Origin of the sequence: Bradyrhizobium shewense (assembly GCF_900094605.1) — a bacterium.
Classification (GTDB): domain Bacteria; phylum Pseudomonadota; class Alphaproteobacteria; order Rhizobiales; family Xanthobacteraceae; genus Bradyrhizobium; species Bradyrhizobium shewense.
The window spans coordinates 1-224,648 of sequence record NZ_FMAI01000010.1 but is presented as its reverse complement, the minus strand read 5'-3'; the positions used below and the strand labels follow the sequence as shown (position 1 = coordinate 224,648).

Annotated in this window: 211 protein-coding genes, 2 tRNA genes and 4 pseudogenes (1 of these 217 running past the window's edge); 109 read left to right on the top strand and 108 right to left on the bottom strand. The window is 64.9% G+C overall.

Annotation, left to right across the window (positions count from 1 at the left end; translation table 11 throughout):
* A protein-coding gene (locus GA0061098_RS20785; protein WP_091960189.1) for a peptide ABC transporter substrate-binding protein crosses the window boundary here: on the bottom strand, window positions 1-941 show its 5' portion. 850 nt of this gene lie to the left of the window's left edge; the window shows 941 of its 1,791 coding nt (coding positions 1-941); it begins with the start codon at window positions 939-941; its stop codon lies off the left edge, out of view.
* A 261-nt stretch (window positions 942-1,202) separates the two neighbouring features.
* Window positions 1,203-2,621 carry a M20 family metallopeptidase gene (locus GA0061098_RS20780; protein ID WP_165637498.1) on the bottom strand — a complete coding sequence of 473 codons (1,419 nt, stop codon included), beginning with the start codon at window positions 2,619-2,621 and terminating at the stop codon, window positions 1,203-1,205.
* Window positions 2,622-2,907: 286 nt separating this feature from the next.
* Between GA0061098_RS20780 and GA0061098_RS20775 the strand changes: the two genes are divergently transcribed.
* The 3 genes from GA0061098_RS20775 to GA0061098_RS20765 all read left to right on the top strand — a co-directional run bounded on the left by GA0061098_RS20775 (window position 2,908) and on the right by GA0061098_RS20765 (window position 5,262).
* Window positions 2,908-3,879, top strand: a complete 972-nt coding sequence (locus tag GA0061098_RS20775; protein WP_091960365.1) for a S1C family serine protease — start codon at window positions 2,908-2,910, stop codon at window positions 3,877-3,879.
* Window positions 3,880-3,901: 22 nt separating this feature from the next.
* A complete protein-coding gene (locus GA0061098_RS20770) occupies window positions 3,902-4,972 on the top strand; it encodes a dienelactone hydrolase family protein (protein WP_091960186.1) in 1,071 nt (356 codons plus the stop codon).
* Between the two features lie 83 nt (window positions 4,973-5,055).
* Window positions 5,056-5,262 carry a hypothetical protein gene (locus tag GA0061098_RS20765; protein WP_018316294.1) on the top strand — a complete coding sequence of 69 codons (207 nt, stop codon included), beginning with the start codon at window positions 5,056-5,058 and terminating at the stop codon, window positions 5,260-5,262.
* Between the two features lie 75 nt (window positions 5,263-5,337).
* Here GA0061098_RS20765 and GA0061098_RS20760 read toward each other — a convergent pair whose 3' ends face one another.
* From GA0061098_RS20760 to GA0061098_RS20740, 5 genes are all read right to left on the bottom strand, one after another.
* Window positions 5,338-5,994 carry a DsbA family protein gene (locus tag GA0061098_RS20760; RefSeq protein ID WP_165637497.1) on the bottom strand — a complete coding sequence of 219 codons (657 nt, stop codon included), beginning with the start codon at window positions 5,992-5,994 and terminating at the stop codon, window positions 5,338-5,340.
* Window positions 5,995-6,080: 86 nt separating this feature from the next.
* Entirely contained in the window at window positions 6,081-6,803 is a 723-nt protein-coding gene (locus GA0061098_RS20755) for an LrgB family protein (protein ID WP_091960177.1), read from the bottom strand.
* Complete coding sequence (locus GA0061098_RS20750; protein WP_091960174.1) at window positions 6,800-7,183, bottom strand: CidA/LrgA family protein; 384 nt, start codon at window positions 7,181-7,183, stop codon at window positions 6,800-6,802. Before GA0061098_RS20750 ends, GA0061098_RS20755 begins: the two co-directional genes overlap by 4 nt.
* Window positions 7,184-7,227: 44 nt before the next feature.
* Complete coding sequence (locus tag GA0061098_RS20745; RefSeq protein WP_091960171.1) at window positions 7,228-7,704, bottom strand: PaaI family thioesterase; 477 nt, start codon at window positions 7,702-7,704, stop codon at window positions 7,228-7,230.
* Between the two features lie 3 nt (window positions 7,705-7,707).
* A complete protein-coding gene (locus GA0061098_RS20740; protein ID WP_091960167.1) occupies window positions 7,708-8,136 on the bottom strand; it encodes an acyl-CoA thioesterase in 429 nt (142 codons plus the stop codon).
* 106 nt (window positions 8,137-8,242) lie between these two features.
* On the opposite strand from GA0061098_RS20740, the gene GA0061098_RS20735 reads away from it, so the two are divergent.
* A complete protein-coding gene (locus GA0061098_RS20735; RefSeq protein ID WP_091960163.1) occupies window positions 8,243-8,791 on the top strand; it encodes a TetR/AcrR family transcriptional regulator in 549 nt (182 codons plus the stop codon).
* Window positions 8,792-8,837: 46 nt separating this feature from the next.
* Here the strand turns inward: GA0061098_RS20735 and GA0061098_RS20730 are convergent, their stop codons facing one another.
* On the bottom strand, window positions 8,838-9,338 hold the full coding sequence (locus GA0061098_RS20730) for a hypothetical protein (protein WP_028139892.1): 501 nt from the start codon (window positions 9,336-9,338) through the stop codon (window positions 8,838-8,840).
* Window positions 9,339-9,543: 205 nt separating this feature from the next.
* Between GA0061098_RS20730 and GA0061098_RS20725 the strand changes: the two genes are divergently transcribed.
* Window positions 9,544-9,816 carry a PsiF family protein gene (locus tag GA0061098_RS20725; protein ID WP_091960159.1) on the top strand — a complete coding sequence of 91 codons (273 nt, stop codon included), beginning with the start codon at window positions 9,544-9,546 and terminating at the stop codon, window positions 9,814-9,816.
* A 101-nt stretch (window positions 9,817-9,917) separates the two neighbouring features.
* Window positions 9,918-11,003 carry an AbrB family transcriptional regulator gene (locus tag GA0061098_RS20720; RefSeq protein ID WP_018316301.1) on the top strand — a complete coding sequence of 362 codons (1,086 nt, stop codon included), beginning with the start codon at window positions 9,918-9,920 and terminating at the stop codon, window positions 11,001-11,003.
* A 123-nt stretch (window positions 11,004-11,126) separates the two neighbouring features.
* On the opposite strand, the gene GA0061098_RS20715 is transcribed toward GA0061098_RS20720, so the two are convergent.
* Window positions 11,127-11,666, bottom strand: coding sequence for a disulfide bond formation protein B (locus GA0061098_RS20715; RefSeq protein WP_091960155.1), 540 nt, complete (start codon window positions 11,664-11,666; stop codon window positions 11,127-11,129).
* 157 nt (window positions 11,667-11,823) lie between these two features.
* On the opposite strand from GA0061098_RS20715, the gene GA0061098_RS20710 reads away from it, so the two are divergent.
* From GA0061098_RS20710 to GA0061098_RS20680, 6 genes are all read left to right on the top strand, one after another.
* Window positions 11,824-11,908 (top strand) — tRNA-Leu (locus GA0061098_RS20710).
* 188 nt (window positions 11,909-12,096) lie between these two features.
* Window positions 12,097-12,399 carry a hypothetical protein gene (locus GA0061098_RS20705; protein ID WP_091960152.1) on the top strand — a complete coding sequence of 101 codons (303 nt, stop codon included), beginning with the start codon at window positions 12,097-12,099 and terminating at the stop codon, window positions 12,397-12,399.
* Window positions 12,400-13,135: 736 nt separating this feature from the next.
* Complete coding sequence (locus tag GA0061098_RS20695; protein ID WP_091960149.1) at window positions 13,136-13,363, top strand: hypothetical protein; 228 nt, start codon at window positions 13,136-13,138, stop codon at window positions 13,361-13,363.
* A 208-nt stretch (window positions 13,364-13,571) separates the two neighbouring features.
* Window positions 13,572-16,328 carry a T6SS phospholipase effector Tle1-like catalytic domain-containing protein gene (locus GA0061098_RS20690; protein ID WP_091960145.1) on the top strand — a complete coding sequence of 919 codons (2,757 nt, stop codon included), beginning with the start codon at window positions 13,572-13,574 and terminating at the stop codon, window positions 16,326-16,328.
* A 135-nt stretch (window positions 16,329-16,463) separates the two neighbouring features.
* A complete protein-coding gene (locus tag GA0061098_RS20685; RefSeq protein WP_165637496.1) occupies window positions 16,464-17,147 on the top strand; it encodes a response regulator transcription factor in 684 nt (227 codons plus the stop codon).
* Window positions 17,144-19,090 carry a sensor histidine kinase gene (locus GA0061098_RS20680; protein ID WP_091960140.1) on the top strand — a complete coding sequence of 649 codons (1,947 nt, stop codon included), beginning with the start codon at window positions 17,144-17,146 and terminating at the stop codon, window positions 19,088-19,090. The genes GA0061098_RS20685 and GA0061098_RS20680 overlap by 4 nt, the downstream gene beginning before the upstream one ends.
* Window positions 19,091-19,227: 137 nt before the next feature.
* On the opposite strand, the gene GA0061098_RS20675 is transcribed toward GA0061098_RS20680, so the two are convergent.
* The gene (locus tag GA0061098_RS20675; protein ID WP_091960136.1) at window positions 19,228-19,518 is read right to left on the bottom strand and encodes a hypothetical protein; all 291 of its coding nucleotides are present in this window, start codon (window positions 19,516-19,518) and stop codon (window positions 19,228-19,230) included.
* A 238-nt stretch (window positions 19,519-19,756) separates the two neighbouring features.
* Between GA0061098_RS20675 and GA0061098_RS20670 the strand changes: the two genes are divergently transcribed.
* Entirely contained in the window at window positions 19,757-19,981 is a 225-nt protein-coding gene (locus tag GA0061098_RS20670) for a hypothetical protein (protein WP_028139882.1), read from the top strand.
* 65 nt (window positions 19,982-20,046) lie between these two features.
* Here GA0061098_RS20670 and GA0061098_RS20665 read toward each other — a convergent pair whose 3' ends face one another.
* Complete coding sequence (locus GA0061098_RS20665) at window positions 20,047-20,469, bottom strand: GFA family protein (protein WP_091960133.1); 423 nt, start codon at window positions 20,467-20,469, stop codon at window positions 20,047-20,049.
* Window positions 20,470-20,684: 215 nt separating this feature from the next.
* The gene (gene mddA, locus GA0061098_RS20660) at window positions 20,685-21,473 is read right to left on the bottom strand and encodes a methanethiol S-methyltransferase (RefSeq protein WP_165637495.1); all 789 of its coding nucleotides are present in this window, start codon (window positions 21,471-21,473) and stop codon (window positions 20,685-20,687) included.
* A 133-nt stretch (window positions 21,474-21,606) separates the two neighbouring features.
* On the opposite strand from mddA, the gene GA0061098_RS20655 reads away from it, so the two are divergent.
* Window positions 21,607-23,154 (top strand): winged helix-turn-helix domain-containing tetratricopeptide repeat protein, encoded by a 1,548-nt coding sequence (locus tag GA0061098_RS20655; RefSeq protein ID WP_091960129.1) that lies wholly within the window; start codon window positions 21,607-21,609, stop codon window positions 23,152-23,154.
* Between the two features lie 21 nt (window positions 23,155-23,175).
* Here GA0061098_RS20655 and irr read toward each other — a convergent pair whose 3' ends face one another.
* The gene (gene irr / locus GA0061098_RS20650) at window positions 23,176-23,661 is read right to left on the bottom strand and encodes a Fur family transcriptional regulator Irr (RefSeq protein ID WP_091960124.1); all 486 of its coding nucleotides are present in this window, start codon (window positions 23,659-23,661) and stop codon (window positions 23,176-23,178) included.
* Between the two features lie 484 nt (window positions 23,662-24,145).
* Between irr and GA0061098_RS20645 the strand changes: the two genes are divergently transcribed.
* The 7 genes from GA0061098_RS20645 to GA0061098_RS20620 all read left to right on the top strand — a co-directional run bounded on the left by GA0061098_RS20645 (window position 24,146) and on the right by GA0061098_RS20620 (window position 31,255).
* Window positions 24,146-25,696, top strand: coding sequence for an ABC transporter substrate-binding protein (locus GA0061098_RS20645; protein ID WP_091960119.1), 1,551 nt, complete (start codon window positions 24,146-24,148; stop codon window positions 25,694-25,696).
* 270 nt (window positions 25,697-25,966) lie between these two features.
* Window positions 25,967-26,938, top strand: a complete 972-nt coding sequence (locus GA0061098_RS20640) for an ABC transporter permease (RefSeq protein ID WP_091960115.1) — start codon at window positions 25,967-25,969, stop codon at window positions 26,936-26,938.
* Complete coding sequence (locus GA0061098_RS20635; RefSeq protein WP_028139871.1) at window positions 26,935-27,774, top strand: ABC transporter permease; 840 nt, start codon at window positions 26,935-26,937, stop codon at window positions 27,772-27,774. The genes GA0061098_RS20640 and GA0061098_RS20635 overlap by 4 nt, the downstream gene beginning before the upstream one ends.
* A gap of 2 nt (window positions 27,775-27,776) precedes the next feature.
* Complete coding sequence (locus tag GA0061098_RS20630) at window positions 27,777-29,396, top strand: ABC transporter ATP-binding protein (protein ID WP_165637494.1); 1,620 nt, start codon at window positions 27,777-27,779, stop codon at window positions 29,394-29,396.
* Window positions 29,397-29,771: 375 nt separating this feature from the next.
* Window positions 29,772-29,948: a hypothetical protein gene (locus tag GA0061098_RS45105; RefSeq protein WP_162832263.1), complete on the top strand. Its 177-nt coding sequence runs from the start codon at window positions 29,772-29,774 to the stop codon at window positions 29,946-29,948.
* Complete coding sequence (locus GA0061098_RS20625) at window positions 29,945-30,154, top strand: hypothetical protein (RefSeq protein WP_091960106.1); 210 nt, start codon at window positions 29,945-29,947, stop codon at window positions 30,152-30,154. Before GA0061098_RS45105 ends, GA0061098_RS20625 begins: the two co-directional genes overlap by 4 nt.
* 162 nt (window positions 30,155-30,316) lie before the next feature.
* Entirely contained in the window at window positions 30,317-31,255 is a 939-nt protein-coding gene (locus tag GA0061098_RS20620; RefSeq protein WP_091960103.1) for an AEC family transporter, read from the top strand.
* A gap of 15 nt (window positions 31,256-31,270) precedes the next feature.
* Here the strand turns inward: GA0061098_RS20620 and GA0061098_RS20615 are convergent, their stop codons facing one another.
* Window positions 31,271-31,555, bottom strand: a complete 285-nt coding sequence (locus GA0061098_RS20615; RefSeq protein WP_028139867.1) for a hypothetical protein — start codon at window positions 31,553-31,555, stop codon at window positions 31,271-31,273.
* A 210-nt stretch (window positions 31,556-31,765) separates the two neighbouring features.
* Between GA0061098_RS20615 and GA0061098_RS20610 the strand changes: the two genes are divergently transcribed.
* From GA0061098_RS20610 to GA0061098_RS20595, 4 genes are all read left to right on the top strand, one after another.
* Window positions 31,766-32,086: a hypothetical protein gene (locus GA0061098_RS20610; RefSeq protein WP_091960100.1), complete on the top strand. Its 321-nt coding sequence runs from the start codon at window positions 31,766-31,768 to the stop codon at window positions 32,084-32,086.
* A 224-nt stretch (window positions 32,087-32,310) separates the two neighbouring features.
* Window positions 32,311-33,036 carry an outer membrane protein gene (locus tag GA0061098_RS20605; RefSeq protein WP_091960359.1) on the top strand — a complete coding sequence of 242 codons (726 nt, stop codon included), beginning with the start codon at window positions 32,311-32,313 and terminating at the stop codon, window positions 33,034-33,036.
* 164 nt (window positions 33,037-33,200) lie between these two features.
* Entirely contained in the window at window positions 33,201-35,351 is a 2,151-nt protein-coding gene (locus GA0061098_RS20600; protein WP_091960095.1) for a methyl-accepting chemotaxis protein, read from the top strand.
* A gap of 238 nt (window positions 35,352-35,589) precedes the next feature.
* A complete protein-coding gene (locus GA0061098_RS20595; RefSeq protein ID WP_091960091.1) occupies window positions 35,590-36,651 on the top strand; it encodes an MBL fold metallo-hydrolase in 1,062 nt (353 codons plus the stop codon).
* 34 nt (window positions 36,652-36,685) lie between these two features.
* Here GA0061098_RS20595 and aroQ read toward each other — a convergent pair whose 3' ends face one another.
* Window positions 36,686-37,117 carry a type II 3-dehydroquinate dehydratase gene (aroQ, locus tag GA0061098_RS20590; protein ID WP_091960086.1) on the bottom strand — a complete coding sequence of 144 codons (432 nt, stop codon included), beginning with the start codon at window positions 37,115-37,117 and terminating at the stop codon, window positions 36,686-36,688.
* A gap of 341 nt (window positions 37,118-37,458) precedes the next feature.
* Here aroQ and hemA point away from each other — a divergent pair, with 341 nt between their 5' ends.
* Entirely contained in the window at window positions 37,459-38,688 is a 1,230-nt protein-coding gene (gene hemA / locus GA0061098_RS20585; RefSeq protein ID WP_091960356.1) for a 5-aminolevulinate synthase, read from the top strand.
* A 365-nt stretch (window positions 38,689-39,053) separates the two neighbouring features.
* Window positions 39,054-42,563 carry a PAS domain-containing hybrid sensor histidine kinase/response regulator gene (locus GA0061098_RS20580; RefSeq protein ID WP_091960081.1) on the top strand — a complete coding sequence of 1,170 codons (3,510 nt, stop codon included), beginning with the start codon at window positions 39,054-39,056 and terminating at the stop codon, window positions 42,561-42,563.
* A gap of 10 nt (window positions 42,564-42,573) precedes the next feature.
* Here GA0061098_RS20580 and GA0061098_RS20575 read toward each other — a convergent pair whose 3' ends face one another.
* The 4 genes from GA0061098_RS20575 to GA0061098_RS20560 all read right to left on the bottom strand — a co-directional run bounded on the left by GA0061098_RS20575 (window position 42,574) and on the right by GA0061098_RS20560 (window position 45,538).
* Window positions 42,574-43,398: an SDR family NAD(P)-dependent oxidoreductase gene (locus GA0061098_RS20575; protein ID WP_091960078.1), complete on the bottom strand. Its 825-nt coding sequence runs from the start codon at window positions 43,396-43,398 to the stop codon at window positions 42,574-42,576.
* 18 nt (window positions 43,399-43,416) lie between these two features.
* Entirely contained in the window at window positions 43,417-43,980 is a 564-nt protein-coding gene (locus GA0061098_RS20570) for a cytochrome P460 family protein (protein WP_091960074.1), read from the bottom strand.
* Between the two features lie 72 nt (window positions 43,981-44,052).
* Entirely contained in the window at window positions 44,053-45,081 is a 1,029-nt protein-coding gene (locus tag GA0061098_RS20565; RefSeq protein ID WP_091960071.1) for an alpha/beta fold hydrolase, read from the bottom strand.
* A gap of 37 nt (window positions 45,082-45,118) precedes the next feature.
* Window positions 45,119-45,538 carry an organic hydroperoxide resistance protein gene (locus GA0061098_RS20560; protein WP_091960354.1) on the bottom strand — a complete coding sequence of 140 codons (420 nt, stop codon included), beginning with the start codon at window positions 45,536-45,538 and terminating at the stop codon, window positions 45,119-45,121.
* Window positions 45,539-45,736: 198 nt separating this feature from the next.
* Here GA0061098_RS20560 and GA0061098_RS20555 point away from each other — a divergent pair, with 198 nt between their 5' ends.
* Entirely contained in the window at window positions 45,737-48,598 is a 2,862-nt protein-coding gene (locus GA0061098_RS20555; protein ID WP_091960068.1) for an ATP-binding protein, read from the top strand.
* 5 nt (window positions 48,599-48,603) lie between these two features.
* Here GA0061098_RS20555 and GA0061098_RS20550 read toward each other — a convergent pair whose 3' ends face one another.
* Window positions 48,604-49,275: a response regulator gene (locus GA0061098_RS20550; RefSeq protein ID WP_018316334.1), complete on the bottom strand. Its 672-nt coding sequence runs from the start codon at window positions 49,273-49,275 to the stop codon at window positions 48,604-48,606.
* A gap of 338 nt (window positions 49,276-49,613) precedes the next feature.
* On the opposite strand from GA0061098_RS20550, the gene GA0061098_RS20545 reads away from it, so the two are divergent.
* Window positions 49,614-51,239, top strand: coding sequence for an MFS transporter (locus GA0061098_RS20545; protein ID WP_201760111.1), 1,626 nt, complete (start codon window positions 49,614-49,616; stop codon window positions 51,237-51,239).
* Window positions 51,240-51,316: 77 nt separating this feature from the next.
* Here GA0061098_RS20545 and GA0061098_RS20540 read toward each other — a convergent pair whose 3' ends face one another.
* The gene (locus tag GA0061098_RS20540) at window positions 51,317-51,790 is read right to left on the bottom strand and encodes a secondary thiamine-phosphate synthase enzyme YjbQ (RefSeq protein ID WP_091960059.1); all 474 of its coding nucleotides are present in this window, start codon (window positions 51,788-51,790) and stop codon (window positions 51,317-51,319) included.
* A gap of 176 nt (window positions 51,791-51,966) precedes the next feature.
* Window positions 51,967-52,488 carry a hypothetical protein gene (locus GA0061098_RS20535; RefSeq protein ID WP_091960352.1) on the bottom strand — a complete coding sequence of 174 codons (522 nt, stop codon included), beginning with the start codon at window positions 52,486-52,488 and terminating at the stop codon, window positions 51,967-51,969.
* A 359-nt stretch (window positions 52,489-52,847) separates the two neighbouring features.
* Here GA0061098_RS20535 and GA0061098_RS20525 point away from each other — a divergent pair, with 359 nt between their 5' ends.
* From GA0061098_RS20525 to GA0061098_RS20505, 5 genes are all read left to right on the top strand, one after another.
* Window positions 52,848-53,222, top strand: a complete 375-nt coding sequence (locus GA0061098_RS20525; protein WP_091960055.1) for an AtpZ/AtpI family protein — start codon at window positions 52,848-52,850, stop codon at window positions 53,220-53,222.
* 112 nt (window positions 53,223-53,334) lie between these two features.
* On the top strand, window positions 53,335-54,084 hold the full coding sequence (locus GA0061098_RS20520) for a F0F1 ATP synthase subunit A (RefSeq protein WP_091960050.1): 750 nt from the start codon (window positions 53,335-53,337) through the stop codon (window positions 54,082-54,084).
* Window positions 54,085-54,137: 53 nt separating this feature from the next.
* Window positions 54,138-54,368: a F0F1 ATP synthase subunit C gene (locus tag GA0061098_RS20515; RefSeq protein ID WP_007599451.1), complete on the top strand. Its 231-nt coding sequence runs from the start codon at window positions 54,138-54,140 to the stop codon at window positions 54,366-54,368.
* A gap of 66 nt (window positions 54,369-54,434) precedes the next feature.
* The gene (locus tag GA0061098_RS20510; protein ID WP_091960047.1) at window positions 54,435-55,001 is read left to right on the top strand and encodes a F0F1 ATP synthase subunit B family protein; all 567 of its coding nucleotides are present in this window, start codon (window positions 54,435-54,437) and stop codon (window positions 54,999-55,001) included.
* A 5-nt stretch (window positions 55,002-55,006) separates the two neighbouring features.
* Complete coding sequence (locus GA0061098_RS20505) at window positions 55,007-55,492, top strand: F0F1 ATP synthase subunit B family protein (protein WP_091960043.1); 486 nt, start codon at window positions 55,007-55,009, stop codon at window positions 55,490-55,492.
* A 196-nt stretch (window positions 55,493-55,688) separates the two neighbouring features.
* Here the strand turns inward: GA0061098_RS20505 and GA0061098_RS20500 are convergent, their stop codons facing one another.
* The 5 genes from GA0061098_RS20500 to GA0061098_RS20480 all read right to left on the bottom strand — a co-directional run bounded on the left by GA0061098_RS20500 (window position 55,689) and on the right by GA0061098_RS20480 (window position 61,046).
* Window positions 55,689-56,339, bottom strand: coding sequence for a hypothetical protein (locus GA0061098_RS20500; protein WP_091960035.1), 651 nt, complete (start codon window positions 56,337-56,339; stop codon window positions 55,689-55,691).
* 161 nt (window positions 56,340-56,500) lie between these two features.
* On the bottom strand, window positions 56,501-57,088 hold the full coding sequence (locus tag GA0061098_RS20495) for a GNAT family N-acetyltransferase (protein ID WP_018316343.1): 588 nt from the start codon (window positions 57,086-57,088) through the stop codon (window positions 56,501-56,503).
* 39 nt (window positions 57,089-57,127) lie between these two features.
* Complete coding sequence (locus GA0061098_RS20490; RefSeq protein WP_091960031.1) at window positions 57,128-58,417, bottom strand: M16 family metallopeptidase; 1,290 nt, start codon at window positions 58,415-58,417, stop codon at window positions 57,128-57,130.
* Window positions 58,414-59,832, bottom strand: a complete 1,419-nt coding sequence (gene thrC / locus GA0061098_RS20485) for a threonine synthase (protein WP_165637493.1) — start codon at window positions 59,830-59,832, stop codon at window positions 58,414-58,416. Before thrC ends, GA0061098_RS20490 begins: the two co-directional genes overlap by 4 nt.
* A gap of 569 nt (window positions 59,833-60,401) precedes the next feature.
* Window positions 60,402-61,046, bottom strand: coding sequence for a response regulator transcription factor (locus GA0061098_RS20480; protein WP_091960024.1), 645 nt, complete (start codon window positions 61,044-61,046; stop codon window positions 60,402-60,404).
* 86 nt (window positions 61,047-61,132) lie between these two features.
* Here GA0061098_RS20480 and GA0061098_RS20475 point away from each other — a divergent pair, with 86 nt between their 5' ends.
* Window positions 61,133-62,479 carry an ATP-binding protein gene (locus GA0061098_RS20475; RefSeq protein ID WP_091960020.1) on the top strand — a complete coding sequence of 449 codons (1,347 nt, stop codon included), beginning with the start codon at window positions 61,133-61,135 and terminating at the stop codon, window positions 62,477-62,479.
* 66 nt (window positions 62,480-62,545) lie between these two features.
* On the opposite strand, the gene GA0061098_RS20470 is transcribed toward GA0061098_RS20475, so the two are convergent.
* The 9 genes from GA0061098_RS20470 to coxB all read right to left on the bottom strand — a co-directional run bounded on the left by GA0061098_RS20470 (window position 62,546) and on the right by coxB (window position 69,641).
* Complete coding sequence (locus GA0061098_RS20470; RefSeq protein ID WP_091960016.1) at window positions 62,546-62,911, bottom strand: nuclear transport factor 2 family protein; 366 nt, start codon at window positions 62,909-62,911, stop codon at window positions 62,546-62,548.
* Between the two features lie 117 nt (window positions 62,912-63,028).
* Window positions 63,029-63,781 (bottom strand): SURF1 family protein, encoded by a 753-nt coding sequence (locus GA0061098_RS20465; RefSeq protein ID WP_091960011.1) that lies wholly within the window; start codon window positions 63,779-63,781, stop codon window positions 63,029-63,031.
* The gene (locus tag GA0061098_RS20460) at window positions 63,778-64,179 is read right to left on the bottom strand and encodes a DUF983 domain-containing protein (RefSeq protein WP_091960006.1); all 402 of its coding nucleotides are present in this window, start codon (window positions 64,177-64,179) and stop codon (window positions 63,778-63,780) included. The genes GA0061098_RS20465 and GA0061098_RS20460 overlap by 4 nt, the downstream gene beginning before the upstream one ends.
* A gap of 97 nt (window positions 64,180-64,276) precedes the next feature.
* Window positions 64,277-65,173, bottom strand: coding sequence for a cytochrome c oxidase subunit 3 (locus GA0061098_RS20455; RefSeq protein ID WP_091960002.1), 897 nt, complete (start codon window positions 65,171-65,173; stop codon window positions 64,277-64,279).
* Window positions 65,174-65,251: 78 nt separating this feature from the next.
* Window positions 65,252-65,905: a cytochrome c oxidase assembly protein gene (locus GA0061098_RS20450; protein WP_091959998.1), complete on the bottom strand. Its 654-nt coding sequence runs from the start codon at window positions 65,903-65,905 to the stop codon at window positions 65,252-65,254.
* 5 nt (window positions 65,906-65,910) lie between these two features.
* Window positions 65,911-66,087: a CoxF protein gene (locus GA0061098_RS20445; protein WP_091959995.1), complete on the bottom strand. Its 177-nt coding sequence runs from the start codon at window positions 66,085-66,087 to the stop codon at window positions 65,911-65,913.
* A complete protein-coding gene (locus tag GA0061098_RS20440) occupies window positions 66,084-67,028 on the bottom strand; it encodes a heme o synthase (RefSeq protein ID WP_038948601.1) in 945 nt (314 codons plus the stop codon). The genes GA0061098_RS20445 and GA0061098_RS20440 overlap by 4 nt, the downstream gene beginning before the upstream one ends.
* Before the next feature lie 61 nt (window positions 67,029-67,089).
* Window positions 67,090-68,715, bottom strand: a complete 1,626-nt coding sequence (gene ctaD, locus GA0061098_RS20435) for a cytochrome c oxidase subunit I (protein ID WP_091959991.1) — start codon at window positions 68,713-68,715, stop codon at window positions 67,090-67,092.
* A gap of 86 nt (window positions 68,716-68,801) precedes the next feature.
* Entirely contained in the window at window positions 68,802-69,641 is an 840-nt protein-coding gene (gene coxB, locus GA0061098_RS20430) for a cytochrome c oxidase subunit II (protein WP_091959988.1), read from the bottom strand.
* A 518-nt stretch (window positions 69,642-70,159) separates the two neighbouring features.
* Between coxB and GA0061098_RS20425 the strand changes: the two genes are divergently transcribed.
* The 4 genes from GA0061098_RS20425 to GA0061098_RS20410 all read left to right on the top strand — a co-directional run bounded on the left by GA0061098_RS20425 (window position 70,160) and on the right by GA0061098_RS20410 (window position 73,750).
* The gene (locus tag GA0061098_RS20425) at window positions 70,160-70,663 is read left to right on the top strand and encodes an invasion associated locus B family protein (RefSeq protein WP_430649270.1); all 504 of its coding nucleotides are present in this window, start codon (window positions 70,160-70,162) and stop codon (window positions 70,661-70,663) included.
* A 300-nt stretch (window positions 70,664-70,963) separates the two neighbouring features.
* Complete coding sequence (gene tldD, locus GA0061098_RS20420; RefSeq protein WP_091960349.1) at window positions 70,964-72,391, top strand: metalloprotease TldD; 1,428 nt, start codon at window positions 70,964-70,966, stop codon at window positions 72,389-72,391.
* Window positions 72,388-73,167 carry a signal peptidase I gene (gene lepB / locus GA0061098_RS20415; RefSeq protein ID WP_018316360.1) on the top strand — a complete coding sequence of 260 codons (780 nt, stop codon included), beginning with the start codon at window positions 72,388-72,390 and terminating at the stop codon, window positions 73,165-73,167. Before tldD ends, lepB begins: the two co-directional genes overlap by 4 nt.
* A gap of 16 nt (window positions 73,168-73,183) precedes the next feature.
* Complete coding sequence (locus tag GA0061098_RS20410) at window positions 73,184-73,750, top strand: nucleotidyltransferase family protein (protein ID WP_091959981.1); 567 nt, start codon at window positions 73,184-73,186, stop codon at window positions 73,748-73,750.
* A 128-nt stretch (window positions 73,751-73,878) separates the two neighbouring features.
* Here GA0061098_RS20410 and GA0061098_RS20405 read toward each other — a convergent pair whose 3' ends face one another.
* The 3 genes from GA0061098_RS20405 to GA0061098_RS20395 all read right to left on the bottom strand — a co-directional run bounded on the left by GA0061098_RS20405 (window position 73,879) and on the right by GA0061098_RS20395 (window position 76,649).
* Window positions 73,879-74,469, bottom strand: a complete 591-nt coding sequence (locus tag GA0061098_RS20405; RefSeq protein WP_091959976.1) for a PAN domain-containing protein — start codon at window positions 74,467-74,469, stop codon at window positions 73,879-73,881.
* A gap of 212 nt (window positions 74,470-74,681) precedes the next feature.
* The gene (locus GA0061098_RS20400; protein WP_028139831.1) at window positions 74,682-76,052 is read right to left on the bottom strand and encodes a glutamate--cysteine ligase; all 1,371 of its coding nucleotides are present in this window, start codon (window positions 76,050-76,052) and stop codon (window positions 74,682-74,684) included.
* Window positions 76,053-76,151: 99 nt separating this feature from the next.
* Window positions 76,152-76,649, bottom strand: coding sequence for a MarR family winged helix-turn-helix transcriptional regulator (locus tag GA0061098_RS20395; protein WP_018316363.1), 498 nt, complete (start codon window positions 76,647-76,649; stop codon window positions 76,152-76,154).
* A gap of 126 nt (window positions 76,650-76,775) precedes the next feature.
* Between GA0061098_RS20395 and gstA the strand changes: the two genes are divergently transcribed.
* Together gstA and GA0061098_RS20385 are read left to right on the top strand one after the other, a co-directional pair.
* Window positions 76,776-77,390, top strand: coding sequence for a glutathione transferase GstA (gstA, locus tag GA0061098_RS20390; RefSeq protein WP_091959972.1), 615 nt, complete (start codon window positions 76,776-76,778; stop codon window positions 77,388-77,390).
* 239 nt (window positions 77,391-77,629) lie between these two features.
* Window positions 77,630-77,938 carry a hypothetical protein gene (locus tag GA0061098_RS20385; RefSeq protein WP_129590903.1) on the top strand — a complete coding sequence of 103 codons (309 nt, stop codon included), beginning with the start codon at window positions 77,630-77,632 and terminating at the stop codon, window positions 77,936-77,938.
* Window positions 77,939-78,339: 401 nt separating this feature from the next.
* Here GA0061098_RS20385 and GA0061098_RS20380 read toward each other — a convergent pair whose 3' ends face one another.
* From GA0061098_RS20380 to GA0061098_RS20365, 4 genes are all read right to left on the bottom strand, one after another.
* Window positions 78,340-80,553, bottom strand: a complete 2,214-nt coding sequence (locus tag GA0061098_RS20380) for an FAD-dependent oxidoreductase (RefSeq protein WP_091959964.1) — start codon at window positions 80,551-80,553, stop codon at window positions 78,340-78,342.
* An 18-nt stretch (window positions 80,554-80,571) separates the two neighbouring features.
* The gene (locus GA0061098_RS20375; protein ID WP_091959961.1) at window positions 80,572-81,780 is read right to left on the bottom strand and encodes an acetyl-CoA C-acetyltransferase; all 1,209 of its coding nucleotides are present in this window, start codon (window positions 81,778-81,780) and stop codon (window positions 80,572-80,574) included.
* A gap of 72 nt (window positions 81,781-81,852) precedes the next feature.
* Window positions 81,853-83,643 carry an acyl-CoA dehydrogenase C-terminal domain-containing protein gene (locus GA0061098_RS20370; RefSeq protein ID WP_091959958.1) on the bottom strand — a complete coding sequence of 597 codons (1,791 nt, stop codon included), beginning with the start codon at window positions 83,641-83,643 and terminating at the stop codon, window positions 81,853-81,855.
* A gap of 95 nt (window positions 83,644-83,738) precedes the next feature.
* Complete coding sequence (locus tag GA0061098_RS20365) at window positions 83,739-84,122, bottom strand: nuclear transport factor 2 family protein (RefSeq protein ID WP_091959955.1); 384 nt, start codon at window positions 84,120-84,122, stop codon at window positions 83,739-83,741.
* Between the two features lie 197 nt (window positions 84,123-84,319).
* Here GA0061098_RS20365 and GA0061098_RS20360 point away from each other — a divergent pair, with 197 nt between their 5' ends.
* The 4 genes from GA0061098_RS20360 to GA0061098_RS20345 all read left to right on the top strand — a co-directional run bounded on the left by GA0061098_RS20360 (window position 84,320) and on the right by GA0061098_RS20345 (window position 90,767).
* Window positions 84,320-84,910, top strand: coding sequence for a PadR family transcriptional regulator (locus GA0061098_RS20360; protein WP_091959952.1), 591 nt, complete (start codon window positions 84,320-84,322; stop codon window positions 84,908-84,910).
* A gap of 309 nt (window positions 84,911-85,219) precedes the next feature.
* A complete protein-coding gene (locus tag GA0061098_RS20355; protein ID WP_091959948.1) occupies window positions 85,220-88,753 on the top strand; it encodes a tetratricopeptide repeat protein in 3,534 nt (1,177 codons plus the stop codon).
* A 329-nt stretch (window positions 88,754-89,082) separates the two neighbouring features.
* Window positions 89,083-90,000, top strand: a complete 918-nt coding sequence (locus tag GA0061098_RS20350) for a sulfite exporter TauE/SafE family protein (RefSeq protein ID WP_028139822.1) — start codon at window positions 89,083-89,085, stop codon at window positions 89,998-90,000.
* A complete protein-coding gene (locus tag GA0061098_RS20345) occupies window positions 89,997-90,767 on the top strand; it encodes a TIGR02186 family protein (RefSeq protein WP_091959944.1) in 771 nt (256 codons plus the stop codon). Before GA0061098_RS20350 ends, GA0061098_RS20345 begins: the two co-directional genes overlap by 4 nt.
* 133 nt (window positions 90,768-90,900) lie before the next feature.
* Here the strand turns inward: GA0061098_RS20345 and GA0061098_RS20340 are convergent, their stop codons facing one another.
* Together GA0061098_RS20340 and GA0061098_RS20335 are read right to left on the bottom strand one after the other, a co-directional pair.
* Window positions 90,901-91,674 (bottom strand): MBL fold metallo-hydrolase, encoded by a 774-nt coding sequence (locus tag GA0061098_RS20340; protein WP_091959940.1) that lies wholly within the window; start codon window positions 91,672-91,674, stop codon window positions 90,901-90,903.
* A 15-nt stretch (window positions 91,675-91,689) separates the two neighbouring features.
* Window positions 91,690-92,601: a DMT family transporter gene (locus GA0061098_RS20335; protein ID WP_091959935.1), complete on the bottom strand. Its 912-nt coding sequence runs from the start codon at window positions 92,599-92,601 to the stop codon at window positions 91,690-91,692.
* Between the two features lie 97 nt (window positions 92,602-92,698).
* Here GA0061098_RS20335 and GA0061098_RS20330 point away from each other — a divergent pair, with 97 nt between their 5' ends.
* Window positions 92,699-93,562 (top strand): LysR family transcriptional regulator, encoded by an 864-nt coding sequence (locus GA0061098_RS20330; protein WP_165637492.1) that lies wholly within the window; start codon window positions 92,699-92,701, stop codon window positions 93,560-93,562.
* A gap of 24 nt (window positions 93,563-93,586) precedes the next feature.
* On the opposite strand, the gene GA0061098_RS20325 is transcribed toward GA0061098_RS20330, so the two are convergent.
* Window positions 93,587-93,832 (bottom strand): hypothetical protein, encoded by a 246-nt coding sequence (locus GA0061098_RS20325; RefSeq protein ID WP_091959926.1) that lies wholly within the window; start codon window positions 93,830-93,832, stop codon window positions 93,587-93,589.
* A gap of 205 nt (window positions 93,833-94,037) precedes the next feature.
* Here GA0061098_RS20325 and GA0061098_RS20320 point away from each other — a divergent pair, with 205 nt between their 5' ends.
* Window positions 94,038-96,554: a glycogen/starch/alpha-glucan phosphorylase gene (locus GA0061098_RS20320; RefSeq protein ID WP_165637491.1), complete on the top strand. Its 2,517-nt coding sequence runs from the start codon at window positions 94,038-94,040 to the stop codon at window positions 96,552-96,554.
* 188 nt (window positions 96,555-96,742) lie between these two features.
* Entirely contained in the window at window positions 96,743-97,558 is an 816-nt protein-coding gene (locus GA0061098_RS20315) for an acyl-CoA thioesterase (protein WP_091959923.1), read from the top strand.
* 37 nt (window positions 97,559-97,595) lie between these two features.
* Here the strand turns inward: GA0061098_RS20315 and acmB are convergent, their stop codons facing one another.
* A complete protein-coding gene (acmB, locus tag GA0061098_RS20310) occupies window positions 97,596-98,789 on the bottom strand; it encodes a methyl acetate hydrolase AcmB (protein ID WP_091959919.1) in 1,194 nt (397 codons plus the stop codon).
* A 56-nt stretch (window positions 98,790-98,845) separates the two neighbouring features.
* Window positions 98,846-100,486 (bottom strand): flavin-containing monooxygenase, encoded by a 1,641-nt coding sequence (locus GA0061098_RS20305; RefSeq protein WP_091959916.1) that lies wholly within the window; start codon window positions 100,484-100,486, stop codon window positions 98,846-98,848.
* A gap of 335 nt (window positions 100,487-100,821) precedes the next feature.
* Between GA0061098_RS20305 and GA0061098_RS20300 the strand changes: the two genes are divergently transcribed.
* Window positions 100,822-101,709 carry a helix-turn-helix domain-containing protein gene (locus GA0061098_RS20300; protein ID WP_091959911.1) on the top strand — a complete coding sequence of 296 codons (888 nt, stop codon included), beginning with the start codon at window positions 100,822-100,824 and terminating at the stop codon, window positions 101,707-101,709.
* Window positions 101,710-101,790: 81 nt separating this feature from the next.
* On the opposite strand, the gene GA0061098_RS20295 is transcribed toward GA0061098_RS20300, so the two are convergent.
* The 3 genes from GA0061098_RS20295 to GA0061098_RS20285 all read right to left on the bottom strand — a co-directional run bounded on the left by GA0061098_RS20295 (window position 101,791) and on the right by GA0061098_RS20285 (window position 107,098).
* Complete coding sequence (locus tag GA0061098_RS20295) at window positions 101,791-103,407, bottom strand: phosphoenolpyruvate carboxykinase (protein ID WP_091959907.1); 1,617 nt, start codon at window positions 103,405-103,407, stop codon at window positions 101,791-101,793.
* 285 nt (window positions 103,408-103,692) lie between these two features.
* Window positions 103,693-106,287 (bottom strand): CHAT domain-containing tetratricopeptide repeat protein, encoded by a 2,595-nt coding sequence (locus tag GA0061098_RS20290; RefSeq protein ID WP_091959903.1) that lies wholly within the window; start codon window positions 106,285-106,287, stop codon window positions 103,693-103,695.
* Between the two features lie 76 nt (window positions 106,288-106,363).
* The gene (locus GA0061098_RS20285) at window positions 106,364-107,098 is read right to left on the bottom strand and encodes a HugZ family pyridoxamine 5'-phosphate oxidase (protein ID WP_091959898.1); all 735 of its coding nucleotides are present in this window, start codon (window positions 107,096-107,098) and stop codon (window positions 106,364-106,366) included.
* A 241-nt stretch (window positions 107,099-107,339) separates the two neighbouring features.
* Here GA0061098_RS20285 and GA0061098_RS20280 point away from each other — a divergent pair, with 241 nt between their 5' ends.
* The 5 genes from GA0061098_RS20280 (at window position 107,340) to GA0061098_RS20260 (ending at window position 111,326) form a co-directional block, all read left to right on the top strand.
* Window positions 107,340-108,041 (top strand): response regulator transcription factor, encoded by a 702-nt coding sequence (locus GA0061098_RS20280; RefSeq protein WP_008542552.1) that lies wholly within the window; start codon window positions 107,340-107,342, stop codon window positions 108,039-108,041.
* Window positions 108,042-108,159: 118 nt separating this feature from the next.
* The gene (locus GA0061098_RS20275) at window positions 108,160-109,956 is read left to right on the top strand and encodes a sensor histidine kinase (RefSeq protein WP_165637490.1); all 1,797 of its coding nucleotides are present in this window, start codon (window positions 108,160-108,162) and stop codon (window positions 109,954-109,956) included.
* A complete protein-coding gene (locus GA0061098_RS20270; protein ID WP_091959893.1) occupies window positions 109,953-110,477 on the top strand; it encodes an HPr kinase/phosphorylase in 525 nt (174 codons plus the stop codon). The genes GA0061098_RS20275 and GA0061098_RS20270 overlap by 4 nt, the downstream gene beginning before the upstream one ends.
* Window positions 110,478-110,610: 133 nt before the next feature.
* Entirely contained in the window at window positions 110,611-111,012 is a 402-nt protein-coding gene (locus tag GA0061098_RS20265) for a PTS sugar transporter subunit IIA (protein ID WP_007597752.1), read from the top strand.
* Window positions 111,009-111,326 (top strand): HPr family phosphocarrier protein, encoded by a 318-nt coding sequence (locus GA0061098_RS20260; RefSeq protein ID WP_091959890.1) that lies wholly within the window; start codon window positions 111,009-111,011, stop codon window positions 111,324-111,326. The genes GA0061098_RS20265 and GA0061098_RS20260 overlap by 4 nt, the downstream gene beginning before the upstream one ends.
* A gap of 112 nt (window positions 111,327-111,438) precedes the next feature.
* Here the strand turns inward: GA0061098_RS20260 and GA0061098_RS20255 are convergent, their stop codons facing one another.
* The gene (locus GA0061098_RS20255; protein ID WP_091959888.1) at window positions 111,439-113,064 is read right to left on the bottom strand and encodes a glycosyltransferase family 39 protein; all 1,626 of its coding nucleotides are present in this window, start codon (window positions 113,062-113,064) and stop codon (window positions 111,439-111,441) included.
* A 114-nt stretch (window positions 113,065-113,178) separates the two neighbouring features.
* Between GA0061098_RS20255 and lepA the strand changes: the two genes are divergently transcribed.
* Together lepA and GA0061098_RS20245 are read left to right on the top strand one after the other, a co-directional pair.
* Window positions 113,179-114,990, top strand: a complete 1,812-nt coding sequence (lepA, locus tag GA0061098_RS20250; protein ID WP_091959884.1) for a translation elongation factor 4 — start codon at window positions 113,179-113,181, stop codon at window positions 114,988-114,990.
* A 392-nt stretch (window positions 114,991-115,382) separates the two neighbouring features.
* The gene (locus tag GA0061098_RS20245; protein ID WP_091959881.1) at window positions 115,383-116,603 is read left to right on the top strand and encodes an MFS transporter; all 1,221 of its coding nucleotides are present in this window, start codon (window positions 115,383-115,385) and stop codon (window positions 116,601-116,603) included.
* Between the two features lie 37 nt (window positions 116,604-116,640).
* Here GA0061098_RS20245 and GA0061098_RS20240 read toward each other — a convergent pair whose 3' ends face one another.
* Together GA0061098_RS20240 and GA0061098_RS20235 are read right to left on the bottom strand one after the other, a co-directional pair.
* Window positions 116,641-117,306, bottom strand: a complete 666-nt coding sequence (locus GA0061098_RS20240) for an NAD(P)-dependent oxidoreductase (RefSeq protein WP_091959878.1) — start codon at window positions 117,304-117,306, stop codon at window positions 116,641-116,643.
* A 41-nt stretch (window positions 117,307-117,347) separates the two neighbouring features.
* On the bottom strand, window positions 117,348-118,217 hold the full coding sequence (locus GA0061098_RS20235) for an SDR family oxidoreductase (RefSeq protein WP_091959873.1): 870 nt from the start codon (window positions 118,215-118,217) through the stop codon (window positions 117,348-117,350).
* Between the two features lie 104 nt (window positions 118,218-118,321).
* Between GA0061098_RS20235 and GA0061098_RS20230 the strand changes: the two genes are divergently transcribed.
* The gene (locus GA0061098_RS20230) at window positions 118,322-119,215 is read left to right on the top strand and encodes a LysR family transcriptional regulator (protein ID WP_091959870.1); all 894 of its coding nucleotides are present in this window, start codon (window positions 118,322-118,324) and stop codon (window positions 119,213-119,215) included.
* 129 nt (window positions 119,216-119,344) lie between these two features.
* Complete coding sequence (locus GA0061098_RS20225; protein ID WP_165637489.1) at window positions 119,345-120,511, top strand: acyl-CoA dehydrogenase family protein; 1,167 nt, start codon at window positions 119,345-119,347, stop codon at window positions 120,509-120,511.
* Window positions 120,512-120,517: 6 nt separating this feature from the next.
* Here GA0061098_RS20225 and GA0061098_RS20220 read toward each other — a convergent pair whose 3' ends face one another.
* Both GA0061098_RS20220 and GA0061098_RS20215 read right to left on the bottom strand, forming a co-directional pair.
* A complete protein-coding gene (locus GA0061098_RS20220) occupies window positions 120,518-121,237 on the bottom strand; it encodes an RDD family protein (RefSeq protein ID WP_091959864.1) in 720 nt (239 codons plus the stop codon).
* A gap of 135 nt (window positions 121,238-121,372) precedes the next feature.
* Window positions 121,373-123,535 carry a putative bifunctional diguanylate cyclase/phosphodiesterase gene (locus GA0061098_RS20215; protein ID WP_091959861.1) on the bottom strand — a complete coding sequence of 721 codons (2,163 nt, stop codon included), beginning with the start codon at window positions 123,533-123,535 and terminating at the stop codon, window positions 121,373-121,375.
* Window positions 123,536-124,079: 544 nt separating this feature from the next.
* On the opposite strand from GA0061098_RS20215, the gene mepA reads away from it, so the two are divergent.
* From mepA to modC, 5 genes are all read left to right on the top strand, one after another.
* Window positions 124,080-125,024, top strand: a complete 945-nt coding sequence (gene mepA / locus GA0061098_RS20210) for a penicillin-insensitive murein endopeptidase (protein ID WP_091959859.1) — start codon at window positions 124,080-124,082, stop codon at window positions 125,022-125,024.
* 328 nt (window positions 125,025-125,352) lie between these two features.
* The gene (locus tag GA0061098_RS20205) at window positions 125,353-125,856 is read left to right on the top strand and encodes a hypothetical protein (protein ID WP_165637488.1); all 504 of its coding nucleotides are present in this window, start codon (window positions 125,353-125,355) and stop codon (window positions 125,854-125,856) included.
* A gap of 195 nt (window positions 125,857-126,051) precedes the next feature.
* Window positions 126,052-126,837: a molybdate ABC transporter substrate-binding protein gene (gene modA, locus GA0061098_RS20200; RefSeq protein WP_091959854.1), complete on the top strand. Its 786-nt coding sequence runs from the start codon at window positions 126,052-126,054 to the stop codon at window positions 126,835-126,837.
* A 13-nt stretch (window positions 126,838-126,850) separates the two neighbouring features.
* A complete protein-coding gene (modB, locus tag GA0061098_RS20195) occupies window positions 126,851-127,546 on the top strand; it encodes a molybdate ABC transporter permease subunit (protein ID WP_091959852.1) in 696 nt (231 codons plus the stop codon).
* Window positions 127,547-127,548: 2 nt separating this feature from the next.
* On the top strand, window positions 127,549-128,211 hold the full coding sequence (gene modC, locus GA0061098_RS20190) for a molybdenum ABC transporter ATP-binding protein (RefSeq protein WP_091959850.1): 663 nt from the start codon (window positions 127,549-127,551) through the stop codon (window positions 128,209-128,211).
* Between the two features lie 269 nt (window positions 128,212-128,480).
* Here the strand turns inward: modC and GA0061098_RS20185 are convergent, their stop codons facing one another.
* Entirely contained in the window at window positions 128,481-130,274 is a 1,794-nt protein-coding gene (locus tag GA0061098_RS20185) for a potassium/proton antiporter (protein WP_091959848.1), read from the bottom strand.
* Between the two features lie 206 nt (window positions 130,275-130,480).
* On the opposite strand from GA0061098_RS20185, the gene GA0061098_RS20180 reads away from it, so the two are divergent.
* From GA0061098_RS20180 to radC, 3 genes are all read left to right on the top strand, one after another.
* Window positions 130,481-131,797, top strand: coding sequence for a mechanosensitive ion channel family protein (locus GA0061098_RS20180; protein ID WP_165637487.1), 1,317 nt, complete (start codon window positions 130,481-130,483; stop codon window positions 131,795-131,797).
* 185 nt (window positions 131,798-131,982) lie between these two features.
* Window positions 131,983-132,801, top strand: a complete 819-nt coding sequence (gene map, locus GA0061098_RS20175; protein ID WP_018316408.1) for a type I methionyl aminopeptidase — start codon at window positions 131,983-131,985, stop codon at window positions 132,799-132,801.
* A gap of 92 nt (window positions 132,802-132,893) precedes the next feature.
* Window positions 132,894-133,607: a RadC family protein gene (radC, locus tag GA0061098_RS20170; protein WP_091959846.1), complete on the top strand. Its 714-nt coding sequence runs from the start codon at window positions 132,894-132,896 to the stop codon at window positions 133,605-133,607.
* Between the two features lie 52 nt (window positions 133,608-133,659).
* Here the strand turns inward: radC and GA0061098_RS20165 are convergent, their stop codons facing one another.
* Window positions 133,660-134,082 carry a winged helix-turn-helix transcriptional regulator gene (locus GA0061098_RS20165; RefSeq protein ID WP_091959845.1) on the bottom strand — a complete coding sequence of 141 codons (423 nt, stop codon included), beginning with the start codon at window positions 134,080-134,082 and terminating at the stop codon, window positions 133,660-133,662.
* Between the two features lie 93 nt (window positions 134,083-134,175).
* Here GA0061098_RS20165 and GA0061098_RS20160 point away from each other — a divergent pair, with 93 nt between their 5' ends.
* Together GA0061098_RS20160 and GA0061098_RS20155 are read left to right on the top strand one after the other, a co-directional pair.
* On the top strand, window positions 134,176-134,487 hold the full coding sequence (locus GA0061098_RS20160) for a hypothetical protein (RefSeq protein WP_129590901.1): 312 nt from the start codon (window positions 134,176-134,178) through the stop codon (window positions 134,485-134,487).
* A 26-nt stretch (window positions 134,488-134,513) separates the two neighbouring features.
* Window positions 134,514-135,107: a dihydrofolate reductase family protein gene (locus tag GA0061098_RS20155; protein ID WP_091959839.1), complete on the top strand. Its 594-nt coding sequence runs from the start codon at window positions 134,514-134,516 to the stop codon at window positions 135,105-135,107.
* Window positions 135,108-135,200: 93 nt separating this feature from the next.
* Here GA0061098_RS20155 and GA0061098_RS20150 read toward each other — a convergent pair whose 3' ends face one another.
* From GA0061098_RS20150 to GA0061098_RS20120, 7 genes are all read right to left on the bottom strand, one after another.
* A complete protein-coding gene (locus tag GA0061098_RS20150; protein ID WP_091959836.1) occupies window positions 135,201-135,506 on the bottom strand; it encodes a YMGG-like glycine zipper-containing protein in 306 nt (101 codons plus the stop codon).
* Between the two features lie 97 nt (window positions 135,507-135,603).
* Complete coding sequence (locus GA0061098_RS20145) at window positions 135,604-135,978, bottom strand: hypothetical protein (protein WP_091959833.1); 375 nt, start codon at window positions 135,976-135,978, stop codon at window positions 135,604-135,606.
* A 102-nt stretch (window positions 135,979-136,080) separates the two neighbouring features.
* Window positions 136,081-136,773 (bottom strand): AprI/Inh family metalloprotease inhibitor, encoded by a 693-nt coding sequence (locus tag GA0061098_RS20140; protein WP_091959830.1) that lies wholly within the window; start codon window positions 136,771-136,773, stop codon window positions 136,081-136,083.
* Window positions 136,773-137,762: a 2-hydroxyacid dehydrogenase gene (locus GA0061098_RS20135; protein WP_091959825.1), complete on the bottom strand. Its 990-nt coding sequence runs from the start codon at window positions 137,760-137,762 to the stop codon at window positions 136,773-136,775. The genes GA0061098_RS20140 and GA0061098_RS20135 overlap by 1 nt, the downstream gene beginning before the upstream one ends.
* A complete protein-coding gene (locus GA0061098_RS20130) occupies window positions 137,762-138,580 on the bottom strand; it encodes an ABC transporter permease (protein ID WP_091959822.1) in 819 nt (272 codons plus the stop codon). Before GA0061098_RS20130 ends, GA0061098_RS20135 begins: the two co-directional genes overlap by 1 nt.
* Window positions 138,577-139,392, bottom strand: a complete 816-nt coding sequence (locus tag GA0061098_RS20125) for an ABC transporter ATP-binding protein (protein WP_091959818.1) — start codon at window positions 139,390-139,392, stop codon at window positions 138,577-138,579. Before GA0061098_RS20125 ends, GA0061098_RS20130 begins: the two co-directional genes overlap by 4 nt.
* Before the next feature lie 10 nt (window positions 139,393-139,402).
* Window positions 139,403-140,383: an ABC transporter substrate-binding protein gene (locus GA0061098_RS20120; protein ID WP_245323446.1), complete on the bottom strand. Its 981-nt coding sequence runs from the start codon at window positions 140,381-140,383 to the stop codon at window positions 139,403-139,405.
* Window positions 140,384-140,590: 207 nt separating this feature from the next.
* Here GA0061098_RS20120 and GA0061098_RS20115 point away from each other — a divergent pair, with 207 nt between their 5' ends.
* From GA0061098_RS20115 to GA0061098_RS20105, 3 genes are all read left to right on the top strand, one after another.
* Window positions 140,591-141,397 carry a creatininase family protein gene (locus GA0061098_RS20115; RefSeq protein ID WP_091959809.1) on the top strand — a complete coding sequence of 269 codons (807 nt, stop codon included), beginning with the start codon at window positions 140,591-140,593 and terminating at the stop codon, window positions 141,395-141,397.
* Window positions 141,398-141,537: 140 nt separating this feature from the next.
* Complete coding sequence (locus GA0061098_RS20110; RefSeq protein ID WP_165637486.1) at window positions 141,538-141,801, top strand: hypothetical protein; 264 nt, start codon at window positions 141,538-141,540, stop codon at window positions 141,799-141,801.
* A 394-nt stretch (window positions 141,802-142,195) separates the two neighbouring features.
* Complete coding sequence (locus tag GA0061098_RS20105) at window positions 142,196-144,166, top strand: carbohydrate porin (protein ID WP_091959802.1); 1,971 nt, start codon at window positions 142,196-142,198, stop codon at window positions 144,164-144,166.
* Window positions 144,167-144,173: 7 nt separating this feature from the next.
* Here the strand turns inward: GA0061098_RS20105 and GA0061098_RS46190 are convergent, their stop codons facing one another.
* From GA0061098_RS46190 to GA0061098_RS20095, 3 genes and pseudogenes are all read right to left on the bottom strand, one after another.
* Window positions 144,174-144,365, bottom strand: a complete 192-nt coding sequence (locus GA0061098_RS46190; protein ID WP_245323444.1) for a hypothetical protein — start codon at window positions 144,363-144,365, stop codon at window positions 144,174-144,176.
* Window positions 144,366-144,487: 122 nt separating this feature from the next.
* Window positions 144,488-144,892, bottom strand: a pseudogene (locus tag GA0061098_RS46185) (TSUP family transporter); the annotation flags it as partial.
* Window positions 144,893-145,009: 117 nt separating this feature from the next.
* A complete protein-coding gene (locus tag GA0061098_RS20095; RefSeq protein ID WP_091959799.1) occupies window positions 145,010-147,085 on the bottom strand; it encodes a methyl-accepting chemotaxis protein in 2,076 nt (691 codons plus the stop codon).
* 243 nt (window positions 147,086-147,328) lie between these two features.
* Here GA0061098_RS20095 and GA0061098_RS20090 point away from each other — a divergent pair, with 243 nt between their 5' ends.
* Window positions 147,329-148,624, top strand: a complete 1,296-nt coding sequence (locus tag GA0061098_RS20090; RefSeq protein WP_091959795.1) for a hemolysin family protein — start codon at window positions 147,329-147,331, stop codon at window positions 148,622-148,624.
* Between the two features lie 31 nt (window positions 148,625-148,655).
* Here the strand turns inward: GA0061098_RS20090 and GA0061098_RS20085 are convergent, their stop codons facing one another.
* From GA0061098_RS20085 to GA0061098_RS20075, 3 genes are all read right to left on the bottom strand, one after another.
* A complete protein-coding gene (locus GA0061098_RS20085; RefSeq protein ID WP_091959791.1) occupies window positions 148,656-148,895 on the bottom strand; it encodes a PilZ domain-containing protein in 240 nt (79 codons plus the stop codon).
* A gap of 103 nt (window positions 148,896-148,998) precedes the next feature.
* Window positions 148,999-150,711, bottom strand: a complete 1,713-nt coding sequence (locus GA0061098_RS20080; RefSeq protein ID WP_208610664.1) for an FMN-binding glutamate synthase family protein — start codon at window positions 150,709-150,711, stop codon at window positions 148,999-149,001.
* 415 nt (window positions 150,712-151,126) lie between these two features.
* Window positions 151,127-151,900, bottom strand: a complete 774-nt coding sequence (locus GA0061098_RS20075; RefSeq protein ID WP_091959787.1) for a ferredoxin--NADP reductase — start codon at window positions 151,898-151,900, stop codon at window positions 151,127-151,129.
* 384 nt (window positions 151,901-152,284) lie between these two features.
* Here GA0061098_RS20075 and GA0061098_RS20070 point away from each other — a divergent pair, with 384 nt between their 5' ends.
* Complete coding sequence (locus GA0061098_RS20070) at window positions 152,285-153,094, top strand: ATP-grasp domain-containing protein (protein ID WP_091959784.1); 810 nt, start codon at window positions 152,285-152,287, stop codon at window positions 153,092-153,094.
* A 188-nt stretch (window positions 153,095-153,282) separates the two neighbouring features.
* Here the strand turns inward: GA0061098_RS20070 and GA0061098_RS20065 are convergent, their stop codons facing one another.
* Together GA0061098_RS20065 and GA0061098_RS20060 are read right to left on the bottom strand one after the other, a co-directional pair.
* Complete coding sequence (locus tag GA0061098_RS20065) at window positions 153,283-154,224, bottom strand: amino acid ABC transporter substrate-binding protein (RefSeq protein ID WP_091959781.1); 942 nt, start codon at window positions 154,222-154,224, stop codon at window positions 153,283-153,285.
* A 9-nt stretch (window positions 154,225-154,233) separates the two neighbouring features.
* Window positions 154,234-155,532, bottom strand: coding sequence for a dicarboxylate/amino acid:cation symporter (locus GA0061098_RS20060; protein ID WP_091959777.1), 1,299 nt, complete (start codon window positions 155,530-155,532; stop codon window positions 154,234-154,236).
* Window positions 155,533-155,744: 212 nt separating this feature from the next.
* Here GA0061098_RS20060 and GA0061098_RS20055 point away from each other — a divergent pair, with 212 nt between their 5' ends.
* From GA0061098_RS20055 to GA0061098_RS20035, 5 genes are all read left to right on the top strand, one after another.
* Entirely contained in the window at window positions 155,745-156,746 is a 1,002-nt protein-coding gene (locus GA0061098_RS20055) for an NADP-dependent oxidoreductase (protein ID WP_091959774.1), read from the top strand.
* A 256-nt stretch (window positions 156,747-157,002) separates the two neighbouring features.
* A complete protein-coding gene (locus GA0061098_RS20050) occupies window positions 157,003-157,851 on the top strand; it encodes a cysteine rich repeat-containing protein (RefSeq protein WP_091959771.1) in 849 nt (282 codons plus the stop codon).
* Between the two features lie 119 nt (window positions 157,852-157,970).
* The gene (locus tag GA0061098_RS20045; RefSeq protein WP_028143828.1) at window positions 157,971-158,186 is read left to right on the top strand and encodes a hypothetical protein; all 216 of its coding nucleotides are present in this window, start codon (window positions 157,971-157,973) and stop codon (window positions 158,184-158,186) included.
* Between the two features lie 191 nt (window positions 158,187-158,377).
* Window positions 158,378-159,517 carry an FAD-dependent monooxygenase gene (locus tag GA0061098_RS20040; protein ID WP_165637485.1) on the top strand — a complete coding sequence of 380 codons (1,140 nt, stop codon included), beginning with the start codon at window positions 158,378-158,380 and terminating at the stop codon, window positions 159,515-159,517.
* Window positions 159,514-161,127, top strand: coding sequence for a benzoate-CoA ligase family protein (locus tag GA0061098_RS20035; protein ID WP_091959768.1), 1,614 nt, complete (start codon window positions 159,514-159,516; stop codon window positions 161,125-161,127). The genes GA0061098_RS20040 and GA0061098_RS20035 overlap by 4 nt, the downstream gene beginning before the upstream one ends.
* A gap of 199 nt (window positions 161,128-161,326) precedes the next feature.
* On the opposite strand, the gene GA0061098_RS20030 is transcribed toward GA0061098_RS20035, so the two are convergent.
* A complete protein-coding gene (locus tag GA0061098_RS20030; protein ID WP_165637484.1) occupies window positions 161,327-161,839 on the bottom strand; it encodes a MarR family winged helix-turn-helix transcriptional regulator in 513 nt (170 codons plus the stop codon).
* Complete coding sequence (gene maiA, locus GA0061098_RS20025) at window positions 161,829-162,458, bottom strand: maleylacetoacetate isomerase (RefSeq protein ID WP_091959762.1); 630 nt, start codon at window positions 162,456-162,458, stop codon at window positions 161,829-161,831. Before maiA ends, GA0061098_RS20030 begins: the two co-directional genes overlap by 11 nt.
* A gap of 102 nt (window positions 162,459-162,560) precedes the next feature.
* On the opposite strand from maiA, the gene gtdA reads away from it, so the two are divergent.
* Complete coding sequence (gene gtdA, locus GA0061098_RS20020; RefSeq protein WP_091959759.1) at window positions 162,561-163,601, top strand: gentisate 1,2-dioxygenase; 1,041 nt, start codon at window positions 162,561-162,563, stop codon at window positions 163,599-163,601.
* Between the two features lie 359 nt (window positions 163,602-163,960).
* On the opposite strand, the gene GA0061098_RS20015 is transcribed toward gtdA, so the two are convergent.
* The 4 genes from GA0061098_RS20015 to GA0061098_RS20000 form a co-directional block, all read right to left on the bottom strand.
* Window positions 163,961-164,782: an ABC transporter permease gene (locus GA0061098_RS20015; protein ID WP_165637483.1), complete on the bottom strand. Its 822-nt coding sequence runs from the start codon at window positions 164,780-164,782 to the stop codon at window positions 163,961-163,963.
* Complete coding sequence (locus GA0061098_RS20010) at window positions 164,775-165,548, bottom strand: ABC transporter ATP-binding protein (protein ID WP_091959753.1); 774 nt, start codon at window positions 165,546-165,548, stop codon at window positions 164,775-164,777. The genes GA0061098_RS20015 and GA0061098_RS20010 overlap by 8 nt, the downstream gene beginning before the upstream one ends.
* A gap of 109 nt (window positions 165,549-165,657) precedes the next feature.
* The gene (locus GA0061098_RS20005; protein ID WP_091959749.1) at window positions 165,658-166,662 is read right to left on the bottom strand and encodes an ABC transporter substrate-binding protein; all 1,005 of its coding nucleotides are present in this window, start codon (window positions 166,660-166,662) and stop codon (window positions 165,658-165,660) included.
* A 35-nt stretch (window positions 166,663-166,697) separates the two neighbouring features.
* Window positions 166,698-168,062, bottom strand: coding sequence for an FAD-dependent oxidoreductase (locus GA0061098_RS20000; RefSeq protein ID WP_091959746.1), 1,365 nt, complete (start codon window positions 168,060-168,062; stop codon window positions 166,698-166,700).
* Window positions 168,063-168,173: 111 nt separating this feature from the next.
* Between GA0061098_RS20000 and GA0061098_RS19995 the strand changes: the two genes are divergently transcribed.
* A complete protein-coding gene (locus GA0061098_RS19995) occupies window positions 168,174-169,058 on the top strand; it encodes a LysR family transcriptional regulator (RefSeq protein ID WP_091959743.1) in 885 nt (294 codons plus the stop codon).
* A gap of 147 nt (window positions 169,059-169,205) precedes the next feature.
* Window positions 169,206-169,478, top strand: a complete 273-nt coding sequence (locus tag GA0061098_RS19990) for a hypothetical protein (RefSeq protein WP_091959739.1) — start codon at window positions 169,206-169,208, stop codon at window positions 169,476-169,478.
* A 3-nt stretch (window positions 169,479-169,481) separates the two neighbouring features.
* Here GA0061098_RS19990 and GA0061098_RS19985 read toward each other — a convergent pair whose 3' ends face one another.
* Window positions 169,482-170,285 carry an enoyl-CoA hydratase-related protein gene (locus tag GA0061098_RS19985; protein WP_091960332.1) on the bottom strand — a complete coding sequence of 268 codons (804 nt, stop codon included), beginning with the start codon at window positions 170,283-170,285 and terminating at the stop codon, window positions 169,482-169,484.
* A 150-nt stretch (window positions 170,286-170,435) separates the two neighbouring features.
* Between GA0061098_RS19985 and GA0061098_RS19980 the strand changes: the two genes are divergently transcribed.
* Window positions 170,436-171,410: a ketopantoate reductase family protein gene (locus tag GA0061098_RS19980; RefSeq protein WP_091959736.1), complete on the top strand. Its 975-nt coding sequence runs from the start codon at window positions 170,436-170,438 to the stop codon at window positions 171,408-171,410.
* Between the two features lie 244 nt (window positions 171,411-171,654).
* Here GA0061098_RS19980 and GA0061098_RS19975 read toward each other — a convergent pair whose 3' ends face one another.
* The gene (locus GA0061098_RS19975; protein ID WP_091959733.1) at window positions 171,655-172,332 is read right to left on the bottom strand and encodes an alpha/beta hydrolase family protein; all 678 of its coding nucleotides are present in this window, start codon (window positions 172,330-172,332) and stop codon (window positions 171,655-171,657) included.
* Between the two features lie 126 nt (window positions 172,333-172,458).
* Here GA0061098_RS19975 and GA0061098_RS19970 point away from each other — a divergent pair, with 126 nt between their 5' ends.
* A complete protein-coding gene (locus GA0061098_RS19970; RefSeq protein ID WP_091959730.1) occupies window positions 172,459-173,604 on the top strand; it encodes an acyl-CoA dehydrogenase family protein in 1,146 nt (381 codons plus the stop codon).
* A 6-nt stretch (window positions 173,605-173,610) separates the two neighbouring features.
* Here the strand turns inward: GA0061098_RS19970 and GA0061098_RS19965 are convergent, their stop codons facing one another.
* Window positions 173,611-174,591, bottom strand: a complete 981-nt coding sequence (locus GA0061098_RS19965) for a helix-turn-helix domain-containing protein (RefSeq protein ID WP_091959726.1) — start codon at window positions 174,589-174,591, stop codon at window positions 173,611-173,613.
* Window positions 174,592-174,731: 140 nt separating this feature from the next.
* Here GA0061098_RS19965 and GA0061098_RS19960 point away from each other — a divergent pair, with 140 nt between their 5' ends.
* Window positions 174,732-175,457: an alpha/beta hydrolase gene (locus GA0061098_RS19960; protein ID WP_091959723.1), complete on the top strand. Its 726-nt coding sequence runs from the start codon at window positions 174,732-174,734 to the stop codon at window positions 175,455-175,457.
* 40 nt (window positions 175,458-175,497) lie between these two features.
* Here the strand turns inward: GA0061098_RS19960 and GA0061098_RS19955 are convergent, their stop codons facing one another.
* The 3 genes from GA0061098_RS19955 to GA0061098_RS19945 form a co-directional block, all read right to left on the bottom strand.
* A complete protein-coding gene (locus GA0061098_RS19955; protein ID WP_091960328.1) occupies window positions 175,498-176,637 on the bottom strand; it encodes an amidohydrolase/deacetylase family metallohydrolase in 1,140 nt (379 codons plus the stop codon).
* Between the two features lie 153 nt (window positions 176,638-176,790).
* Window positions 176,791-177,513, bottom strand: a complete 723-nt coding sequence (locus tag GA0061098_RS19950; protein ID WP_091959720.1) for a DUF2569 family protein — start codon at window positions 177,511-177,513, stop codon at window positions 176,791-176,793.
* 115 nt (window positions 177,514-177,628) lie between these two features.
* A tRNA-Arg gene (locus tag GA0061098_RS19945) sits at window positions 177,629-177,705 on the bottom strand.
* A 134-nt stretch (window positions 177,706-177,839) separates the two neighbouring features.
* On the opposite strand from GA0061098_RS19945, the gene GA0061098_RS19940 reads away from it, so the two are divergent.
* Window positions 177,840-178,199, top strand: coding sequence for a VOC family protein (locus tag GA0061098_RS19940; RefSeq protein ID WP_091959716.1), 360 nt, complete (start codon window positions 177,840-177,842; stop codon window positions 178,197-178,199).
* 10 nt (window positions 178,200-178,209) lie between these two features.
* On the opposite strand, the gene GA0061098_RS19935 is transcribed toward GA0061098_RS19940, so the two are convergent.
* From GA0061098_RS19935 to GA0061098_RS19915, 5 genes and pseudogenes are all read right to left on the bottom strand, one after another.
* Window positions 178,210-179,166 (bottom strand): tripartite tricarboxylate transporter substrate-binding protein, encoded by a 957-nt coding sequence (locus GA0061098_RS19935; RefSeq protein WP_091959713.1) that lies wholly within the window; start codon window positions 179,164-179,166, stop codon window positions 178,210-178,212.
* Window positions 179,167-179,213: 47 nt separating this feature from the next.
* Complete coding sequence (locus GA0061098_RS19930) at window positions 179,214-179,585, bottom strand: dimethylsulfonioproprionate lyase family protein (protein WP_091959711.1); 372 nt, start codon at window positions 179,583-179,585, stop codon at window positions 179,214-179,216.
* Between the two features lie 20 nt (window positions 179,586-179,605).
* Window positions 179,606-180,493, bottom strand: coding sequence for a hypothetical protein (locus tag GA0061098_RS19925; RefSeq protein WP_091959708.1), 888 nt, complete (start codon window positions 180,491-180,493; stop codon window positions 179,606-179,608).
* Window positions 180,494-180,630: 137 nt separating this feature from the next.
* A complete protein-coding gene (locus tag GA0061098_RS19920) occupies window positions 180,631-181,269 on the bottom strand; it encodes an RraA family protein (RefSeq protein ID WP_091960323.1) in 639 nt (212 codons plus the stop codon).
* Between the two features lie 21 nt (window positions 181,270-181,290).
* Window positions 181,291-182,047 (bottom strand): annotated as a pseudogene (locus tag GA0061098_RS19915) (AMP-binding enzyme); the annotation flags it as partial.
* 256 nt (window positions 182,048-182,303) lie between these two features.
* On the opposite strand from GA0061098_RS19915, the gene GA0061098_RS19910 reads away from it, so the two are divergent.
* Window positions 182,304-182,924, top strand: coding sequence for a hypothetical protein (locus GA0061098_RS19910; protein ID WP_091959705.1), 621 nt, complete (start codon window positions 182,304-182,306; stop codon window positions 182,922-182,924).
* A gap of 216 nt (window positions 182,925-183,140) precedes the next feature.
* On the opposite strand, the gene GA0061098_RS19905 is transcribed toward GA0061098_RS19910, so the two are convergent.
* Together GA0061098_RS19905 and GA0061098_RS19900 are read right to left on the bottom strand one after the other, a co-directional pair.
* On the bottom strand, window positions 183,141-183,353 hold the full coding sequence (locus GA0061098_RS19905; RefSeq protein ID WP_091959702.1) for a hypothetical protein: 213 nt from the start codon (window positions 183,351-183,353) through the stop codon (window positions 183,141-183,143).
* Window positions 183,354-183,369: 16 nt separating this feature from the next.
* Window positions 183,370-184,377 carry a 2-dehydropantoate 2-reductase gene (locus GA0061098_RS19900; protein WP_091959698.1) on the bottom strand — a complete coding sequence of 336 codons (1,008 nt, stop codon included), beginning with the start codon at window positions 184,375-184,377 and terminating at the stop codon, window positions 183,370-183,372.
* 162 nt (window positions 184,378-184,539) lie between these two features.
* On the opposite strand from GA0061098_RS19900, the gene GA0061098_RS19895 reads away from it, so the two are divergent.
* Complete coding sequence (locus GA0061098_RS19895) at window positions 184,540-185,112, top strand: YidB family protein (protein WP_091959695.1); 573 nt, start codon at window positions 184,540-184,542, stop codon at window positions 185,110-185,112.
* Window positions 185,113-185,154: 42 nt separating this feature from the next.
* Complete coding sequence (locus GA0061098_RS19890) at window positions 185,155-185,427, top strand: GlsB/YeaQ/YmgE family stress response membrane protein (protein WP_018316463.1); 273 nt, start codon at window positions 185,155-185,157, stop codon at window positions 185,425-185,427.
* Window positions 185,428-185,631: 204 nt separating this feature from the next.
* Here GA0061098_RS19890 and GA0061098_RS19885 read toward each other — a convergent pair whose 3' ends face one another.
* Complete coding sequence (locus GA0061098_RS19885) at window positions 185,632-186,417, bottom strand: SDR family NAD(P)-dependent oxidoreductase (protein ID WP_091959692.1); 786 nt, start codon at window positions 186,415-186,417, stop codon at window positions 185,632-185,634.
* A 261-nt stretch (window positions 186,418-186,678) separates the two neighbouring features.
* Here GA0061098_RS19885 and GA0061098_RS19880 point away from each other — a divergent pair, with 261 nt between their 5' ends.
* The 3 genes from GA0061098_RS19880 to GA0061098_RS19870 are packed head-to-tail and all read left to right on the top strand — an operon-like array spanning window position 186,679 to window position 189,749.
* Complete coding sequence (locus tag GA0061098_RS19880) at window positions 186,679-187,743, top strand: acyl-CoA dehydrogenase family protein (protein ID WP_091959689.1); 1,065 nt, start codon at window positions 186,679-186,681, stop codon at window positions 187,741-187,743.
* Between the two features lie 16 nt (window positions 187,744-187,759).
* The gene (locus GA0061098_RS19875; RefSeq protein WP_018316466.1) at window positions 187,760-188,920 is read left to right on the top strand and encodes an acyl-CoA dehydrogenase family protein; all 1,161 of its coding nucleotides are present in this window, start codon (window positions 187,760-187,762) and stop codon (window positions 188,918-188,920) included.
* Window positions 188,921-188,936: 16 nt separating this feature from the next.
* The gene (locus GA0061098_RS19870; RefSeq protein ID WP_028141827.1) at window positions 188,937-189,749 is read left to right on the top strand and encodes an enoyl-CoA hydratase/isomerase family protein; all 813 of its coding nucleotides are present in this window, start codon (window positions 188,937-188,939) and stop codon (window positions 189,747-189,749) included.
* A gap of 208 nt (window positions 189,750-189,957) precedes the next feature.
* On the opposite strand, the gene GA0061098_RS19865 is transcribed toward GA0061098_RS19870, so the two are convergent.
* From GA0061098_RS19865 to GA0061098_RS19850, 4 genes are all read right to left on the bottom strand, one after another.
* Complete coding sequence (locus GA0061098_RS19865) at window positions 189,958-192,072, bottom strand: acetate--CoA ligase family protein (RefSeq protein WP_091959686.1); 2,115 nt, start codon at window positions 192,070-192,072, stop codon at window positions 189,958-189,960.
* A gap of 192 nt (window positions 192,073-192,264) precedes the next feature.
* Window positions 192,265-193,011 carry a VOC family protein gene (locus GA0061098_RS19860; RefSeq protein WP_165637482.1) on the bottom strand — a complete coding sequence of 249 codons (747 nt, stop codon included), beginning with the start codon at window positions 193,009-193,011 and terminating at the stop codon, window positions 192,265-192,267.
* A 2-nt stretch (window positions 193,012-193,013) separates the two neighbouring features.
* On the bottom strand, window positions 193,014-193,805 hold the full coding sequence (locus GA0061098_RS19855) for an enoyl-CoA hydratase (protein ID WP_091959684.1): 792 nt from the start codon (window positions 193,803-193,805) through the stop codon (window positions 193,014-193,016).
* Between the two features lie 127 nt (window positions 193,806-193,932).
* Window positions 193,933-195,141 (bottom strand): ABC transporter substrate-binding protein, encoded by a 1,209-nt coding sequence (locus tag GA0061098_RS19850; RefSeq protein WP_091959681.1) that lies wholly within the window; start codon window positions 195,139-195,141, stop codon window positions 193,933-193,935.
* Window positions 195,142-195,539: 398 nt separating this feature from the next.
* On the opposite strand from GA0061098_RS19850, the gene GA0061098_RS19845 reads away from it, so the two are divergent.
* The gene (locus GA0061098_RS19845) at window positions 195,540-196,307 is read left to right on the top strand and encodes a thermonuclease family protein (RefSeq protein ID WP_091959678.1); all 768 of its coding nucleotides are present in this window, start codon (window positions 195,540-195,542) and stop codon (window positions 196,305-196,307) included.
* 98 nt (window positions 196,308-196,405) lie between these two features.
* The gene (locus GA0061098_RS19840) at window positions 196,406-197,830 is read left to right on the top strand and encodes a M48 family metalloprotease (RefSeq protein WP_129590900.1); all 1,425 of its coding nucleotides are present in this window, start codon (window positions 196,406-196,408) and stop codon (window positions 197,828-197,830) included.
* A gap of 135 nt (window positions 197,831-197,965) precedes the next feature.
* Here GA0061098_RS19840 and GA0061098_RS19835 read toward each other — a convergent pair whose 3' ends face one another.
* A complete protein-coding gene (locus tag GA0061098_RS19835) occupies window positions 197,966-199,294 on the bottom strand; it encodes an MFS transporter (protein ID WP_091959675.1) in 1,329 nt (442 codons plus the stop codon).
* A 180-nt stretch (window positions 199,295-199,474) separates the two neighbouring features.
* On the opposite strand from GA0061098_RS19835, the gene cyoA reads away from it, so the two are divergent.
* Genes cyoA through GA0061098_RS19800 form a run of 7 tightly spaced genes read left to right on the top strand, consistent with a single transcriptional unit; the run spans window position 199,475 to window position 206,395 of the window.
* Window positions 199,475-200,635: a ubiquinol oxidase subunit II gene (gene cyoA / locus GA0061098_RS19830; protein WP_091959672.1), complete on the top strand. Its 1,161-nt coding sequence runs from the start codon at window positions 199,475-199,477 to the stop codon at window positions 200,633-200,635.
* A 12-nt stretch (window positions 200,636-200,647) separates the two neighbouring features.
* Window positions 200,648-202,645, top strand: a complete 1,998-nt coding sequence (gene cyoB / locus GA0061098_RS19825; protein ID WP_091959668.1) for a cytochrome o ubiquinol oxidase subunit I — start codon at window positions 200,648-200,650, stop codon at window positions 202,643-202,645.
* A complete protein-coding gene (gene cyoC, locus GA0061098_RS19820) occupies window positions 202,646-203,275 on the top strand; it encodes a cytochrome o ubiquinol oxidase subunit III (RefSeq protein ID WP_091959665.1) in 630 nt (209 codons plus the stop codon).
* A complete protein-coding gene (cyoD, locus tag GA0061098_RS19815; protein WP_091959662.1) occupies window positions 203,272-203,652 on the top strand; it encodes a cytochrome o ubiquinol oxidase subunit IV in 381 nt (126 codons plus the stop codon). The genes cyoC and cyoD overlap by 4 nt, the downstream gene beginning before the upstream one ends.
* The gene (locus GA0061098_RS19810; RefSeq protein WP_091959659.1) at window positions 203,649-204,497 is read left to right on the top strand and encodes an SURF1 family protein; all 849 of its coding nucleotides are present in this window, start codon (window positions 203,649-203,651) and stop codon (window positions 204,495-204,497) included. The genes cyoD and GA0061098_RS19810 overlap by 4 nt, the downstream gene beginning before the upstream one ends.
* Window positions 204,469-205,872 carry an ATP-binding protein gene (locus tag GA0061098_RS19805; RefSeq protein ID WP_165637481.1) on the top strand — a complete coding sequence of 468 codons (1,404 nt, stop codon included), beginning with the start codon at window positions 204,469-204,471 and terminating at the stop codon, window positions 205,870-205,872. The genes GA0061098_RS19810 and GA0061098_RS19805 overlap by 29 nt, the downstream gene beginning before the upstream one ends.
* Entirely contained in the window at window positions 205,862-206,395 is a 534-nt protein-coding gene (locus tag GA0061098_RS19800) for a response regulator transcription factor (RefSeq protein WP_018316482.1), read from the top strand. The genes GA0061098_RS19805 and GA0061098_RS19800 overlap by 11 nt, the downstream gene beginning before the upstream one ends.
* A gap of 281 nt (window positions 206,396-206,676) precedes the next feature.
* On the opposite strand, the gene GA0061098_RS19795 is transcribed toward GA0061098_RS19800, so the two are convergent.
* The 5 genes and pseudogenes from GA0061098_RS19795 to GA0061098_RS19775 all read right to left on the bottom strand — a co-directional run bounded on the left by GA0061098_RS19795 (window position 206,677) and on the right by GA0061098_RS19775 (window position 213,721).
* Window positions 206,677-207,483, bottom strand: coding sequence for a CarD family transcriptional regulator (locus GA0061098_RS19795; RefSeq protein ID WP_165637480.1), 807 nt, complete (start codon window positions 207,481-207,483; stop codon window positions 206,677-206,679).
* Window positions 207,484-207,827: 344 nt separating this feature from the next.
* Window positions 207,828-208,166 carry a ferredoxin FdxA gene (fdxA, locus tag GA0061098_RS19790; RefSeq protein ID WP_011082989.1) on the bottom strand — a complete coding sequence of 113 codons (339 nt, stop codon included), beginning with the start codon at window positions 208,164-208,166 and terminating at the stop codon, window positions 207,828-207,830.
* A gap of 132 nt (window positions 208,167-208,298) precedes the next feature.
* A pseudogene (locus tag GA0061098_RS19785) lies at window positions 208,299-208,568 on the bottom strand (RNA-binding S4 domain-containing protein); the annotation flags it as partial.
* A 13-nt stretch (window positions 208,569-208,581) separates the two neighbouring features.
* The gene (locus GA0061098_RS19780) at window positions 208,582-212,010 is read right to left on the bottom strand and encodes a helicase-related protein (RefSeq protein WP_091959650.1); all 3,429 of its coding nucleotides are present in this window, start codon (window positions 212,008-212,010) and stop codon (window positions 208,582-208,584) included.
* A 901-nt stretch (window positions 212,011-212,911) separates the two neighbouring features.
* Entirely contained in the window at window positions 212,912-213,721 is an 810-nt protein-coding gene (locus tag GA0061098_RS19775; RefSeq protein ID WP_165637501.1) for a DUF3108 domain-containing protein, read from the bottom strand.
* 555 nt (window positions 213,722-214,276) lie between these two features.
* Here GA0061098_RS19775 and rpmB point away from each other — a divergent pair.
* The 6 genes and pseudogenes from rpmB (at window position 214,277) to ftsZ (ending at window position 218,039) form a co-directional block, all read left to right on the top strand.
* On the top strand, window positions 214,277-214,588 hold the full coding sequence (gene rpmB / locus GA0061098_RS19770) for a 50S ribosomal protein L28 (RefSeq protein WP_028141842.1): 312 nt from the start codon (window positions 214,277-214,279) through the stop codon (window positions 214,586-214,588).
* 197 nt (window positions 214,589-214,785) lie between these two features.
* Complete coding sequence (locus GA0061098_RS19765) at window positions 214,786-215,403, top strand: DEAD/DEAH box helicase family protein (protein WP_091959643.1); 618 nt, start codon at window positions 214,786-214,788, stop codon at window positions 215,401-215,403.
* Entirely contained in the window at window positions 215,384-215,839 is a 456-nt protein-coding gene (locus tag GA0061098_RS43915) for a class I SAM-dependent methyltransferase (RefSeq protein WP_129590899.1), read from the top strand. The genes GA0061098_RS19765 and GA0061098_RS43915 overlap by 20 nt, the downstream gene beginning before the upstream one ends.
* 69 nt (window positions 215,840-215,908) lie before the next feature.
* Window positions 215,909-216,082: pseudogene (locus GA0061098_RS19760) on the top strand (phospholipase effector Tle1 domain-containing protein); the annotation flags it as partial.
* A gap of 138 nt (window positions 216,083-216,220) precedes the next feature.
* Entirely contained in the window at window positions 216,221-216,730 is a 510-nt protein-coding gene (locus GA0061098_RS19755) for a hypothetical protein (RefSeq protein WP_165637479.1), read from the top strand.
* A 52-nt stretch (window positions 216,731-216,782) separates the two neighbouring features.
* Window positions 216,783-218,039, top strand: a complete 1,257-nt coding sequence (gene ftsZ / locus GA0061098_RS19750; protein WP_091959636.1) for a cell division protein FtsZ — start codon at window positions 216,783-216,785, stop codon at window positions 218,037-218,039.
* 333 nt (window positions 218,040-218,372) lie between these two features.
* On the opposite strand, the gene GA0061098_RS19745 is transcribed toward ftsZ, so the two are convergent.
* The 3 genes from GA0061098_RS19745 to GA0061098_RS19735 all read right to left on the bottom strand — a co-directional run bounded on the left by GA0061098_RS19745 (window position 218,373) and on the right by GA0061098_RS19735 (window position 219,949).
* Complete coding sequence (locus tag GA0061098_RS19745; RefSeq protein WP_245323442.1) at window positions 218,373-218,921, bottom strand: hypothetical protein; 549 nt, start codon at window positions 218,919-218,921, stop codon at window positions 218,373-218,375.
* 232 nt (window positions 218,922-219,153) lie between these two features.
* Complete coding sequence (locus GA0061098_RS19740; RefSeq protein WP_091959630.1) at window positions 219,154-219,432, bottom strand: DUF1488 family protein; 279 nt, start codon at window positions 219,430-219,432, stop codon at window positions 219,154-219,156.
* Window positions 219,433-219,652: 220 nt separating this feature from the next.
* A complete protein-coding gene (locus GA0061098_RS19735; RefSeq protein WP_091959627.1) occupies window positions 219,653-219,949 on the bottom strand; it encodes a hypothetical protein in 297 nt (98 codons plus the stop codon).
* Window positions 219,950-220,249: 300 nt separating this feature from the next.
* On the opposite strand from GA0061098_RS19735, the gene GA0061098_RS19725 reads away from it, so the two are divergent.
* The 3 genes from GA0061098_RS19725 to GA0061098_RS19715 all read left to right on the top strand — a co-directional run bounded on the left by GA0061098_RS19725 (window position 220,250) and on the right by GA0061098_RS19715 (window position 222,493).
* Window positions 220,250-220,453, top strand: coding sequence for a hypothetical protein (locus GA0061098_RS19725; RefSeq protein WP_129590898.1), 204 nt, complete (start codon window positions 220,250-220,252; stop codon window positions 220,451-220,453).
* A 221-nt stretch (window positions 220,454-220,674) separates the two neighbouring features.
* Complete coding sequence (locus tag GA0061098_RS19720; protein ID WP_245323441.1) at window positions 220,675-222,048, top strand: T6SS phospholipase effector Tle1-like catalytic domain-containing protein; 1,374 nt, start codon at window positions 220,675-220,677, stop codon at window positions 222,046-222,048.
* Between the two features lie 199 nt (window positions 222,049-222,247).
* Window positions 222,248-222,493, top strand: a complete 246-nt coding sequence (locus tag GA0061098_RS19715; protein WP_026201681.1) for a PilZ domain-containing protein — start codon at window positions 222,248-222,250, stop codon at window positions 222,491-222,493.
* 41 nt (window positions 222,494-222,534) lie between these two features.
* On the opposite strand, the gene GA0061098_RS19710 is transcribed toward GA0061098_RS19715, so the two are convergent.
* Together GA0061098_RS19710 and GA0061098_RS19705 are read right to left on the bottom strand one after the other, a co-directional pair.
* Window positions 222,535-222,942 (bottom strand): hypothetical protein, encoded by a 408-nt coding sequence (locus GA0061098_RS19710; RefSeq protein ID WP_091959618.1) that lies wholly within the window; start codon window positions 222,940-222,942, stop codon window positions 222,535-222,537.
* Between the two features lie 266 nt (window positions 222,943-223,208).
* Window positions 223,209-224,321: an NADH:flavin oxidoreductase/NADH oxidase gene (locus GA0061098_RS19705; protein WP_091959615.1), complete on the bottom strand. Its 1,113-nt coding sequence runs from the start codon at window positions 224,319-224,321 to the stop codon at window positions 223,209-223,211.
* Window positions 224,322-224,648 lie beyond the last annotated feature (327 nt).

Genomic DNA, 224,648 nt, shown 5'->3' with positions numbered 1-224,648 from the left:
ACAGCATAGACAGTCTTGCCCTTGCCGCCCTTCTCCAGACGCAACAGCACGTCGTCCTCGACCTGGATGTTCCAGCCGAAATCGTACTCGCCGGTCTGGATCACCGCGCGCGCGGCCGAGACGGCGTCACCGCCGCCCTTCATCTCGACGCTGTCGAAATAGGGGCGGTTCGGCATGTGGTAATCGGGGTTGAGCACGCCGCGGACGAGATCGCCCGGCTTGAACTCGACGAACTTGTAGGGGCCGGTGCCGACCGGCGAGAGGTTGGTCGGCGCCTCCCGCGATTTGGACCCCATGTAGTCCTTGAACAGATGTTTCGGGATGATGGTGTTGGGCGCCCCGACGAAGGCGTCGGCCCAGAACGGCGTCGGCTTGTTGAAGAGGATGCGGACCGTGAGGTTATCTACCTTCTCGACGGTGATGTCGCGGAGCGTCGCGATCGTCAGGGCGGAGGTCGCCGGATCCTTGGCGTATTCCCAATTGAACACGACGTCGTCGGCCGTGAACGGCGTGCCGTCGTGCCATTTCACGCCGGGCTTGAGCTTCCAGGTCACCGACTTGCCGTCGGCGGCCAGGCCGCCGTTCTGGATCGAGGGAATTTCGGCGGCGAGAACCAGCTTCATGTTGCCGTCGGGATCCCAACAGGCGAGCGGCTCATAGAACAAGCGCGCACCGTCCTGGTCCTTGGTGCCGGTGGCGAAATGCGGATTGAGCAAGGTCGGGCCCTGCCACCACAGCAGCTTCAGCGCACCACCGCCACCACGCTTGGTCGGCTTGTAGGTCGAGGCACCCTCGGCCATGGCGACGCCGCCGAGCGCGAGGATCTGGTTGGCCAGCGGGGCGGTGAGACCGACCGCGGCCATGCGCGTGATGAAAGCGCGGCGATCCATCCGCCCATCCTTCACCTCGCCGATCATCGAACGCAGTTCCTTATCCAGCATGGTTGTCCCCCGTCTGGTTCCCATCGTGATGAGGACGGCCGTGAAAGCTGGCCGCCCAATTGGCTGGCAGTAGATGGCACACCGAATGGGGGGCGCGTCAACTGGGACCGTGTGTATGCAAACGGTCTTCTGGCTGTCTGTTGGGCAAAACTGTGTTCTGCAGCCCATCCGTTCGGCAATCCAGCATCAAAACATGCTGGATTGCACGCTGCACTGCGGAAAATTTGTTCGCAGCATCAGACGAAGTATGGAGGCGAAATTCTATGCGACGGACATGTCCAGCGGCGGCTCGACGTGATCCGGCAGCGGGCAGACATACGGCGTCTTGGCCGTCCGCTTCTTCAGGTCGGCCTTGGCCGACTTGATCAGTTCCGGATCGGTCAGCGCCTTGATGCCGAGACCGGCCATCGCCTTGGCGGCTTGCACCATGGCCTTGTGGGCATGCGGGCTCTTGCCCTGCGCCACCACCTGCCAGGTGTGGAACGGCGTTCCGATTGCAACCGTGGGGGCGTGAACCTGCGCGGTCGGCACCACCCAGCTGACGTCGCCGACGTCGGTCGAGCCGACCAGCGGGTTGCGCTTGGCATCGAGCGGCACCAGGAAGTCGGCCAGCGGCCGATCGGTCTGCTCCATGCCGATCGCGTAATAGACCGACGCGATATCCTTGTCGCTCAAGGTCGCGCGGATCTGGCTGGCAAAACCCTTGTCGGCATCGTCGAAATGCGGCGGTCCGAGCTCTTCCATGACCCGGTGCAGCGCCTGCTCCAGCGGCGTGTTCGGCAGGATGTTGGAGACCGCGGAGATGATCTTCATCTCGACCTTGGTCTCGGTCATCAGCGCCGCGCCCTCGGCGATCTTGCTCACACGTCCGACCAGCTCGTTCATGCCGGGAAGGTCACGGGCGCGGATCGAATAGCGCACCCGCGCATGGGCCTGGACCACGTTCGGCGCAATGCCGCCGGTGTCGAGCAGCGCGTAATGCACCCGCGCATCGCTCGGCATGTGCTCGCGCATGTAGTTCACGCCGACATTCATCAACTCCACCGCATCGAGCGCGGAGCGGCCGAGATGCGGCGAGGCCGCGGCATGCGAGGTGCGACCGGTGAAGATGAAATCCGCGCGCGTGTTGGCGAGCGACGGCGTCACCGCGACCTCCCAGAAGCTGTGCGGATGCCAGGTGATGGCGATGTCGGCGTCCGCGAACGCGCCGGAGCGCACCATGAACGCCTTTGCGGCGCCGCCTTCTTCGGCCGGGCAGCCATAATAGCGCACGCGACCAGGCACCTTGTTTTCGGCAAGCCAGTCCTTCACCGCGGTCGCGGCGAGCAGCGCGGCGGAACCGAGCAGATTGTGACCACAGCCATGGCCGTGCCCGCCGGCTTCGATCGGACGATGCTCGGCGACACCCGCTTCCTGGCTGAGACCGGGAAGGGCGTCATATTCGCCCATGAATGCGATGACCGGACCGCCCTCGCCCCACTCGCCCATCACCGCGGTCGGAATGCCGGCGACGTTCTCGGTGATGCGGAAACCCTGATGACGCAGCTCGGCAAGATGCTCGGCGGCGGACCGCGCCTCAGTGTAGCACACCTCGGGCATGCCCCAGACCTTGTCGCTGAGGTCGATGAAACGCCCCTTGATCGTGTCGACGCCACGCCAGATATCGCTGCGGTTGTCCATGCTTCGATCCGTGATCCCTTGGTCAAACGAAGCGGTAATGGTTAGCAGCTTCATGGTACGGCGCCTAGCACCTCGCCGGACACCAGCCATGCGGCGCATGCCGGATTGAGGGGCGCGTCCCGTTCGTGCACGAGGTGTTTCCATGCCTTTCAAAGATTTCACGCGGCGTTCTCACGAATAGTTGGGAACGAGGCTTTCAAGACGGCCTGCCCCGGCCTAAATTATGCGTGCTTCGCGCGTCGCTCTGCAGCAATCTCGGAGCGATGCACTCAGCCAGGAGAACTCCATGCCCGCTTTGACCGAATGGAGAGTGCCGCCGGCCAATCAGCCGCGTGCGAGCGACTACGGTTTCGATCTTGACCGCGCGCTCGCATCCGTCGTCGGCCTGCACGCCATCGTCCCGCCGGACGCCTTCAGCGCCGAGACGCTGGGCACCGAACGCGCCGGCAACGGCGTCGTGATCGATCACGGACTGGTGCTCACCATCGGCTATCTCATCACCGAGGCGGAATCGGTGTGGCTGCACCTCGGCGATGGGCGGGTGGTCGAAGGCCACGCGCTCGGTTTCGATTCCGAAACCGGCTTCGGCCTGGTGCAAGCCCTCGGTGAGCTCGACGTCGAACCGTTGCCGCTCGGCAGTTCGGCGGAAACCGCGATCGGCGACCGCGTCGTGGTCGGCGGCGCCGGCGGTCGCACGCGCTCGGTCGCGAGCCAGATCGTGGCCAAGCAGGAATTCGCCGGCTATTGGGAATATCTGCTGGACGAAGCCGTCTTCACCTATCCCGCGCATCCGAACTGGGGCGGCACGGCGCTGCTCAACGAGCGCGGCGAGCTGATCGGCATCGGCTCGCTTCAGCTGGAGCGCGAGCGCGACGGCAAGGCCGAGCACGTCAACATGGTCGTGCCGATCGACCTCTTGAAGCCGATCCTGGACGATCTGCGCAAGTTCGGTCGCGTCAACAAGCCGGCGCGACCCTGGCTCGGGCTCTACTCGACCGAGATCGACAACCGCGTGGTCGTGATCGGGATCTCCCCCAACGGTCCTGCCGCGCGCGCCGAACTCAAGACCGACGATATCATCCTCGCCGTGAACGGGGACAAGGTCACGAGCCAGACCGCCTTCTACAAGAAGATGTGGGCGCTCGGCGCCGCCGGCGTCGACGTGCCGCTGACCGTGTACCACCAAGGCGTCACCTTCGACGTCACGGTGACCTCCACCGATCGCTTCAAGCTCTTGAAGGCACCGAAGCTGCATTGATCCCACGCTGAAGGAAGCCGCGATGAGCGAGGCCGTGATCGACGACATCGTGGCCGTGCTGCCGCCGCTGCTCAATGCGCTGGAAGCGCTCGGCTTCTTCCAACGCCATCTGCATCCGCCGGCGTTCGCTACCGTGATGAACGCGATCGGCGCACCGGATGAGGCGCTGCAAACGGCACACGCGGCTATTGGAGAGTGGCCGGAGCAATTCGCGGGCCTCCGCGAGCGGCTCGATCGCGCCTGCGGCGAGACGCTCGCCGCCTTTGCCGGGATCCGCGAGGTCGAGCGCGGCAATGGCGATCTCGTCGCTGTCTTCCGCGCGCTGCGCCACGTGCCGCGCGCGCAGGAGGCGCTTTATCCCCTGGCGATGCAATTTCCTCCCGTAAGCAGCTTCTTCCTCAACACCGCCAATCGCGAAAATGCGGATCTGTTGTCGCGGCTCGAAGTCGGCGCGAGCGAAAATACCGGCATCTTCCACGATCACAACGAACCCGGCAGCCGCGGCGGCTTCTCGGTCTATGTGCCTGAGTACTATACGCCCGAGCGCGCCATGCCGCTGGTGATGGCGCTGCATGGCGGCAGCGGCAACGGACGCGGTTTCCTGTGGAGCTGGTTGCGCGACGCCCGCAGCCTTGGCGCGATCTTGGTGGCGCCAACCGCGACCGGTCCAACCTGGGCGCTGATGGGCGATGATGCCGATACGCCCAATCTCATGCGCATCCTCGAAACCGTGCGCAGCCGCTGGAGCATCGACACCTCGCGCATGCTGCTGACCGGCATGAGCGACGGCGGCACCTTCAGCTACGTTACTGGCCTCGACGGCGCCTCGCCCTTCACCCATCTGGCGCCGGTCTCCGCAACCTTCCATCCGCTGATGGCGGAGATGGCGGACGCCGCGCGCTTGCAAGGTCTGCCCATCTTCATCACCCACGGCAAGCTCGACTGGATGTTTCCGGTGCAGACCGCGCGCCAGACCCAGGCCGCGCTCGCAGCGGCTGGCGCTGATGTCACCTATCGCGAGATCGACGACCTCAGCCACACCTATCCGCGCGAGATCAACGCGGAGCTGGCGCAGTGGCTGAATGCGGGGTGAACAACCCGTCCTTATCCGCGCCGCACTGCCGCGGAACCATCACTGCGTGCCGACGTTATTGCCGGCCCACCGGAGGTTCGCAAATGCAGACTTTTTTCGGAATGATCCTTGGCGCGCTGCTGCTTGCCGGCGGCGTGTATGTCTATGACTCCATGCAGACGTCGTCCGTCGCCAATGGCGAGGTCGCGACCACCAATCGCACCATCGTGAATTGGGACGTCGCGAAGGCGGATTGGGACGCGCTGCGCGACCGCGCGCACAAGGACTGGGTCCGGATCTCGTCGAAGTAACGACGCCGTATCATGAACGAGGCGCCGTCGCGAGCTCCGCGGCGGCGCCTTTGCGTTGGCTACGACCGATGCGCCTCAGTTCATCTTGGCCTTGCGGGCATCGGCGATGACCTGCTCGAACTCGGTCATGCTGAGCACGCCGGGGACGCGGTACTTGCCGACGATGAAAGACGGGGTTCCGCTGAAACCGAAGGCTTCGGCCTGCTCGTTGTTGCGCTTGAGCAGGGCGTCGATATCGCTGCCATGGCCGGCGAGATCGCGCTTCAGGCGATCCATGTCGACGCCGGCGGCGGCGAGCAGCTCGTTGATGCGCGGCTCGGTCAGGCGCGAGCTGACGCCCATCAAGGCGTCATGGGCCTGATGGTATTTGTCCTGGAATTTTGCCGCGAGAGCGGTCCGCGCCGCGGTGACGGAGACCGGCCCGAGGATCGGCCAATCCTTCATCACCAGCCGCACCTTGCCGTCGTCCTGGACGACCTGGCGCAGCTCGGGCTCGAGCTTGCGGCAATAGGGGCAATTGTAGTCGGACCATTCGACGATGGTGACGTTGCCGTTGGGATTGCCGGCGACGGGCGTGTCGGGATCGCGCAGCACCTTGGCTTCGGTCAGCACCTCGTTGTCGTCGGTCGCCGCGCGCGCCGAGGCGCCCGTCAGTGCGAGGGCGCCCGCCCCGATCAACGTCAACGCCGCGCGCCGCGTCGGCGCAAGGCCCTTAGTCTCAAATCCAGCCATATCTCGTCCCGTTTTGGTCCCATCTCCCTGAATACGGTCGGGACCGGGAATTGTTACTCGTCATATAGAGTGTCGCGGCGGCGATGTCATCGCACCAGCAGCGTGACCGCCAGGGGGACCAGGAACGAGGTCACCAAGGCGTTGAAACTCATGGCGATGCCGGAGAAGACGCCGGCAATCTCGTCGACCTGGAACGCGCGCGCGGTGCCGATGCCATGCGCGGCAAGGCCGGCGGCGAAGCCGCGCGCCCGGTAATCGGTGATGCCGGTGCGGTTCATCAGCGGCGTCACGATGATCGCGCCCATGATGCCGGTGAGGATCACCGCCACCGCCGCCAGCGAGGGATCGGCGTGCAGGGATTCGGCGATGCCCATGGCGACGCCGGCGGTGACCGATTTCGGCGCCAGCGACAGCACCACGTCGCGCGGCAGGCCGGCAAGCTCGGCCAGCAGCACCACCGACACCACCGCCGTGACCGATCCCGCGAGCAGCGCCACCAGCATCGGCACGATGGATGACACGACGCGCCTGCGGTTCTCATAGAGCGGCACCGCGAGCGCGACGGTGGCAGGCCCCAGCAGGAAGTGCACGAACTGCGCGCCCGCGAAATAGCTCGTATAGGACGTGCCGGTTGCGAGCAGGAACGCGCCGATGATCCACATCGCGTGCAGCACGGGATTGGCGAGCGGATGGCGCCGCGTCGCCAGCGACACCGCATCCGTCGCCGCATAGACCAGCAGCGTCACGGTCAGCCACAGCAGCGGCGACTGCGAGAGATAGACCCAGAGCGAGAACGGATTGTCGTTCATCGTGCGTCCTGCTGCTTCAACAGGCGGCTGACGAGGCGGAAGGTCAGCACCGTCGCGAGCAGCGTGACGACCACGGAGAGCGCAAGCACGAGGACGATGGCGATGCCATGGGAGGCGAGCAGGTCGAGCTTCTGCACGACGCCGACGGCGGCCGGCACGAACAACAGCGACAGATGTGCCAGCAGGCCCTTGCTTGCGGTTTCCACGCCGTCGTTGCGCAGCGGCCCGTATGCAAGCATCGCGAAGCGATCCCGCGCAAGCAGCAGGACGAGGAGCAGCAGCAGGCCGAGCACAGGTCCCGGCAAGGGCAGCCCGAGGCCGCGCACGACGGCTTCGCCGATCAATTGGCACAGCAGGATGAGGCCGAGACTCGCAAGCATGACCAGCGCATCAAGGGATGCGCCGGCAGGCTTGTCAATCGCAGCTATGCACGAGACGGGCGCGGCTCGTGCGAAGCAGCAATGCGCGGCACCATCGCCATCAACGTCCCGGTCATCGTGGCGATCAGCGTGGTGTTGCCCTCGTGCTCGGCAAACGCCTTGGCCTCGCAGAAGGTCAACGTGCGGCCGGGCTTGACCACCTCCGCCCTAAACACGAACCGTTCGCCGCGAGCGGGTGCCAGCAGGGTCGTCTTGAACTCGACGGTAAGGATGTCGGCCTCGCGCGGCATCAGGGTAAAGGCGGCAACGCCGCAGGCATTGTCGAGGCCTGCCGTGATGATGCCGGCATGGACAAAACCGTTCTGCTGCGTGAGATCAGGCGAATGCAGCATCGCCAGCTCGGCCTCGCCCGGTGCAAGGCGGACGATCACGATGCCGAGCGTGTGCATCGCCGGCTGGCCGTCGAACATTGCGATCGCCGCCGCGCGATAGCCCGGGTTCTTCGGCTCGAACGCGGCCATGGTTCAGGCCTCGGCCGGATCGGCGAGATGGTGCAAAGCGATCTCCCGGATGGCATCCGCGAACGGTGCCGATTTGCGCTGGCTCCGATCCATGTGCACGCCGGTGATCTCGCAAGTTGCGGCGATCTCGCCGGTCTCGGCATTCGTCATGTCGTGCCGGAAGCGGATCGACTTGTCGCGGACCTCGAGCAGATGGCTGCGGATCTCGACGATGTCGCCGGCGAGCAGCTCGCGCCTGTAGGCGATGTTCTGCTGCACGGCGGCCATGCCGCGGCCGGAGGAGCGCAAATAGCTCGGCGTCAGGCCGAGGCGGGCGAACAGGTTCCAGTTGGCTTCGTCGAATTTGCCGACATACCACATGATGTTCATGTGGCCGACATGATCGCATTGCCACGGATAGACCGTGCCGCGATAGGTCGCCTCCTGCTCCATCGCCATTTTTCGCCCTCGTTGTTTATTGATCTTGATACGGTAGCGTATCAGGCACGAGACGCGTTAGCAATACGGCACCGTATCAAGAGTTCGGGAGGCTTCTTTCATGAGCGACGGCAAGGGCGATGTCTGGGTCGAGGCGGGGTTTGCCGAGCTCGCCCGCTCGGGGGTCGAGGGTGTCAGGGTCGAGGTGCTCGCCAAGAATCTCGGCGTCACCAAGGGCGGCTTCTACCGCCGCTTCGCCGACCGCGCCGCGCTGCTCGAAGCCATGCTGCAGCGCTGGCGCCAGGGGCGGGCCGCGTCGATCGCGCAGCAGACGCGCCTCGATGGCCAACAACCCCGCGAACGGCTGAAGGCGGTGATCCAGCTCTATTCCGAGCGGCTCAATCCGGAAGCCATGGCGATCGAGCTCGCGATCCGGCAATGGGCCCGCTCCGACGAGAACGCCGCGGCCGCCGTGGCGAGCGTGGACGCAGCGCGGCTCAAGCACGTGGCCGAGCTCTATCGCGCGACCGGGCTTGCGCCCGAGGAGGCCGAGGCGCAGGCCTTCCTGTTCTATTGCTTTATCTTCGGCCAGAGCCTGTTGTTCGTCGAGCGCGGCCCGCGCAAGCGATCGCAACTGGTGGCGAAGTCGGCCGAAAAACTGCTGGATTAGGCAAAAAGGCCGGAGCGTTGCTCCGGCCTTCGCATCAGCTCGAAGCTCAGGCGGCGCCCTTCAGCTTCTTGTTGCATTCGCTGTAGTAGCCGCCGCCCTTCTGGATCCACTTCATGCCGCCGTTGCCGTTGGTGGTCTTGTTGGCGTTGTACTGGTCGACGCAGGTGTGCAAGCGCCCCTTGCCCGGGGTCTCCTTGGCATATTTCGGATCGATCGCGTTCGGATAGATCGCAGGTCCCGCCGGCAGGGTCGGCGCGGCGGCCGGGGCCGCCTCCTTCTTGGCCTGCTTCGGCTCGGCGGGAGCAGCGGGCGCAGCCGCGGTCGGTGCAGGAGCAGCCGGTGCCGCAGCAGCCGGCGTTGCATCCGCGCCGCACTGGGCCTTGCGGAAGTCATTCCACTTCATGGTGCCGAGCGAGCCGTCCTTCTTGGCCGCCTGGTATTTGGCGCTGCACTCCTGCGACGTCAGCGCCTGCGCTGGCGCCGATACCGCCAACGCAGCAAATCCCGACAACGCAATCGCGCAAAGCATTTTTGATTGAATGGTCATCCTTAGGTCTCCTCCTTGGTCTTCCCCCGAGGGGAAGTGAAACAAGACTTGCTATCCTAGCGTGCCGGCCATTTGCGACAAGGAAGCGATGGCTCCCGGCCGCCAAAATATAGTAACGGCGCCGTTCAGATTATTCATGTCGCGTTCAGCAATGCGAGCCGACGTTCGCAGTCCTTCGCAATTCTCGCAAGATGAGTGTAACACCATGACCCTCGCCTCTCGCCTCGCCGCCGTCGCCCTCGCCTCCCTGCTCGCCGGCGGCACCGCCTTCGCGCAGACGGCTGCACCGGCCACCAAGACCGAACCTGCCGCTACCGCCGACAAGAAAGCCCCGAAGGAGCGCTCGGCCGAGTCGCTCGAATGCTCCAAGCAGGCCGACGCCAAGGGCCTGCACGGCAAGGAGCGCAAGAAATTCCGCTCCGAATGCATCAAGACCGCCAAGGCGGGCACCGCCGCGCCGGCTGCGGACAAGAAGTAGCCTCCGACACGATCTTCGGCGAGCTTCCAGCGAGAGGCGCGCGCATTGCGGCATGACGAGCCTGCAATTGTGCGCCTCTCGCTGATTTGCGATAAGGTGGCGTGAAGCAAATCGCCGCCTCCCTGTCGTTTGAATGGCCGAGCCGTGCCAAGATCTTGAGCACGGCGGAGACGCTCGTCATCGGCACCGCCGGCGGCCTTGTGTTTCTCCTCGCCGGCCTTCCCGGCGGGCTGATCTCCGGCTCGATGATCGCGGTCGGAATCGCCGCGATTGCCGGGCGCCAGCTCGCGCTGCCGCCGCTCCTGACCCAGACCGTGCTGGTGCTGCTCGGCATTTCGCTGGGCTCGGTGGTCTCGCGCCATCTGCTTCAGCAGGTCGGCGCATATCCCCTCACCATCGGGCTGCTAGCGCTCGCGACCTTCTGCTCGACCTTCGGCTCGAGCTATTACCTCCAGCGCATCCATGGCTGGGACCGCACCTCGGCCTTCCTGGCCGGCAGCCCCGGCGCGCTGTCGCAGATCACGATCCTGGCGGTCGAGCGCGGCGCCGACCTGCCGGGCATCGCGGTGGTGCAGACCATGCGCGTCATCATCCTCACCGCGGCCCTGCCGATGGTGCTCGCGTTTGCGGGCGTCGCCCCCTCTGCCGCGCCATCACTGGCGACGACGATCGCCTCGCCGCTCGATCTCGTCGAGCTGGTCGCGGCCTCGCTGGCCATGGCGCTGGTCCTGCGCCTGATCAGGTTTCCGGCGAGCTGGATGTTCGGCGCCATGATCGCCTCGAGCGTGCTGCATGGCGCCGGCTGGGTCGAGGGCGGCCTGCCGGACTGGGTGCGCGGCGTGGCGCTGGTCGGCATCGGCGCACTGATCGGCAGCCGTTTCGCGCGGATGCGGATCAAGACGCTGGCCGGCCACCTCAACGCGGCGCTGGGCTCGTTCACGGTCGCAATCGCCGTCTCCGCCATTTTCGTCGGCATCGTCGCGCTGACCACCCAGGTCAGATTCTCCGACGCCGTCGTCGCCTTCGCGCCGGGCGCGATGGATGCCATGCTGGCGCTGGCGCTGACCTTGCACATCGACCCGATCTTCGTCGGGGCCCACCACCTGTCGCGTTTCGTGTTCGTGACGATCGCAACGCCGGGCATCGTGCATCTGTTCGGACGCACGCAGGACGATGTGGATGATTAGTAGAGCGCGGTGCGCCTCGCGAACTCCGCTCTCGTAGGGTGGGCAAAGGCGCATAGGGCCGTGCCCACGTTCTCATTCGACCTTATCACTACGAGATGGTGGGCACGCCCTACGGCAGCTTGCCTAGCCTCTCGCCGTCTTCGCAAATCCCCGCGCGGCAATCGCGGCCATGAGCAGCGAGATCAGGACGTTGTAGCCGGCGAGCGAGAGGCCGAGGAAGCGCCACTGCACCTCGTCGCAGCGCACCACCTTCACGGTGTCGAGCTTTGAAAAGAGATCGCCGGCATTGCCGAGATTGACGACGGGACCGGAGCAATCGGTCGGCCCTTTCCAAAAACCCCATTCGACGCCGGAGTGGTAGGTGCCGAGACCGGCATTGGCGAGCGTTGCCAGCGCGAGGATCGCCAGCCCCGCCAGCAGCAGCGGCCGCGGCGCGCCGCTCCGTGCCGCCAGCGCCGTGAGAACGCCGACCGGGATCGCCAGATAGTAAGCGTAGCGCTGCTCCAGGCAGAGCGGACAGGGCAGGATCTCCAGCACGAGCTGGAAGAACCAGGCGCCCGCGATGGTCGCGGCCGCAATCAGCGTGACGAGCAGCGAGGCCGTCAGCGCAGCGCCGCTGGCAGCCGGCTTGAACGCAGGTATGGCGGCACTCTGGGTCGTCACGGCAGCCTCTTTCCGATAGGTCGCGCTCCTAAGCCTCTAGCCCCGGTCCATGCGGCTGTCGAGAACGGCTGACATCACTTTGGCGCGGGTTGACCCCGCTTTGTCCATGGCTATAGTCCGCCGGCTTCGCGACGCTCCCTGCAAGGGCCGACCGAGGGCCCCTGTGGCGGAACTGGTAGACGCGCTCGACTCAAAATCGAGTTCCGCAAGGAGTGCTGGTTCGATTCCGGCCAGGGGCACCAGCCTTCGCTGCTTCGCAGCTACGGCTCGGCAAACCGGGCGCAGCCATATCCATGCGAAGCGGCGAAGGCTGTCGCGCCGAAGCCTGGGCGAAGGCGGACTGGCTCAACACACTCGCTCCCCACCCTAGCCATCCCCGCATCTCCACTGTATAAACCGGTAGCTTCTTCCGTCACTCGAAGGAGCTCATATGAACGACCTGCACGCGTGGCTTTCGCAGCAACACCACGGTTTGCGGACCTTCCAGACCTTTCAGCAAAAGCTCGAGACGCTCGGCCGGCACGATCCCGCCCAGCGCGGCCTGTGCCGCCTGCTCAGCGGTGTCGTCGGCAGCTATGTCGAGGCCTTTGACGAGGCGCCGCTGCCGGTCGACATTGCCGAGGACGCCTATCGGCGTCTGCTGACGCTGGTCGAAAGCCTCGATCTGCACGGAAACGCCGCTCGCCGGCTCGCCGACATCAACCGCGTGGCGACCTGCGAGTTGTGGCGGTGATCGGCAGGACCAGCGGGCCCACTTCAATTTTCAAATAGCAGGACACGCCTCTTCGGCCTCGCGACGCATGACGCCCGAGTCCTGTGCTTCTCTTGAGCCCCTTCCTTGGAAAGGGCGCAGGGAAGGCCGGGCGCCGGCTGGCACCCGCGGTCCGCTGCGCGCAAATTGCGAAGACAAATGCACAGCGGCATACAGGGCAGCCCAGGACATCCCGGCCTTTCCCTGCGCAATGGTTTTACGGCTTATGGCGCGCTCTCCCCGGGGAGCGATGCACTATTGCCCCCGTCGCCTTGCGGATGGCTGATGCGCACGCCCGGTCGGGCAGCTCACATCACCGCAAGCCTTGACGCACAGACCCCGGGCGTCAGGACGACACGCTTTTGCCGTACGCGGACCGCACCGGTCGTGTGCGCGCTGTTCAACCTCTCACGGGCCAAACCCGCCCTGCGATTGCTGGCGCGCCGATGCACTCCACGTCCACCGCCACCCGGCCCACGTATCGTGACGATCGCGAAACGCCCCTTATCCAAGGGCCGGGATATCGCAAGGCTACGATATTTCCGAATTTCGGTCAACCAGAATCTTTTGGGCCGGCTCTTGAGGTTTGGGCTATGATTTTCCTGCGGCCATCCTTCGAGACGCCCAGCAGGCCATAAGCGGCTGCCCTGCCCCGTTCCACTTCGCCGCGCCAGTCCCTATATCCTGTGGCAGCAGATGTGATGCAGCGGACAGTTTGATGGCCAGGACACGCAAGACGGATGCCGACGACCTCCCCCGCTATTTCGTCTGGGTCCGGGGCCTCGAAGGCCCCGAGCCGCAGAAATGGATGGCGATGGATTTCGGCGTCGGCGACTGGAAGCGGCCACTGGTGCTGGCCTATCTGGAGTTGCCGGCGGACGAGCGGGATCTGTCGCTGTCGATGCTGGCGCGGCGGTACCCGCCGCCGCGGGTGGATCTCTCGTAACGGCGTCAGCACATCCAGCACAGTCTGTCGCCACGCAACGACCCGCTGGAAGCAGCGACGCCGCATGATCCCGCTTGCTACCTCAACGGGACTGTGCGCAGAATGCACCTGTATTTTCATGATTCAGATATTTCAACCATTGATTGATTCCGGGAAATGATGCCCGGTTTGGCCTGACGCTTTCCTTGTCGAATTGCCGGAGGGGCCCATGACGCATCATGATGTCGGGGGGAACGCCAATTCTCCGAGGCCAGAACGCGCGCCCAGCGATCAAGACAGGAATGCCGGCGCGGGCGCGGGCCTGCCAAGGCGCAAGCTGGTGCTGTTCGCCGACGGCACCGGCAATGCGTTCACCACGCAGGAATCGAGCGTCTGGCGTCTCTATGAAGCCCTGGACCATACCCAGCCTGATCAGATCGCGCATTACATCAAGGGTGTCGGCACTGCCGGCTGGGCACCGCTTGCCGCGCTCGACGGCGCCACCGGCATTGGCGTTCCCGGCAACGTCCGCAAGCTCTATCGCTTCCTGTGCTGGAACTGGCGTCCCGGCGACGACATCTACATCTTCGGCTTCAGCCGCGGCGCCTTTACCGCGCGCACGCTGGCGGCGCTGATCGCGAGCCAGGGCCTGGTGCCGGCGGAGATCGACGACACCCCGGTGTCGCATGCCGAGATGGGGCGTAACGTCAAAGCCGCCTGGCGCGAGTACCGGCGCGAGACCGTGCCCTGGACCAAGAGCCTGCCGACGATCTGGGTCACGCGCTGGATCCGCGACTTCCTGCTGTTCGTCTATCACTGGCTTTGCGGGCACCGTAGCTATGCCGAGGTGCGGGGCAAAATGAACGGGCGCAGCGAGGTCGAGATCGCATTCCTCGGCCTGTTCGACACCGTCGAGGCGTTCGGCGTTCCGGTCGAGGAGCTCCGCCTCGCCATCGACTGGGCGATCTGGCCGATCTCGTTCCGCAATCACCGGCTGTCGCACAAGGTCAGGCACGCCTGTCATGCGCTCGCGCTCGACGACGAACGCACCACCTTCCATCCGCTGCGGATCGACCAGAGCCATCTGGCGCAGGGGCAGATCGTCAAGGAAGTGTGGTTCACGGGCGTCCATTCCGATATCGGCGGCGGCTATCCGGAATCCACGCTGTCCTTCGTGCCGCTGGTCTGGATGGTCGAGCAGCTCGGCGACCGGTTGCGCTTCCAGGACGGCGAGATCGAGCATTTCAGGGAATATCAATCGGCGCTCGGGCCGCGGCATGATTCCCGCAGCGGCGCAGCAGTGCTGTACCGCTACGGGCCGCGTCCGATCCTCGGCGGCGACGTGAATGGCGGGCTACCGGTGGTGCACTTCGCCGTCATCGAGCGCATGCTGCTCGGCTGCGACGATTACGCGCCGATCATGCTTCCGGCGAATTGCCTGGTGCTGCTGCCGGACGGAACGAGGTTGCCGCTGCGCTCTGAGGGAGAGACCAAGGATCTCGACGAGCAGCATGCGCGCGAGGCTCTGAAAGCGGCCTATCTGGCAAAGGCGACGGGCCCTCGACGCGAGGAGGAGGCGAAAGCCTTTACCGCGATGAGCACGCCCGACGCCACCATGTCGAGCCTCACGCGCGACACCGTGTGGTGGCGGCGCGTCGCCTATTTCTCGCTATTGTTCATGGCCGGCGTGATCGCCGCCTGGCCGTGGATCGCGCACGCGCTGGTGCAGTGGTCCGAAGACCGCGCCCTGGAGGGCACTGGCGCACTGTCCTTCATCACCAATATCGACTGGGTGATGGGCGCAGTGGTGGCGCCGCTGACCAATCTGCTGCGAGACGTGCTGCCGTCCTATGCGGCCCCCTGGCTCAACATTGCGACCTACTATCCCTTCCTGACCTCGATCGTGGTGATCGTCACCTGGTGGATCTGGCACAAGAACGGAACGTTGCGTGACGACATCGAGGAGCGGGCGCGTCTTGCCTGGAACACGTCGCGCCGCAGGGCGAGCATGGAGCACATCGACAAGCCGGGGCCGTTGATGCGGCTCGGACACTGGATGCGCCTGAATGCCGGCCCGGCGCAGCGCATCATCACCAGGGGACTGGTGCCGGCGGTCTTCCTGATCGCGATCTTCGGCTCGGCCGCGCTGATCGTGTCGGGCAGCCTGTTCACCGGTCGTCTCGCGCTCGGCTCGGTCTGCTCGCCGCCTACGGTCAAGGGCTCTGCCGCGTTGCAGACCGGCACGCCGGTGACGGACGAGCCGGTCGACGCGCGCGCGTTGTTCGACACCCGGGACTTTTGCTGGTGGAGCGGGCTTGCCGTCGAGAAGGGCCGCAAATACCGCGTCTTTCTCGAGATCAAAGAGCCATGGTTCGACCGTACCATCATGAGCGGCGTGAACGGATTTGCAACCTACGAGCCGCACCACTACGTGGCGCTGCCGGAGCGTCGTCTGTTCGCGGCGGACTGGTTCCAGCCCGCGGTGCGCGTCGGCAGCAAAGGCATCAACGACCTGCCGCTCAAGGCAGTCAATGTGATGCCGGCCGACGAATTTCCCCGCCGCATGAAGCCCACCCTGCCCGCGGAGGACGACCTCAGCAGGAGCCGCAACAGGTATCCCGTGCGGCTCGACGACACGCCCGAGTTCAAGGGCAGGCTCGACGGCCTCGGCAAATTCGAACCGATTCCGCCAGCCATGCTCGCCGAGGCAAGCCAGATCTGGACCAAGCAGCTGTTGACCGGCCGCGTCGTCGCCGAATTCGTGGCACCCGAGTCCGGCGAGCTGTTCTTCTACGTCAATGACGCCGTCCAGATATTCCCGCGGCTGCTTCCGGAGTCGTGGATCCCGTCCTGGCTCGATGCGATCCAGGGGCCGCACGATCTGTTCTACCGAAACAATAGCGGCACTGCGAAGATCAAGGTCCAGCGCCCGCCGGCCCCACCGATGCCGCCGGACAAGCCGGCATTACCGCTGGCGAGCAACTGAGGCCTCGGAGCTCTCCGGCGCCGCGACTTGGACACGGGGCATCCCCGCCCCCATGATTATGGGTGTCGCTGCCCGCGTCCGGCGGCTAAACTTGCCTTGCGCCGCGGGGGACACGCGGGTCGCGGGACCATGATCATGACTGAACAGGGCGAGACGGGTGAAGCCATCACCATCCTCCTCGTCGAGGACGACGCGCCGACCTGCTGGCGGCTGCAGGATGCGCTGGTCAAGGCTGGCTACGAGGTGCGCAGCGCCGGCACGCTCGGCGAAGCCCGTTCCGTCCTTGCCGGCGGCGCGCCCCGCGTGCTGCTGACCGATCTGCGCCTGCCCGACGGCCACGGCATCGAGCTGATCCGCGAGATGAGGCAGCGCTTCCCCGACACCGAGATCATGGTGATCTCGGCCCTCGGCGACGAGGAAAGCGTGATCTCGGCGATCACGGTCGGCGCCACCGGCTATCTGCTCAAGGACGCCTTCCCCACCGACATCGCCACCACGGTGCGCGATCTGGTCGCCGGCCATTCGCCGATCTCGGCCTCGATCGCGCGCTTCATCGTGCGCAGAACCCAAGGTGCCGCGCCAAATTCGGCGGAGCCGCCGCCCGGCCCGGCGCTCAACACGGCCAGGCTGACGCCGCGCGAGATCGACATCCTCTGGGGCATCGCAAAAGGCTTCAGTTATGCCGAGATCGCCAGCCATCTCGGCCTGTCCAAGCAGACCGTGCCCGGCCATATCAAGAACATCTATCGCAAGCTCGAGGTGCACACGCGCAGCGAAGCGGTGTTCGAAGCGGTGCAGCAGGGCCTGATCAAGCTGTGAGCGAGATCGCGGCCAAAGCACCTATAAAGGCAGCTACGAAGGCACCCACGCGGCCGCGGCGCCGGCTGATCGCCTCGCGCCTCGTGCCCTATCTGCTGCTGCAGGCGCTGATCGTGATCGCCACCATTCTCGGGCTGCGGCTGCTGCAGCCGAACGACCCCGACGATTTTGCCCTGAGCGGATTTTCGCTGCGGCAGGACGGCGTGACGCTGCCCGTGACGCTGCCGCATTTCACGGCTTCGCGCTATTCCCTGGACGACCCGCCGCTCTACACCGGCAGCTTCACGTTCAGGCGCGGCGAAGCGGCGGCAGGATGGTCGGTCTATCTGCCGCGCTTCAGCAACGCGGTGGAGGTCGCCGTCGACGGCGTCGTCGTGCTCGATTCCCGGCGCGACGCCAATGCCAACCGGCCCGACCGCAACACGCCGCAGATCGCAGCAATCCCCGCCTCGCTGCTGCGCGAGGGCGCCAACGAGATCACGGTGCGCCTGTTCGTGTGGGGCCCGTTGAAGGGTTTTCTCGACACTGTCTATGTCGGGCCGGATGCCGCCTTGCGGCCAGCCTATGAGACGCGGACGCTGCTGTTTGTCACCCTCCCCGTGGTGTTTTCGGCCTGGCAGTCGATCCTCGCCGTCATCCTCGCGATCATGTGGCTGATGCGGCGCCGCGAGCCGGTCTACGGCGTGCTGGCGGCTGCGATGGTGCTCGGCGTGGTGCAGGCGTACGTACCGCCGCCGGTTCCGCCGGCCGCCACGTCGCGGCTTGCCGCGGTGTTGCTGGCGTCCGCGCCGATCGAGAGTGCGTTGGTCGTCATGTTCGGCGTGCTGTTCTTCGGCTGGCGCTGGCCGCGCTACGGCATGCTGCTGTTCGTGCCAGGCCTCGTCGTGTTCGTGGTCGGGCTGATCGGGGGCCCGCCGCTGCCGCGCATCCTCTTTCTGGTGCTCGGCATCCCCACCGTCGGGCTTTGCCTGTTTCTGATGGCCTGGGTGACCGCGACTGCGGTCGTCCGGCGGCAGGATGCGGCGAGCTTCACGATCGGCTGCGCCGTCACCATCGTGCTGGTCTGCTGGGTCCAGGACATGCTCACGGTGCTCGAGATCGTGAGCAACGATCGCATCTTCGTCTCGCGCCTGTCCTATTCGGCGATGCTGGTCGCGATCGGGGCCGGGTTGACCTGGCGCTTCGCCCGCGCGCTCAACCAGGTCGACAGCTTCGCCGGCCAGCTGGTGACGCGCGTGCGCGAGGCCGAGGAGCGGCTGAAGGCGAGCTTCGTCCGCGAGGAGGAGCGCGCGCGCGCCGCCGCGCTCGCCAATGAGCGCACGCGTTTGATGCGTGACCTGCACGACGGCCTCGGCGGCCAGCTCGTCAGCATCGTCGCGCTCTCCGAGCGCGGCCATGAGGGCGCGACCATCACCGACGCCGCCCGTGCCGCGCTGAAGGATCTGCGTCTCGTCATCGATTCTATGGACGACATCGGCGGCGACCTGATGCTCGCCCTCGGCTCCTGGCGCGAGCGCGCGAGCGCGCAATTGCGGCCGCACGACATCACGCTCGACTGGCGCGTGGCGACCCCGCAGGGCCTGCCGCTGCACCCTGAACTCAGGCCATGGCACGTCATCCAGATCGTGCGCATCCTCGACGAGGCCGTGACCAATGCGGTCAAGCACGCACAGGCACACCGCATCGCGGTCACCATCGAGACGCTCGATGCAAGCGAGGGGCCGTACGGCCTGATCAGCGTGACCGACGACGGCCATGGCTTTGCGCTGGCCGGCCAGGGAGAGGCCGCCCGTGCAGGCCAGACCGCGCGCGGCTTGCGCAACATGGGAAATCGCGCCGCGCGCTGCGGTGCGGTGCTCGACCTGAGTTCCGATGCTTCCGGCACGCGGGTGCGGCTGCAATTGCCGCAGCGTTTTCCCGACAGCGACGCGGCTGCGGGCTGAAAAGCCCCCCTCTCCGAACGTGTGGGACGCGCGGAGAGAGGGAACGGGCCGGGTGATTTGCCGGCGGAGGACGGGGGGTTCGTCCGCAGGGCGCCCCGGGCCCGAGGCGATGCAATCAATTCAATCGAATGGAAATATCAGCGCACGCCGACGCGATTGACCGGGCCGCCGCGATTCATCGGCGTTCCTGCGCGTACGCCGATACCGGGCGCGCCGACGCCGGGCGTTGCGACCGCGGCCCTTGCGACCGGCGCTCCCGGCGCGACCACCACGGCCGCCGTCGGCCGCACCACGCAGCCCTTGGGCACTCCGACCGTCTTGCAATAGACCACCGCCTGTGCCGGGCTCGTGCCCAGCGACACCATCGCCGCGCCGGCCAGCGCCATGACCGTCAGCCCCGCACTCAGCGCTCCAGCTCTCTTCGACATCCTTTGCTCTCCTGCTTCCCGTTCGGCGTCCCGATGCAATCACCGGGTTTCGCAGCCGAGGTGCAGCCTGAATGACAAAAGACGGCGCGCGGATACATGCCATGAAGATGGGGGTCGCTGCGGCCGGGACACCGGGCCGACGCCATGAACATGGCATGGACCCATGCGCGGCCTTCGCGAGATGGTCCGGCCCGATTGATCCCGGTCGGGACCAACGTCGATTCCAAAGAGGTGCTTTATGAAGATTTCAGCTGTTGCCGCGCTGCTGCTCGCCGCTTCCGCCCTGCCCGCTGCTGCGCAATCCGGTCCATCGGTCCAGGAGCAAATGGCCTGCCGTGGCGATGCCAGCAAATTCTGCGCCGAACATATCGGCAAGCCCCCGCAGATGAATGCCTGCCTGCGCGAGAACAAGTCGAAGCTCTCGGACAGCTGCCGCAAAGTCGTTGAATCGCGCGGCGGCTGACCCGTTGCCTTTCTCGCGAAGAAGAGAGGAGCGGCGTGCTGCCGCCCTCTCGAAACCCGGCGCCGCTACTCCTGCATCATCTCGCCGCTGCCGCCGAACTCGGCCGGAAAATCCTTCAGCTTGGGCAGGCCGTCGCGCATCGGCAGCACGGTCTCGGCATAGTTGACGTGAACGCCGGGCGCGAAGGCGAGCGTCGGGATGGTGGCGGTGAAGACGTCGACCAGGCCGAGCGGCGGATGGTTGGTCATGAGATGGCCGCCGCACTTCTTGCAATATTTGCGCTCGCTGAGCGGCGTCTTGGCAAAGGTCTCGACATTCTGGGCGCCTCCGGCGACGCGCACGGCCTCGGGCTTCCACAGGCTGAAGGCGTTGACCGGGCCGCCCGACCAGGAGCGGCAGGAACGGCAATGGCAATAGCCCATCGCCTCCGGTGCGCCCGTGACCTCGATCGTGACCGCGCCACAGAAGCAGTTTCCGACATGTTTCATTGGGTCGTCTCCGTTTGATGAAGAGGAAGAAATCCTCTCCCCGCTCCTCGTCCACAATATGTCGGGACCGATGGGAATGCGGGGAGAGGTGTCGGGGTGAAGGGGACATCACCCCGGGGGACGTTGAGGGGACGGGTATGTGAGATGCTCTCATACCTCAGCCGGCGCGGCCAAGCGTCCTCCGTTCGGCGGACGCGCGCGATGCCGCGACGAGGCTAGAATGACCGGCGCCAGGGAATAAGCATCGACACCCGTTGTTTGTACTGCCGGTACTCGTCGCCGAAGAGAGCGACGAGGTCGTGCTCCTCCAGCGCGATGCCGACGAAGATGTAGAGCGTGGTGACGACCGCAAACAGCAGATGCCCCGCGGTCATGGTCGGCGCCGCCCAGAACGCAATGATGAAACCGAGATAGATCGGATGGCGGACGAAATTGTAGAGCAGCGGCGTCCTGAAGCGCGGCGGCGTCATCTCCTTGCCGACCAGATGGTTGGTCACCTGATGCAATCCGAACAATTCGAAATGATTGATCAGGTAGGTGCTGGTGAACACCAGGATCCACCCCGCGAACGACAGCGTGACCAACGTCACGGCGAGATCCGGGTTCTCGACATTCCATACGATCGCAGGCAACGGACGCCACTGCCAGAACAGGAGCAGCAATGACAGACTCGCGAACAGCACATATGTCGAGCGCTCGACCGGCTTGGGGACGAACTGCGTCCACCACGCCTTGAACTGCTTGCGCGCCATCACGCTGTGCTGAAGGGCGAACAGCGACATCAGGAGGAGATTGACGATGACGGCTTCGGCCATCGGCGTGTCGGTTCCGGTATCGATGGTCTTGGGCACCACCAGCCCCATGACGAAGCCGATGGCGTAGAGAATGGTGACGAAAAACACGAGATATGCCGCAATTCCGTACAGAAAGGCGATGAACCTGAAAATGCGTGAGCCCGCAACCTCCGGGCTGATGGAATGAACCTGGTGATCAAGTTGGGTCATAGAACGCTCCGTTGTGCCGAGGCATCGGCACTGTTTGGTCTTCGCACCATGCCGGATCGGACGCCCCCAGACTTTCGCGGACGGTTGATTTTCGCCTGAGACGACTTTGATTTTTGCTTGAGACGACAGAAACGTGCGATTTCGCTTTGAAAACAACGTGCTCGACGGCGACCTGCGGGAACTGACCTGTGGCGGGACCGCCGTGCCGTTGCAGCCGCAGGTGTTCGATCTCTTGCTCTATCTCGTCGCGCAACGCGCGCGTGTGGTCAGCAAGGATGACCTGATCAGCCAGATCTGGAGCGATCGGATCATCTCGGATTCGGCGCTGAACAGCCGCATCAACGCCGCGCGCAAGGCGATCAGTGACGACGGCGCGACGCAGCGGCTGATCAAGACCATTCCGCGCAAGGGCTTTCGTTTCGTCGGCGAGGTCCGGGAAGATTTGGCAGCGTCGATCGTGCCGGCCGAAGCCAGGCCCGCCCCCTCGCGCGTGGGGGACCGCCCGGCGATCGCGGTGCTCGCCTTCGAGAACATGAGCGGCGATCCCGCGCAGGACTATTTCGGCGACGGCATCAGCGAGGACATCCTCACGGCGCTGTCGAAGCAGCGCTGGTTCATGGTGATCGCCCGCAACTCATCCTTCACCTACAAGGGGCGCGCGGTCCACCTCCGACAGATCGCGGAGGAGCTCAGCGTCCGCTACGTCGTCGAAGGCAGCGTGCGCAAGGCGGGCAATCGGCTGCGCATCACCGCGCAGCTCAACGATGCCACGTCAGGCAGCCATCTGTGGGCCGAGCGCTACGACCGCGAGCTGGTCGACGTCTTCGCCGTCCAGGACGAGATCACCAACGCGATCGCGGCGGCGATCGAGCCGCAGATTCACGCGGCCGAAAGTTTTCGCGCCCACCGCAAGGGACCTGCGAGCCTGGACGCTTGGGATTTCCTGATGCGGGCGTTGTCGCATTATTGGCGCGTGACCCGGCGCGATCACGAGACCGCACGGGCGCTGCTCGAACGCGCGATCGGGATCGATCCGAATTACGGCCAGGCGCTGTCGGTGCTGGCGGCGAATTACATGTTGGGCGTGCATCTCGGCTGGGCCGAGCTGGCCACCGTGGCGCCGGTGGCGGAAGCCGCCGCGCTGGCCGCGGTGCGCTGCGACCATGAGGATGCCTGGGCGCATGTCGCGCTCGGCAGCGTCTGCTTCTCGACACGCAGGCTCGCGGACGCGCTGTCCGAGTTCGAGCAGGCGCTCGCGCTCAATCCGAACTTCTCGCTGGCGCAGGGTTATTACGCGCTGGCGCTGTCCTATGCCGGACGTCCCAAGGATTCGTTCGAGGCTGCCCAAAGGGCGATCCGGCTGTCACCGCGCGATCCGTCGCTGGCGATCTATCACGGCATCGCGGGCTATGCGCGCTTCACCGAACACCGTTATGACGAGGCCATCGCGCTGGCGCGCGAGGCGATCCGCCATCGCGGCGATCTCACCGGCGCCTACCGCGTGCTCGCGGTCTCCGCCGGCATGACCGGTGACGGAACGCTTGCGGAGACGGCGCTGGGCGAGCTCCGCCGCACCCAGCCCGACATCTCGCTGCACTGGATCGCGACGCAACTGCCGTGGGCCAATGACGGGGATCGCGAGCACTATCTGGAAGGATTTCGGCGCGCAGGGCTGCGCTAGGCGGCTTCTCTTACCCCGGCGCTACGCGCGCTTGCGGCGCAAATGGACGATGACGTCGAGCCGCGCGATCTCGTGGCCGGGAAGCGCCTCCGGAATCTTGGTGAAGGCGAGGCCTTCGGCAACGTCGACCAGCACATCCTCGCCCTCGAGATAGAAGTGTGGATGCACCGATGTGTCGGTGTCGAAGAACGACTTGATGCCGTCGGCCGCGATCCGGCGCAAGAGGCCGGCCTCGGTGAACTGGTTCAGCGTGTTATAGACGGTCGCAAGCGACAGATAGGCGCTCGCCGCCATCGCTTCTTCGTAAAGCCTCTCCGCAGTGACGTGCCGGTGGCCGCGCAAGAACAGCAATTGGCCGAGCGCCAGGCGCTGGCGCGTCGGTCGCAGACCGGCATCGCAGAGCAATTGCAGACAGTGCTGCACGCCTGCATCGGGCGGCAGTTCGAGGCCGGCGACATCAGGACCGCTATCGTCAACCGCAGGGATATTCGTGGCCTGGAAGTCCATCGATCGTCTCACGCGTCTCACGACTCAGAACGCACAGCGCCGCGTCGCCAGTTGCTATTCGATCGTAAAAGCGGCCGCCTGGCTTTGATCCGGATCAAATCCAGAGCGGGGCCGCCTCTGACCTATCGCAGGGCGATCCACTTTATTCCTGGCCGGTTGGGCGGCGACGGGCTCTCAGCGCATCATGACCGCCTGATGCTTTTGGTCGCAGGCGCAGGCTTGTGCAACGCCTTCGCAGACTCTCGACACGAGTAAGGCCGCCTGATCGCCCGCAGCGGGCCGATCTGCCGTGCGCGAAGGTATGCGGAAAACAGGACGCGCTGTACATTTTTTGTGCGAGCACTGTCGCGACTTTCATCTTGCGGCGCCGAACGGGACTATGTGAGCCTCGATATCGGATGGGGACTGGGATGGACCGGCCGTAGCTTTGCGCGCCATGGCGTGCGAAGCGTTGACGGCCGGTCTCGCTTGAGAAAGATACGACATGCCGAAACGAGTGTTGCTTGGTCTCCTCCTGGCTTGCGGCCTCACGGCCCCGACACTGGCGCAAGAGCCGAAGACCGGAGGTGTGATCAATGCGGTGATCCAGCCCGAGCCGCCCGGCCTGATGCTGGCGATGGTCCAGAACGGCCCGGTGCAGATGGTCTCGGGCAACATCTTCGAGGGCCTGCTGCGCTACAGCCCGAAGCTCGAACCGCAGCCCGAGCTCGCCGAGAGCTGGAGCGTCAGCGAGGACGCCAAGACCTACACGTTCAAGCTCCGGAAGGGCGTGACCTGGCACGACGGCAAGCCTTTCACCGCCGCCGACGTCTTGTTCTCGGTCGAGATGCTGAAGCAGACCCACGCGCGCGCCCGCAACAACCTCGCGCAGGTCGACAAGGTCGAGGCGCCCGACGATTACACTGTCGTCTTCACGCTGAAGCAGCCGTTCGGCCCGTTCCTCGGCATCTTCGAGGTCGGCTCGATGCCGATGGTGCCCAAGCATCTCTATGAAGGCACCGACTGGAAGACCAATCCCTACAACAACGCCCCTGTCGGCACCGGCCCCTTCATGTTCAGGGAATGGCAGAAGGGCTCGTTCATCCGCCTGGTCAAGAATCCGAACTATCACGAGAAGGGCAAACCCTATCTGGACGAGATCTACTGGCAGATCATTCCCGACGCCGCGGCGCGCTCGGTGGCGTATGAGACCGGCAAGGTCGACGTGCTGCCCGGCGGCTCGGTGGAGAATTTCGACGTGCCGCGGCTGTCCAAGCTGAAGGACACCTGCGTCACCGGCGCCGGCTGGGAGTTCTTCTCGCCGCTGGCCTGGCTGTGGCTGAACAACCGCCAGGGTCCGCTCGCGGACAAGCGGGTGCGGCAGGCGATCATGTATGCGATCGACCGCGACTTCGCCAAGGACGTGATCTGGAACGGGCTCGGCAAGGTCGCGACCGGCCCGTCCGCCTCAACCATCAAATACTACACCGACGACGTGAAGAAATATCCGTACGATCCGGCCAAGGCCAAGGCGCTCTTGAAGGAAGCCGGCTACAAGGGCGAGAAGATCCGCCTGTTGCCGCTCGCCTATGGCGAGACCTGGCAGCGCTGGGGTGAAGCCGTGAAGCAGAACCTCCAGGACGTCGGCATGAATATCGAGACCATCGCCACCGACGTCGCCGGCGGCAACCAGAAGATCGGCGACTGGGACTACGACATCGCTTTCACCTATCTCTACCAGTATGGCGATCCCGCGCTCGGCGTCGGCCGCAACTACATCTCCAGCGCCATCGCCAAGGGCCAGATGTTCAACAACGTCGAGGGCTATTCCAATCCCGAGATCGACAAGCTGTTCGCCGACGGCGCGGTCGCGACCCCCGACTCCAAGCGCAAGGAGATCTACGAGAAGGCGCAGAAGATCCTGGTCGAGGACGTGCCGGTGGCCTGGATGCTCGAGCTGCAATTCCCGACCATCATGCGGTGCAAGGTCAAGAACCTGATCACCACGGGAATCGGGGTCAATGACGGCTTCAAGGACGCATGGCTCGACAAGTGACGGGCGCTTCGCGTCTGATCTCTCGTGCTGTAGCTTTCGCCGAATGATTGCCGTCCGAGCCACGGAAAAGGTGCACCTCTCCCGCTTGCGGGGGAGGTCGACGCGCGCCGGGCGATGCGAAGCATCGTCCCACGTGCGGCGGGTGGGGGCTCTCTCCGCTCGAGGACCTTCTCTGCGGAAACACCCCCACCCCTACCCTCCCCCGCAAGCGGGAGAGGGAGCGCACCGTCGCTGCGGCGACCCTCTCGTCAAACAAGCGTCGCTCTAAGTATGCTCTCCTTTATCGCTCAGCGTGTCCTGAAGGGCGTGATCGTCCTGCTTGCGATCGTCGTCCTCAATTTCTTCCTGATCCGGCTTGCGCCCGGCGACCCCGCGGTGGTGATGGCGGGCGAGGCCGGGGCCAGTGATCAGATCTTCGTCAATCAGCTCAGGGAGAAGTTCGGCCTCGACAAGCCGTTGCCGGAACAACTCTTCATCTATGTCAAAGGCGTCGTCACCCTCGACCTCGGCTTCTCCTTCCGCCAGCAGGCGCCGGTCGCAAAGCTGATCGGCGAACGGCTGCCTGCGACGCTGCTGTTGACGCTGACCGCATTCGCGATCTCGCTCGCGCTCGGCATTCTCTTCGGTACCTTCGCCGCGCGCTTTGCCGGGACCTTCCTCGATACCGCCATCACCGTCTTCGCACTGATCTTCTACGCCATGCCGATCTTCTGGGTGGCGTTGATGGGCATCCTGCTGTTCTCGGTCACCATGGATTGGCTGCCGAGTTTTGGTTACGAGACGGTCGGCGCCAATCTGACCGGCTTCTCCCACGCGGTCGACGTCGCAAAACACCTGATCATGCCGGCGATGACGCTCGGCCTGTTCTTCATGGCGACCTATACCCGCATGACGCGCGCCTCGATGCTGGAGGTGAAACGGCTCGACTTCGTCAAGACCGCGCGCGCCAAGGGCCTCTCGGACGCCGTGATCCAGCGCCGCCACGTGCTGCGCAACGCGTTGCTGCCGGTCGTGACGCTGGCCGGCGTGCATTCCGGCACGCTGATCGGCGGCGCCGTCATCACCGAGACCGTGTTCGCCTGGCCCGGCATCGGGCGCCTGATGTACGACGCGCTGTTGCAGCGGGACTACAATCTGCTGCTCGGCGTCTTCGTGATCTGCTCCGCCATGGTCCTGATCTTCAACCTCATCACCGACCTGGTCTATCGCCTGGTCGATCCGCGCATCGAATTCGCCTCATGAAACAGTTCTGGAAATCGATGCTGCGCAGCCCGAGCGGCGTCATCGGGCTCATCATCCTGGTTCTCGCGATCTCGGTCGCATTGTTCGGACCGATGCTGTTCCCGAACTCGCCATGGCGGATGGTGCAGCGGCCGTTCCTGCCGCCGTTTACGCTCTCCGCCGTGCCGCTCGGCACCGACGCGCTCGGCCGCGACGTGTTCGCCGGTATGATTTTTGGCGCGCGCGTCTCGCTGCTTGTCGGCCTCGTCTCCACGCTGGTCGCGCTGATCGTCGGCGTTCCCATCGGCGCCATGGCCGGCTATTTCGGCGGTAGGGTCGATGACGCCCTGATGCGCTTCACCGAGTTCTTCCAGACCATTCCGAGCTTCGCGCTCGCGATCGTGCTGGTCGCGATCCTGCAGCCCTCGATCTACTCGATCGTGACCTCGATCGCGCTGGTGAGCTGGCCGCCGGTCGCCCGCCTCGTGCGCGGCGAGGTGCTGTCGCTGCGCACGCGCGAATATGTCCAGGCGGCCGTGGTCACCGGCCAAAGCAACACCTGGATCATTATGCGCGAAATCCTGCCGAACGCACTGTCGCCCGTGATCGTGCTGGCCTCGCTGATGGTGGCGACCGCGATCCTCTTGGAATCCTCGCTGTCGTTCCTCGGCCTCGGCGACCCCAATCTGATCTCCTGGGGCTACATGGTCGGCGCCGGCCGCACCGTGATCCGCCAGGCCTGGTGGATCACCGTGTTTCCCGGTGTCGCCATCCTGATCTCGGTGCTCGGGCTCAATTTGATCGGCGAAGGCCTCAACGACGCGCTCAATCCGCGCCTGTCGCGGGAGGGACGCTGACAATGACCGCACCGCCCGCCGTCTCCATCAAGAATTTGCGGATCGCCCTGCCCAAAGGCGCCGAGCGTCCTTTCGCCGTCGACGGCGTCTCGCTCGATCTTCGACCCGGCAGAATCGTCTGCGTCGTCGGCGAATCCGGCTCCGGCAAGTCGATGTGCGCACATGCGCTGATGGGCCTGTTGCCTGATACGGTCTCGGTGGCCTCCGGCGAGATCCAGTTCGAAGGCCGCGACCTGCTCAAGCTCGACGACGACGGCTGGCGCGATCTGCGCGGCCGGCGCCTTGCGATGATCTTTCAGGAGCCGATGACCGCGCTCAATCCCTTGATGCGGATCGGCGACCAGATGGCCGAGATGTTCGAGGCCCACGGCCTGCTGACGCCGAAGGAGCGGCGCGCCAAGGCCTTGTCGCTAGCGCGCGAAGTCGGCCTGCCCGACCCCGAGCGTATCGTCCGTGCCTATCCGCACCAGCTCTCCGGCGGCCAGCGCCAGCGCGCCATGATCGCGATGGCGCTCGCGCTCGAGCCGGCCGTGCTGGTCGCGGACGAGCCGACCACCGCGCTCGACGTCACCACGCAGGCGCAGATCCTCAAGCTGATCCGTAACCTCCAGCGCAATCGCAACATGGCGGTGATGTTCATCACCCACGATTTCGGCGTGGTCGCCGACATCGCCGACCAGGTCGTCGTGCTCCGTCACGGCAAGGTGGTGGAGGAAGGCCCGGCCGCGACCGTCTTCAACGCGCCGCAGCACGACTACACCAAGGCGCTGCTCGCCGCCGTACCCTCGATGGACCCGCCGGCGCGCGAGCCGCTCGACGATCAGGCCAGGGCGGTCGAGGTGATCGGGCTGGACAAGACCTATGTCACCTCGGGCGGCTGGTTTCGCGAAGACCGCCGCGTCGATGCCGCGCGCGCGGTCAATTTCAACATCCTCAGGGGCGAGACGCTCGGCCTCGTCGGCGAATCCGGCTCCGGCAAATCGTCGGTGGCGCGCCTGGTGATGCGGCTGATCGAGGCCGACCGCGGCACGGTGCGGATCGGCGAGACCGATCTCACCCAGCTCTCAGGCAAGGCGCTGCGCGCCGAGCGCCATCGCATCCAGATGATCTTTCAGGATCCGTTCGCCTCGCTCAATCCGCGCCGCAAGATCAGCCACATCATCGCCGACGGCCCGATCGCGGCCGGCCTTGATCCGAAAGCGGCGTTCGACCGCGCCCGCGATCTCCTCAAGATGGTGGGCCTGGATGCCGGCGCGCTCGAGCGCTATCCGCATGAATTCTCCGGCGGCCAGCGCCAGCGCATCGGCATTGCGCGCGCTCTGGCGCTCGAGCCCGAGATCATCGTCGCGGATGAGGCCGTCTCCGCGCTCGACGTCTCCGTGCAGGCGCAAGTCTTGCGGCTGCTCGAAGACCTCAAGACACGCCTCGGCCTCTCGATGCTGTTCATCACCCACGATCTACGCGTCGCCGCCCAGATCTGCGACCGCATCGCGGTGATGCAGCGCGGCGCCATCGTCGAGCTGAAGCCGACCGCGCAGCTGTTCGCTGCGCCGGAGCATGCCTATACGCGCGAGCTGCTGGCAGCCGTGCCGGGACGGAAAGAGCGCGCGCCGGCGGCGTGACGGATCGATCGCATCGAGTCGCCGAATTCCCGGATGGTTCCAAAAACTTGCACACGGCCCGAGATGAAACATATTCGGTCCATGAGAATTTTCTTGACGAAAATATCCTTGCCGATGAGCGCAAGGAGCAAGTCGACACCAGCATTCGCTCGCGCGGCTCCCGAAGCCCCGCAACGGATGTGAGCTGGTGAGCGGTCTCTCAACCCGGCGCATCAAAGGCACGGGAGACGTTGGGATTCCGGAGTGCGCTCACGCGCTTTTTACTCCTTCGTGATCGGCGACACCGCTTCAAAGCCGAAGACGGCGTCATAGATGACGATGAAATGATAGGCGTCATCTGATGACGGGATCTGCCAACTGATATTCGGAGCCAACATGGGCGAAGTCATTCGATTTGTCTCAAAGTCCGAGCGCGAGCGAGCACGTCTCATTCAGGAGGCGCGCGCCATCTACGACAGTATCTTCCCGCCGACCGACCCGGCCAGCGAAGGCCAGGATAAGGCCGCGATGGGCCGTACCTATATCGGCCGCGACGGGGGTAACCTGTCGTGATCAAGATCATCGCCGTGCTTTGCAGCCTTGCCTCCCCGACCAATTGTCACGAGCAGGTCGTCACCACCTCGGATTTCGCGCAGGTTTCGGTGCAGTCCTGCCTGATGGGCGCGCCGCAGCTCGCCGACTGGATGACCCAGCATCCAGCGGAGCGACTGGCTGCGTGGCGCTGCGTGATCGGTCAACAGGCCGGCCGGGGCATCTAGCGTCTGAAGGCCGCGTTCGATCGGCGCGCCGCGCCCGGCCATGACGGCCTCGACTGAAGGGAACGCTTGACCCAGGGACCACGGCTCGACCAAAGCCGTGACGACACTCCATTGCCGGGGTAACCTCTCGTTGCAGCCATTGGCAGCAAGGGGGGAATCCGGATGGAAGTCGCGAGCCTCGTTCTTCCCGTATTCGCGATCATCGTCACCGGCTGGCTGGCCGGCGAGCTCGGCTATCTCTCCCGCTCGCTCTCCGACGCGCTGGTGCATTTCGCCTACAACCTGGCAATGCCTGCGCTATTGATCGTCACCATCGCGCAGGAGCCCGCGCGTAATCTGCTGGAATGGCGTTTCCTGCTCGCGTTCGGCGGCGGCTCCCTCGTCTGCTTTGCGCTGGTCTTCCTGGTGATCCGCGCCGGCGGAAAGCATGATCTCGCCAGCAGCACGATTCATGGCATGGCGGCGGCGATGACCAATACCGGCTTCGTGGCGCTGCCGATCCTGCACGCGATCTACGGCCAGCCCGCCGTCCTGCCTGCTGCGGTCGCGACGGTATTCGTCGCGGCCGTGATGTTTCCGATCACGGTCATCCTGCTGGAAAGGGACGCGCGCGGATCGGCCGCGCAGTCCGCGGGCCTCGCGAAGCAGATCCTGCTCAATCCGATGGTGCTATCGACGCTTTGCGGTCTCGTCTGGGCGATTACGGGCCTGCCGATTCCGGCGCCGGTTGCCGCCTATCTCAACATGATCGCCGCCGCGCTCACGCCCTGCGCACTGTTTGCCATCGGGCTCGGCCTGTCGGTCGAGGGCCTGCGCTCCAACCTGAAGGCAACGTTCGCGCTCGCGGTCGTCAAGCTCGTGATCATGCCGCTGATCGTCTACGGACTTTGTGTGATCACCGGCCTCAACGCGCTCTACACCGTCGCCGCCGTGATATGCGCCGCCGTGCCCACGGCGAAGACGGTGTACGTGCTGGCGCACGAACACAAGGTCGAGGAGAAACTGGTCGCGGCCACGGTCTCGGTCACGACGATGCTGTCGGTAGCGACATTGCTGGTCGCGCTATACCTTCTCTCGGGTCTGGCGACCGGCACGCGCTAACCCGCACGGCCGCACTTATCTCGTGGTGTTGCTCCAGGTGGGCGCCGAATTGGTCACGCCGACCGAGGGCCAATTGTAAGATCCGACCGACGGTGCCGTGACCGTTCCGACCGTCTGGCCGGACGAGCCGTAGGACGCCCTCGGCTGCGCTGCCGGCGCTCCGGCGCCGCCATAGGTCGGGGCTACCACGCCCGTGCTGTAGTGTCGGCTCGACCGCGCCTTCTTCGCTTCCGCCGCAAAGGGCGCGGCAAGCAGCCCGGTCGTGATGAGCGCGGCAATGGCGAGTTTAATGCTTGTCATGGCTGATCCCTCGATCGCTAGGGGCCCCTTGTGCCATGTGTTCATTGAGCGGACGATGTCCATAGGCACAAGTTCATAACTCCGTGTGCTGGCGAATGTGCCGAAGCAATGCGTTCGTCACCTCCGCTTCGGACGGATCATGCCCGCCTTCGGATGGACCCGAATCAGCGCTAGGGCATTGCCCTCAGCGACTTCGCGTATTGAGGCGACATGACAGGGCCCGAACTGAAGCAACTCCGCGCCGACCTCTCCGATGTCCTCGATCGGAAGCTCACGGCGGCCGATATGGCGAAGCTCTGCGGATTGCCGGAGAAAGGCGGCGGCGACACCATCCGACGCTGGGAGGTGAGCGGCCCGACGCCGGAGGCGACCAAGGTGCTGCGCGTGCTTGCGATGGCGAGCGAGCGCTATCCCATCCTGGAGAAGTTCGACATCTTCGATCGGCATGACGTGCGCGAGGAAGACCGCCCCGCAAAGCGCGCGGCGTTCCGCGAGCAGATGCGCAACGAGGCGCGACGGCGTCTTGGTTAACGAAGGACGCCCAGAGGTTACCGAAGGGCTGCGAAATTAAGCCTTCCTTCACCACTTCTTAAGCCAGCGTTAAGCACGAAAATCATTTGCAGCCCAATAAGTTAGGTTGGGTCGCGCTGTGCCATGCATGTGACAGCATTTTCGTCAAAAGGAAGCTATCTGCAAAACCAACGCGGCGCGGAAAGCGCGCCTGCCGGGGACCTTAAGTGTCGGAGTTCAAGACGATGAAGAAGATTCTGTTTGCGACCGTTGCGCTGCTCGTGGTGGGCGCTGCTGCACCGGCCGTCGGTGCCGATCTCGGCAACCGCAACTATTACAAGTCGCCCGCGCCAGCCTATGCCGCGCCGATCTACAACTGGACCGGTTTCTACATCGGCGGCCATGTCGGCGGCGCGTTCTCCAGCGACAACAATTTCAACGGCCTTTCCACCGGCAACAACGGCAACGGCCGCTTCCTCGGCGGCGTGCAGGTCGGTGGGGACTGGCAGTTCCACCCGAACTTCGTGGTCGGCGTCGAAGGCCAGTATTCCTGGCTCTCCGGCAGCGTCGGTGCCGTGTTTCCGGGCGGCATCGCCTACACCAACGACCAGCGTGGCCTCGGCTCGATCACCGGCCGCGTCGGCTACACCTGGGGCCCCGGCCTCCTCTATGTGAAGGGCGGCTACGCCTATTCGGACAACAACGAGAAGGTGACCGTCGGCGGCGTGCCGACCGCGTTCGTCATCACCGGCGATCACCGCAACGGCTACACAGTCGGCGCCGGCCTCGAATACATGTTCGCCCCGAACTGGTCGGCCAAGGCCGAGTACCAGTACTACAATTTCGGCGACTCGAGCTTCACCGGCGGCCCGCTCGCGGGCACCGGCAGCTTCACCACCGACGACCACACCATCAAGGCGGGCGTCAACTACCGCTTCAACTGGGCAAGCCCGGCCGTCGCGCGCTACTAATCGGTTACCACAACCTTACCATGACGGAAGGGCCGGCGATTTCGCCGGCCCTTCTTTTTTCGCTGTGCGGAACAGGCGCAACCGTTTGCGGAGATTGCGAATTTTTAACCCGCCGTGCGGATACTGCCGACCACAAAGATAAGCAAGAGCTGGGGGAATTTTCGATGGCGATCCGTCTGGGGCTTGGCCGTTTGGGCCGTTTTCTGCCTCGCTTCAAACTGCCGACCTGGGGCGTGCGCGGCAGCCTGTTCGCGGCCTTTGCAGTGGTCGCCGGCATGGGCCTCGTGATCGCAGCCGGCGCCGGCCTGGCGCTGCAGAATCTCGGCGGACGGATGACCGAGCTGAGCAGGCGGGACATTCCGCGCCTCACCGCCAGCCTGCAATTGTCGGCATTGAGCGCGAGCCTTGCGGCACAGGGACCAGCCCTGCTCGCGGCTCAAAGCGAGGAAGCTCTGAACGAGCGCACCAAGAAGCTCAAGGAGCTGCAGGAGCAGACGCAGCAGAAGCTCACCGAGATCATCGGGCTCGGCGGCGACAAGGCCGTCGTCTCTGGACTCAGCGAGACGATGAAGAGCATCAACGAGGCGGCGCAGAGCCTCGCCAAGGCCGCCCGCGAGCGGCTCGATATCGCCGCCCTCCATGACAAGCAATATGATGCGCTGCGCAGCGCGCAGGGCGCCTTCGTCGGCGCGGCCAGTCCGGCGATGCTCGACGCGCAGACCCGGGTCAACGCCATTCTTGGCTCGGCCGACCTGTCCGCCGCAGATGCCAACGATGCCGCGCAGACCGTCGGCCAGCTCGGCAACGTCGTCGCCAGCGGCAATCTCGCAGCCGCCAACATGAGTGCGGCACTGTCGGCGAACACGAGCGACAAGCTCGACGACATCCAGAAGGAATTCAAGACGGCACAGGGACGCCTGCGGTCGAACCTCGATCTGTTGCCGGACAATCAGGGCAACAAGATGCTGCGCGAGACGGCGGAGAAGCTGCTCGCGCTCGGCACCGGCAAGACCGGCGTGTTCAATCTGCGTGAGAAGGAGCTCGACTCGGTCGATTACGGCCAGACCATCCTGGACGAGACGCGCAAGCTCAATGTCGGCCTCGGCATCAGCGTGCAACAGCTCGTCGACGGCGTGCAGAAAGAGACCAACGCCTCGACCTCGCAGGCGCAGCAGGAGACCTCGCTCGCGACCACCGTGATGCTGGCGCTCGGCTGCTTGATGCTGGTCGGCTCGGCGCTGTTCGTGTGGCTCTATGTCGGCCGCAACATCCTGCGCCGCATCCGTGAGCTTCAGCGCGCCATGCAGCTGCTGTCGGCCGGCGACCTCGACACCGAGATCGTCCGCTCCCGGCAGAACGACGAGATCGGCGTGATGAAGGAAACGCTGACCGTATTCCGCGACAGCATGATCGAAGCCCGGGCGCTCGCCGGCGAGCAGGACAAGGACCGTATCGCCAAGGCCGAGCGGGCCGCGCGCATGGAAGCGAAGATCGCCGAATTCGAAAGCACCGTGCGCTCCGCGCTCGACAATCTGGCGCAGTCGGCCAATTCGATGCAATCGACCGCGCAGAGCATGTCGACCACAGCCGACCAGTCCAACGCGCTGGTCAACGCGGTCGCCTCCGCCGCCGAGGAGACCTCGGTCAACGTGCAGACCGTGTCGTCAGGCACCGAGCAGCTGTCGTCCTCGATCGAGGAGATCAGCAAGCAGGTCGTGACCTCGGCCGCGATCGCCAAGAAGGCGGTCGACGAGGCCGGCGCCACCGACACCACGGTGCAGAGCCTTGCCGACAGCGCGAGCCGCATCAGCGTCGTCGTCGACCTGATCCAGACCATTGCCTCGCAGACCAATCTGCTCGCGCTCAACGCCACCATCGAGGCGGCGCGTGCGGGCGAGGCCGGCCGCGGCTTTGCGGTGGTTGCCTCCGAGGTGAAGAGCCTCGCGAGCCAGACCGCCAAGGCCACGGAGGAAATCCGCACCCAGATCGCCAGCATGCAGGAGATCACGACATCGGCGGTCGGCGCCATCCAGGGCATCGGCCGGATCATCGGCGAGATCGACAATGTGACCACGACGATCGCGGCCGCAGTCGAGGAGCAGGGCGCCGCCACCCGCGAGATCGCGCGCAACATCCAGCATGCCGCCGGCGGCACCAGCGAAGTCTCCAGCAACATCGTCGGCGTCTCCACCGCCTCGGCCGAAGCCGGCGCCGCGGCAAACGAAGTGCTGGGCGCCTCCGACGCGCTCCGCCGCGAAGCCGACATGCTGCGCGGAGAGATCGACGCGTTCCTCAACAACATGCGGGCGGCCTGATTTGTCATTCCGGGGCGCCTCGAAGAGGCGAACCCGGAATCTCGGACCACAATCTCGGGATTCTCAGGTGCGCAACCGCGCACCTGAGTTCGCGCTTTCGCGCGCCCCGGAATGACTGCCCTTTTTGGCGCTTCAACCGAGACGCGGAAAAACGCCGCCCGGTATGACCGCCATGCGGATACCACGGACGGTCCTTTTTCGGCTGGCGTCCCGCCGTATGTGCGGGTACCGATAATGCATGAACGCAAAAACCGACACCGCACAGTCCTCAGCCGAGGCCCTGCGCTACCCCTGGGAACAGCACCCCGGCCACGACGAGGTCGTGGAGGTCAGGCCCGGCGTGTTGTGGGCGCGGCTGAAGCTGCCGTTCCGCCTCAACCACGTGAACATCTACCTGCTCGCCGACGGCGACGGTTATGCGATGGTGGATACCGGCTTCGGCAACGAGGAGACGATTGAGGCCTGGACCAAGCTGTTCGACGGACCGCTGAAGGGCGTCCACATCACGCGTCTGATCGTCACCCACTCCCACCCCGACCATGTCGGACTCGCGGGCTGGGTCGTGGAGCAGTTCAACTGCCCGCTGGTGATGTCGCAGGTCGAATATCTGCAATCGGTCTATCACCAGAACCGCGGCACCGCGGAGCGGCAGGAGGCGCAGCGGCTGTTCTTCCGTCGCCATGGCATGGACGAGTCGCTCACCGAGAAGCTGCTCGGCCGCGGCCAGGATTATCTCAAGCGCGTTTCGGTGCTGCCGCCCTCCTACCGCCGCATCTCCCATGGCGAGGACGTCGTGATCGGCACGCGCCGCTTCAAGGTGATCACCGGCGGCGGCCACGCGCTCGACCAGGTGATGCTGTATTGCGCCGACGACAAGCTGTTCCTCTCCGCCGACCAGGTGCTGAGCAAGATCTCGCCCAATGTCAGCGTCTGGGCGGTCGAGCCCGACCAGAATTCGCTCGGTGAATATCTGGCCTCGCTCGCCAGCCTCACCACGACGCTGCCCTATGACGTCCTGGTGTTGCCCGGCCACGGCGTGCCATTCTACGGACTGAAGACCCGCATCAAGCAGCTCGCCGACCACCATGAAGAGCGCTGCCGCCTGATCGCGGAAGCCTGCCGCGAGGTGCCGCAGACCTCGCGCGCCTTGGTGCCTGTCGTGTTCAACAAGCATGTGCTCGACGAGCACCAGATGGGCTTTGCCGCCGGCGAGCTCGTCGCCCACGTCAACTACATGATCGTCGAGGGCCGGCTGACGGCCGAGACGAAGGACGGCGTGCTGCAGTTCAGGACGACGTGAGTCACTTCGTCATGGCTGGGCTTGTGGCGGCATCTCACTTCATATTCGCGATCGCGTGCAGCGCCGCGATGTAGCCGAACGGGCCGAGCCCGCAGATCACACCGGTCGCCACGAACGAGATCTTGGAGTGGCGGTGATATTCGTCGCGGGCGTGGATGTTGGAGATGTGGACTTCCAGCACCGGCCCTTCGAACGTCTTGATCGCGTCCATGATCGCGACCGATGTGAAGGAAAAGCCGGCCGGATTGATGATGATTGCATCCGCGTCCTGCCGCGCCGACTGGATCAAGTCGACCAGCACGCCTTCGTGGTTGGATTGGTGGAAGGCGAGCTTGAGCCCGAGCGTTGCGGCAGCCGCCTCGCAGCTCGCGTTGACCTCTGCGAGCGTCGTCGTGCCGTAGATGTGCGGCTCGCGAATGCCGAGCATATTGAGGTTGGGACCGTTCAGAATCATGACTCGCTTCATCGGGCGTCCTTTCGCATGAGCTGCTGGCGAGCCGATCCGCGCCTCGCCAAGGCAAAGGCTACGACATCGGCGCGACCGGCTCAGCAATCATGGACGGAGCGCGCCCCATGGACAAAATGTCCAAGCCGGCCGCAACGGTCCCTGGCTTTCCCAAGTCCCTCGGTCCCCGCGGGCGGACCAGTGTTAGGCGTTTGATCCACATCAACTATCGCCGGCGAGACGCCGCTATCAATGGACCCGCGCGCCTCGTCACAAATGTGTGCGGGCGCATGGACATTGGAGCTGGAAAAGCTCTAAAAATGAGCGGCCGCCGTGGCCGGGTTCCGTTGCAGGTTTTGCCGATGGATTACAACCAGTTCTTCGATACCGCCCTCGATCGTCTCCATTCCGAGCGGCGCTACCGCGTGTTCGCGGACCTGGAGCGCACGGCCGGCCGATTCCCGCACGCGGTCTGGCACTCGCCCAAGGGCAAGCGTGACGTCGTGATCTGGTGCTCCAACGATTACCTCGGCATGGGCCAGCATCCGAAAGTGGTCGGCGCCATGGTCGAGACCGCGACGCGCGTCGGCACCGGTGCCGGCGGCACCCGCAACATCGCCGGCACGCATCATCCACTGGTCCAGCTCGAGGCCGAGCTCGCCGATCTCCACGGCAAGGAAGCCGCGCTGCTGTTCACCTCGGGCTATGTCTCGAACCAGACCGGCATTCCGACCATCGCAAAACTCATTCCGAACTGCCTGATCCTGTCGGACGAGCTCAACCACAATTCGATGATCGAGGGCATCCGCCAGTCCGGCTGCGAGCGGGTCGTGTTCCGCCACAACGATCTTGCGCATCTCGAGGAGCTGTTGAAGGCAGCCGGCCCTGGTCGGCCAAAGCTGATTGTCTGCGAGAGCCTCTATTCCATGGACGGCGACGTCGCCCCGCTCGCCAAGATCTGCGATCTCGCCGAGAAGTACGATGCGATGACCTATGTCGACGAAGTCCACGCGGTCGGCATGTACGGCCCGCGCGGCGGCGGCATCGCCGAGCGTGACGGCGTCATGCATCGCATCGACATCCTCGAAGGCACGCTGGCGAAAGCGTTCGGTTGCCTCGGCGGCTACATCGCCGCCAACGGCCAGATCATCGACGCCGTGCGCTCCTATGCCCCGGGCTTCATCTTCACCACCGCGCTGCCGCCGGCGATCTGCTCGGCCGCGACCGCCGCGATCAAGCACCTGAAGACCTCGAACTGGGAGCGCGAGCGCCACCAGGACCGTGCCGCCCGCGTCAAGGCGATCCTCAACGCCGCCGGCCTGCCGGTGATGTCGAGCGACACCCACATCGTGCCGCTGTTCGTCGGCGATCCCGAGAAGTGCAAGCAGGCGTCCGACCTGCTGCTCGAGGAGCACGGCATCTACATCCAGCCGATCAACTATCCGACGGTCGCCAAGGGCAGCGAGCGGCTGCGCATCACGCCCTCGCCCTATCACGACGACGGCCTGATCGATCAACTCGCCGAGGCCCTGCTGCAAGTGTGGGACCGCCTCGGCCTGCCGCTGCGCGAGAAGTCGCTCGCGGCGGAATAGGCTTTCGCCTTCTTCGGTCCAACTTTCACCGTCCCCGTGGCTACCCCTCTCCCCAACCCTCCCCCACAAGGGGGGAGGGAGCGAGACAGGTGTGCCCGCCTCACGTGATGTGCCACCCGACCCTGTCTCGTCTTCGTCGCGACAATCGACACTCTCTCCGTTCCCTCCCCCCTTGTGGGGGAGGGTCAGGGAGGGGGGTGCCGCACGGGGACTCTCTCGGCGGCCCTCCAGCAATGCGCTTAACGACAACCCCAGTTCCCACCGCCGCGCGGCATTTCGCTGTCGCCTCCCTCCGTCCAGCGCGCTAGAATTACTGGGAAAATGAGCTCGGGCGCGGCCAGCGCCCTGGGAGAAGCGCGCTCGCCATGCTGCACGATTGGGGCGTGATCGCCGCCGCCTTCGGCTATATCGGCTTCCTGTTCCTGGTGGCGAGCCACGGCGACCGCCGTTCGCCGGCCGGGCGCGGCCGTGCCTCCGGGCTGATCTATCCGCTCTCGCTGGCGATCTACTGCACCTCCTGGACCTTCTTCGGCTCGGTCGGCTTCGCCACCCGCGCCTCGACCGACTTCCTCGCCATCTATGTCGGCCCGATCCTGATGATCGGGTTAGGGGCCGGCGTGTTGCGCCGCGTGATCCAGCTGGCGAAAACCCACAACATCACCTCGATCGCCGACTTCATCGGAGCCCGTTACGGCAAGAGCCAGGCGGTGGCGGCAACCGTCGCCCTGATCGCGATCATCGGCTCGGTGCCCTACATCGCGCTCCAGCTCAAGGCGGTCGCCTCCTCGCTCGAAACGATCCTGAGCGAAGACCAGGCCTTCTCCCACATCCCGATCGTCGGCGACGTCGCGCTGATGGTGACGCTGGCGATGGCGGCCTTCGCGGTGCTGTTCGGTACGCGGCAGACCGACGCGACCGAGCACCAGCACGGCCTGATGCTGGCGGTCGCGACCGAATCCATCATCAAGCTGGTCGCCTTCCTCGCCGCCGGCATCTTCGTCACCTTCTGGATGTTCTCGCCGCACGAACTGATCGAGCGCGCCATGAAGACGCCGGAGGCGGTGCGCGCCATCAACTATTCGCCGTCGATCGGCAACTTCCTCACCATGACGCTCCTGTCGCTCTGCGCGATCATGCTGCTGCCGCGCCAGTTCCACGTCAGCGTGGTCGAGAACTCCTCGGATGCCGAAGTCGGCCGCGCGCGCTGGTTGTTCCCGCTCTACCTCGTCGCCATCAATCTGTTCGTGATCCCGATCGCGCTCGCCGGCCTCGTCACCTTCCCGTTCGGCGCGGCCGACCCTGACATGTACGTGCTGGCGCTGCCGATGGAGGGCGGTGCGGGGCTTCTCAGCGTCGCCATTTTCGTCGGCGGCCTGTCGGCGGCGACCGCGATGGTGATCGTCGAATGCGTCGCACTCTCCATCATGGTCTCGAACGACCTCGTGGTGCCGCTGGTGCTGCAACGACGGCCGGAAGGACGCGCCGGCGGCGCGGATTTCAGCGACTTCCTGCTGCGCTCGCGGCGGCTCGCGATCTTCGCCATCATGGTGATGGCTTATTTCTACTATCGCGCGCTCGGCAATACCCAGCTCGTGGCGATCGGCCTGCTCTCCTTTGCCGCCATCGCGCAGCTTGCGCCGAGCTTCTTCGGCGGGCTGCTGTGGCGGCGCGCGACCGCGCGCGGCGCCATCGGCGGCATGCTGGTCGGCTTCGCGGTGTGGCTCTACACGCTGTTCATCCCGAGCTTCATGGATACCTCGACATCAGGCATCCTGCTGCTGCAGCATGGCCCGTTCGGCATCGAGGCGCTGCGGCCGCAGGCCCTGTTCGGCGCCGATCTGCCTCCGCTGATGCACGGCGTGATCTGGTCGCTGGCGCTCAACATCCTGACCTATGTGCTGCTGTCGCTGGCGCGAAGGCCCTCGTCCATCGAGCTGCTGCAGGCCGATTTGTTCGTGCCCAATACGCTTGCGCCGATCTCACCGAGTTTCCGCCGCTGGCGCACCACCGTCACCGTGCAGGACATCCAGACCACGGTGGCGCAATATCTCGGACCCGACCGCGCCCGGCATTCCTTCGAGGCATTCTCCGCACGGCGCAACGTGCGGCTGGAGGCTGGAGCGCCCGCCGATTTCGAGCTGTTGCAGCACGCCGAGCATTTGATCGCCTCCTCGATCGGCGCGGCCTCCTCGCGTCTCGTGATGTCGCTGCTGCTGCGCAAGCGCACGGTCTCGGCCAAGGCCGCACTCAAGCTGCTCGACGACTCGCACGCGGCCCTGCATTTCAACCGCGAGATCCTGCAGACCGCACTCAACCACGTGCGCCAGGGCATCGCCGTGTTCGATGCCGATCTGCAGCTGATCTGCTCCAACCGGCAGTTCGGCGATCTCCTCAATGTGCCCCCGCATATCGTCCAGTTCGGCGAGCCGCTGCGCGAGATCCTGGAATTCATCGCCGTGAGCGATCCGGACGACCCGGTCGAGCGCGAGGCCATGCTGGAGCGGCGCCTCGCCGCCTACACCACCGACAGCGAGCCATATCTCGAACGCCTGCCGGAACGCCACATGGTGATCGAGGTGCTCACCAACCGCATGCCCGGCGGCGGCTTCGTCATCACCTTCACCGATGTCACGCCGACCTTCGAAGCGGCGGAAGCACTGGAGCGCGCCAACGCGACACTGGAAAAGCGCGTCCGCGACCGCACTGAGGAATTGACGCGGCTGAACTCCGAGCTGGCGCTGGCCAAGAGCGCCGCGGAAGACGCCAGCATCTCCAAGACGCGCTTCCTCGCCGCCGCCAGTCACGACATTCTCCAGCCGCTGAACGCGGCGCGGCTCTATGTCACGAGCCTGGTCGAGCGCCAGCACAGCGGCGAGGAGACGCGGCTGGTCGAGAACATCGACGAATCCCTGCAGGCGATCGAGGAGATCCTCGGGGCGCTGCTGGACATCTCGCGGCTGGACGCCGGCGCGATGACGACCTCGATCTCGAGCTTCAAGATGGCCGATCTGATGCGCTCGCTGGAGATCGAGTTCGCGCCGATCGCGCGCGCCAAGAACCTGGAGCTCGCCTTCGTGCCGTGCTCGCTGCCGGTCGAATCGGACCGACTCCTGCTGCGGCGCCTGCTGCAGAACCTGATCTCGAACGCGATCAAATACACCCCGCGCGGACGCGTGCTGGTCGGCTGTCGCCGGCAAGGCCCTTCGCTCAAGATCTGCGTCTACGACACCGGCGTCGGCATCCCGCCGGTCAAGCGCGGTGAGATCTTCAAGGAATTTCACCGCCTCGAGCAGGGCGCGCGAATCGCGCGCGGGCTGGGGCTCGGCCTGTCGATCGTCGAACGCCTCGCGCGGGTGCTCAAGCACGGCATCGCCATCGACGGCAATGTCAGCGGCGGCTCGGTATTCTCTGTGACCGTGCCGACGGCAAAGGCGATCACCCACACCGCCGCCGTGACCAGCGCGACGCCGCTGGCGCGCACGCCGATTTCAGGCGCCCTGATCGTCTGTATCGAGAATGATGCGGCGATCCTCGACGGCATGCGCACGCTGCTGAAGGCCTGGGACGCCGAAGTGATCGCGGTCGCCGATCCCGAAGGCGCGATCGCCGCCATCGAGACGGCTGGACGGCGCGTCACCGGCCTCCTGGTCGACTATCATCTCGACCGCGGCAACGGCATCGCCGCCATCCGCGACATCCGCCGTCGCTTCGGCGACGCCATTCCCGCGATCCTGATCACTGCCGACCGCAGCCCCGCCGTGCAGGTGGCTGCGCGCGACGAGAAGGTCGCGGTGCTCAACAAGCCGGTCAAGCCGGCCTCGCTCCGCGCCCTGCTCGGCCAGTGGCGCACGCAGCAGATGGTGGCGGCGGAGTAGGACGCGCCGGTCAATAGTCGGTCGAGACACTGAGCGCTCGCCACTTCTCCAGTTCTTCGAGTCGGAGCCGATCCGTCGCAGCGATGGCGTTCACGGCATCGCTGCCGAGAGCGATGCGCAGTGGTGGGCGTTTCATATCTGCGAGCTTCAGCACCACGGCGGCGGCCTTAGCGGGGTCGCCGGGCTGGCGGCCATCGTAATCGCGCTGCATCCTGACCGCAGCGCCGACGACGGCGTCGTACTCCGGGCGTCCTTCGTCCGTCGCATGCGCGGCCTGGGCAAAGCCCGTCCTGAATCCGCCGGGCTCGACGATCGTCACACGCACGCCGATCAGCGCCATCTCACGCGCCAGCGATTCCGAAAAACCTTCGATCCCCCATTTCGCGGCCGAATAGGCCGCGCGTGCCGGCGCACCGATGCGGCCGCCGACGGACGAGACCTGCACGATGTGCCCATGGCCCTGCCGGCGCAGCACGGGGATCGCCGCCTTGGTGACGATGATGGTGCCGATCAGGTTGGCCTCGATCTGCTGACGGAACGAATCCAGGCTGGTGTCCTCGACCGATCCGAGGTCGCCGTAACCGGCATTGTTCACCACCACATCGACGCCGCCGAACGTCTTCACGGCAAGTCCGATGGCCGCGTGCGCTGCCGCCTCGTCGGTCACGTCCAGCGATGCAAGCTGAAGCGTTTCGCCGAAGCGCGCAAGCGACGGTTCGAGCGGCTTGGGGTTCCGGGCCGAAGCAAGCACGCGATCTCCCGCCGTGAGTGCTGCTTCCACGATGGCGCGACCAAGACCGCGCGAGGCGCCGCTGACGAACCATGTCTTCGACATCTCGATCTCCAGATGACCTTAAGGCGCCAGCCGCGTGAAGACGTAATCGCGGCTCTTGGCGCGAGCTTCGTGACAGCCCCAGCAGGTGCGGTGCTGGGCCTCGTCGACCGGCTTGCCGTTGATAAAACGGCCGAAACCCCAGCCGCCTGTCGCGGCATATTTCTTGGAATCCTTGACCATCACCTGGACCGTGGTGGCGGCACCGGGAATGGTCGCGGACGCGAACTCCGGCGACTGTTTGCGCTTCCAGGCGCGCTTGACCAGAATGGTGCCGTCGGGGAACGGCAGCTTGCCGGCTTGATACGCGTCGATTGCAGTCTGGTTGCCGACCACAGCGCGAAGCTCGTCGAGCGGCGCCGCCTCTTCGGCCGGCGCGATCAGCTCCCACTGCTTGTAGCCCGGCGGAATCGTGACGCCGAAGATCGGCGAGGCGTTCGCCGTATCGCGTGCCGCCGGCCCCTCCGCCGAAGCGATCGTGACGAGATACGGCACGCATGTCAGGAGCACGACGAGGAGGACCACGGCGAGCACGATCATCGCGGTGTAAGGAGATTTTTTCTTTTCAGGTTCGGCTGGCGTCATGACGATTCATCAAGCTGGGTTCAATGGGCGATCCTCGGTCCAGCCCGGCTGGACCGAGGTGCTGATAGATGCTCAGGCGCCGTCGGCGTCGATGACGGCCTTGGCAAAGGCCTGTGGCGCTTCCTGCGGCAAATTGTGGCCGATGCCGCCGGTGATCAGGCGAAACTCGTATCGGCCCGAGAACTTCTTGGCATGGGCGCTGGGGTCGGGATGCGGCGCGCCGTTGGCGTCGCCCTCCATCGTGATCGTCGGCACGTCGATGACGGGAGCCGCCGCCAGCTTCTTTTCGAGATGCTCGTATTTCGCCTCGCCCTGGGCGAGCCCGAGCCGCCAGCGATAATTATGGATCGTGATCGCGACATGATCTTTGTTGTCCAGCGCCGCCGCACTTCGGTTGAAGGTGGCGTCGTCGAACTTCCATTGCGGTGAGGCGAGCTTCCAGATCAGCCTGGCGAAATCATGGGTGTACTTCTCGTATCCGGCACGGCCGCGCTCGGTCGCGAAATAGAACTGATACCACCATTGCAGCTCGGCGGACGGCGGCAACGGCGCGTTGCCGGCGGCCTGGCTGGAGATCAGATAACCGCTGACCGACACCAGCGCGCGGCAGCGCTCCGGCCACAGCGCGGCGATGATGTCGGCGGTGCGCGCGCCCCAATCGAAGCCGGCGACGACCGCCTTCTTGATATCGAGCTTGTCCATCAGTGCGATGACGTCGGCCGCCATCGCGACAGGCTCGCCGTTGCGCGGCGTCTCGCTGGAAAGGAAATGCGTCGTGCCGTAGCCGCGCAAGTGAGGGATGATCACGCGATAACCGGCCTTGGCCAGGATCGGCGCGACGTCGACAAAGGCGTGAATGTCGTAGGGCCAACCGTGCAGCAGGATCGCCACGGGACCGTTCGAAGGACCCGCCTCGGCATAGCCGACATCGAGGACGCCGGCATCGATCTGCTTGATCGTGCCGAAGGAAGCAGTCGATGCGGACGATTTCGGCGCTTCGGTCTCAGCGCGCGCGAGGTCGATCACGCCGAGGCCGACGGCGACGCTTCCGGCGGCGACGCCAAAGAACTGGCGGCGATGCTGGTCGATGATCTGCTTCATGGTGGTGCTACCTTTTTTGATGGTTGGTGATGGTGCGTCAGATCAGCGCGACCGTGACGTCGACGTTGCCGCGAACGGCCTTGGAATAGGGGCAGGTCTGATGCGCGTCATCGATGATGCCGCGCGCGGTCTCGGGGTCGAGGCCCGGCAGGCTGACATTGAGGCGCGCCCGGAGCGAATAGGCGCCCTCGTCGAGCACGAGATCGATTTCCGCATCGATCGCGCATTTCCTGGGAAGCTCGATCTTCTGCTTGCGCGCCGCGATCTCCATCGCGCCTTCGAAGCAGGCCGACCAGCCGGCGGCGAACAATTGCTCGGGATTGGTGCCGATGCCTGCGGCGCCCGGCGGCGACAGCTTGACGTCGAGGCGGCCGTCGGAGCTGCGCGATATGCCGTCGCCTCGCCCGCCGCTCGTGTGGGTCTTGGCCGTGTAGAGTATTTTTGCCGCCTGCGTCATGGAGCTGTCCTTTCCGTTGCGCAACTGACTAGCAGTGGCCGGTGCAGGACACCCGTTGGGAGTTGTGAGAAGTTGTGAGGTCAGACCTCGCGCGCTTAACAAGGCCTGCACCCGCGGTCTGATGCCGATGCAGCGGCGGCCTTGCCGGATCGCGATCATCTGGCTATCGGGTCCTGTCGAAGGGACCCAAGATTTGCCATGACAGAGCCGGCCGGCACCGCAACGGGAACTTTATCGTTCGGGCCATTCTCCGTGACGCCGCATGAACGGCTCGTGATGCGCGACGGCGTCGCGTTGCCGCTCGGCGCGAAAGCGTTCGACACGCTGATGGCGCTGATGTCGCGACCGAACCAGGTCGTCGGCAAATGGGACCTGATGGCGCTGGTGTGGCCCGGCATCACCGTCGAGGAGGCCAATCTGCGCTTTCACGTCGCAGCGCTGCGCAAGGCGCTCGGCGACGGCAAGGACGGCGCCCGCTACATCACGACGCTCTCCGGCCGCGGCTATTGCTTCGTGGCACCGATTTCGCAACTCGCAGCGCCGATTTCGCAAACAGGCATTGCGGCAGCCCAGCACCCCGCGCCGCGGCTGGAATTGCCGCCGGTAAAACTGCCGAACCGGTTGCAGCGGATGGTCGGGCGCGACGATGAGATCGCCGCCGTCTCCGACAAGCTCATCGCCTCGCGCTTTGTCACGATCGTCGGTCCCGGCGGCGTCGGCAAGACGGCGGTCGCAGTGGCGATCGCCCACGACCTGCTCGAGACTTTCTCCGACGCAGCGCACTTTGTTGATCTCGCCGCGCTCAGCGATCCCGATCTCGTGATCACCTCGATCCTGCTGATGCTGGGCTTGCCGGCCGAGACCGACGATCCCCTGCCCGCGCTGCTCGCGCATGTCAGGGACAAGCGGATGCTGCTGGTTCTCGACAATTGCGAACATGTCATCGCGACCGCCGCACCGCTGGCGGCCGACATCTTCCAGGCGGCGCCGCATGTCCATATCCTCGCGACCAGCCGCGAAGCGCTGCGCGTCGAGGGCGAGCAGGTCTATCGATTGGCGCCGCTTGCCGTTCCGCCCGACGGCTCCGGACTGACGGTCGCCGCAGCGCAGACCTATCCGGCGCTGCAACTATTCCTCGAACGTGCCACGGCCAGCGGCGCGCAGATCAGTCTCGATGACGCCAATGCCGCGATCATCGCGAGGATCTGCCGCAAGCTCGACGGCATGGCGCTGGCGATCGAGCTCGCCGCCGGCCGGGTCGAAGCCTACGGCCTGGAGCAGACGGCCGCGTTGCTCGACGAGCGCCTCAATCTGCTCTGGCAGGGCCAGCGAACGGCGCCGCCCCGGCAGAAGACGCTGCAGGCCACGCTCGACTGGAGCTACGGACTGCTGTCGGATCTCGAACGCCTCGTACTGAGCAGGCTTGCGGTCTTCGCCGGGCATTTCACCATCGACGCGGCGCTCGAGGTCGTGCCGGACGAGCGCGTTGACCAGGCCCGCCTGTTCGACGCCGTCGACAGTCTCGTGGCCAAATCGATGGTCGCGCCGCGCCCCATCGGCGCCATGATGCGCTACCGCCTGCTCGACACGACGCGCGCCTATCTGCTCGAGATCGAGCCCGACGACGCGGCTCTCGCTGCCCGCCACGCGACTTACTACCGGCGATGGCTGGAACAGGCCGGCATGACATGGGCCGCCGTGCCGAGCGCGGACGAACGAGCTGCTCACTTCTCCGCACTTCACAATGTGCGCGCCGCGCTCGACTGGTGCTTCGGGGCGGGCGGTGATCTCGGCATCGGCATTGCGCTCGCCGCCGCCGCGGCGCCGATCTTCCTGGCGATGTCCTTGTTGATCGAATGCCGGCGCTGGTCGGAACGGGCGCTGCTGGCAATGGATTCCTCCTCGCGCGGCAGCGCCGAGGAAATGCACATCCAGGCCGCCCTCGGACTGACCCTGATGTTCACCCGGGGCGGCAGCGAAGCGGCGCGCAGCGCCCTGAGCCGGAGCCTTGCGATCGCCGAAGCGCGCGGCGACGAGATCAACCAGCTCCAGCTGCTCGGCCGGATGCATATCTTTCACGAGCGGATGGGAGAGTTCGACGCCGCGCTCGGCTATGCGCAGCAGAGCCTCGGGGTTGCGAGGTCGCTGGGCGATCCCGCCTCGATCGCCCTCGCCCATTCCCTCCTCGGCGTCTCCTTGCATCTGGCAGGCGAGCATCGCGACGCGCTGAAGATGCTGGAGGTGGCCTGGCAGGGACCGGGCACGGAGCGAATCAGCACCGTCCACGGCTTCGATCATCGCAACCGGGCTGGCATCACGCTTGCTCGCGAGCTCTGGCTGCAGGGCCGGCCCGCGGATGCGCTGCAACTGGCGCGACAGACGGTCACCGAGGCCGCGCAGATGGATCACCCGATCACGCTCTGCATTGCGCTGATCTGGACGGTCGCGATTGATCTCTGGAGCGGAGACCTTGACGGTGCGGACGCGAATATCGACCGCTTCATCGCGCATGCGACGTCGCGCTCGATGGGGCCTTATCTCGCCGTCGGCCGCGGCGTCAAAGGCGAGCTGGCGATCCGGCGCGGCGATGCGGCCGGTGGCGTCGAGACGATCAGGACTTGTCTGCGCGAGCTCCACGATGCCGGCTACGAGCTGCTGACCACGACGTTCAACATCGCGCTGGTTCAGGGATTGTTGGCGCTCGGCCAGATCGAGCAGAGCGCACAGCTGATCGACGACGCGATCCGACTCGTCGAGCAGAGCGGCGATCACCTCTACATGCCCGAGCTGTTGCGCATGAAAGGCACGGTCCTGTCGCACCTGCCGGAGCCGCAGATCGAGGAAGCCGAGGCCTGCCTGATGCAGGCGCTGGAACTCAGCCGCGCGAAGGGCGCCAAAGCGTGGGAACTGCGCGCAGCAATCGATCTGGCGCAGCTCCTTGCCCACCGGCGCCGCGGCAAGGAAGCCACGCGATTACTTCAATCGGCACGCGAAGGTTTCGCTGCAGGTTCCGAGACTGAAGATATCAGGGCCGCCGATGCGCTCCTGAAGACGCTGTAGCGGGCTCACCCCGTCGGCGTGCCCTGCTTCCACTGGCCGCCGGCGATCTTGGCGGCCGCGATCACCGCCTGGGTGCGGCTTTCGACGCCGAGCTTTTGCAGGATCGCCGAGACATGTGCCTTGATGGTGGCCTCGGAGACCCCGAGCTCATAGGCGATCTGCTTGTTGAGGAGGCCCTCCGACAGCATCATCAGGACCCGGACCTGCTGCGGCGTCAGTGTCACCAGGCGGTCGCGCAGGCGCGTCATGTCGGGATCGGCCGCAGCCGACAAATCGGTGTCGGCGGGAACCCAGACGTCACCCTCCATCACCTTGAGGATGGCGTCGCGCAGGGTCTCGACGCCGAATCGCTTGGGAATGAAGCCGGAGGCGCCGAAATCGAGCGAGCGGCGGATCGTGGCGCTGTCGTCGGACGCCGAGACGATCACCACCGGAATCGCCGGATATTGCGCACGCAGATAGATCAGGCCGGAAAAGCCTGAGATCCCGGGCATCGAGAGGTCGAGCAGGATCAGGTCGACATCCGAGGTCTGTTCCAGGAGCTTGGTCAGATCCTCGAACGATCCGGCCTCGTCGATCCTGGCCGAGGTCAGGACGCCGGCCACCGCCTGTCGCAGCGCGTCGCGGAAAAGAGGATGGTCATCGGCGATGACGAGATGGGTCGAGGGAGCGTTCATCGTTCTCTTGCTGTCGTTCGCGGGCCGGCGGACAGATCCCGGATGTATCAATTCTTCCCCGAGCGGCCGTGGCATGCAAGTGCACATTATCCCTTTGCTGCAAAGGGGTTAATCCGGAAGCCTACGTGGCGGCGCGCCGGTGCCCGATACCGGGCGTCAGCTACGCGTCAGTGCGCAAGGCCGAAAGTCGTATTGGGGCGGGTTTCACGCCGATGTTACCTTGCGGGCAAGACCTGGGTTGATCCGGCATGTCCGGACGTCTGGGGCGCGAGGAAACGCAATTCGGGGAGCGACTCAATATGTCGACAATGGCCGTATCTCAAGCAGGCGCGGGAGGGATGACGAAGGACGAACGGTTCGTCATTCTCGCCTCATCGCTCGGTACCGTCTTCGAGTGGTACGATTTCTACCTCTACGGTTCGCTGGCCGGCATCATCGGCGCGCAGTTCTTCTCGGCCTATCCGCCGGCAACCCGCGACATCTTCGCGCTGCTGGCATTCGCAGCCGGCTTCCTGGTGCGTCCGTTCGGCGCGATCGTGTTCGGCCGCGTCGGCGATATCGTCGGCCGCAAATACACCTTCCTCGTCACCATCCTGATCATGGGTCTGTCGACCTTCATCGTCGGCCTGCTGCCGAACGCGGCGACCATCGGCATCGCGGCTCCGATCATCCTGATCGCGCTGCGCCTCGCCCAGGGCCTGGCGCTCGGCGGTGAGTATGGCGGCGCGGCGACCTACGTCGCGGAACATGCTCCGAACGGCAAGCGCGGCTACTACACCTCCTTCATTCAGACCACCGCGACGCTCGGCCTGTTCCTGTCGCTGCTGGTGATCCTGTTCACCCGTAGCGCCCTCGGCGAGACCGACTTCGCGGCGTGGGGCTGGCGCATCCCGTTCCTGGTCTCGGTGCTGCTGCTCGGCATCTCGGTCTGGATCCGGCTTCGCCTCAATGAATCCCCGATCTTCCAGAAGATGAAGGACGAGGGGAAGAGCTCGAAGGCGCCGCTGACCGAAGCCTTCGGCAACTGGCAGAACGGCAAGCTCGTGCTGCTCGCGCTGCTCGGCGGCGTGATGGGCCAGGGCGTCGTCTGGTACACCGGCCAGTTCTACGCGCTGTTCTTCCTGCAATCGATCCTGAAGGTCGACGGTTACACCGCCAACCTGCTGATCGCCTGGTCGCTGCTGCTCGGCACCGGCTTCTTCATCGTGTTCGGCATCCTGTCCGACAAGATCGGCCGCAAGCCGATCATCCTCGGCGGCTGTCTGATCGCGGCGCTGACCTTCTTCCCGATCTTCAAGATGATCACCACCAACGCCAACCCGGCGCTGGAAAAGGCGATCGAATCGGTCAAGGTCGACGTGGTGGCGGATCCCGCGGGTTGCGGCGACCTGTTCAACCCGGTCGGCACCCGTGTCTTCACCTCACCTTGCGACACCGCACGCGCTTATCTGTCGCAATCGTCGGTCAAGTACTCGACCACGCCGGGCGCGGCCGGCTCGGGCGTCAAGGTGGTGGTCAACGGCAAGGACGTCGCCTACGCCAACGCCAAGGACGGCAACCCGGCGGTTCTCGCCGCGGTGCAGGCAGCCGGCTATCCGAAGGCCGGCGACACCGGCATCGTGAAGATGGCGCATCCGTTCGACATCTTCCGTCCGCAGGTAGCCGCGGTTGTCGGGCTGCTGTTCATCCTGGTGCTCTTCGTCACCATGGTGTACGGCCCGATCGCCGCAATGCTGGTCGAACTGTTCCCGACCCGCATCCGCTACACCTCGATGTCGCTGCCCTACCACATCGGTAACGGCTGGTTCGGCGGCCTGTTGCCCGCGACCGCCTTCGCCATCGTGGCCTCGACCGGCGATATCTATGCCGGCCTCTGGTATCCGGTCATCTTCGCATCGATTACCGTCGTGATCGGGTTCTTCTTCCTGCCCGAGACCAAGGACGTCGACATCAAGGCGACCTGATCGAAAGCACCGATAAGCACAATGAGCCGGCCGCGGAGCGATCCGCGGCCGGTTTTGTTTTGAGCGCTAAAATTGCTTTACTGATTACTGCCGACGAATTGCAGCACCACCTCGCGCTGGTGCGGGCGCTTGCGGTGCTCGATCAAGTAGATCGCCTGCCAGGTGCCGAGGGCAAGCCTGCCGCTCAAGACCGGGACCTGAAGCGAGGCCCCGGTCAGCATCGTCTTGATATGTGCCGGCATGTCGTCGGGTCCTTCGGTGTCGTGGGTCCACCCGGCATTCTCCGGCGCCAGCCGGGACAGTGCCGTGGTGAGATCGACGAGCACGGACGGATCGGCATTCTCCTGGATCGTCAGCGAGGCCGAGGTATGGCGGATGAACAGCGTCAGCGCGCCGTCGCGCGCGTGAACCTCGGCGATGAATTTTGCAGCCTCGCTGGTCAGATCGGTGAAGCCGTGGCCCGATGTCTGCACGGTCAGCAATGACGATGCGATGGTGTCGGCTTGCACCGACGATGGCGCCGAGCGGGTGACTGATCTGGCTGGTGTCATGGAATTCTCTCAACTTGCAAAGCTGCCGTAGGGTGGGCAAAGGCGCGAAGCGCCGTGCCCACGTCTTCCTTCACCGGTCGTAAAGATATCGTGGGCACGGCGTAAGAACGCCTTTGCCCACCCTACGGCACTACGGCACTACGGCACCTCAACGCATGGATGGCGCGAAGGGGTCCTCAAATCTTCCCCGACACGTCCTTCTGGACGCGGTTGGCGATGTCGATCAGCCGCCGCCAGGCCTTTTCCAGAAACGACATCACGCGGTCGACGTCCTGGTCGCTCGGCAGCGGGATCTCGATCTTGCGCTCGCCCTCGGCGCCCTTGGGCTCCGCTTTCTTCAGCGGGTCGGATTTCGGCAGCGCCTCGTCGATCTTGCCGGACACCGTCGGTCCGGCCGCGAGCTGTCCCTTCAGCCGCTCGACCTCGGCCTGGAGCCGGCCGATCTCGGCATCGAGCGCGGTCCGTTCGTCGGGCACCGCGTAGCAGGCCCAGCCGGCGCCGTTCTTGGTGCAGGTCGATACCGTGCCGGTGCGCGTGTCGAGCCGCAGCACGCCCTCGGGGATGGGCGTCATGCTGTAGCGGCCGTTCTCGCTGTCGGGCGTGGATTGCGCGGCCTCGAGGTCGCCGCCGATCGCCACCGCGGCGGCGAACGCCGCCAGCGCAAGCCATGATGTTGTGGATGACGTCACTGGTCTCATCGCGCTCTCCGCCACGACGTGCAGGTGGCCCTCTCGCAAATTCTACACCCCGGTGAGGCGATCCGCCGCCCAAAACACGCCCCCGTATCAACGATCGCGGCGGCGTCTTCGATCCCGGCAGCGTGGCGAAAGGGCGGCCGCCTTCGCCGATCCTGAGGCCTGCTGCTGCGGTGCGGCGTCACGCTGTGTGCAGCGCTGCCGTGCGCGCCAATATCATCAAGTAAATCAGCTACATAACCGAAAGCGACGCAATCGTGACTTGGCTTGACTTGATTATGGGCCATCAGTATGGTCCGCGCGGCTTTTGAGGGTGGCGGGCGCAATTTCCATTCAGCCGCAGCGTTTCGGGTCTTCGTTGCATGACACAGGGCACGGGACACGGCGAGAATGGGGATCGCGATAGATCGTCCGAGGAAGCTGCGCTTTCCGAACGGCTCGGAAAACTTGATCAGCGGTTGTCCGAACTCCGGGACCGACGAATCAAGACCGAGCAACCCGCAGGTGACGGTGAAGACAGAGCGGCCAGAGCTTCGGCGATGGCGCTTGGTTTCCGGTTATCCTCCGAGTTGGTCGCCGGGGTCGTTGTCGGAGCGGGGATTGGCTGGGGTTTCGACCGCTTGCTGTCGACGTCGCCTTTCGGATTTATCGTGTTCCTGTTGCTTGGCTTCGTCGCCGGCGTGGTGAATGTGGTGAGAACGGCGGGTGCGGGTCAAAACAGGCGCGGTGGGTCTTAGCCGATCCGCACCAGGAGAGGAATGATCGTGCCGGCCTTGCCGGTACGGGCCGGCCCGGCCGGCAGACCGAGACCCGCCGGCATTGCCCGGCAGACCAAGAGATGCCGCGCTGATGAAAATCGACCCGATCCACCAGTTCAACATCGAGCCTCTCTTCACCCTGGGCCATATCGGCAATCACACGATCGCCTTCACCAATTCGTCGCTCTACATGCTGGTGGCGGTGGCGGTGATCTCGATCCTGATGCTCGCCAGCGGCACGCAGCTGGTTCCGGGGCGTCTGCAGTCGGTTGCCGAAATCTCCTACGAATTCGTCGCCTCGACCATCCGTTCGACGGCCGGCGCGGAAGGGATGAAGTTCTTCCCGCTGATTTTCTCGCTGTTCATGTTCATCTGCGTCTCGAACCTGGTCGGCATCATCCCCTACACCTTCACGATCTCGAGCCATCTGATCGTGACGGCGGCGCTCGCGCTTCTGGTCTTCTTCACCGTCCTGATCTACGGCGTCGCCAAGAACGGTCTGAAATTCTTCTCGATCTTCGTGCCCCACGGCGTCCCCGGCTACATCCTGCCGCTGGTGATGTTCATCGAGATCCTGTCGTTCTTTCTGCGGCCGGTCTCCCACAGCGTCCGTCTGTTCGCCAACATGCTGGCCGGCCACATCGCGCTGAAGGTGTTCGCGGGCTTCGTCGCCATGCTCGGCTTCTCGCTCGGGGCACTGGGCTGGGTCGGCGGCGTGCTGCCGCTGGCTCTCACGGTCGCGCTGTACGCGCTCGAGATTCTGGTCGCGTTCCTGCAAGCCTATGTGTTTGCGATCCTGACCTGCATCTACCTCAACGACGCCATTCATCCGGGACACTGAGCGGTCCGGGGAATTTCCACCCACAACCCAATCTTTCTTCCAAGGAGTCTAAAATGGATCCGGCAGCAGCAAAACTTATCGGCGCGGGCATCGCATGCATCGGCATGGGCGGCGCGGGCGTCGGCGTCGGCGTGATCTTCGGCAACTACCTCGCCGCAGCCGTTCGCAACCCTTCGGCCGCTCAGGGCCAGTTCGGCAACCTGATCTTCGGCTTCGCCGTGACCGAAGCGCTCGGCATTTTCTCGCTGCTGATCGCGCTGCTGCTGCTGTTCGTTCCGCTCTGAGGACGACGTTTTTCGCGCCGTTCCATTCCATTGGGACGGCGCGTGTGACAGCAACAGGAGAACTCCGTGGCTGAAAGTCATGGCGGCGCAAAAGGTCCGGCGGCGGGCGCTCACACCGGGGCTGACGGTAGTCACCACGGTGGCGGTTTTCCGCCGTTCGAGAGCAGCAACTACGCTTCACAACTGGTGTCGCTCGCGATCTTCTTCGTCCTGCTTTACGTGATCGTGTCCAAGCTTGCTCTGCCGAAGGTCGGCGGTGCGATCGAGGCGCGTCAGAACAAGATCGAGGGTGACCTCGCCGAGGCGCAGAAGCTGAAGGACCAGTCCGACGCGGCGCTGAAGGCCTATGAAACCGAGCTCGCTTCGGCGCGCACGCGGGCACAGGCGATCGGCAACGAATCCCGCGACAAGGCGAATGCGCAGGCGGAAGCCGAGCGCAAGACGCTGGAAGAACAATTGGCGGCCAAGCTCGCCGGGGCGGAGAAGACCATCGCCTCGACCCGCGCCACCGCCATGAGCAACGTCCGCGGCATCGCGGCCGATGCGGCAGGTCAGATCGTGCAGCAGCTCACCGGCGTCGTTCCCGACGCCGCGTCGGTCAATGCCGCGGTCGATGCGTCCCTGAAAGGTTAGTCGAGATGTTCTTCGATCCTGAAACCTGGGTCGCCATCGCCTTCGTGATCCTGATGGTCGTGTTCGCCTATCTCGGGGTCTTCAAGTCGGCGATGACGGCGCTGGATCATCGTGCCGCCCGCATCAAGGCCGAACTCGACGACGCGACGCGCCTCAAGCAGGAAGCGGCCAAGGTGCTTGCCGACTACAAGGCGCGCAGCGCCACGGCCGAGCGCGAAGCTGCCGACATCATCGCCAACGCCAAGGCCGAAGCCGAGCGCATCGCGGCCGACGCCAAGGCGAAGATGGAAGACTTCGTCGCCCGCCGGACCAAGACCGCGGAGAGCAAGATCGCGCTCGCCGAGGCTCAGGCGCTCGCCGATGTCCGCGCCGCAGCCGCGGAAGCCGCCGTCCAGGCCGCCTCCACGATCCTGTCGCAGTCGGTCAAGGGCTCGGTCGCCGACGATCTGCTCGCCAAGGGCATCACCGAGGTTCGCCAGAAGCTGAACTGAGGGTTTTGCCTTCACCAATCAAAAGCCGGCGCGATGAGCGCCGGCTTTTTTGTTTTCGAAAGACTCTCGTGTCCCGGACGCGGCGCGTCATGAATTGACGCGACGCAGAGCCGGGACCCAGTGTGCCGCGGCATGGGCCCCGGCTCTGCAGCGCACCGCTGAAGAAGCGCTGCGCTGCGTCCGGGGCACGAGCCCCCTACTTCTTCTTCCGCGCCTTCGGCTCGGGCGAGAGCGCCTGCGGGTCGAAGCCGACATAGAAGACATAGGAATCGGCGGACGCGGCCGAGGGCGTGGGATAAGCCAAATCCTCGACGATGAAGGTGAAGGGCACGCTGCCGCCTTCCGACATCTCGACCGTGGTCCGGTAAGCCTTCGAGGCGATCACTTTCTCGCCGACGCCGCCCTGCACCACCGCGACACGCAAGGGGACCTCGACGGTGGCGGGCGCGCCGGCGGGACCGGCGATCACGCGGCCCTGGATTCCGATCCGGGCCGTGATGCCGACACTGCTGCGGGAACATTCGCGCGCCATCTTGGTGATCGAGGCCTGGAAGCGGATCTCGTTGCCGACGGCCGGCTTGCCGGCCGCCCCCACCGCGTAGGTCGATGCGCCCGCGCGCACCGTCACCTGCGGGCAATCGAGGTCGTCTTCCGCCGGCTGGCCAGGCGCAGGCGCGGGCTTGGGCGGGGCCGGCTCATCCGACTTGCCACCGAACAGGCTCTTGAAGCGGTCGGTCAAGGACTGGGCGGCCACCGGCGAAACCGCCGCGAACGACATCGACAATGCCAGCGCGATCGCCGGCATCCGCCGCAGCACATTCCGCGATGACCGAAGCTGCTTCACCATCAAAGCCCGTACTCCAATGACAATTGTCCGGCCGATCGCCGGCCGGGGCATGCGGGTTATATCGCCAAAATCGGCGAACCCAAGGCAGCAAAAAGGGGGACTTGGCCAGGGACTTGGCCAGGGGACTTGACCAGGGGACTTGACCCAATGAAGCGAGCCGCTCAGCCGCGGAAATCCTCATGCAGCAGGCCGAACAGCAAATGGTCCTGCCAGACCCCGTTGATGCAGAGATAGCGGCGCGCCAGGCCCTCGCGGGAGAAACCGCACTTCTCCAGCACCCGGATCGACGGCGCATTGGTGGGGATGCAGGCGGCCTCGACCCGGTGCAGATTGAGCTCGCCGAACAGCGTCGGCAGGAGCACCCGCAGTGCAGCCGTCATGTAGCCGCGATGGGCATGGGGTTGGCCGACCCAATAGCCGATGGTGCCGGCCTGCACGATGCCGCGCCGGACATTGGCCAGCGTGATGCCGCCGACCATGGCGCCATCGAGCTCCCGGAAGATCAGAAAGGGATAGGAACGGTCGGCGGCAATGTCCTCGGAATAGCGGCGCAGGCGGCGGCGGAAGCCGGAGCGGGTGAGATCGTCAGACGGCCAGATCGGCTCCCAGGGCGTCAGGTAATCGCGGCTGGTTTCGCGCAAATGCGCCCATTGCAGGAAGTCCGACATCTGCGGCGCACGCAGTAACAGCCCGTTACCGCGCGGCGCGAGGGCGGCGGGTCCACTGGACGGCAGGCGAAAGAGGGCCATGGTGATGCTTCCCGGGGCAGCTCAGCCCGCGCGCGGCTCCTAATGCAGCCGCGCCTTGGCACGTGCCCGCGTCAATCCTTCCGCAAAAGACACCGCCGTGTCCAGACCCCTGCCACTGCCTAATGCGACAACGGCAGGCCGGCTCCGCGACAGCAGCGCACGCGCCGCGTCCCGGGTCGATTCGACGCTGACGGCGTCGATCCGGGCCACCAGCTCCTCGACCGTCTGCGGCCGGCCATAGGCCAGCACGTGGCGCGCCAGTTGCTCGGCGCGCGAAGAGCAGCTCTCCAGCGCCATCAGGAGGCCCGCCTTCATCTGCGCCTTGGCCCGCGCGATCTCGGCCTCGGTCAGCGTCTCGACCGAATCGTTCATGATGTCGACCACGACCTCCATCATCTCCGGCGCGTCGGCCGGATCGGTGCCGGTGTAGAGGCCGAAGAAGCCGGTGTCGGTATAGGGCGCGTGGAACGAATAGATCGAGTAGCAGAGACCGCGCTTCTCGCGCACCTCCTGGAACAGGCGCGACGACATTCCGCCGCCGAGGATGTTGGTGAAGACCTGGAGCGAGAACAGCGACGGATCGCTCTGCGGCACGCCTTCCAGCGCCAGCGTCAGATGCGCCTGCTCCAGCTCGCGATGCACCACCTTGGTACCACCCTTGCCGAACATGGCCGCCTGCGGTTTGGGACCCGGCGTCCCCTCAAAACTTGCGAAGCGCTTCTCGACCTCAGCGACCACTTGCTTGTGATCGACCGCACCGGCCGCAGCCACCACCATGTCGGGCCCGCGATAATGCGTCGAGAGATAGTCGCGCAGCGAATCGCGATTGAAGGCGCGCAGCGTCTTCGCCGTGCCGAGCAGCGAGCGGCCCATCGGCTGGTCGGGGTAGCAGAGCTCGTTGAGATGCTCGAACACGACGTCATCGGGCGTATCCTGCGCGGCACCGATCTCCTGCACGATGACGTTCTTCTCGCGCTCCAGCTCGTCGGGCTCGAAGGCGGGATTGGCGAGGATGTCGGCAAGCACGTCGAGCGCGAGCGGCACGTCGGCCTTGAGCACCCGCGCGTAATAGGACGTGGTCTCGGTCGAGGTGCCGGCATTGAGGTCGCCGCCGACCGCCTCGATCTCCTCGACGATCTCGCGCGAGGAGCGTTTCGTCGTGCCCTTGAACGCCATGTGCTCGAGCAGATGCGAGATGCCGTGCTCGTTCGGCTTCTCGTCGCGTCCGCCGACGCCGGCCCAGACGCCGAGCGCCGCGGTCTCGAGATGGGGCATCTTGTCGGTGACGACGGTCAGGCCGGAGGCAAGCTTGGAAATCTCGACGCTCATCCGGCAACTCCCTGCTTTGCGGCGCGGCTGACCGACAGCACGAACCGCTCGACCTCGGCCTGATCGTTCTTCATCACCTTCATGTGTTCGGATTTGGTCATCAATCCGTCGAGCCAGGCCGGCAGTTGCGGCCGCTGGCCGCAGGCAGCTTCGACAGCGTCGGGGAATTTGGCCGGATGGGCGGTGGAGAGCACGATGCTCGGCACCCTCGTGTCGGTGGTGTCGCGATCGGCGACGGCGAGCGCCACCGCCGTATGGGGATCGACCAGCTCGCCTGCCTCGCGCCAGCCGGCGCGGATCGCAGCCGCGGTCTCGGTCTCGTCGGCGCGCCCGGCGTCGAACTCCTCGCGGATCGCGGCCAGCGTCGCATCGGGCAGCACGAAACGTCCCGACTGCTTCAGCGAATCCATCAGGCGGCGCACGCCCGCCGCATCGCGCTTACCGGCTTCGAACAGCAGCCGTTCGAAATTGGACGAGATCTGGATGTCCATCGACGGCGACGCCGTCGCGTGCACCTCGCGCACCTCGTAGATCCCGGTCTTCAGCGTGCGCGCCAGGATGTCGTTGACGTTGGCGGCGATGCGCAGGGTCCGCACCGGCAGTCCCATCCGCTTGGCGACGTAGCCGGCGAAGATGTCGCCGAAATTGCCGGTCGGCACGACGAAGTCCACCGCGCGCGCCGGCGCGCCGACCGCAACGGCGGAGGTGAAATAGTAGACGACCTGGGCGACGATGCGCGCCCAGTTGATCGAATTGACGCCGGAGAGCGAGGTCGCATCGCGGAAGCGATGGTTGTTGAACATCCCCTTCACGAGCGCCTGGCAGTCGTCGAAATTGCCCTCGATGGCCAGCGCATGGACATTGGCCGCGCCTGTGGACGTCATCATCCGCCGCTGCACCTCGGAGATGCGGCCGTGCGGGAACAGCACGATGAGATCCACGTTCTCGAGGCCGGCGAAGGCTTCGACCGCAGCGCCGCCGGTGTCGCCTGAGGTGGCGACCACGATGGTCGTGCGCTGGCCGCGTTTGGCGAGCACGTGGTCCATCAGCCGCGAGATCAGCTGCATCGCCACGTCCTTGAAGGCGAGCGTCGGACCGTGGAACAGCTCCAGCACGAATTGGTGCGGCGACATCTGGCGCAGCGGCACCACCGCCGGATGGCGGAAGGTCGCGTAGGCCTCGTTCGCCATGCGGCCAAGCTCGGCGTCCGAAATCTCGCCGCCGACGAAGGGACGGATCACGTCGACCGCGACCTCCCAATAGGGGCGGCCGAAGAAGCCGGCGATGGTCTCGGCAGAGAGCTGCGGCCAGATCGTCGGCACATACAGGCCGCCGTCGCGCGCAAGCCCGGTCAGCATCACGTCGCAGAAGCCGAGTTCGGGGGCCTCGCCCCGGGTCGAGATATAACGAGTCAAACTGCCCTCCAAAGGCCGACCGGGCCTGCGCCCGCTCGTTAAGCCTTTGATTTTACGAAATTACTTGTTAACAGCCAGAGGCTTTGGGCCACCATAAAGTGTTTTGCGGCATCAGGAAACCGCTTCCCGCCGGCACCCCTGCCCAGCAAAAAGGGCTGCGGCGGTGCCGCAGCCCTCTCTTGGAAGGTCTGTCGTTGATATGTGCAGACCGGTTTGCCTCTGGGGTCGCCGTCCCCGCTGAAACTTGTCCGGCAACCTTTCGCCGTCAGTCACGAAATCGTCAAGGGCGAAAACGACGAGCGCGGGAAGATGTTCCTATTTTTCCCGACATGCCCAAGCTTATGCGGGCGCGTTCCAGCGAACCGGTGCCAAGGATTGCCATTTTATCCCGGCAATTGCGGGGGCTTCGGAACGAATGTCACCTCGACCCATTGTGTCCGCGGATGGGTGTCGGCGGTGTCCATGCATTGCCCGGCTGCACGCCGACACCAATCCGTCTCGCCGAACCGGCTGCATCCTGGAGCAGCCGGTTCGGTGCCGTCGGTGCCGGGCCGCCAGCGCCCGGGCCGTCAATTCAGCTCGATTTCAACCGCGATTCTGATCAGGTCGGAATGGTTCTTGGCTCCTAGCTTCTGCTTGAGCAGGGACGTGGTGTTGGCGACGGTCTTGTAGGAGATGCCGAGCGCCTCGGCGACTTCCACGATCTTGTCGCCGCGTCCGAGCAGGCGGAGAATTTCGAGCTCCCGCGGCGTCATCTGCGAGGCCGGGTTGGCCTTGATCGCCGCGCCGGAAAACGTCACGGCTTCCGCGAGTTGCGGTGAGATATAATTGTCGCCCGCGACCACCTTGCGCACCGCTTTCAGCAGGATCCTGGGATCATCGCCCTTGGAGACATAGCCCTGCGCCCCAAGCTCGACCGCCCGCACCACGAAGGCCGGATCGTCGTTCATGCTGAACATGATGATCTTGGCGTCGGGGTCGTCCTTGCGGATGCGTCGCATCAGCTCGAAGCCGGAGACATCGGGCAGGCTGATGTCGATCACGGTAACGTCGGGCCGCTTGCTGACATAGGCGCGATGGCCGGATTTGGCGTCGGTTGCCTCGTCGATACGGATCGAATGGTCCGAAGCGAACAGGGTGCGGCAACCGGACAGCACCACGGGGTGGTCATCGACAATCAGGATCCTGGTCGCCGGCTTGGCGGTATCTTGCATCGCGCACTCTCTTGTTTTTCGACTCTTAGACCGGCGGGAACAAATGGAAAGAGTAAATCCCGCCGATGCGCGTTAGAATTGACCTAATGTGGCAACGACTCTCGTTCAGAACGCAACTGTTCCTTCCGCTCGGCGCGAGCTTTCTCGCAGCGCTGATCCTGGGCGGCGTGCTGCTCCAGATCTTCGCAGCCGGTCAGCTGGCCGACGAGAACGAGCCCGCTCGACGTTCGACCCGGACTATCGCGACCGCACTCAACAACACTCTGCGCGCGTCGGACGACCCCGGGAAGACGCTCGACGCCTTTGTCCAATCCTTGACCACCTCCTCGGACATCCAGTTCCGTTCCGCGGAAGGCCCTCCTGCGGAGTCGCCAAAGGACGGCCGGCACAACCTGCAGGGGGTTCCGCAGTGGTTTGTCAACCTGCTCATGGTACCGGACATGGACGCTGCGACCCCGGTGCTGATCGATGGCAGGCGTGTCGGCGATATCGTGTTCCTGCCGGACCTGTCGGCCGACCTGTTCGAGAAGTGGATCGGCTTCCTGGCGCTGACCGGCCTCGTCGCCATGCTGACCGTGCTCACCGGAATCATCGCTTACGTCTTCGCGGGATCGGCACTGCGTCCCCTGCAGCATCTCGGTGAAGGCCTCACACGGATGCGGCGCGGCGACTACGCAAAGCCGATCCCGGTCGGAGGGCCGCCGGAGATCCGGCAGAGCTGTGCGGAAGCAAATGCACTGGCCGCGACGCTGGTGCAATTGAGCCAGGACAATCGCGATCTGATGCACCGCCTGGTGTCGCTCCAGGACGACGAACGGCGCGATCTCGCGCGCGAATTGCACGACGAGCTCGGACCGCTGCTGTTCAGCATCCGCGCCGGCACGATCGCGCTGGTCGACGCCTCGCGGCAGGTGGGAAATCTCGGCAAGTCAGCCCAGGATGTGCTGCAATCGGTCGAGGCGCTCCAGCAGACCAACCGCCGCATCCTTGATCGGTTGCGGCCGCTCTACATTCAGGAGCTTGGCCTTTCGACCAGCGTGCAGACGCTGCTCCAGAACTTTCGCAAGCAGGCACCGCACATCGTCCTGACGGACACGATCGATCCGGGTCTCGACGGCATCGCCGGGCCGCTGGCCCAGACCGTCTATCGGGTGATCCAGGAGGCGCTGACCAACGTGCTGCGCCACGCCAAGGCCAGCAACGCCCATGTCCAGGCAACCGTCACCGGCGAGGCGCTCGTCGTCGAGATCTCCGACGACGGCGGCGGCTTTCCCGAGGGCAACGTTTTCGGCCGCGGCCTGACCGGCATGCATGAGCGCGTGCGCGCGCTCAGCGGATCGCTGTCACTGTTGCGCGTGGATGGGCGAACCCATGTACGCTGCCGCCTTCCGGCCAAACCGGCACGCGAGGCGCCGGTCCAGCCCATTGGATGAGGATGTCTTGTCGAAAAACCGCCGCACACCTTGCGCTAACGCGGCCCTTCGGGTCCGGAGCACGCCCTAACAGGCGCAGCCATGATGCGCGTTCTGTTGCGCCGGCTCGCACAGCGTGCTGTGGATCTTGCCTTCGGGGCTGAAGCGAAACGAGGCGTGAATGCGTAGCGCGCCGGCGACGGAATATTCGAGATCGACGCCATGGGGCGCGGGATGGATCTCCTCCAGCCCGAAACCTGCCAACGAGAAGGCACTAAGTCGCGGCTGCCAATAGGCCTCGAGCTCGCTGCGGCCGCGATAGCGCTGCGCACCGTTGCACGTGCATTCGACCTGGGCGTCGTCCGCATAGAGGTCGAGCAACGTCGGTAGGTCGCCCTTCCGGCAGGCGTCCACCCAATCGACGACAATTCCCATCTGGTCGAAATCGCTCACGCCGCAATCCTGTCTGCCGCGGAAACTCACCGGCGGCTTAGAACCACACTCGTGAATGTGCGCTGAATAATAAACCCCGGGCGATACCGGGTTCCCTCGCGGTATCTACGGTAGAGCTCAGCTCTGCCGCCGGCCTCTTGCCCACACGGCGAAGGCGATCAGCACGGCGCCGGCGAGCAGGAACCAGGTGACGGCGTATTGCAGGTGATCGTCCTTTAGATGCACGTCGAGCGGCCCCGGGCGCGGGATGCCGTTCTCGGGCACCGGTTGCTCGAGGTCGACATAGAACGGCGCAACCGCGCCCCAGCCGAGCGCACTTGCGATGGCCGGATGATCGCGCACGAACCAGAGCCGCTTGCCGCGGTTCTCCGCCGGCGTCAGCCAACCGGACGGCTCGGGAAAGCGCAGATAACCGGTGAGCGCGACCGGCTGCCCGGTAACGAGCTTCTTCACCGCGCGATCCTCGACGCTGCGATCCTGCATGGTGTTCTCGACGAAGCCCGCATCGATCACGACCGTCTCGCCGCTGGGAAGCCGCGCCGGCAGGAACGCCCAGGTGCCGGGGCCGGAGGCGTCCTTGCGCACCGCCGAGCCCGAGGAATAGACCATCGCATCCGGCAGGGCTGCGTAGGTCGCGGTGAAGCTGACGCGGCGGAATTCGTCGCGCGCGGGATTGAGTGCAGCCCATTGCGAAGGCGGCGGCAGCGCGATGGGCGCCTCTGCAAGGCGCTCGGTGAGCGCCGCGACCAGCGCGTGCTTGGCGGTCCGGCGCTGCAATTGCCAGACACCGAGCGCGATGAAGACGGCCGTCAGGAACAGCGTGAACAGCGCGAAGCCGGCCACGCGAGGCTTGCGCGCAGGCTGGTTCATTTCGCGCGGTCGACCAACCGGCCCGGCGCCGCCTTGTGGTGGAATTGCAGCGCGATCAGCAGCGACTTCATCGCACGCAGCGGCAACAGCGTGGTGACCAGGATCAGCGGCAACCACAGCGCCGCATGCAGCCAGTACGGCGGCTGGTACTTGACCTCGACGATGAGCGCAGCCGCTACCACGATCCCACCGGCCAGCATGATGATGAAGATCGCCGGCCCGTCGCCGGTATCGATGAAGGCATAGTCGAGACCGCAGCGGTCGCAGGCGGGTGCGAGCGTCAGGAAGCCTGCATAGAGCTTGCCCTGGCCGCAGCGCGGGCATCGGCAGGCAAGACCGCGCAGCGCGCTTTGCAGGACGGTGGTTTCAGGCACGGACGGGCCGGTGGTGTCGTTCATGATCGCAGACTCTATCACAGTTTTCGCGGGAGCTTCCGGCGGCCCAAAAGCGAAAGGGCGGCCCAGCGGCCGCCCTTTCTGATCTCGTTGTCGCGGCTCAGTGCGCGCCGTGGGCCATGGTCTCGGCCCCGTGTCCCCAGACGTAGATGCAGAGGAACAGGAACAGCCAGACCACGTCGACGAAGTGCCAGTACCAGGCGGCGAACTCGAAACCAAGATGCTGCTTCGGCGTGAAGTGGCCGGCATAGGCGCGGAACAGGCACACCAGCAGGAAGATGGTGCCGACCAGCACGTGGAAGCCGTGGAAGCCGGTCGCCATGAAGAAGGTCGCGCCATAGACGTTGCCGCCGAACGAGAACGCCGCATGGCTGTACTCATAGGCCTGCACGCAGGTGAAGAGCGCGCCGAGCACGACGGTGAGGATCAGGCCGTATTTCAGGCCCTGGCGGTCGTTCTCGAGCAGCGCGTGGTGCGCCCAGGTCACGGTGGTGCCTGACGTGAGCAGGATCAGCGTGTTCAGGAGCGGCAGGTGCCAGGGATCGAAGGTCTCGATGCCATGCGGCGGCCAAGTGCCGGGGACGGCGCAGGCGCCGGCCTGGGTGCCGAGGCCGCAGCCGAACACGGCATCGCGGGTGGCGTGAACGGCGTCGGCCGGAAACAGCGCGGCGTTGAAATAGGCCCAGAACCAGGCGACGAAGAACATCACCTCGGAGGCGATGAACAGGATCATGCCGTAGCGGTGATGCAGCTGCACGACGCGGGTGTGGTCGCCCTTGTACTGGGCTTCCTTGATCACGTCGCCCCACCAGCTCGCCATGGTGTAGAGCACGCCCACGGTGCCGACGCCGAACACGATCGGCGCGGCCGCGAACATGTGATGCATCCAGGTGATCGCGCCGACCGCCATGATGAAGGCCGAGAGCGAACCGACGGCCGGCCAGGGCGAGGGATCGACCAGGTGATAGTCGTGATGCTTGGTGTGCGCCGTAGCCATTTCGGTCTCTCTCCTCAATCCCGTGCCTGTCGGGCACTTATCCCCTTGTTTCCAACCGCCTGAGCGTGAGCCCGGCGATCAAAGATTTCCCTTGCGCTTGTCGCCTTCGCCCGATGCCAGCGGCTTCACCACGGGATCCTTCACCGGATAGAAGGTGTAGGACAGCGTGATCGTGTTCAGCCCGTCGTTCTCGTGATCGTCGGCGATCGACGGATCGACGTAGAACACGACCGGCATCTCGCGCTTCTCGCCGGGCGCCATGGTCTGCTCGGTGAAGCAGAAGCAGTTGATCTTCTGGAAATAGGAGCCGACCGTCAGCGGCGCGACATTGTAGGCAGCCTGCGCGGCAGTGGTGCGCGCAGCCTGGTTGGTCACGGTGTAGAAGACGGTCACGACCTGGCCGATATTGACCTCGATCTCGCTCTGCTCCGGCTCGAACTTCCAGGGCAGGCCCGGGGCGACGTTGGAATCGAAGCGCACCGAGATTTTCCGCGCGATCGGGCCGGTGGCCGGCGCGGAGGTCGCGACCTGGGTCGTGCCGTTGAAGCCGGTGGCGCGGCAGAACCAGTTGTAGAACGGCACCGCCGCGTAGGAGGCACCGACCATCAGCGCGACCACGCCGCCGCAGATGGAAGCAACCACCACGTCGCGACCCAGCCCGCGGCCCTTGGTCGGCTCACGATTGGCCGGCTTGGCGCTGACATCCTGCGATATGGTCGGCTCGTGATCCATGTTTCCTACATCGGCCGCACGAGGACTGCCGGCCCCTTGACCATGGTGACGGCGAAGAACAGCACCACGAGCACGCCGAGCGCGAGCGCGATCGCAATCGAACGGTGACGACGGCTCTTCTTCTGCGCCTCGGTGAGGACGATTCCATCTGGCTCGGGTTTGTCGATCATCCCTGCGATCATGCGCCCCCTACAAGCGGAGCAAGTGCCCGGAACACGACTTCGGCCAGCAGGGTCGCGAACAGCACGAACAGATAGAGGATCGAGAAGGCGAACAGCTTGCGGGTCGCGCGCAGCGACGCAGCTCGCTCGCGGCGCAGATAGACGTTGATCGCGAGCACCAGCATGCCGGCGCCGAGGATCAGCGAGACGATGCCGTAGACGGCGTCGAAATAACCGAGCGCCCAGGGCGCGGCGGCGACCGCGATCAGCACGATGGTGTAGAGCAGGATCTGGAGCCGCGTCGCGTCGGGACCGGCGACGTTGGGAAGCATTGGAATGCCGGCGCGCGCATAATCGTCGGAGCGGAACAGCGCCAGCGCCCAGAAGTGCGGCGGGGTCCAGAAGAAGATGATGGCGAACAGCAGCAGCGGCTCGACGTCGACTGTGCCCGTGACCGCGGCCCAGGCCACCACCGGCGGCAGCGCACCGGCGGCACCGCCGATCACAATGTTCTGCGCGGTCCAGCGCTTCAGCCACATCGTGTAGATCACGACGTAGAAGAAGATGGTGAAGGCGAGCAGCGCACCCGCGATCCAGTTGACGAGGATGCCGAGCGTCATCACCGAGAAGAAGGACAGCGTCAGGCCGAACGCCATGGCTTCAGGGCGGGTGATGCGGCCGCGCGGAATCGGCCGGTTCGCCGTGCGCGACATCTTGGAGTCGATATCGCCTTCCAGCGCCATGTTGAGCGCGCCGGAGGCACCGGCGCCGACGGCGATGCAGAGCAGCGAGGTGATCGCCAGCACCCAGTGGAAATGCCCGGGCGCCATCGCCATCCCGACCAGCGCGGTGAAGATCACCAGCGACATCACCCGCGGCTTCAGAAGCGCGATGTAGTCGCCCACCTCGGCTTCGGAGATGCGGGGATTGATGTCGATGGCGTTGTGGTCGAGGACGGACACTTAATTCAACTCGCTTCGTTATAGAGCCGCGGCGCCCGTCACGGGCGCCGCGGGAGATCGATCACTGCACGCGGGGCAGCACTTCGAACTGGTGGAAGGGCGGCGGCGAGGGCAAGGTCCACTCCAGCGTGGTCGCACCTGCACCCCACGGATTGTCGCCGGCCGGCACCTTCTTCATGAAGGCGTCGAGCACACAGTAGAGGAAGATCAGCACGCCGAAGCCGGAGATGTAGGAGCCGACCGACGAGACCAGGTTCCAGCCCGCGAACGCGTCGGGATAGTCGACATAGCGGCGCGGCATGCCCGACAGGCCGAGGAAGTGCTGCGGGAAGAACACCAGATTGACGCCGATGAAGGTGACCCAGAAGTGCGCCTTCGCGAGCGTCTCGTTGTACATGTAGCCCGACATCTTCGGGAACCAGTAGTACCAGCCGGCGAAGATTCCGAACACCGCGCCCAGCGACAGCACGTAGTGGAAGTGCGCGACGACGTAGTAGGTCTCCTGCAGCACGCGGTCGACGCCCGCGTTCGCCAGCACGACGCCGGTGACGCCGCCGACCGTGAACAGGAAGATGAAGCCCACCGCCCAGATCATCGGGGCCCGGAATTCGATCGAGCCGCCCCACATCGTGGCGATCCACGAGAAGATCTTCACGCCGGTCGGAACCGCGATGACCATGGTCGCCGCGACGAAATAGGCCTGCGTCGCCGAGGACATGCCGACCGTGTACATGTGGTGCGCCCACACCACGAAGCCGATGCCGCCGATCGCGACCATGGCGTAGGCCATGCCGAGATAGCCGAACACGGGTTTGCGCGAGAAGGTCGAGATGATCTGGCTGACCATGCCGAAAGCCGGCAGGATCAGGATGTACACCTCGGGGTGGCCGAAGAACCAGAACAGATGCTGGAACAGCACGGGGTCGCCGCCGCCTTCGGGGTTGAAGAACGTCGTGTGGAAGTTGCGGTCGGTGAGCAGCATGGTGATCGCACCGGCGAGCACCGGCAGCGACAACAGCAGCAGGAACACCGTCACCAGGATCGACCACACGAACAGCGGCATCTTGTGCAGGGTCATGCCCGGCGCGCGCATGTTGAAGATCGTGGTGATGAAGTTGATGGCGCCGAGGATCGACGAGGCACCCGCCAGATGCAGCGACAGGATCGCGAAGTCGACGGCCGGGCCCGGATGGCCCGAGCTCGACAGCGGCACGTACATGGTCCAGCCGGCGCCGACGCCGTTGGCACCCGGCTCGCCCTCGACGAAGGTCGACATCAGCAGCAGGGCGAAGGAAGCCGGCAGCAGCCAGAACGAGATGTTGTTCATGCGCGGGAACGCCATGTCGGGCGCGCCGATCATCAGCGGCACGAACCAGTTGCCGAAGCCGCCGATCATCGCGGGCATGACCATGAAGAAGATCATGATCAGGCCGTGAGAGGTCACGAACACGTTATAGGTGTGCGTCTCGTGGAAGATCTGCACGCCCGGGTACATCAGCTCGGCACGGATCGCGATCGACATCGCGGCGCCGATGACGCCGGCGATGACCGCGAAGATCAGGTACATCGTGCCGATGTCCTTGTGGTTGGTCGAATAGACGTAGCGGCGCCATCCGGTCGGATGGGCATGCTCGTCATGTCCGTGGTCTTGGGCGTGATCGCCGTGTGCCGCTGCGCTCGTTGCCATTTTCAAATCCTGCCTTGCGTCCCAATCGGACCTCTGGAGGTCCCGCCCTTATGTCGCGTTCAGTCCCTCACGCCGTCACCCGACGCTTACTGCGTCGGGCCGGCCGCGGAGGCGTAGGTGTTGGTGCCGCCGCTCGCAAATTTCTTCTTTGCCGTCTCGACCCAGGAGGCGAACTCCTGGTCATTCACGACGCGAATCGCGATCGGCATGAAGGCGTGGTCCTTGCCGCAGAGCTCCGAGCACTGGCCGTAGAACATGCCGGTCTTGGTCGCCTTGAACCAGGTCTCGTTCAGCCGGCCCGGAATGGCGTCGATCTTGACGCCGAAAGCCGGCAGCGCGAAGGCGTGGATGACGTCGGCGCCGGTGACCTGGACACGAATCACCTTGTTGACGGGCACCACCATCTCGTTGTCGACGCCGAGCAGGCGGGGCTGCTTGTCCTGCGCCATCAGCGAATCGAACTCGAACTTGCCGTTGTCGGGATAGGCATAGGACCAGTACCACTGCTTGCCGGTCGCCTTGATGGTGATATCCGCCTTCGGCACGTCGAGCTCGAGGAACAGCAGCCGGAACGAGGGCACCGAGATGCCGACCAGGATCAGCACCGGAACCAGCGTCCAGGCCACCTCGATCAACGTGTTGTGGGTGGTCCGCGACGGCACCGGATTGGCCCGCGCGTTGAACTTGACGACCACGACCACGAGCAGCGCCAGGACGAACAGCGTGATCAGGGTGATCAGCACGAACAGGAAGTTGTGGAACCAGACGATGTTGTCCATCACCGGGGAGCCGGACTCCTGAAGCGTCCATTCCCAGGGCTTCGGCTGCCCGAGCTCGGCAAATGCAACACCGCCCGTCGCCAGCGTCAGACCCGCCACGGCCAATCCCAGCAAGTGCCGGCCCACCGGGCCCATCGACATCCTCATGCCGTTCGCGCTCCCCTTACGAAATCACCCCAAGTGCGCTCCCCTGTTTGTGAGAAACGCTTATTCGATCCGCCCGCCTGACAAACCGCCGCGCAAGAATACCTCTAAGAGGAATTGGGGCCAGATCGCTAGAACGCCGAAATCAAGCCTCTCAAACCATAATTTTTGATCTATCGCAATGCAGTCTTGAGCCCCGTCTGCCAGCGATCACCCGCAAGATATTTCCTAGTAAGATCAGACAAAAATACCGTTTGCCGGGATGCTGCCGCTTGACAGCGGAATTGCCCGCGGTAGGCACTGGCAGATGGCCGCGCAGGAACCTGATTCGTGCGGGCGGCGGCGGCGCGAGGCGGCGTGGAATTTGCTTGGGAATCGCCTTCAAGACGCCGTCATTCCCGTATCAGTCCGCCAGATTAGTCCGCCAAGCGCGAGCGACCCAGGCGAGCAGAGGGACCGACCCGATGGGGCTTTCGAAATCGATGGCAGGGCTGGCTATGGCAAGGCTGGCTAGAAGGCAGATGACCCGCCTCCCGGCGCTGGCCAGCCTGTTGGCTGCGCTCGTCCTTCTGGCACTCCCCGGCCTCGCCCATGCGCAGGGCGCAGTCCGCTCCGTTCATGGCGACTGGCAGATCCGCTGCGACACCCCGCCGGGCGCGCAGACCGAGCAATGCGCCCTGATCCAGAGCGTGGTAGCCGAAGACCGCTCCAATGCCGGCCTGACCGTGATCGTGCTCAAGACCGCCGACCAGAAGAGCCGCCTGATGCGGGTGGTCGCGCCCCTCGGGGTCCTCCTGCCCTCCGGTCTCGGCCTCAAGCTCGACAACCAGGACGTCGGCCGCGCCGGCTTCGTGCGCTGCCTGCCCAATGGCTGCGTCGCCGAGGTCGTCATGGACGACAAGCTGCTCGGCCAGCTCCGCACCGCCAAGACCGCCACCTTCATCATCTTCGAGACCCCGGAAGAAGGCATCGGCTTCCCGCTCAGCCTGAACGGGCTCGGCGAGGGCTACGACAAGCTGCCGTAGGGGCAGGTCTCCGGTCGCACATTCTCATCCCGTCATCCTGGAGGCGCGAGGCTTTCGGAGCGAAGCATCGCAAGGTCAGCCTCGACGGATGAACGGCCGAGATGCAGCCGGGCCGTCACCCTTCGAGGGCCGCAGAAGAAGCGGCCGCCTCAGGGTGACGGTCGCACAATCGCTCGCGGCCACGTGTTCGATGAGCGTCCCCTCCCATCCTATCGTTTCCGTAATGTGACGCCCCGCCCCCTCGCGGAACCGGTCCGAAACCATTATCTTGCCCCACATCTTCCGATAATGGACGGACGCATGACCAACCCAGCCACGACCTCCCTGCTCGACCGCGCCAATCTCGATCGCGACCAGGTTCGCCACGAGGTCGCGCGCGGGCTTTCCGGTGCCGACGACGGTGAGCTGTTCCTGGAGTACAGCCAGACCGAAGCGCTGATGTTCGACAACGGGCGACTGAAGCAGGCGACCTACGACACCTCGCAAGGTTTTGGCTTACGCGCGGTCAAGGATGATGCCGTGGGCTACGCCCACTCCTCCGACGTCTCGCTGCCGGCGCTGATCCGTGCCGCCGACGCGGTCGCGGCCGTGCGCGGCGGCTATTCCGGCAGCTTCGCCGCGCCGCCGGCGCATACCAATGTGCGCCTTTACGGCGATGACAACCCGCTGGATGCCCCGGGCTTCGAGACAAAAGTAAAACTGCTCGCCGAGATCGACGCTTATCTGCGCGACAAGGATCCGCGCGTGCGGCAGGTCAGCGTCAGCCTGGGTGCGACCTGGCAGGTCGTCGAGATCCTGCGGCCCGACGGCGAGAGCTATCGCGACATCCGCCCGCTCGTGCGCGTGAACATTTCCGTGGTCGCCGGCCAGGGCGACCGCCAGGAGAGCGGCAGCAAGGGTTATGGCGGCCGCGCCGGCTATGCTGAATTCATCGAGAGCAAGAACTGGCGCGATGCCGCCGACGGCGCGTTGCGCGAGGCCTTGGTCAATCTGGAATCGATCCCCGCCCCCGCCGGCGAGATGGACGTCGTGCTCGGGGCCGGCTGGCCCGGCGTGATGCTGCATGAAGCGGTCGGCCACGGCCTCGAAGGCGACTTCAACCGCAAGAAGACGTCGGCATTTGCCGGCCTGATGGGCCAGCAGGTCGCGGCGAAGGGCGTCACCGTGGTCGACGACGGCACCATGGCCTCGCGCCGCGGCTCGCTGTCGATCGACGACGAGGGCACGCCGACCAATCGCACCGTGCTGATCGAGGACGGCGTCCTGGTCGGCTACATGCAGGACCGCCAGAACGCGCGGCTGATGAACATGAAGCCGACCGGCAACGGCCGTCGCCAGGGCTATGCACACGTGCCGATGCCGCGCATGACCAACACCTACATGCTCGCGGGCGACCGCGATCCGGCCGATATCCTCGCATCGGTGAAGAACGGCGTCTTCGCTGCGAATTTCGGCGGCGGCCAGGTGGACATCACCTCGGGCAAGTACGTTTTCCAGTGCACCGAGGCCTACAAGATCGAGAACGGCAAGCTGGGCGCGCCGCTGAAGGGCGCCATGCTGATCGGCAACGGGCCGACCGACCTGCATCGCATCCGCATGATCGGCAACGACCTTGCGCTCGATACCGGCATCGGCACCTGCGGCAAGAATGGACAGGGCGTGCCTGTCGGCGTCGGCCAGCCGTCGCTGCTGATGGAGCGCATCACGGTGGGTGGAACGGGCGCATGAGCGTGGAAGAAAAGGTCACCGTCACCCCCAAGCGGAAGAGCAGCGGCTGGGGCGGGCAGATCGTTCAGCTCGCCGGCATCGTCGCCGCCGTCTTCATCGCCAAGGGCGCGCTTGCCGAGCCGTTCTACGTGCCGTCAGGCTCGATGGAGCCGACGCTGCTGATCGGCGATGCGCTGCTCGCCTCGAAATTCCCCTATGGCTACGGCACCTCGTCGCTGCCGATCCAGATCAGCCTGCCCGAGAGCGGCCGCGTCTTCGCGGAGACGCCGAAGCAGGGCGACGTCGTCGTGTTTCGCTGGCCCGGCGATCGCTCACAGGCCTGGGTCAAGCGCGTCGTCGGTCTGCCCGGCGATCGCATCCAGATGCGGCAGGGCCAGCTCTTCATCAACGATCGCCCCGCCGAGCTCAAGCCGGACGGCGTTGGCGCTGCCGAGGACGACAATGGCGGCAGCGAGCCCGCCTATCGCTATGTCGAGACGCTGCCGAACGGCGTTTCGCACCTGATCTTCAAGATGCGCGACAACGGTCCGCTCGACAACTCACCGGAAGTGACGGTACCGGCCGGCCACCTCTTCGTGCTCGGCGACAACCGCGACAATTCTGCCGACAGCCGCGTGCCACTGCGGTCCGGCGGCGTCGGCCTGTTGCCGATCGACAATCTGATCGGCCGTGCCGATGCGGTGCTCGGCTCCTGGGATCTCGGCATACGCGGCCAGCCGGTTTACACTTGGCTCTCCGGCTTCCGGCTCGGCCGGTTCTTCACCGCCGTGCATTGAGCCTCCTCATCGCGCGATGAACCGTGACGAATTCCTCGCGCTCGCGCTGAGAAATCCCGTCAACGTCGCGATCATCGACGAGCTGGCGCGGCTCGATCTGCCGGATGCATGGTTGGTCTCGGGATGCCTAGTGCAGACCGTATGGAACGTGCTTACCGGCCGCGCCGTCGATCACGGCATCGCCGACTACGACGCGTTCTATTTCGATCCCGATACATCGTGGGAGGCGGAGGATTCGGTAATCCGCAAGCTGCACGAGCAGCTCGCGCATCTCGGCGTCAAGGTCGAGATCCGCAACCAGGCGCGCGTGCATCTGTGGTATCCCGACAAGCACGGCCTGCCCTATCCGCCCCTGAGAAGCTCGAGGGAAGGCATCGACCGCTTTCTCACGCAGAACACGCAGGTCGGGGTCATGCGCACAGGCGATGGCTACGAGGTCTACGCGCCGCACGGGTTTGACGACGTCGCTGGGTTGATCGTGCGGCCCAATCCAGGCCCGAATTTTTCCGCGGCGAATTACGCGTTGAAAGCCGCGCGCTGGAAGGCGCTATGGCCCGAACTCACGGTGATCGCGGCGGAGTGAGCTCTCGTAGGGTGGGCAAAGCGGAGCGTGCCCACGCGCCTGTCGCCGTATCTCAGAGATCGTGGGCACGGCGCAAGGGCGCCTTTGCCCACCCTACGGCACCTGCGTCCGGGGCACGAGCACCAACACTACCGCACTACGCCCGATGTGAATCCCGCCTTCCGTCGCGGCGGCTTGATTTCCTTTTTCAGGAAGCAGCGCGCCTCGCGCCCGGTGTAGCCGGGGCGGGCATAGGTGAAGGCGCGGCATTTGTTGTCGGCGGTGCAGGCGGCCTTGCAGGCCTCTTCGCCCTCGCCGTCCTTGAGCTCGAAATTGCGCAGATCACCACCGGGGCGGTCGATCGAGGTCTCCACGCCCTCGACCCGCGGCTCGATCACGCCGGCGCCGCGCACACCCGAGATGCAGCAACTTCCAGGCACCCGCGCCGGCACGGTGTTCTTCAGCCAGCACACCGCCGCGCCGCCTTCGACGTCGGGATAGCTGAAGCTCCACGAGCGGCAGCGGCGGTCGCGCTCGCACAGCAGCGCGCAATCCTCAGGATCGCCCGAGGCGACCGGTGTGCTGAAATAGTCGCCGCCGGGCCGGTCGAACGCAGTCTGGGCGCGCGCCGGCACGCTCGCGCATGCGAGCGAAAGCAGCGCGGCGCATGCCACGACGCTTGCCAGGACTTTTGCCAAGACCTTTGCCATGACGGCGCCGGACAGGCGGCCCTTCCCCATCGGAACAGCTTTCGAGTTATTGACGACGCTCAGGTTTTTCAGCCGGTCATTTGATCGCCGCAAACCTGTATGGGCGATGAACGGCTGAATCCCCGACCGAGGCTGACCGGCTTAAAGCGCGATGCGATTAGGATGAATCGTCATCGCGCTTTAGGTCGTTGTTTAAGCATGATCTTTTCGGAAAACCGCTGCGCACTTTTCCGGATCAGGCTTTAGAACGCGTATTCCGCGTAGGCCGGTTCCACCGAGCCCTTCCAGGGACCGTTGAACTTGTCCAACATTTCCTCGGCCGGCGTCCGGCCGGAATCGATGATGCGGTCGAGCGGCTCCAGATGCCGCGTTTCGTCGCGGCCGAGCTGGTCGATGCGGCCGCGCCGGCGCAGGCCGGCATGGGCCAGAACCAGGCATTCCTTGGCGATCTCGAACAGGTAACGGTTCTTGATCCGCGCCTTGAAGCCGAAGCGCGTCACGTCGTCGCGCAGGGCCTGACGCTCGGGCGCGCTCCAGTGCTTGACGATCTCCCAGGCCGCATCGAGCGCGACGTCGTCGTAGAGCAGCCCGACCCAGAACGCCGGCAGCGCCGGCAACCGGCCCCACGGGCCGCCGTCGGAGCCGCGCATCTCGAGATAGCGCTTGAGCCGCACTTCCGGGAAGATCGTCGAGAGATGGTTGGCCCAATCCGACAGCGTCGGACGCTCGCCGGGTAGGTTGTTGTTGCGGCCGTCGAAGAACGCGCGGAACGAGGAGCCCGACACGTCGATGTATTCCTCGCCGCGCTTGACGAAATACATGGGCACGTCGAGCGCGTAGTCGACATAGCGCTCGAACCCCATGCCGTCCTCGAATGCCCACGGCATCATGCCCGACCGCGCATTGTCGGTGTCGCGCCAGATCTCGGAGCGGAAGGACAGGAAACCGTTCGGCTTGCCTTCGGTGAACGGCGAATTGGCGAACAAGGCGGTTGCGACCGGCTGCAGCGCGAGCGAAACGCGCAGCTTCTTGACCATGTCGGCTTCGGAGGAGAAGTCGAGATTGGTCTGCACCGTGCAGGTCCGGTACATCATGTCGAGGCCGTATTGGCCGACCTTCGGCATGTAGTTGGTCATGATCTTGTAGCGGCCCTTGGGCATCACCGGGATATCGGCGCGCGACCAGGACGGCGTCATGCCGAGACCGAGGAAGCCGATGCCTAGCGGCGTTGCGATCTCGCGCACCTGTGCAAGATGCGCCATCAGCTCGCTCTGGGTCTGGTGCACGTTCTCGACCGGCGCGCCGGAGAGCTCGAACTGTCCGCCGGGCTCGAGCGAGATCGCACCGCCGCCGGTGACGTCGTAGAGGCCGATGATGTTGCCCTTCTCCATGATCGGCTCCCAGCCGAGCAGGAGCTTCATGCCTTCGAGCAACGCACCGATGCCGCGCGCGCCCTCGTAAGGCACCGGACGGTGGCCCTCGAGCGTGAACGGCGTCTTCTCGTGCTCAGTGCCCATGCGGAATTCGGACGGGTCCTTGCAGCCTTCCTCGAACCACGAAACGAGCTCGTCGCGCGATTGCAGCGGCGTCATATCGATCTGGTCTCGCGCCATATCAAACTCTAATCAAAAGGCGCTTCGATCGAACGCGCGCGGGTGACGGGATGGTCCGCGAACCCACCGGGCGCACGGACGAGCTGGTGTGCCGCGCGATCATCGCGACGGCGAGGTTTCGTTGACGTTGGCGACGGGCGGCAGTTTCATCTCGCCGCACGAGCAGCCCAGTCGGTCGAGCAGACCGCTGAGCTTGACGGCATCTGCGTCGGATAGTTTTGAACCGACATATTTCTCGATCGCAGCCGAATAGGCGCTCCACATCCGCTTCTGCAGCTCGCGGCCGGCTTCGGTGATCTCGACGAACTGGCCGCGCTTGTCGATCTTGCATTCGCGCCGCGAAGCGAGGCCCTCGTCGACCAGGCGGTCGATCAGGCGCGAGGTGGAATATTGCGGGATCAGCATCTGCCGTTCGAGTTCCACCGGCCTTAGCTCGCCCGAGGGAGCCCGCGACAATTCGAGCAACGCGTCATACCATGCCAGCGGCGGGAAGCCGGCCTTCTTCAGATCCTGCTCGACGCAATCGAGCACGCGGCTCTGCACCCGCATCAGGCGGATCCAGGCGGAAGTCGCCTCGGTCGATGGTTTGCGTTTCATGGTCCCGCTCAAGCTCGTCGCCCGTCTCTTACCCCATTTGATGCAGCTGCATCAATATTGACTGTTACAAGCAGCTGCATGTAGTTGTTCTTTCCGCCGAACCAAGCGTCAAGAGGAGGAAATTCCATGAAACTGTACTATTCGCCCGGTGCCTGCTCGCTGTCCCCCCACATCGCGCTCCTGGAAGCCGGCCTGCCCTACGAGCTGGTCAAGGTCGATATCCGGGCCAAGAAGCTCGAAAATGGTGAGGATTATCTGAAGCTGAACCCCAAGGGCCAGGTCCCTGCGCTGGGCCTCGACAGCGGTGAGATCGTGACCGAAGGCCCGGTGATTGTCCAGATGATCGCCGATCAGGCATCAAGCAAGGCGCTGGCGCCCGCCCACGGCAGTTCCGAGCGCTACAAGCTGCTGGAGTGGCTGAATTTCCTCACCTCGGAGGTGCACAAGAGCTTTGGTCCGCTGTTCGCGCCGGCCCTGAACGACGAGGCCAAGGCTTTCTTCAAAGATCGCGTCATGGGCAAGCTGAAATACATCGACAGTCAGCTCGCCGGCCGCGACTACCTCATGGGCAAGCAGTTCACGGTCGCCGACGGCTATCTGTTCACGATGCTGACCTGGGCCGACCGGATGAAGTTCGACCTCTCGGCGATGCCGAACCTTGCCGCCTACAAGGCCCGCGTCGAGGCGCGGCCGCAAGTGCAGGAAGCGCTGAAGAAGGAAGGCCTCGCGCAGGCGAAGTAAGACCAGCGCACGACAGTCGGGACAACGAAGAGCCGGATCGACGATCCGGCTCTTTTGCTTGAACCAGTTGCGGAAGCCCGGACGTTCGCGAGGTCCTGGGCATCAATTTTACGAGCATTGTCGGAGTTAACAATAACTCCGCCTTGTGTGTGCGGCAGAGATCACCATCGTTGTGACAGCAATCCAGTTGGCTCAACTTCAGCCATGTACCGCGATGCGGCCTGAACTGGGAAGCTCTCGTGACAACCGTACTCCTCCTCTTGCTCGCGAGCACGATCACCGGCTTGGCGGCGGGACTGTTCTTCCGAGTCTGGAGTCTGTTGCTGGTCTCGCCGGCGACCGCGATCCTCGTCGCAACGGTCCTTCAGACCTCGGGCTTCGGATTTTGGACGGGCATTCCCATCGTCGTCGGCTGCCTGATTGCCGGCCAGGTCGCCTATTTGGCGGCGACGCACTTTGTGCACAGAGGCGAGCTCTCAATGGAGGACGACGTCGACGGCGACCCAGGCAAGCACGGCCATCGCCATGTCGATGAAGAGAACGAGTAGGGCCAGGCCGACCCAGGAGGGAATTTTTCTGCGCCGCCTGAAGAGCTTGCGCCGCGGCCACGGCTGCCCCAGCCGCAAGAGGGGGGTGTATCTTGCGGCAACGCCGGCTGCGCTGACTTGAGACACCGTGGGGATCATTGCGGGACACCTTCAATGCTAACGAGCCATCCGATGGATCGTCAGCAAGTGCGGTGCCAGGGCGGAGCGAGCGCGGCTGGGCGGGGTTTGGAGCCGCGCATTCTCGCCATCCGTCGACAGCAAATAGAAAGGCCGGATCGACGATCCGGCCTTTCTTGTTTCTGCGCAGCCCGGATGGAGCGCAAGCGTAATCCGGGGTGCTCTCGCGAGTTGAAAAACTGTTCCCGGATTTCGCTGCGCTTCATCCGGGCTACAAGAGCGCCTTAAGCCGCCACCTTCTTTGGCGCGAAGCGGCCGTAGAAGGTTTCGCCCTTCGCCGCCATCTCTTCGAGCAGCTTCGGCGGCGTGAAGCGCGAGCCGTACTTCGCTTCCAGCTTGTGGCAAACCTCGACGAACTTTTTCGTGCCCATGAAGTCGATATAGGACAGCGTGCCGCCGGTGAACGGCGCGAAGCCGAAGCCGAGGATGGAGCCGACATCGGCTTCGCGCGGATCGGTGATGACGTGATCCTCGACCGTGCGCGCGGCTTCCACCGCCTGCACCACCAGGAACCGCTGCTTCAGCTCCTCGATATCGAGCGTGTCAGGATCGAGCTGCTTCGGCTGCAGCGCCGACAGCCCCGGCCACAGGCTCTTCTGGCCCTTGCCCTTTTCAGGGTAGTCGTAGAAGCCCTTGCTGTTCTTGCGGCCGAGCCGGCCCTGCTTCTCGACCAACTCCACCATCAGCTTCTTCTGATCGGGATTGATGGCGTTGGGGCCTAGATCGGCCTCCGTCGCCTTCATGATCTTGAGGCCGAGGTCGAGCGCGACTTCGTCGGAGAGCGAGAGCGGGCCGACCGGCATGCCGGCCATCTTGGCGCAATTCTCGATCATCGCCGGCGGCACGCCCTCGAGGAACATCTCGTTGCCTTCGGCGACGTAGCGGCCGACGCAGCGATTGGCGAAGAAGCCTCTGGAGTCGTTGACGACGATCGGCGTCTTGCCGATCTGCCGGACGTAATCGAGCGCGGTCGCCAGCGCGACGTCGCCGGTGTTCTTGCCCTTGATGATCTCGACCAGCATCATCTTCTCGACCGGCGAGAAGAAGTGGATGCCGACGAACTTGCCCTGGTCCTTGAACGATTCAGCCAGCGAGGTGATCGGCAGCGTCGAGGTGTTCGACGCGAAGATCACGTCGGGCTTCATATGCTCCTGCGCCTTGGCGAAGGTATCGGCCTTGACCTTGCGGTCCTCGAACACGGCCTCGATGACGAGGTCGACGTCCTTCAGCGCCGCATAGTCAGCGGTCGGCGTGATGCGCGCGAGCAGCGCTTCGGCATCGCCGGGCTTGGCGCGGCCCTTCTTGATCTGCTCTTCGATCACCTTCTGCGCATGGGCCTTGCCCTTGTCGGCGCTCTCCTGGTCGCGGTCGATCAGGACGACGTCGAGACCGGCACGGGCCGAGACATAGCCGACGCTCGCGCCCATGAAGCCGGCGCCGATCACGGCGATCCTCTTCACCTTGGTTGCGGGCACGTCCTTCGGACGGCGCGCGCCCTTGTTGAGCTCCTGCATCGACAGGAACAGGCTGCGGATCATCGCGGCCGCTTCCTTCGAACGCAGCACCGAGGTGAAGTAGCGTGACTCCACCCGTAGCGCGGCGTCGATCGGCAACTGCAGGCCCTCATAGACGCAGCTCATGATGGCGCGCGCAGCCGGATAATTATCGTAGGTCTCGCGGCGATAGATCGCGTTGCCGGCCGGGAACATCATCATGCCGGCCTTGGAGAACACCGGGCCGCCGGGCAGCTTGAAGCCCTTCTCGTCCCAGGGCGCGATCGCCTTGCCGCCGCCCTTGATCCAGTCCTTCGCGGCCTTGATGAGATCGGCGGTCGGCACGATGGCGTGGATCAGGTTCAGCGCCTTCGCCTTCTCGATCGTGACCGGATCGCCCTTGAGCAGGATCGTCATCGCGTCCTGCGGCGGCACCAGGCGCGGCACGCGCTGCGTACCGCCGGCACCCGGGAACAGGCCGACCTTGACCTCGGGCAGGCCGAGGCGGGTCTTGGGATTCTCCGCGGCGACGCGATAGTGGCAGCACAGCGTGATCTCGAAACCGCCGCCAAGCGCGAGCCCGTTGATCGCGGCCGCCCACGGCTTGCCCGATGTTTCGATCGAGCGCAGCACCAGCGAGAAGCGTCGGCTCTGGTCGAACAGCATCTGGTTCGCCGCGGTCTCGCCCTGCTCCTTGAAGACCTTCGCGTAGGCCTGGTTCATGCCCTCGAGCATCGACAGGTCGGCGCCGGCGCAGAACGCTTCCTTGGCGGAGGTAATGACGACGCCCTTCACCGCGGCATCCGCGGTGGTCGCCTTGACGATCGCGTCGAGCTCGTTGGTCGAGGTCTCGTCGAGCACGTTCATCGAACGGCCCGGGATGTCCCAGGTAACGAGCGCGATGCCGTCGGCGTCGGTCTCAACCTTGAAATTCTTGTACGACATGTTGGTTGCTCCCTACCCTTAGACGCGCTCGATGATGGTCGCGGTGCCCATGCCGCCGCCGATGCACAGCGTGACCAGGGCAGTCGACTTGTTGGTGCGCTCGAGCTCGTCGAGCACGGTGCCGAGGATCATCGCACCGGTCGCGCCGAGCGGATGGCCGAGCGCGATGGCGCCGCCGTTGACGTTGATCTTGGCGTTGTCGATGTCGAAGGCCTGGATGTAGCGCAGCACGACCGAGGCGAAGGCTTCGTTGAGCTCGAACAAATCGATGTCCGACTTCTTCATGCCCGAACGCGCGAACAGCTTTTCGGTGACGTCGACCGGACCGGTCAGCATCATCGCCGGCTCCGAGCCGACATTGGCAAACGCGCGGATCTTTGCGCGCGGCTTCAGGCCGTACTTGGCACCTGCCTCCTTGCTGCCGAGCAGCACGGCGCCGGCGCCGTCAACGATGCCCGACGAGTTGCCGGCGTGGTGCACGTAATTGACGCGCTCGATCTCGGGGTGCGACTGCAGCGCGACACCGTCGAAGCCGCCCATCTGCGCCATCATCGTGAACGACGGCTGCAGCTGCGCCAGCGACTGCATCGTCGTCGAGGGGCGCATATGCTCGTCCTTGGCCAGGATGGTGAGGCCGTTGATGTCCTTCACCGGAACGATCGACTTGTCGAAGCGGCCTTCCTCCCAGGACTTCGCCGCACGCTGCTGGCTCTGCACCGCATAGGCATCGACGTCGTCGCGCGAGAAGCCGTATTTGGTCGCGATCAGATCGGCCGAGACGCCCTGCGGCATGAAGTAAGCGGGGACCGCCATCGAGGGATCCATCGGCCAGGCGCCGCCGGAGGCGCCGATGCCGACGCGGCTCATCGATTCGGCGCCGCCGCCGATCACCAGCTCATGCTGGCCGCTCATCACCTGCGCGGCGGCGAAGTTCACGGCATCGAGGCCGGAGGCACAGAAGCGGCTGATCTGCACGCCGGGCACGGCTTCGCCGAGACCTGCTTTCAGCGCCGCGAAACGCGCGATGTCGCTGCCGGCTTCGCCGACCGGATCGACCACGCCGAGGATGACGTCATCGACGGAATCCTCAGGCAGATTGTTGCGGTCCTTCAGCGCCTTCAGCGGCACGGTCGCGAGCGCGAGCGCCGTCACTTCGTGCAACGAACCGTCAGCCTTGCCGCGGCCGCGGGGGGTGCGGACGTGATCGTAGATATAGGCATCTGCCATGGGAGCCTCCTGATTGTAGTTATGTTGGTGGCGACCGCGGCGCGGTCGCAATCATTGGTGAAGCGGGAAGCCTCAGAACGCTTCCGCCGGCAATTCCATGATAGTGGCGCAGCCGGCCTGGATGCGCGCGAGATTGGCGGCGGTCTCCGGCAGCATCCGCTCCATGAAGAAACGGCCGGTGACGAGCTTGGTGGAGAGATAGGGCGTCGCCCCGCTCTCGGCAATCTTGGCATTCGTCACCTTCGCCATCTTCGCCCACATGTAGCCCAGCGCGACGAAGCCGAACAGATGCAGGTAATCGGTTGCGGCGGCGCCGGCATTGTCAGGCTTGGCCATTGCGTTCTGCATCAGCCAGGTCGTGGCCTGCTGGAGATGGCCGAGCGAGGCCGAGAGCGGCGCGATGAAGGGCTTGAGGGCCTCGTCGCCGCCGTTCTCCTTGGCGAAGGCCATGACCTCGCCGAAGAAGGCCATGATGGCGCGGCCGCCGTCGCGCGGCAGCTTGCGGCCGACGAGGTCGAGCGCCTGGATGCCGTTGGCGCCTTCATAGATCATGGCGATGCGCGCATCGCGGACGAACTGCTCCATGCCCTGCTCGGCGATGTAGCCGTGGCCGCCATACATCTGCTGCGCCTGCACCGCATTGGCAAAGCCGTAATCGGTGAGGAAGCCCTTCAACACCGGCGTCATCAGGCCCATGTGATCGTCGGCGGCCTGGCGGTCTTTCGGGTCTTCGGAGCGATGGGCGACGTCGCTCTTCAGCGCAGTCCACATCACGAAGGCGCGCGCGGCCTCGTTGAAGGCGCGGATCGAGAGCAGCGTGCGGCGCACGTCGGGATGCACGATGATCGGATCGGCCTGCTTGTCCGGCGCCTTCACGCCGGTGAGCGAGCGACCCTGGATGCGCTCGCGCGCATAGGCGACCGCGTTCTGATAGGCGACCTCGGATTGCGCGAGGCCCTGCACGGCGACGCCGAGCCTCGCCTCGTTCATCATCACGAACATGCCCTGCATGCCCTTGTTCTCTTCGCCGATCAGCCAGCCGGTGGCGCTGTCGTAGTTCATCACGCAGGTCGAATTGCCGTGGATGCCCATCTTGTGCTCGATCGAGCCGCAGACGACGCCGTTGCGGGCACCGACTGAGCCATCCGGATTCACAAGGAACTTGGGCACCACGAACAGCGACACGCCCTTGATGCCGGCCGGTGCACCCTCGATGCGGGCGAGCACGAGGTGGATGATGTTCGGGGCGAGGTCGTGCTCGCCGGCCGAGATGAAGATCTTGGTGCCCGTGATCTTGAAGCTTCCGTCGGCCTGGCGCACCGCCTTGGTGCGGAGCATGCCGAGGTCGGTGCCGCAATGCGGCTCGGTCAGGTTCATGGTGCCGGTCCATTCGCCCGCGACCATCTTCGGCACGTAGGTCTTCTTCTGCTCGGGCGAGCCATGAACGATCAGCGCCGCGGTCGCGCCCATGGTGAGGCCGCCATACATCGAGAACGCCATGTTGGCGGAGATCTGGAATTCGTTGACCGCCTGGCTCAGCGTCACCGGCAGGCCCTGGCCGCCGAACTCGGTCGGCGCCGACAGACCAAGCCAGCCGCCTTTGGCGACCTGCTTGAAGGCATCCTTGAAGCCCTTCGGCGTGGTGACGCTGCCGTCATCAGTGCGCTTGCAGCCTTCGAGATCGCCCACACGATTGAGCGGCTGCAGCACCTCTTCGGCGAGCTTGGCGGCTTCACCGAGAATGGCTTCGCGCACGTCGCTCGACGCATCGGAGAAGCCGGCGAGGTTGTCGTAGCGGTCGATCTGGAAGACGTCGTTGAGCAGGAAGTTCACGTCTTCGACGGGGGCTTTGTAGATCGGCATGGGGTTCTCCCGGCAATGGGCCTTGGTGATGTCTGTGATTCCAGCGGCGCAGCCTTGCCCGCGAGCTTAGCGGGTTCTGCAACCTCAGGGCAGGGTCATGATTGGGCGGCCAGCTGCTCCGCCATCAGGCGGTGCAGCATGTTGATCGCCTTGAGCGGACGCACCATCACCTTGAAATGCGTGATGCGTCCCTCGGCATCGAAGCTGATGATGTCGACGCCGTTGATCTCGATACCGTCGATCATGGTCTTGAATTCGAGCACGGCGCCGCGCTCGCTCGTCCACTCACCGACATAGGTGAAGCCGGGGCCGCCAAGCACCTTCTCGGCGCTGGAAAGGTATTTGAATGTGATGTCGCGCCCGCGCTGCGGCGAATGCACGACGGGACTTTCGAAGACGGCGTCGGGATGAAGCAAGTCCCAGAGCGCGGTGCGGTCGTGGGACTTCATGTAGCCGTACCAGGAGTCGAGGCCGGTCATTCTCGGATGCCTCCCTAAAGGCCTTGGCAAAAATCGCGAAAACAACCCCATGCACAGTAGCGTGCTGATTGATTCCGCTGGGTTTTTCGGGTCGGATCTTCAGCCCGTCCATGAGCGCCTCATATGCACATTGACGCATATGCGCCGATGCGCATAAAGTCAAGCGAGTTGGTCGAGGTCGAAGAAGGAGACCGGTCATGGCACTGGGCGACGCAATCCTCGCATGCCTGACGGAACGCCCCATGACGGGCTACGAGCTCGCCAAGACATTCGACTCCTCGATCGGCTTCTTCTGGAAGGCCGACCACCAGCAAATCTACCGCGAGCTCTCCAAGCTGCGCGACCGCGGCCACATCCAGGGCCGCGAGGTCGTGCAATCGGGCAAGCCCAACAAGCTGGTTTATACGCTCACTCCGGAGGGGCGAACAGCGCTGCGGCACTGGGCCGCGCGACCAAGCACGCCAGCCTCGACCAAAGACGATCTCCTGGTCCGCCTCCATGCGCTCGACAGCATCGACATCGAGCCGCTGCGCACCGACCTGATGGCCCGCCTGGAGCACCATCGCGACCGCCACGCCAATTACGAACGCATCCTGAAGAAGCGCTTTCCCGAGGGAACGGCGGAAGGCCGGCTCGATCTCGGCAATCTGCTCCTGCTCCGGCTCGGCGCCCGTCACGAACAGATGGTCGCCGACTTCTGCGAAGAGGCGCTCGATGCGCTGTCGGCGATGACCGGCAAGGCCACGGTGGTGCCGCTGGACGAGGGCAAGCGCGAGGGGAAGGGTTAGGGGCTACGTAGCGGCTCCGTATCGTCATGGCCGGGCTTGTCCCGGCCATCCACGATCTTGCTTGCGCGACCGAAGAACGTGGATGCCCGGGACAAGCCCGGGCATGACGGCTTCGGCATCTGCCCCGGTTCCCGCCGGCCAACTTTAAGACACCCGCTCGGCATTCCTTAACCCGTTATTTACCGTAACAGGAAAAAGTCGGTTTTCGAGGCAGACGACCCGCGCCAAATCCGATTGTCTTTGCAACCGGCACGCGAGGGAAGGCTGGAGGCGCCGGGTGGGGCGCCGGAGTCGGAACCGGACAGAGTCATGAATTCGCGCGTATCGTGGAGTGTTGACGGCATCGATCCGTCCGTCAGGGAGCGGGCCGAAGCTGCTGCGCGTCGCGCCGGCATGTCACTCAACGATTGGCTGAACTCCACCCTCGGCGAGACTGCTCCCCCGAACTTTCGCGAACCTTACGACCAGCGTCCGCAAGCCCCGCACGTTCAAACCCGGGGACCGAGCCAGGAAAGCCGCGAAGTCGCCGACATCCACCAGCGGCTCGACGCGATCACCCAGCAGATCGAACGGATCTCCAAGCCCGCGCAGCGCCAAGATCCTTCGCGACAGGATTCGTCACGACAGGATTCGTCGCGACAGGACCCTTCGCGGCCAGACGTCGCGCGCGAGCAAGGCGTCGCGCGCCAGCTCAACGATGCGATCTCGCGGCTCGATGCGCGGCTGTCGCAAATTTCCCGGCCGCAGCAGCCTCAACCGCAGCAGCCTCCGGCTCCGCGCCCGGCGCCGGCCGAGACGCGCCAGCGCCAGGCCGATGCGGTCGAGCGCGCGGCGGCGCAGGTCTATCGCAACTCCCCGCCCCTGAGCCCCGCTTCGTTCGACGTCGCCGTCGCCGAGATCACCGCGCGTCAGAGCGAGCTCGACGGCTTCACGCCGCGGCAGATGCCGCCGCGCGCCGCGCCCTCGATCGCGCCCAATGCTGCTCCCTGGGCCGCTCCTTACGCACCTCCGATGGCGCCACCCGCGGCTGCCTATGCTCCGCCGCCACCGCAGCCGGGGCCGGATTTTTCCGCGCTTGAGCGCCATCTGCTCAAGATCACGAGCCAGATCGAGTCGCTGCAGCGCCCCGACAATACCGAGCAGGCGATCAACGCCTTCCGCAGCGAGCTTGCCGAGATCCGCGCCGCCATCACCGAGGCGATGCCGCGACGCGCGATCGAATCGATCGAGAACGAGATCCGCTCGCTGCACCGCCGGATCGACGAGACGCGTTCCAACGGCACCGACGGCCAAGTCCTGTCGGGCATCGAGCACGCGCTGTCCGACATCAAGCAGGTGCTGCGCACGCTGACGCCGGCCGAGCAGCTCACCGGTTATGACGAGGCGATCCGTAATCTCGGCGCCAAGCTCGATCTGATCCTGCGCGCCAATGACGATCCCTCGACGGTGCGCCAGCTCGAAGGCGCGATCACCGCGCTGCGCGGCATCGTCTCCAACGTCGCCTCCAACGAAGCGCTGGCACGCCTGTCCGAAGACGTGCAGCTGCTGTCGTCCAAGGTCGACCAGGTCACCCGCGCCTCCGGCCAGGGCGACAGCTTTGCGGTGCTGGAGCAGCGCATTGCGGCGCTCACCGCGGCGCTGGAAACGCGCGAGCGGCCTCAGCCGGCGGAGAGCACCGAGCACCTGGAATCCGCGATCCGCGCGCTGTCGGACCGCTTCGACCGCATGCAGGTCGGCAACGATTCGGCCTCGACCTTTGCGCATCTCGAACAGCGCGTCTCGTATTTGCTGGAGCGGATCGAAGCCGCCGCCGATCCGCGCAACGGCAATTTGAGCCGCGTCGAGGACGGGCTGCACGACATCCTGCGCCACCTCGAGCGGCAGCAGGCGACCTATTCCGCGCTGGCCGAGAGCCGCAGCTCCGCAGCCCCGGCCGATTCCGGAATGGTCGATCTGGTCAAGCGCGAGCTGTCCGACATCCGCTTCAGCCAGGCCGAGACCAACCGCAGCACGCAGGACTCGCTCGACGCCGTCCATAGCGCGCTCGGCCATGTCGTCGATCGCCTCTCCATGATCGAGGGCGATCTGCGCGCGGTGCGCACCGCGCCGCCGGCCCCCGCGCCAATGCCCATGCCGATGGCGGCTCCCATGGAGCCCGCGCCGCCGATGGCGCGTGAGCCGCGGCCGCAAGCCCAGCAGCAGCCGAAATACGATCCGAAGCCGGAGCTGCCCAACCCCGCCGCGCAGCAGCAGGCCCACGCGCAGCAACAGTCCCAAGGCGCCTTCGCGCAAGCCGCTTTCTCCGCCGCGCCGCGTGAATTCCATGCCGCTGCCCCTGCGGCGCCGCCGCCGGTGCCATCGGCACCACCGGTGCAGCCGCGCGCGATCAGCGAGATCCTGGAGCCGCACACGGTCCCCGCGCGCACCGCGCTCGCGCCGGAATTACCGCCGGATCATCCGCTCGAGCCGGGCACACGGCCGGGTGGACGCCTCGCCACGCCATCGGAGCGCATCGCCGCCTCCGAGAGCGCGATCAGCGACATTCCCGCTGCGCCGAAAGAGCCGGTGTCGTCGTCGAGCTTCATCGCGGCCGCCCGCCGCGCCGCCCAGGCCGCCGCCGCGCAGCCGGAGAAGCCGGCGCGCGGTGCCAAGGGTGGTGCGAAGGCCGGCGCCGATCGCGGCAAGGACAAGGGCAAGGACGGCAGCTCGACCATCACCTCGAAGATCCGCTCGCTGCTGGTCGGCGCGAGCGTGGTCGTGATCGTGCTCGGCACCTTCAAGATGGCGATGAACCTGCTCGAGGGCAGCACGCCGCCCGCGCCGCAGGCCATGGACAATACGTTGAGCCAGCCCGCGCCGCAGGCCCCACCGCCACCGCCGGTGATCGAGAACAAGCCCGCCACGCCCGAGCAGGTCACGCCATCGATGACCTCGCCGACGCCGATTGGACGGCAGTCCCAGAACAACGCCGCGCCGGCTCCCGCCGCCAATTCGGGCAACTCGGCCTCGGTCGAAATTCCTCCGGCGCCCGCCGCATCTGTGCCGCCGCCTGCCGCGAGCAGCGACGTCACCGGCGCGCTGTCCGGCACCAGCCGCGCCAAGCTCGGCATGATCCAGGTGCCGCCGAGCGAAAAGCTGCCTGACGGCATCGGCGGCCCGGTGCTGCGGACCGCCGCGATGAAGGGCGATGCGACCGCGGCCTACGAGATCGGCTTGCGCTTTGCCGAAGGCAAGGGTGTTGCCACGAATTACGACGAAGCGGCCAAATGGTACGACCGCGCGGCGCAGGCCGGCGTGGTGCCCGCGACCTTCCGCCTCGGCACGCTCTACGAAAAGGGGCTTGGCGTGAAGAAGGACGCCGACATCGCCCGCCGCTACTACACCCAGGCCGCCGAGCGCGGCAACGCCAAGGCGATGCACAATCTCGCGGTGCTCGACGCCGACGGCGGCGGACGCGGCGCCAACTACAAGAGCGCGGCGCAGTGGTTCCGCAAGGCCGCCGATCGCGGCGTTGCCGACAGCCAGTTCAACCTTGGCATTCTCTATGCCCGCGGCATCGGCGTCGAACAGAACCTCGCCGAATCCTACAAATGGTTCAGCCTCGCTGCTGCCCAGGGTGATGCGGACGCCTCCGGCAAGCGCGACGACGTCGCCAAGCGCCTCGACCCGCAATCGCTCGCGGCCGCCAAGCTCGCGATCCAGACCTTCAGCGCCGAGCCGCAGCCCGACGACGCCGTCAACGTCATGGCGCCCGCCGGCGGCTGGGACAGCGCGCCGCAGGCGAATGCAAAGCCGGCGCCGAAGCAAGTCGCAACCAAGCGCTCGGCCTCGGCGGCGCATTAAGCTGCTTACTGCGCTCTCTCATCTTGTCGTCGCCCGGCTTGACCGGGCGACCCAGTATTCCAGAGACAGGCATTAAGGAGCTCGCTGTCACAACAACGGGCGCGGCGTACTGGATGCCCCGGTCAAGCCGGGGCATGACAGCGGAGAAGGTGCCGGAAGCCGTGGCGCGCGGTGTGCAGCCAACTGATCCCACTTAACGTATTCACCACGCCCGAAATTCCGGGTCCCTCCCAACCCCAAATTCCGCTATTGAGGGGCGCGGCAATCGTTCCGACCGTCCGGCGGGCATTCCGCGCAATCGACCCGTCTCGCCGGCGTATGGTTCTTCGATGCAGCTCTATCTTCCGATCGCCGATCTTCCCGTCAACGTCTTCCTGGTGCTCGCCATGGGCGCCGCGGTCGGCTTCGTCTCGGGGATGTTCGGAATCGGCGGCGGCTTCCTGATGACGCCGCTGCTGATCTTCATCGGCATCACGCCGGCGGTCGCGGTCGCCTCGGTCACGAGCCACATCGCGGCCTCCTCCTTTTCCGGCGCGCTGTCTTATTGGCGGCGGCGTGCGATCGATCCGGCGCTGGCGAGCGTCCTGCTCTGCGGCGGCGTGACCGGCACGGCGCTCGGCGTGTGGACCTTCACGCAGCTTCGCGCGCTCGGCCAGCTCGATCTGATGATCGCGCTCTCTTATGTGGTGCTGCTCAGCACCGTCGGCAGCCTGATGTTCTCGGAAGGGCTGCGCGCGCTGATGAGGACCCGGCGCGGCGCGCTGCCGCCACGACGCACGCACAACTGGATCCACGGCCTGCCGCTGAAGATGCGCTTCAAGCGCTCGAAGATCTATCTCTCGGTCATCCCCGTGGTGATCGTCGGCATCATGATCGGCTTCATCGGCGCCATCATGGGCATCGGCGGCGGCTTCATCCTGGTGCCGATCATGATCTATCTGCTCAGGGTGCCGACCTCGACGGTGATCGGGACCTCCATGGTCCTGACGCTCGTCACGATGCTGTTCGCGACCATGCTGCATGCGGTGACCAATCACCTCGTCGACGCCGTGCTGGCACTGATCCTGATGGTCGGCGGCGTCACCGGCGCGCAGTTCGGCGTCCGTGCCGGGCAGAAGATCCGCGGCGAGCAGCTGCGGCTGCTGCTCGGCCTCCTGATCCTCTCGGTCGGAATCCGCTTCGCGATCGAGCTGGTGATCCGGCCGGAGGATCTCTTCACCATCCGCGAACTGGGAGTGAGCGGATGATGCGCGCAGCTCTCGCACTCCTGCTCGTCCTGCTGCTCGGCTCCGCCGCGCGCGCCGAGCGGCTGATCGTCTCGGTCTCCAACCACCGCGTCACGGTGACACCGAACTATTCCGGCGAGGAGCTGGTGCTGTTCGGCTCGGTGGAGAAGGACGCGACGTCGCCCGCCGATCGCACCGCCTATGATCTCGTCGTCACCGTGATGGGCCCGCGCGCCGACATGGTGACGCGGCGGAAAGAACGCACCTTCGGCATCTGGATCAACACCGACTACCGGCAGTTCCTGCAGGTGCCGAGCTATCTGGCGCTGTTCGCCAACCGGTCCTTCGACGCGATCACCTCGCCCGAGATCGCGCGGCGGCAGCAGATCGGGCTGAACAACGTGCTGCTGACGCAGCGGGTCGGCGGCGATTATGCCGACGTGGTGCCGAACGACGCTTTTCGGTCCGCGTTTATTCGCTTGCGCACCCAGCGCGGGCTCTATCGCGAAGATCCGAGCGCCGTCACGTTCCTGACGCCCACCCTGTTCCGCACCGGCATTCCGCTGCCGGCGGAGGTGCCGATCGGCACCTACGAGGTCGAGATCAGACTGTTTGCGAACGGCGCGTTCATCGGCAAGACCGAGACCGCGTTCGAGATCGTCAAGGTCGGCTTCGAGCAATTCGTCGCCACCACCGCCCGGCAGAACGGGCTGATCTATGGCCTCGTCACCGCCGCGATGGCCCTGATGACGGGATGGATGGCGTCGATCGTGTTCCGGAAGGATTGAGAGGCGCTGCGGGCCACTCACTCGCCGTCATGCCCGGGCTTGTCCAGGGGCATCCACGTTCTTACGCGCGACGACAAAGACGTGGATGGCCGGGTCAAGCCCGGCCATGACGAAATCGAGAGGTATGCGGCAGCTACGGCGCCTGGATCACCGTCGGTACGCCCGGCTCCAGCAGCCGCAGCCGCATTCCGAAACCAAGCACGTCGAACGTCTTGCGCAGATCCTCGCTGTTCTGGCGGAAATGCGCCCAGCCTTCGGTATGCACGGGCACGATCGTCGCATCGGGGAAGGCGCGCGCCGTCTCGATGGTGTCGTTGGTGTCCATGGTGAGGTGGAACGGCCCGCGCGTCTGCGCGGCGCCCGCGAAGGGCAGCACCACGCCGCATTTGAAGCGGCGCGCGACTTCGGCGACGCCGTCGAACCAGGTGGTGTCCCCGCTGATATAGACCGTGCTGGTGTCCTTCCGGCTCGACGCCACCACGAAGCCGATGACGTCGCCCGACAGCGGCTCGATGCCAGCCGGGCCATGGCGCGCCGGCGTCGCGGTGATGGTCAGGGTGTTGCCGTCGCTATCCTTCAGATGCGTCGTGCTCCAGGGCGCAAGGCCCTCGACATGACCACCGAGGCGCTTCGCGCCCGCCTCCGTCGTCAGCACGCGCTTGACCTTATGGAGATAGTCGCGGCCGGAATGATCGAGATTGTCCGAATGCTGGTCGTGGCTGAGCAGCACGGCATCGACCGGGCCGATCGCGTCGGCTTTCAACGCGGGACCGATGGTTTTCTCCAGCGTCACATGCGGCAGCTGGTAGGCGCCGGGCGCATCGAAGGTCGGGTCGGTGAGCAGGCGGAAGCCGTCGATCTCGATCAGCGCGGTCGGGCCGCCGATCAGGGTGATGGAAATGGGCACGAGAGAACTCTCCTCTTACGAGACAGGCTTTGCAGGCCGCGTCACCAGATAGATGCCGAGCGCGACCGGGATGATCCCGAGCAAATCGCGCGCCTCGACGTGCTCGCCGAGCACGAGATACGCGAACAGCATGCCGAGCGGCGGCATCAGGAAATGATAGGCGCTGGCGGCGGTGGCGCCGCATACTTTCAGGAGGTGAAACCAGAGCCAGTAGGCAAGGATCGAGCCCCCGAGCACGAGGAAGGCGAAGGCGCCGAGCAGGCCCGGCGTATAGTCGATCGCGTGGATGTCGGCGAAACTGAACGCGATCGGCGTCAGTGCGAGACCGGCGGCAAGGTTCTGCACGCCATTGCCGATCCACAAGGAGCCCTTCGGCGCGAGCAGCTTGAACAGGATGGTGCCAGCGACGAGCGAGGCGAGCGAAGCCAGCGTGAAGACGATGCCGTGCAGCGAATCCGTGCCGACCGATAGGCGATGCCAGACGATCAGGGTCACGCCGGTGATGCCGAGCAGCAGGCCGCCCGCCTTGCGCCACGTCATGCCTTCGCCGAGCAGCAGGGTCGCGAGCGCCGCGGTGAAGACCGGATTGGCCGATACGATCAGGCCGCCGAGGCCGGCGGAGACCGATTGCAGGCCGGTGTAGCCGAGCCCGAGATAGAGCGCGTTGTTGGCAATCCCAAGTACGGCGAAGATCGCCGCATCGCGCCAGGTTAACGACCAGCTGTCGCCGCGGATCAGCGTGGCGCCCAGGATCAAAATGCCGGCGAGCGAGAAGCGCGCGGCGAGCAGGATCAGCGGCGGGCAATGGGTGACGCCGATCTTGCCGGCGACGAAGGCGTAGCTCCAGAGCAGGCAGAACAGGCCGATAGCGAGCGGCAGCGTGTTGAAGCGGCTGCGGGGGGCTGAAATCGAGGGCGCGAGCGACATGGGGGCATTCTCCTGAGCCTCGATCTAGGGACCGCGCTTGTCATTTGGAAATTAAATGATTAACTTGTGGTCAGTGGATTTTCGAATGGAGGCGGCCATGCTCGATCTCGAGCTGCTGCGCAGCTTCGTCTCGGTGGTCGAGGCCGGCGGCTTCACCCGCGCCGGCGAACGCGTCCACCGCACGCAGTCGACCGTCAGCCAGCAGATCAAGCGGCTGGAGGACGATATCGGCCAGGTGCTGTTGCATCGCGACGGCAAGACCGTGCGCCCGACCGAGGCCGGCGAACGGCTGCTCTCTTATGCGCGGCGCTTGCTCTCGCTCGCCGAGGAGGCGCGCGACGTGCTGCGCCAGCCGGATGGCGAAGGCGCGATCCGGCTCGGCATCCCCGAAGATTTCGCGGCGTACCGGCTGACCAAATTACTGGGCGCGTTCGCGCGCTCGCATCCGGGCCTGCGGCTCGACGTGCGCGCCGACCAGAGCAAGCACCTGGCGCGCGATCTCGAGCGCGGCGAGCTCGACGTTGCGCTGTTCAAGCGTGCGGCCGGCGAGAAGGGCGCCATCGCGGTGTGGCCGGAGCGCGTGCACTGGGTCACCAGCAAGAGCCATCCGGTCGACGTTCACGCCGCGTCCGTGCCGCTGATCGGCTTCCCGACCGGCTGCCTCTACCGGGCCGGTGCCATCCACGCGCTGGAAAGCGTCGGCCGCGCCTGGCACATGGCCTATTCCTCGTCGAGCCTCTCCGGCATCCAGGCCGCGGTCGCCGCCGGCATGGGCCTCAGCATCTTGTCGGAGATGTCGATCCAGTCCGACCACCGCGTGCTGACGGCGAAAGATGGTTTTGCGCCGATCAACAAGACCGAGGTCGCACTGATGGCCTCGCCCGATGCGAGCCCGGCAACGCTCCGGCTCGCGGATCGTCTCGCCGAGTTTTGCGATGCGGTGCAGGCGAAGGCGGCTTGAGCCCGCAGACTATCCGGCGACCTCTCAATTCGCCGCGGACATCAGCCTGTTGCCGCACGCATTCGCATAAAACTTGCCGCCGCATTGGCGCTTGATGGCGGCACAGCGGGCCGCGGGCGAGGCATTCTGCGGGACGGTGAAGCCGCAGCTGAGGCCGTCGGCGCTGCGACCGGGCTTGCCGGCGGCAAACGCGGCACTGAGGGTGCCGATGCAGACGACGAGCAGGGCCGCCGCGGCGATTTCGATCAGCAGTCGCGTCAGCAGTCTCATGGGAATGTTCCTCCACACTGATGGCTGAATTGACCCGCAATCTAGCACCGAATCCCGGGTTTCTCCGTGCTCGCCCGGGTTCCCAAACCGGCCCGTTCCTTGCATAAATTCGCGCCAGCGCAGTGCACGGCCGCTCCAGTGGCAGTTCCGGTGCAGGGGCAAGACGCGTAGGGTTAGTGGTGTGTTCGACCAGGAAGTGACGGCTTTGCAAGATCAATCGTTCCAGCCAAGTTTTCCCGCCCCCGGCCAGCCGATCGACGAGCTCGCGCTGGCTGAGATCAAGGGCGCGATCCTGGCGAAGCTGCGCCTTGCCATCGGCAAGGATGCGGGCATGGCGACCAGGCACGACTGGTACCAGGCCGCGGCGCTGGCGCTGCGCGACCGTGTCGTGCATCGCTGGCTCACGGCCGAGAAGCACAGCTACGACGCGGGCCGCAAGCGCGTCTATTATCTCTCGCTCGAATTCCTGATCGGCCGTCTCTTCACCGATGCGCTCAACAATATGGGCCTGCTCAAGATCTTCGAGGTCGCGCTCGGCGATCTCGGTGTCTCGCTGCCTGAGCTGCGCAAATGCGAGCCGGACGCCGCGCTGGGCAATGGCGGCCTCGGGCGGCTCGCCGCCTGCTTCATGGAGAGCATGGCGACGCTGTCGATCCCCGCGATCGGCTACGGCATCCGCTACGACTACGGCCTGTTCCGCCAGATCATCAACCAGGGCTGGCAGCAGGAATATCCCGACGAGTGGCTGAGCTTCGGCAATCCCTGGGAATTGCAGCGCCCCGAGGTGATCTACGACATCTTTTTCGGCGGCGGCGTCGAGCATGTCGACGACAAGGGCCGCGACCGCGCGATCTGGCATCCGGGCGAGACCGTGCAGGCGATCGCCTATGACACGCCGATCGTCGGCTGGCGGGGCCAGCACGTCAACGCGCTCCGCCTGTGGTCGGCGCGTTCGCCCGATCCGCTGAAGCTCGACGCCTTCAACAAGGGCGACTATGTCAGCGCCACCGCCGAGCAGTCGCGCGCGGAAGCGATCTGCAAATTCCTCTATCCGAACGACGAGAGCCCGGCAGGCCGCGAGCTGCGCCTGCGCCAGGAATATTTCTTCGTCTCGGCCTCGCTCCAGGATCTCGTCAAGCGGCACCTTGCGTCCGACGGACAGCTGCGCAGCCTGTCGAGCAAGGTCGCGGTGCAACTCAACGACACCCATCCGAGCCTCGCCGTCACCGAGCTGATGCGGATCCTCGTCGATTTGCACAATTTCCGCTGGGACGAGGCCTGGAAGATCACGGTCGCCACCCTCTCCTACACCAACCACACGCTGCTGCCCGAGGCGCTGGAGACCTGGCCGGTCGAGCTGTTCGAGCGGCTGCTGCCGCGGCATCTCGAAATCATCTACCGCATCAACGTGCAGCATCTGGCGCTCGCCGAAGCGCGCTGCCCTGGCGACATCGACTTCCGTGCCTCGGTCTCGCTGATCGACGAAAAGAGCGGGCGCCGCGTGCGCATGGGCCAGCTCGCCTTCGTCGGCTCGCACCGGATCAACGGCGTCTCAGGCATGCATTCGGACCTGATGCGTGAGACCGTGTTCCACGACCTCAACCATCTCTATCCCGGCCGCATCACCAACAAGACCAACGGCATCACCTTCCGCCGCTGGCTGATGCTGGCGAACCCGAAGCTGACCGACCTGTTGCGCGAGACCTGCGGCGAGGCGGTGCTCGACGATCCCACCCAGCTTTCGCTGATCGAAGCGCGCGCCAGCGACGTCGAGTTCCAAAAGAAGTTCCGCAGCGTCAAGCTTCACAACAAGACGGCGCTCGCACGCCTGATCGGCGAACGGCTCGGCATCAAGGTCGACCCGACCGCGCTGTTCGACGTGCAGATCAAGCGCATCCACGAATACAAGCGCCAGCTCCTCAACGTCATCGAGACTGTCGCGCTGTACCAGGCGATCAAGGACGATCCCACCGGCAATTGGGTGCCGCGGGTGAAGATCTTCGCGGGCAAGGCTGCCGCGAGCTACCGCTACGCAAAACTGATCATCAAGCTGATCAACGACGTCGCGGAGGTCGTGAACAACGATCCCACGATCGGCGGCAAGCTCAAGGTGGTGTTCCTGCCCGATTACAATGTCAGCCTCGCCGAAGTGATCATTCCCGCGGCCGACCTGTCCGAGCAGATCTCGACCGCGGGCATGGAAGCGTCCGGCACCGGCAACATGAAGCTGGCGCTCAACGGCGCCATCACCATCGGCACGCTCGACGGCGCCAATATCGAGATCCGCGACCATGTCGGGCCTGAGAACATCGCGATCTTCGGCATGGAGGCCGGCGACGTGATGATCCGGCGCAAGCAGGGGCTGGACGCCTCCGACCTGATCCGCAATTCGCCGAAGCTGCAGCGCGCCATCAATGCGATCGGCACCGGCGAGTTCTCGCCGGGCGATCCCGGCCGCTTTGAATCGATCGCGCACGCGCTGCGCCATCTCGACCATTACATGGTCAGCGCCGATTTCGATTCCTATTACGAGGCGCAGCGCAGCGTCGATGCGCGCTGGCTGGTCTCGCCGGCCTGGACGCGCGCCTCCATCCTCAACGTCGCGCGCATGGCGTGGTTCTCCTCGGACCGCACCATCCGCGAATACGCCGAGGAGATCTGGAACGTGCCGGTGAATCCGACCACGCCGCTGCTGCCGAATCTGCGCGACGCCGCGGGCTGATTTTTCCGCGGCGTGGAAGCGTTACCCGACAGGTAATTGCACAGCCACGCGATGGCTGTGATATGACGACCGTCATTCCGGGGCGGCTCGCAGAGCCGAACCCGAAATCTCGAGCTTCCGGGTTCGATGCTCGGTCCCGCGCTACGCGGTCCCGTCGCATCGCCCCGGAATGACAGACGGAAACGAAAATGCACGCCAAGCTTCCCCACCCCTTCGACGACGCCACCCGCGTCACTGCCGGCGACTCGAGCTGGCAGGGGCACACCAGCGACGATTACTGGGCCTTTGTCGGCCCGTTCGGCGGCGCCACCGCCGCGACCATTTTGCGCGCGCTGATCGACCACCCGGAACGCGCCGGCGATCCGCTCGCCCTCACGGTCAATTATTGCGCGCCGATCGCCAAGGGGCCGTTCGATCTCGACGTGCGGCTGGTGAAGGGCAACCGCTCCAGCCAGCACTGGAGCGTCGAGCTCAGCCAAGGCGGCGGCGAGGTCGCAACGCTCGCCACCGCGGTGTTCGCCGAGCGGCGGCCGTCCTGGGAGCACCGGGTGGCGCAATATCCCGATGCAAAGCCGTTCGAAGCGACGCTGCCGTTCCCGAAGATCGCGGCGTCCTGGGCGAACCAATACGAGTTTCGCTTCGTCGAGGGCGAGATGCGGATCGGCCCGCCGCGCGCCGAGCCCGCCGGCACCTATTCGAAGCTCTGGATCAGCGATCGCGAGCCACGCAAGCTCGACATGCTGTCGCTGATGTCGATGTCGGACGCCTTCTTCGGCCGCATCTTCCACGCGCGGCGCGAGCTGGTGCCGTTCGGCACGGTGTCGCTGACGACCTATTTCCACACCGACGGCGACGAGCTCGCGGCTGAGGACATCACGCGCGTGCTGGCCACCGCCGATTCGAAGATCATGCACAGGAGCTACGCCGACCAGAACGCCGAGCTGTGGTCGCCGAACGGTCGGCTGCTCGCGACCTCGACACAGATCGCGTATTTCAAGGCGTGAGCTTTCTCCACCCCTCGTCCCGTTCTTGCCGGGCTTCCTAACCCGCCATTCGCTGCCTCAGGCTCTGATAAAACGCCGTCTCGAAATTCATGTAACCGATGAACGACGTTGGATCGCCGAACGGAAGAATCTGCGTGGCCCAGAACCCGCCGAACCCGTTCTGCCGGTCGATCCAATAGAACAGATTGGCAAGGCCCGCCCAGCCGAGGGCGCCGGCGGGACGCCCGGTGGGTGCTTCCTGGTCGTTGATCATGAACGAGAGCGCCCAGGACTTTGATTGGCCCGGGAAGAACTCGGCATCATTGCACAGCGCTGGGATGACGCCGGTGATCGGTGTCACCTTCTTGTCTCCGAGATGATTCTTCTCCGCCATGCGCACGGTCTCCGCCTTCAACACGCGGCCATGCTCGCCGGCACCGTCATTCAACCACATCCGGATGAAACGCATGTAGTCGCCGACCGTGCCGTAAAGGCCGTGGCCACCCATATGCACTTCAGGCTTGGCGGGGAGCTCGAAATCCATCGGCGTCAACGAGCCGTCGGCGCCGCGCGCGTGGATCCCCGCCAGTTTGCTGCGCATGGCGTCGGTCAGCTCGAAGGTCATGCTCTTGATTCCGAGCGGCTCGAAGATGCGCGTATTGAAAACCTCTCCAAGCCGGCGCCCGGCGATGGCCTCGACGATTTGGCCGCACCAGTCGAGATTGGTGCCGTAATCCCAGCGCTCGCCCGGATCGAACAGCAGCGGCGTCATCAGGCAGGCTTTGGAAGCGGTGATGACGCTGGGCTGCCCCTTCTCCTCGGCCAGGCGGTTATAGGTGTGGTTGATGAAATCGTAGCCAAGGCCGGCGGTGTGCGTCATCAGCATCCGCGTGGTGATGTCCCGCTTGGGCGCCCGCAGCATTGGCTCACCCGCGGCATCAAAGCCCTCGATGACCTGGAGCTTGCCGATGTCCGGCGCGTAGCGCTTAGCCGGTGCGTCGAGATCGAGCTTGCCCTCTTCGACGAGTTGCAGCACGGCCGTGCCGGTGACCGCCTTGGTCGTGGAGAAGATGGCGAAGATGCTGTCGGTCGTCATCTCGGCTGGCTGGTCGACACGCCTTTTCCCCGCAGCACCTTCGTAGATGTTGCGATAACGGTCCGTCACCATCGCGACGACGCCGGGCACGCGCGGCGTGGATGTAACGACACCGTCGAGAACGGCGTCTGCAGCAGCACCGAAATTCGTGCTCATGGTTGTCCTCCCGTTTGGATTGGATGAATTCCGTCGACGCAGCGCTTCTCGAGCACTCAGTTCATGGTGAAGCCCTGGTAGCCGCTGGCAGCGACCTCGTTGCATTTCTGCCGATAGGCGCCGACGCCCCCGCAATAGGACAGAACGCGGCGCGGCTTGCCTTCGACGTTCGAGCCCAGGTACCAGGAATTGGTCTTCGCGATTAGCGTCGCATTGGCGATCTCATCGTGATGCGCCACCCATCCGTCTTCGGCATCCTTGGTCGGCTCAACCACCTTCAGGTTCTTCGTACGCACGAACCTGATGCAATCGTCGATCCATTCGACCTGCTGCTGGAGACAGGTGGTCATGTTGCAGAGCGCAGCCGACGGAGCCAGCGGCACAGCAGTCGTGAACAGGTTCGGATAGCCGTGAACCTGCAGGCCCATCGTGGTGCGGATATCCTTGCTCCAATCCTCCTTCAGCGACCGCCCATCGCGGCCCCTGATATCGATGCGCGTCAACGCGCCGGTTCCGGCGTCGAATCCAGTCGCCAGAACGATGACGTCGAGCTCGTGGATCGTCCCGTCCGCGGTCTGGATACCCGTGGGTGTCACGCGTTCGATCGGATTGGCCTTGACGCTGACGATCTCGACATTGGGGCGATGGAAGGCCTCGAGGAAGTTCTGCTCCAGTGGCACCCGATGCGTCCCGAAACCGTAGTCGGCCGGAATCAAGGCATCGCACAGCTTTGGATCCTTCAGTCGCTCGCGCATCTTCTCGCGCACGAAGCCCGAGATTTCGGCGTTGACCTCGGGGTCGAAGAACAACTCGGCGAAGGACGATATCCACAGCTTCAGGGAGCCGTCGTTCCAGCAATCCTCGATCACCTCCCGGCGCCGCTCCGGCGTCAGGCCGGCCCAGGCGTGCTCGAAATCGTATTCGAATCCGGTGAAGGTATGCGGCAGGCGCTCCGTGAGGTGCTGGAATTTCGACTTGTAGGCCTCCGCATCTTCCTCGCTGTACTTGGGATTCTTCATCGGAATCATGTATTGCGGCGTGCGAACAAAGACTTTCAGATGACCGACCTCGCCAGCGATCGTCTGGATGACCTGGATGCCGGTTGCGCCGTTGCCGATAACGCCGACGCGCTTGCCGCCGAATTCGACCGGCTCCTTGGGCCAGCGCGCCGTGTGGAACAGCTGCCCCTTGAACGTCTCCTGTCCCGGAAACGATACGTGCGGGGCGGAGAGCATGCCGCAACAGGTGATCAGAAACTGGGTGTCGATCACGTCACCTTTGTCGGTCGTGACCAGCCAGCGCTGTGTGGCTTCGTTGAAATGGGCGCTTTTGACGATCGTCCCGAACTGGATGTCCTTGCGCAGATCGAGGCGGTCGGCGATGTAGTTGAGCCAGCGCTCGATTTCCGGCTGGCCTGGGAATTTCTCGCTCCAGCTCCATCCCTTGTAGAGCTCCTCGGAGAACAGATACTGGTAGATGTGGCTCTCTGAATCGAAGCGGGCGCCGGGATAGCGATTCCAATACCAGGTGCCGCCCACGCCTGCGCCCGCGTCAATCGCCCTGACCTTCAATCCCTGTTCGCGCAAACGGTAGAGCTGATAGAGCCCGGCGACGCCGGCTCCAACAACCACCGCGTCGAATTTCGCCGTTACATGCGCGCCATTGCTTCCATTGGGTTTGGTCGCCGTTTCTGCCATTTTTCCCTCCTAGGTCTTCCCAGAGCGCGCGGCCTTCCCCACCCGTCGTCTGATCGGATGGTCGTGCATCGCGTCATTTGTCGGTCCCGCGAGTGCCTGCGGCTTTTCACCGTTCTTCCGCACTTGCCCGGGACGCGAGGGAGGCTATGAGGCGGGCTGCGTTCCCGGCTTGAACAAAACCGACAATCCTTTGAATGAAGCCGGAGGCCGGCGCCGACCTCGCCCGAGCTCGCTTGGCAAATGGCAAATCCGGCCTATGCTGCTGCCTTGCCGATCGGCCAATGAGAACAACAAGCAGTCGACCATGCCAAAACTCCAGGGAGGAGGCTCGCGCGATGGGGCAGTTCATCACGGTCGAGGAGCTGCCACGCTATGCTCCCGGCGAAATGATGTTGGACAGTTCAGCGGTGGGAAAAGCCGATTTTCGGCTGCGCGTGTTCCGCTATGCGCCATCCGACATCTGGGTGCCGCCGTCCGATAACTTTCTGATCGTGATCTATCGCGAAGGCACCACGGCGATGAAACGCCGCGTGACCGGATCCTGGAAGCAGGATCAAGTCGGCCGCGGCGTCACGACGCTGCTGACGCGCGCGGAAGCTTCGAACTGGCGATGGTGCCATGACATCGAAGTCAGTCATCTCTACATCTCGCCTAGTCTCATGGCGAAGACCGCAAGCGAGGCTTTTGACCGGGATACCGAAAGCGTCGAGCTCCATGATCTGCTCAGGATCGAGGATCCGGTCCTGACCTGGATTGCTGACCAGATGGTGCAGGAGGTTTCCACAGGAGGTCCGGGCGGCCGGCTCTGCTACGATGCCATGGCACTTCAGGCGAGCGTCCACATCCTGCGAAAATACGCCTCAGTGCAATTCAAGATGCCCTGTGCGCAAGGGCGCTTCAGGCCGGCGCATGCGCGAATGATCGAGGATTATATCGAGCAGAACATTTCCCGGAACATCACGCTCGACGAACTGGCCAACATCTGCAACTGCACGCCGGTGCAGTTCGCCCGCAAATTCCAGGCACACTATGGCATGCGGCCGCACAGCTATGTCCTCACCCGCAAGGTGGAGCGCGCCTGCGAACATCTGCGCAAGGACCGCCTTGCACTGAAGGAGATCGCCCTGTTGAGCGGTTTCTCCGACCAGAGCCATCTCAACCGGATCTTTCGCAGGCATATGAGCGCGACGCCCGCAGAATATCGCAAGCAATGCACGGGCTAGGCTGCCTGACGATGCTCAGGCCGCAAAAGAAAGGGCGGCTGATCAAGCCGCCCTTCCTCGTCAATCACGTCCTGCGAAAACTTACTCAGCCGCGAGCTTCACGTCCGGCGCGGCGGCGCGCACCTCGGCGTCCACCTGGGCTTCGAACTTGGCGAAGTTCTTCTGGAACATGCCGACCAGCGCGCGGGCGGTCTTGTCGAACTCGTCCTTGTCCTTCCAGGTGTTGACCGGGTTGAGGATCTCGGCCGGCACGCCGGGCAGCGCGGTCGGGACCGCGAAGCCGAAATATTTGTCGGTGCGGAATTCGACGTTGCGAAGCGAGCCGTCGAGCGCGGCGGTGAGCAGCGCACGCGTCACCTTGATAGGCATGCGCGAGCCGACACCGTACTTGCCGCCGGTCCAGCCCGTGTTGACCAGCCAGCAATCGACATTGTGCTGGGCGATGAGGTCGCGCAGCATGTTGCCGTAGACGCTGGGGTCGAGCGGCAGGAAGGGCGAGCCGAAGCAGGTCGAGAACTCAGGCTGCGGCTCGTTGCCGAGACCGCGCTCGGTGCCGGCGACCTTCGCGGTGTAGCCGGACAGGAAGTGATACATCGCCTGCGCCGGCGAGAGCTTGGCGATCGGCGGCAGCACGCCGAAGGCGTCGGCGGCGAGCATCACCACGTTCTTCGGCTGCGGCGCGCGGCCGGTGCGCGAGGCGTTCGGGATGAAGTCGAGCGGATAGGCCGACCGCGTGTTCTCGGTCTTGGAGCCGTCGTCGAAATCCACCACGCGGGTGTCTTCGTCGAGCACGCAGTTCTCGAGCACCGCGCCGAAGCGGGTCGAGGCCGCGAAGATCTCGGGCTCGGCTTCCTGCGACAGCTTGATGCACTTGGCGTAGCAGCCGCCTTCGAAGTTGAAGACGCCGTTCGGGCCCCAGCCGTGCTCGTCGTCGCCGATCAGCGTGCGGTTCGGATCGGCCGACAGCGTGGTCTTGCCGGTGCCGGACAGGCCGAAGAAGATCGCCGCGTCGCCCTTGGCGCCGACATTGGCCGAGCAATGCATCGGCATCACGCCGCGCTCGGGCAGATAATAGTTCAGCGTGGTGAAGACCGACTTCTTCATCTCGCCGGCATAATAAGACCCGCCGATCAGGACGATCTTGCGGGCGAAATCGATCGCGACGACGTTCTCCGACTTGCAGCCGTGACGTTTGGGATCGGCGCGGAAGCTCGGCATGTCGATGATGGTGAGCTCCGGCACGAAGGTCGGCAGCTCGATCGCCTCGGGGCGAATCAGCAGCGTGCGGATGAACAGCGAGTGCCAGGCGAGCTCGGTGAAGACGCGCGTCTTGATCCGGTAGGCCGGGTCGGCGCCGCCATAGAGATCCTGCGCGAACAGCTTCTTGCCTTCGGCGTGCTTGAGGAAGTCCTGATAGAGCGTCTCGAACTGTTCTGCGGTAATGGACTGGTTGCCGGCCCACCACATCTTCTTGTCGGTGGTGGCGTCACGCACCGTGAACTTGTCCTTCGGGCTGCGCCCGGTGAACTCGCCGGTGTCGGCGCAAAGTGCGCCGTCAGCGGACAGCACCGCCTCACCCGCAGTGAGCGAGTATTGATAGAGTTGCGGCGCACCGAGGTTCCAGTGAACCTGCTCGAGATTCTTTAAACCAAACTTGTCGGCGCCGAAGGCACCGTTGCGCACGCCCGTCTCTTGCACGAAAAATCCTCCTAGAACCCGCGACATTCAGCGCGACCAGAACTTCAGCACCATCGCGGTCACCGTGATTTATAGGCCAACCGGCCTCGGCTGGGCGACCTAATAATGATGAACGCTGGCGTTGCCAAGCTGATCCCGCAGGATTTGGTTTATTCAAGGACCGCGCCAAACGTCGCGCATGTCAGCTCTGAGCAGCTGCATCAAAAAATCACGAATGATCGCGCAACCAAATGCGGAATTCGGCGTTGATCATGGTTTTTGCGACGCACAATTCCGGCTGCCGGCTTATCGTACCTCGCCTTCGCCAATGAGCGCGAACGGTCCCCACATCGCCGGGTAGGCGTTGCGCGGTGACGAGGTGTCGTCGACAAACGTCAACATCGCGCGGCGCAAGGCTTCGGCGCGACCGATTTTCGGTTCGTTCTTGAGCAGTTCGAACGTCGATGTGGTGAGGCGGGTGGCAGCTTCCGAATCCACGGCCCAATGCGAGACCAGCAGCGCGCGGGCACCGGCATAGAAGAAGGAGCGCGCCAATCCCGACAGCGCTTCGGCCCCGGGCTTGTCGCCGGCGATGGTGTTGCAGGCGGACAGAACCACCCAATCGGCGTTGAGCTTGAGCTGGGCCACTTCGCTCGCGGTCAGAAGACCGTCGTCGAGCTCCGACGGCTGATCGGGAATGGACAATGCAAGCGAGGGCTCGCCCAGTCCCTTGACGTCGCCGGCAACGAGGCCGTGGGTGGCAAAATAGATGATGCCGTATTGAGCAAGCGCTGCACGCTTCAGCGTCGTTTCGCTGGCATCGCGTCCGAGATGGATGTCGGCATCAGTGGCGCCGACGTCCCTTGCCACCGCGTTCAGCTCATCGGCGGTATCGGGCAGTTGCGGCAGCGCCTGCGCAAGCCGCGCGCGATCGACGCCGGCGCCGCGCCAGAAATCGGTATAGGCAACCGTCGCAATGCTGCGCGCCGCGACCTTGCCGCCTGCGGCGCGACGGTCGGCGGGCCCTTCGGCTGCGGGGTTGAAAACGGGATCGCCGAAGCCGGTCATCGGCTTTGCGCCCTGATCCCTGCGCGCGAAGGCACGCAGCGATTTCAGGCTGATCACCGACGGCAGCACCGAGACGGCCTGCCGCCGCAGCAGCCAGGCGGCGTCGCGATAACCTTCGAGCCTGTCCGGGATCGCAGCCTGCGGCTTCTCCGTCACCAGCAGATGAAACGGCAATGCGGTCAGCGCCGCCGATGGCACGACCAGGAGATTGCGCTTGTCCTTCGTCAACGCCTCGACCGGGCCGAGCAGTGCGACATAGAGCTCGTTCGCGAGCGCAAGATCGAACAGCCCCGATTTGCCGGAGGCATCGCGCGCCTTGCCGACATCCAGCCCCCTGCGGAACGCCGACACCTTCCGCGCCATCGCGTCCGCGCCGAGCGAGATCTCCTTCCAGTCGGCGCCATCGCGCGTGATCGCGATGACATAGCTCCGCTTGTCGACGACGGAATAGATCACCATCGCCTCATCGGCCGACAGCAGCGGCTGGATGTCCTTGACCGCCAGCGGCAGCGGGTTCGAGAGCGAGGCGTAGTCGGGAAACTCGAGCGTGAGCGTCTTCTGCAGGCCCGCGCGTTCGCTTGCAATCGCAGCGATCCGCGCGCGGCTGCGCTGCTCGGCCGCGACGTCCCGCTGCGCCGATTGCTTCGACACGGCGGTGATGATCGCCTTGTCGAGCGCCTCGGCCTCGGCCGCGAGATCCTGATCCCGACGCACCAGCTCGGCGAGCCGATCGCTCCCGGCGGCCAATCGCACCGCGAGCTTGTTCACGGCAGAGGCGGCGGAAGATTGTGTGCCGCGCTGAATCGCGCCGAGCGCGTCATCCAGCGCCCTGTCGCTCGCCAGCAAAGTTTGCTGACGTGCAGCGAAAAGCACCGGCAGCACGACGCGCAGCTGCGCGCGGTTGGCGGCAAGCGTCTTCTGCGCAAACGGCAAGGCCTCGGCAGTGCGGCCCGACACCTGAAGGAAATAGGCGAGATTGCTGGTCGAGGTCACGACATCGGGATGATCCGCCGCGAGTGCACGCTCACGGATGGCAAGCGCGCGGCGATAGAGCGGCTCGGCCTCGGCATAGCGCTGCTGGTGCTCGTACAGCCCGGCGAGATTGTTGAGCGAGCGCGCCACGTCGGGATGATCCGCCCCCAGCATCTTTTCGCGGATCGCGAGCGAGCGCTTGATCGGCGCTTCGGCGTCGGCATCGCGGTTGAGGTCGCGATCGACCTGGCCGAGATTGTTCAGGACGGTGGCAACCGCGGGATGCTCGGGCCCGGCGGCCTTCTGATAGATCGCGAGGGCACGCTGAAACAGCGGCTCGGCGTCGGCAAAATGCTCCTGCTTCACGTAGAGCGTGGCGAGATTGTTGAGGGCCTGGCCGACATCGGGATGCTCGCGCGACAGCGCCTTTTCGCGAACGGCCAGCGCACGCTTGAACAGCGGTTCGGCTTCGGTGAAGCGGCTCTGCCGCTGATAGAGCGCCGCAAGATTGTTCAGGAGCGGCCCAATCTCGACGCTGCCCTGACCGGTCCCTTTCTCCATCAGCGCTATGGCGCGTTTGTAGAGCGGCTCGGCCTGATCGTCGTGGCCCTGGTCGGCGTAAATCTGCCCGAGATTGTTGAGCGCCGCGGCGAGGTCGCGGTTGTTGCTGGTCTTCTCGAGCGAGGCCACCATGGCCTGCGCCAGCGGCAGCGCCTCCGCATATTTGCCGGCGCTCCGGAGCGCATTGATGCGCCCGCTCTGCGCCGACAAATCGCTCTTCTGGGCAAGACCGGGCGTGGCAAGCGACGTGGTGATCGCCAGCGCCAGACCCGCAGCCAATGCCAAACGACGACGCGTCATGAACCCTCGCTGCGAGCCTTAAGACCTGATCGTCTTGGGTCGCAGCGATGGGTCGCGGCGTTCAAATTGTTGCGTTCTAGTCCACCTTCGTGCGCGCTTCGCCAGCGAGGCGGACCAGCATCTTGCGCAGCGACGTGCCGTCCGTCACCCGCTCCGGGAAGTCCAGCCGCAGCGCGGTCTGGCCGTCCTGCATGTCGAGACCTTCCGGATCGCAGCCGGTGCAGCGCCAGTCCCCCGCGGCAGCGCCAAGGAGCTTTGTCGCATAGAGGCCCATGGCGTCGCGATGATCGGCGTTCATATGCGCGACCGCCCCCTCCTCCGCCGCCAGCAGATCTTCGGCGCCGGTAAGGTCCGTGAGGAACTGGGCGGGCTTGAGATCGACGATCCGGCCGAAACCGGCGACCAGATGGGTTCCCGTGGGGCGGATCCGGAAGAAAGAGAAATCCTTAAAGGAAACAAAGCCTTCCGCCGACGGATGCGCATTGAGATACCGTCGCTGGAGCAAGTCCTTCTCGGCATCAGCCTGCTCCGCCCGGCCGGACAGCATGATCCGGGCGCCTTCCAGCGGATCGCCCGCCGCCCGCTCGTCCAGCATCAGCGAGACCCTGCTGTCGGCGAGAAGGTTCCTTGTATGCACGGCGAGGCCCGAGATCAGCAGGATCGGGGAACCGTCGGGATGGCTGGCCAGATTGACCAGGGAACAATAGGGGTCCCCGCTGCCGGCCATGAGAGTGGCCAGCGCCCCCTGCCGCGATCGCCGCAGCAGGGATTTGGCGAGCTTTGCCGGGTCGAAATCAGGGGTCGGTTGCATCGGCTTTCTCGGCTCAGGTGGTTGCAAGGGGGGCCTTTTTTCGGGTAAACGGGGGCCTGGTTATGGGTCGAACTGCGGCGAATCTGCCGTGTTTCGTGGAACTTGGTCACACTTCAGCCCAGCTTGCATTGCTCGGTGACAAGGTTCGAACGCCGACATCGGCACCCATGTATGCGGCGCATCAGTGGATTGCTCGCCGTTTCAAGCCACGACCCAAACGGAAAGCAGAAAGCAGAGGCTCATGCCCACAATCGCTTTGGTCGACGACGACCGCAACATTCTCACATCCGTCTCGATCGCGCTGGAAGCCGAAGGCTATCGCATCATGACCTACACCGACGGCGCTTCCGCGCTTGACGGTTTCCGCACCACCCAGCCCGATCTCGCCATCCTCGACATCAAGATGCCGCGCATGGACGGCATGGAGACGCTGCGCCGGCTCAGGCAGAAGTCCGACCTGCCGGTGATCTTCCTGACCTCCAAGGACGAGGAGATCGACGAGCTGTTTGGCCTCAAGATGGGCGCCGACGATTTCATCCGCAAACCGTTCTCGCAGCGCCTCCTGGTCGAGCGCGTCAAGGCGGTGCTGCGCCGCTCGGCGCCGAAGGACCCGACCGTCGCGCCGAAGGAGAACGACGCCAAGGCGCTCGACCGCGGCCTGCTGCGCATGGATCCGGAACGGCATACCTGCACCTGGAAGAACGAGCCGGTAACGCTGACCGTCACCGAATTCCTGATCCTGCAGGCGCTCGCGACCCGGCCCGGCGTGGTGAAGAGCCGCAACGCGCTGATGGACGCCGCCTATGACGACCAGGTCTATGTCGACGACCGCACCATCGATAGCCACATCAAGCGGCTGCGCAAGAAGTTCAAGGTGGTCGACAACGAGTTCGAGATGATCGAGACGCTCTACGGCGTCGGCTACCGCTTCAAGGAAGCCTGAGGCGCGAGCCGCCTTCACGAAAGACTGAGAGCATCGCCGGTTCTGATTTCATCGGGACCGGGATGGCTCTAGGATGCGGGGACCATTGCCACGAGCTGTCCTAACGCGGGCGTAAGCATTGCTTGACCGAACGCAGCCTGACGAGAACCAGAGCGCCGGGGAGATCATATCCGACGGCGTTCCGGAGCAATTTGCCGAAGACAAGCCGCAGGGCTTCCGACCGCTGAACTGGCTCAAGCGCGCCGGGCAATTCTTCTTCGCGCTGTCCTTCTCCAGCCTGACCCGCCGCATCGTCTCGCTCAACCTCGCCGGCCTCGTCGCGCTGGTGGCGAGCATCCTGTATCTGTCGCAATTCCGCGCCGGCCTGATCGACGCGCGGGCGCAGAGCCTCCTGGTGCAGGCCGAGATCATCGCCGGCGCGATCGCGGCCTCCGCCACCGTGCAGACCAACGCCATCACCATCGATCCCGACCGGCTGCTCGACCTCAAGCCGGGCGAGACCTATGGCGGTTCGGACGAGTACTCGCCGCTGGACTTCCCGATCAATCCGGAGCGCGTGGCGCCGGTGCTGCGCACGCTGATCTCGCCGACCAAGACGCGCGCCCGCATCTACGATCCGAACGGCAGCCTGTTGCTCGACAGCCGCAACCTCGAAAACGTGCTGCGCCTCGACCTGCCGCCGCCGGCGGAGAAGCCCGGCTTCGTCGAGCGCGGCATGGTCGCGGTGCGCACCTGGCTGAACCGCGGTGACCTGCCGCTTTATCGCGAGCTCGGCCCCGAGAACGGCAACGGCTATGCCGAGGTGGGCGATGCGCTCCAGGGCCAGAAGCGATCGATGGTGCGGGTCAATGCCCGCGGCGAGGTGATCGTCTCGGTCGCGGTTCCCGTGCTGCGCTCGCGCGCGATCCACGGCGCGCTGATGCTGTCGACCCAAGGTGACGACATCGACCAGATGGTCACCGCCGAACGCCTCGCCATCTTGAAAGTCGGCGGCGTCGCGGCCGCCGTCATGATCATGCTGTCGCTGCTGCTTGCGAGCACGATCGCCGGGCCCGTGCGCCGGCTTGCCGACAGCGCCGAGCGCGTCCGCCGCCGCATCAAGGCCCGCATCGAGATCCCCGATTTCACCCGCCGCCGCGACGAGATCGGCCATCTCTCCGGCGCCCTGCGCGACATGACGAGCGCGCTCTACAGCCGCATCGAGGCGATCGAGATGTTCGCCGCCGACGTCGCCCACGAATTGAAGAACCCGCTGACCTCGCTGCGCTCGGCGGTCGAGACGCTGCCGCTGGCGCGCAACGAGAACAGCCGTGCGCGCCTGCTCGAGGTGATCGAGCACGACGTCAAGCGGCTCGACCGCCTCATCTCCGACATCTCCGACGCCAGCCGCCTCGATGCCGAATTGCAGCGCCAGGATGCGATCCCGGTCGATTTGCGCCGCCTGCTGACGACGCTGGTGTCCGTCGCCAACGAAACCAAGCTCGGCCACGACGTCGCGGTCGAGACGCGCTTCGAGGGCCGCAGCCCGACCGACACCTTCGCCGTGAGCGGCCACGATTCACGGCTCGGGCAAGTGGTATCCAACCTGCTGTCCAACGCGCAGTCGTTCTCCGAACCCGGCAGCAAGGTGCGCCTCACCTGCCGCCGCGCGCGCGGGGAGATCGAGATCGTTGTCGACGACGACGGCCCCGGCATTCGCGACGACGCGCTGGAACGCATCTTCGAGCGCTTCTACACCGACCGTCCGCATCAGGGTTTTGGCCAGAACTCCGGCCTCGGCCTGTCGATCTCCAAGCAGATCATCGACGCCCATGGCGGGCGCATCTGGGCCGAGAACCGCGCAGGCCCGCCGGATGACGAGGGCGTGCCGACAGTCGCAGGCGCGCGCTTCGTGGTGAGGTTGCCGGCGCTATGAACGACGGCGGGCCCAGCGTTCACGCCTCCGCAGTCAAGGTCGGACAACGGGCGGTGCTGATCCGCGGTCCCTCGGGCTCGGGCAAGTCGCGCCTTGCCTTTGATTTGATCATGGCCGGACGCTCGGGCGTGATCGAAAGGGCCGTTCTGGTCGGGGATGACCGTGTCCATCTGGCGACAGTCGGCGATGAAATTGAAGTCCGCCCCGCGCCGCTATTGGCTGGCCTGATCGAGATCCGGGGCCTCGGGATCCGCCACTGCGACTTCGTGGAGCATGCGACCGTCGGTCTCGTGGTCGATCTGGATGCCGCGGACGCCGAGCGCATGCCTGCGGCGGATTCGCTGAAAACCATCATTTCCGGTGTCGAAATACCGCGAATCCCTGTTGGCCGCGGATATTCACCCCTCCCATTGGTTGTCGCGGCCTTGACCACTACCAAGAGTTCATCTTCCGTTAACCCCTCAGGCGATTGTTTGAAGGGAAATGGTAACCATATGAACCCCACTATCGCGACCGAATAGACCGGCGCAGCTCCCCTCATCCATCCGTCTAGATTCAGGGAGATACGCAACATCCCCTCTTGCGCAGGGGCTCTGGATGGTCAAAGTGGCGCGTTCGTGCGGTGCACCAAAAGCGCCCGCGAGGAGTTTTCCGATGATTGGTCTAGTACTTGTGACCCACGGGCGCCTTGCCGACGAATTCAAGGCAGCGCTTGAACATGTCATGGGCCCACAAAAGCAAATCGAAGCGATCACGATCGGTGCCGAAGATGATTCCGATCTCTGCCGAAGTGACATCATCGAGGCGGTTAACCGCGTCGATTCCGGCGACGGCGTTGCGATCCTCACCGACATGTTCGGCGGCACGCCGTCGAACCTTGCAATATCCTGCATGAGCCGGCCCAAGGTCGAAGTGCTCGCGGGCATCAACCTGCCCATGCTGGTCAAGCTCGCCAAGGTGCGCGAGGAGCGTCCGCTGCCCGACGCGATCGCGATGGCCCAGGAAGCAGGCCGCAAATACGTCACCATCGCCAGCCGCGTGCTCGCCGGCAAATGAGCGACGAGGCGCCACAAGCGGGGACAGGCGTGCCCGCGGGCGCGATCTCCAAAGACCTCCTGATCATCAACAAACGCGGCCTGCACGCCCGCGCCTCCGCGAAATTCGTCCAGGCCGTCGAGCGCTTCGATGCGCAGGTCTGGGTGACGCGCGGCGGCGAGACGGTCGGCGGCACCTCGATCATGGGCCTGATGATGCTTGCCGCAGGACCGGGCACGACGATCACCGTCGCCGCCGCCGGCACGGATGCGGAAGCTGCGCTCGCGGCGATCGCCGAGCTCGTTGAAAGCAAGTTCAACGAGGAAGGGATCTGAGCCGCGCGCTCGGTTGCCGTAGTGCCGTAGGGTGGGCAAAGGCGCGGAAGCGCCGTGCCCACGAACTCATCAGACGTGGGCACGCTGCGCTTTGCCCACTCTACGGCACCTCTCACTTCGCCGGCGGCGCGATGTAGACGTTCCAGCTCATCGCGGGGCCGGCCTTGCCGTGGGTGAAGCGGCGCGTGGTCATCACCACGCGCTCGGCGTTCGGCGCGACCTCCGAAACCCACTTCTCGAACTTGGGCAGGCGTTCGTCGGTCGCATCGACCACGCCGATAAAGCCGTATCGCTTGACGTCGTCGAGCGAGGTCAGTCCGGAGGCCCAGGCTTCGTTCGGCGTGAACGGGCTGGGGTGATCGGGGCTGTAGAACACGATCGGCTGGATCGTCTCCATCGTTCCCGCAACGACTGCCCAGCGCGAGGCGAAGCGCGCGTGCCAGGCCTGGGTCAGCTCGCGCGCGAGCTCGGAGCGCGCGCCATAGGTCGCCGTGTTGCCGGCATTGGCCGTCATCTCGCGCGCGGCGATCCAGGGTGAGGCGGCGAGCGTGGCAACGCTGAGCACGAGCCAGATCGCGGCGATGTTGAACAGGCTCGCGCCCTGCACCCGCAGCGCCGGAATCGCGACCAGCGCGAGCGGCACCAGGAAGAACAGCGAGATGCCCCAATCGGTCTTCAGGTAGACGCCGAAGACCAGCGCGCCGAGCGGCGGGCCGAATGCGACGATGATCTGGATCATCCACACGTTCAGCGCCTGCGAGACATTGACGCCGGAATTGGCGCCGCGCGCCCAGGCGCGCGTGACGATGCGCAAGGGCGCGCGCAGCAGCAATGTGAACGACGGCGGCACCAGCGCCATCGCGAGCCCGGCCAGTGCCACCGGCAATGCCAGCAGTCCGAGATTATGCAGCATGTAGCCGGTGACGAGCTGGTGCACCTGGCCGCTGTCCGCGAGGCTGTAAGTGTCGCCGGCATAGGTCAGCGGCACGAAATGCGCCTCGGCCAGCCAGACCACGTGCGGGATCATCGCCACGACCATCGTCACAATCGCGACCCACGGCGCCGGCGAACCCAAAAATCTCATCCGCTCCGGATGGATCAGCGCGGCAAGCCCGATGGCGCCGATCATGGTCAGCACCCAATATTTGGTCATCAGCGCCAGCGCGCCGGCAAGGCCGAGTAGGACGCCGGACTGCCAGCTCCGCTTCTCGAACGCGTTGAGATAAGCGAGCACCAGCAGCGGCAGCGTGACGAGCTGGAGCAGGTCCGGGTTGTACTTGAACCCCTTGAAATTGAAGATCGGGTAGAGCGCGACCATCACCACGACCAGAAACGCGCGCCGCGCGTCCACCACGCGCAAGGCAACCAGCCAGCAGATCACCATGCCGGCGCTGACCGTCGCCATCGCCAGCGCATAGGTCGCCCAGTCCGCCGCCGGGAACAGCTTGAACCAGAGCCCGGCGACCCAGCCCGACAGCGGCGGATGCTTGCCATAGCCCCACAGGAATTTCTGGCCCCAGCCATAGGCTTCTGCGACGTCCATGTGAACGTCCTGCGCAGCCTTGAGATTGATCAGGATGAAGGTCCAGAGCACCGCATGGAGGATGGCGAGCTGGATCACCAGCCACAATCTCGCCTCGGGACGGACCGCGCAGGCAACCAGCCAGGCCTGGAAGCGGCCAAAGCTCAGGCGGGCCTTCGTGCGTACTCCAGGGGTGGGAAGAGACGTGGTCGACATGGGCGCTTGCCTAGCGCGTTTTGGCCCATCGTGGAATCAGCTTGGCGTGAACAAAGGCCCTGAAATTACAGCAATATGGTTGCCGCACGGGGATGTGAGTGGTATCCCGCGCCCATGACGACCGTCCCCATTTCCAACATCCGCAATTTCTCCATCGTCGCCCATATCGACCATGGCAAATCGACGCTGGCCGACCGCCTGATCCAGATGACCGGCGGCCTCTCCGACCGCGAAATGGCGGGCAAGGAGCAGGTGCTCGATTCCATGGACATCGAGCGCGAGCGCGGCATCACCATCAAGGCGCAGACGGTGCGCCTGTCGTACCGCGCCAAGGACGGCAAGGATTACATCTTCAACCTGATGGACACGCCCGGCCATGTCGACTTCGCCTACGAAGTCTCGCGGTCGCTGGCGGCCTGCGAGGGTTCCCTGCTGGTGGTCGACGCCAGCCAGGGCGTCGAGGCGCAGACGCTCGCCAACGTCTACCAGGCGCTCGACAACAATCACGAGATCGTCCCGGTCCTGAACAAGGTCGATCTTCCCGCGGCCGAGCCCGAGAAGATCAAGCAGCAGATCGAGGATGTCATCGGCATCGATGCCTCCGACGCGGTGATGATCTCGGCCAAGACGGGCCTTGGCGTGCCCGACGTGCTGGAAGCCATCGTTACGCGCCTGCCGCCGCCGAAGGGCGACCGCAATGCGACCTTGAAGGCGCTGCTGGTCGACAGCTGGTACGACGTCTATCTCGGCGTCGTCGTTCTCATCCGTGTCGTCGACGGCGTCATGAAGAAGGGCAGCCGCGTGCGCATGATGGGCACGGGCGCCGCCTATGACGTCGAGCGCGTCGGCTTCTTCACGCCGAAGATGCAGCAGGTCGACGAGCTCGGCCCCGGCGAGATCGGCTTCATCACCGCCGCGATCAAGGAAGTCGCCGACACCCGCGTCGGCGACACCATCACCGACGACAGGAAGCCGGTCACCGAAATGCTGCCCGGCTTCAAGCCGGCCATCCCAGTGGTGTTCTGCGGCCTGTTCCCGGTCGACGCCGACGATTTCGAAACGCTGCGCGGCGCCATGGGCAAGCTGCGCCTCAACGACGCCAGCTTCTCGTTCGAGATGGAAACGTCAGCCGCACTCGGCTTCGGCTTCCGCTGCGGCTTCCTCGGCCTGTTGCATCTGGAAATCATCCAGGAGCGGCTGTCGCGCGAGTTCGATCTCAATCTGATCGCGACCGCGCCGAGCGTCATCTACAAGATGAAGCTGACCGACGGCACCGAGATCGAGATCCACAATCCCGTCGACATGCCCGACGTGGTCAAGATCGCCGAGATCCAGGAGCCCTGGATCGAGGCCACGATCATGACGCCCGACGAATATCTCGGCAGCGTGCTGAAACTGTGCCAGGACCGCCGCGGCTCGCAGAAGGAGCTGACCTATGTCGGCTCCCGCGCCATGGTGAAGTACGATTTGCCGCTCAACGAAGTCGTGTTCGACTTCTACGACCGCCTCAAGTCGGTTTCCAAGGGCTACGCCTCATTCGACTATCATCTCACCGACTACAAGCCGGCCGACCTCGTCAAGATGCAGATCCTCGTCAACAACGAGCCGGTCGACGCGCTCTCGATGCTGGTTCACCGCACCCGCGCGGAGGGGCGCGGCCGTGCCATGGTCGAGAAGATGAAGGAGCTGATCCCGCCGCACATGTTCCAGATCCCGATCCAGGCCGCGATCGGCGGCAAGGTGATCGCCCGCGAGACGGTCCGCGCCCTGCGCAAGGACGTCACCGCAAAATGCTACGGCGGCGACATCACGCGCAAGCGCAAGCTTCTGGAGAAGCAGAAGGAAGGCAAGAAGAAGATGCGGCAGTTCGGCAAGGTCGACATCCCGCAGGAAGCTTTCATTGCCGCGCTGAAGGTGGATAGCTGAGGCGGGCTGGCTTTTACAGTTACATCAGCCGCCGTCATGCCCGGGCTCGTCCCGGGCATTTGCGTTCGGGGACCCGGCAAAACAAAAATATCGAAAACAACCCCATGCACAGTAGACGAGGGCTTGTTTGGATTGGAGTTTTCGATTTTTTAGAAATCAAATAGACCCATCGGGCAAAACAGCGGCATGATGGCATTGCGCAATTGCGCATCTGAGAATCCCTCGCACAGTAGGTAACGCAGAGAGATGGATTCCGGGTTCGCGCCAAGTGGCGCGCCCCGGAATGACGACGGTTACGAAAACGCGTAGCCGCCAGCCTTGCCCTCCGCCGTCTGATAAGCCACCATCCCTCCCGCGCATCACCAACAAGACCAACAGCGCTGAGGAAACCCATGAGCAAGCCGTCACGCTTCGACTATGGCTGGGTCGTTGTCGCCGCGGGTGCGCTGATGACTTGCGTCGGGTTCGGCACGATGCTGTCGCTGGCGGTGTTTTTGCAGCCGATTTCGGAAGCGATGGGCTGGTCGCGCGCCGGGGTGTCGGCGGCGGCGACGCTGGATTTCCTCTTCATGGGATTTGCCGCGTTCCTGTGGGGCACGCTGTCGGACCGGTTCGGCACCCGCATCGTGGTGCTCGCGGGCAGCGTTCTGCTGGGGCTCGGCCTCGTCACTGCGAGCCAGGCGACAAGCCTGTGGCAATTCCAGCTTTGCTTCGGCGTGCTGATCGGCATTGCGGCCGGCAGCTTCTACGCGCCGATGATGGCGCTCGCGAGCGCGTGGATCGAGACCAACCGCAGCCTTGCGGTGGCGCTGGTCTCCGCCGGCATGGGCGTGTCGCCGGTGACGATCGCGCCGACCGCGAGCTGGCTGATCACCGCCTATGACTGGCGCACCGCGATGCTGGTGATCGGCATCGCTTCGTGGGCGTTGCTGATCCCGGCCTGCTTCCTAGTGCGTCCGGCGCCGGCAACGTCGGGCGCCGCCGGTGCAGACTCAGCGCCGGACGTCGAGCTGACCGCGGCGCAGGCGCTGCGCACGCCGCAATTCATCGCGCTCGCTGCGGCGCATTTCGCCTGCTGCGCGGCGCATTCCGGCCCGATCTTCCACATGGTGTCCTATGCGATGGTGTGCGGCATCGCTCCGCTCACGGCGGTGACGGTCTACAGCGTGGCCGGCGTCTCAGGCCTCGGCGGCCGCCTGCTGCTGGGCGCCCTCGCCGATCGCATCGGCGCGAAGCCCGTGCTGGTCGGCGGCCTCCTTGTGCAGGCGATGTGCATCGCGACCTATCTCGCAGTGGCGCAGCTCGGCGAATTCTACGCGTTGTCGGTGGTGTTCGGCCTCGCCTATGGCGGGGTGATGCCGCTCTATGCGGTGCTGGTCCGCGAATTCTTCGGCGCGCGCATCATGGGCACCGTGTTCGGCGCGGTGTCGGCCTTCGCCAGCCTCGGCATGGCGCTCGGGCCGTGGGCCGGCGGACTCGTGTTCGACAATTTCCAGCGCTACACATGGCTGCATGTCGGCTCCTTCGCGATCGGGCTGGCCGCCGTCGCGGTGGCGCTGAGCTTCCCGACGAAACGCAGGCCATCGCTCGACCTGGGCCGCGCTGCGGCGTGAGGAGGCAACGTGCAACGGCCAACCGTTGATCACGCGCTCACCACGTGATCAACGGCGAACGATGCAGCCAGGTGTCGGCCTGCATTTGGTCCAGCACGAATGCTGCAACATCTTCTCGCGAGATGGCTCCGCCATTGAAGCCGCCGAGATCGGTGAGCGCCCGGATCGCGCCGCGGCCGGACTTGTCGTTCAGGACGGCGGGGCGAACGAGAATCCAGTCGAGCCCGCTGTTTCTGACGATCGCTTCCTGCCGGTTCTTGTCGGCATAAACCTTGCGTAGAAGCAGCGGGAAAATCACGCGGTCAAAGACGAAGCCGCCATGGCCGGCACTGTCTCCCGCGCCGATCCCCGTGATGCAGACCAGCCGGAAGACTTGCTCGGCCTTCATCGCGTTCACGAGCGCGCGCGTCGCCGTCGAGAGCAGCGTCACTTCGCGGAATAGGCTCGCTGGGGTGCCGAGCGCGCTGACGACGACGTCCTGGCCAGAGACGGCCTCACGCAATGCTTTCTCGTCGCGAGCGTCTCCAACGACGACTCTTGCGCCGCTCAGGTCGCCCGCCTTCCCGGGTGACCGCACCAGCGCGGTCACTTGATGTCCTCGCGCCAGAGCCTGGCTGACGATCCGGCGCCCGGTAGGGCCGGTTGCTCCAAGAACCAGCACCTTCAATGGGGCCATGGCATTATCATCCGCAGAACTGATCATGATGGAATTCCTTGTCGTCGTGGTTGGAGCGCGCTCGTGCCTCAGGCCGAGGCCGCGCTCCCGGACGCGAAGTCGCGATAGGAGCGCAAGGGGCGGCCCAGAAGCGCCGTCAAGCGTTCGACGTCGCCCGCGTCGGGGATCATTCCATCGGTGAGGAAGCGTTCGCTCATCAGCCGCATGTCGAACGCCATCCAGCCCGGCATGAACTGCCTGAGATTCTTCTCGAAGCTGGCCGTATCGTCGCCGCCATAGGCGATCGTGCGCCCCAGCACGTCCGACCAGATGCCGGCGACATCTGCGCCGGTCAGCGTGTGGGGACCGACGAGATTGATGCGGTCCAGCGGCAGCGGTCCTGCGGCCTGCTCGCGGTGAACCAGCTCGAGGGCTGCGATCTCGCCGATGTCGCGCACGTCGATCATGGCGAGGCCTTTGCTGCCGATCGGCATCGGGTAGACGCCGTATCCGGTCACCACGTCCTTGATCGTGAGATCGTTCTGCATGAAGTAGGCAGGGCGCAGGATGGTGGCATTGAAGCCCATCTGCTCGATCATCCGCTCGACGCCGAACTTGCCCGCGAAGTGCGGCACGTTCACGTAGAGGTCGCTGTGGATCACCGAGAGATAGACGACCCGTTCAACGCCGGCCTCGCGGGCCAGGTTAAGCGTGATCAGCGCCTGCGTGAATTCATCCGGCACGACTGCGTTGAGCAGGAATAAGGTGGAGACACCTGCGAGAGCGTCGCGAAGCGCATCGACGTCGAGCAGATCGCCTTGCGCGACCGTGACGCCTGCTGGGAAGCTGGCTTTCGCGGGATCGCGGACGAGCGCGCGCACGTCGGCGCCGCGCTTGACGAGCTGTTCGACGACCTGGCGGCCGACGGCGCCTGTGGCGCCGGTAACGAGGATGGTCATGGGGATCACTCCGGGTTTGGGGTTGGAAGACACCCGGAAACTAGCGATCCAAATTCGAACCAATAGACGCTATATCTGGACAGACTGTCTTACTGGTGGAACGAATGGACCTGCTCGCACTTGCCGATTTCAACCTGGTGGCCCGGCACGGAGGGTTCGGACGGGCCGCCCGGGCTGCCGGGCGCCCAAAAGCAACGCTTTCCCGCCGGGTGGCGGAACTGGAGAGCAGCCTCGATCTGCGCCTTTTCGAGCGCGGAGCACGCTTGCTGAAGCTCACCGAGGAAGGCCGGGCGCTGTACGAGCGGACGGCGGCATTGCTCGCCGAGCTTGACGAGACGGCAACCGCGATTGCTTCAGGTGGAGACAAGCCGCGGGGCAGTTTGCGGATCAGCGCGCCATTGCTCATCTCGCAAACCGCCATGGGCAAGCTCGCCGCCGGGTTCGCGCTCAGATATCCGGAGGTCCGGCTCGAGATCACGACGGAAGACCGGGCCGTCGACATGGTGGAGGAAGGTTATGACCTCGTGATCCGGGTCAATCCGAATCCGGATGAGAACCTCGTCGGACGAGTTTTCCTGCGCGATCGGCTGGTGGTCGTCGCAAGCCCGAAACTTGCTCTACCCGCGGGCGATATCACTGTTCCCGTGGTTGTGCGCGGGGCGAGCGACCAGACCGCGATCTGGGAGATGACGGCACCGGCTGGACCACCGCGAGTTAAAGTTGATCCGGTCCTTCGCTTGTCGTCGCTTGTCATGGTTCGCGATGCAGTGCGGGCAGGTGTGGGCGCCGGTCGATTGCCGGTGTCGCTCGTGAGTCAAGATCTCGCGGCCGGCACGCTGGTGCATTGGGGCGACGTCGATGGACCGGAGATCGCCTTATGGGCACTCTACCCATCGCGACGACTGCTGAGCGCTCGTGTATCGGCCTTCCTCGATTATCTCAAAGATGCCTTTCCCACGGGAACGCCGGACGAACTGGCCGCCTATGTCGATGGGTGAGACTTGCAGGTTCTCTGAATGCGGCCGTCGAAGCGAAGTGAACCGCCGCTCCGAACCTTGATCCTCCCCGCCAAATAGACCACCATCGCGCATCTCACCGCTCACGGCAGAATGGGCGAGGAAACGCGCATGAACGCAACTCCCGGAGTTGGTCTGGTCGAACGTGCCCGAGCGCTCGCCCCGCTGATTGCGGGCGAAGCGGACGAGATCGAGCGGACGCGACGGCTGACGCCGGCCGTCGTCTCCGCGCTGATCGAGAACGGCCTTTATCGCGCGCTGCTGCCGCAGAGCCTCGGCGGGGCTGAAGCTCCCATCGAAACCTTCATGCAGATGCAGGAAGAGATCGCGAAGGCCGATGCGTCCACGGCCTGGTGTCTCGGCCAGTGCAGCGTCTGCGCGATGATCGCGGCTTCGCTCGATCGCGATACCGCGCAGGAGATCTTCAACACCGCGCCCGGCATCCTTGCCTGGGGCGCGATCGCGCACGAGGCGCGCGCGGTCGCGGGTGGCTATCGCGTCACGGCGCGGTGGGATTTTGCCTCGGGCTCGCGGCAGGCGACCTGGCTGGGCGCGCATGTGCGCATCCTCGGGACTGACGGCACGCCGCGCAGGAACGCCGATGGCTCGCCGGAAGTGCGGACCATTCTGTTTCCTGCCGCAAGCGCGACGTTGCACGACGTGTGGCAGGCGATCGGGCTCGCCGGCACCGGCACCGATTCCTACGGGGTGAGCGACCTCTTCATCCCCGAGCGCTTCACGGCGTTCCGCGACGTGCCGTCCGGCTTGCGCGAGACGGGGCCGCTCTACAGGATCGGCACCGGCTCCGCCTTCAGCCTCGGCTTTGCCGCGGTGTCGCTAGGCGTGGCACGCGCGACGCTGGATGCGGCGATTGCACTTGCGCGCGAAAAGCGCCCCTCGCTGGCGGCCGGCGCGATGCGCGACAACGGGGCGGTGCAGGGCCTGATCGGCCGCACCGAAGGCGATTTGCGCGCCGCGCGCGCCTATCTTTATTCCACCGCGGCTGCGATGTGGCACGAGCTGTCCGCGACGGGTGAGTTCAGCGCCGCGCATCGCAGCGCGGTGCGACTGGCCGCGACCTGGACCATCCATCAATCGACAAAGGTGGTCGACACCGCCTATCACATGGCCGGCGCGACCGCGGTGTTCCGCAGCAACCCGTTCGAGCGCCGGTTTCGCGACATGCACACGATCGCCCAGCAGATCCAGGCGCGGGATACGCACTATGAGGATGTGGGGAAGGCGATTTTGGCGGCCAGCGCCTATGCCAAGCGGTGAATTCGTCTACGCCTTGCGAGCGCCGGGCAGCCGACCTCGCCAGCCCATGCCGATCACCAGGGCAATCGTCAGAAGGAAAGCCGCGGCGGCGGCGAGGTCGACGATGCGGTCGCCTCCTGAGCAAATGTCCTGGTTGAGGCACGCGCGGGACAGGACGCCGCTTCGGACCAAGGCTGCGACCACGCCGAAATAGAGGAAGACGCTGAGCGCAAGATAGACGACAGTCACGAGCGTACGCCGCAGCCGCGAGGGCATCGTCGGATCATCCTCACGCCGCTCCGTGATGAACTGGCCGGGCTTCGCCCTGGCGGGATCGCGGATCTGCACGGTCGAATGCGCGAGTAGATCGTGAACCGCCTGGTTGCGGCGCGTGGCAGCCAGGATCACGAACGAATACCAGCCCAGGATGCCCTTCACGGCAGAGCGTGCGAACGCCTTGGCGAAGCTCAAATTGCCGCCGCGATCGTCGATGACGCGCAAATTCGTCCAGATATGCCCGAGCGTTCCGCCGGCGCGCCAGACGAGCACCGGCTCGTAGAGCAGCAGGATAACGACGACTGCAACGCCGAGAATCCGGCTGAGCCCATCGCTCGCGACATTGCTCGCGATCGCCAGGGCGCCGAACAGCAGGGCCATCGCCAGCATCCAGTCGAGCAGAACGGCCTTGAACCGCCGCGAGAAGCGGGCATAGCGCGGTCCGGCCAGCGGAGGAGCATCGGAGGTCATGAGAGAAGCCGCATCGGTTCATTCGATCCCTGAGACGCCGCCAACCTGCGGCAGGTTCGACCATCCGCCAGCAATCGCATATGACGCGCATGCTTTGGGACGCGCAAGTTTCTGCATGACGGCCTCCTGTGCCGCTCACGCCACCAGCGCGGCGTCCTCGCTGTCGATACCGCGCTGCGCGGCCAGCAGGCTGATGATCTCGGCGTTGGGGCGGGCCTTGCTGAACAGGAAGCCCTGGCCTTCGTCGCAGCCCTCGGTGCGCAGGCAGCTGAGCTCGGCTTCGGTCTCGACGCCCTCGGCGGTGATGATGACCCCCAGGCCTTTGCCGAGGCTGACGATGGAGCGGATGATCGCCTGGGCCTCGCGGTTGGCCCCGAGATCCCGCACGAAGGACTGGTCGATCTTGATCTTGTCGAACGGGAAGCTGCGCAAATAGCTGAGGCTGGAATAGCCGGTGCCGAAATCGTCCATCGAGATGCGCACCCCGAGCGCGCGCAGCGCATGCAGCGTCGCCAGCACCTGCGCGCTCTTCTCCAGCAGCAGCGTCTCGGTGATCTCGAGCTCGAGCCGCCGCGGCGGCAGGCCGGAATGCTTCAGCGCGTCCGTCACGATCGAAAGCAGATTGCCGCTGCGGAACTGCAGCGGCGACAGGTTGACCGCAACGCGGACGTCGTCCGGCCAGGTCGCGGCGTCCAGGCACGCCCGGCGCAGCATCAACCCGCCGAGCGGATTGATCAGGCCGGTGTCCTCGGCGACCGGAATGAACTCGGCCGGCGAGATCATGCCGCGCTCGGCATGCGGCCAGCGCACCAGTGCCTCGAAGCCGGTGATGCGGCCGCTCTGGAGGTCGATCAGCGGCTGGTAATAAGGGCGCAGCACGTCGTTCTGGATCGCGTCGCGCAGCTCGACCTCGATCTTGCGGCGGCTCTGCGCCCTGGCGTCGAGCGCGGCCTCGAAGAAGGCGAAGCTGCCGCGCGCGTCCAGCTTGGCGCGCGACAGCGCCATGTCGGCGCTCTTGAGCAGCTTTTCGGAATCATCGCCATCGCCGGGCGCCATCGCGATGCCGATCGAGGCGCCGATCACCACGGAATGGCCGTCGAGCAGATAGGGATCGGCGATCGCCGCAAGCAGACGTTTTGCCAGCATCACCGCGTCCTCGGGACGCGTCAGGCCGCTCTGCACGATCGCGAATTCGTCGGAATTGAGCCGCGCCAGCGCGTCTTCCTCGCGCAAGGTCGAGCGCAGCCGCTTGGCGACGCCGCGCAGCAGCTTGTCGCCGACCGCATGTCCCAGCGTGTCGTTGACCGACTTGAAACTGTCGAGCCCCAGCATCAGCAGCGCGACCTTGTCGGTGCTGCGCCGCGTATGCAGCAGCATCTCGTCGACCTGCTGGCGCAGCAGGCTGCGGTTGGGCAGGCCGGTCAACCCGTCGTGCTGGGCCATGAAGGCGAGCCGCGCCTCGGCGCGCTTGCGTTCGGTGATGTCCATCAGCGCGAGCAGCACCGCCGGCCGCTCGGCATAGGTCAATTCGCGGGAATAGATCGCAAGGTCGATCAGCGCGCCGTCGGCCTTGACGTGCTTCCAGGTGCGGCCGGCCTGCTCCGCGCCGGTCGGATCAGCGGTCCAGGGCGGCTCGCTGTCGAAGGCCTGCAGCGAGCGGATCTTCAACCGCTCGAACTCGGCGCGGCTGTAGCCGTAATGCGCGACCGCGGCGTCGTTGACGCCGAGGATGTGCTCGTCGTCCAGCGCGCAGACGATCATGGGAACGGGATTGCCGTCGAACAGCAGGCGGAACGAGGCCTCGCGCTGCTTCAACTCGGTGATGTCGACGCGCAGGCCGACGACGCCGCCATCGTCGGTCAGGCGCTCGTCGATCAGGATGACGCGGCCGTCCGACAGCTTCTGCTCGTGGCGTGCGCCGGGCTGATAGAGCCTTTGCAGCCGCTCGGCGATCCACTCGTCCTCATGGCCGATGGCCTCCGGATAGTCGCCGCGGGCGACGCCGATGCGCAACGTGTCTTCGAGACGCGCGCCCTCTTCGAACAGATCGGCGGTCTTGCTGTAAATCTCGGCGTATTTCTTGTTCCAGAGGACGTAGCGGCCTTCGGCGTCGAGAAATACGATGCCCTGCGGCAGGATGTCGACGGCCTGGCGCAGGCGCTCATGGGATTTGCGCGCGTCCGCGATCGCGGCTTCCGCCTCGGCACGGCTGCGCAGGACTTCATCGCGTTCCGAAAGACCTCGCGGCGCGCGCGCGAAGCGCGGCTTGCGCGGCGATTGACCAGCCCGGGCAAGCACGCTTTGCTTTCGTTTTCTTGTTTTTCGAGACCCCAAACCCAACTTCACTCGTCCCAGTCGCGCCCAACGGCGCAAGTTTTGGGGCAAGTGTCTGAAAAAAAAGTAATCTTGGGTGGCCCGGCCGGCCGGGGCCGCGCCTTGCGGCAACTGTAAACCGGATCGATTTGCCTGTTTGAGAGGCGCAGCAGCGTCACAGGGCACGGCAAACCTGTTGCCTCGCCGCTAGCGGAGAAAGACGTGACGCAAATATGCGCGCTATTCATGATTCAATTCCGAAAACGCATCAGCTTGCATGCAGGACGAAAACGGCTCTCACTCCGCGCAAGAATTTTGGTCAATGCAGGATACGGTTATCGCAGTGTTAAGAATCCGGCTGGCCCCATGAAAAAACCACGACTTTTGGACGACCCTGTTGGATATGGGGATCGACATGCCGGGCGCGCCTTCGCACTGGGGCAACGGCCGTCAAGACGCTGTGAGATCGTCCGCCGCAGCACAGCCCGATTCTTAACCCCGACGCCGTGTTGGGCTATAAGGGCTGCGCATGAGTCCCCGCCGCCTCGCCCCTCTCCTGCTTTTAGCGACGTTCCTGACCGCCGGCGGCGCGCTGGCCCAGGACAAGGGTAGCGTGAACCCGAAGCCGCTGCCGCCGCTGGCCAATCCCAACGACCCCGATCTCGCCGCCAAGGAGCTGTTCGCGCGCAAGCTGCTGCCGTCGAAGGGGGCGGCCCATGTCATCGGCTCCTACACCAAGGGCTGCATCGGCGGCGCCGAGCAGATGCCGCTCAACGGCGACAATTGGCAGGTGATGCGGCTGTCGCGCAACCGCAGCTACGGCCACCCCGAGATGATCGCGCTGATCAAGCGGCTCGCGGCCAAAGCGCGCAAGGACGCGGGATGGCCGGGCATCCTGGTCGGCGACATCGCCCAACCGCGCGGCGGGCCGGCGCTGTCGGGTCATGCCAGCCACCAGATCGGCCTCGATGCCGACATCTGGCTGACGCCGATGCCGGACCGCCGCCTCTCGCGCGAGGAGCGCGAGGACATGTCGGCGGTGATGATGGTGCGCCACGACCGGCTCGACATCGATCCAAAAGTGTTCACACCTGGCCATGTGCTGGTGCTGCGCGACGCGGCCCGGGAGCCGGCGGTGCAGCGCATCTTCGTCAACGCCGCGATCAAGAAGGCGCTGTGCCGCGAGGCCAAGGGCGACCGCGCCTGGCTGTCGAAGATCCGGCCCTGGTGGGGCCACGACTACCACTTCCACATCCGCATGCACTGCCCGCCAGGCGCCGGCGAATGCGAGGGCCAGCCGTCGCAGTCCGAGGACGAAGGCTGCAAGCCCGCCGATCTCGCCTATTGGTTCTCCGACGCGGTGCTGCACCCCAAGCCGCCGCCGGAGCCGCCGAAGCCGAAACCGCCGATGACGCTGGCGCAGATGCCGGCGGCATGCAAAGCGGTGCTGCATGGGGCGGATGCAAAGCCGTAGTGTGTGTGGGCCGCGCTGCCGCCCCACCCAATGCTGTCGTCCCGGGGCGCGAAGCGAGCCCGGGACCCATAACCACAGGGAGTGGTTATGGTGCGAGGTGGCCACTCCGAATCTTCGCCAAACACAATCCTGTGGCTATGGATCCCGGGCTCGCGCTGCGCGCGCCCCGGGATGACGAACTCGTTGGTTGGTTCGTACCACGTGAATGCGCTACAATGGCGCTGCCGCTCAGCCGTAAGCCGCGGCCCCCCGGGACGCGCATCCCGTCATTCGAACAAGCCTGACCGCAAGCCTCGCACCGCTCGCGCGGCCAACGATGGGATTTCACATGCGCGTTCTCGCCGTCCTCGCTGCGCTCTCGTTCGGCGCGACCTCCGCTCTCGCCGCTGAAGAACCGAGCGGCTGCGACAAGTTCAAATGGCCGATCGAGCGCGAGCGCGCCGCGCTCACCGCGCCGGACCGCACAACGCTCGCATCGGGTAGCGAGCAGGCGAGCTTGCCCTCCTCGGCCATCACGCTGGGACTGGTTGCCCCAAGCGAGGCAAAACTGCCGACGCCGCCGGAGCGCGCGCCCAAGGACGGCAGCTTTGCCGGCTTCACCAGCGTCAAGTCCGCCACGGCCGGGCTCTACACGATCAGCCTGTCCGCCGGCGCCTGGATCGACGTGGTCCAGGATGGGCATGTTCTCAAGCCCGTGGCCTTCAGCGGTGCGACCGATTGCGGCGGCATCCGCAAGTCCGTGAAATACGAGCTTTCGGCGCAGCCTTTCGTACTTCAGCTCAGCGGCGCCAAGGAGAATTCGGTCGGGATCGCGATCCTGCCGGCGCAATAGGCCCGCCCGGCCGGACAAGCGGCCACCCTTTGACCTCGGGCGCCAGCCTGCTATCTTCGCAATTGCGATATCCCTGCCGGCCGTAAGCCGCAGCCGGGCCCCGTGGAGCAGCGCTTCCACCCGTCGCGACCTGACCCACCAACGCCAGACCTGTGCGTGCATCTTGCGCGCGCGGACTCGCACGGAGCGCTCCCCATGTTACGCATTTCAGGCCTTTTCACCGCCCTCGTGATCCTCGCAAGCGCGAGCCTTTCGCCGGCCGCCGCCGAGGACAAGACCATCACCGTGTTCGCCGCGGCGTCGATGAAGAACGCCCTCGACGAGATCGACGCCGCCTACACCGCCAAGACCGGCGTCAAGTTCTCGGTCAGCTATGCCGCGAGCTCGGTGCTGGCGAGGCAGATCGAGCAAGGCGCGCCGGCCGACGTGTTCGTCTCCGCCGACACCGACTGGATGGATTACGCGATCTCCAAGAAGACCATCAACGAGCCTTCCAGAGTCAATCTGCTCGGCAACAGCATCGTGCTGATCGCGACGAAAGATTCCAAGATCGACAACGTCACAATCGCGCAAGGCTTCGACCTCGCCAAGCTCGCCGGCGACGGCAGGATCGCGACCGGCGACGTCAAGTCCGTACCCGTCGGCAAATACGCCAAGGCCGCGCTTGAGAAGCTCGGCGCCTGGCAGGCCGCCGAGCCGAAATTCGCGATGGCCGAGAGCGTGCGCGCCGCGCTGACGCTGGTGGCGCGCGGCGAGTCCAACCTCGGCATCGTCTATGCCACCGACGCCAAGGCCGAGCCAGGCGTCAAGATCGTCGGCACCTTCCCGGCGGGCTCGCATCCCGCGATCATCTATCCGGTCGCCGCGACCACGACGGCGAAGGACGGGACCAGCGACTATCTCGCCTTCCTGCGCTCCTCCGCCGCCAAGACCATTTTGGAAAAATACGGCTTCAAGTTCCTGGTCAGCCCGACAATCTGATAATCACCATTTGATGTTCGACATCTCTCCCGCCGAATGGACCGCGATCCTGCTCTCGCTCAGGGTCGCGATCATCGCAACGCTGGTGGCGACGCCATTCGGCATCGCGCTGGCGTGGCTGCTGGCGCGGCGCGATTTCTGGGGCAAGTCGATGCTCGACGCCGTCGTGCATCTGCCGCTGGTGCTGCCACCTGTCGTCACCGGCTATCTGCTCTTGCTGACGTTCGGCCGCCGCGGCCTCGTCGGCGGATTCCTCGCCGACCATCTCGGCATCGTCTTCTCGTTCCGCTGGACCGGCGCCGCGCTGGCCTGCGGCGTGATGTCGTTTCCGCTGCTGGTGCGGCCGATGCGGCTGTCGATCGAGGCGATCGACCGCCGGCTCGAGCAGGCCGCCGAGACGCTCGGCGCCGCGCCATGGAAAGTATTCTTCACGGTGACGCTGCCCTTGGCGCTGCCCGGCGTGCTGGCCGGCATGGTGCTCGGCTTTGCCAAGGCGATCGGCGAATTCGGCGCCACCATCACCTTCGTCTCCAACATTCCCGGCGAGACCCAGACGATCTCGTCCGCGATCTACTCGCTGATCCAGACGCCGGACGGCGACGCCGCGGCCGGCCGGCTCGTAATCGTCTCGATCGTGCTGGCGCTGGGCGCGCTGATCGCCGCCGAATGGTTCGCCCGCCGCGCCACTGCGCGCCTGCACGGGAATTGACCATGCTGCGCGTCGATGTCGAAAAACAACTCGGTGAATTCTCGCTCGCCGCATCGTTCACCGGCGAGGGCCGCGTCATCGGCCTGTTCGGCGCCTCGGGCGCCGGCAAGACGTCACTGGTCAACATGATCGCGGGGCTGCTGCGGCCGGACCGCGGCACCATCGTGCTCGACGGCGAGACCGTCGACGACACCGCGGCCGGCATCCATATCCCGACCTGGCGCCGCCGTATCGGCTATGTGTTCCAGGATGCGCGGCTGTTCCCGCATCTCAACGTCGCGCAGAATCTCGACTATGGACGGCAGATGAACCGCCTGGCGCCGGATCCGGCGCAGCACAAGCGCGTCATCGACCTGCTCGATATCGGCACCCTGCTCGGCCGCCGCCCTGGAAAGCTCTCCGGCGGCGAGCGCCAGCGCGTCGCGCTCGGACGCGCGCTGCTGGCAAAACCGCGCCTGCTGCTGCTCGACGAGCCGCTCGGCGCGCTCGACGAAGGCCGCAAGCTCGAGATCCTGCCCTATCTGGTGCGGCTGCGCGACGAGGCCAACGTGCCGATGGTCTATGTCAGCCACGACGCCGCCGAGCTGCGCCAGCTCGCGACGCAGATCGTGATGCTGAAGCAGGGGCGGGTGACGAGTTTTGGCGGAGTGAAGGTGCTGGCGTGAGACCGTAGCCCGGATGGAGCGCAGCGCAATCCGGGACTCTTCCGTACCGATACAGCGGCCCCGGATTACGCTGTGCTCCATCCGAGCTACGAACTGTTGTTCGAAAAGCGAAGGTCGAGCCTCGCCGTCATTGCGGAGTTTCTCTCGTGCCCGGACGCGACGCAGCACGTAGTGATGCGGCGCAGAGCCGGGGCCCACATCCACCATGGGTCCCGGCTCTGCGCAGCAACGCTTACGCGTTGCAGCGCGTCCGGGACACGAGAGCCTCGCTAAACCCCCGCCACCGAGGTCCACACATCCGCGAGCTTCTTCCTCAGCGTCTGCGCGCGCGTCAGCGGCGGCGGCGTCTCGTCTTCTTCCGGCAGGCGCAGGCCGACGACATTGACGCGGCCGCCGGAGATGCTGCGCGCGACCAGCACGATCTCGTCCAGCGGCAACTCGGCGCCCTCCTTCGGGGCGCGGTCGAGATGGACGTCGAAATAATCGGCCAGCGTCAGCTTGCTCTCGTCCTCGCCGACCTTGACGCCGTAGATCTCCGCAAGTTCGGCGAGCGTGTGCTCGCCGGAGACCATGAAGTCGCCGAGCAGATGCGGGTCCGGCGCCGAGCTCGGCTGCATGTCGACGAAGAAGCGGTCCAGCGACTCGGCCTTTTCCGGCGGCGCCAGCAGGTAGATGTAGTCGCCGGGCGCAATCGGATCGGCTTCCGACGGCGTCAAAATGTTCTCGTTGCGGATCACCAACGTCGGCTTGGACCAGGACGGGATCAGGCCGCGACGGAAATACAGGCTCTTGGGCCGCACCGGATAGCCGACCAGCTGCTGCTCGAGCTGCCCGGGTAGATCCAGCTCTACACGGCGCGGACCGCGCTCGGCGCGCGGCAGAGCGACATGCAGCTTGCGCGCGGCGGGTGCCAGCGTCCAGCCTTGCAAGAGCAGCGAGATGATGACGACGACGAAGGCGACGTCGAAATAGAGATAGGCCTTGGACAAGCCGACCAGCATCGGGATCGAGGCCAGGAAGATCGCGACGGCACCGCGCAGGCCGGTCCAGGCGATGAAGATCTTTTCGCGCCAGTTGAAGCGGAATGGCGCCAGGCACACGAACACCGCGATTGGCCGCGCCACCAGCATCAGCACGAAGGAGACCCCGACCGCCGGCAAGACGCTGGCCCCTAACCGGCTTGGCGAGACCAGCAGGCCCAGCAGCACGAACATCACGATCTGCGCCAGCCAGGTCGCGGCATCGAGGAAAGCCACTACCGAATTGTGCGCGCGGGTCGGCCGGTTGCCGATGATGATGCCGGCCAGATAGACCGCGAGGAAGCCGGAGGCGTGCATGATCTGCGAGCCGCCAAAGATCACGAGGGCCGCAGTCGTCACGAACGGCGCGTGCAGGCCCTGCGGCAGCGCGACCTTGTTGAGCGCGATGACGACGAGCCGTCCGCCGAAGACGCCGACCACGGCGCCCAGCACCGCCTCCTGGATGAACTCCATCGCCACATGGCTTGCGGAGCTCGATCCCAGCGAGATGTATTCGACCAGCATCAAAGTGAGGAAGATCGCGAAAGGATCGTTGGTGCCGGATTCGGCCTCCAGCGTCGCGCCGACGCGCGGGCGCAGGCGCAGGCCCTGGGTATGCACCAGCAGGAAGACGGCGGCGGCGTCGGTCGAGGCGACCACCGCGCCGACCAGCAGCGACTCCGTCCAGTTGAGGTCGAGCGCGTATTTGGCGAACGGCGCCGTGATCAGCGCGGTCAAGAGCACGCCGACGGTCGCGAGCACCACGGACGGGGCGAGCACGGTGCGGATGCTGGCAAAGCGCGTCTTCAAGCCGCCGTCGAACAGAATCAAGGCCAGCGCGACAGAGCCCACCAGATAGGTGGTGCGGACGTCGTCGAACTGGAGCTGGCCGGGGCCGGAATCGCCCGCGAGCATGCCGATCAAAAGGAAGACGAGCAGCAAGGGCGCGCCGAAGCGCAGCGCAAGCAGGCTCGACAGGATACCGGCCATCACGAGGACGGCGCCGAGCAATATGGCGATGCTGACGGAGTCGAGGGAAGCCATCCACCTTCCGGGTAAAAACAGCTGGAAGGGCATCCATATCGTCGCGGCCCCGGCACGCCAACCCATTTCTCCCGCTCGCGGCAATCTGCCCGCGTTTTGCGGCCTTAACGCGCTTCACTTAGCGGTGTATCGATGGCCCGGCCGCGCCCTTTGTGGGATTCTGTGGCTCCCTCGAATCAATTCCTCCCCGCTTGCCGACGAGACCGATGGACATGGACCTCAAGGACTTCATGGAGTTCGTGCAGACCACCGCGCGCAGCGTCGGGGCGGAAATCTCCTCGCCCTGGTTCTACCTGCAATTCGGTCTCATCCTGGCCGCGGCCGGCATCGCCTATGCCGCGGAGACCGGCGTGCGCAACCGGGTCGACATGACCGCGCTGACGATGCGCTGGCCGCTGCCGCTCCGGCACTTCGCCCGGGTGATGGTCTCCAGCGCCTCGACGGCGGTCTTCACCCTGCTCGTGATCATCTCGCGCGTGGTGATGTACCACGCGACCTGGCCGAGCCGCTCCTATCTGCTGATGGTCGCCGCCAAGCTCGGCTTCGCCTGGCTCGTGATCCGGCTGGTGACCTCGGTGCTGCGCAATGCCTTCATCGTCCGCCTGGTATCGATCACGGCGTGGCTTCTCGCCGCGCTCTCGATCCTCGGCCAGCTCGATACGACGGTCGACCTGCTCGATTCCTACGCGATCGTGCTCGGTGGTCTCAGGCTGACCCCGCTGCTGGTCCTCAAGGCCGGCGCGCTCCTGCTGATCGCGCTGTGGCTCACCAACATCGCGAGCAATTTCGCCGAGAGCCGGATCAACGCAACCACCGACCTGACGCCGTCGGTGCAGGTGCTGCTGGTCAAGATCATCCGCATCGGGCTTCTTGCCATCGCAATCGTCATTGCGCTCGGCGCGGTCGGCATCGACCTGTCGGCGCTCGCGGTGTTCTCCGGCGCGGTCGGCGTCGGCATCGGTATCGGCCTGCAGAAGATCGTCGCCAACTTCATCTCGGGCATCATCCTGCTCGCCGACAAATCGGTGAAGCCCGGCGACCTCGTCACCATCGGCGACAATACCGGCCGCATCAGCGCGATGAAGACGCGTTATATTTCCGTCGCCGCCGGCGACGGCCGCGAGTTCCTGGTGCCGAACGAGGATCTGGTGACGCAGAAGGTCGTCAACTGGACCTATACCGACAAGAACACGCTGGTGAAGATCGCCTTCGGCACCAACTACGACGCCGACCCCCGCCTGGTCACCAAGCTCGCCGCCGAGACCGCAGCGGCCCATCCGCGCGCCACCAAGGGCAAGCCGCCGAACGCCATCCTGACCGAGTTCGCCGAAGCCGGGATGAAGTTCTCGCTGACCTTCTGGATCGCGGACCCCGACGGCATGGACAACGTCAAGAGTGACGTGATGCTGTCGCTGTGGGACGCTTTCAAGCGCGAGGGCATCCGGGTTCCCTACCCCGTCCGCGAAATCCGGGTCCGCGGCGGCGCGCTGCCGGTGGAAACCTCCGTAGAAGTCCCGAATTAGGCCCGCTTTCGGGCGCAAGAGGCGGCAAGATCCTTATTTTGACGCGTTTTCTTCACACGAACCGGTAGCCACTTCGCTCGAAAACGCTCTGCCTTGGCTTGCACGAAGGCCCGCAATCATTAAATTGGGGCCTGAAATCAAGACTTTCCGCCGATATCGAGCCCACCTCAGAAGATTGCGCCCGCATGAGCTACGTCGAAGCCTCCGATACCTCCCTGCGCAAGACCGGACAGATCAAGCTGCATGGGCCGAGTGCCTTTGCCGGCATGCGCAAGGCGGGCGCGCTGGTGGCGAAGTGCCTCGACGAGCTCACCGACATCGTCGGGCCCGGCGTGCCGACCGAGCGCATCGACGAATTCGTCCGCGACTTCGCCTTCAGCAACAATGCCTATCCGGCGACGCTGATGTATCGCGGCTATCGCTACTCGACCTGCACCTCGCTCAACCACGTCGTCTGTCACGGCATGCCCGGTGACCGTCCGCTAAAGGAAGGCGACATCGTCAACATCGACGTCACCTTCATCGTCGACGGCTGGTACGGCGATTCCAGCCGGATGTATGCGGTCGGCCCGATCGCCCGCAAGGCCGAGCGGCTGATCGAGGTGACGTATGAAGCGATGATGCGCGGCATCGCCGCGGTGAAGCCCGGCGCCACCACCGGCGACATCGGCCACGCCATCCAGAGCTTCGTCGAGCCGCAGGGCATGAGCGTGGTGCGCGATTTCTGCGGCCATGGCCTCGGGCGCATGTTCCACGACGAGCCGAACATCATTCATATCGGCCGGCCCGGCGAAGGCGTGCAGCTCAAGCCTGGCATGTTCTTCACCATCGAGCCGATGATCAATCTCGGCAAGCCGCATGTGAAGATCCTCTCCGACGGCTGGACCGCCGTCACCCGCGACCGTTCGCTGTCGGCGCAGTTCGAGCACTCCGTCGGCGTCACCGCTGATGGCGTCGAGATTTTTACGCTGTCGGAGCGGCACGGCGAGAAGCAGATCGGGTAAGGCTTCAAAGGCTCGCCGGCCGGACGTGAACCGCATTTGTCCCCGCAATTGACGGTTGCAAAAACGCGGTTCCGCGGCAATGCTGGCGGCCGATGCCCGCCAAGCCGGACCACGACAAGAGCAAGCCTGAGGACCCGCCGCACTATCACGGCCATCGCGAGCGGCTGCGCGAGCGCTTCTACAGCGCCGGCGCGGATGCGCTGAGCGATTATGAACTCCTGGAGATGGCGCTGTTTCCGGCGCTGCCGCGGCGCGACACCAAGCCGCTCGCGAAAACGCTGATCAAGATTTTCGGCTCGTTCGCCGAGGTCGTGCACGCGCCGGTGGCGCGCTTGCGCGAGGTTGACGGCATCGGCGAGGCCGCGATCAACCAGCTCAAGCTGATTGCGGCCGCCGCGAGCCGCGTGACCAAAGGCGAGGTCAACAGCCGCAACGCGCTGTCGTCCTGGAACGAGGTGATCGACTATTGCCGCTCCAGCATGGCGTTTGCCGAGAAGGAGCAGTTTCGCCTGCTGTTTCTCGACAAGCGCAACCAGCTGATCGCCGACGAGGTGCAGCAGACCGGCACCGTCGACCACACCCCGGTCTATCCGCGCGAAGTGATCAAGCGCGCGCTGGAATTATCGGCGACCGCCTTGATCCTCGTGCACAATCATCCCTCAGGCGATCCCTCGCCCTCGCAGGCGGATATCCAGATGACGAAGGCGATCATCGACATCGCAAAACCGCTCGGCATCGCCGTGCACGACCACATCATCGTCGGCAAGAGCGGCCACGCCAGCCTGCGCGGGATGCGGTTGATTTGACACTTCCAGGGAAGTCAGTCTCGACGAAGTAACTGGACCTGGCGAGTTGACGTCATTCAGCGGCCAGATGCTCTGAGGCAAGCTTCCGCTTCATGCGCGCGATCGCCTTGGGTCCACCGCCGGCGAGTTCTTTGGCGATGACCCCCAACCGAGGATCGGCGGGACGATAGCGGTTGCCCCAATCGCCGAGACTCACCAGCACGGGCAGCAGATCAATTCCGGCCTGCGTCAGCTGGTACACCGTCTTGAGCTTGTGATTGGGATCGTCGTGACGAGTGACGATCCCTTCGTCCAGAAGGGTCTGCAGCCGTTCTGCGAGGGTGCGCGATGAAATGCCCTCATCAGAGTGCAGGAACTCCCTGAAGTGCTTTTTTCCCGCAAACACCATGTCGCGAATGATCAACAACGTCCATCGATCGCCGACGATCTCCAGCGAAAGATTGACCGGACAGCCCGACTTCTCTTTGCCCGCCATTACGATTCCATTTTTAAAGCGATTTACTATTGACACCAATAGCATCCGCGCCAATGATTGCAAATGTAAATCGCTGATCGAAGTGAGGAAGCCATGACCCGTTTGGAGCGATCGACTGGAGGTCAGCGAACGATTGTGGTGGTTGGCGTCACCAGTGAGGTCGAGATCCTCGGCCGCGCTCTCGGCAGGCAGGTTGCCTATCAAGCAGCGCCCTATTCGAACGTTCGCGCGGGCATGATCGAAAACGACATATCGGCGAGTTTTGCCGACGCGCTGATCGAGACTGCCAGAAGCTTCAACAATGGCGAGCGCTGGGCAATGGAGGCGCCGGGTCCACGGAACACAGCCCTGACGTCACTGGAGCGCTGGGCCGAACGCGCCTTCGGTGCAGCCGGTCCCGCCTGAGACAGCAATTTCAAGGGAGTTCGGAGATGAGGAAACTCGTTCTTCAAATGCAGATGTCGGTCGACGGCTTTGTCGGCGCGGACCGTGCCCGCGATTGGCAAGTTTGGGGCTGGGGCGACCACAACCCCTGGGATGAAGTGCTCAAGCGTGATTTCAATGGTCACTTTGAGTCAATCGACAGCATCCTGCTGAGCCGTAAGATGGTTGAAGAGGGGTACCTCGACCATTGGGGCAACGCCGCCAAGAAATTCGCGCAAGATCCCTTCTACGCATTTGCACGGCGCATCGTCGACATCCAGAAGGTGGTTCCAAGCGACAGATTGCAGAAATCCCGCTGGGAGCGCACGATCGTATGCAGCGGAAATCTCCCGCGCGAGGTCAGTGCTCTGAAAGCGCAGCAAGGCGGCAATATAGCCGTCTTCGGGGGCGCAAGTTTCGCCTCAGCACTGATCGCCGCCGGGCTGGTGGACGAATTCCAGTTTTACGTCAATCCGGCAGCACTGGGCAGCGGACGACGCATCTTCGATCAGAGCGGCTTCCACAAGCTCCGTCTCCTCGGCTGTCAGGCCTATGATTGCGGGATTGTGGTCAGCCGCTATGCGCCGATGGCCCAGACCTGACACAATGCGTGTTGGAAGCGGCGGAGCACGGTGACAAGCATCGAAGCCTAGCTGAAGCAGGTTGGAGCAATACGGTCGACGGTTCGCACACCGTCAGTAGCAATACCGCGGATCGACCGGGACGTAGCGGCCGTCCGGGCGCGGCATGTAGCAGCCGCGCTGATAGGCGTAGTAACCGGAGCGGCGGCGCTCGCCTTCGGAGGCGATCGCGGCGCCCGTGCCGGCACCGACGACGGCGCCGATGGCAGCACCGCGGCCTCCGCCGAGCGCGCCACCGAGGATCGCCCCGCCGACGCCGCCGATGATCGCGCCGCCGATCGCATCCTGGGCCGCGGCCTCATGCACCGGCACCGCCATCGCAACCGTCAGACACACCGCCATTCCAACAGCTCGAAGCATCCCGAATCCTCCCGGTTGACGCCGCCAGTCATAGCGCTCGGGACGGCGCCGGGCCAGACCAATTGTCGCAGCCAGCGCGGGGCCTCAGGGCCGAAGCTTACGGTTCGACCCAGCGCTGCACGGCCTCGACGGTATCGGCGGGCGTGGTGTTGAAGCAGATCGCAGCGTCCGGCGCCAGGCGATGGACGAGGTTGAGCACCTTCTCGAACAGCACGAGGCGCTCCTTCGGCTCGCGCAGGCCGGCGCCGATCACGACGCAGTCGAAGCGCTCGTCGCGCAGCGCCGCCGTGACGCCGGCTTCCGCGGTGACGTCGAGATCGATCAGGCAGCTCGTGACCTCGAAGCCGAGATCGCGCAGGCGCAACAGCTGCGCCTCGATGTAGGTTCGCACGAGCTCCGGCGTGAGCTGCGGGAATGCGCTGTAGTCGGCACTGCCGGGTTCGATGCCGATCGCGAGGACGCGCTTGGCCATGCCGGATCTCCCAACGAAATCACCTCTTCCGTCAACGAGATGCCCGGTCTGCAGGTTCCGCCTTCGCGTGGCGCCATTCGGCGGCAACGAATGTCGGGCCGCCTATTGCCGCAGCATGATCAGGGGATCGGCGGTATCGGGGACGCGCCGCCACTGTGCGTTGTCGTCGGCTTCGAACTGCCAGACGTTGCCCGATTTCGACATCAGGATGATCTGGCCGCGCTCCAGCCGCCATTGCGTCGGGTTGAACTGCGCGATGGCCGCGTCGCATTTCGGCTTGAGGAAGACCTGGAAATTGTCCTGGCCGGCTTCCGTGTTGGTCAGCGTCAGCCCGCAGACCGGCTGGCCGTTGCCGCGCACCATCGCCCAGTCGCCGATCATCTGGTCCATCGACTTGGCCATCGAGCGTGCGGCGGCGAGATCCTGCAGGATGTAGACGCCCTCGCCCTGACGCAGGCCTTCGAAGATGCCGGCCTCGACCTCGGTGAAGTCGATCACGGCTTCACCGGTCGCATCCTGCAGACGGACGATGTCGAGGCCCCTGACGCTCCAGGCGACGATGTCCTTGGTGAAGGGCAGCGCCGCCTTGCAGGCCGGCTCCAGCTCGAGCTTGAAGCCCTGTCCTGCGACGTCGCCCTTCATCGTGACGACGCAGGTCTTGCTGCGCTCGGTGGTCGATAGCTCCCACTGCCCGAGCATCTCTTTCTTCAGGGTCGTCGTATCCTGCGCATGCGCGCTGCCGATCGCGGCCAAGGAGGCCGCGACGGCGAATGCAACGACCCGAAGACTTCGCATCAGCGCCCCTTGAACGGCGTTTCGGCAACCGGCGTCAACGGCGCCTTGCCTGAGAACCAGGACTTGAGGTTGTCGACCACGAGCTGATCCATCGCGTTGCGCGTCACCACCGAGGCCGAGCCGATATGCGGCAGCAGCACGACGTTCTGCATGGTCTTGAGCTCGTCCGGCACGGTCGGCTCGGCCGCGAACACGTCGAGGCCGGCGGCCAGGATGGTGCCGGACTTGAGCGCCTGGACCAAAGCCGGTTCGTCGACCACCGAGCCGCGCGCGACGTTGACCAGCACGCCGCGCGGGCCGAGCGCCTTGAGCACCTCGGCATTGATCATCTTGTTGGTCGAGGCGCCGCCGGGCACGATCACCATCAGCGTATCCACCGCCTTCGCCATCTCGATCAGATCGGGATAGTGCTTGTAGGAGACGTCCTTGGACGGATTGCGCGAGTGGTAGACCACCGGCACCAGCGAGGCATCGAGGCGGCGCGCGATGGCCTGGCCGATCCGGCCCATGCCGACGATGCCGACCTTGCGGTCGCGCAGCGAGCCGACACTGAGCGGATAGTTCTGCGTCTGCCAGAGCCCGGAGCGCACGTAGCGGTCGGCCTTGATGAACTCGCGCAAGGTTGAGATCAGCAGGCCCATCGCGACGTCGGCGACCTCCTCGGTCAGCACGTCGGGCGTGTTGGTGACGATGATGCCGTGCTCGGCCGCGTATTTGGCATCGACGTGGTCGTAGCCGACGCCGAAGCTTGCCACCATCTCGATCTTGGGCAGCTGCGACAGCGAACCCTTGTCGGCACGGACGGTGTGATAGGTCACCGCCACGCCGCGGATCTTCTCGCGGATCGCCGGCGTCAGCCGTTCGAGGTCGCCGTGCGTCTCGGCCTTGTGCACGATGAAATGGTCGGAAAACCCGTTCTCGAGGATCGGCCGCACCGGCCCATAAATCAGAAGGTCGATCTTTTCGGACGAAATCGAACCGGCAGCCATCAGTTTTCCTTTCCAAGCGCGCTCTCATGCCAGCGCCGTAAAACGAGGTGGGAAACTACCGCCAGCACCCCATAGATGACAATCCCGGCCAGCGACAACAAAAGCAGCGCTGCGAACATGCGGGGTATGTTCAATCGATAGCCCGACTCGGCGATCCTGTAGGCGAGCCCGGAGCCCGCACCGGCCGTTCCGGCCGCAATCTCGGCCACGACCGCGCCGATCAGCGACAGGCCGCCTGCGATGCGCAGGCCCCCGAGAATATAGGGTAACGCCGCGGGCAGCTTGAGAAAGCGCAGCGTCTGCGGCTTTGAGGCGCCATAGAGCTGGAACAGGCCGGCAAGGTTGCGATCGACCGAATTCAGCCCGAGCGTGGTGTTGGACAGCACAGGGAAGAAGGCGACAATGAAGGCGCAGACGACAACTGCGGTCTGCTGCTCCAGGTAGATCAGCAGCAATGGCGCGATCGCGATCACCGGGGTGACCTGGAGGACGATGGCATAGGGGAACAGCGAATATTCCACCCATTTCGACTGGTTGAACAACAGCGCCAGCGCGATGCCGCCGATGCTGGCCGCGGCAAAACCTTCGAGCGTGGTCAGCAGCGTGGTGGCAAGCGATTGTGACAGCACCGCCCAGTCCTTGATCAGCGTCAGGACGATGACGGAAGGCGCCGGCAGCACGTAAGGCGGGATGTCCTTGATGCGGACCATGAGTTCCCAGGCGAGGATGCCGGCCGCGAACACGATGACGGGAAGCACGAAGCGCATCGCTCGTTGCGCGCCTCGCGGTTTTGCGGTGACGGCCGCCTGCGCGCTCATAGCGTCGACTGCCCCGAATAAGACGGGGCCAGCGCGGCCGACACCTTCCGGCAATAATCGGAATAGGCGGCGGAGGTGCGAAACGTCTCGCTGCGCGGCTCGACCGTCTCGATGCGGATGTCGGCCTGGATGCGGCCGGGCCGTGCCGTCATCACCACCACGCGCTGCGACAGATAGACGGATTCGAACACCGAATGGGTGACGAAGATGACGGTCTTGCCGAGGCTGCGCCACAGCGCGAGCAGATCATTGTTGAGGCGGAAGCGCGTGATCTCGTCGAGCGCGGCGAACGGCTCGTCCATCAGAAGGATATCCGGATCGGTGACGAGCGCGCGCGCCAGCGACACCCGCATCTTCATGCCGCCAGAGAGCTCGCGCGGAAAGGCATCGGCGAAATCGGCGAGCCCGACGCTGGCCAGCGCCGCGTCGGCACGCCCGCGCGCCTCCGCCTTCGGCACGCCGGCGAGCTTGAGCGGCAGCCTCACATTCTCGCGCACGCTGGTCCAGGGCATCAAGGTCGGCTCCTGAAACACGAAGCCGATACCGTGACCCGGCTGCACCACGCCCTCGTGATGGGCCACCCGCACGATGCCTGACGACGGCGCGCTGAGCTCCGCGATCAACCGCAGCACCGTCGACTTGCCGCAACCGGACGGGCCCAGCAGCGAGATGAACTCTCCCTTGCGGACAGTGAGGTCGAACGGGCCGAGCGCCATGACGCCGTTGTCATAGGTCTTCGTCACGCCGCGCAGGCTGACGGCGAGATGCGTCAGGCCGGCGTCGGCCGCGGACGAGGTTTTGCCTGATGACATCGAGCTTGCGCTACGGCTTGCCCGGGCGCAGCTCGACGCCGACGCCCTTGTTGACGAAGCGCAGCGTGTAGGATTTGCGGAAGTCGAGTTCGGGCTTCACGACGCCGGCCTTGACCATCTTGTTGAAGAAGGAGGTGTAGCGCTCGTCGCTCATCGCGCCGATGCCGTTCTTCAAACTGTCGCCGGAATCGACGATGCCATGCTCCTTCATCTTGGCGACGGAATAGGCCAGCAGGTCGTCGGTCATTTCCGGATTGAGCTTCTTGATCATGGCGTTGCCCGCGGAATTGTCGCGGTAGATGTAATTGTACCAGCCGATCATGGAGGCATCGACGAAACGCTGCACCAGGTCGGGCTTCTTCTCGACCACGTCGCGGCGCGTCTCGATCAGGGTCGAATAGGTGTTGAAGCCGTAATCGGCCAGCAGCAGCACGTTGGGCTTGAAGCCGGCGGCCTTCTCCACCGCGAACGGCTCGGAGGTGACGTAGCCCTGCATCGCGCTCTTGGGATTGGCGATGAAGGGTTGCGGATTGAAATTATAGGGCCGCACGTTCTTCTCGTTGAAGCCGTATTCGGACTTCAGCCACTGGAAATAGCTGCCCATGCCCTCCTTGGAGACGAACAGCATCAGCGGCTTGAGGTCCTCGATCTTGCTGACCTTGGCATCCGGCTGCGTCAACATCACCTGCGGATCCTTCTGGAAGATCGCGGCGATGGTCACGACGGGAACGTTGTTGGCGACCGCGTCGAACGACATCAGCGTGTTCGCGGCCATGAAGAAATCGATCTTGCCGGCGATCAGCAGCATCCGGTTGTTCTCGTTCGGACCGCCGGGAACGATGGTGACGTCGAGGCCGTATTTCTTGTAGGTGCCGTCAGCGACCGCCTGGAAGAAGCCGCCGTGCTCGGCCTCGGCGACCCAGTTGGTGCCGAAGGTGACCTTGTCGAGCGTCTCGGCATGCGCCTCGGCGCTGCAGACGAAAGCAGCCATCAGGCCCGCAATGAACGCTCGCCGCAGATGAGAGGGGGTCATAATGGCACTCCGTCGATCGCTTCCAGCATAATCGCGTCTAGCTCGTGGCAGGCCAACGCGATAAAACCGCATGACGTCAGGGGACACGAGCCGGCCGGGCCCGCGTCCCCTGATAACCCAAATTACGTGACAAATTCGGGCAATGAAACCTCCAAAGAAAACTCAATGATGCCATCCCGCGACTGGACCGAAATCCGCTGGGCCGATGCGCCCCCCGCGGAGACGTCGCGATGGATCGCGGTGCTGCCGCTGGCGGCGACCGAGCAGCACGGCCCGCATCTGCCGCTCACCACCGACGTGCTGATCGCGGACGCGTACCTTACGCGCGTGCGCGAGCTTCTGCCCGACAACGTTTCGGCCAGTTTTCTTCCCGTCGAACCGGTCGGGATTTCCACCGAGCATATCGACTATCCGGGCACGCAGACGCTGCCGACTGAAACCGCGCTGAAGCGATGGACCGGGATCGGCGAGGAGGTCGCGTGGCGCGGCGTGAAGAAGCTCGTCATCATCACCAGTCATGGTGGCAACAGCGCGGCCATGATGCTGGTGGCGCAGGATCTGCGCGCGCATCAAAAACTGTTCGTGGTGACGACGTCATGGTCGCGGCTATCAGGCGCCGACACATTGTTCCCGGCCGACGAGGTGCGCCACGGCATTCATGGCGGCGCGGTCGAGACCTCGATCATGCTGGCGCGCTATCCCGATCAGGTGCGTAAGCATGCCATCGCGGATTTTCCCGCAAGCAGCATCGCGATAGAGCAGCAGTATCGCTGGCTGTCGACGCAGCGGCCCGCGCCGTTCGCCTGGCAGGCGCAGGATCTCAACGCCAGCGGCGCCGTCGGCAATGCGACATTGGCCGTGGCGGCCAAGGGCGAGCAGCTCATCGATCAAGGCGCCCGTGCTTTTTGCGAGCTCCTGAGCGAGGTCGATAACTTCGACGTGAACAGGCTCGCCAAGGGGCCTCTCGGCTAACCAGCATCCTCTTGGAATCATTCACGAAAACTCCTCGCTCCGGGAGCGGATTTGCCGCATTCGAACGGGACGCGGGGAGCCTCCGTCAAACTGGGCACGCGGGCCACAACGGACCGCCTCAACCCCGGATGGAGTTTCACATGTCGATCAAGACCAAGATTGCAGCTCTCGCTCTCGCGACCCTCGCCGTCACCGGCAGCATCGTGTCCACCACCTCCTCGGCCGAAGCCAAGCAGCCCGGTTGGGTCTGGAGTGTCGGTGCCGGCATCGCCACCGCCGCCGTCGTCGGCTCCGCGATCGCCGCCAACAACGATCCCTATTACTACGGCTATCACCGCTGCGGCTGGGTCGCCCAGTACAACGCTTTCGGCCAGTACGTTGGCCGCGTTCGTAGCTGCTACTGATCTGAGTATCTGAGGCCGATCTTACGTGGATCCTGCGTCCGACACGGGCGCCTCATCCACCCCGTGTCGTGCCCCCGACCCCGCCCGGCTGTCCCCCCGGGCGGGGTCATTCTTTTTGGGCCGGGAATTTGTTGCCGTCCCGTCACACAGCGGTGCGAACCATCCCGTGCGCCAATCTTCACCAGTTGCTATTGCGAATTAATCGCAATAAGGTTCGCGACAAGCTCAGGAACTTGGGACGAAATCGCGTCGAATCGAGATCATCTCGATGACGCGAGCAACCAAGACCTGATGACAGGGCCGCCGCGAATCGGCAGGGATATCGCGGCGGGTGGGACACATTCGCGTTTTGGGGGCGTGCGTTTTGACGTTGAGAAATCACCGTTACAGGTACTTGCGGACGGCCGCGGCGATTGCCTCGGGTGTGCTGGCTTTTCCCGCCGCGGGCCGCGCGGCCGATCTGCCGCTGAAGGCGCCGGCGCTGAGAGCGGTCTATGACTGGACCGGCCTCTATATCGGCGCGCATGCCGGCTATGGCCGCGGCTCGTCGCAGTTCGCGCTGAACGACGGCACAGGGATCAACGACAGCGGCGTCTTCAGCGGCATGATCGGCGGCGTGCAGGCCGGCTACAATTACCGCCTCAACTCCGGCTGGCTGGTCGGCGTCGAAGGCGATTTCACGTTCCCCAACTACATCACCTCGAATTCGATCGTCTCCTTCCTGACGACACCCGCCAACACTGTCACGCAGCAATGGGACTACACCGCCAGCCTGCGCGGCCGCGTCGGCTACACCAGCGGTCCGTGGCTCGTCTACGCCACCGGCGGCTTTGCCTGGATGGGCGAGCGCTATTTCGACACGCCGGCCTCCGGCGCCGAAGTCCCGAAAATCCTGAACACGCGGCCCGGCTGGATCGCGGGTGCCGGCGTCGAATACGGCTTCGCGCCGCATTGGAGCGCACGGCTCGAATATCTCTACAGCCGCTTCGACGGCGCCAATGTCGCCTTCTCCACGGGGGCCCAATACAGCTCTTCGTCGCTCGACTTCCAGCAGGTCAGGCTCGGCCTCAACCGCAAGGTCGATTGGCCGGGCATGCCGAGCTACAACCCGAAGAGCTCGCTCATCGACACCGAATCGGATCGCTGGGAGATTCACGGCCAGAGCACCTATCTCCCGCAAGGCTATCCGTCGTTCCCCGCGCTCTACAGCGGAACGAACTCTCTCTCGCCATCGGCGCAGGCCAAGGCGACCTGGAGCAACAGCCTGTTCCTGAACGCGCGGCTGTGGGACGGCGGCGAGGTCTATTACAATCCCGAGCTGCTCCAGGGATTTGGCCTGAACGACACGGTCGGTGCGGCCGGCTTCCCGAACGGCGAAGCGCAGAAGTCGAACTTCCCCTATCCGCATTACAACACTTCGCGCCTGTTCGTGCGCCAGACCTTCGGCTTCGGCGGCGAGCAAGAGGAGCTTGCGAGCGGGCAGCTGCAGCTGGGACAAAAGGTCGACGTGTCCCGTCTCACGGTGCAGGCCGGCAAGTTCGCAGTCGTCGACGTGTTCGACGGCAATGCCTACGCCAAGGACACCCGCAGGGATTTCATGAACTGGTCGATCTGGGCCCCCGGCGCCTTCGACTATTCCGCCGACAAGGTCGGCCTTACCTACGGCGTCACCGCCGAGCTCAATCAGAAGCAATGGGCGCTGCGCGGCGGCTATTTCCTGATGGTCGCAGAGCCCAACTCAAATCATTTCGACACCAAGGTCGGAGAGCGCGGCCAGTACGTGTTCGAGCTCGAGACACGCTTCTCGTTGTTCGGCCAACCCGGCAAGCTCAGGACCATGGGCTGGCTCGACAGCGCCAACATGGGAAGCTTCCGCGAGACGTTGAACAATCCCGCGCTCAATCTCGACATTGCGCAGACCCGGCGCGGCCGCATCAAGGTCGGCTATGTCGTCAACCTCGAGCAGGCGATCACCGAGGATGTCGGACTGTTCGGCCGCTGGAGCTGGAACGACGGCAAGAGCGAAACGCTCGCCTTCACCGACATCAACCGCAGCCTGTCGGCTGGTCTTTCGATCAAGGGCACGAAATGGGGCCGGCCTGACGACGTGATCGGCGTCGGCGGCGCGATCAACGCGATTTCGCACGACTACCGGGACTTCCTCGCCGCCGGCGGCCTCGGCGTGCTGGTCGGCGACGGTGCGCTCAACTACCGCAAGGAGCGCATCCTCGAAACCTATTACGCCTATGCGCTGAACAAGAATCTCACCCTCACCGCCGACTACCAGCTCATCGTCAACCCCGCCTACAACGCCGATCGCGGACCGGTGTCGGTCATTTCCGGGCGGCTGCACGGGGAGTTCTAAGCGGGGCTCAGAACAGTAGCGCGATGCCTGAGACGAGCAGCAGCGCGAGCACGATCCTGCGGAACGTGGTCTCGTCGATCCGGCCGAACAGCTTGAGCCCGAGCCACGTGCCGCCAAACAGGAACGGCAGGCCGAGCGCGAACAGCTTTGCCGTCTCAAACGTGAGCGCTCCCTTGGCGCCCAGCAGCAGCGCCGCCACGGCGAACACCGCGACCGCGACCGGCTGGAACGTCGCGCGTTGGATGTCCTTGGGTAGGCCGCGCTGGTGATGATGATGCCGGCAAGCCCGGTCAGCCCGCCGAGCAGGCCGTTGACGAAACCGATCGTTATATCGGTGGCCGGCGGCACATTGGTCGCGACCTTGAGCTGCGGCCGGAGCAACGCATAAAGGCTGTAGCCGATCAGGATCGCTCCGACCGCGATGCGGACGCTCCTCGGGTCCGCCCAGGTCAGAAGCGACACGCCGGCCGGCACGCCAAAGACGGCGCCGGCCATGAACGGCCACAGCCGACGCCAGTCGAGTGCCGCGCGCAGCTTCCAGACCGAGTAACCCTGCACCAGAAGGCCGAAGCCGACGATGAGGCTCGCGCTCTGAAGCGGCGTCAGCACGTAGAGCCACAGCGACGCCGCCACCAGGCCGAAGGCAAAGCCGGAGAGGCCGGCGACGAACGCGCCGGCAAAGGTGGCCAACAGGAAAAGCGGAAGCTCGATTGCGATCCCGTCCATTGCTCGCTCCATGAATCAGCGAGCAGCGCTTGCGTGGGATCACCACTTCACGGGGAAGCTGCGACGCCCCCGGCATGAGAAACCTAGGGGAAGCGAGGTGTTTCCACAATCAACTTCTTACGCCGCGCGGATCGCGTCCAGGAACTTGCCGACCTCGACCTTGAGACGGCTGCTCTCGCCGGACAGCGATCTGGCGGAGGCGAGAACGTTGGAGGAGGCCGATCCGGTCTGGCTCGCGCCGCGCTGCACGTCGACGATGCTGGCGGAGACCTGCTGGGTGCCGCGGGCCGCCTGCTGCACGTTGCGGGAAATCTCCCGCGTCGCTGCGCCCTGCTCCTCCACCGCCGCGGCGATTGCGGATGCAATCTCGGACATGCGGGAGATGGTGTCACTGATCGACCTGATGGCGCCGACGGAGTCCTCTGTCGCGGTCTGGATTCCCGTGATCTGCTGGCTGATCTCGCCGGTGGCCTTGGCGGTCTGCTCGGCCAGCGCCTTGACCTCGGAGGCGACCACCGCAAAGCCGCGGCCGGCCTCGCCGGCACGCGCCGCCTCGATGGTGGCGTTGAGAGCCAGAAGATTGGTCTGGCCTGCGATCTGGCTGATGAGCTCGACGACGTCGCCGATCCGCCCCGCGGCCTTGGCGAGCTCGCCGACATAATCGTTGGTCCGGCCCGCCTGCTGGACCGCTTCGCCGGCGATGCGCGCGGAATCCTGCACCTGCCGGCTGATCTCGTCGACCGACGAGGCCATCTCCTCGGCCGCCGCGGCAACGGTCTGCACGTTGGTGGAGGCCTGTTCGGAAGCGGCCGCGACGGTCGCGGTGACCTTTTCCGATTGATCGGCCGTGCTTGTCAGCGTTCCCGCGGACACTTCCAGCTCCGAGGAAGCCGACGACACCGTGTTGATCACGTCGCCAATCATGGCTTCGAAATCGCGCGCGATCTGGTCCATACGCTGGCTGCGCCGCAGCTTCGCGTCGGCCTCGACCGCGGCCGCCTCGTCGGCGGCCTTCTTGGCGAGCAGTGAATCCTTGAAGTGCTGCAGCGAGCCCGCCACCTGGCCGATCTCGTCATTGCGGCCCGTCGCGGGAATCTCGACGTCGTGCTGTCCGGCAGCGAGCGTTGCGATCACGTCCGCGAGCCGGCTGAGCGGCGTCACCACGCGCCTGCGCAGCATCATGGTCACGCCACCGAGAGTCCCGAGCAGCGCCAGCACCACCACGCCTGCGAGCGCGAGCATCGCCAGTGCGCCATCGCGCGAGGCCGAGGCACGCTCGGAAGCTTCGGCCAATGCGGCATCGCGCACGCCGTAGAACATCTGGATGGCCGGCACGATGACCTTCGCCAGTTCGTCGGCGTTGCTGCTGTACTTGCCGTCACTCCGGGCTGCGGGAATCTCCTTGTCGACGGCAGCCGCAGCTTTTCCAAAATACGATTCCGTTGCCGCCTTCAGCGCGGTCGCGATGCGGGAGGGATTTCCGAGTTGGTCGATGCCTGCCTCGATGCGCTCGCGGTCGGCCTCCACGCGGCCCTGCATGCGATCCATCAGCGACAATTCGGTCGCCGTGAGCGGGCGGCTCGCGGACAGCGCCGGGGACAGCGTGGCGGCTCGGCTGCCGGCCGCGACACGCAGGTCCTGGGCCGTCCGCGCCAGGCTCAACAGCGCCGCGAGCGAGGAATCGGCGTTGATGACTTTCGCTTCGAGCCGGTTCATGACCGGTTCGATGTTGCCGATGACCTCGGCGACACCGGGTAGAAAGCCCTTGATCACAGCACCATCGCGCGCCGCCAGGGGGACGCTCATCGCGCGATCTGCCGCCGCGGTGACCTCCTTCAGCCGCCGAGCGGCACGGTCGAGATTCTCGACAATCGCTCCGCCGTCATCCAGCATCAGGATGGCGCGCCTTGCAGCCTCGAAGCCGGCCTCGGCGGCTTTCGCGGCCTTCCCGGCCGCTTCGATCTGGGCTGGCGTCGCCGCCGCTTCCTGGAAGATCGGACCGATATAGGGGGCGCGAAGCCCGGCGACGTGCTGGCTGACCATCAGGGTCGCACCAAAGGCATCGACAGTCTTGATCGCGTCGGAGCGGTTCGTGAAGATGCGCGTCTGGGGTATCAGCACCTCGGCGCCGAGGATGACTGCAAATACCGTCACCGTCAGCATCGACAGCGCGAAAAGCTTCCCGATCCGCATCCCTGGGTCCCCCGAATACATTTCTGCAATGTCGAAAACCTAGCCGGCCGGCCACTAAGAGCCCGTTAAGCAACGGCAGCCCCGTAGTTCCACGGGAGCTCGCGCAAGCGTGTCGAAGCCAGCGCCCACACGGTTCCCTCGGGGCGCCCAAATGCGGCAAAATTGCCGGCATTTCTTCGCCGAATACCTATATCAAGGCGTGTGCCGTCCTATTCGGCCACACCCCCTTACCTCGGAACGTCAATGCTCTCGGTCGAACTCGTCATCGTCGTCGTCCTGATCGTCATCAACGGCCTCTTGTCCATGTCAGAGCTGGCCGTGGTCTCGTCCCGCCCGGCCCGGTTGTCGATGCTCGCCGCCAAGGGCGTGCGCGGCGCCGAGCGGGCGCTGACGCTGGCAGCCAATCCCGGCAAGTTCCTCTCGACGGTGCAGATCGGCATCACGCTGGTCGGCGTGCTCTCCGGCGCGTTCTCCGGCGCGACGCTCGGACAGCGGCTGACGCAATGGCTCCTCGAGCTCGGTCTATCCGCGGGAATTGCCGACATCGTCGGCGTCGGCATCGTCGTGACGCTGATCACCTACGCCACCCTGATCGTCGGTGAGCTGGTGCCGAAACAGGTGGCGCTGCGCGACCCCGAAAGCATCGCGGTCAGGGTCGCGCCCGCGATGCACGTGCTTGCGAAGGTCTCGCTGCCGCTGGTCTTTCTGCTCGATCTCTCGGGCAGGCTGATCCTCACGCTGCTCGGCCGCGGCGGCAAGGCCGAGGAGAAGGTCTCGGAGGACGAGATCCACCACCTCGTCAGCGAGGCCGAGAGCGCGGGCGTGCTCGAGCCCGGTGAGAAGGAGATGATCGCGGGCGTGATGCGGCTCGGCGACCGGCCGGTCGGTGCGGTGATGACGCCGCGCACGGAAGTCGACGAGATCGACCTCAACGACGATCCGGCGGTCATCCGGGAAATCATCGCCAAGAGCCCGCATTCGCGCTTTCCCGTCTCCGACGGCGACCGCGACAAGCCGATCGGCGTGCTCCAGGCCAAGGACCTGCTGATCGCCTATATGAACGAACGCACGCCGGACCTGCGCGCGCTGGTGCGCGAGGCGCCCGGCATCCCGGCGTCGGCAGACGCGCGCGACGTGCTGACCATCCTGAAAGCTGCGCCGGTCCACGTCGGTTTCGTCTACGACGAATATGGCGGCTTCGAAGGCATGGTGACGGCCGCCGACATCCTCGAATCGATCGTCGGCGCCTTCCATTCGGAGGCCGGACCGCCGGAGCCCGCCTTTGTCAGGCGCGCCGACGATTCACTGCTGATCTCGGGCTGGATGCCGGTGGACGAATTCGGCGAATTGCTCGGCGTCGAATTGCCGCCGCACCGCTACAACACGGTGGCGGGCCTGGTGCTGCAACAGTTCAACGTGCTGCCCGACACCGGCGATGCCTTCGACTTCGGCGGCTGGCACATCGAGGTGGTCGATCTCGACGGGCGTCGGATCGACAAGATCCTGGCGAGCCGGTTGAGTGAGGTCGAGACGGGGTGAATTGAGCGATAGCGCCAACTCGCCCTCACCCTCACCCGAACCTCACGCCGATCCGCTTCTCCTTGCGCCAGATCACGGTGCAGGCGAGATGCTTTCCGTCGGCCTGGACGAACAGGGTGAAATGATCGGGGATGCCGACCGGGCTGGTGACGTCGAGCGCGGCGCCGGTGTCGGACAGGTTGCGGACGATGCAGTCGATCGCGCCGCCGCCGAACTCGATCGTTCCGGCCTTCAGCACGCGATGTCTCGCCTTGTCGCGCCGTTCGTCCATGGGTACAATTTACACCCAAAGTTGAACAAAATCCTAAATGCCAGCTCCGCTCGCGGCGAATGTGCGCGGGCCGGGCAGGTCTCGCCACGGGCCAAGCGATGCCTTACAGCGCCGGCTGGAACGTTTCCGCCTGCGCCATCCGCCAGGCGTCGCGGAAGCGTGGGTCTTCGGTGCCCTCGAGCAGCTCGCCAGGACGCAGCGCCGGATAGAGCTGCGCAAAGGATCTCACGTCGGTGGTCGAGGTGCGCTGGGTGAAGTGAATCGGGCGCAACTGCTGCGGATGCTCGAGGCCTGCCGCGGCGATCAGCTCGGTCAGCGAATGCAGCGTCGCGTGGTGATAATTGTGCACGCGGTCGATCTTGAGCGGCACGTAAAGCGCACGCGCGCGCGTCGGGTCCTGCGTCGCCACCCCGGTCGGGCAGCGGTCGGTGTGGCAGCTCAGCGACTGGATGCAGCCGAGCGAGAACATGAAGCCGCGCGCCGAATTACAATAGTCGGCGCCGATCGCCATCGCGCGCGCCATGTCGAAGGCGGTGGCGATCTTGCCGGACGCACCGATCTTGATGCGGTCGCGCGCATTGATGCCGATCAGCGCGTTGTGGACGAAATTGACGCCCTCGCGCATCGGCATGCCCAGATGATCCATGAATTCCAGCGGCGCCGCACCGGTGCCGCCTTCGTTGCCGTCGACGACGATGAAATCAGGATAGATACCGGTCTGAAGCATCGCCTTGCAGATCGCCAGGAACTCCCAGGGATGGCCGATGCACAGCTTGAAGCCGGCCGGCTTGCCGCCCGACAGGCGGCGCATCTCGGCGATGAACTGCATCATGCCGGCCGGGGTGGAGAAGGCGCGATGCGAAGCCGGCGAGATGCAGTCCTCGCCGATCGCGACGCCGCGGATCTTGGAGATCTCCTCCGAGACCTTTGCCGCCGGCAGCACGCCGCCGTGGCCGGGCTTGGCGCCCTGGCTGACCTTGAGCTCGACCAATTTGATCTGGTCGTCGCAGGCGACGCGCGCGAACGCTTCGGGATCGAAGCTGCCGTCGAGATGACGGCAGCCGAAATAGCCGGAGCCGATCTCCCAGATGATGTCGCCGCCCATCTCGCGGTGGTAGGGGCTGACGCCGCCCTCGCCGGTGTCGTGCGCGAAGCCGCCCTTCCTGGCGCCGGCATTGAGCGCGCGCACTGCGTTGGGGCTGAGCGCGCCAAAGCTCATCGCGGAAATGTTGAACACCGAGGCCGAATAGGGCTTCTTGCAGTCAGGCCCGCCGATGCTGATGCGGAATTTCTCCGCCGCATGCGCCTTCGGCGACACCGAGTGATGCATCCACTCGTAGCCCTGGCGGTAGACGTCCTCCTGGGTGCCGAACGGACGCTTGTCGAGCTCCATCTTGGCGCGCTGATAGACCACCGCGCGGGTGTCGCGCGAGAACGGCATGCCGTCCTTCTCGCTCTCGAAGAAATACTGCCGCATCTCCGGGCGTATCTCTTCGAGCAGGAAGCGGATATGCGCCGAAATCGGATAGTTGCGCAGCACCGCGTGGCTCTTCTGCAGGAGATCGCGGACGCCGAGCAGCGTCAGCGCGCCGAAGATCAGGATCGGCAGCAGCAGGACGTCGAAGATCTTGCGGTCGGCGATACCGATACCGATCAGGAGCGCGGTGACGACTGCGCAGATCGTCAGCACGATGAAGCGCGGCGAGAATGGCAGCAGCAGGGTCTCCATGATCCCCTCCTCCGCCAGCGGCAGGCGTTTGTGGGATGAGTGTTGGGAGGAGTCCTGCGTCTTGGTGTTGTCGGCCACGATTCCCATCCTCTCGCCAGCATGAGGCGGTACGATACGCCCTTGCCTGTCATACGGATATGACGCGGCCCTTGTTTCAGGCTAGCGAATTCGGCCGAGATAAATCAATCAGCCCGATGGGCGGGTTTTGCAGTGCAGCAGAATGGGTGGTGGCGGGAAGCGGCGGACGCTGGGCCCTTAATGGCCGGGCGTGGGGTCACACTGGATTCCCCAAGCTCAGCTGTCGTCCCGGGCAAGCGTAAGCGCAGACCCGGGATCCATAACCACAGGATGTCGTGGCGAGAGAAAGCTGTCCACTCCGAATCTTCGCATAACCACGGCCTGTGGCTATGGGTCCCGGATCGGCGCGCGCTTGTGGCGCGCTTGTCCGGGACGACGAGTGAGCGTGAGGCGAAGCCGTCCCACGCTAGCGGGACAACGGCAATCAGCGCTCGACGAATGCCTTCTCGATGACGAAATGGCCGGGCTTGTTGCCGCTTCCTTCGATGAAGTCGCGGCCTTCGAACATCACCTTCAGCTCTTCGAGCATCCCCGGGCTGCCGCACATCATGATGCGGTCGGTGGCGATGTCGAGGGGCGATTGCCCGATATCGTTGAATATCTGCTCGGAGTTGATGAGGTCGGTGATACGGCCGCGGTTCCTGAACGGCTCGCGGGTCACGGTCGGGTAGTAGATCAGCTTGTCCGCGAGCAGCTCGCCGAACAGCTCGTCTTCGCGCAAGGAAGCAACCAGCTTCTCGCCATAGGCGAGCTCGGAGACCTGACGGCAGCCGTGCACCAGCACGATGGACTCGAACTGGTCGTATACCTCGGGGTCCTTGATCAGGCTCGCGAACGGCGCGAGGCCCGTTCCGGTCGAGAGCAGCATCAGCCGCTTGCCGGGAAGGAGGTTATCGGTGATCAGCGTGCCGGTCGCCTTGCGGCCGACCAGGATGGTGTCGCCTTCCTTGATCTTCTGCAGACGCGAGGTCAGCGGGCCGTCCTGAACCTTGATCGAGAAGAACTCGAGCTCTTCCTCGTGGTTGGCGCTCGCCATGCTGTAGGCGCGCAGCAGCGGACGGCCGTCGATCTCAAGGCCGATCATCGCGAACTGGCCGTTCTGGAAGCGGAAGCCGGTATCGCGCGTGGCGCGGAAGCTGAACAGCGTGTCAGTCCAGTGCTGGACGGAAAGAACCTTCTCTCGGTAAAACGCGCTCATGATTTTCGATATTCCGAATAATTGCGGTTTTAGGGCAAAAGGGTTGCCCGGCCCTGAAACGGGGCGGACACCATTGCCATGGCGGAGGATTTCGCGTGTGTGATCTACGCCATTGAGACCAATAATCAACCTCGTTCCGGATGCAATTGATGCCGGTCAAACCGGCATTTGCGGCGGAATTGGCCATATTGTTAATGAATCTGCTGCCGGGCGCGCGCCGCGGGCAATTTCTTTTCCCTGCAGCGTTCGAATGCAGCACTTAATTTCCATCGCGCTCGCGAGAATTTCATTAAGAATAGCTCTGACTTTCACCCCGGTTCGGCGCCGTTTCCCGCATTTTTGCGGCTTTTGGCGCCAGGAACGTCTGAAACGCGACAGAAACACATGGCGGCAAGCGACGAGCGAATCTTCGTCCAGGCGATCAGGCGCTATTGCGCGGAGCATGGCATCGCGGTCGATGTCCGCGCCGATGGCTGGCTGATCGCGATGCGCCGGGGTGATGAGCGGCGCTTCGCCTTCGGCTACGACATCGGTCTCAACAGCGCCATCGCCCATCGCCTCGCCAACGACAAATCGGCGACATCAGAGGCGCTGGCGCTGGAGGGCGTGCCGTGCGTTCCGCATCACCTCTTCCTCAACCCAAAGCTGGGCGTGCACGTCGCCGGTGCCGATTGGCGCCAGCGGATGCTCGCGCTGCTGGCTCAGAATCCGCAAGGCGTGGTGGTGAAGCCGAACGAGGGGACATCGGGGCGCTCGGTGTTCAAGGTGACGACGACGGCCGAACTCGACCGCGCGGCCGGCGAGGTTCTTTCGATGAGCGCCGGGCTCGTGATCTCGCCCTATGTCGCGATCGAGGACGAGGTCCGCGTGGTGCTGCTCGATGAGGCGCCCCTCGTCGTCTACAGCAAGCAGCGCGGCACGGATTGGCGACACAATCTCGATGCCGGCGCAAAGCCGGTGTTGCTGGGGGATGGCGAGGTTCGAACGGCCTGCGTGAAGCTGGCAATCGATGCCGCGAGCGCGATCGGCATCGCCTTTGCGTCGATCGACGTGGTCCGTGTCGAGGGCGAATGGAAAGTGCTCGAGATCAATTCCGGCGTGATGATGGAAGCGCTCGGCAAGCTGCATCCGGAGCTGGTGCAAGCGGCGTATGACGCGGCGCTGGACCGGGTGTTTGGGGGAAAAGCGCACTAGTCGGGCCGGAAGTTCCCACCCTCCCCTGGAGGGGGAGGGTCGCTGTGCATGGAGCGAAGCGGAATGCGCAGCGGGGTGGGGTGATCTCTCCACATGAACACTGCCCGTGTGGAGAGATCACCCCACCCCGCTCGCGCTGCGCGCGATCGACCCTCCCCCTTCAGGGGAGGGTAAGAAAGACCGCCGCGCTAATTATTCGCGCTCGCTGAATCGTCCATCGCCTTGAACGCCTCCTCCAGCTGCAGCGAGATCGGCACGTTCAGACGTTCGCCGGTGGGAAGCCTTGCGGTGAACCATTTGTTGTAGAGCGGGACGAGATCGCGGTTGGAGCCGAGCTTGCGGAAGGCGCGCTCGACCACAGCCGAGAGCTGCGGCTCGCCCTTCCTGAACATGATGCCGTAGGGGTCATAGGACAAATAGTCCCCGACCACGCGAAAATATTCCTGCGCCTTGTGGCGCGCGATCAAGCCGTGGAGCAGGATGTCGTCGGTCGCGAATGCATCAGCCTTGCCGTCGTTCACCATCTGGAACGACTGCTCGTGATCCGGCGCGGTCACGATGTTGAGGCCGAGCGAGAGCTTCTTGTCGACGGCGTGTATCGCCTGCTCGTTCGTCGTACCCTTGGTCACCACGATGGTCCTGCCCTTCAGGTCCGCGACACCGGAAATTCCCGCTCCCTTCGGCACCATCAGCTTGGTGCCGGCGACGAATATCAGCGGCGAGAAGGCGACGCGCTTGCCGCGCTCGGCATTGGCGGTGGTCGAGCCGCATTCCAGGTCGATCTTGTTCTGGAGCACGGCATCGATGCGGTCGTCCGAGGTGACCTTGACGTAGTCGATTCTGAGATTGGGATCGTCGACCTCGACGCCGATCTCCTCGACGATGGCCTCGCAGAGCTCGAGGCTATAGCCGATTGGACGGCCCGACTGGTCGAGGAAGGAGAACGGCGGCGAGCTCTCGCGATAGCCGAGCCGCACGGTGTGCGCCTTCTTGATGGCCGATAGCGCCGGGCTGAGCCCTTCGCCGCCGGTCTGCGCGGATGTCGAGGTCGCGAACCAGGAGGTCGCGAGCAACGATGCCGCGAGCAACAAGCCGCCTGAGGTCAGTGACCTCGCCAGTGTCTGGCCCATGGTTCGCTCCTATCCATGGCCGGCCATCGCGGGCACTTCGCCCGGTACCATGTCCCCGGGCACGACGTCGCCGGGTCCGAGCTCGTGCTCGGGCCCGAGCTCGCCTTCCCATTTGGCCACGACCGAGGTCGCGAGCGTGTTGCCGATCACGTTGGTGGCGCTGCGACCCATGTCGAGGAAGGTGTCGATGCCCATGATCATCAAGAGGCCCGCCTCGGGGATGTTGAACTGCGCCAGCGTCGAGGCGATCACGACGAGCGAGGCGCGCGGCACGCCGGCGACGCCTTTCGAGGTGATCATCAGCGTCGCCAGCATCGCAAGCTGGGTGCCGAGCGGCATGTCGATGTGATAGCTCTGCGCGATGAAGACGGCCGCGAAGGTACAGTACATCATCGTGCCGTCGAGATTGAAGGAATAGCCGAGCGGCAACACGAAGCTCGAGATCCGCGACGAGGCGCCGAAGCGGTTGAGCGCCTCGAGCGTCTTCGGATAGGCCGCCTCCGAGCTCGCGGTCGAGAAAGCGATCATCAGCGGCTCGCGGACCAGCTTCAAGAGATGGCCGTAGCGCGGCCCGATGACGATGAAGCCGACGATGACCAGGATGGTCCACAGGATCGCCAGCGAGAGATAGAAGCCGCCCATGAACACGACGAGCTTCCACAGCACCAGCAGGCCGTTCTTCGCCACCGTCGCGGTGATCGCGGCCCACACCGCGAGCGGCGCGAACAGCATCACGTAGCTCGTGACCTTGAGCATGATGTGGCCGACGTCGTCGATCATCGCGAGGATCGGCTTCGAACGTTCGGGCATGGAGCCCATCGCCACCGAGAAGAACACCGCGAAGATCACGATCTGCAGGATCTCGTTCTGCGCCATCGCGTCCGCGATCGAGGTCGGGATCAGATGGGTGAGGAATTTCTCGATCGAGAATGCCGACACCGGCAGGCCGGTCGATTGCCCCGCCTGGGGCAGCGTGCCCGGGAAGTTCGCACCGGGCTGCAGCAGGTTCACCATCACGAGGCCGAGCAGCAGCGAGACGAAGGAGGCGCTGATGAACCAGCCCATGGTCTTGGCGAAGATGCGGCCGAGCTTGGAGCCCGAGCCCATATGGGCGATGCCGCCGACCAGGGTCGCGAACACCAGCGGCGCGATGATCATCTTGATCAGGCGCAGGAACATCATGGCGATCAGGTTGATGGAGGACGCCCAGTCGGCGCGGGTGTCGGGCAGGAAGTTGTAGATTGCCGACCCCATGATGATGCCGAGCACCATCGCGGCCAGAATGTATTGCGTAAACCTGTTCGACATCGCTTACCCCCACGTACACCGGCGCTTCATGATGTCGCAGTTATCACAACGACGCAACACGCTTTGCGTGTGATCGCGTTTTCAGGATGTTCCCGTTGTGAAATGGAACGCCGCGATCTAGCCTTCATGCAGCGCACAACGCATGCGGCCTGCACGTTTTGTTTGCGGCGGCTGCATCAATAATCGTCAAGACAATCAAAGAGGGAAACGCCATGAGCGGCAACATCAATCATCAGATTCTGCTGGTCGAAAAACCCAGCGGCAAGCTCGGTCCCGAACATTTCAAGATGGTGGAAAGCACAGTGCCGGAGCCGAAGGACGGCGAAGTCCTGCTGCGTGTGCGATACATTTCGCTCGACGCCGCCAACCGCGCCTGGATGCACGGCGCGACCTATCGCTCTGCCGTCGAAGCCAACAGCGTGATGGCTGGCGGCGCCATTGCGGAGGTCGTCAGCTCGAAGGCCGAGGGGCTTGCGGCAGGCGACATCGTGTTCGGTGACACCGGCTGGCAGGAATTTGCTGCGGTGCCGGCAAAGCATCTCACCAAGATGCCGAAGCTCGAGCCGATGACGCACCTGCTCAGCGTGTTCGGCATCGCCGGACTCACCGCCTATTTCGGCCTGCTGGAGATCGGCAAGCCCAAAGAGGGCGAGACCGTCGTGGTCTCCGCGGCCGCGGGCTCGGTCGGCTCGATCGTCGGGCAGATCGCCAAGATCAAAGGATGCCGCGTGATCGGCATCGCCGGCGGCGCGGACAAGTGCAGCTGGCTGACCTCCGAGCTCGGCTTCGATGCCGCCGTGGACTACAAGGACGGCGCGGTCTTCAAGGCGCTACGTGCAGCTGCACCCAAGGGCATCGACGTCTATTTCGACAATGTCGGCGGCGACATTCTGGAAGCCTGCCTGCCGCAGATGAACAATTACGGCCGCATCGCCTGCTGCGGCGCGATCTCGCAGTATGACGGCGCGCCCTCCGCGCACGGCCCGCGCGGCGTGCCGGGCCTGATCGTGGTGAAGCGGCTGGTCATGCAGGGCTTCATCGTGATGGATTACATGAAGGAGAGCCAGCGCGCGCTCGCCCAGCTCCAGGGCTGGGTCAAATCCGGCAAGCTGAAGGTGCAGGAGGACATCATCGATGGCCTCAAGAACACACCGAAGGCGCTGATCGGATTGCTCGCGGGCGAGAACCGCGGCAAGCGCATGGTCAGGCTCTGACGGCCTGTTGTTTGAAGGCGATCTCCGCGCAAACGCGTTCCGCGTTTGTCGCGAGGGAAAGCCGCTGCTCACTTTGCGCGAGCGCAGCCCTTCGGGTCAGCCGCCCTGATTAGTTCGCAATTGCGCAGGTATTATCTACTTGCGGTAGAGGTCAAAGCGGCCAATGATATCGCACGCGGGGCATTACCCGCGGCGGTTGCGATTGCATCATATTTTGGGATCGTCGGCACTGCCGACGAGGCAGGGAAGCGTTCAGATGTTCAATACGTTGAAGCATGCATCAACGCGCGCGGCGTTGCTCGCGGCAGCGCTCTTCGCAACTGCAACAGCCGCGTTCGCGCAAGCACCGACCGAGGCCCAGAAGAGCGCCATCCGGTCCGCGTGCCGCTCGGACTTCATGGCGCATTGCGCGAGCGTGACGCCCGGCGGCGTGGAAGCGTATCAATGCCTGGCGAAGAACATGTCCAGCCTGTCGGCGGGATGCCAGACCGCGGTTCGCGCCGTCGAACCGGCGAAAACCGAAGCTGCGCCCGCCGCGCCGAAGAGCGAGACCGCGCCCAAGGCGGAAACGGCGCCAGCCGCACCAAAGGCAGATGCCGCCCCCGCGGCCAAGCCCGCTGCCGTACCGGCGCCGAAGGCCGCTGCCGCCAAGCAGCCGAGCAGCGCGCAGGTCGCGGCGGTCAAGAGTGCGTGCCGCGCAGATTATCCCAAGGTGTGCGCCAGCGTGCCGCCGGGCGGCGCGGCGGCACTCGAATGCCTGGAAAAGAACAAGGCCAGGGTTTCACCGGCCTGCGAGAAGGCCGTGAGCGCTGCAGCAGCGGGGGGCGGCGCGGCAGCAACGGCGGCACCCGCGGGTGCGGCTCCCGCAGCAGCAGCCCCCGCGGCGGGAGCCGCGCCGGCGGCAGCGCCAGCCGTGATCGTGTTGCGCCCCTTGCTGCCGCGCGAAGAGCTGTTCATCCTGAGGTCGGCCTGCGGCGCCGACATCCGCACGCTCTGCGCCGGCGTCGCGCCCGGAGGCGGCCGCATCATTCAATGCATTTCCAACAGGGCTGCCTCGCTGTCGCCGGCGTGCAAGGACGTGCTCGCCCCATTCGCGGCGAGGTAACACGGCGCAGGCGCCAAAGCCGCAACGACGAACGGCGTGCGCATGAATTTCCGCACGCCTGCAACGACAAATCTTTTGCAGATATCAGATTTCGATCACGACAAGACCGGGAGGACAACATGCGTTCATTGCTGCTCGTTGCTTCTGCGCTCCTCGCCTTCGGAGCGACGATGACGTTCGAGGCCACCGACGCGAATGCGGTGGTGTGCGCCCGTGGCGTCTATCGCGCCGGTTGCGCCGGGCCGAACGCCGCCGTCGTGGTCCGGAAGCCGGTTCCAGCCGTGCGCTGCACCAGGGTGCTGGTGAACGGGGTCTACGTAAAGCGCTGCGTCTGACGGTGCGGATGGCCAAGCCGGCGCGGTTTGGCTATGATTCGGACCTGACGGTTTCGGACACGCGTAAAAATTGTGTCCGAAGATGCGCTTTGACGCGCCTACGCTGGCCGATAATTCCGCTGGCGCGGGACGCCGGAGCACATTAGTCTACCCCTAGATAGTAAGTATACTGTCAATTAGGGAGGCAGACGTTGCGGATCGCCGTGATTGGCGGAGGGCCCGGTGGGCTCTACTTCGCCTATCTCTGGAAGAAGCGTCACCCCGAGGATCAGGTCGACCTGTTCGAACAGAACCCGGCCGACGCGACCTGGGGCTTTGGCGTCGTGTTCTCCGACCAGGCGCTGGAGTTCCTGCGTGCCGACGACCCCGAGACGGTCGATGCGATCGCGCCGCACATGGAGAGCTGGCAGAACATCACGCTGAACCTCGGCAGCGACAGCGTCGCCATCGACGGGGTCGGCTTCTCCTCGATCGGGCGGCTCGAGCTGCTGCGGTTCCTGCAGCAGCGCGCGCTGGACGTTGGCGTCACGCCGCGTTTCGACACCCAGATTCATGCCATCGACCAGCTCAACGGCCATGATTTGATCGTCGCCGCCGACGGCTTGAACTCGCAGGTGCGCCGCGCCTTCGAAGGTGATTTCGGCACCTCGCTGTCTTACTCCTCCAACAAGTTCGTCTGGTACGGCACCTCGAAGCGCTTCGACACGCTGTCGCAGACCTTCGTGAAGACCGATCGCGGCGCCTTCAATGCCCATCACTACCGCTACTCGCCGGCCATGAGCACCTTCCTGGTCGAATGCGACCACGCGACCTGGCAGGCTTATGGTTTCGCCTACAAGGACGTCGAGCAGTCCAAGGGCGTTTGCGAAGAGGTGTTCGCGGACACGCTTGGCGGCCATTGCCTCGTCTCCAACAAATCGGTCTGGCGCAACTTTCCCTGGGTCTGGAACGAGCACTGGTCGTTCAAGAACATGGTGCTGATTGGCGATGCCCTGCATTCGGCGCACTTCTCGATCGGCTCGGGCACGCGGCTTGCGATCGAGGACGCCATTGCGCTGGTCAAGGCGCTGGAATCGGATGCGCATCTTGCCACCGCCCTGCACCGCTATCAGGCCGCGCGAAAGCCGGTGGTGCAGAAGCTCGTCAATGCCGCGCGCACCAGCGCCTTCTGGTACGAGCATTTCGCCCAGCACATGCAGCAGGACCTGATGGACTTTGCCTATAGTTACATCACCCGCTCCGGCCGCATCGACGATGCGCGCCTGCGCCATATGTCGCCGGCCTTCATGGCGCGTTACGAGGCTGCCAAGAACGGTGGAGACGAGGCATGAGCAACGAGATCTTCGACCAGGTGCCCGCCGACAGCGAGGGGGCGCGCGAGATCGACTTTGCCGTTCCGGAACTTTATAACGCCAGCCGCGTGCTGTTCGACAACCTCACCAAAGGCCATGGCGACAGGGTCGCGCTCATGGGTCCGGCAGGCACGCGGACCTATGCCGAGCTCTGCGATGAGGTTTGCCGCTGGGGCAACGGTTTTGCATCGCTCGGCCTGAAGCGCGGCGACCGCGTGCTGCTGTTTCTCGACGACACGCCCGCCTACCCGGCCGCGTTCTTCGGTGCGGTGCGGGCCGGCTTCGTGCCGCTCCTGATCAACACGCTGACGCCGCCGGATTTGCTGCAATTCTACCTCGCCGATTCCGGCGCCAGCGTTGCGGTCGCGGATGCCGAATTCGCGCCACGCTTCAATGCCGAGGCCTGCAAGGACACGCTCCTGCGCACGCTGATCGTCGCCAATGGCGAGGCGGGCGATCACACCGCGCCGGGCGCGCTCGCCGCGACAGATTGGCTCAAGCAATTCCCAGCCGAGCTGGCGGAAGCGGAGACGCATCGCAACGAGATGGCGTTCTGGATGTACTCGTCCGGCTCGACCGGCCGGCCCAAGGGCATCGTGCATCTCCAGCACGACATGGCCTATAGCGAGCTCGCCTTTGCGCAGAACGTCTTGAAGCTGACGCCCGACGACATCTGCTTCTCGGTGCCGAAGATCTTCTTCGCCTACGGCTTCGGCAATTCCGTCACCTTCCCGTTCTCGGCGGGCGCGGCAACGCTGCTGCTGCCGGGCCAGCCGAAGCCGGCCACGATCTTCGCGGCGATCGAGCAGTACAACCCGACGGTCTTCTTTGGCCTGCCGACGCTCTATACGTCCCTGACCAAAGCCGAAGGCGCGGAAAAGACCAACTTCTCGTCGCTGCGCATGTCGCTTTCGGCTGCGGAGGTGCTGTCGGCGGAGGTCTTCAACGGCTGGAAGACGCTCACGGGCCTGGAGATCGTCGAGGGTCTCGGCTCGACCGAGGTGCTGCATATCTATCTCTCCAACCGCCCCGAGCAGAAGAAGCTCGGTGCCGCGGGCCTACGCGTACCCGGCTACGAGGTCGCGCTGCGCGACAAGGATGGACGCGACGTCGCCGACAACGAGGAAGGCATCTTGTGGGTGCGCGGCGATTCCAACACGCCGCTGTACTGGAACCGGCCAGACAAATCCCCGGAGACCATCCGCGACGGCGGCTGGATCTACACCGGCGACCGCTTCGTGCGCGATGCCGACGGCTTCCACTTCTTCCGCGGCCGCGCCGACGATCTCATCAAGATCTCGGGACAGTGGGTATACCCGCTCGAGGTCGAGCTGTGCCTCGCGGACCATCCCGATATCCGCGAATGCGCGGTGTTCGCCGCCGAACTGCCGGACCGGCGCATGACGCTGAAGGCGGTGGTGGTGATGAACAGCCGCGCAGCCAACCCCGGCGAGACGACGCGGCGGCTGCAGGATTACGTCAAGGGCAAGCTGCTTCCTTACAAATATCCGCGCGAGGTGATCTTCACCGACGAGCTGCCGAAGACGGGGACGGGGAAGATCGACCGGCAGGCGTTGCTGCGGATGTGAAGCGAGGCGTCGCCACACTCACTCTCGCTGTCGTTCCTGCGAACGCAGGGACCCATAACCACAGGGAGTGGTTATAGGGCGAGAAGGGTAACCACGAGTCTTCGCCAAACTTCGCCCTGTGGTTATGGGTCCCGGATCTGCGCTTCGCTTGTCCGGGACGACGACGGAGAATGAGGCGCGAGCATCGCCCCCTTCCCCCTCACCCTGCCTTCCCCAGATGCTCCAGCGCATCCTCGGCCCGCAGCGGCACGCGTGAGGCCTCGTTGTTGAGATCGACGAGCTGCACCAAGAGCCCCATCAGCGTCTTGCGATCGGCGGGCTTCAGCGGCTCCAGCATCCTCGCCTGGGCGCGCTCGACGGCGGGAATGATCTCGCGCAGGATCGCGGCGCCGGATTTGGTCAGATGGAGCAGCTTGATCCGCTTGTCCTCGGGGGCCGGCTTGCGCTCGACATAGTCCTTGGCCTGGAGACGCTCGATCACGCTGCCAAGGGTGGAGCGGTCGAAGGCGATCACTGCCGACAGCCGCGTCGCGTCGATGCCGGGATGGGTGTGGATCGCGATCAACGCCGCATATTGCACCGGGGTCAGATCGAACGCCTTGCACTCCTCCATGAAGATCGAGACCGCGATCTGCTGCATGCGCCGGAACAGATAGCCCGGCGCGGCATAGACCGCGTCGATCGTGATCGGCGGAGGCGGCTTACTCGGCATCGGGCTGCTTCTCCGGTGCGGCATTGGCAAACGCGGCGAGCGCCTTTGCGGCCGCCTCTGCCGCGAGCAGACGCGGATAGGCCGACACGTCGACGCCGAAACGGCGGGCATTGGCGAGCTGCGGCACCAGGCAGAGATCGGCGAGCGTCGGCGCATCGCCGAAGCAGAACGGCCCGGGCTCGTCCTTGATCAACGTCTCGCAGGCCGACAGCCCTTCGCGGTTGACCCACGCCGCCCAGTCCTGGACCTTCTCCTCAGGCAGACCGAGCTCGCGCAGCCGCGCCAGCACTTTCAGGTTCTGCACCGGATGGGTGTCGCAGGCGATCGCCAGCGCGAACGCCCTCACCTTGGCGCGGCGCAGCGGATCCTTCGGCAGCAGCGGCGGGTTGGGATGGGTCTCGTCGAGCCATTCGATGATGGCGACCGATTGGGTCAGCACCGCGCCGCCGTCCTCCAGCGCCGGCACCAGGCCTTGCGGGTTGATGGCGAGATAGGCGGGCGCGCATTGCTCGCCCTTGCGCAAATGATGCGGCAGATGCTGGGCTCCAAGGCCCTTGAGGTTCAGCGCGATCCGCACCCGATAGGCGGCGCTGGAGCGGAAATAGCCGTGCAGCTTCATCGGAACCCTCCCGTTTTCTCGTTGCTTGTACGTCGTTCGTCACGTTGACGCTAGCCAGATTGGCAGTATACTGTCAATTTAGAAACGAGCAGGAGGCGCGCCATGGAAGCGGTGACCAAGACGCCGGAACGCGAAGCGTTCTACAAGAAGATCGACGGCGAGAATCTCACCGCGCTTTGGACGGTGATGAGCGACCTGATCACGCCGGAGCCGAAGAGCGCCTGCCGGCCGCACCTCTGGAAATTCGAAATCATCCGCGACTACATGACGGAGGCCGGCAAGCTGATCACCGCGAAGGAAGCCGAGCGGCGCGTGCTGGTGCTGGAGAATCCCGGCCTGCGCGGCCAGTCCAAGATCACGACCTCGCTCTATGCCGGCGTGCAGATGGTGGTGCCCGGCGACGTCGCGCCAGCGCACCGGCATAGCCAGTCGGCGCTGCGCTTCGTGCTCGAAGGCAAGGGTGCGCATACCGCCGTTGACGGCGAGCGCACCGCGATGGAGCCCGGCGACTTCATCATCACGCCGTCGATGACCTGGCACGATCATTCCAACGAGACCGATCAGCCGATGTTCTGGCTGGATGGCCTCGACATTCCGCTGGTGCAGTTCTTCGATTGCTCTTTCGCGGAAGGATCGAAAGAAGACCAGCAGAAGATTACGAGACCGGCCGGCGACAGCTTTGCCCGCTACGGCCACAACCTGCTGCCGGTCGACGTCAAGCGGAGCTCGAAGACCTCGCCGATCTTCAGCTATCCCTATGCCTACACGCGCGAGGCGCTGGAGAAAGCCAGGACGAGCCAGGAGTGGGACGCATGTCACGGACTCAAGCTGAAATTCAGCAACCCCGAGACCGGCGATTTCGCCATGCCGACCATCGGAACCTTCATCCAGCTGCTGCCCAAGGGTTTTAACACCGCGCGCTATCGCGCGACCGATGCGACGGTGTTCTGCCCGATCGAAGGCCGCGGCCGCAGCCGGATCGGCGATGCCGTTTTCGAATGGGGTCCGCGCGATCTGTTCGTGGTGCCGAGCTGGCAATGGATCACGCACGAAGCGGATGAGGATGCCGTGCTGTTCAGCTTCTCGGATCGTCCCGTGCAGCAGAAGCTGGATCTGTTCCGCGAAGATCGCGGGAATGCGTGAGGGTCTCGTAGGGTGGATTAGCCGTAGGCGAAATCCACCAACGGTATCCGCGCGGAAACGAGTCTCGTAGGGTGGGCAAAGGCGCACTTGCGCCGTGCCCACGCGCCTTCGCGACTCATCAAGAGATCGTGGGCACGCTTCCGCCTTCGCTCTTCGAGCTACGGCGGACAAGTCGCTTTGCCCACCCTACGGCAGCTCACCCTCGGCGTCGTCCCGGACAAGCGAAGCGCAGATCCGGGACCCATAGCCACAGGGAGAAGTTTGACGAAGATTCGTCGTTGCCTTCGGTACGAAGATCGGCTCTTCCTCGATGGATCACGCGGTATGGGTCCCCGCGTTCGCGGGGACGACAGTGGAATCTACCGCCAGTGCAGCAGCCTTATCTCCAGCCAGCCGATCACCTTCCCTACCGCCAGCCCGAACACCGAGAGGATCACCACACCCGCGAGCAGCTGATCGGTCTGCATCAGATTGCCGGCCTGGAGCACGAAGGCGCCGATGCCGTATTGGGCGCCGATCATCTCGGCGCTGACGACGAGCAACAGCGCCACTGATGCGGTGATGCGGAAGCCGGCGAGGATCGCAGGCAGCGCGCCGGGCCAGACCACCTTGCGCACGATGGTCGCGAAGGGAACGTTGAAGCTCTGCGCCATGCGGATGAGGTTGCGCGGTACCGCATCGACGCCGCTATAGACCGAGATCGCCGTGGAGAAGAACACGCCCAGTGCAATGGTCGCGATCTTCGGCTCTTCGCCGATGCCGAGCCAGAGGATCAACAGCGGCAGCAGCGCGATCTTCGGGATCGGGAACAGCGCCGAGATGAAGGTGATGCCGACGCTGCGCGCCAGCCGCGACAGGCCGATGGCAAAGCCGACGGCGACGCCGGCCGCCGTCCCCAGCAGCCAGCCGACGCCGATGCGCAGCAGCGAGGCGGAAAGGTGCTGCCAGAGCGCGCCTGAGATCGCGAGCTGATAGATCGCGCGGACAATTGCAGCGGGCGTCGGCAGAAACAGTGCATTGACGAGGCCGGTGCTGCCCGCCGCCTGCCAGATCGCGATGACGAAAGCGAGCGCGATCCAGCCGCCGAAACGGCTGCTGGCGGGGACAAAACCCGCGCCGCGGAAGCGGACGCGCCGCGTCGCGCTATCCTTCGCAGTGTCAGTCGCCGCGCGATCAAGCATGCTGGACCTCGCGCTCGGCATCGATGGCTTCGTTGCGGATCAACGACCAGATCTGGTTCTGCAACGCCAGCAGTTTTTCGCGCGCCGCCGCGTCGCCGCGTTCGGTGCGCGTCATCGGCACGGTCACGACCTCGCGGATGCGGCCGGGCCGCCGCGACAGCACCACGATGCGGTCGGCGAGCCGGGCGGCCTCTTCGAGATTATGGGTGACATAGACCGCGCCCATGCCGCCATCGGCGAGCAGGCGGACGAAATCCTCCATCAGGAGTTCGCGGGTCTGCGAATCCAGTGCCGACAGCGGCTCGTCCATCAGCAGGATCGCAGGCTTCACCGCCAGCGCGCGCGAAATGCCGACACGCTGGCGCATGCCGCCGGAGAGCTGCTTTGGGTAGGTTGTGCGGAAGTCGGTCAGGCCCGTGCGGCGCAAGGCGTCGTCGACCAGCGCGCGGCGCTGCGGGGCCGAGAGCTGGGTGTGCAGCAAAGGGAATTCGACATTCTCCTCCACGCTCGCCCAGGGCAGCAGCGCGAAATCCTGGAACACGAAGGTCAGCGGATTGAGGCTGTCCGCCGGCGGCGCGCCGCGCAGCTCGGGCGCGCCGGAGGTCGGCTGCAACAGCCCGCCGAGGATGGACAGCAGCGTGCTCTTGCCGCAGCCGGAGGGCCCGACGATCGCCACCACCTCGCCGGCGCTGACCGTGAAGGAGATGTCGTCGAGCACGGCGAGGTCGCCGAAGCGATGGGAGATGTGGTTGGCGATCAGGTCCATTCTGTCTCGTCTATCCCGTTCTCCGTCGTTCCGGGATGATCCGAAGGATCAGACCGGGAACCTCGAGATTCCGGGTTCTCGCTTCGCGAGCCCCGGAATGACGGAAACATCAATCCGCCTTCACATAATCCTTGGCGATGATCGCATTCGCGTCAAAGCCCTTGTCGGCGAAGCCCTGCTCCTGCAGCCATTTGATCTGGTTGTCGACGTTCTTCACGTCCAGCTTGCCGTCGGGATCGATATAGGCGCAATTGCCGACCACCTGCTCGACCGGGAGATTGGTGTACTTTGCGATGATCTCCAGCAGCGGCTTGGTCTTGTCGTTGATCGGGGCGACGCCGTCCTTCATCGCGGCGAGGATGACGTCGTGATATTCGCGGTCGGCCTTGGCGAGTGCGCCGAGCAGCTTTGTCACCAGCGCCTTGTTGGTCAGCGTCTTCGGCGAGGCGAACACCGCACCCAGCTGCCAGGGCGTCTCGTCGCCGACCCACCCTAAGAACTTCGCGCCGCCTTCGTCCGTGAGCTTTCGTGCGGTCGAGATCGGCAGCAGCGCCGCATCGACGGTCTCGCCCTTCAGCGCGGCGGCGGCGTTCGACAGCGATTGCAGCGGCACGATCTTCACGTCCGCAAGCTTGAAGCCGTATTTGTCGGCGAGCAGGCCGAGCGAATAGTGGAACGAGGAGCCGACCTGCGTCATCGCCACGCGTTTGCCCGCGAGGTCCTTCGGCGTCTTCAATCCAGCCGCGTAAGCGTTGTTGCTGGCGAAATAGCCGATCAGGGGATAGCCGGCCTTCTCGCGGCTCATGCCGCCGATCACCTTCAGCACGCCCTTGCCGGCGAGATTGTAGAGACCGGCGGTGAAGGCGGTGATGCCGAAATCGACGTCGCCCGAGGTCGTCGCGACCGCGATCGGTTGCGCCGCGTCGAAGAATTTCAGCTCGACCTCCAGGCCGGCCTCGCGAAAATAGCCCTTGTCCTGCGCGATGAAAACAGGCGCGGAGGACGACAGACGGAGCACGCCGATCCTGGCCTTCAGCGCATCCTCGGCGTGGGCTGTGCCCATTGCCATGATCGCCAAAAGACTGGCTGCCGCGAGCCGCGCAATTCCGATCATCCCGTTTCCTCCGCCGTTGTTTATCTTGCAGTCCGTTACAGGCCCTCGGGCACGGGCTGATCCCGTCCGATGAAGGCGCCCTGTTGTTTCAACGTTTCCTGCAACTTTTCAATGGGGATTTCGCGCGGGATCCGGTTTCCGGAGAGCGCCAGCGCGGCGGCGGAACCAGCCGCCTCGCCCATCACGAAACAGGCACCGGAGACCCGCGCCGCGGACTGGCCCTCATGGGTCATGGAGGCACAGCGGCCGGCGACCAGGAGATTATCGACACCTTCAGGCACCAACATCCGGTAGGGCAGCTCGTTATAGCCGCGCGATTCCGGGATCGGCGGGAAGGTGAAGACGACGTCGCCGGGCACATGAGCCTCGATCGGCCAGCCATTGACGCCGATGGAATCCTCGAAGGAGGCGCAGCCGAGCACGTCCTCGCCGCTGAGCTGGTAGCCGCCCTTGATGCGACGGGTCTCGCGGATGCCGAGCTGCGGCGGCAAATCGACGATGTAGGATTTTTCAAAGCCCGGCACGGTGCTCAGGAATTCGAAGGCGGCGAGCGCCTGCTTGCGGCCCTCGATCTCGCCGCGGGTGAGATCGTCGGGCTCGACGCCGTTGATGGCGTGGCCATCCTCGCGCGCCACTTGCGTAAAGTTCACCCGCCATTCGATCCCGGATTTCTGCGGCCGCACGATGGCACTTTTTCGCGGGAATGTGTGGGTGCCGGCGGCGAGCGCCTTCTCCATCAATTGCGGAATGGTGCGCCAGGCATCGCCGGCCTTGTCAGGATCGATGCCGTTGAGACGGAGCATCATCGAGGGGTACATCGGATGGCCATGCTCATCGCCAAGCTCGAACGGCGCGCCGGCCCAGACGGCGAGGTCACCGTCGCCGGAGCAGTCGATGAAAATCTCTGATCGCACCGCCTGCCGTCCGGCCTTGGTCTCGACCATCAGCGCGTCGATGCGGCGATCGTCATCCATCACGACGCCGGCGCCGAGCGCGTGGAAGAGGATGTGCACCTTGTGGCTTGCGAGAAGTTGATCGGCCGCGATCTTGTAGGCCGCCGTGTCATAGGCCTGCGCAAAAACCTTACCGAGGATCAGATGCGGGGTGTTGAGGCCGTTCAGCCGATCGATCCGCGCCAGCAGCTCGGACGCCATGCCCTGCACGAGGCGATGGGCCTGGCCGTAGACATTGCCATGCAGACCGCAAAAATTTGTGACACCGGCAGCGGTGCCCATGCCGCCGAGAAAGCCATAGCGCTCGATCAGAAGCGTCTTCCGCCCGGCGCGCGCGGCTGAGGCTGCGGCGACGATGCCGGCCGGACCGCCACCGAGCACGACGACTTCATATTCGCCATAAAGCGGCACCTGTCGTGCCGGTTCTTCGATCGTCGTGGCCCGCATGGCGCGTCCCTTCCCAAATTCCTTTGCTTGGGAGCGACTATGAATTAGCGCGCACCTAGGTACAATCCATCAAAATACGCGATCAGCTTTCGCGAATCGAGAAAGGTCGACATGGACATCCTCGTGAACCTCCAGGCCTTCCTCGCCACTGCCGATGCGGCCGGCTTCTCGGCCGCCGCGCGAAAGCTCGGTGTCTCGACTTCGGTGGTGGCAAAACGCGTCACGCAGCTCGAGGCGCGGATCGGCACGGCGCTGTTTCACCGCTCGACCCGGCAATTGCGGCTGACCGAGGCCGGACAGCGCTATGTGCATCGCGCCCGCGGCGTGGTGACCGATGCGACCGATCTGCTTTCACGCATGGGCGAGAAGGGCCACGATCTCGTCGATCATCTGCGCGTCAAGGCACCGACCTCGCTGACCGTCGCCCGGCTCGCCGACGCCTTCAGCGCGTTCCAGACCCAGAACCCGAAGCTGAAGCTTGATATCGTGCTGATCGATCGCCCGGTCGATCCCGTCACCGAAGGCTTCGACATCGCCATCGGAGCCTTCCCGCATTCGTTCGGCGGCGTGGTCGACGAACCGCTCTGCGCGCTGAAGCGGCTGCTTTGCGCCTCGCCCGCCTACTTGAAGAAGCACGGCATGCCAAAGCACCCGCGCGATCTCGTGGAGCATCGCTGCCTCAGCTTTCTGCCGACCGGCCCGGAATGGATCTTCGACGGACCGCGCGGCCGCATCAGCATCCAGGTCAGCCCGCTGCTCTCCTCCAACGAGGGACACGTGCTGGCGCGCAGCGCGATGGCCGGCAACGGCATCGCGCTGCTCTCGCATTATCTCGTGGCCGATGCCTTGCGCGACGGTACGCTCAAGCCGGTGCTGCGCGACTTTCCGATTCCGGAGCTGTGGGTAAAAGCCGCGATCCCAGAACGACGGCGCAACGCCGCCGCGGTACAGGCGCTGCTCACGCTACTGAAAACGTCGCTGGCGCCGTCGCTGTGAGTAACGTCGAATGTGGGTGGTCGTAGCCCGCATCGAGCGCAGCGGAATGCGGGAACGCCTGCCCCGGATTGCGCTTCGCTCCATCCGGGCTACACACGTGCCACAAGACAGTTGCTTGCAAATGACGGACCTGACAGAAGGGCCGCCATGGATACGATCGCTTTGAAATTCACTCTCCCCGCCCTGCTCGCCTTCGCGCGCTCGGCGCCTCCCGCCGCAGCCATTGAGCAGAACTGCCGCTTCATTCAAACCAAACCCGAGCGCGAAGCCTGCTACAAGCAGCAGGAGGACGAACTCGCCGCAAAGCGCAAGCCCGTTGCGCCTGCCAATGACGGCCAGACACTCGAAACGCTGCGCCAGATGCGGCAGGACGACGACGCCGTCTATCGCAGCATCAACAACATCTGCCGCGGCTGCTGACGCTCAACCTTTCCCACCACCCCAATTCCCTGCCCGCTTCTCGGCGAACGAGGCCAGCCCTTCTGCAGCCTCCGCGCTCTGGCGCTTGAGTGAATGCAGGTGCACGAGCCGCGCATACGCCGCATCGTCCACCGCCATGCCGCCGAACGAGCTCTCCAGCGCGAGCTTCTTGGTCTCGGCCATCGCCTCCGGCCCGTTGGCGAGCAATTGCTCGACCACCTTGGCTCCGGCGGCTTCGAGTTCGGCGAGCGGCACCACCTCATGCACGAGGCCGATGCGGCGAGCGTCCTCGGCGCCGAAACGTTCGCCGGTCAGCGCGTAACGCCGCACTTGCCGGACGCCGATGGCGTCGCAGAGCTGCGGGATGATGATCGCGGCGGTCAGGCCCCAGCGCACCTCGGTGATGGAGAACAGGGCGTTGTCCGCGGCGATCACGACGTCGCAGCCTGCGATCACGCCGGTGCCGCCACCGAAGCAACCGCCCTGCACCAGAGCCACGGTCGGGATCGGCAGCGTGTTGAGCCGCTGCACGGCTTCGAAGGTCGCGCGCGAGGCCGCCTCGTTCGCCTCTGCCGATTGCGGCCGCACGCCGTTGATCCATTTCAGGTCGGCGCCGGCCTGGAAATGCTTGCCGTTACCCCTCAGCACGACGACGCGAAGATTCGACTTTTTGCCGAGATCGTCCATCGCCGCGAGCACGCCCGCGATCAGCGCGCCGTCATAGGCGTTGTTGACTTCCGGCCGGTTCAACGTGACGGTCGCAACCCCACGCTCATCGAGGGTCCACAGGACGGGGTTGGCGGTCATCGGCGATCCTCCGGTTGTTTGCCGCGCACTATGGCCGAGGCCGCGCGCCTTGATCCATATCTTTCCGGCGTAGGGCAGCCGCGTCCATCGCATGGCGGCTTGTGTCATGCTGCCGCCTGATGGCACCAAGGGATCAGGGACGGGATCAACATGCGCATCTGCATTTTCGGCGCGGGCGCCGTCGGCAGCCACATTGCGGTACGGCTGGCGCGCGCCGGCCATGAGGTCTCTTGCGTGATGCGGGGCGCGCATCTGGAGGCGGTGCGCGCGGGCGGACTTAAGCTGCGGGTCGGCGATTCCGAGGTCTCCGCCAAGGTGAACGCATCAGGGGATCCGGCCCAGCTCGGCCCGCAGGACGTCGTGATCTCCACGCTGAAGGCGACCGCGCTGACGGGGCTGATCTCCAGCATCAAGCCGCTGCTGCAAGACGACACCGCCATCGTGTTCGCGCAGAACGGCATTCCCTGGTGGTACGGTATCGGCCTGCCGCCGCGGCATCCGACACCGCCGGACATTTCCTTCCTCGACCCCGGCGGACGCCTGCGCGCCTGCATCCCGAAGGAGCGGATCATCGGCGGCGTCGTCTTCTCCTCCAACGAGGTGACGGCGCCGGGCGTGGTGCACAACCTCACCCCGGACCGCAACCGCCTGCTGATCGGCGAATGCGACGACCGCAATTGCGAGCGCATCACGAAGCTTCGCAACGTGTTCAACGACGCGCGGCTGGAATCACCGCCGGTCGCGGAAATCCGCGAGGCGATCTGGTCAAAACTGCTGACCAACATGTCGCTGTCGGTGCTGTGCCTGCTCACCGGCCAGACCGCACGCGGCGTGCGCGACGACGCCGCCTTTGCGGAGGTCATCCCGCGCATGCTGAACGAGGCCAACGACATCGCGCAGCATTTCATCCCCGAGGTCAAGCGCGTGACGCGGAGCGGACCCGCCCCCAATCACAAGCCATCGCTGCTGCAGGATTACGAGCTTGGCCGCGCCATGGAGATCGACGTGCTGGTGAAGGCGCCCGCCGCCTTCGCGCGCACCGCCGGCCTGTCGACACCGACGCTCGACCTGATCGCCGCGCTCGCGATCCAGAAGGCGCGTGACAAGGGGCTTTATGCGGCGTGAGCCTTGAGGCGTGATGGGAGTCTCACTCGCGCCTCGATCGAGATGCGTTCCCTCCCCCTTGTGGGGGAGGGCTAGGGAGAGGGGTAGCCCAGCAAAAGGTGTCCATTGTTGTCGTCGAAGACGGGCGCACGATGGAGAGAGTCCCCGTGTGGCACCCCCCTCCCTGCCCCTCCCCCACAAGGGGGAAGGGAACGGAGAGAGTACTGCTGTTAGCCAAACTCCATTCGATTCAGGCCGTCACGCTCTAAGCGAGTTTGTCGATCCAGGCCGCGAGCGTGTCGAGCACCTCTGTGAGCGCCCCTTCATTCGTCCGGCCGGACTTTTTCAGCACCGCAAAGGAGTGATCGCCGCCTTCGACCTCGTGGAGCGTCGCCTTCGCGCCGAGCTTCTCGACGACAGGTTTCAGGTAGCTCAGATCGGCAAGCCCGTCGCGCGTGCCTTGCAGGAACAGCATGGGGATGGCGATGCCCGCGAGATGCTCGGCCCGTTCGGCCGACGGCTTCTTGGCCGCGTGCAGGGGAAAACCGAGGAAGGCAAGCCCCTCCACACCAGGCAGCGGCGCCTTGGACTGCGCCTGCGATGTCATGCGCCCACCGAACGACTTTCCGCCGGCGACGAGCTTCGACCCGAGACAAAGCCGCGCCGCCTCCGCGACGGCCGCGCGGATGGCGGCGTGCGCGACTGCCGGCTGGTCCGGACGCCCCAGCTTCTTCTCCATGTACAGGAAATTGAAGCGGAACGTCGCGATGCCGCGGCCCGCGAGACCCTCCGCGACCTTCTCCATGAAGGAATGACGCATGTCGGCGCCTGCGCCATGCGCCATCACGTAACAGGCGCTCGCATGGTCCGGCTGCGTCAAGATCGCTGAGACAGCGCCGATGTCCTCGATGGCGAGCTTGAGCTCTTGAGTTTTGACAGCCACAATCGATCATCCCGACAGACGCGTTTCCGGCCGCCTTGGTAGCGTCACCGGCGCAGCCTGAAAACACAATAATTGCCGCCGCAGACTAGCCTACCAAGCCGGAACTGCGCATCAACCGAGGTAACCATGTCCTACCGCTCCTCCTGGATGACCGAAGAGCTCGACGTCTTCCGCGACCAGTTCCGGAAATACCTCGCCAAGGACCTGGCGCCGCATGCCGAGAAATGGCGCGAGCAGAAGATGGTCGACCGCTTCGCCTGGCGCGGGCTCGGCGAGATGGGCGCGCTGCTGGCGAGCGTGCCGGAGGAATATGGCGGGCTGGGCGCCACTTTCGCCTATGACGCCGCCGTGCTGGACGATCTCGAAAGCACGGTGCCGGAGATGACGACCGGCGTCTCCGTGCACAGCGCCATCGTCGCGCATTACATCCTCAATTACGGCTCGGAAGAGCAGAAGAAGCGCTGGCTGCCCAAAATGGCCTCGGGCGAGATGGTCGGCGCCATCGCCATGACCGAGCCCGGCACCGGCTCGGATCTGCAGGCCGTCAAGACCACGGCGAAGAAGCAGGGCAATTCCTACGTCATCAACGGCCAGAAGACGTTCATCACCAACGGCCAGGCCGCTGATCTCGTCATCGTGGTCGCGCGCACCGGCGACGTCGGCGCCAGGGGCATTTCGCTGATCGTGGTCGAGACCGCAGGCGCAGACGGCTACAAGCGCGGGCGCAACCTCGACAAGATCGGCCTGCACGCCTCCGACACCTCGGAGCTGTTCTTCGACAACGTCACCGTGCCGCCCGAGAACCTGCTCGGCAAGGAGGAAGGCCAGGGTTTTGTCCAGCTGATGCAGCAATTGCCGCAGGAGCGCCTTGCGCTCGCGGTCGGCGCCGTCGCCTCGATGGAGCGCGCGGTCAAGCTCACCACCGACTACACCAAGGAGCGGAAGGCGTTCGGCAAGCCGCTGATGGATTTCCAGAACACCGCCTTCAAGCTCGCCGAGCGCAAGACCGAAGCGATGATCGCGCGCGTCTTCGTCGACTGGTGCATCGAGCGCCTGGTCGCCGGGGATCTCGACACCGTCACGGCGTCGATGGCGAAATACTGGTGCTCGGAGAAGCAGGTCGAGACCGCCGACGAATGTCTCCAGCTGTTCGGCGGCTACGGCTACATGCAGGAATATCCGATCTCGCGCATCTTCATCGATTCCCGTATCCAGAAGATCTATGGCGGCACCAACGAGATCATGAAGCTGCTGATCGCGAGGTCGCTGTAGCCCGATTCATTGCGCACGCCAGTCACGCGGCCGGCAGCCGAAGCGTTGCTTGAAGCGCCGCGTGAAGTGCGACAGGTCCGAGAAGCCCCAGTCGAACGCGATGGCGCCGATCGCACGATCCGCCATCGCAGCATCCCTGAGATCCCTGGCCGCGCCGTCGAGCCGATGGTCGATGACGTATTCGGTGAAGCTGGAGCCCGATCGCGCCAGCAGTTTATGCACGTAGCGCTCGCTGATGCCCACGGCATCGGCGACATCGGCAACCGCAAGCCCGGGCTCGCGGAGCCGCCGGTGAATGGCACGTTTCAAGGCCAGCGTGGTGGTATCGGCGAGATTTTCCGACTCGGCAGCACCTGCCCGGCTGCGACGTGACAGGCTCACGGCGACCAGCTCGATCAACGCCCGAAACAGCAGCACGCCCTCGTCCTCGGTCATGCGCAGCGCGCCGTCGCTGAGCGTGCGCGCCGTCTCGACGATGAGATGGCCGACGAAGGGATCATCGGACACGCGCACCGCAGCGACATCGAACGAAGCGGGCAGCCGTTCGCGCAACGCCTCTGCCGGCACCCAGAACGAGGCGACGCGCAATTGCGGACCACGATCGTGCAGAAGCGCAAACTGCCGATCGCTGTCGAAGATGCCGACCTGTCCGGGCGACAGGCTGATCTCGCGGTCCCCCTGCTGGATGCGACAGCGGCCGGCCAGCTTCAGATTGAGATAGAAGCAGCTGCGGTCGGACGCCGCGATGTCGGCTGCGGAACGGCGCACCACGTGTTCGGGAAAGCTGACGCGGTTGATTGCGGCGTCGCCGAGACGGACGTGCTCGACGCTGGCGGGAAAGCCGGCTGCCGCGGCCGGCTCCGGCGTCAGATTCATGAAGGCCTGGCAGATCGCCTCGCGATAATAGGCGAATTGCTCCGCCGGCCGGACGCCCGCGGTGTCCCAGGCCGATTGGCGTGACGGAACGGCGCCCTCGATCTGCTGCATCGGTTCACTCCGAGACCAATCCGGTTCACTCCCAGCCAAGCAACGAATTTCGTTACCGGTCCAGATTTGCCGCGCGGCCACATTGCCCCGCCAAGACCATCATGCGCCGATCTAACCACATCCTCGGGAGGAGCCACAACATGTCCACCTACGTTCTCGTCCACGGCGCCTGGCACACCGGCACCGAGTTCGAGCCTGTCGCCGCAGCCATCCGCGCGGCGGGCCATCAGGTCTATACCCCCACCATCAAGGGCAACCGTCCGGGCGATGCCAAGACGACCGGGCTGAAGGAAGCGATCCAGTCGATCGCTGACTATCTTGCCGAGAACAATCTGAAGGACGTCATCCTGCTCGGCCATTCCTATGGCGGCATGGTCATCACCGGCGTCGCCGACCTGGCACCGGAACGCATCCGCCGCCTGGTCTATTGGAATGCCTTCGTGCCCAACGACGGCGAATGTCTCAACGACATGGTGCCGCCGCATTATATCGGGCTATTCGACGCGATCGCGGCCGAGCGCGGCGACGGCTCGGTGGTCCTGCCTTTCCCGGTCTGGCGCGAGGCCTTCATCAACGATGCGGATCTCGAGCTGGCGCAGAAGGCCTACGACGTGCTCAACCCGCATCCCCTGGCGACCTTCACCGACAAGATCGCGCTCAAGACCAATCCAGCCGAGATGCCGCTGGCCAAATCCTACATCAACTGCACCGAAGACATCGCGATGCCGCACAGCCATCCCTGGCACCCGCGGCTGTCGGAGAAGCTCGGCCTGTTCCGCCTGGTGCAAGTGCCGGGAAGCCACGAGCTGTGCTTCTCCGATCCGGCGCGGCTCGCCAAAGCGATCATGGAAGCGGGACGCGACTGACAGGTGAATCCCGTGGCGACGCTCACAAGTGAGCGCCGCCTCAGTTCGGATGCCACCAGCGACCGCCGATGACGACGCCTTCGGACACGATCTTGCGGTCGCCGATCAGGTGCTCGCCGACGACGTCCTCGTAGTCGAACTGGCCTTGCTTGACCGTAACAAGCGTGGCGTCGCCGACGCAGCCGGGTTTGAGGCTGCCGAGTTCATGGCGCCGCAGCGCCATCGCGGCATTCACCGTCGAGGCCGCGATCACATCCGACAGCTCCATGCCCATGCACAGGAATTTCGACATCGTCGTGACCTGGTCGAAGGCGGGGCCGTCGATGCAGAGCTGGTGGATGTCGGAGGAGATGGTGTCCGGATAGAAGCCGTTGGCGAGCATCGCACGCGCGGTCTTGAACGCGAACGAACCCTTGCCGTGGCCGATGTCGAACAGCACGCCGCGCTCGCGCGCGTCCAGCACCGCCTTCTTCACCGTGCCTTGCGCGGTCGCCGGCGTGTTCGGGAAAGGGCGGAACGCATGGGTGAGCACGTCGCCGGGCCGCAGGCGCGCCAGCACCTCCTCATAGCTCGGCGGCGGATGGTCGATATGCGCCATCAGGGGCATGCCGACCTCGTTGGCAACCTCGAGCGCGATGTCGAGCGGTACTGCCCCAGACGTGCCCGAGGAGTGCAAGCCGACGCGCACCTTGATGCCGACGATAAGATCGCGGTTGGCATCGGCCACCTTGGCCGCCTCGATCGGATTCATCAGCCGCAACTCCTCGCTCTCGCCGACCATGATCCGGTGCGAGAAGCCGAAGATGCCGGCATGGGAAACGTGCAAATAAGCGAGGATCCGAACCTGGCTCGGCTCGATCACATGCTTGCGGAAGCCGGCGAAATTGCCGGGCCCCGCACTGCCGGTGTCGACCGCCGTGGTGACGCCGGAGAGCCGGCAGAATTCCTCGGCATCGATGCCGAGCGAGGTGCCGCCCCAATAGACATGGGTGTGCAGATCGATCAGCCCGGGCGTCACGATATAACGCGAGACGTCGCGCACCTCGGTGCCCGGATCCGCCTTGAGCCCGCTGCCGACCGCCGCCACCTTGCCGCCGGCAAAGGCGACATCCGTCACGGCATCGAGCTTCTGGGAGGGGTCAACGACCCTTCCGCCGCGAAGGATCAGGTCAAAAGGCATCATGGTCTCCGGGGGTAGCAGGACAGGAATGGACCGGGCTGGAAGGGTGCCCTTCCAGCCCGGCCGCTTCTGTTAGCAATTTTCACACCAGCCGAGCAAATCAGCGGGCGTCCTGTCCGTTCGGCTTGACGGGCCAGCGGATTGCGTGACGGCTTACTCCGTGAACGTATTCGCGACTCTGCGGGAGCGAAGGACGTACGATATCCAAATCGCGGCACTGATCGCACCGACGACCATTCGTGCGACTTGAAGGGGTTCGATAGTGAAAAAATCACCGAACGGACGGTTCAAGCCGATGGAAAAGATCGATGCGGCCCAAACCAGATCGATCAACGGCATCAGTACCGCACAGATCATCTGCACGATGAAGAACGCTGGAAATCTGCGGGAATGCATGAACAGGAGCACCGCCGTCCAGATTGCGAGACCGATCAGCGCGGCGTTCATCGCTATCTCGCCCCAAAATACGATTGAGAATTGCACCCAGGTCTCGCTGGAGATCGACTGCACATATTGCGCGGTATTGACGACCAAGCGCACGATGCCGATCATTTGGCCGAAGGCCAGAAGGCCGAGCCAGCCGCTGATGCCGGTCATCTCTGGCTGGACGTCGTTAAATGAAGCGGCGTCTTCTGCGGGAACGGCCGGCTCGCGAATGACCTCAACCGGCGGGGATGCCGGGCTTGGCGGCGGCGATTGAAGGAGCTGCTGCGTGATCTCGTGCACCTCCCCGGCCGGCTTCCAATTCTCGAAGCCGTGTCGCCGGACCAGCACACGCCGAGGATCGGCGATACCAGCGAGGAGCGGAAGGAGTTCAGAAATCGAGAACGGGCCGCGCCGCTGCCCGCCCTCCGCGTAGTACCATGAATCCGCCATCCAAAGGTCCCTGCACCCGCCGTATTTTAGCCAGCTGTCGGCACACGTCACGATAGAAATCTATTGATGGGGATACCGGCACTGCGCGCGTGGTGACGCGCAAACTCTCGAAAAATGGCGATCCCGGGAAGACTCGAACTTCCGACCTACGGTTTAGGAAACCGTCGCTCTATCCGGCTGAGCTACGGGACCGCGGAACCCGTGGGTACGGGTTCGATCCCGTCATAGCAGAGCAAAATGCGGTTCGCCAGCCGTCAGGGGCCAGACCATCGTCAACCTGAACGGGGCGGCTATGCTTCCAGGGCCCTCCCAACGGAGCAGCTCATATGATCGACAGCATCAGCGCCATCACGCTCGGTACCCATGACATGGCGCGCGCCGTGCACTTCTACCGCTCGCTGGGGTTCGAGCTCTTGTATGGTGGCGAAGCCGCCGCATTCACGAGCTTTCGCGCCGGCAGCGGCTATCTCAACCTGACTGCGCAGCCGGAGGACAAGCGCTGGTCCTGGTGGGGCCGCGTCATCTTCTACGTGGCCGATGTCGACGAGACCTACGCGCAGGCGCGCGCTGCCGGGTGGCAGCCGTCGACCACGCCGCGCGATGCCGAATGGGGCGAGCGCTACTTCCATCTCACCGACCCCGACGGCCATGAGCTCAGTTTCGCACGGCCGCTACGGGGGGCATGAAGCGGCGGCCCTATGCCCTGATATTGTTGTCCTTCACTACCTTGCCCCAATAGGCGACCTGCTTGTCGAAGAAGCTCTTGAAGGCGGCACCGTCCTGGAGCAGCAGCGTCATGTGCTGGGTGTCCTTGAGCTGGGCGGCGGTGGCGGGCTCGCTGAGGATCTCCTTGGACGCCGTCGCGAAGGCTGCGACGATATCGGGCGGCGTGCCTGCGGGCGCGAAGATGCCCCACCAGGCCAGCGTCTCGAAATCGGGAAAGCCCGCCTCGATCGCGGTCTGCGTATCCCCCAGGGCCGGCAGCCGCTCGCGGCCGAGCTGCAGGATCGGACGCAGCATGTTGGTGCCGAGTTGGGCGGCGACCAGCGCGGCCGATCCCGCGATGAGATCGACATGGCCGCCGAGCACGTCGTTCATGGCCGGGCCGCCGCCGCGATAGGGCACGTGCATGATCTCGACCCCGGCCTTGCTGCCGAGCACGGTCATCGCGAGATGGCCGAGCGTGCCGATGCCGACGGAGGCGTATTTCACCGCGCCCGGCGTCGCCTTGCAGGCCGCCACCACGTCGGCAAAGCTCTTGTAGGGGCGGCCGGCGCCGGCAGCGATCACGTAGGGCGCGGTGCCGATCAGCAGGACCGGCATCAGCTCGCGCTCGACATCCACCGGCGGCTTGTCGAGAATCGACGGAATCACAGCGTGGGAATCGAAGGTGACCAGGAACGAGGTGCCGTCCGCCGGGCTCTTGGCGACTTGCGCCGCGCCGAGCGCGCCGGCCGCGCCGGACTTGTTCTCGACCACGACGATGCGACCGAGCTTGGTTTGCAGGCTGGCCTGCAACAGCCGCGCCATCGCATCGGTCGAGCCGCCCGGCGGAAACGGCACGACCAGCGTGATCTTGCCAGCCTGCGCCGCTGCCGGTGCCATTGCGAGAATGGCCGGTGCAGCCAGCAGCGTACGTCGTGTGATCGTCATGGTCCCCTCCCTTTTGTTTTCAGCGCCTGGCTTTTTGCTCTTTGGCGCTAAGTCGTGCCGAAGCCCGACCCCGATTTCTTGTATTCTGGCCGAGGCGGACTGAAGATGTCCAGCACCCTGGCGCCGTCGGGGCCGGCGCGCATGGTGTGCGGCACATTGCCCGGGGTGCGCCAGAAATCGCCCTTCTTCACGGCAATCTCCTCATCGCCCTGGACGCGGATGGCGGAGCCGTCGAGCAGCACGCCCCATTGCTCCTCGGGATGATGGTGCAGCGTGCCCTGCGCATGCGGGGCCAGCGTCACCACCGACAGCATCGCCTGCTCGCCGGAGAAGATGCGCGTGGTCACCCCCGCTGCGAGCTCGCGGAACAGCCCGTCGCTGGTGTCGTCTATGTGATGGAATTCGTCCTTCTGGCTCACGTCATTTTCCCTTCTACGTTTCATCTTGCTGCCGACTGACGTACGGCGGCCACGAGCCGATCTTTGAACTCGCCCCTTAAGGTCACAAACAAACTCGACCATTTCCGGCTCTTGAACTCGCAGCCGCCTCGTGGACAATATTCTTCGTTGTGATAGTCCCCGAAAACGACGCCAAGCAAAGTCATTCGACGGCCCCACTGGCGAAAGAGGGCGCTCCCTGATGCCCCGAACTCGAACTCGCAGTTCGTTTCAAATGTCTGCCAATCCCTCACGTCGCGGATTTGACACTCCTGGATCGTCTTGTTGAACGGCCCGTCCTTGTCCCTCTTTCCTGTGGCTTCGATATCATAACCGACAACTGCCAGAACACGCTCCAGCTCCACGAGAGTTTCGGGCTGCTCATAAATTTCGTACGGCGTCACATCTGCGGGAAATCTAAGTCTTGCGACGGCCCAATCGACGCTGCCCTGCCTCGGTGCAGCATCGACGCAGGTGCCCATCCATAGAGCTGCCGACAAGGGAATGATCCGCTTCTCTGCTCCCAAATAGTATTCGAATATGCACTTCTCTGGTGACGTATGAGGCTTGCAAGCGTCCCGAAACGCGTGAGCCACCGTCGTGATCACGTCGCGCGCTCCGGTGACTTGAGCGCTGCTGGCTCCGCCGGGACATCGCAAGACTCCACTTGCCGCGAAGCGCTTTCCCACCTCACCTTGGGACAGCCCCGTTACTTTTGCATAAATCTCCTCCGTCATCCGCCGTTCTGCATCCGTCAAAGCGACAGTGCCGATCGCCGGCGTGGGATGAGTGTTGGTGGCCTCGCGCATTTTCGCCGAGCTGACCTCGTTGCTTCCGGACATCCACAGAAGGAGGAAGCTGGGCAGGACGATCGCGTAATTCCTCATCATGTAAAGTAACCTCAGCACCAAAAAGCATGAGAGAACTTTGGCCGAAACAAGGGTCGTGAATCACTTTCGAAAATAGCAAATGGCTGACGTCGGCTTTCGATCAGTTCAGCCATTGCCTTGACTTAAGCCCCGCCTGATCAAGTCTTGCCATACGAGCCCTGATAGCGGCCCTCGCGGATCGCCTTCATGGTCTCCTCCTCGCGCGCGACCTGGGCGCGGACGGCTTCGAGCAGCGGCGCGGCGCCCGCGGCGGGAAACGACACCACGCCATCCTCGTCGCCGACCACGATGTCGCCGGGCGAGATCACGCTGCCACCGATCGTGACAGGCACGTTGATCTCGCCGGGGCCGTTCTTGTAGGGACCGCGATGGATCACCGCGCGGGCGTAGCAGGGGAAGTCGTCGGCCGCGAAGGCCGCGACATCGCGGATCGCGCCGTCGATCACATAGCCCTCGGCTTTGCGCCACTGCGCGATGTTCTTCATGATCTCACCGACCAGCGCGCGGGTCTCGTCACCACCGCCATCGACCACGATGACGTCGCCGGGGCCGACCAGCTCGAGCGCGCGGTGGATGGCGAGATTGTCGCCGGGGCGGGTGCGCACCGTGAAGGCGGTGCCCACCAGCTTAGCCCCGCGATGATAGGGTTTTAGCCCGACCGCGCCGGGCAGCCGCGCGAGATTGTCTGAGATGACCGAGGTCGGCGCACCGCGAAAGCCCTCGATGATCTCGGCCGGCGGTTTCGGCACGCTGTTGGCTGCGATGGTAATGGTCATGTCCTGGATTCCTTCCGTCAATCAATCGGCGTGCGCCCGCACCTTTGCCGGCCAAATCCGGAAGGCGCGCCCTTCCTTCATCCACGTTGCGCACTCGTGGCGCAACAGCGTGCGGCGGATTTTTCCGGAATCATCGCGCGGCGGGGCGCCGACAATCTCGAACTTTTCGGATGCTTGTAGCGGCTGAGCCTGTCCTTCAAGAACTCCGCCATGCCGTCTGCGATCGCCTGGCCGTCGGCGTCGCCCTCCGGCTCGATGATGGCGTGCACGCGCTGACCCAATTCCGGATCGGGCAACCCCACCACGACGCAGGAGCGCACGCCCGGACACTCGGAGACGGCGGCCTCGACCTCGGCCGGATAGACGTTGGCGCCGCCGCGCAGCACCATGTCGGCGAGGCGGTCGCCGAGATAGAGATAGCCTTCCGCATCCAGCCTGCCGATATCGCCGAGCGATTCCCAGCCATCGCTGCGGCGCTTCGGCTCAGCGGCGGCGCGGCGACCGTGTCGGTCACGGCCGGCTGATGATCGAGGATCACCTTCGGCCGGCCGGTCGAGCCGCCCGAGGTCATGGCCTTCCAGTAGCGCGCCACCGGCGGCGTCAGCGCCTGGTCCGAAAATCCTTCCGGCACGAAATCCGCCGGGAGGCGGTTCGGCGCGTTCCAGTCGGCCTCGCCGCCGACCACCAGCGCCGGCCTGAGAATGTCGAGCACGGCCGCGGCCTCGCCGCGCGGCAGTCGCCACGACAGCGAGGTCGGCGTCGCACCACACTTCCACACAGGGGCAGCAGCATCGGGCGTTTCCATTTCGTTTTCTTGGCGTCTTTCTTGGCGCCGCCTCAGGTGAGGCGCTCGCAAGGCGACGTGTAGCAGCCCGCCGGGGCGGCGCTGTGACTCATGCGCCACGTCAAGCACAAAATGTCAGCATCCCAGCCATGAAATTCCCGAGTTCCATGGGTGACAAGCCGGCGATAAAGAGGCAAAAATCTGGCTCGACTCAGTTCGGGTTGAGTTTTGCAAGGAATGCTCTCGTAGAATGTCGTCCGTGATAGCATTGCGTCGTGCGGCGCTGGTTCTTGTTGCCGCGGCAGGATTTTTCCTGCTGACGCACGCGCATGCCCAGGCGCAATGGTGGAAACGCACGCCGGTCGATTTCGAGGAATGCGCCGACGCCGCCGAGAAGGCTGCGACCAAGTCCGAGAAGACATCCGCACTCGCCGACTGCAACGCCAAGTTCGCCGGCCGCCGCAAGCCAGGCGGCGGCTACTCCTATTACGACTTCCTGCAGGATCGCACCTTCGACATCGCCGGCCCCAATCCGACGCCGGAGGAGCAGAAGAAGATCGACGCAGCCTATACGACCTATCTCGCCAAAGAGCGCCGCAGCAACGAAGCGGCCGAGGCCGCCGCCCGTCAACAGCGCGAGCAGCAGGAATTGCAGGCGCGGCAACTCCAGCAGGTCGCGCTGCGAACCGACGTCGCGCGCGTGCCCGTGCCGGTCGAGCGGCCGAAGGTGCAGCAGAGCGTCGGTCAGCGCTCGAAGGGCGCGTGCACCAAAGGCTCATTCTCCTGCGAATGGCCGCGGCTGTCGGAGAGCTTGAACGATTTGAAGAAGCTGTTCAATCCGACCCCGAGCAAGCCGGCGAAGAAGGGCTGAGCTGCTCCCTCGATAACTCTCCGCTGTCGTCCCGGACAAGCGTAAGCGCAGATCCGGGACCCATAACCACAGGGAGTGGTTGTAGGGCGGGCTGGTAACTCCGAGTCTTCGCCAACCAAATCCTGTGGCTATGGGTCCCGGATCAGCGCTCCGCTTCGCTGCGCTTGTCCGGGACGACGACTGAGGATGTCGCACCACCTACGCACACACAACGTGTCAGTTCGGTTGCTTCTTCTTGCCGCGCTTCGATTTGACCGTTGGCGCATCCACCGGCGCAGTCGTCGGCGAACTGCCCAACTGCGACCTGCTCTCCTGCAACCGCCTATCATAGCCGGGCGAGTTCACGACCGTCGGCGGTCTCGCAAGAGCGAGCGTCGATGCGCCGCAAAGCGCGGCAAGCGCGAACCCGATCATCAAGCTACGTTTCATCGGTCCCTCCTTGCATTCAAACCACCGCGCGAATCTGCTGCGGCGTCAGCCGCGGCGGACCGTTGCCGGCTGCCTCCGTCTCCTTGATCAGCGCAACAATGCGGCGCATCAGCGGCACCTCGACATGGTTTTGCTCGGCGAGCGCGATGACGGCGCCCTGGAGATAGTCGATCTCGGTCTTGCGTCCCTGCTTCAAATCCTGCCACATCGAGGAGCGCGCCTCGGGATCGATCTTCATGGTCCGCCCCAGGATCGCGTTGAAGATCATATCGGGCAGCCGCAGCAAGGCCGGCGTCCAGTTCATCGGGATTGGCGTCGCCGAGACCGGCGCGATGCCGGCGGCCTTCAGCGCGGCCAGCCCCTCGGCCATCTGGTCCGCGAACAGCCTGCGCCAGTCGCGGTTCGCCAGTTGCGCGGCGAGCGGCATGTCGGACAATGCACTGAGCGCGTTGTTCAGATTGATGATCAGCTTGCCCCATTGCACGCCGGTGATGTCACCGCTCGCGCGCACCGTGAGGCCGGGCACCGAGAGCGCCGCGGCCGTCTTCCCAGCGTCCTCTCCGACATGGATATCGCCGGAGGTCGAGCGGTGGAAACGGCCCTCGCCCATCGCGATCACGTTGAACGGCACCATGCCCGCGAGCACGCGGCGCCCACCGAGACGCTCGCGCAGCACCGCGATATTGCCGATGCCGTTCTGCAGCGAAACGATGACGGCATCCTCAGGCGCATGCTGCGCGATCTGATCCGCGACATCGGCGGTGTCGGCGCTCTTCACCGTGACCAGCACGATGCCGGCGCTGTGGAAGATAGCGGGGTCCTCCGACAGCGCGAGCTGCCCTGCGCCGAGCTTCGTCTCGGAGCCGTCGAAATCCGTCAGTCGCAGGCCGAACCGCTCGATCTCGGTCTTCACCCGCGGCCGCACCAGCAGCGCAACACGGCGGCCCGAGGCCGCCAGCATGCCGCCGACGAAACAGCCGATGGCGCCCGCGCCGGCCACCACGATCGGTCGATCCGTCATCACCTCGCCTTGCTCCCTGAACGACCCGCCCTCGATAGCAGAGGCGAGGGCGGCTGCCCATCGCGGCGCATCCGCCTTGTAACCGTCATGAGAGCCCCATATGTTTTCGGCCCGGGGGCAGCCAGCGGCGAGCGCTCGCCGAACGAGACGCCAAAGGAGAGCACCATGGGTCTACTCGACGTCCTCAACGGCATGCAGAACGGCCCGCGCGGCCCCTCTACACCCAGCTCCGAGAATTCCTCCGGCGGCATGTCGCCGATGACCATGGCGCTGCTCGGCCTGCTCGCCTGGAAGGCGTTCAAGCACATGACCGCAAACCAGTCCGGTACGGCGCCGCAGCCGTCGCCGACGCCGGCCCCTCCGCCGGTGAACGCGGACAGCGGCGGTCTTGGCGGTCTCGGAGGCCTGCTCAAAGGCGGCCTCGGCGGCCTGCTTGCGGGCGGCGCGGCCGGCACCGTGCTCAGCGGCGGCCTCGGCGATCTCCTCAACCAGCTCCAGCAGGGTGGCCACGGCGACACCGCGAATTCCTGGGTCGGCAAGGGCCAGAACAAGCCGATCGCGCCGGGCGATCTCGCGAACGCACTCGGCGCCGACCAGATCGAAAGCCTGTCCGCCCAGAGCGGCCTGTCGCGCGACGAGTTGCTCAACGGCCTCAGCCAGTATCTGCCGCGGGTGATCGACCATCTGACGCCGGACGGACGGCTGCCGACCGAGAATGAGCTCTCCGGCAAACTTTAATCGGACGTTGATCGACGCGCTTTCGGGAAGGGGAGCAGACTCATGAGCATGGGCGGCCTGTTGTGGATCATCGTCGTCGGCTTCGTCGCTGGCCTCATCGCGCGCTGGCTGGCGCCGGGACCGAACAACCCGAGCGGCTTCATACTCACCACCATCCTCGGCATCGCCGGCGCGTTTCTCGCGACCTTCATCGGCCAGGCGATCGGCCATTACAGCCCCGACCAGGGTGCCGGCTTCATCATGGCCACGCTCGGCGCGGTGGTGGTGCTGTTCATCTGGCACCGGCTGGTCGCGAGCGGCGTGATCAAGGGGTAGACCCCTGTCGCGTTGTGGCGCGACCTATCACCCAACTCGGTGTCGTCCCGGACAAGCGCGCCCTAAGCGCGCGCCGATCCGGGACCCATAACCACAGGGAGTGGTTTGGCGAAGACTCGGAGTGACCGGAGTCCCGCCAAACTTCTCCCTGTGGCTATGGATGCCCGCGTTCGCGGGGATGACAGCGGAGATTGGAACGCGATTTCAGGTAATCAAATGCATCCCCGCATCCATGCGCACGACCTCGCCGGTCATGTTGCTGGAGGCCGGCATCGCCAGGAAGCAGACGAGCTGCGCGATGTCCTCGGCGGTCGACGCGACCCTGAGCGGCACCTTCGCCACCACGCTGTCGCGCACCTGCTTGGCGCCGGCTTCGCCGCGGCCCTTGGTGAACCAGGGCGTGTCGATATAGCCGGGGCATACCGTGTTGACGCGGATCAGCGGCGCCAGCGCGCGCGACAGCGACAGCGTCATGGTGTTGAGCGCGCCCTTGCTCGCGGCGTAGGCGATCGACGAGCCGACGCCGCTGATGCCGGCGACCGAGGACACGTTGACCACGGCGGAGGGCCGCTCCGAGGCCTTGGCGCCGGCTTCGAGCAGGCTGCGCGCGGCACGCACCATCTGGAACGGGCCGATGGTGTTGACACCATACACGCGCTGGAAATCTTCAGCCGACAATCCGTCGAGATCGGCATGGGCGACATGCTTGGTGGTGCCGGCATTGTTGACGAGGATGTCGAGCTGGCCCCATCCGCTGGCTGCCGCAACGATCTTGCGGCAATCGTCGTCCTTTGAAACGTCGCCCTGCGCGACCAGGACTTCCGGAGAGCCCGCCTTGCGGCAGACGTCCGCGGTGGCCTCGGCTTCTTTCTGGCTAGAGGAATAGTTGATGACGAGCCGCGCCCCGCTTCGCGCGAGGATTTCCGCGGTTGCTGCGCCAAGTCCGGATGCGGACCCCGTCACGATTGCGCACAGACTGTCTTTGGCCATCCGGATTTCCTTCCCCTGTATCTGATGCGAGCCTTTAGTCGCTGGCCTTGTTTAGCGAGTTTGCCGCGCCCTGCAAATCAAGCAAACTCCGCTAAGCGGAATTAGCCTCCTATTGATCCTTGCCCCCATGCCCGCGCTGCAGGTTGACCTGCGATCAACGCTTGTCAGGGCCATGGCTTTTTCGGATCATCGGGCGCAAGAAGACCTGCGCGGTTCGCTCTACGAGGCGGGACGCGCCAACGGCAAAACACGGGGAACGCTGTGGCGGAGAGTGATAACATCGTCGTCGAGACTGCGGAGAAGATCTTCGCCGATCTCGCCGATCCGCAAACCATCAACAACGACAAGAAGGATTCCTGGCAGGCGCCGCTGTGGCGGGCGCTGAGCGAAGCCGGCCTGCCATTGTCCTGGGTGCCCGATGATCTCGGCGGCTCCGGCGCGAGCCTCGCCGACGGCTTTGCGCTGCTGAACGCCGCCGGCCGTTTCGCCGTCGCGGTTCCGCTGGCCGAAACCATGCTGGCCGGCTGGCTGCTGGCGCAGGCGAAGATCGCATCGCCCGAGGGCGAGATGACGGTGCTGCCGGCCTCGCCGAAGGACCGCATCACCCTCGATGCTGATGGCTCGCTTTCCGGCCGCGCCCGCGGTGTGCCCTTTGCCAAGGCGGCAAAGCACTTTGCGGTGCTGGCGCACGGCAAGGACGGCGTCTCGATCGCGCTGGTCGATGCCGGCAAGGTCCGGATCGAGTCCGGCCTCAATGTCGGCTACGACCACAGCGACACCGTGACGCTCGACAAGATCCAGCCCGTCACCCTCAAGGCCGCGCCGAAGGGCTTTGACCAGACCACGATGATGCTGATGGGCGGCGTCGCGCGCAGCCTGCAGATCGCCGGTGCGCTGGAATCGATGCTCGACATCTCCGTGCGCTATTCCAACGAGCGCGTCGCCTTCGAGAAGAAGATCTCGAAATTCCAGGCCGTGCAGCACAATCTGGCGCGTCTCGCCGGCGAATCCGCCGCGGCTCTTGCGGCTGCGACCTCGGCCGCCGACGCCATCGCGAATGCGACGCGCTTCGACGACGAGGTCTATCTCGAAGCTGCCTCGGCAAAGATCCGCTGCGCGGAAGCCGCGGAAAAGGGCGGCGCCATCGCGCATCAGGTGCACGGCGCCATCGGCTTCACCCTCGAGCACATCCTGCACCGCTACTCGCTGCGATCGCTGGCCTGGCGCGACGATTTCGGCTCGGAGAGCCACTGGGCCGTCGAGCTCGGCAAGCTGGTCGCAAGCCGCGGCGCCGACGAATTGTGGCCGCTCGTGGCGTCGCGCTGATCCGGGAGAGAAACACATGACCGCTGCCCTCCGTTTCGATCCGATCCGCCTGCCCGAGAAGTGCGAGCAGCTGCGCAAGGAAGTGCGCGCCTTCCTCGCCGAAGAGATCGCCGCCGGCACCTTCGATCCGCACAAGCCCAATCGCGAGGACACCGACGCGCCCGAATTTTCCCGACGGGTCGGCGCCAAGGGCTGGCTGGGGATGACCTGGCCGAAGAAATATGGCGGCCAGGAGCGCTCCTTCCTAGAACGCTACGTCGTGACCGAGGAGATGCGCGTCGCCAACGCGCCGACGCGGCGCTTCTTCGTGGCCGACCGCCAGAGCGGACCAGTGCTGCTGAAATACGCGCCTGAGCACATCAAGATGGACATCCTGCCGCGGATCTGTCGCGGCGAGATCTGCTTTGCGATCGGCATGAGCGAGCCGAATTCCGGCTCCGACCTGTTCGCGGCAAAGACGCGCGCGACCAAGACCGATGGCGGCTATCTGATCAACGGCACCAAGATCTGGACCTCGTCGGCGCATATCGCCGACTACATGATCGCGATCTTCCGAACCTCGCAGCCGACCAAGGAAAACCGCCGTCACGGCCTGACGCAATTCCTGGTGAAGATGAAGCAGCCGGGCATCAAGGTGAACCCGATCGGCCAGATCACCGGCCAGTACGAGTTCAACGAAGTCGTCTTCACCGACTTCTTCGTGCCCGATGATCACGTGCTCGGCGAGGTCGACGGCGCCTGGAAGCAGGCGACGAGCGAGCTCGCCTATGAGCGTTCGGGCCCCGAGCGCTTTCTTGAGACTTATTACGTGCTGACCGAGCTGGTCCGCGCGGTCGGCCCGAACCCGGATACGCGCAGCGCCGAAGGCATCGGCCGTCTCGTCGCGCAGCTCCACACCATGCGGCGCATGTCGGTCTCGGTCGCCGGCATGCTGCAGGCCGGCAAGGAGCCGGTGGTCGAGGCGTCCATCGTCAAGGACATCGGCACGGTCTGGGAGCAGCAGCTTCCTCACCGCGTGCGCGACCTTGCTGCTTTCGTCGAGGAGACCGCGACCAACCGCGAGACGCTGGAGCGTCAGCTCGACTTCGCCATCAAGACCGCGCCGAAGCTCACCATCCAGGGCGGCACCACCGAGGTGCTGCGCGGCATCATCGCCCGCGGTTTGGGCCTGCGCTAATCATCAAGGGATCATCATGACCACATACAAAGACATCGGCGTCGAGAAGGTCGGGCACGTCGGCACCATCGAGATCCGCCGCCCGCCGCTGAACTTCTTCGACATCTCGCTGATCAACCAGATCGCGGATGCACTCGACGAGTTCGACCGCGACATCGAGATCCGCGCCTCGGTTCTCTCGGCTCAGGGCAAGGCGTTCTGCGCCGGCGCGAACTTTGGTGATCCGGCGCGGCAGGCGCAGGAGGCGCGCGAGGCCGAGAAGAAGGGCGACCCCGCCGACAATCTCGGCCCGATCAACCATCTCTACATCCAGGCCGTGCGAATCTTCCGCGCCAAGAAGCCGATCGTCGCCGCCGTGCAGGGCGCCGCCATCGGCGGCGGATTGGGCCTCGCGGTCTCCGCTGATTTCCGCGTCACCTGCCCGGAAGCGCGCTTCTCCGCGAATTTTACGAAACTCGGCTTCCATCCCGGCTTCGGCCTGACGACGACGCTGCCTGAGCTGATCGGCAAGAACAACGCCGAGCTGATGTTCTACACCAGCCGCCGCGTCACCGGCGAGGAAGCCGTGAAGTGGGGTCTCGCCAACGAGCTGGTGCCGCAGGATCAGGTCAAGGCCGCCGCGATGAAGCTCGCCGGCGAGATCGCCGAATGCTCGCCGCTCGGCCTGCTCTCCACCCGCGCCACGATGCGCGCAGGATTGGCCGATCGCGTCATGGCCGCGACCAATCACGAGCTCGCCGAGCAGACCCGGCTGCGCGCGACGGAGGACTTCAAAGAAGGCGTGAAGGCCACGGAAGAGCGGCGCGCGGCGAATTTTAAGGGGCGGTGATCACGGCGGCGCTAGCCGTATCACTCCACCGCGACCACAACCTCCCCTGTCATCCCCGCGAACGCGGGGATCCATAACCACAGGGAGAAGTTGTGGCGCAACCTGGTCACTCCGCGTCTTCGCCAAACCGCTCCCTGTGGCTATGGGTCCCGGATCTGCGCGCGCTTAGGGCGCGCTTGTCCGGGACGACAGCGGCCGTTTTAGCGGCTTACTTTTTTCCCACCACCAGCGCATCGACGATCGTCACGCCCTGCCCCTCGGCGTGCACCAGCACCGGGTTGAGCTCGATCTCCGCGATCTCCGCTGCGTGCCGCGCGGCGAGCGCGGAGATATCGGCGATCAACTGCGCCAAAGCCACGACGTCCGCCTTCGCCGCTCCACGAAATCCATTCAGCAAGGGTGCAGCCTTCAAGCTAGCCAGCATCGCGCCCGCCTCCTCCGTGCTCACCGGCACGGGGCGGTAGACGACGTCGCGGAACAGCTCGGTGGTAATACCGCCGAGACCGACCATCACCATGGGACCGAACGTCTCGTCGGTCATCGTGCCGACGATGATCTCGATACCGCGCTTCGCCATCGGGCCGACCAGCACGCCTTGAATGGTCGCCCCAGGCCGGTGCTTGCGCGCATTGTCCAGCAGCGCCTCGAATGCCAGAAACACCTCGCCCTTGGTGGTGATGTTGACGCGCACGCCGCCAACTTCGCTCTTATGCGCGATATCAGGCGACTGGATCTTCATCGCCAGGGGAAAGCCGACGCGGGCGACCGCTTCGTCGAGCTCTCTCTTGTCTCTCACCAGCACCTCATCCGGCAGTGCAATGCCGGCGGCGCGGAGCAACGACTTGCTGTCGGCCTCGGACAGGACCGCCGATTTCAGACGTACAGAAAGGTCGCGTGCCGTCAGCCGCGTCGCATCCGCAGGTGACGGCAGCTTGAAACTGGCGTAGTCGACGAGCCGACGCATCGCGACGCCGACATGGATGAGGCCCGAGAGCACGACGACGCCGGATTTGGCGAGCTCACGGCGGGCGAAGTCGGACGGCACCGTGTAGGAATAGAACACCACCGGCTTGTGCTGTGCCGATAGCACCGGCGTCAGCTCCTCTTCCTTGAAGGGCTTGCGCACCTCGCTCGACAGCGACAGCACGACCAAGATCGCATCAACCTCGTCCGAGGCGGTGAGGACGTCGACGCTCTTCTGCAAGCCGCCGGAGGTGACGCCTTGCGCGGTGACGTCGATCGGGTTGCGCGCCGTGCCATAGGACGGCATCAACTGCTTGATCCCCGCCTGGACCTTTTCGGACAGCTCCGGCACCTGCAAGCCTTGCAGCGCCACCGTATCAGCGCCCCAGATGCCGGCACCGCCCGAAACGGTGACGACGGCAACGCGATCGCCCTTCGGCAGCGGATTGCTGGCGAGCACCGCCGCGGTCGTCAGCGCTTCGTCCAGATCGTTGGAGACGATGAAGCCGTATTTGGCGAACACCGCGTCATAGGCCGCCGACCAGCCGGCCATGCTCGCGGTGTGCGAGGCCGCCGCGCGCTGGCCTGCGCCGGAGCGTCCGACCTTTGTCACGATCACCGGCTTCTTCATCTCCGCAGCGCGCCGGGCGGCGACCAGAAATTTGTCGACGTCGCGGATGCCTTCGATGAACAGCAGGATCACCTCGGTCGAGGAATCCTGCACCATGTAATCCAGGAACTCGCCGGCGCCGAGATCGGATTCATTACCGGTGCTGACGACATAGCTGACAGCGATTCCGAGGGCCCGCGCGCGATGATAATAGGCAAAGCCGATGCCGCCGCTTTGCGCGACGATGCCGATCCGTTTGGTCGTCGCGACGAGCGGCACCACACCTGGCTTGACGTCAACGGCGGGACTGAACGTCGCCGCCACGCGCTGCACCTGGCTGAAGAAGCCCTCGGCGTTCGGCCCGGATATCCGCATGCCGGTGCGCGTCGCCAGCGCTGCGATCGCATCCTGCATCGCCGCGCTGTCGCCTCCCTCCTCGGCGAAGCCGGAGGAGATGATTACTGCATTCTTGACGCCGGCGGCGGCGCATTGCTCGAGCGCGGACAGGACGGCACGGGCCGGGATGATGATGACGGCGAGGTCGATGGTCGCGCCGGGGTCACCGATCGATCTGTAACAGGCGAGCCCGTCGATATCCGCGTAGTTCGGGTTCACCGGATAGATCGTCCCGGAATACTCGTTCTTGCGCAGCATGGACAAGAGCCGCCCCGGGATCTTCTCGTGATCGCGCGAGGCGCCGATCAGCGCGATGCTGGCGGGCGCAAAGAAGCTGTCGAGCGGATGCGGCATGGGTGGGCGTTTCCATATTGCGCTTCATAAACCCGCCGCAAGCTCTCACCCCGTCATCCTGAGGTGCGAGCCGCGCGGTGCGCAGCACCGTGCAGAGAGCCTCGAAGGATGAACGGCCCCGCCGGTGGCCCTCGCCCTTCGAGGCTCGCCGAAAAGGCGAGCACCTCAGGGTGACGGATAACGGTCGAGGGATCAACTGACGCGGAACGTCACCCCGCCCAGCAAGAACTCATTGTCCGCCACTGCAACCCCCCGCGCCTTCGCGGCATGCAGCACGCTCGCCCGATCCGCGACCCGAAACTCCAGCGCGCTCATGATCTCGATGGCGCCTTTCACGAAGCGGAAGGTCGCATTGGGCAGTTTCAGCTCGGCACCTTCAGGCGCAATGCCGATGATCTTGCCCCAGTGCTCCGCGAGACCTTGCGGATCAGGGCTCTGCATCTCCACGCCGGTCAGCGCCAGCGTCACATCCTTGCGGATAAACTTTTGCCAGTCCGGTCCCGCCGGCGGATAAGCCCCCAAGATGTCATCGCTGCCTTCGGTGTGGTTGAACTCGATAAAGGCGGCGCGGCAGTCGCGGGGGTGAAGTTGGACGCCGTGATAGGGCGCGTGGTCGATCATGTTGGCGGTGCGCACGCCCATCGCGTTGGCGTTGCGGCCACGCTCGTCGGGATCATTGCAGCAGAAGATCGCCATGTAGCCGCCGCGGCCGCCGGTCTTCTCGATGAAGCGGCCGGCCGTGGTACCGCCCTTGAAGGGTGCCACCACCTCCAGCATGATCGTGTCGACTGGGAGCAGCGCATTCTCCAGGCCGTATTTCGCGACATTGCCGTCGCGGTAGCACACGGCGAGGCCCATGATCTCCGCGATGTCGGAGATGACGGGCGCGAGCTGCGGCGCAACCAGGCAGATCTGCCGCAGCCGCATATAGGGCGCCATGGTCAGGCGCCCCTGAAGGTCGGCTTGCGCTTCTCGACGAAGGCCTTTGCGGCTTCCTTGTGGTCCTCGGTGTCGCCGCAGCGGGTGTGGTGGATCGCCTCGCCGTCGAAGCAATCCTCCAGCGCCAGATGCTCGGCATTGTTGATGTTGCGCTTGATGAAGCCGAGCGCGATCGACGGCCCTTGCGCCAGTGACAGTGCCAGCTCGTGGGCCGCGGCGTCGATCTCGGCATCGGGCACGACCTTGGTCACCATGCCGATCGCATGCGCTTCCTTCGCGGTGAGCACCGGCGACATCAGATAGAGTTCGCGCGCCCGCGCGCTGCCGAGCAGCTGGGTGAGAAAATAGGTACCGCCGTAATCGCCGGAGAAGCCGACCTTGGCGAAGGCCGTGGTGATCTTGCAGGATTCCGAGGCGATACGGAGGTCGCAGGAGAGCGCCATCGACAGGCCCGCGCCGGCTGCGGCGCCGTCGAGCTGCGCCACCACAGGCTTCGGCATCTGGTGCAGGATGCGCGAGACCTCCATGCCGCGGCGCAAATTCGCAAGCTTCTGCTCGAACGGCAGCGGCGCGCGGCCCGCGGCCATCGACTTGACGTCGCCGCCGACGCAGAACGAGCCGCCGGCCCCCTTGAACAGCACCGCGCGCACCTCGGGATCATCGGCTGCGCGTCGCGCTGCCTCGACCAGCCCGGCCACCATCTCGGGGTTGAGCGCGTTCTTCCGCTCGGGCCGGTTCATGGTGATGGTGAGCAGCCCGCCTTCGAGCTTTTGCAGGACCATGTCGTTGCTCATAGGGCGTCTCCCTTGTTGTTGTTTTGCTCCGTCGTTCCGGGGCTCGCGAAGCGAGAACTCTGGTGCGCGATTGCGCACCGTAGGTCGCTTCGCGCCCCGGGATGACGTCGTGACTTACGTCACGCCGTCACTTCTTCACCAGCGGGCAGCGCGACTGCTCCAGCGACTGGAACGCCTCGCTGCCGGGTACGGTGGCGAGCAGCTTGTAGTCGTCCCAGCGGACCTTCGATTCCGACGGCTTCTTCACCTCGAACAGGTACATGTCGTGGATCATGCGGCCGTCCTCGCGGATCTTGCCACCCTTGGCGAAGAAGTCGTTGATCGGCGTCTCCTTCATCACCTTCATGACAGTCGCTGCATCGGTCGTGCCGGCCGCCTTCACCGCCTTCAGGTAATGCGTGACGGAGGAGTAGACGCCGGCCTGCGCCGAGGTCGGCGGCCGCTTCACGCGCTCCTGAAAGCGCTTCGAGAATGCGCGCGTGTCGTCGTTGAGGTCCCAGTAGAAGGCTTCGGCCAGCAGCAAGCCCTGCGCGGTCTCCAGGCCGATCGAGTCGATGTCGGTGACGAAGGCAAGCAGCGGCGAGACCTTCTGGCCGCCCTTGGTGATGCCGAACTCGGCCGCCTGCTTGATCGCGTTGACGGTGTCGCCGCCGGCATTCGCGAGCCCGATCACCTTGGCCTTGGAGGCTTGGGCCTGGAGCAGGAACGAGGAGAAATCCGACGTGTTGAGTGGATGGCGCACGCTGCCGAGCACCTTGCCGCCGGTCTTGGTGACGACGGCACTGGTGTCCTTCTCCAGGTCCTGGCCGAAGGCGTAATCGGCGGTGAGGAAGTACCAGCTGTCGAGGCCAGACTTCACGGCCGCAAGGCCGGTCACGTTAGCCTGGCCGTAGGTGTCGAACACGTAGTGGATGGTATAGGGACCGCAGGCCTCGTTGGTGAGACGGATCGAGCCCGGGCCGTTGAAGATGATGATCTTGTTGCGCGCTTTGGCGATCTCGCCGGCCGCAAGCGCGGTGGCGGAGGCCGCGACGTCGTAGATCATCTCGACGCCCTGATTGTCGAGCATGTCGCGGGCGATGTTGGCGGAAAGATCGGCCTTGTTCTGATGGTCGGCCGCCAGCACCTGGATCTTGCGCCCCAGCACCTCGCCGCCGAAATCCTCGACGGCCATCTTGGCCGCGGTCTCGCTGCCGGGTCCGGTGATGTCGGCATAGAGACTCGACATGTCGAGGATGCCGCCGATCTTGAGAGGTGCCTTGTCCTGGGCCTGCGCGGCGGCGCTCGCACTGAGGGCAAACGCGGCGGCAAAAATGCCCGACAAAATTGTCTTCATGGAAAACGATCTCCCTTATCGCGCCGTACTCTGATGGCGGCTTGGTTATTGCTCTTGGCGAAAGCTGTTGCCGCAATCATGCCGCATGCGCAAGTGCCCAGCAAGCGCAGGTGCGAAGAGGCCGCATGCTGCGGCGCGCGATTTCCGCAAAGCGGAATGGTTAGAAGGCGCAAGCGCGACGGCGGAAACAAAACAATGGCGATGCGAGGCAATAGCGACGCATCACGCGAACTGCCGTAGGGTGGGCAAAGGCGCGCTCTTCGCGCCGTGCCCACGAGTCGGCGCGACGAGCAAAAGACGTGGGCACGCTTCGCTTTGCCCACCCTACGAGAGCCTTCGCGGTTCGCCACGTTTGCGTTACAACTCGCACACAACGCGCAACCTCTCCGGGCAACGTGATGCGACTGCTTCATCTCACCGTCGCAATTCTTCTCATCGCGGGTCGCACCGCGTTCGCGACGCCGTGCCAATTCGAAGCACAAGGCGAAGGCCGTGTCGCTGCGGTCGTCGATGCGCGCAGCGTTCGTCTCGACGATGGCCGCGAGATCCGCCTCGCAGGGATCGAGACGACGGCGACCACGAAGCAGGCACTGACATCACTGCTCGCCGGCCGCGACGTGACACTCCGCGGTAGCAACGACACGCCCGACCGCTATGGCCGGCAAAGCGCGCTGGTCTTCATTGGCGAGAGCGACACCTCCGTGCAGGCCATGCTGCTCGCCCACGGCGACGCCATGGTCTCCGCCGAGATCACGGACAAGGACTGCGCGGCAGCCCTGATGACGTCGGAGGCCGAGGCGCGGCGCCAAAAAAAGGGCAGCTGGGCTGACCTGTCGGCCATAAAAAACGCGGAAAGTTCGGACGATATTTTGGCGGGGATCGGGCGCTTTGTGGTGGTCGAGGGTAAAGTCCTGTCGGTCCGGCAAGCTGGGGCAATGACCTACCTCAACTTCGGACGGAACTGGACACGTGGCTTTGCCGTGACTATTTCAAAGCGCACGCTGCCGGCGTTCGAAGGCGCTGGAATTACCCTTAAGTCCTTGGAAAGTAAGCGTATTCGAGTCCGGGGCTGGGTCGAGGGAAGTACGGGGCCGCGTATCGATGTGCGTCTCTTGGGACAGGTTGAATTGCTGGGCGCAAACGAGCCTACTGGGGTAAAGCCATAACGGCCGGGCACGGGTTAGACGACGTGAATGGGGTGCTAGAACGGCACGGACTGGGCGATTGCCGCCGCCTGCGGGCTGCGCCGGCCGCGCTTTGCCTCATGCTGGGTACGGCCCTCGCCGGCTGTGGCGACATGGGCCGGTTCCAGGCTGCCGCGACCCCGCCGACCGTTGCGATGCCCAAGCCGAAGCCGGCCGTCGCGCAGACCCCCGCCACCGAAAAGGAGCACGAGCGCATCCTGGCGAGCTACGGCGGCACCTATGACGATCCCAGGCTCGAATCACTCGTCAGCAAGACCGTCGACCGGCTGGTCGCGGCGTCCGACCGTCCCGACCAAGGCTACAAGGTCACCATCCTCAATTCCGGCGCGGTGAACGCCTTCGCGCTGCCGAACGGCCAGCTCTATGTCACCCGCGGACTTCTTGCGCTCGCGAGCGACACCTCGGAATTGTCCTCCGTGCTCAGCCACGAGATGGCGCATGTGCTGTCCAAGCACGCCGCGATGCGCGAGGACCAGGCGCGCCAGGCCGCGATCGTTACCCGCGTCGTCACCGACATGAGCAACGATCCTGACCTCACCGCGCTCGCGCTGGCCAAGACCAAGCTCACCATGGCGAGCTTTTCGCGCAAGCAGGAGTTCGAGGCCGACGGCATCGGCGTCAGCATTTCCGCCAAGGCGCATTTCGATCCTTACGGTGCGGCACGCTTCCTTTCGGCGATGGAGCGCAATGCCGAGCTGAAGGCCGGCAAGAGCTCGCTCGATCCGCGGGCGCAAGACTTCACCTCGTCGCATCCGGCGACCCCGGAGCGCGTGCAGAACGCGCAGACCATTGCGCGGCAATATACTGCGCCTGAAGGCGCCGAGCGCGACCGCGAGACCTATCTCGCTGCGATCGACAACCTCGTCTACGGCGAAGACCCCAGCGAGGGTTGTGTCCGCGGCCGCCGCTTCCTGCATCCGAAGCTCGGCTTCACCTTCCAGGCGCCGGACAATTTCACGCTCGACAACACCGCCCAGGCCGTGATCGGCGTGCGCGAGGGCGGCGCACAGGCGATGCGTTTCGACGTGGTGCGCGTGCCGGCCGAGCAGTCGCTCGGCGACTACCTCAACTCCGGCTGGATGGAGGGCGTCGAGAAGGCGTCCACCGAAGACATCACCATCAACGGCTTCCCGGCTGCGTCCGCCGCCGCCAAGGGCGACCAGTGGCAGTTCAAGGTCTACGCGCTGCGCTTCGGCAGTGACGTCTATCGCTTCATCTTCGCGGCCCGGCAGAAGTCGACCGAGAGCGAGCGCAACGCGCGGGAGACCGTCAATTCATTCCGCCGCCTGACGCTGGACGAGATCCAGGCCGCCCGCCCGCTCCGCATCAAGGTCATCACCGTGCAGCCCGGCGACACCGTGGAGTCGCTCTCCCACCGCATGGCCGGCGTCGATCATCCCGCCGAGCGTTTTCGCGTCCTCAACGGGCTCGATCGCACCGCGCAGGTGAAGGTGCGCGATCGCGTGAAAATCGTGGCGGATTAGAGAAACGGGTGGTGCCGTAGGGTGGGCAAAGCGAAGCGTGCCCACGCATCTTTTGCGATTGAGAGAGATGGTGGGCACGGCGCGATGCGCCTTTGCCCACCCTACGACAGCTGTTGTGTGGCTGCCGCGTAAGCCTCAGCGCCCCGCGTCCATGTCGCCCGCCTCGCGCTGGCCGCTGAGCCAGAGCGCCAGCAGCGTCCAGAACGCGCCGGACAACAGATACGCACCCGAGGCGATGACGCCGAGATTGGTGGCGAGCAGCAATGCGACCAGCGGAGCGAAGCCGGCGCCAAACAGCCAGGCCATGTCCGAGGTCAGCGCGGAAGCCGTGTAGCGATAGGCCTGCTTGAAGTTCGAGGCGATCGCGCCGGAGGACTGGCCGAACGACAGGCCGAGCAGGATGAAGCCGATCACCATGTAGATGGTCTCGCCGAACGCGCCGGCATCGAGCAGCTGCGGGGCAAAGCCGCTGTAGATCGCGATCGCGATCGCCGATCCCATCAGCAGCGACTTGCGGCCGACGCGGTCGGCGATGACGCCGGACAGCACGATCGCGCCGACGCCGAACACGGCGGCGACGATCTCGATGATCAGGAAGCGCACCGGGCTTTCGCGGGTGAACAGGAACACCCAGGACAACGGAAACACCGTGACCATGTGGAACAGCGCAAAGCTCGCCAGCGGCGCGAACGCTCCCAACATGATGTTCTGGCCTTCGCTCGCGACAGTGTCGGAGATCCGCGCGGGCTGCAATTCGCGGGTCTCGAACAGCGAGGAGTATTCCTCCGTCGTCACCATGCGCAGGCGCGCGAACAGCGCCACGACGTTGATGGCAAAGGCGACGAAGAACGGATAGCGCCAGCCCCAGTCGAAGAAATCGTCGGCCGAGAGGTTGCCGGCGAAATAGGCGAACAGCGCGCTCGCCACGATCAGCCCGAGCGGCGCGCCGAGCTGCGGCACCATCGCGTACCAGCCGCGCTTGGAGGGCGGCGCGTTCAGCGCCAGCAGCGAAGCCATGCCGTCCCAGGCGCCGCCCCAGGCCAGACCCTGCGCGATGCGCGCCAGCGCCAACAGCCAGATCGCGGCAACGCCGATGTCGTGATAGCCGGGCAGGAACGCCAGCGCGACCGTGGCGGTGCCGAGCAGGAACAGCGCCGAGATCAGCTTGGCGGTCTTGCCGTAGGCACGGTCGACCGTCATGAAGATGACGGTGCCGATCGGACGCGCCATGAAGGCCAGCGCGAAGATCATGAAAGAATAGAGGGTGCCGGTCAGCTCGCTCGCGAACGGGAACACCAGGCGCGGGAACACGATCACCGAGGCGATCGCGAAGACGAAGAAGTCGAAGAATTCCGAGGTGCGGCCGATGATGACGCCGATGGCGATCTCGCCGGGACTGGCCTGGTCGTGGCCGTGCTCGCCCGTGTGGAGGTCTGCCATTGCGGGGGTCTGTGCCGTCGCCATTCGTGCGCCCTTAACGTCCTGAAAACCAAAGCCGACCGCCCGGCGGGCGCCGGGCAATCTGGCCTTCTCTGACCCAACATTCCGCACTGCAACATTGGACAAATTGTCCAATGTCCGGATTGTTGCGCCGCAGCTACCCGTTGGCCCCGCAAAAGAAACTCATTCTCAAAGGCTCGGCCCGTGTCTCGTCTCAAGATCCTGGCGCTACTACCTCTGGCTGCTGCGCTGAGCGGCTGCGACTACGTCGTGCTGGCGCCAGCCGGCGATATCGCTGCCCAGCAGCGCGACCTCGTCATCATCTCCACCGTCCTGATGCTCCTGATCGTCGTCCCCGTGATGGCGCTGACGGTGCTGTTCGCCTGGCGCTATCGCCAGTCCAACACGGCCGCTCGCTACGAGCCGGAATGGGACCACTCGACCAAGCTCGAGCTGGTGATCTGGTCGGCACCGCTACTGATCATCGTCTGCCTGGGCGCGCTGACCTGGATGGGCACGCATCTGCTCGACCCCTATCGCACGCTCGGCCGCATCCATGCCGACCGCGCCGTGGACCAGTCCAAGGCTCCGCTCGAGGTCGACGTCGTCGCACTCGACTGGAAGTGGCTCTTCATCTACCCGGATTACGGCATCGCCACCGTCAACGAGCTCGCCGCACCGGTCGACCGTCCGATCAAATTCCGCATCACCGCGTCCTCGGTGATGAACTCGTTCTACATCCCCGCGCTTGCCGGCCAGATCTACGCGATGCCGGGCATGGAGACCAAGCTCCACGCGGTGGTGAACCACGCCGGCACGTATAAGGGCTTCTCGGCGAACTACAGCGGCGCCGGCTTCTCCGGCATGCACTTCAACTTTAGGGGACTCGACGACAAGGGTTTTGACGCCTGGATCGCCAGCGCCAAATCCGCTGGCGGCTCGCTCGGCCGCGCCGAATATCTCCAGCTCGAAAAGCCCAGCCAGAACGAGCCGGTGCGCCGCTACGGCACGATCGACTCCGATCTCTACCGTCTGATCCTCAACATGTGCGTCGAGACCGGCAAGATGTGCCAGAGCGAGATGATGGCGATCGACGCCAAGGGCGGCAACGGCCATCAGGGCCTGAACAACATCCTGCCGCTCACTTACGACAAATACGCCCGCCGCGGCACCCCGCTCGGGCCGGAGCCGACCTTCGTGGCCGGCACCTGCACGCCCGATGCGCCGCAGGGCAAGACCACGGCGTCGATCACGGCTCCCGTCGACACGGCGCCGCTGCTCGGCGCCGGCCTGAAGCGGCCGAGCTTCGCGCCGCTCAAGTCCTCGTCCTTCTTCCTCGGACTGCGTCCGAAGTCAGACTCCTAAAGAGATCCCCGCATGTCTCCTGATCTTCTCAAGCTCATCTTCGGCCGGCTCGGCTTCGAATCGCTGCCGCTGCACGAGCCGATCGTCGTCGGCACTTTCGCGGTGGTCGCGCTCGGCGGCGCCGCGCTGCTCGGCGGCCTCACCTATTTTCGCCTCTGGGGTTATCTGTGGCGAGAATGGTTCACCACCGTGGACCACAAGCGCATCGGCATCATGTACATGATCCTCGGCATCGTGATGCTGCTGCGCGGCTTCGCCGATGCGCTGATGATGCGCGGCCAGCAGATGCTCGCCTTTGGCGGCTCCGAAGGCTATCTCAACGCCCATCACTACGACCAGGTCTTCACCGCCCATGGCGTGATCATGATCTTCTTCGTGGCGATGCCGCTGGTCACCGGCCTGATGAACTATGTCGTGCCGCTCCAGATCGGCGCGCGCGACGTGTCGTTCCCGTTCCTGAACAATTTCAGCTTCTGGATGACGGTCGGCGGCGCAGTGCTGGTGATGGCTTCGCTGTTCATCGGCGAATTCGCCCGCACCGGCTGGCTGGCTTATCCGCCGCTGTCGAACATCGGCTACAGTCCCGATGTCGGCGTCGACTATTACATCTGGGCGCTGCAGGTCGCCGGCGTCGGCACGACGTTGTCAGGCATCAACCTGATCTGCACCATCGTCAAGCTGCGGTGTCCCGGCATGACCATGATGAAGATGCCGGTCTTCACCTGGACTTCGCTCTGCACCAACGTCCTGATCGTCGCCTCTTTCCCGGTTCTGACCGTCGTGCTCGCGCTGCTCTCGCTCGACCGCTACGTCGGCACCAACTTCTTCACGAACGATTTCGGCGGCAGCCCGATGATGTACGTGAACCTGATCTGGATCTGGGGTCATCCCGAAGTCTACATCCTGGTTCTCCCGGCGTTCGGCATCTTCTCGGAAGTGACCTCGACCTTCTCCGGCAAGCGGCTGTTCGGCTACACTTCGATGGTCTACGCCACGGTCGTCATCACCATCCTGTCGTACCTGGTCTGGCTGCATCACTTCTTCACGATGGGCTCGGGCGCCAGCGTCAACTCGTTCTTCGGCATCACCACGATGATCATCTCGATCCCGACGGGCGCGAAGATGTTCAACTGGCTGTTCACGATGTATCGCGGCCGTATCCGCTACGAGCTGCCGATGATGTGGACGATCGCCTTCATGCTGACCTTCGTGGTCGGCGGCATGACCGGCGTGCTGCTGGCGGTGCCGCCGGCCGACTTCGTCCTGCACAACAGCCTGTTCCTGATCGCGCACTTCCACAACGTCATCATCGGCGGCGTGGTGTTCGGTGCCTTCGCCGGCATCTCCTACTGGTTCCCGAAAGCGTTCGGCTTCAAGCTCGATCCGTTCTGGGGCAAGCTGTCGTTCTGGTTCTGGGTCACCGGCTTCTACCTCGCGTTCATGCCGCTCTATGTGCTCGGCTTGATGGGCGTGACCCGCCGCCTGCGCGTGTTCGACGATCCGTCCTTGCAGATCTGGTTCGTCATCGCCGCGATCGGGGCCTTCCTCGTCCTCCTCGGCATCCTCTGCATGCTGATGCAGTTCGCCGTCAGCTTCCTCAGGCGCGAGCAGCTCAAGGACGTCACCGGCGATCCCTGGGACGCGCGCACGCTGGAATGGGCGACCTCCTCGCCCCCGCCGGACTACAACTTCGCCTTCACCCCCGTCGTTCACGACAATGACGCGTGGTGGGACATGAAGAAGCGCGGCTACCAGCGTCCGCTCACCGGGTTCAGGCCGATCCACATGCCCAGCAGCACCGGCACCGGCATCATCCTCGCCGGCCTCGCCACCGCAATGGGTTTTGGTTTGATCTGGTACATCTGGTGGCTGGCCGCCGCGAGCTTCGCCGCGATGCTGGTCGTCGGCATCGGTCACACCTTCAACTATCACCGCGACTTCGACATTCCGGCTGAAGACGTCATCCGGACCGAGGACGCGCGCACCAAACTGCTCGCCGGAGCCAGGTAAATGACTGTCGCTGTCAATCCCTCCCAAACCGGCGAGCCGGTCTTCTATCTCGCCGAAGAGCATCCGCATCCGGAAGGCTGGAGCACTTCGCTCGGCTTCTGGATCTATCTGATGAGCGACTGTCTCATCTTTGCGATCCTGTTCGCCACCTTCGGCGTGCTCGGCGGCAATTACGCCGCAGGCCCCGCGCCGAAGGACTTGTTCGACCTGAACCTGGTCGCGGTGAACACCTCGATGCTGCTGCTGTCGTCGATCACGTATGGTTTTGCCATGCTGACCATGCAGCAGAACAAGGTCGCGCAGACGCAAGTCTGGCTGGCGATCACCGGCCTGTTCGGCCTCGCCTTCATCGGCATCGAGCTCACCGAGTTCGCTCACATGATCCATGAAGGCGCCACGCCCCAGCGCAGCGCCTTCCTGTCGGCGTTCTTCACCTTGGTCGGCACCCACGGCCTCCACGTTTCCTGCGGCCTGATCTGGCTGGTGACGCTGATGGTGCAGGTCCAGAAGTTCGGCCTGATCGAAGCCAACCGCCGCCGCCTGATGTGCCTGTCGATGTTCTGGCACTTCCTCGACGTGGTCTGGATCGGCGTCTTCACCTTCGTCTATCTCCTGGGAGTTCTGCGATGAACACCGATACCCATGCCACGCACGCGGACGATCATCACCACGAAGGCGGCCACGCCCACGGCTCGTTCTCGACCTATATGCTCGGTTTCGTGCTCTCGGTCGTGCTGACCGCGATCCCGTTCTGGCTGGTGATGAGCGGCGCACTGCCGAGCAAGCAGATCACCGCGCTGGTCATCATGGCCTTCGCGGTCGTGCAGATCGTCGTGCACATGATCTACTTCCTGCACATGAACACGACGTCCGAGAACGGCTGGAGCATGATGGCGCTGATCTTCACCATCGTGATGGTGGTGATCGCGCTGTCGGGTTCGCTGTGGGTGATGAGCCACCTCAACAGCAACATGATGCCGATGCACCAGATGAGCGGAATGAAGTGAGCGAGGTCAGGACCGTGACAAGCAAGGCGAGCGGCGCGCACGGCAAGGCTGCGCATCCCTCCCTGTGGCTCACGGTCCTCTCGCTGACGGCCTTTGTTCTTCTGATCGCACTCGGCGTCTGGCAAATCGAGCGCCGCGCCTGGAAGCTGGCGCTGATCGACCGCGTCGAGCAGCGCGTCCATGCCCCGGCCCAGCCAATCCCCTCGCCCGCTTCATGGCCCGCCGTCTCCGCCGCAAACGACGAATACAGGCATGTCAGCTTCACCGGCCGCTTCCTGCATGACCGCGAGACGCTGGTCCAGGCCGTCACCGAGGAAGGCCCGGGCTATTGGGTGCTGACACCGCTCCAGCGCAACGACGGCACACAGGTCCTGGTCAACCGCGGCTTCGTGCCGTCCGAGCGGCGCGATGCATCGACGCGCCGGGACGGCAATCCGGACGGCCAGGTCGAGATCACCGGCCTGCTCCGCATCACCGAGCCGAAAGGCGGATTCCTCCGGAACAACGTGCCCCAGCACAACCGCTGGTATTCGCGCGATGTCGCCGCGATTGCGACGGCCCGTGGTCTGCACGATGTCGCACCGTTCTTCGTCGATGCCGATGCCGGATCACAATCCGGCAGCGGGCCGATCGGCGGATTGACCGTGGTCAGCTTTCCCAATAACCACCTGATCTACGCGCTGACGTGGTTCGCCCTGGCTTTCATGCTGGCGGGTAAACTCTTCGTCACATTCGGCGGCGGGCTGTTCCGCCGCAAACGCTTCGTCCACGAACCGGCCGGCGGCTTCGATGCCGTCGCCCGCAGGACGGGATCAGATGCTGGAACGATCGTCGAGCCGACCTGACGACGGGAAGACGCTTTCCCAGACACTTGCGCATGGCGGGCTGGCCGTCACGCTGCAATCGCAGGCCGACGCGCGCAGCGAGCTGATCGGCACGACACCGACCGACGACGAGACCAACCGCAAGAACATGGCGCTGCTGATCCAGCTGCGCTGGACCGCGGTGGTCGGCCAGATCGTGACCATCGGCGGCGTGCATTTTGGGCTCGGCATTCCCCTGCCGCTGGAGCGGATGGGCGCGGTGATCGGCGCGCTGGTGCTCCTCAACGTCTCCAGCCTCGTCTGGGTGCGCCACCGCGCCGCGATCACCAACAACGAGCTGCTGGTCGCCTTGATGCTGGACGTCGCCGCGCTGACCGCGCAGCTCTACCTCTCTGGCGGCGCCACCAATCCCTTCACCTCGCTGTTCCTGCTCCAGGTGACGCTCGGCGCGGTGCTGCTCGATGCCCGCTCGACCTGGTCGCTGGTCGCGCTGACCTGCGCGAGTTTTGTCTGGCTGACGCTGGCATACCGCCCGCTGGATCTGCCGCCCAACCCATTGAGCGAGACTTACACGCTCACGGTCGCCGGCATGCTGCTGGGCTTCGTTCTCAACGCCGTGCTGCTGGTCGTGTTCGTCACTCGCATCAACAGGAATTTGCGTGAGCGCGACGCGAATCTGGCCGCGCTCCGCCAGCATGCCGCCGAGCAGGATCACATCGTCCGCATGGGCCTGCTCGCCTCCGGCGCGGCCCATGAGCTCGGCACGCCGCTCGCCTCGCTCTCGGTGATCCTCAGCGATTGGCGCCGCATGCCCGATCTTGCCGCCGATCAGGAACTCGCCGAGGACCTCGCGGAGATGGAGACCTCGCTGCAGCGCTGCAAGTCGATCGTGACGGGGATCCTGGTCTCGGCAGGCGAAGCACGCGGCGAAGGCTCATCGCCGACGACGGTGACGGCCTTCGTGACCGCCCTGGTCGACGAGTGGCGCGACGCGCGCTCGGCGCGGACGCTCTACTTCGTCAACACCTTCGGCGCGGACGTCGCTATCGTCTCCGACATCGCGCTGAAGCAGGTCATCTTCAACGTGCTCGACAACGCCTACGAGGTCTCGCGGGAATGGGTCGAACTCGTCGCCGAGCGCGAGGGCGACAATCTCGTGCTGTCGATCAGCGATCGCGGCCCGGGCTTTGCGCCGGAGATGCTGGCGCAGCTCGGAAAGCCCTATCACTCGAGCAAGGGCCGCGCTGGCGGCGGGCTCGGGCTGTTCCTGGTGGTGAACGTCGTACGCAAGCTCGGAGGCAGCGTGACCGCCGAGAACCACAGGAAGCGCGGCGCCACCGTCCGCCTCACGCTGCCGCTCGCAACGCTCGCGATCGGAGGGAATTTTGACGCCTGACCGTTCGCTCATCGTCGTCGAGGACGATGCCGGCTTTGCGCGCACGCTGAAACGCTCGTTCGAGCGCCGCGGCTATGATGTCGTGCTCGCTGCCTCGATCGAGGACGTGCGGAACGTGCTGGAGGAGCGCTCCTTCGGCCACGCCGTCGTCGACCTCAAGCTCGGCGGCGCCTCGGGCCTTGCCTGCGTCGAGCTCCTGCACACGCATGATCCTGATATGCTGATCGTGGTGCTGACCGGCTTTGCCAGCATCTCGACCGCCGTCGAGGCGATCAAGCTGGGCGCCTGCCACTATCTCGCAAAGCCCTCGAACACGGATGATATCGAAGCCGCCTTCAACAAGGCCGAAGGGAACGCCGAGGTCGCACTCGATGCACGGCCGACCTCGATCAAGACGCTGGAATGGGAGCGCATCCACCAGACCCTGATCGAGACCGATTTCAATATCTCGGAGGCGGCACGAAGGCTCGGCATGCACCGGCGCACGCTAGCGCGGAAGCTGGAGAAGCGGCCGGTGAAGTAAGCCGCCACGCGTCGTTTGACGAAGACTCTCTCCTCTCGTCGTCCCGGCGAACGCCGGGACCATACCGCGGAATCTATCGTTGCGATCGGTAGGCGTACCGAACGACTAGTCTTCGTCAAACTTCTCCCTGGGGGTATGGGTCCCGGCGTTCGCCGGGACGACACCGAGTTTGTCGAGAGAGCTCTTGCACAAAGCTTCCGTCATTGTCTTGGAAAACATTCCCCAAACAAAAAGCCCGGCGCGAGGCCGGGCTTTTGATTGCTTGCGCAGAACGAAGCTGCTTACGCGGCCTCGTCGGCGACGGTGGTGTCGTCGCCATCGGTGTCGTCGGTATCGCCCTCGGCATCCGCCTCGCCTTCGGCGGCTTCGGACTTGGCACCGGTGCGGCGCGGGCTCTTGGCGAGCTGGGCCTCGATCTCCTTGACCGCTTCGGTCTCGGTCGAGTGCTGCACCACCGCGATCTCGCGGGACAGACGATCGAGCGCCGCTTCATAGAGCTGGCGTTCGCTGTAGGACTGCTCCGGCTGCGACTCCGAGCGATAGAGGTCGCGCACGACTTCCGCGATCGCGACGATGTCGCCCGAATTGATCTTCGCTTCGTATTCCTGGGCGCGGCGCGACCACATGGTGCGCTTGACGCGGGCGCGGCCCTTGAGCGTCTCCAGCGCCTTCTTCACCAGCGCCGGCTCGGACAGCTTGCGCATGCCGACATTGGCGACCTTGGCGGTCGGCACGCGCAGCGTCATCTTGTCCTTGATGAAGTTGATGACGAACAGCTCGAGCTTCGCGCCGGCGATCTCCTGCTCCTCGATGGCCAGGATCTGGCCGACGCCGTGAGCGGGATAGACGACGAATTCATTGGCCTTGAAGCCCTGACGCTGGGTCACGACCTTCTTTTCCTCGACCTTCGGCGCAGCGGCCGCCGGCTTCACAGCGGGCTTGGCGGCAGCGACGGGAGCCTTGGCAGGAGCAGCAACGGGAGCCTTCGACGCGGCGGGCTTGGCAGCGGGAGCCTTGGCGGCAACGGGCTTGACAGCAGGCTTGGCAACGGTCGCTTTCGCGGCCGGTTTGGCAGTCTTGTTAGGCATTGCGCTTCTTTTGTTCTTCGAGGACTTTGCAGTCGGCGCCTTCGTCGCGGTCCGACCTTTGGATGCGCTACGGCTGGCCGCGGCGACTTTTTTGGCCTCCTTATGGGAAGCCCTCGCTGAAGTACTCTTTTTACGCGTTTTCTGTGACACAGCCTGCGCGCGGAAACTGCCACGCCCCTGTTCGACATTTGGTTTCACGGGAACCCAGCGGGGCCAACGGGGCTGACAGGGTTCGGCTTAATGTGCCCAATATAGCACATTTCCCGCAAAAATCAATGATTTAGGGGTCTTGAGGGCTGGTTTTCGACGAAAGCGCCGCTATTAGGGTTAAGTTTGAGCCCGATTCAGTCGCCGGAGCCGGGGTTCGGAGAAAAATATTTCTCGAACTTGCCTTCCATGCCGTCGAATTCCTTGGCGTCGGCAGGTGATTCTTTCTTCTGGGTGATGTTCGGCCAGCTCTTGGCGTAGTCGGCGTTGACCGAAAGCCACTTTTCCAGGCCCGGTTCCGTATCCGGCTTGATGGCGTCGGCGGGGCATTCCGGCTCGCACACGCCGCAATCGATGCACTCGTCCGGGTGGATGACGAGCATGTTGTCACCCTCGTAGAAGCAGTCGACCGGGCAGACCTCGACGCAGTCGGTGTACTTGCACTTGATGCAGTTTTCAGTGACGACGTAAGTCATCCAACGCTCCGAAAAGCTCTTTTAAAAGTCGCGGCTTGCGTAGCGCGGATGGCCCTGCGCTGCAAGGTCGGGAAGGCCCGATCATGACGGCTTTGTGTGTTTGATCGACCAAGAACTGAATTCGAAACGCAATTAATTGCGTTTCGCTTCGCTTAGCTCCTCAAAGAGCACCCGCGCCGCGGCAGCATCGCCACGGCGCTCGCTGAAGCCGGTGACCTTCAACACCCGCACGGTGCGATCGAGCGCGACGGTGATGACGTCGCCGATCTTGATCGCATGCCCAGGCGACTTTTCGCGCTCACCATTGACGCGAACGTGGCCCGACCCGACGAGCTCGGCCGCGGAGGTGCGCGCCTTCACCACCCGCGCATGCCACAGCCATTTGTCGAGGCGCTGCCGCTCGGTCGTCGTGGGATTACTCCTTACGGCCGGACAGCTGCTCTTTCAGCGCGGCGAGCTTGGCGAAGGGCGAGTTCGGATCGGCCGGACGATCGCGCTCGCGCGGATTTGCGCTCGAGGCGTAGGGACGCAGCGACGGACCGCCCTGGCGGTCGCGGCCCTTGTCGCGGTCGCGGCCACGGTTGTCACGGCCCTTGTCGCGATCTCCGCCGAACTTGCCCTTGTCGCGATCGCGGCCCTTGTTGTCGCGATCCTTGCCCTCGAAGCGGCGGTTCCTGTCGTCGCGCCCCTCGGGGCGCGGCGCGCCTTCGCCACCTTCGCGCGGCTTGCGGAAGTCTCTGCCGCCGTCCCTGCGATGGCCGCCATGACGCTGGCCCGGCTTCGCGCCGTCGGCTGCTTCGCCGGGCGCGGCGCTCGCTGCACCTGCCTCGGCGCCTCCTTGCGGACGCGGCTGATGGTGGTGACGCTGGTGGCGATGGCGCTCGTGGCGCGGCTTGCGGTCCTCGTGACGGCCGCCGGGACGCCAGACCTCGATCAGCTCGGGCTCGGCGGGCGTCGCCGCAGCTTCAGGCGCGGCGGCGACGGGTGACGCGGCGGCCTCGGTTGCGGCCGTCTCGGCCGGAGCGGCTTCGAGGCCGGCAGCCTCGGTGGGCGCAGCGGGCTCTTCCGCCGGCGGCGCAATGCCGGGGGCGTCTTCGGGCGTGACGGGGGCCTCGGGAGAGGCTTCCAGCACGGGCTCGGCTTCCTGAGCCGGCTCGTCCTGCAGCTCCATGCCGGGCGCATCTTCGACGGTGACCGGCTCGGCGACCGCTTCGGTGGAGGCTTCCGCTGGCAGGCCGGCAACGGCCTCCGCCGCGATCTCGGTCGAGATCTCTGTCGCGGACTCGGCGCTGCCTTCAGCCGGCGGCGTCTCGGCCGCGACCGTTTCAGTCAAGACCTGCTCGGTCACGACGGGCTTTGCCGGCAGCGGCGGACGCTTCTCCATGCGATAGCCGAGCGCGCGCAGGACCGAGGCAAAATCCTCGCCGGCAGATCCGGTGAGCGAGGTCATCGACTGCGTCACCACAAAACCGCGGCCGTCGAAGGCGCCGGCCGGCTTTTCGCCGGACGCGTTCTCGCGCCAGGCCAGCGCCGGGCGGATCAGATCGGCAAGACGCTCCAGAATGTCGACGCGCACGGCACGCTCGCCGGCCTGCTTGTAGCCGAGCACGCGATAGGCATCGCGCGGCAGCGCCTTGTCGACCGGGAACGAGGTGCGGCCGGAAGATGCCAGATGCTGCGCGCCCGAGAGCGAGGACAGATCGACATTGTCCTGCTTGAGCGCCCACAACAGCGCGGCGAGCGCGCGCGCGGCGGGCTTCAAAAGGCCGGGGAAATAGATGTGATAGGCGCCGAAACGGACGCCGTATTTGCGCAAGACCGCGCGCGAGGGCTGGTCGAGATCCTTCAGCTCGTTCGCGATCTTGGGGCGCTCCAGCACGCCGAGCGCCTCGACGAGCTGATAGGCGATGCCGCGGGCGATGCCGGTGACGTCCTCGGCCTTGGACAGCTCGAACATCGGCCCGAGCAGCTTCTCGACATGGGTCTTGAGCCAGAGCTCGAGCCGGGCCTGCACCTTCTCGCGGGGGCCGCCGGTCAGGCGCTCGTCGGAGATGATGCGGATGCGCGGATGCAGCGCGTCCTCTGCGGCAGACAGCCGCGCCACGGCGTCGCCGGTCCAGCGGATGATGCCTTCCGAGGTCAGCACGAACTGATCGTCCGGCGCGTTGCCGAGCTTTTCGGCGCGCGTGTTGATCTCGCCGGCGAGCACTGCTTGCGCTGCAGCCTGCAAGGCTTTCGCATCCGAACCAGCTTCCGCCGCATCCGGTGCAAAGGTGAAGCCGTCGAGGCGGCCGATGACATGGCCTTCGACGATGACTTCGCCGGTCTTGCCGATTTCAGTATTCAAGCTCGTGTTCTCCCGCAGGCGGCGCATCAATACACTGGTCCGGCGATCAACGAAACGCTCAGTCAAGCGTTCATGGAGCGCATCCGATAATTTATTTTCGACCTCGCGGGCGATCCCCTGCCAGCGTTCGGGGTCTTTCAGCCAGTCCGGGCGGTTGGCGACGAAGGTCCAGGTGCGAATCTGCGCGATCCGGGCCGACAGCGTGTCGATGTCGCCGTCGACGCGGTCGGCCTGGGTGATCTGGGCCTCGAACCAGGCGTCGGGGATGCAGCCCTTCCGCATCAGGAAGCCGTACAGCGTGGTCACCAGCTCGGCATGGGCGGCCGGCGATAATTTTCGGTAATCCGGGACCTGGCAGGCCTCCCACAGCCGCTCCACCGCCGCCTTGCCATGCGCGATATCGCGCACCTCGACGTCGCGGGCGGCATGGTCGAGCACGCGCATGTCCTCGGCGACCGGGGCGCGCGTCAGCGCCTCGTGGCCGGGGGCGAGGTTCAGGGACACCTGCAGCGCGCCGAGCGAGGAGAAATCCAGCCTGGTGTTGCGCCATTGCAGCATCTTCACGGGATCGAAGGTGTGGTTCTGCAGCGCATTGACGAGCTCGGGCTCGAACGGCGCGCAGCGGCCGGTGGTGCCGAAAGTGCCGTTGCGCGTGGCACGGCCGGCGCGGCCGGCGATCTGCGCGAATTCGGCCGGCGTCAGCCTACGGAACTGGTAGCCGTCGAACTTGCGGTCGGAGGCAAACGCGACGTGGTCGACGTCGAGATTGAGGCCCATGCCGACGGCGTCGGTGGCGACGAGATAATCGACATCGCCGTTCTGGAACATCGCCACCTGCGCATTGCGCGTGCGGGGCGAGAGCGAGCCCAGCACCACGGCGGCGCCGCCATGCTGGCGGCGGATCAGCTCGGCGATGGCGTAGACCTCGTCGGCCGAGAACGCGACGATGGCGGTGCGGCGCGGCTGGCGCGTGATCTTGCGATCGCCGGCGAATTCCAGCTGCGACAGGCGCGGCCGCGTGATCATGGACACGCCAGGCAAGAGCCGCTCGATGATCGGGCGCATCGTCGCGGCGCCCAAGAGCAGCGTCTCGTCGCGGCCGCGGCGGTTGAGCAGCCGATCGGTGAAGACGTGGCCGCGTTCGAGATCGCTGGCGATCTGGACCTCGTCGACAGCGAGGAAGGAGACATCGAGGTCGCGCGGCATCGCCTCGACGGTGGACACCCAATAGCGCGGATTCCTAGGCTTGATCTTCTCCTCGCCGGTGACGAGCGCGACCGCCTCGGCGCCGACCCGGCCAGCGATCTTGTTGTAGACCTCGCGCGCGAGCAGGCGCAGCGGCAGGCCGATCATGCCGGACGGGTGCGCCAGCATCCGCTCGATGGCGAGATGGGTCTTGCCGGTATTGGTCGGCCCGAGCACCGCAGTGACGCCGGCGCCTGCCACGCGATCGGAAGGCGCGCGCTCGGAAGCGAAAGGGGAGGAGGAAAAGGGCATCTGGGGGATTAGGTAGTGGCGATTTGGGCGAATGTCAGTGCTGTCTGGGGCGGTGCGGCGGCTCCGCGGTGTCAGCTATGTCTCCGAACGCTGCGCTGCCGCCGCCTCCATTGCTGTCATCGGCCGGCCTTGCGCGCAATTGCGCGCTGGGACCGGGCGATCCAGTACGCCGCGGCGGTGTGGCGAAGCCGAGAGGCCGCGGCGTACTGGATGCCCCGGTCAAGCCGGAGCATGACAGCGGAGTGTGTGGGAGCACCCAACAATATCCCGCGCAACTGTCTCACTTTGCGACGCTTTTCCCGTTGGTCTTAAGCTTCGGAACGACTCTAGAACGAATCGCGGCCGAATCGCTGACTCCCTCTGGAGTCATGTTCCGTTCACGCAACATGTCGCGGGAGTCTTGTTGGCTGCAACTAGATGGAGTTTTCGGCCGCCGTACAAGTGACGTTTCGATGGCGCAAACCCTTAAGTTGGGGACGGCGCGGAGTCGAATCAGAATCGGGGAGGAGTCAAATGGATTCCGGGACCTTGCTCCCCGTCATGCCCGGGCTTGTCCCGGGCATCCACGTTCTGGTGGCGCGCGAAGGTCGTGGATGGCAGGGACAAGCCCGGCCATGACGGGAACGGCGGGGACCAACCTCATTTTCGCGAAAACAACCCCATGCACAGTAGGGAAGTGGTTGAAATTGCTGGATCTCTCTTACCCTCCCCTGGAGGGGTCCGGGACGAGCGTAGCTCGCCCGTGGGTCGGCTCACATGGAGCGCAGCGGAATGTGAGACGGCGTGGGGTGATCTCTCCGCAGGGGCAGTCTTCGTGTGGAGAGATCACCCCACCCCGCTCGCGCTGCGCGCGATCGACCCTCCCCCTCCAGGGGAGGGTAAACGGGACCACCGCAGCCGCTTACTGCGTCTTCGCCACCCTTGGCGGCTGGGCCGTGGTGATGAAGCTGGTGGCTTCCAGCATGGCCGGGCCCAGGGGCGTCGGCACTTTCAGCCAGAACGGGACCAGGACGCGGGTGCCGGCGACGGGGGCGAACGCGATCTCGATGTTGCGCTGGGCGGCGAGGTATTTGATCACGGGGCGGTCGGGGATGTAGCCCGCGACAGGCACGAAATAGAGCGAACAGACCACCACCGGGCCGTGATAGCCCTTCTCCGCCTTCACATTCTCCATGCGCTTGAAATCGAGCTTCAGATCGTAGCGCATGCGGCCGTCGAACACCGGCGCCGAGTTGTGGCAGGCGTCCGGCGAGACGGGATCGCCATTGCCGGGCACGCGCAGCAGCGAAGCCGTCATGGGGTCCCAGACGCCGCGGCGATGCGCGTCGGTGACGACGATACGATCCGGATCGACCGGCGGCTCCGGCAGAATGGCAAAATCCTTCACATTGCCCTTGTCGAGCGTGATGCGGATCTCTTCAGTCTTCTTCGAGGTGGTGGTGGAGGCCTGGTAGCCGGTCGCAACCAGCGCGCCGTTGACGATGCGCCCCTGGCTAGCGCCGGTGCCGGACCCGCCGGTGAACGATTTCAGCAGCCCCGAGGTGCCGCCCGCGGCGGCCGCCGAGAACACGTCGTCCTGAATGTCGATGTTCCATGCGCCCTTGCCGACGGGAATGCCGGCCAGCGAGGCCTCATACTGCGCCTCGAGCTTGCCCTGCGCCGCTGCCGGCACAGCGCCCCACGCCACCACCAGGCCGCAAAGCGCCGCCAGCCAGCCGGCAAAACGCGGGCGGACCGAGCGCTGTTCTGGCGCAAAAGGGGACGTTGTGAGCACGAAACAATCCAATCGGGGCGCGACGGTTGTTACTTAAGCCAAAAACCGCGGCAAACAATGTGTCCGGGCATCTCGAGCCGGGAACTCCACCGGAGTCTTCGGTCGCGAATACGCCCTTTATGTGATGGTAAGGCGCGACAAACATTGCCGTTTTGGTGATCGGGGGGGCGTCAGGAGCGCTCACCTACCTCCACCCACTCCGCTGTCATGCCGCGGCTTGACCGGGGCATCCAGTACGCCGCAGCCCCCCTGGTCAGCCGCGCGGCCGCGGAGTACTGGATCGCCCGCCCCAGTGCGCAAGTGCGCACAAGGCGGGCGATGACGTAGAGGGTGGGGCATGCTGCGGGGCACGAATCCCCGCCCAAATCCTTGACTACCCGCCCCTTCCCCCCTATACGTCCGCCCGCTCCCTGCAAGGACAAAAGAATTAGCCCCCGTGGCGCCCAGAATGGCGGCCGCATTCGTTGGGGGATCGAACTTAAGGATTATGCCATGTCTCGCCGCTGCGAACTGACGGCCAAGGGCCCCCTCGTCGGCCACAAGGTCAGCCACTCCAACATCAAGACCAAGCGCCGCTTCCTGCCGAACCTGGTCAACGTGACCTTCATCAGCGAAGCCCTGGAGCGCAACGTGCGCCTGCGCGTCTCCACCAACGCGGTCAAGAGCGTCGACCACAATGGCGGCCTCGACGCCTTCCTGCTCAAGGCCAAGGCCGACTTGCTGTCGCCGCGCGCCCTCGAGCTGAAGCGCGCAATCCAGAAGAAGGTCGGCCCGACGGCTGCACCGGCCAAGAAGGCCAGCTAAGTTTTTTAGGTTTGGGCGGGGGCTAAGTTGCGTCGCGTGGCGTAGGCTTAGCCAGTAGAGTTTGCGTTGCGGCCGGATCGAAAGATCCGGCCGTTTTTGTTTTTGAATTCGGCGACATTATGCCTCCGCCGACCTTGCCCAGAATCCTTTGCCCGCTATGATCGTGAAAAACGACATTTCAACTACGGGGGTAGTAGGTGGGGCTCAGTGTCAGCCAGCTGCGGGCGATCGCGCAGCAGCGCGATCGATATCAAACGCAGCTGAATCGGCTGAAAGCTCTCGGCAAGCAGACGTCGTGCATCGAAGCGGCAGTCTCAAGCGCTTGCGATACTCTTGAGAGCGGCACCACGTCATTTGTCATCTACGGAGAGCCCCAAAGCGGCAAGACAGAAATGATGATCTGTCTCACCGCCAAAATGTTAGATGACGGACATCGGGTCGTCGTCCACCTGTTAAATGACAGCGTTCAGCTACTCCAACAAAACTTGGATCGTTTCCAGCGATCGAAACTATCGCCGGCTGCTCGCAACTTCTCAGATGTAATTGATCCCGAATACTCACTATCCGCCGGATACCACGTCATCTTCTGCAAGAAGAATGCGAGCGACTTAACAAAACTAAATCAGAAATTGGAGCGGATCACCGACAAGGTCATCATCGACGATGAAGCGGACTTCGCGACGCCGAACGCTCTAATAAACAAGGGCGACGTCACTAAGATAAACGCGCTCATTAAGAAGCTGATCAGCCACGACGGCATCTACATCGGCGTGACCGCAATTCTCGCTGGTTTGGATGGGATATACGGTCGGTGAATTGGGCAACATTCGCACCGAAAGCGTAGGCACAGAATGCGGCGATCAAGATGCTCGCGATGATGAAGGCATCCGAGAGATTATTTCAGAATTGCGCCTAACACCTAAGCTTTCCACTCGTCATGAAGCGGTGCTCGCGCACTATATCGATGATATGATGCAAGCCGTGGGTGAGGCGGCGCGTGTTCTTTCGCCGGGCGGGAAGGCCGTATACGTTGTCGGCGAGAATACTGTCCGCGGCACGTTCATTCAGAATGCCAAAATTGTCGCCGCAGTGGCAGAGAGGTCGGGGCTCAACACTGACCGAAGACGTGCACGAACCCTTCCGGCTAACCGACGCTATCTTCCCCCTCCTCCGGCTAAGCACCTCACTGCCGAATCGTTGGATACGAGGATGCGGCGCGAGGTGATTCTTTCATTCTCAAAGCCAAGCTAGAACTTCTGACCTCTGAACGCTCGCATTTCCCTATAATCGCCACGGTGGCATTGTCGGGAGCGGTATACCGTGGAGCACGAACCCAAAACCGACCACCAGACGGAGCCGAAAAACCTCGTCATCTGCTGTGACGGCACCGGCAACGAGATCTCCGAGAACATCTCCAACGTCCTGAAGCTGTATCGCTGCCTGCGCAAGACGGACAAGACGCAGCCGCGGCAGATGGTGCTCTGCGATCCCGGGGGTCGCTCGGTGGCGGGCACCCGTAAACACCCCCCGCGCCCGTTAACCGTTCATTAACCAACGCACCCTAGCCTGCTGTAATCGTCCAGCCATCATTAGCTCGAAATGCCTTCCCGGTTCGCTCCAGGAGAAGCGCCGATGTGCGTTGCGTTGTTGACCTATGCCGATCTCAGTGCCCGCCTCAATATCTCGCGCGAGGCCGCGCGGTCGCTGGCGCGACGACGCCGGCTGCCGCGCTCGCGTTCGGATGACGGCAAGGCCCTGGTGAGCGTTGATCTCGCCGAGCTCCGGTACACGCCCCGCCCGCGACGTGCCCGCCCCGCAGACCCCATCGCCGCCTCCATGGCAAGGATCGAGGCAATCAAGACCGAGTCCTTCAAGGCGGAGATCGCGCGGCTCGAAGACGTCGCAACCGCCTACAGGGCCGTGTTCGAGCGCGAGCGGGAGCGCGCCGATCGCCTCGCCGTCGAGCTGCAGCAGGCCACCGCCGAGACCATGGCAGCCAATGCGTGGGCGACACGACTGGAAGACGAAGTGACGGCGCTGCGGAGCGATCGCCGGGACGGCTCGATCGCGGGACACGCTGCGCGTCGATTGGGACATCTGGCCGCCGCCATCGTCAAAGCAGACCGCGCGGCTAGCAGGTAGCACTCGAAGACTTTCTCCATCCCCGGCTTGCCGGACCAATCGCGAGGGAAAAATGGCTGGCAATATCGATATTCATGAAATGAAGGCCCGCATCGTCGTGTTCGGTGTCGGCGGCGCAGGCGGCAATGCCGTCAACAACATGATCACGGCCGGGCTGCAAGGGGTCGAGTTCGTGGTCGCCAACACCGACGCGCAGGCGCTGGCCATGTCGAAGGCGAAGCACCTCATCCAGCTCGGCACACATGTCACCGCAGGCCTCGGCGCCGGCTCGCAGCCCGAACTGGGCCGCGCCGCAGCCGAGGAGGCCATCGATGCGATCCGCAATCAGTTGACCGGCGCGCACATGGTGTTCGTAACCGCCGGCATGGGCGGCGGCACCGGCACTGGGGCTGCACCCGTCGTCGCCAGGACCGCGCGCGAGCTCGGCATTCTCACGATCGGCGTGGTCACCAAGCCGTTCTACTTCGAGGGCCAGCGCCGCATGCGCTTTGCCGAGGCCGGCATCGAGGAGCTGCTGAAGACGGTCGACACCCTCTTGATCATCCCGAACCAGAACCTGTTCCGGGTGGCGAGCGACAAGACCACATTCGCCGATGCCTTCGCCCTTGCCGACCAGGTGCTTTATTCGGGCGTGGCCTGCATCAGCGACCTCATCGTCAAGGAAGGCCTGATCAATCTCGATTTTGCCGACGTCCTCTCCGTCATGAAGGAGAAGGGCAAGGCCATGATGGGACGGGGCGAGGCCTCCGGCGAGAAGCGCGTGCTCGCCGCCGCCGTCGCCGCGATCTCCAATCCGTTGATCGAGAACCCCTCGATCAAGCGCGCCAGTGGCCTCATCATCTCCATCACCGGCGGCAAGGATCTCATGCTGTACGAGGTCGACGAAGCAGCCAGCCGCATTCGCGACGAGGCCGACCCGGACGCCAACATCATCGTCGGCGCGTCCTTTGACGAAAGCCTCGAAGGCATCGTCCGCGTCTCGGTGGTGGCGACCGGTATCGACAATCTCGACCCGGCGCAGGCGCTGCCGGTGGAAACCGCCCTCACGCAGCTCGCCGGCAGGCTGCGCAACGACAGCCGCCGCATCGCCGATCGCATCGAGCGCAGCGCACCCATTCCGCAAGCGGGCAGCCCGCCGCTCCGCCCGCAGCCGCACCACCCCGTGGGGCCACCGGCACGGCCGGGTCTGGACCATGCGCGCCACGCGGCCGACCGGCCGCTCGATCCTTACGGCCGCACCGCTGCGCGCAATGCGCCCGACGAGGCCGTTCTCGATATCCCGGCCTTCCTGCGCCGCGCCGCCAACTGAGGGGTGGCGAGAGCCGCGGTTGCTTGCGTGGCGACTACGGTGTCCAACAACAGGTCGTCATCCCGGGGGCGCGATGAAATTGCTAGCTAGGATGCGCAATGCGCATCGTAGCTCGCGCCAAGAGGCGCGCCCCGGAATGACGGAGTAAAACAGCAACTTTCCACCCTCTCCCCTTGTGGGAGAGGGTGGCTTCGCGATAGCGAAGCCGGGTGAGGGGTTCTCTCCGCGCGCGAAGCTATTGCAGTGAGTTCGTGGAGAGATACCCCTCATCCGGCGCTTCGCGCCACCTTCTCCCGCAAGGGGGAGAAGGGAAAGCGGTCAGCTGCCGATGCTTCAAGCTGCCGTGCTGCGCGGGCTCTCCGCGGTTTCCTTCTTGTCCGGCTCCTTGTCGCGCGACAGCCAGGCCGGAAAGCGAAGCAGGCGTTCGTTGGTGTCTTTCGGCAGCTCGACGGGCGGCGCTTCAACGGCCGAACTCGGCAAGTCCAGCGCTGCCTGTCCGGATCGCACCGCATCCGCACGCTGATCCAGTTCGCGCAGAAGGGGATCGAGCACGCTGTCGATCTCGGTCGCCACCGACACCAGGAAACTATTGAGCTCGCGCGCCTCGGGCACGACGGCCGCAGCCGATTCGATCGCGCTGGAGAGACCGTCGACGACGGGCGCAAACGCGCCGGCGGCTTGCTTCACTCGCGTCTTGATCATTTCGATCTCGCTCAGGACGCGCTCACGCTCCCGCCTTTTCTTCTCTTCCGAAAGGCGGGCTTCGATTTCGGCGATCTGGGCCGTCAGGGTCGTGGCTTCGGATGCGAGCGCATCGCGTCGTCCGCGCGCGCGATCGAGATCGCGGCTGAGATTGTCCACTAAGTCGTCCTTTCCGAACATGGCTTTGCTCCGTAGGACAGGCGCTTTGCCCTGTAGGACGGCCTTGGCGCGAACCGCTAGCCTGGCCACCGACCGGATGGCCGGATCGGCCGAAACAGGCATCAACTTGGGTCGCGTCACATGGGCCGACATGGTGATCCCCCCATGTCAACATTAGGCAACCGCATGGTTAACAAGTGGTTAATATCAACAGATGAAGGGGCCATGGGGCTCGGTACCTGCGAGGCTCCCCCTACCCCCGAAAATCGATGCTCCGCAGCACGATCCCCGGCGGTGTGCCCTCGAACTCGGTTGCCTGATACTTCCGTCCCACGCAGGCCTCGATGCGCTCGCGCAGGCGCATGAACTGGGCTTCGCGCTCGGCGGGTCTGGCGCGCGGGCCGCGCTCGAGGTCGTCCATCGCGGAGGTCGAGATCGCGCAGGCGATCTCGGTGGCGCCGTCCTGCATCGAGAACTGGACGATGCCGCGGTCCTGTTCGTGGCCGATGAAGCGGCCGCTGGTGAGCGTCATGGGGTTACTCCTGTACTGCGCGCCCCGGCCTGGTGCGTCATTGCGCACGGGGAGCCGGGACCTATGACCCGGACGGCTTGATTCAAGCACGCTGTGGCACGAGCATCTGCAACAACTCAATTCCGTGGCCATGGATCCCGGACCTGCGCTTCGCTTGTCCGGGACAACATTTGTGCAGCGGCTGGCCTCAGCGCCTTTTAGAACGGCCGCCGAAGGCGGCCTACGCCTCTCCGCTGAGCCGGACGAAATCGTCGAACAGCGCGGCCACCAGCGCGCGGTGGCGGGTGTCTTCCACGGGCAGGCTCGCGGCATAGAGGTTGAGCAGATGGCGCGCCTTCACCGCGGCCTCTGGCCACGACACAGCCGGCACCGTCAGCATGCGGTTTTCCAGTTCGGCCTCGCGCTCGCGCAGATCCCTGACCTGGGATTCGACCTCGGCCAGCGCGCGGCGCAGATCTGTCGCCTTCTGCGCGGCCATGCCGCGGTGCTTGTCGAGATCGACCGGGATGTCAGTCATGAATGGCGCTTGCCTCGATGCGTTGGGGCGTCGGCGGGATCTATCTGGCCGACGCGGAACGGATTCCTGGATGTCATGATGTCGTGCCGCGAGCGGATGGTCATGCACGCCTGCTTTTCGCGAACTGTGCCCCCAAGCCGACACCGCAGTGCGAAGCATGCGCCGGTTGCAGGACGATAGCCAGCACATTCGTCGCCATGCCGCCGGCGCCAACGCCGCAGGCCGGCGCCGGTGCGTTAGTCCTCGCAATCGCCCTGCCGCAGGCGTAGGGTTGCTGCATTATCGCGCATCGACCGATGATTGACGGTGACGTTGCGCGGCTCGGCCGAACCGGATGAAGTCAACCCATCACAGGAGACGGAAATCATGGCCAAGGGACAGCAACGCAGCAATCGCGAAATCAAGAAGCCGAAGAAGGACAAAGCCAAGGCCATCGCCGCGGCACCGAGCCGCAAGGACGCGGCGTGGCAGCCTGAGATCGGCGGCCAGGGGAAGAAGAAGTAGGGCGCAGGACAATAGCGCTGGCCGCGCCGACGGATCCGTCATGGCCGGGCTTGTCTCGGCCATCCACGTTCTCGTCACGGGCAAGCCAGGACGTGGATGCCCGGGACAAGCCCGGGCATGACGAGTTTGTGGCGCAATCACGCGTCCACCCCTCGTCGTCTCTTCTCCGTCGCGCTTTTCCGCTATACTCGCCTCGGTAGTATCACCCGGAGGCGCACCTCGTGGAGCACGCCCACACCACCGCTCCCAAACCCGAGCCGAAAAACCTCGTCATCTGCTGTGACGGCACCGGCAACGAGATTTCGGAGAACATCTCCAACGTCCTGAAGCTCTATCGCTGCCTGCGCAAGACCGACAGGACACAGCCGCGGCAGATGGTGTTTTACGATCCCGGCGTCGGCACGGTGACGGAGCCGACGACGTGGCACCGGCTCAAGGCCAATATCAATCTGGTGCTGGGGCTCGCCACCGGCTACGGGCTCGATGACAACGTGCTGTCGGCCTATTGCTTCCTGGTCGAGCATTACGCGCCGGGCGACCGCATCTTCCTGTTCGGCTTTTCGCGCGGGGCCTACACGGTTCGCGTGCTGGCGGGGCTGATCCACAAGGTCGGGCTGATCAGGCCTGAGCAGGCGAACCTCGCAGGCTCCGGCCTCGTCGCCTACAAGCAATATTCCGGCACCGGGCGCGGCAACGACGTCGAGGATCTCTCGGACGTCGCCTTCGACGACCAGGGGCCGCTGCCGAAGGACCAATTCGATCTCGCCGCGCAGTTCGCGCGCATCACCTCGACGCGCTGGCCGACCATCCACTTCATCGGCGTGTGGGACACCGTGGCGAGCGTGATCGTGCCGCGCGCCGACCGGCTGTTCTGGCCGAGCCTGGAGGAGCTCGCCTTCACGCTGCGCAACCCCAGCGTCAAGATCTTCCGGCAGGCGATCGCGATCGACGAGCGGCGCTGCATGTTCCGCCTCAAGAAGTACTGCGAGCCGCAGGAGTTCTGGAGCAACCGCTACGTGCCCGACGAGAAGAAGGTGCCGCAGGATATCTTGCAGGTGTGGTTCGCCGGCGTGCACAGCGACGTCGGCGGCGGCTATCCGGAGGCGGAAAGCGGGGACTCGAAATATCCGCTGATCTGGATGATCGCGGAGGCGGAGAAGGCGGGGCTGAACTTCAACCCGGCGACCATCAAGCAGCTCGCCTGGGGCATCCAGCGCAAGAACTCGCCGTTCCAATACGTCGAGCCGGCCTACACCGGGAAGACGGGCGTGCTGCACGATTCGATGACGGCGGGCTGGCGGCTGCTGGAATATCTGCCGAAGAGCGCAAAGTACAAGGAGTGGCCGGAGCGCAAGGTGTTTCTCGGCTTCTACATCCCCGATTGCGAGCCGCGCCCCATCCCCGAAGGCGCGCATGTGCATGAGAGCGTGTTGAAGCGGATGGCGGTGGAGCCGGATTACCGGCCGGTGAATTTTCCGAAGGACTACGTGACGGTGCCGATGCCGGTGGGGCCGGGCGAGCAAGGGGATCCGGGCACGCTGCCACCCTCCCCTGGAGGGGGAGGGTCGGCTCACATGGAGCGCAGCGAAATGTGAGACGGGGTGGGGTGACAGTCTCTCCGCGGCCGCACTGCCCGTGCGGAGAGATCACCCCACCCCGCTACCGCCGCTTTCTTCCTTCGCCGCTACTTTTCATTAAAATTCTCGCGCCTGCCTTAGCCGGATCGCATCAACTCATCCGCATCATCCTGCACGATATCCGCCGCTAGACCTGCGGAATTGGAGGAGAGTGCCAATGTATCCGCGTAAATATGCCCGCGTGAAGCCTGCAGGGCTGGTGTCGCGCCAGGCCAAGATCATCACCGACCCGCGCGCGCCTGTGATCAACTGCACGCTGATCGACTATTCGCCCGGCGGCGCCTGCGTCGATCTCGGCGGCCAGGTGAACATTCCCGACAGATTCGAGCTGCTGCACGTCAACACCAAGAAGCGCTGCCGCATCGCCTGGAAGCGCGGCACGCGCGTGGGCGTGGTGTTTTAAGTCTTTCTTACCCTCCCCTGGAGGGGGAGGGTAAGAGGAAGCTACTTCCGCATCCTCGCTTTCGCGCCGCCGACGATCTGCATGGCGACGCCGGCGATCCAGCCGAGCAGGGCGAGCCAGGTCCAGGCCAGGTGCGGATCGAGGCGGAGCACGATGACGGCGACGGAGGCGAGCGCGGTGAGCGTGGCGCAGAGCGTGCCGGCGGCGCTGAGGAATTCGGCGGCGTCGATCGCGCTATGCGCCTCGTCGAACGGCAATTGCGGCGTGTCGATGCCGAGATAGAAGCCGACGAAGCCCAGCACCATCATCACCATCAGAAAGCCCTGCGTGGTGAGCGCTGATATCGCCGATCCCACATAGGCACCGACGAACAGCCCGCACGCCGCGCCGGCCATCGCAAGCCCCACGCGCTCGAACACATGAGCCGTTTTGCGAACACGAAACCGCATGGCAGGCCTCCGCGAGGAGTTGGGTCGCGCAAGGTTAGGCCAGTTTTGCGGGGGGTGGAAGCTGGGGGGATTTACGGATGCGGGGGGGTAAGTCCACACCCTCTCCCCGTTCTTACGGGGCCGCGACGAGCTTCGCTCGCGCTGAGAGGGTTGGGGTGAGGGCCTCTCTCCGCACGTGAGACGATAGCCGCACCTGTACCCCCTCACCCGAATTCGATCTGCGATCGAATTCGACCTCTCCCCGCAAGCGGGGAGAGGTAAAGAAGCTACCTCGCCCCAAACGTGGTCTTGCCGAACAGCGCCTTCTGCGTCGAGGGCTGCGAGCGCCAGTATTGTGGCGGGGCTTCGACCTCGCCGCCGACATCGGCAGCGGCGTGCCAGGCCCAGCGCGGGTCGTAGAGCATGCCGCGGGCGAGCGCGATCATGTCGGCCTTGCCGGATGCGACGATCTCCTCGGCCTGCTTGCCGTCGGTGATCAGGCCGACGGCGATCGTCGGCAATCCGGTCTCGCGCTTGATGGCCTCCGCGAACTGCACCTGGTAGCCGGGGCCGAGCGGGATCTTCTGCAGCGGCGAGACGCCGCCGGAGGAGGCATCGATCCAGTCGACGCCGCGCGCCTTCAGCGCGTTGGCGAACTCGATCGTCTGCGTCAGATCCCAGCCGCCCTCGACCCAGTCGGTCGACGACACCCGCATGCCGACCGGCTTGTCGTGCGGGAAGACCGCGCGCACTGCGTCGTAGATCTCGAGCGGGAAGCGCATACGGTTCTGCAAAGACCCACCATATTTGTCGGTGCGCTTGTTGGAGATCGGCGACAGGAATTGATGCAAGAGATAGCCGTGGGCGCCGTGCAGCTCGATGGCGTCGATGCCGATGCGCTCCGCGCGCTTGGCGCTGTCGACGAAGGCGTCGCGGATGCGCTTGAGGCCCGCCGCATCCAGCGCCAGCGGGGCGGCCTCGCCATCCTTGTGCGGCAGCGCCGATGGCGCCACCGTCTGCCAGCCGCCCTGCTCCACCGGGATCAGCTGGCCGCCGTCCCAGGGCCGCGCGCTACTGGCTTTGCGGCCGGCATGGGCGAGCTGCATCGCGATCGCGGTCGAGGAATGCTTGCGCACCGAGGTCAGCACCTGCTTCAGCGCGGCCTCGGCGGCATCGCTGTAGAGCCCGAGGCAGCCCGGCGTGATGCGGCCGATCGCCTCGACATGGGTCGCCTCGATGCAGAACATCGCCGCGCCCGACAGGCTGAGATTGTTGATGTGGGTGAAGTGCCAGTCGGTGGCGACGCCGTCGTCGGCCGAATATTGGCACATCGGCGACACCACGATGCGGTTCTTCAACGTCAGGCCGCGCAGCTTGATCGGGGAAAACAGGACGCTCATGCGGGGGAGTTCCCGGGGGATGAGAGGGGCAGTTGAGAGAGTGTAGTATGCGGACAGGCGATTGCTAGGCGCGCTGGGGAATGGCGGCTCGCCTCGGCGTGCATTCCCGCAATGATCCAGCGGAAGACGCCACACATTCCGCCGTCGTCCCTGCGAAAGCAGGGACCCATAACCCCAGGAAGAAGTTTGGCGAAGATTCGGAGTGGGAGCTCGCACCACAACTACTCCCTGGGGTTATGGGTCCCTGTGTCTTGGAAGTCTGTCAGGATGGGGTTGGGCGGGAAGCCGTTGGGTCCTTGGCGCTTGACGCCGTGAGCCGGCTCGGTC

Excerpts from the sequence above, each read along its gene's own strand:
- GA0061098_RS20345 (WP_091959944.1), top strand. The coding sequence starts at position 89,997 with ATGATGCGCGCAGCTCTCGCACTCCTGCTCGTCCTGCTGCTCGGCTCC.
- GA0061098_RS20145 (WP_091959833.1), bottom strand. The coding sequence starts at position 135,978 with ATGGCCAAGCGCGTCCTCGCGATCGGCATCGAACCCGGCAGTGCCGAC.
- GA0061098_RS20265 (WP_007597752.1), top strand. The coding sequence starts at position 110,611 with ATGATTGGTCTAGTACTTGTGACCCACGGGCGCCTTGCCGACGAATTC.
- GA0061098_RS20395 (WP_018316363.1), bottom strand. The coding sequence starts at position 76,649 with ATGAAACGCAAACCATCGACCGAGGCGACTTCCGCCTGGATCCGCCTG.
- GA0061098_RS20290 (WP_091959903.1), bottom strand. The coding sequence starts at position 106,287 with ATGACGCGTCGTCGTTTGGCATTGGCTGCGGGTCTGGCGCTGGCGATC.
- GA0061098_RS20475 (WP_091960020.1), top strand. The coding sequence starts at position 61,133 with ATGTGGCAACGACTCTCGTTCAGAACGCAACTGTTCCTTCCGCTCGGC.
- cyoB (WP_091959668.1), top strand. The coding sequence starts at position 200,648 with ATGTCTCCTGATCTTCTCAAGCTCATCTTCGGCCGGCTCGGCTTCGAA.
- GA0061098_RS19965 (WP_091959726.1), bottom strand. The coding sequence starts at position 174,591 with ATGCAGCAGATCGAGGGCGCCGTTCCGTCACGCCAATCGGCCTGGGAC.
- GA0061098_RS20205 (WP_165637488.1), top strand. The coding sequence starts at position 125,353 with ATGCGCGTTCTCGCCGTCCTCGCTGCGCTCTCGTTCGGCGCGACCTCC.
- GA0061098_RS20255 (WP_091959888.1), bottom strand. The coding sequence starts at position 113,064 with ATGTCGACCACGTCTCTTCCCACCCCTGGAGTACGCACGAAGGCCCGC.
- GA0061098_RS19890 (WP_018316463.1), top strand. The coding sequence starts at position 185,155 with ATGAGCATGGGCGGCCTGTTGTGGATCATCGTCGTCGGCTTCGTCGCT.
- GA0061098_RS19835 (WP_091959675.1), bottom strand. The coding sequence starts at position 199,294 with ATGGCGACGGCACAGACCCCCGCAATGGCAGACCTCCACACGGGCGAG.
- GA0061098_RS20365 (WP_091959955.1), bottom strand. The coding sequence starts at position 84,122 with ATGACCGGCCTCGACTCCTGGTACGGCTACATGAAGTCCCACGACCGC.
- GA0061098_RS20090 (WP_091959795.1), top strand. The coding sequence starts at position 147,329 with ATGCTCTCGGTCGAACTCGTCATCGTCGTCGTCCTGATCGTCATCAAC.
- GA0061098_RS19950 (WP_091959720.1), bottom strand. The coding sequence starts at position 177,513 with ATGGCGGATTCATGGTACTACGCGGAGGGCGGGCAGCGGCGCGGCCCG.
- GA0061098_RS20410 (WP_091959981.1), top strand. The coding sequence starts at position 73,184 with ATGAACCGTGACGAATTCCTCGCGCTCGCGCTGAGAAATCCCGTCAAC.
- GA0061098_RS19990 (WP_091959739.1), top strand. The coding sequence starts at position 169,206 with ATGGATACGATCGCTTTGAAATTCACTCTCCCCGCCCTGCTCGCCTTC.
- GA0061098_RS20495 (WP_018316343.1), bottom strand. The coding sequence starts at position 57,088 with ATGGCCCTCTTTCGCCTGCCGTCCAGTGGACCCGCCGCCCTCGCGCCG.
- GA0061098_RS20540 (WP_091960059.1), bottom strand. The coding sequence starts at position 51,790 with ATGACACCAGCCAGATCAGTCACCCGCTCGGCGCCATCGTCGGTGCAA.
- GA0061098_RS20705 (WP_091960152.1), top strand. The coding sequence starts at position 12,097 with ATGAACGACCTGCACGCGTGGCTTTCGCAGCAACACCACGGTTTGCGG.
- GA0061098_RS20560 (WP_091960354.1), bottom strand. The coding sequence starts at position 45,538 with ATGACGCAGGCGGCAAAAATACTCTACACGGCCAAGACCCACACGAGC.
- GA0061098_RS20620 (WP_091960103.1), top strand. The coding sequence starts at position 30,317 with ATGGAAGTCGCGAGCCTCGTTCTTCCCGTATTCGCGATCATCGTCACC.
- GA0061098_RS20225 (WP_165637489.1), top strand. The coding sequence starts at position 119,345 with ATGAACGCAACTCCCGGAGTTGGTCTGGTCGAACGTGCCCGAGCGCTC.
- GA0061098_RS19735 (WP_091959627.1), bottom strand. The coding sequence starts at position 219,949 with ATGACTGACATCCCGGTCGATCTCGACAAGCACCGCGGCATGGCCGCG.
- GA0061098_RS20150 (WP_091959836.1), bottom strand. The coding sequence starts at position 135,506 with ATGCTTCGAGCTGTTGGAATGGCGGTGTGTCTGACGGTTGCGATGGCG.
- GA0061098_RS20300 (WP_091959911.1), top strand. The coding sequence starts at position 100,822 with ATGGGGCAGTTCATCACGGTCGAGGAGCTGCCACGCTATGCTCCCGGC.
- GA0061098_RS20070 (WP_091959784.1), top strand. The coding sequence starts at position 152,285 with ATGGCGGCAAGCGACGAGCGAATCTTCGTCCAGGCGATCAGGCGCTAT.
- GA0061098_RS20605 (WP_091960359.1), top strand. The coding sequence starts at position 32,311 with ATGAAGAAGATTCTGTTTGCGACCGTTGCGCTGCTCGTGGTGGGCGCT.
- GA0061098_RS19980 (WP_091959736.1), top strand. The coding sequence starts at position 170,436 with ATGCGCATCTGCATTTTCGGCGCGGGCGCCGTCGGCAGCCACATTGCG.
- hemA (WP_091960356.1), top strand. The coding sequence starts at position 37,459 with ATGGATTACAACCAGTTCTTCGATACCGCCCTCGATCGTCTCCATTCC.
- modA (WP_091959854.1), top strand. The coding sequence starts at position 126,052 with ATGTTACGCATTTCAGGCCTTTTCACCGCCCTCGTGATCCTCGCAAGC.
- GA0061098_RS20755 (WP_091960177.1), bottom strand. The coding sequence starts at position 6,803 with ATGAACGACAATCCGTTCTCGCTCTGGGTCTATCTCTCGCAGTCGCCG.
- GA0061098_RS20565 (WP_091960071.1), bottom strand. The coding sequence starts at position 45,081 with ATGAAGCAGATCATCGACCAGCATCGCCGCCAGTTCTTTGGCGTCGCC.
- GA0061098_RS20595 (WP_091960091.1), top strand. The coding sequence starts at position 35,590 with ATGAACGCAAAAACCGACACCGCACAGTCCTCAGCCGAGGCCCTGCGC.
- GA0061098_RS20270 (WP_091959893.1), top strand. The coding sequence starts at position 109,953 with ATGAACGACGGCGGGCCCAGCGTTCACGCCTCCGCAGTCAAGGTCGGA.
- lepB (WP_018316360.1), top strand. The coding sequence starts at position 72,388 with ATGAGCGTGGAAGAAAAGGTCACCGTCACCCCCAAGCGGAAGAGCAGC.
- GA0061098_RS20140 (WP_091959830.1), bottom strand. The coding sequence starts at position 136,773 with ATGCGAAGTCTTCGGGTCGTTGCATTCGCCGTCGCGGCCTCCTTGGCC.
- GA0061098_RS20015 (WP_165637483.1), bottom strand. The coding sequence starts at position 164,782 with ATGCTTGATCGCGCGGCGACTGACACTGCGAAGGATAGCGCGACGCGG.
- GA0061098_RS19960 (WP_091959723.1), top strand. The coding sequence starts at position 174,732 with ATGTCCACCTACGTTCTCGTCCACGGCGCCTGGCACACCGGCACCGAG.
- GA0061098_RS19855 (WP_091959684.1), bottom strand. The coding sequence starts at position 193,805 with ATGAGCAACGACATGGTCCTGCAAAAGCTCGAAGGCGGGCTGCTCACC.
- GA0061098_RS20160 (WP_129590901.1), top strand. The coding sequence starts at position 134,176 with ATGACCCGTTTGGAGCGATCGACTGGAGGTCAGCGAACGATTGTGGTG.
- irr (WP_091960124.1), bottom strand. The coding sequence starts at position 23,661 with ATGGACTTCCAGGCCACGAATATCCCTGCGGTTGACGATAGCGGTCCT.
- GA0061098_RS19860 (WP_165637482.1), bottom strand. The coding sequence starts at position 193,011 with ATGGCGCCCTATATGCGGCTGCGGCAGATCTGCCTGGTTGCGCCGCAG.
- GA0061098_RS19840 (WP_129590900.1), top strand. The coding sequence starts at position 196,406 with ATGCTGGGTACGGCCCTCGCCGGCTGTGGCGACATGGGCCGGTTCCAG.
- GA0061098_RS20645 (WP_091960119.1), top strand. The coding sequence starts at position 24,146 with ATGCCGAAACGAGTGTTGCTTGGTCTCCTCCTGGCTTGCGGCCTCACG.
- GA0061098_RS20405 (WP_091959976.1), bottom strand. The coding sequence starts at position 74,469 with ATGGGGAAGGGCCGCCTGTCCGGCGCCGTCATGGCAAAGGTCTTGGCA.
- GA0061098_RS19740 (WP_091959630.1), bottom strand. The coding sequence starts at position 219,432 with ATGACGCTCACCAGCGGCCGCTTCATCGGCCACGAACAGGACCGCGGC.
- GA0061098_RS20490 (WP_091960031.1), bottom strand. The coding sequence starts at position 58,417 with ATGAGCGTCGAGATTTCCAAGCTTGCCTCCGGCCTGACCGTCGTCACC.
- GA0061098_RS20670 (WP_028139882.1), top strand. The coding sequence starts at position 19,757 with ATGAAGATTTCAGCTGTTGCCGCGCTGCTGCTCGCCGCTTCCGCCCTG.
- GA0061098_RS20445 (WP_091959995.1), bottom strand. The coding sequence starts at position 66,087 with ATGATCGCAGGGATGATCGACAAACCCGAGCCAGATGGAATCGTCCTC.
- GA0061098_RS20600 (WP_091960095.1), top strand. The coding sequence starts at position 33,201 with ATGGCGATCCGTCTGGGGCTTGGCCGTTTGGGCCGTTTTCTGCCTCGC.
- GA0061098_RS19805 (WP_165637481.1), top strand. The coding sequence starts at position 204,469 with ATGCTGGAACGATCGTCGAGCCGACCTGACGACGGGAAGACGCTTTCC.
- GA0061098_RS19995 (WP_091959743.1), top strand. The coding sequence starts at position 168,174 with ATGGACATCCTCGTGAACCTCCAGGCCTTCCTCGCCACTGCCGATGCG.
- GA0061098_RS19875 (WP_018316466.1), top strand. The coding sequence starts at position 187,760 with ATGACCGCTGCCCTCCGTTTCGATCCGATCCGCCTGCCCGAGAAGTGC.
- acmB (WP_091959919.1), bottom strand. The coding sequence starts at position 98,789 with ATGAGCACGAATTTCGGTGCTGCTGCAGACGCCGTTCTCGACGGTGTC.
- GA0061098_RS20465 (WP_091960011.1), bottom strand. The coding sequence starts at position 63,781 with ATGAACCAGCCTGCGCGCAAGCCTCGCGTGGCCGGCTTCGCGCTGTTC.
- GA0061098_RS20745 (WP_091960171.1), bottom strand. The coding sequence starts at position 7,704 with ATGGCCGCGTTCGAGCCGAAGAACCCGGGCTATCGCGCGGCGGCGATC.
- GA0061098_RS20730 (WP_028139892.1), bottom strand. The coding sequence starts at position 9,338 with ATGACCATTCAATCAAAAATGCTTTGCGCGATTGCGTTGTCGGGATTT.
- GA0061098_RS20130 (WP_091959822.1), bottom strand. The coding sequence starts at position 138,580 with ATGAGCGCGCAGGCGGCCGTCACCGCAAAACCGCGAGGCGCGCAACGA.
- GA0061098_RS19850 (WP_091959681.1), bottom strand. The coding sequence starts at position 195,141 with ATGAAGACAATTTTGTCGGGCATTTTTGCCGCCGCGTTTGCCCTCAGT.
- GA0061098_RS20610 (WP_091960100.1), top strand. The coding sequence starts at position 31,766 with ATGACAGGGCCCGAACTGAAGCAACTCCGCGCCGACCTCTCCGATGTC.
- GA0061098_RS19925 (WP_091959708.1), bottom strand. The coding sequence starts at position 180,493 with ATGATGAGGAATTACGCGATCGTCCTGCCCAGCTTCCTCCTTCTGTGG.
- GA0061098_RS20695 (WP_091960149.1), top strand. The coding sequence starts at position 13,136 with ATGGCCAGGACACGCAAGACGGATGCCGACGACCTCCCCCGCTATTTC.
- GA0061098_RS20165 (WP_091959845.1), bottom strand. The coding sequence starts at position 134,082 with ATGGCGGGCAAAGAGAAGTCGGGCTGTCCGGTCAATCTTTCGCTGGAG.
- GA0061098_RS19905 (WP_091959702.1), bottom strand. The coding sequence starts at position 183,353 with ATGAAACGTAGCTTGATGATCGGGTTCGCGCTTGCCGCGCTTTGCGGC.
- GA0061098_RS20065 (WP_091959781.1), bottom strand. The coding sequence starts at position 154,224 with ATGGGCCAGACACTGGCGAGGTCACTGACCTCAGGCGGCTTGTTGCTC.
- GA0061098_RS20305 (WP_091959916.1), bottom strand. The coding sequence starts at position 100,486 with ATGGCAGAAACGGCGACCAAACCCAATGGAAGCAATGGCGCGCATGTA.
- GA0061098_RS19920 (WP_091960323.1), bottom strand. The coding sequence starts at position 181,269 with ATGACCATTACCATCGCAGCCAACAGCGTGCCGAAACCGCCGGCCGAG.
- GA0061098_RS20260 (WP_091959890.1), top strand. The coding sequence starts at position 111,009 with ATGAGCGACGAGGCGCCACAAGCGGGGACAGGCGTGCCCGCGGGCGCG.
- GA0061098_RS45105 (WP_162832263.1), top strand. The coding sequence starts at position 29,772 with ATGGGCGAAGTCATTCGATTTGTCTCAAAGTCCGAGCGCGAGCGAGCA.
- GA0061098_RS20330 (WP_165637492.1), top strand. The coding sequence starts at position 92,699 with ATGCTCGATCTCGAGCTGCTGCGCAGCTTCGTCTCGGTGGTCGAGGCC.
- GA0061098_RS20550 (WP_018316334.1), bottom strand. The coding sequence starts at position 49,275 with ATGAACGCTCCCTCGACCCATCTCGTCATCGCCGATGACCATCCTCTT.
- GA0061098_RS20080 (WP_208610664.1), bottom strand. The coding sequence starts at position 150,711 with ATGGGAATCGTGGCCGACAACACCAAGACGCAGGACTCCTCCCAACAC.
- GA0061098_RS20010 (WP_091959753.1), bottom strand. The coding sequence starts at position 165,548 with ATGGACCTGATCGCCAACCACATCTCCCATCGCTTCGGCGACCTCGCC.
- GA0061098_RS20055 (WP_091959774.1), top strand. The coding sequence starts at position 155,745 with ATGAGCGGCAACATCAATCATCAGATTCTGCTGGTCGAAAAACCCAGC.
- GA0061098_RS20455 (WP_091960002.1), bottom strand. The coding sequence starts at position 65,173 with ATGGCTACGGCGCACACCAAGCATCACGACTATCACCTGGTCGATCCC.
- GA0061098_RS20095 (WP_091959799.1), bottom strand. The coding sequence starts at position 147,085 with ATGCGGATCGGGAAGCTTTTCGCGCTGTCGATGCTGACGGTGACGGTA.
- GA0061098_RS20230 (WP_091959870.1), top strand. The coding sequence starts at position 118,322 with ATGGACCTGCTCGCACTTGCCGATTTCAACCTGGTGGCCCGGCACGGA.
- GA0061098_RS43915 (WP_129590899.1), top strand. The coding sequence starts at position 215,384 with ATGGGATATACGGTCGGTGAATTGGGCAACATTCGCACCGAAAGCGTA.
- GA0061098_RS20180 (WP_165637487.1), top strand. The coding sequence starts at position 130,481 with ATGGACATGGACCTCAAGGACTTCATGGAGTTCGTGCAGACCACCGCG.
- GA0061098_RS20000 (WP_091959746.1), bottom strand. The coding sequence starts at position 168,062 with ATGCGGGCCACGACGATCGAAGAACCGGCACGACAGGTGCCGCTTTAT.
- GA0061098_RS20480 (WP_091960024.1), bottom strand. The coding sequence starts at position 61,046 with ATGCAAGATACCGCCAAGCCGGCGACCAGGATCCTGATTGTCGATGAC.
- GA0061098_RS20050 (WP_091959771.1), top strand. The coding sequence starts at position 157,003 with ATGTTCAATACGTTGAAGCATGCATCAACGCGCGCGGCGTTGCTCGCG.
- GA0061098_RS20690 (WP_091960145.1), top strand. The coding sequence starts at position 13,572 with ATGACGCATCATGATGTCGGGGGGAACGCCAATTCTCCGAGGCCAGAA.
- GA0061098_RS19715 (WP_026201681.1), top strand. The coding sequence starts at position 222,248 with ATGTATCCGCGTAAATATGCCCGCGTGAAGCCTGCAGGGCTGGTGTCG.
- modC (WP_091959850.1), top strand. The coding sequence starts at position 127,549 with ATGCTGCGCGTCGATGTCGAAAAACAACTCGGTGAATTCTCGCTCGCC.
- GA0061098_RS20640 (WP_091960115.1), top strand. The coding sequence starts at position 25,967 with ATGCTCTCCTTTATCGCTCAGCGTGTCCTGAAGGGCGTGATCGTCCTG.
- GA0061098_RS20575 (WP_091960078.1), bottom strand. The coding sequence starts at position 43,398 with ATGTCGAAGACATGGTTCGTCAGCGGCGCCTCGCGCGGTCTTGGTCGC.
- GA0061098_RS19935 (WP_091959713.1), bottom strand. The coding sequence starts at position 179,166 with ATGACGATCACACGACGTACGCTGCTGGCTGCACCGGCCATTCTCGCA.
- GA0061098_RS20425 (WP_430649270.1), top strand. The coding sequence starts at position 70,160 with ATGACCCGCCTCCCGGCGCTGGCCAGCCTGTTGGCTGCGCTCGTCCTT.
- GA0061098_RS20350 (WP_028139822.1), top strand. The coding sequence starts at position 89,083 with ATGCAGCTCTATCTTCCGATCGCCGATCTTCCCGTCAACGTCTTCCTG.
- GA0061098_RS19865 (WP_091959686.1), bottom strand. The coding sequence starts at position 192,072 with ATGCCGCATCCGCTCGACAGCTTCTTTGCGCCCGCCAGCATCGCGCTG.
- GA0061098_RS19970 (WP_091959730.1), top strand. The coding sequence starts at position 172,459 with ATGTCCTACCGCTCCTCCTGGATGACCGAAGAGCTCGACGTCTTCCGC.
- GA0061098_RS20770 (WP_091960186.1), top strand. The coding sequence starts at position 3,902 with ATGAGCGAGGCCGTGATCGACGACATCGTGGCCGTGCTGCCGCCGCTG.
- GA0061098_RS20135 (WP_091959825.1), bottom strand. The coding sequence starts at position 137,762 with ATGGCTGCCGGTTCGATTTCGTCCGAAAAGATCGACCTTCTGATTTAT.
- GA0061098_RS20765 (WP_018316294.1), top strand. The coding sequence starts at position 5,056 with ATGCAGACTTTTTTCGGAATGATCCTTGGCGCGCTGCTGCTTGCCGGC.
- GA0061098_RS19910 (WP_091959705.1), top strand. The coding sequence starts at position 182,304 with ATGTCGTCCGTGATAGCATTGCGTCGTGCGGCGCTGGTTCTTGTTGCC.
- GA0061098_RS20750 (WP_091960174.1), bottom strand. The coding sequence starts at position 7,183 with ATGCTTGCGAGTCTCGGCCTCATCCTGCTGTGCCAATTGATCGGCGAA.
- GA0061098_RS20155 (WP_091959839.1), top strand. The coding sequence starts at position 134,514 with ATGAGGAAACTCGTTCTTCAAATGCAGATGTCGGTCGACGGCTTTGTC.
- fdxA (WP_011082989.1), bottom strand. The coding sequence starts at position 208,166 with ATGACTTACGTCGTCACTGAAAACTGCATCAAGTGCAAGTACACCGAC.
- GA0061098_RS20285 (WP_091959898.1), bottom strand. The coding sequence starts at position 107,098 with ATGCAACCGACCCCTGATTTCGACCCGGCAAAGCTCGCCAAATCCCTG.
- GA0061098_RS19955 (WP_091960328.1), bottom strand. The coding sequence starts at position 176,637 with ATGCCTTTTGACCTGATCCTTCGCGGCGGAAGGGTCGTTGACCCCTCC.
- GA0061098_RS20580 (WP_091960081.1), top strand. The coding sequence starts at position 39,054 with ATGCTGCACGATTGGGGCGTGATCGCCGCCGCCTTCGGCTATATCGGC.
- ftsZ (WP_091959636.1), top strand. The coding sequence starts at position 216,783 with ATGGCTGGCAATATCGATATTCATGAAATGAAGGCCCGCATCGTCGTG.
- GA0061098_RS20380 (WP_091959964.1), bottom strand. The coding sequence starts at position 80,553 with ATGTCGTACAAGAATTTCAAGGTTGAGACCGACGCCGACGGCATCGCG.
- GA0061098_RS20325 (WP_091959926.1), bottom strand. The coding sequence starts at position 93,832 with ATGAGACTGCTGACGCGACTGCTGATCGAAATCGCCGCGGCGGCCCTG.
- GA0061098_RS20400 (WP_028139831.1), bottom strand. The coding sequence starts at position 76,052 with ATGGCGCGAGACCAGATCGATATGACGCCGCTGCAATCGCGCGACGAG.
- ctaD (WP_091959991.1), bottom strand. The coding sequence starts at position 68,715 with ATGGCAACGAGCGCAGCGGCACACGGCGATCACGCCCAAGACCACGGA.
- GA0061098_RS20780 (WP_165637498.1), bottom strand. The coding sequence starts at position 2,621 with ATGGACAACCGCAGCGATATCTGGCGTGGCGTCGACACGATCAAGGGG.
- GA0061098_RS20220 (WP_091959864.1), bottom strand. The coding sequence starts at position 121,237 with ATGACCTCCGATGCTCCTCCGCTGGCCGGACCGCGCTATGCCCGCTTC.
- GA0061098_RS19845 (WP_091959678.1), top strand. The coding sequence starts at position 195,540 with ATGCGACTGCTTCATCTCACCGTCGCAATTCTTCTCATCGCGGGTCGC.
- GA0061098_RS20735 (WP_091960163.1), top strand. The coding sequence starts at position 8,243 with ATGAGCGACGGCAAGGGCGATGTCTGGGTCGAGGCGGGGTTTGCCGAG.
- GA0061098_RS19745 (WP_245323442.1), bottom strand. The coding sequence starts at position 218,921 with ATGTTCGGAAAGGACGACTTAGTGGACAATCTCAGCCGCGATCTCGAT.
- rpmB (WP_028141842.1), top strand. The coding sequence starts at position 214,277 with ATGTCTCGCCGCTGCGAACTGACGGCCAAGGGCCCCCTCGTCGGCCAC.
- GA0061098_RS20500 (WP_091960035.1), bottom strand. The coding sequence starts at position 56,339 with ATGGTGAAGCAGCTTCGGTCATCGCGGAATGTGCTGCGGCGGATGCCG.
- lepA (WP_091959884.1), top strand. The coding sequence starts at position 113,179 with ATGACGACCGTCCCCATTTCCAACATCCGCAATTTCTCCATCGTCGCC.
- GA0061098_RS19755 (WP_165637479.1), top strand. The coding sequence starts at position 216,221 with ATGTGCGTTGCGTTGTTGACCTATGCCGATCTCAGTGCCCGCCTCAAT.
- GA0061098_RS19895 (WP_091959695.1), top strand. The coding sequence starts at position 184,540 with ATGGGTCTACTCGACGTCCTCAACGGCATGCAGAACGGCCCGCGCGGC.
- GA0061098_RS20775 (WP_091960365.1), top strand. The coding sequence starts at position 2,908 with ATGCCCGCTTTGACCGAATGGAGAGTGCCGCCGGCCAATCAGCCGCGT.
- GA0061098_RS20360 (WP_091959952.1), top strand. The coding sequence starts at position 84,320 with ATGGCACTGGGCGACGCAATCCTCGCATGCCTGACGGAACGCCCCATG.
- coxB (WP_091959988.1), bottom strand. The coding sequence starts at position 69,641 with ATGAGGATGTCGATGGGCCCGGTGGGCCGGCACTTGCTGGGATTGGCC.
- GA0061098_RS20545 (WP_201760111.1), top strand. The coding sequence starts at position 49,614 with ATGACGAAGGACGAACGGTTCGTCATTCTCGCCTCATCGCTCGGTACC.
- GA0061098_RS19940 (WP_091959716.1), top strand. The coding sequence starts at position 177,840 with ATGATCGACAGCATCAGCGCCATCACGCTCGGTACCCATGACATGGCG.
- GA0061098_RS20125 (WP_091959818.1), bottom strand. The coding sequence starts at position 139,392 with ATGTCATCAGGCAAAACCTCGTCCGCGGCCGACGCCGGCCTGACGCAT.
- GA0061098_RS19870 (WP_028141827.1), top strand. The coding sequence starts at position 188,937 with ATGACCACATACAAAGACATCGGCGTCGAGAAGGTCGGGCACGTCGGC.
- GA0061098_RS19985 (WP_091960332.1), bottom strand. The coding sequence starts at position 170,285 with ATGACCGCCAACCCCGTCCTGTGGACCCTCGATGAGCGTGGGGTTGCG.
- GA0061098_RS20335 (WP_091959935.1), bottom strand. The coding sequence starts at position 92,601 with ATGTCGCTCGCGCCCTCGATTTCAGCCCCCCGCAGCCGCTTCAACACG.
- GA0061098_RS20315 (WP_091959923.1), top strand. The coding sequence starts at position 96,743 with ATGCACGCCAAGCTTCCCCACCCCTTCGACGACGCCACCCGCGTCACT.
- GA0061098_RS20030 (WP_165637484.1), bottom strand. The coding sequence starts at position 161,839 with ATGCCGAGTAAGCCGCCTCCGCCGATCACGATCGACGCGGTCTATGCC.
- cyoD (WP_091959662.1), top strand. The coding sequence starts at position 203,272 with ATGAACACCGATACCCATGCCACGCACGCGGACGATCATCACCACGAA.
- GA0061098_RS20515 (WP_007599451.1), top strand. The coding sequence starts at position 54,138 with ATGGATCCGGCAGCAGCAAAACTTATCGGCGCGGGCATCGCATGCATC.
- GA0061098_RS20630 (WP_165637494.1), top strand. The coding sequence starts at position 27,777 with ATGACCGCACCGCCCGCCGTCTCCATCAAGAATTTGCGGATCGCCCTG.
- GA0061098_RS20615 (WP_028139867.1), bottom strand. The coding sequence starts at position 31,555 with ATGACAAGCATTAAACTCGCCATTGCCGCGCTCATCACGACCGGGCTG.
- GA0061098_RS20035 (WP_091959768.1), top strand. The coding sequence starts at position 159,514 with ATGAGCAACGAGATCTTCGACCAGGTGCCCGCCGACAGCGAGGGGGCG.
- GA0061098_RS20725 (WP_091960159.1), top strand. The coding sequence starts at position 9,544 with ATGACCCTCGCCTCTCGCCTCGCCGCCGTCGCCCTCGCCTCCCTGCTC.
- GA0061098_RS19780 (WP_091959650.1), bottom strand. The coding sequence starts at position 212,010 with ATGCCCTTTTCCTCCTCCCCTTTCGCTTCCGAGCGCGCGCCTTCCGAT.
- gstA (WP_091959972.1), top strand. The coding sequence starts at position 76,776 with ATGAAACTGTACTATTCGCCCGGTGCCTGCTCGCTGTCCCCCCACATC.
- GA0061098_RS20185 (WP_091959848.1), bottom strand. The coding sequence starts at position 130,274 with ATGGCTTCCCTCGACTCCGTCAGCATCGCCATATTGCTCGGCGCCGTC.
- tldD (WP_091960349.1), top strand. The coding sequence starts at position 70,964 with ATGACCAACCCAGCCACGACCTCCCTGCTCGACCGCGCCAATCTCGAT.
- map (WP_018316408.1), top strand. The coding sequence starts at position 131,983 with ATGAGCTACGTCGAAGCCTCCGATACCTCCCTGCGCAAGACCGGACAG.
- GA0061098_RS20110 (WP_165637486.1), top strand. The coding sequence starts at position 141,538 with ATGTCGATCAAGACCAAGATTGCAGCTCTCGCTCTCGCGACCCTCGCC.
- GA0061098_RS20120 (WP_245323446.1), bottom strand. The coding sequence starts at position 140,383 with ATGGCTGCTTTCGTCTGCAGCGCCGAGGCGCATGCCGAGACGCTCGAC.
- GA0061098_RS20280 (WP_008542552.1), top strand. The coding sequence starts at position 107,340 with ATGCCCACAATCGCTTTGGTCGACGACGACCGCAACATTCTCACATCC.
- GA0061098_RS20505 (WP_091960043.1), top strand. The coding sequence starts at position 55,007 with ATGTTCTTCGATCCTGAAACCTGGGTCGCCATCGCCTTCGTGATCCTG.
- GA0061098_RS20085 (WP_091959791.1), bottom strand. The coding sequence starts at position 148,895 with ATGGACGAACGGCGCGACAAGGCGAGACATCGCGTGCTGAAGGCCGGA.
- maiA (WP_091959762.1), bottom strand. The coding sequence starts at position 162,458 with ATGAAGCTGCACGGCTATTTCCGCTCCAGCGCCGCCTATCGGGTGCGG.
- GA0061098_RS20235 (WP_091959873.1), bottom strand. The coding sequence starts at position 118,217 with ATGACCATCCTCGTTACCGGCGCCACAGGCGCCGTCGGCCGCCAGGTC.
- radC (WP_091959846.1), top strand. The coding sequence starts at position 132,894 with ATGCCCGCCAAGCCGGACCACGACAAGAGCAAGCCTGAGGACCCGCCG.
- aroQ (WP_091960086.1), bottom strand. The coding sequence starts at position 37,117 with ATGAAGCGAGTCATGATTCTGAACGGTCCCAACCTCAATATGCTCGGC.
- GA0061098_RS20520 (WP_091960050.1), top strand. The coding sequence starts at position 53,335 with ATGAAAATCGACCCGATCCACCAGTTCAACATCGAGCCTCTCTTCACC.
- cyoC (WP_091959665.1), top strand. The coding sequence starts at position 202,646 with ATGACTGTCGCTGTCAATCCCTCCCAAACCGGCGAGCCGGTCTTCTAT.
- GA0061098_RS20525 (WP_091960055.1), top strand. The coding sequence starts at position 52,848 with ATGACACAGGGCACGGGACACGGCGAGAATGGGGATCGCGATAGATCG.
- GA0061098_RS20115 (WP_091959809.1), top strand. The coding sequence starts at position 140,591 with ATGATGCCATCCCGCGACTGGACCGAAATCCGCTGGGCCGATGCGCCC.
- GA0061098_RS20760 (WP_165637497.1), bottom strand. The coding sequence starts at position 5,994 with ATGGCTGGATTTGAGACTAAGGGCCTTGCGCCGACGCGGCGCGCGGCG.
- GA0061098_RS20570 (WP_091960074.1), bottom strand. The coding sequence starts at position 43,980 with ATGACGCCAGCCGAACCTGAAAAGAAAAAATCTCCTTACACCGCGATG.
- GA0061098_RS20060 (WP_091959777.1), bottom strand. The coding sequence starts at position 155,532 with ATGTCGAACAGGTTTACGCAATACATTCTGGCCGCGATGGTGCTCGGC.
- GA0061098_RS20450 (WP_091959998.1), bottom strand. The coding sequence starts at position 65,905 with ATGGATCACGAGCCGACCATATCGCAGGATGTCAGCGCCAAGCCGGCC.
- GA0061098_RS20685 (WP_165637496.1), top strand. The coding sequence starts at position 16,464 with ATGACTGAACAGGGCGAGACGGGTGAAGCCATCACCATCCTCCTCGTC.
- GA0061098_RS19885 (WP_091959692.1), bottom strand. The coding sequence starts at position 186,417 with ATGGCCAAAGACAGTCTGTGCGCAATCGTGACGGGGTCCGCATCCGGA.
- GA0061098_RS19710 (WP_091959618.1), bottom strand. The coding sequence starts at position 222,942 with ATGCGGTTTCGTGTTCGCAAAACGGCTCATGTGTTCGAGCGCGTGGGG.
- modB (WP_091959852.1), top strand. The coding sequence starts at position 126,851 with ATGTTCGACATCTCTCCCGCCGAATGGACCGCGATCCTGCTCTCGCTC.
- GA0061098_RS20245 (WP_091959881.1), top strand. The coding sequence starts at position 115,383 with ATGAGCAAGCCGTCACGCTTCGACTATGGCTGGGTCGTTGTCGCCGCG.
- GA0061098_RS20075 (WP_091959787.1), bottom strand. The coding sequence starts at position 151,900 with ATGAGCGCGTTTTACCGAGAGAAGGTTCTTTCCGTCCAGCACTGGACT.
- mepA (WP_091959859.1), top strand. The coding sequence starts at position 124,080 with ATGAGTCCCCGCCGCCTCGCCCCTCTCCTGCTTTTAGCGACGTTCCTG.
- GA0061098_RS20005 (WP_091959749.1), bottom strand. The coding sequence starts at position 166,662 with ATGATCGGAATTGCGCGGCTCGCGGCAGCCAGTCTTTTGGCGATCATG.
- GA0061098_RS19795 (WP_165637480.1), bottom strand. The coding sequence starts at position 207,483 with ATGCCTAACAAGACTGCCAAACCGGCCGCGAAAGCGACCGTTGCCAAG.
- GA0061098_RS20665 (WP_091960133.1), bottom strand. The coding sequence starts at position 20,469 with ATGAAACATGTCGGAAACTGCTTCTGTGGCGCGGTCACGATCGAGGTC.
- GA0061098_RS20375 (WP_091959961.1), bottom strand. The coding sequence starts at position 81,780 with ATGGCAGATGCCTATATCTACGATCACGTCCGCACCCCCCGCGGCCGC.
- GA0061098_RS20635 (WP_028139871.1), top strand. The coding sequence starts at position 26,935 with ATGAAACAGTTCTGGAAATCGATGCTGCGCAGCCCGAGCGGCGTCATC.
- gtdA (WP_091959759.1), top strand. The coding sequence starts at position 162,561 with ATGGAAGCGGTGACCAAGACGCCGGAACGCGAAGCGTTCTACAAGAAG.
- mddA (WP_165637495.1), bottom strand. The coding sequence starts at position 21,473 with ATGACCCAACTTGATCACCAGGTTCATTCCATCAGCCCGGAGGTTGCG.
- GA0061098_RS20045 (WP_028143828.1), top strand. The coding sequence starts at position 157,971 with ATGCGTTCATTGCTGCTCGTTGCTTCTGCGCTCCTCGCCTTCGGAGCG.
- GA0061098_RS20535 (WP_091960352.1), bottom strand. The coding sequence starts at position 52,488 with ATGAGACCAGTGACGTCATCCACAACATCATGGCTTGCGCTGGCGGCG.
- GA0061098_RS20240 (WP_091959878.1), bottom strand. The coding sequence starts at position 117,306 with ATGATCAGTTCTGCGGATGATAATGCCATGGCCCCATTGAAGGTGCTG.
- GA0061098_RS20675 (WP_091960136.1), bottom strand. The coding sequence starts at position 19,518 with ATGTCGAAGAGAGCTGGAGCGCTGAGTGCGGGGCTGACGGTCATGGCG.
- GA0061098_RS20555 (WP_091960068.1), top strand. The coding sequence starts at position 45,737 with ATGACAGAGCCGGCCGGCACCGCAACGGGAACTTTATCGTTCGGGCCA.
- GA0061098_RS20460 (WP_091960006.1), bottom strand. The coding sequence starts at position 64,179 with ATGAACGACACCACCGGCCCGTCCGTGCCTGAAACCACCGTCCTGCAA.
- GA0061098_RS20355 (WP_091959948.1), top strand. The coding sequence starts at position 85,220 with ATGAATTCGCGCGTATCGTGGAGTGTTGACGGCATCGATCCGTCCGTC.
- GA0061098_RS20740 (WP_091960167.1), bottom strand. The coding sequence starts at position 8,136 with ATGGAGCAGGAGGCGACCTATCGCGGCACGGTCTATCCGTGGCAATGC.
- GA0061098_RS19705 (WP_091959615.1), bottom strand. The coding sequence starts at position 224,321 with ATGAGCGTCCTGTTTTCCCCGATCAAGCTGCGCGGCCTGACGTTGAAG.
- GA0061098_RS20370 (WP_091959958.1), bottom strand. The coding sequence starts at position 83,643 with ATGCCGATCTACAAAGCCCCCGTCGAAGACGTGAACTTCCTGCTCAAC.